General features: G+C 51.0%; 135 protein-coding genes, 2 tRNA genes and 5 pseudogenes. 68 read left to right on the top strand and 74 right to left on the bottom strand.

The window, feature by feature from the left end; translation table 11 throughout:
• Window positions 1-150 (top strand): annotated as a pseudogene (locus J1781_RS17325) (DDE-type integrase/transposase/recombinase); the annotation flags it as partial.
• A gap of 225 nt (window positions 151-375) precedes the next feature.
• Here J1781_RS17325 and J1781_RS17320 read toward each other — a convergent pair.
• Window positions 376-1,620, bottom strand: a complete 1,245-nt coding sequence (locus J1781_RS17320; RefSeq protein ID WP_217233936.1) for an IS110 family RNA-guided transposase — start codon at window positions 1,618-1,620, stop codon at window positions 376-378.
• 82 nt (window positions 1,621-1,702) lie between these two features.
• Here J1781_RS17320 and J1781_RS17315 point away from each other — a divergent pair.
• Together J1781_RS17315 and J1781_RS17310 are read left to right on the top strand one after the other, a co-directional pair.
• Window positions 1,703-2,008 (top strand): annotated as a pseudogene (locus J1781_RS17315) (integrase core domain-containing protein); the annotation flags it as partial.
• Between the two features lie 426 nt (window positions 2,009-2,434).
• Window positions 2,435-3,547, top strand: coding sequence for a hypothetical protein (locus J1781_RS17310; protein ID WP_217218990.1), 1,113 nt, complete (start codon window positions 2,435-2,437; stop codon window positions 3,545-3,547).
• A gap of 49 nt (window positions 3,548-3,596) precedes the next feature.
• On the opposite strand, the gene J1781_RS17305 is transcribed toward J1781_RS17310, so the two are convergent.
• Window positions 3,597-4,499, bottom strand: a complete 903-nt coding sequence (locus J1781_RS17305) for a bacteriophage abortive infection AbiH family protein (RefSeq protein ID WP_217218991.1) — start codon at window positions 4,497-4,499, stop codon at window positions 3,597-3,599.
• A gap of 91 nt (window positions 4,500-4,590) precedes the next feature.
• Between J1781_RS17305 and J1781_RS17300 the strand changes: the two genes are divergently transcribed.
• From J1781_RS17300 to J1781_RS26520, 6 genes and pseudogenes are all read left to right on the top strand, one after another.
• Window positions 4,591-5,508, top strand: coding sequence for a restriction endonuclease (locus tag J1781_RS17300; protein ID WP_217218992.1), 918 nt, complete (start codon window positions 4,591-4,593; stop codon window positions 5,506-5,508).
• Window positions 5,509-6,035: 527 nt separating this feature from the next.
• Entirely contained in the window at window positions 6,036-7,535 is a 1,500-nt protein-coding gene (gene cap4, locus J1781_RS17295; RefSeq protein ID WP_217233935.1) for a CBASS system CD-NTase-associated protein Cap4, read from the top strand.
• Between the two features lie 5 nt (window positions 7,536-7,540).
• A pseudogene (locus tag J1781_RS26525) lies at window positions 7,541-7,693 on the top strand (SMODS domain-containing nucleotidyltransferase); the annotation flags it as partial.
• 52 nt (window positions 7,694-7,745) lie between these two features.
• Entirely contained in the window at window positions 7,746-8,666 is a 921-nt protein-coding gene (locus tag J1781_RS17285) for a hypothetical protein (RefSeq protein ID WP_238483566.1), read from the top strand.
• Window positions 8,663-10,465 (top strand): ThiF family adenylyltransferase, encoded by a 1,803-nt coding sequence (locus tag J1781_RS17280; protein WP_217220134.1) that lies wholly within the window; start codon window positions 8,663-8,665, stop codon window positions 10,463-10,465. The genes J1781_RS17285 and J1781_RS17280 overlap by 4 nt, the downstream gene beginning before the upstream one ends.
• The gene (locus tag J1781_RS26520) at window positions 10,407-10,937 is read left to right on the top strand and encodes a Mov34/MPN/PAD-1 family protein (RefSeq protein WP_217220132.1); all 531 of its coding nucleotides are present in this window, start codon (window positions 10,407-10,409) and stop codon (window positions 10,935-10,937) included. The genes J1781_RS17280 and J1781_RS26520 overlap by 59 nt, the downstream gene beginning before the upstream one ends.
• 785 nt (window positions 10,938-11,722) lie before the next feature.
• Here the strand turns inward: J1781_RS26520 and J1781_RS17270 are convergent.
• Complete coding sequence (locus J1781_RS17270; RefSeq protein ID WP_217233932.1) at window positions 11,723-12,667, bottom strand: ArdC family protein; 945 nt, start codon at window positions 12,665-12,667, stop codon at window positions 11,723-11,725.
• 332 nt (window positions 12,668-12,999) lie between these two features.
• Between J1781_RS17270 and J1781_RS17265 the strand changes: the two are divergent.
• From J1781_RS17265 to J1781_RS17255, 3 genes and pseudogenes are all read left to right on the top strand, one after another.
• Window positions 13,000-13,260 (top strand): annotated as a pseudogene (locus J1781_RS17265) (IS3 family transposase); the annotation flags it as partial.
• Between the two features lie 191 nt (window positions 13,261-13,451).
• Window positions 13,452-18,404, top strand: a complete 4,953-nt coding sequence (locus J1781_RS17260) for an AAA domain-containing protein (protein ID WP_217233938.1) — start codon at window positions 13,452-13,454, stop codon at window positions 18,402-18,404.
• Complete coding sequence (locus tag J1781_RS17255; protein ID WP_217233931.1) at window positions 18,401-19,837, top strand: hypothetical protein; 1,437 nt, start codon at window positions 18,401-18,403, stop codon at window positions 19,835-19,837. Before J1781_RS17260 ends, J1781_RS17255 begins: the two co-directional genes overlap by 4 nt.
• A 602-nt stretch (window positions 19,838-20,439) precedes the next feature.
• Here J1781_RS17255 and J1781_RS26210 read toward each other — a convergent pair.
• The 9 genes and pseudogenes from J1781_RS26210 to J1781_RS17215 all read right to left on the bottom strand — a co-directional run.
• Window positions 20,440-20,541: pseudogene (locus tag J1781_RS26210) on the bottom strand (type VI secretion system tube protein Hcp); the annotation flags it as partial.
• A gap of 164 nt (window positions 20,542-20,705) precedes the next feature.
• Entirely contained in the window at window positions 20,706-22,019 is a 1,314-nt protein-coding gene (locus tag J1781_RS17250) for an MFS transporter (protein WP_217233930.1), read from the bottom strand.
• Between the two features lie 15 nt (window positions 22,020-22,034).
• On the bottom strand, window positions 22,035-22,532 hold the full coding sequence (locus J1781_RS17245) for a NanQ anomerase/TabA/YiaL family protein (protein ID WP_217233929.1): 498 nt from the start codon (window positions 22,530-22,532) through the stop codon (window positions 22,035-22,037).
• Window positions 22,533-22,702: 170 nt separating this feature from the next.
• Window positions 22,703-23,632 (bottom strand): Dap2 family DHDPS-related protein, encoded by a 930-nt coding sequence (locus J1781_RS17240; protein WP_129952594.1) that lies wholly within the window; start codon window positions 23,630-23,632, stop codon window positions 22,703-22,705.
• 94 nt (window positions 23,633-23,726) lie between these two features.
• On the bottom strand, window positions 23,727-24,941 hold the full coding sequence (gene rbsK / locus J1781_RS17235) for a putative transcription factor/ribokinase fusion protein RikA (protein ID WP_217218672.1): 1,215 nt from the start codon (window positions 24,939-24,941) through the stop codon (window positions 23,727-23,729).
• Between the two features lie 481 nt (window positions 24,942-25,422).
• Window positions 25,423-26,445 (bottom strand): NADP-dependent oxidoreductase, encoded by a 1,023-nt coding sequence (locus J1781_RS17230; protein WP_217233928.1) that lies wholly within the window; start codon window positions 26,443-26,445, stop codon window positions 25,423-25,425.
• Between the two features lie 99 nt (window positions 26,446-26,544).
• Window positions 26,545-27,363, bottom strand: a complete 819-nt coding sequence (locus J1781_RS17225; RefSeq protein ID WP_217233927.1) for an oxidoreductase — start codon at window positions 27,361-27,363, stop codon at window positions 26,545-26,547.
• A 132-nt stretch (window positions 27,364-27,495) separates the two neighbouring features.
• Window positions 27,496-28,278 (bottom strand): SDR family NAD(P)-dependent oxidoreductase, encoded by a 783-nt coding sequence (locus tag J1781_RS17220; RefSeq protein ID WP_217219657.1) that lies wholly within the window; start codon window positions 28,276-28,278, stop codon window positions 27,496-27,498.
• Window positions 28,279-28,338: 60 nt separating this feature from the next.
• A complete protein-coding gene (locus tag J1781_RS17215) occupies window positions 28,339-29,430 on the bottom strand; it encodes an alkene reductase (protein WP_217233926.1) in 1,092 nt (363 codons plus the stop codon).
• A gap of 133 nt (window positions 29,431-29,563) precedes the next feature.
• On the opposite strand from J1781_RS17215, the gene J1781_RS17210 reads away from it, so the two are divergent.
• Window positions 29,564-30,112, top strand: a complete 549-nt coding sequence (locus tag J1781_RS17210) for a TetR/AcrR family transcriptional regulator (RefSeq protein WP_129991160.1) — start codon at window positions 29,564-29,566, stop codon at window positions 30,110-30,112.
• A 248-nt stretch (window positions 30,113-30,360) separates the two neighbouring features.
• Here the strand turns inward: J1781_RS17210 and J1781_RS17205 are convergent, their stop codons facing one another.
• Window positions 30,361-32,106, bottom strand: coding sequence for an ROK family transcriptional regulator (locus J1781_RS17205; RefSeq protein WP_217233925.1), 1,746 nt, complete (start codon window positions 32,104-32,106; stop codon window positions 30,361-30,363).
• 114 nt (window positions 32,107-32,220) lie between these two features.
• Here J1781_RS17205 and J1781_RS17200 point away from each other — a divergent pair, with 114 nt between their 5' ends.
• The 5 genes from J1781_RS17200 (at window position 32,221) to shiA (ending at window position 38,294) form a co-directional block, all read left to right on the top strand.
• The gene (locus J1781_RS17200) at window positions 32,221-33,486 is read left to right on the top strand and encodes an SIS domain-containing protein (protein WP_217233924.1); all 1,266 of its coding nucleotides are present in this window, start codon (window positions 32,221-32,223) and stop codon (window positions 33,484-33,486) included.
• Window positions 33,483-34,418: an N-acetylglucosamine kinase gene (locus J1781_RS17195; protein WP_217139126.1), complete on the top strand. Its 936-nt coding sequence runs from the start codon at window positions 33,483-33,485 to the stop codon at window positions 34,416-34,418. Before J1781_RS17200 ends, J1781_RS17195 begins: the two co-directional genes overlap by 4 nt.
• Window positions 34,415-35,926 carry a YfcC family protein gene (locus tag J1781_RS17190; RefSeq protein ID WP_238483564.1) on the top strand — a complete coding sequence of 504 codons (1,512 nt, stop codon included), beginning with the start codon at window positions 34,415-34,417 and terminating at the stop codon, window positions 35,924-35,926. Before J1781_RS17195 ends, J1781_RS17190 begins: the two co-directional genes overlap by 4 nt.
• Before the next feature lie 130 nt (window positions 35,927-36,056).
• A complete protein-coding gene (locus tag J1781_RS17185; protein WP_129952584.1) occupies window positions 36,057-36,755 on the top strand; it encodes an RluA family pseudouridine synthase in 699 nt (232 codons plus the stop codon).
• 219 nt (window positions 36,756-36,974) lie between these two features.
• On the top strand, window positions 36,975-38,294 hold the full coding sequence (gene shiA, locus J1781_RS17180; RefSeq protein WP_129991163.1) for a shikimate transporter: 1,320 nt from the start codon (window positions 36,975-36,977) through the stop codon (window positions 38,292-38,294).
• Between the two features lie 65 nt (window positions 38,295-38,359).
• Here the strand turns inward: shiA and J1781_RS17175 are convergent, their stop codons facing one another.
• Window positions 38,360-39,001, bottom strand: a complete 642-nt coding sequence (locus J1781_RS17175) for a glutathione S-transferase family protein (RefSeq protein ID WP_217233923.1) — start codon at window positions 38,999-39,001, stop codon at window positions 38,360-38,362.
• A 127-nt stretch (window positions 39,002-39,128) separates the two neighbouring features.
• Here J1781_RS17175 and J1781_RS17170 point away from each other — a divergent pair, with 127 nt between their 5' ends.
• Window positions 39,129-40,577, top strand: coding sequence for an AMP nucleosidase (locus J1781_RS17170; protein ID WP_129952581.1), 1,449 nt, complete (start codon window positions 39,129-39,131; stop codon window positions 40,575-40,577).
• 230 nt (window positions 40,578-40,807) lie between these two features.
• On the top strand, window positions 40,808-42,238 hold the full coding sequence (locus J1781_RS17165) for an EmmdR/YeeO family multidrug/toxin efflux MATE transporter (protein ID WP_129952580.1): 1,431 nt from the start codon (window positions 40,808-40,810) through the stop codon (window positions 42,236-42,238).
• A 10-nt stretch (window positions 42,239-42,248) separates the two neighbouring features.
• On the opposite strand, the gene J1781_RS17160 is transcribed toward J1781_RS17165, so the two are convergent.
• Together J1781_RS17160 and J1781_RS17155 are read right to left on the bottom strand one after the other, a co-directional pair.
• A complete protein-coding gene (locus J1781_RS17160) occupies window positions 42,249-42,935 on the bottom strand; it encodes a response regulator (RefSeq protein WP_165383722.1) in 687 nt (228 codons plus the stop codon).
• A complete protein-coding gene (locus J1781_RS17155; RefSeq protein WP_408004162.1) occupies window positions 42,935-44,536 on the bottom strand; it encodes an ATP-binding protein in 1,602 nt (533 codons plus the stop codon). The genes J1781_RS17160 and J1781_RS17155 overlap by 1 nt, the downstream gene beginning before the upstream one ends.
• A 427-nt stretch (window positions 44,537-44,963) precedes the next feature.
• Here J1781_RS17155 and J1781_RS17150 point away from each other — a divergent pair, with 427 nt between their 5' ends.
• From J1781_RS17150 to J1781_RS17110, 9 genes are all read left to right on the top strand, one after another.
• Window positions 44,964-46,328 carry a 2-hydroxycarboxylate transporter family protein gene (locus tag J1781_RS17150; protein ID WP_129991164.1) on the top strand — a complete coding sequence of 455 codons (1,365 nt, stop codon included), beginning with the start codon at window positions 44,964-44,966 and terminating at the stop codon, window positions 46,326-46,328.
• A 36-nt stretch (window positions 46,329-46,364) separates the two neighbouring features.
• Entirely contained in the window at window positions 46,365-47,252 is an 888-nt protein-coding gene (locus J1781_RS17145) for a fumarylacetoacetate hydrolase family protein (RefSeq protein WP_217233921.1), read from the top strand.
• Window positions 47,253-47,338: 86 nt separating this feature from the next.
• Window positions 47,339-48,433 (top strand): [citrate (pro-3S)-lyase] ligase, encoded by a 1,095-nt coding sequence (gene citC / locus J1781_RS17140; protein ID WP_129991165.1) that lies wholly within the window; start codon window positions 47,339-47,341, stop codon window positions 48,431-48,433.
• Between the two features lie 15 nt (window positions 48,434-48,448).
• Window positions 48,449-48,739 (top strand): citrate lyase acyl carrier protein, encoded by a 291-nt coding sequence (gene citD, locus J1781_RS17135; RefSeq protein ID WP_129991166.1) that lies wholly within the window; start codon window positions 48,449-48,451, stop codon window positions 48,737-48,739.
• A complete protein-coding gene (gene citE, locus J1781_RS17130; protein WP_129952573.1) occupies window positions 48,736-49,611 on the top strand; it encodes a citrate (pro-3S)-lyase subunit beta in 876 nt (291 codons plus the stop codon). The genes citD and citE overlap by 4 nt, the downstream gene beginning before the upstream one ends.
• A 30-nt stretch (window positions 49,612-49,641) precedes the next feature.
• Window positions 49,642-51,168, top strand: coding sequence for a citrate lyase subunit alpha (citF, locus tag J1781_RS17125; RefSeq protein WP_217233920.1), 1,527 nt, complete (start codon window positions 49,642-49,644; stop codon window positions 51,166-51,168).
• On the top strand, window positions 51,169-51,708 hold the full coding sequence (gene citX / locus J1781_RS17120; RefSeq protein ID WP_129952571.1) for a citrate lyase holo-[acyl-carrier protein] synthase: 540 nt from the start codon (window positions 51,169-51,171) through the stop codon (window positions 51,706-51,708).
• Entirely contained in the window at window positions 51,686-52,525 is an 840-nt protein-coding gene (gene citG, locus J1781_RS17115) for a triphosphoribosyl-dephospho-CoA synthase CitG (protein WP_217233919.1), read from the top strand. The genes citX and citG overlap by 23 nt, the downstream gene beginning before the upstream one ends.
• Window positions 52,522-53,070 carry an RBBP9/YdeN family alpha/beta hydrolase gene (locus J1781_RS17110; RefSeq protein ID WP_217159234.1) on the top strand — a complete coding sequence of 183 codons (549 nt, stop codon included), beginning with the start codon at window positions 52,522-52,524 and terminating at the stop codon, window positions 53,068-53,070. The genes citG and J1781_RS17110 overlap by 4 nt, the downstream gene beginning before the upstream one ends.
• A 27-nt stretch (window positions 53,071-53,097) precedes the next feature.
• Here the strand turns inward: J1781_RS17110 and J1781_RS17105 are convergent, their stop codons facing one another.
• Both J1781_RS17105 and J1781_RS17100 read right to left on the bottom strand, forming a co-directional pair.
• Window positions 53,098-53,574, bottom strand: coding sequence for a DUF805 domain-containing protein (locus J1781_RS17105; protein ID WP_129952568.1), 477 nt, complete (start codon window positions 53,572-53,574; stop codon window positions 53,098-53,100).
• A gap of 74 nt (window positions 53,575-53,648) precedes the next feature.
• Complete coding sequence (locus J1781_RS17100) at window positions 53,649-54,719, bottom strand: LacI family DNA-binding transcriptional regulator (protein ID WP_129952567.1); 1,071 nt, start codon at window positions 54,717-54,719, stop codon at window positions 53,649-53,651.
• Window positions 54,720-54,996: 277 nt separating this feature from the next.
• Here J1781_RS17100 and J1781_RS17095 point away from each other — a divergent pair, with 277 nt between their 5' ends.
• Window positions 54,997-56,253, top strand: coding sequence for a maltoporin (locus tag J1781_RS17095; protein ID WP_129952566.1), 1,257 nt, complete (start codon window positions 54,997-54,999; stop codon window positions 56,251-56,253).
• A gap of 316 nt (window positions 56,254-56,569) precedes the next feature.
• Here J1781_RS17095 and J1781_RS17090 read toward each other — a convergent pair whose 3' ends face one another.
• From J1781_RS17090 to J1781_RS17065, 6 genes are all read right to left on the bottom strand, one after another.
• The gene (locus tag J1781_RS17090) at window positions 56,570-56,887 is read right to left on the bottom strand and encodes a PTS sugar transporter subunit IIB (RefSeq protein ID WP_129952565.1); all 318 of its coding nucleotides are present in this window, start codon (window positions 56,885-56,887) and stop codon (window positions 56,570-56,572) included.
• An 80-nt stretch (window positions 56,888-56,967) separates the two neighbouring features.
• Complete coding sequence (locus J1781_RS17085) at window positions 56,968-59,037, bottom strand: beta-galactosidase (RefSeq protein WP_217219311.1); 2,070 nt, start codon at window positions 59,035-59,037, stop codon at window positions 56,968-56,970.
• Between the two features lie 65 nt (window positions 59,038-59,102).
• Window positions 59,103-60,254, bottom strand: a complete 1,152-nt coding sequence (locus J1781_RS17080; protein WP_238483568.1) for a glycoside hydrolase family 53 protein — start codon at window positions 60,252-60,254, stop codon at window positions 59,103-59,105.
• Between the two features lie 64 nt (window positions 60,255-60,318).
• Window positions 60,319-61,170, bottom strand: a complete 852-nt coding sequence (locus J1781_RS17075) for a sugar ABC transporter permease (RefSeq protein WP_129952562.1) — start codon at window positions 61,168-61,170, stop codon at window positions 60,319-60,321.
• 14 nt (window positions 61,171-61,184) lie between these two features.
• Window positions 61,185-62,486 (bottom strand): carbohydrate ABC transporter permease, encoded by a 1,302-nt coding sequence (locus J1781_RS17070; RefSeq protein ID WP_129952789.1) that lies wholly within the window; start codon window positions 62,484-62,486, stop codon window positions 61,185-61,187.
• An 85-nt stretch (window positions 62,487-62,571) separates the two neighbouring features.
• Window positions 62,572-63,798, bottom strand: coding sequence for an extracellular solute-binding protein (locus tag J1781_RS17065; protein ID WP_129952561.1), 1,227 nt, complete (start codon window positions 63,796-63,798; stop codon window positions 62,572-62,574).
• Between the two features lie 276 nt (window positions 63,799-64,074).
• Here J1781_RS17065 and J1781_RS17060 point away from each other — a divergent pair, with 276 nt between their 5' ends.
• Both J1781_RS17060 and J1781_RS17055 read left to right on the top strand, forming a co-directional pair.
• A complete protein-coding gene (locus tag J1781_RS17060; protein WP_129952560.1) occupies window positions 64,075-65,178 on the top strand; it encodes an ABC transporter ATP-binding protein in 1,104 nt (367 codons plus the stop codon).
• Between the two features lie 93 nt (window positions 65,179-65,271).
• Window positions 65,272-66,231 carry a D-2-hydroxyacid dehydrogenase family protein gene (locus tag J1781_RS17055; protein ID WP_217233918.1) on the top strand — a complete coding sequence of 320 codons (960 nt, stop codon included), beginning with the start codon at window positions 65,272-65,274 and terminating at the stop codon, window positions 66,229-66,231.
• A gap of 56 nt (window positions 66,232-66,287) precedes the next feature.
• On the opposite strand, the gene J1781_RS17050 is transcribed toward J1781_RS17055, so the two are convergent.
• Both J1781_RS17050 and J1781_RS17045 read right to left on the bottom strand, forming a co-directional pair.
• Complete coding sequence (locus J1781_RS17050; protein WP_013574907.1) at window positions 66,288-66,620, bottom strand: DUF496 family protein; 333 nt, start codon at window positions 66,618-66,620, stop codon at window positions 66,288-66,290.
• Window positions 66,621-66,787: 167 nt separating this feature from the next.
• On the bottom strand, window positions 66,788-67,885 hold the full coding sequence (locus J1781_RS17045; protein WP_129952558.1) for an FUSC family protein: 1,098 nt from the start codon (window positions 67,883-67,885) through the stop codon (window positions 66,788-66,790).
• Window positions 67,886-68,570: 685 nt separating this feature from the next.
• Here J1781_RS17045 and J1781_RS17040 point away from each other — a divergent pair.
• From J1781_RS17040 to sbcB, 4 genes are all read left to right on the top strand, one after another.
• Window positions 68,571-68,909, top strand: coding sequence for a GtrA family protein (locus tag J1781_RS17040; RefSeq protein ID WP_129991271.1), 339 nt, complete (start codon window positions 68,571-68,573; stop codon window positions 68,907-68,909).
• On the top strand, window positions 68,906-69,898 hold the full coding sequence (locus J1781_RS17035) for a glycosyltransferase family 2 protein (RefSeq protein ID WP_217233917.1): 993 nt from the start codon (window positions 68,906-68,908) through the stop codon (window positions 69,896-69,898). Before J1781_RS17040 ends, J1781_RS17035 begins: the two co-directional genes overlap by 4 nt.
• On the top strand, window positions 69,885-71,909 hold the full coding sequence (locus J1781_RS17030; RefSeq protein WP_217233916.1) for a hypothetical protein: 2,025 nt from the start codon (window positions 69,885-69,887) through the stop codon (window positions 71,907-71,909). The genes J1781_RS17035 and J1781_RS17030 overlap by 14 nt, the downstream gene beginning before the upstream one ends.
• Window positions 71,910-72,408: 499 nt before the next feature.
• The gene (gene sbcB / locus J1781_RS17025; protein ID WP_217233915.1) at window positions 72,409-73,836 is read left to right on the top strand and encodes an exodeoxyribonuclease I; all 1,428 of its coding nucleotides are present in this window, start codon (window positions 72,409-72,411) and stop codon (window positions 73,834-73,836) included.
• 668 nt (window positions 73,837-74,504) lie between these two features.
• Here the strand turns inward: sbcB and J1781_RS17020 are convergent.
• Complete coding sequence (locus tag J1781_RS17020; protein ID WP_129952554.1) at window positions 74,505-75,881, bottom strand: APC family permease; 1,377 nt, start codon at window positions 75,879-75,881, stop codon at window positions 74,505-74,507.
• Between the two features lie 516 nt (window positions 75,882-76,397).
• The gene (locus J1781_RS17015; protein WP_217233937.1) at window positions 76,398-77,822 is read right to left on the bottom strand and encodes a glutamine synthetase family protein; all 1,425 of its coding nucleotides are present in this window, start codon (window positions 77,820-77,822) and stop codon (window positions 76,398-76,400) included.
• Between the two features lie 359 nt (window positions 77,823-78,181).
• Between J1781_RS17015 and puuD the strand changes: the two genes are divergently transcribed.
• From puuD to J1781_RS17000, 3 genes are read left to right on the top strand one after another with little or no spacing between them, the layout of a single operon-like run.
• Window positions 78,182-78,985 (top strand): gamma-glutamyl-gamma-aminobutyrate hydrolase, encoded by an 804-nt coding sequence (puuD, locus tag J1781_RS17010; protein ID WP_129952552.1) that lies wholly within the window; start codon window positions 78,182-78,184, stop codon window positions 78,983-78,985.
• Window positions 78,986-78,989: 4 nt separating this feature from the next.
• Complete coding sequence (puuR, locus tag J1781_RS17005) at window positions 78,990-79,547, top strand: HTH-type transcriptional regulator PuuR (RefSeq protein WP_129952551.1); 558 nt, start codon at window positions 78,990-78,992, stop codon at window positions 79,545-79,547.
• Window positions 79,548-79,597: 50 nt separating this feature from the next.
• Complete coding sequence (locus J1781_RS17000) at window positions 79,598-80,911, top strand: NAD(P)/FAD-dependent oxidoreductase (RefSeq protein ID WP_217139115.1); 1,314 nt, start codon at window positions 79,598-79,600, stop codon at window positions 80,909-80,911.
• Window positions 80,912-80,973: 62 nt separating this feature from the next.
• Here J1781_RS17000 and J1781_RS16995 read toward each other — a convergent pair whose 3' ends face one another.
• On the bottom strand, window positions 80,974-81,168 hold the full coding sequence (locus tag J1781_RS16995; protein ID WP_165383713.1) for a hypothetical protein: 195 nt from the start codon (window positions 81,166-81,168) through the stop codon (window positions 80,974-80,976).
• Between the two features lie 193 nt (window positions 81,169-81,361).
• Here J1781_RS16995 and J1781_RS16990 point away from each other — a divergent pair, with 193 nt between their 5' ends.
• Window positions 81,362-83,089 carry a potassium/proton antiporter gene (locus J1781_RS16990; RefSeq protein ID WP_217233914.1) on the top strand — a complete coding sequence of 576 codons (1,728 nt, stop codon included), beginning with the start codon at window positions 81,362-81,364 and terminating at the stop codon, window positions 83,087-83,089.
• A gap of 68 nt (window positions 83,090-83,157) precedes the next feature.
• Here J1781_RS16990 and J1781_RS16985 read toward each other — a convergent pair whose 3' ends face one another.
• Window positions 83,158-84,087 (bottom strand): DUF7916 family protein, encoded by a 930-nt coding sequence (locus tag J1781_RS16985; protein ID WP_217233913.1) that lies wholly within the window; start codon window positions 84,085-84,087, stop codon window positions 83,158-83,160.
• A 13-nt stretch (window positions 84,088-84,100) separates the two neighbouring features.
• Window positions 84,101-85,483: an N-acetylglucosamine-specific PTS transporter subunit IIBC gene (gene nagE, locus J1781_RS16980; RefSeq protein ID WP_217219433.1), complete on the bottom strand. Its 1,383-nt coding sequence runs from the start codon at window positions 85,481-85,483 to the stop codon at window positions 84,101-84,103.
• 237 nt (window positions 85,484-85,720) lie between these two features.
• Between nagE and J1781_RS16975 the strand changes: the two genes are divergently transcribed.
• Window positions 85,721-86,470, top strand: a complete 750-nt coding sequence (locus J1781_RS16975; RefSeq protein WP_217219432.1) for a GntR family transcriptional regulator — start codon at window positions 85,721-85,723, stop codon at window positions 86,468-86,470.
• A 173-nt stretch (window positions 86,471-86,643) separates the two neighbouring features.
• Window positions 86,644-88,467, top strand: coding sequence for a glycosyltransferase family 28 protein (locus tag J1781_RS16970; protein WP_217233912.1), 1,824 nt, complete (start codon window positions 86,644-86,646; stop codon window positions 88,465-88,467).
• Between the two features lie 54 nt (window positions 88,468-88,521).
• On the opposite strand, the gene osmE is transcribed toward J1781_RS16970, so the two are convergent.
• Complete coding sequence (gene osmE, locus J1781_RS16965; RefSeq protein ID WP_129952544.1) at window positions 88,522-88,854, bottom strand: osmotically-inducible lipoprotein OsmE; 333 nt, start codon at window positions 88,852-88,854, stop codon at window positions 88,522-88,524.
• Between the two features lie 241 nt (window positions 88,855-89,095).
• On the opposite strand from osmE, the gene J1781_RS16960 reads away from it, so the two are divergent.
• Window positions 89,096-89,695 carry a cupin gene (locus J1781_RS16960; RefSeq protein ID WP_217219501.1) on the top strand — a complete coding sequence of 200 codons (600 nt, stop codon included), beginning with the start codon at window positions 89,096-89,098 and terminating at the stop codon, window positions 89,693-89,695.
• 7 nt (window positions 89,696-89,702) lie between these two features.
• Here the strand turns inward: J1781_RS16960 and J1781_RS16955 are convergent, their stop codons facing one another.
• The 5 genes from J1781_RS16955 to J1781_RS16935 all read right to left on the bottom strand — a co-directional run bounded on the left by J1781_RS16955 (window position 89,703) and on the right by J1781_RS16935 (window position 96,640).
• Window positions 89,703-91,328: a methyl-accepting chemotaxis protein gene (locus J1781_RS16955; protein ID WP_129952542.1), complete on the bottom strand. Its 1,626-nt coding sequence runs from the start codon at window positions 91,326-91,328 to the stop codon at window positions 89,703-89,705.
• Window positions 91,329-91,540: 212 nt separating this feature from the next.
• The gene (locus tag J1781_RS16950; protein ID WP_129952541.1) at window positions 91,541-92,608 is read right to left on the bottom strand and encodes an ABC transporter ATP-binding protein; all 1,068 of its coding nucleotides are present in this window, start codon (window positions 92,606-92,608) and stop codon (window positions 91,541-91,543) included.
• Entirely contained in the window at window positions 92,601-94,370 is a 1,770-nt protein-coding gene (locus J1781_RS16945; protein ID WP_129952540.1) for an ABC transporter permease, read from the bottom strand. Before J1781_RS16945 ends, J1781_RS16950 begins: the two co-directional genes overlap by 8 nt.
• Window positions 94,371-94,457: 87 nt before the next feature.
• Complete coding sequence (locus J1781_RS16940) at window positions 94,458-95,546, bottom strand: ABC transporter substrate-binding protein (protein ID WP_129952539.1); 1,089 nt, start codon at window positions 95,544-95,546, stop codon at window positions 94,458-94,460.
• A gap of 197 nt (window positions 95,547-95,743) precedes the next feature.
• Window positions 95,744-96,640: an SDR family oxidoreductase gene (locus J1781_RS16935; protein ID WP_217233911.1), complete on the bottom strand. Its 897-nt coding sequence runs from the start codon at window positions 96,638-96,640 to the stop codon at window positions 95,744-95,746.
• A 136-nt stretch (window positions 96,641-96,776) separates the two neighbouring features.
• Between J1781_RS16935 and J1781_RS16930 the strand changes: the two genes are divergently transcribed.
• Window positions 96,777-97,694, top strand: coding sequence for an AraC family transcriptional regulator (locus J1781_RS16930; protein WP_217158355.1), 918 nt, complete (start codon window positions 96,777-96,779; stop codon window positions 97,692-97,694).
• Window positions 97,695-97,777: 83 nt separating this feature from the next.
• Here J1781_RS16930 and J1781_RS16925 read toward each other — a convergent pair.
• Both J1781_RS16925 and J1781_RS16920 read right to left on the bottom strand, forming a co-directional pair.
• Window positions 97,778-97,865 (bottom strand) — tRNA-Ser (locus J1781_RS16925).
• Window positions 97,866-98,064: 199 nt separating this feature from the next.
• A tRNA-Ser gene (locus J1781_RS16920) sits at window positions 98,065-98,152 on the bottom strand.
• A 269-nt stretch (window positions 98,153-98,421) separates the two neighbouring features.
• Between J1781_RS16920 and yccA the strand changes: the two genes are divergently transcribed.
• Both yccA and tusE read left to right on the top strand, forming a co-directional pair.
• Complete coding sequence (yccA, locus tag J1781_RS16915; RefSeq protein ID WP_129952786.1) at window positions 98,422-99,084, top strand: FtsH protease modulator YccA; 663 nt, start codon at window positions 98,422-98,424, stop codon at window positions 99,082-99,084.
• A gap of 105 nt (window positions 99,085-99,189) precedes the next feature.
• A complete protein-coding gene (gene tusE / locus J1781_RS16910) occupies window positions 99,190-99,519 on the top strand; it encodes a sulfurtransferase TusE (protein WP_129952536.1) in 330 nt (109 codons plus the stop codon).
• A gap of 6 nt (window positions 99,520-99,525) precedes the next feature.
• Here tusE and yccX read toward each other — a convergent pair whose 3' ends face one another.
• Window positions 99,526-99,804, bottom strand: a complete 279-nt coding sequence (gene yccX / locus J1781_RS16905; RefSeq protein ID WP_013574886.1) for an acylphosphatase — start codon at window positions 99,802-99,804, stop codon at window positions 99,526-99,528.
• Window positions 99,805-99,902: 98 nt separating this feature from the next.
• Between yccX and rlmI the strand changes: the two genes are divergently transcribed.
• The gene (gene rlmI / locus J1781_RS16900; RefSeq protein WP_129952534.1) at window positions 99,903-101,096 is read left to right on the top strand and encodes a 23S rRNA (cytosine(1962)-C(5))-methyltransferase RlmI; all 1,194 of its coding nucleotides are present in this window, start codon (window positions 99,903-99,905) and stop codon (window positions 101,094-101,096) included.
• A gap of 126 nt (window positions 101,097-101,222) precedes the next feature.
• Window positions 101,223-101,540 (top strand): heat shock protein HspQ, encoded by a 318-nt coding sequence (gene hspQ / locus J1781_RS16895; RefSeq protein WP_129952533.1) that lies wholly within the window; start codon window positions 101,223-101,225, stop codon window positions 101,538-101,540.
• An 81-nt stretch (window positions 101,541-101,621) separates the two neighbouring features.
• On the opposite strand, the gene J1781_RS16890 is transcribed toward hspQ, so the two are convergent.
• Window positions 101,622-102,035 carry a CoA-binding protein gene (locus tag J1781_RS16890; protein WP_129952532.1) on the bottom strand — a complete coding sequence of 138 codons (414 nt, stop codon included), beginning with the start codon at window positions 102,033-102,035 and terminating at the stop codon, window positions 101,622-101,624.
• A gap of 189 nt (window positions 102,036-102,224) precedes the next feature.
• Between J1781_RS16890 and J1781_RS16885 the strand changes: the two genes are divergently transcribed.
• Both J1781_RS16885 and J1781_RS16880 read left to right on the top strand, forming a co-directional pair.
• Window positions 102,225-102,884 carry a DUF2057 family protein gene (locus J1781_RS16885; RefSeq protein WP_129952531.1) on the top strand — a complete coding sequence of 220 codons (660 nt, stop codon included), beginning with the start codon at window positions 102,225-102,227 and terminating at the stop codon, window positions 102,882-102,884.
• A gap of 119 nt (window positions 102,885-103,003) precedes the next feature.
• Window positions 103,004-103,465, top strand: coding sequence for a methylglyoxal synthase (locus tag J1781_RS16880; protein ID WP_129952530.1), 462 nt, complete (start codon window positions 103,004-103,006; stop codon window positions 103,463-103,465).
• A 64-nt stretch (window positions 103,466-103,529) separates the two neighbouring features.
• Here J1781_RS16880 and helD read toward each other — a convergent pair whose 3' ends face one another.
• Entirely contained in the window at window positions 103,530-105,584 is a 2,055-nt protein-coding gene (gene helD / locus J1781_RS16875) for a DNA helicase IV (protein WP_129952529.1), read from the bottom strand.
• A 177-nt stretch (window positions 105,585-105,761) separates the two neighbouring features.
• On the opposite strand from helD, the gene J1781_RS16870 reads away from it, so the two are divergent.
• Both J1781_RS16870 and yccS read left to right on the top strand, forming a co-directional pair.
• Window positions 105,762-106,223 carry a YccF domain-containing protein gene (locus tag J1781_RS16870; RefSeq protein WP_129952528.1) on the top strand — a complete coding sequence of 154 codons (462 nt, stop codon included), beginning with the start codon at window positions 105,762-105,764 and terminating at the stop codon, window positions 106,221-106,223.
• 44 nt (window positions 106,224-106,267) lie between these two features.
• Window positions 106,268-108,409: a YccS family putative transporter gene (gene yccS, locus J1781_RS16865; RefSeq protein ID WP_129952527.1), complete on the top strand. Its 2,142-nt coding sequence runs from the start codon at window positions 106,268-106,270 to the stop codon at window positions 108,407-108,409.
• A gap of 21 nt (window positions 108,410-108,430) precedes the next feature.
• On the opposite strand, the gene J1781_RS16860 is transcribed toward yccS, so the two are convergent.
• Window positions 108,431-109,063, bottom strand: a complete 633-nt coding sequence (locus J1781_RS16860) for a TfoX/Sxy family protein (protein WP_129952526.1) — start codon at window positions 109,061-109,063, stop codon at window positions 108,431-108,433.
• Between the two features lie 216 nt (window positions 109,064-109,279).
• Here J1781_RS16860 and sulA point away from each other — a divergent pair, with 216 nt between their 5' ends.
• The gene (sulA, locus tag J1781_RS16855) at window positions 109,280-109,786 is read left to right on the top strand and encodes an SOS-induced cell division inhibitor SulA (RefSeq protein WP_129952525.1); all 507 of its coding nucleotides are present in this window, start codon (window positions 109,280-109,282) and stop codon (window positions 109,784-109,786) included.
• A 357-nt stretch (window positions 109,787-110,143) separates the two neighbouring features.
• A complete protein-coding gene (gene ompA / locus J1781_RS16850; RefSeq protein ID WP_129952524.1) occupies window positions 110,144-111,220 on the top strand; it encodes a porin OmpA in 1,077 nt (358 codons plus the stop codon).
• 107 nt (window positions 111,221-111,327) lie between these two features.
• Here ompA and matP read toward each other — a convergent pair whose 3' ends face one another.
• On the bottom strand, window positions 111,328-111,789 hold the full coding sequence (matP, locus tag J1781_RS16845) for a macrodomain Ter protein MatP (RefSeq protein WP_129952523.1): 462 nt from the start codon (window positions 111,787-111,789) through the stop codon (window positions 111,328-111,330).
• 210 nt (window positions 111,790-111,999) lie between these two features.
• Here matP and J1781_RS16840 point away from each other — a divergent pair, with 210 nt between their 5' ends.
• Window positions 112,000-113,766 (top strand): AAA family ATPase, encoded by a 1,767-nt coding sequence (locus J1781_RS16840; protein ID WP_129952522.1) that lies wholly within the window; start codon window positions 112,000-112,002, stop codon window positions 113,764-113,766.
• 68 nt (window positions 113,767-113,834) lie between these two features.
• The gene (fabA, locus tag J1781_RS16835) at window positions 113,835-114,353 is read left to right on the top strand and encodes a bifunctional 3-hydroxydecanoyl-ACP dehydratase/trans-2-decenoyl-ACP isomerase (protein ID WP_013574872.1); all 519 of its coding nucleotides are present in this window, start codon (window positions 113,835-113,837) and stop codon (window positions 114,351-114,353) included.
• A gap of 149 nt (window positions 114,354-114,502) precedes the next feature.
• Here the strand turns inward: fabA and rmf are convergent, their stop codons facing one another.
• The 6 genes from rmf to rlmKL form a co-directional block, all read right to left on the bottom strand.
• Window positions 114,503-114,670, bottom strand: coding sequence for a ribosome modulation factor (gene rmf, locus J1781_RS16830; protein ID WP_013574871.1), 168 nt, complete (start codon window positions 114,668-114,670; stop codon window positions 114,503-114,505).
• Between the two features lie 275 nt (window positions 114,671-114,945).
• Window positions 114,946-115,512, bottom strand: coding sequence for a membrane integrity-associated transporter subunit PqiC (gene pqiC / locus J1781_RS16825; RefSeq protein ID WP_217233910.1), 567 nt, complete (start codon window positions 115,510-115,512; stop codon window positions 114,946-114,948).
• Window positions 115,512-117,164, bottom strand: coding sequence for an intermembrane transport protein PqiB (gene pqiB / locus J1781_RS16820; protein ID WP_129952520.1), 1,653 nt, complete (start codon window positions 117,162-117,164; stop codon window positions 115,512-115,514). The genes pqiC and pqiB overlap by 1 nt, the downstream gene beginning before the upstream one ends.
• The gene (gene pqiA, locus J1781_RS16815) at window positions 117,151-118,422 is read right to left on the bottom strand and encodes a membrane integrity-associated transporter subunit PqiA (RefSeq protein WP_129952519.1); all 1,272 of its coding nucleotides are present in this window, start codon (window positions 118,420-118,422) and stop codon (window positions 117,151-117,153) included. The genes pqiB and pqiA overlap by 14 nt, the downstream gene beginning before the upstream one ends.
• Before the next feature lie 81 nt (window positions 118,423-118,503).
• Complete coding sequence (locus J1781_RS16810; protein WP_129991185.1) at window positions 118,504-120,408, bottom strand: ABC transporter ATP-binding protein; 1,905 nt, start codon at window positions 120,406-120,408, stop codon at window positions 118,504-118,506.
• A gap of 5 nt (window positions 120,409-120,413) precedes the next feature.
• Window positions 120,414-122,534, bottom strand: coding sequence for a bifunctional 23S rRNA (guanine(2069)-N(7))-methyltransferase RlmK/23S rRNA (guanine(2445)-N(2))-methyltransferase RlmL (gene rlmKL / locus J1781_RS16805; protein ID WP_129952517.1), 2,121 nt, complete (start codon window positions 122,532-122,534; stop codon window positions 120,414-120,416).
• A 110-nt stretch (window positions 122,535-122,644) separates the two neighbouring features.
• Here rlmKL and J1781_RS16800 point away from each other — a divergent pair, with 110 nt between their 5' ends.
• Complete coding sequence (locus tag J1781_RS16800) at window positions 122,645-123,748, top strand: YcbX family protein (protein WP_129952516.1); 1,104 nt, start codon at window positions 122,645-122,647, stop codon at window positions 123,746-123,748.
• Window positions 123,749-123,887: 139 nt separating this feature from the next.
• On the opposite strand, the gene J1781_RS16795 is transcribed toward J1781_RS16800, so the two are convergent.
• A complete protein-coding gene (locus J1781_RS16795) occupies window positions 123,888-124,433 on the bottom strand; it encodes a cell division protein ZapC (protein ID WP_217233909.1) in 546 nt (181 codons plus the stop codon).
• Between the two features lie 184 nt (window positions 124,434-124,617).
• The gene (pyrD, locus tag J1781_RS16790) at window positions 124,618-125,628 is read right to left on the bottom strand and encodes a quinone-dependent dihydroorotate dehydrogenase (RefSeq protein ID WP_129952514.1); all 1,011 of its coding nucleotides are present in this window, start codon (window positions 125,626-125,628) and stop codon (window positions 124,618-124,620) included.
• Between the two features lie 315 nt (window positions 125,629-125,943).
• On the opposite strand from pyrD, the gene ssuE reads away from it, so the two are divergent.
• Genes ssuE through ssuB form a run of 5 tightly spaced genes read left to right on the top strand, consistent with a single transcriptional unit; the run spans window position 125,944 to window position 130,314 of the window.
• The gene (gene ssuE / locus J1781_RS16785; protein WP_129952513.1) at window positions 125,944-126,525 is read left to right on the top strand and encodes an NADPH-dependent FMN reductase; all 582 of its coding nucleotides are present in this window, start codon (window positions 125,944-125,946) and stop codon (window positions 126,523-126,525) included.
• A gap of 18 nt (window positions 126,526-126,543) precedes the next feature.
• Complete coding sequence (locus J1781_RS16780) at window positions 126,544-127,518, top strand: sulfonate ABC transporter substrate-binding protein (protein WP_129952512.1); 975 nt, start codon at window positions 126,544-126,546, stop codon at window positions 127,516-127,518.
• Window positions 127,519-127,577: 59 nt separating this feature from the next.
• Window positions 127,578-128,732, top strand: a complete 1,155-nt coding sequence (gene ssuD, locus J1781_RS16775; RefSeq protein ID WP_129952511.1) for an FMNH2-dependent alkanesulfonate monooxygenase — start codon at window positions 127,578-127,580, stop codon at window positions 128,730-128,732.
• 11 nt (window positions 128,733-128,743) lie between these two features.
• The gene (gene ssuC, locus J1781_RS16770; RefSeq protein WP_129952510.1) at window positions 128,744-129,535 is read left to right on the top strand and encodes an aliphatic sulfonate ABC transporter permease SsuC; all 792 of its coding nucleotides are present in this window, start codon (window positions 128,744-128,746) and stop codon (window positions 129,533-129,535) included.
• Entirely contained in the window at window positions 129,532-130,314 is a 783-nt protein-coding gene (ssuB, locus tag J1781_RS16765) for an aliphatic sulfonates ABC transporter ATP-binding protein (RefSeq protein ID WP_217219069.1), read from the top strand. The genes ssuC and ssuB overlap by 4 nt, the downstream gene beginning before the upstream one ends.
• 99 nt (window positions 130,315-130,413) lie before the next feature.
• On the opposite strand, the gene pepN is transcribed toward ssuB, so the two are convergent.
• On the bottom strand, window positions 130,414-133,029 hold the full coding sequence (gene pepN, locus J1781_RS16760) for an aminopeptidase N (RefSeq protein WP_217233908.1): 2,616 nt from the start codon (window positions 133,027-133,029) through the stop codon (window positions 130,414-130,416).
• A 696-nt stretch (window positions 133,030-133,725) separates the two neighbouring features.
• Between pepN and pncB the strand changes: the two genes are divergently transcribed.
• From pncB to J1781_RS16740, 4 genes are all read left to right on the top strand, one after another.
• Window positions 133,726-134,931: a nicotinate phosphoribosyltransferase gene (gene pncB / locus J1781_RS16755; RefSeq protein WP_217233907.1), complete on the top strand. Its 1,206-nt coding sequence runs from the start codon at window positions 133,726-133,728 to the stop codon at window positions 134,929-134,931.
• 257 nt (window positions 134,932-135,188) lie between these two features.
• On the top strand, window positions 135,189-136,589 hold the full coding sequence (asnS, locus tag J1781_RS16750) for an asparagine--tRNA ligase (RefSeq protein ID WP_129952506.1): 1,401 nt from the start codon (window positions 135,189-135,191) through the stop codon (window positions 136,587-136,589).
• A gap of 300 nt (window positions 136,590-136,889) precedes the next feature.
• Window positions 136,890-138,038, top strand: a complete 1,149-nt coding sequence (gene ompC / locus J1781_RS16745; RefSeq protein WP_269154561.1) for a porin OmpC — start codon at window positions 136,890-136,892, stop codon at window positions 138,036-138,038.
• Window positions 138,039-138,280: 242 nt separating this feature from the next.
• Window positions 138,281-139,471, top strand: coding sequence for an amino acid aminotransferase (locus J1781_RS16740; protein ID WP_129952505.1), 1,191 nt, complete (start codon window positions 138,281-138,283; stop codon window positions 139,469-139,471).
• Between the two features lie 84 nt (window positions 139,472-139,555).
• On the opposite strand, the gene J1781_RS16735 is transcribed toward J1781_RS16740, so the two are convergent.
• The 7 genes from J1781_RS16735 to cmoM form a co-directional block, all read right to left on the bottom strand.
• Window positions 139,556-140,203 carry an MBL fold metallo-hydrolase gene (locus tag J1781_RS16735; protein ID WP_129952504.1) on the bottom strand — a complete coding sequence of 216 codons (648 nt, stop codon included), beginning with the start codon at window positions 140,201-140,203 and terminating at the stop codon, window positions 139,556-139,558.
• Window positions 140,204-140,254: 51 nt separating this feature from the next.
• Entirely contained in the window at window positions 140,255-140,806 is a 552-nt protein-coding gene (locus tag J1781_RS16730; RefSeq protein WP_129952503.1) for a peptidoglycan L,D-endopeptidase MepK, read from the bottom strand.
• Between the two features lie 178 nt (window positions 140,807-140,984).
• Complete coding sequence (ldtD, locus tag J1781_RS16725) at window positions 140,985-142,835, bottom strand: L,D-transpeptidase LdtD (protein WP_129991190.1); 1,851 nt, start codon at window positions 142,833-142,835, stop codon at window positions 140,985-140,987.
• Window positions 142,836-143,197: 362 nt separating this feature from the next.
• Window positions 143,198-147,646, bottom strand: a complete 4,449-nt coding sequence (gene mukB / locus J1781_RS16720; RefSeq protein ID WP_217233906.1) for a chromosome partition protein MukB — start codon at window positions 147,644-147,646, stop codon at window positions 143,198-143,200.
• On the bottom strand, window positions 147,643-148,374 hold the full coding sequence (mukE, locus tag J1781_RS16715) for a chromosome partition protein MukE (protein ID WP_129952500.1): 732 nt from the start codon (window positions 148,372-148,374) through the stop codon (window positions 147,643-147,645). Before mukE ends, mukB begins: the two co-directional genes overlap by 4 nt.
• Window positions 148,355-149,677 (bottom strand): chromosome partition protein MukF, encoded by a 1,323-nt coding sequence (mukF, locus tag J1781_RS16710; protein ID WP_129952499.1) that lies wholly within the window; start codon window positions 149,675-149,677, stop codon window positions 148,355-148,357. The genes mukE and mukF overlap by 20 nt, the downstream gene beginning before the upstream one ends.
• The gene (gene cmoM, locus J1781_RS16705) at window positions 149,674-150,459 is read right to left on the bottom strand and encodes a tRNA uridine 5-oxyacetic acid(34) methyltransferase CmoM (protein ID WP_129952498.1); all 786 of its coding nucleotides are present in this window, start codon (window positions 150,457-150,459) and stop codon (window positions 149,674-149,676) included. The genes mukF and cmoM overlap by 4 nt, the downstream gene beginning before the upstream one ends.
• A 156-nt stretch (window positions 150,460-150,615) precedes the next feature.
• Here cmoM and elyC point away from each other — a divergent pair, with 156 nt between their 5' ends.
• Window positions 150,616-151,404, top strand: a complete 789-nt coding sequence (gene elyC, locus J1781_RS16700) for an envelope biogenesis factor ElyC (RefSeq protein WP_217139097.1) — start codon at window positions 150,616-150,618, stop codon at window positions 151,402-151,404.
• On the opposite strand, the gene J1781_RS16695 is transcribed toward elyC, so the two are convergent.
• The 14 genes from J1781_RS16695 to serC all read right to left on the bottom strand — a co-directional run bounded on the left by J1781_RS16695 (window position 151,397) and on the right by serC (window position 166,992).
• Window positions 151,397-152,290: a YcbJ family phosphotransferase gene (locus J1781_RS16695; RefSeq protein ID WP_129952496.1), complete on the bottom strand. Its 894-nt coding sequence runs from the start codon at window positions 152,288-152,290 to the stop codon at window positions 151,397-151,399. The genes elyC and J1781_RS16695 overlap by 8 nt on opposite strands.
• A gap of 195 nt (window positions 152,291-152,485) precedes the next feature.
• On the bottom strand, window positions 152,486-153,244 hold the full coding sequence (gene kdsB / locus J1781_RS16690) for a 3-deoxy-manno-octulosonate cytidylyltransferase (protein ID WP_129952495.1): 759 nt from the start codon (window positions 153,242-153,244) through the stop codon (window positions 152,486-152,488).
• Entirely contained in the window at window positions 153,241-153,423 is a 183-nt protein-coding gene (locus J1781_RS16685; RefSeq protein WP_013574842.1) for a Trm112 family protein, read from the bottom strand. The genes kdsB and J1781_RS16685 overlap by 4 nt, the downstream gene beginning before the upstream one ends.
• A 378-nt stretch (window positions 153,424-153,801) precedes the next feature.
• Window positions 153,802-155,025, bottom strand: coding sequence for a winged helix-turn-helix domain-containing protein (locus tag J1781_RS16680; RefSeq protein WP_217139096.1), 1,224 nt, complete (start codon window positions 155,023-155,025; stop codon window positions 153,802-153,804).
• Window positions 155,026-155,120: 95 nt separating this feature from the next.
• Window positions 155,121-155,333 (bottom strand): cold-shock protein, encoded by a 213-nt coding sequence (locus J1781_RS16675; protein WP_095922608.1) that lies wholly within the window; start codon window positions 155,331-155,333, stop codon window positions 155,121-155,123.
• A gap of 261 nt (window positions 155,334-155,594) precedes the next feature.
• Complete coding sequence (cspE, locus tag J1781_RS16670) at window positions 155,595-155,804, bottom strand: transcription antiterminator/RNA stability regulator CspE (RefSeq protein ID WP_129952493.1); 210 nt, start codon at window positions 155,802-155,804, stop codon at window positions 155,595-155,597.
• 351 nt (window positions 155,805-156,155) lie between these two features.
• Window positions 156,156-157,145 carry a tetraacyldisaccharide 4'-kinase gene (gene lpxK, locus J1781_RS16665; protein WP_129952492.1) on the bottom strand — a complete coding sequence of 330 codons (990 nt, stop codon included), beginning with the start codon at window positions 157,143-157,145 and terminating at the stop codon, window positions 156,156-156,158.
• Window positions 157,142-158,890, bottom strand: coding sequence for a lipid A ABC transporter ATP-binding protein/permease MsbA (gene msbA, locus J1781_RS16660; protein WP_129952491.1), 1,749 nt, complete (start codon window positions 158,888-158,890; stop codon window positions 157,142-157,144). Before msbA ends, lpxK begins: the two co-directional genes overlap by 4 nt.
• Window positions 158,891-158,928: 38 nt before the next feature.
• Window positions 158,929-161,208, bottom strand: coding sequence for a ComEC family protein (locus J1781_RS16655; protein ID WP_269154563.1), 2,280 nt, complete (start codon window positions 161,206-161,208; stop codon window positions 158,929-158,931).
• A gap of 239 nt (window positions 161,209-161,447) precedes the next feature.
• Window positions 161,448-161,732: an integration host factor subunit beta gene (gene ihfB, locus J1781_RS16650; protein WP_013574835.1), complete on the bottom strand. Its 285-nt coding sequence runs from the start codon at window positions 161,730-161,732 to the stop codon at window positions 161,448-161,450.
• Between the two features lie 60 nt (window positions 161,733-161,792).
• Window positions 161,793-163,466, bottom strand: a complete 1,674-nt coding sequence (gene rpsA / locus J1781_RS16645) for a 30S ribosomal protein S1 (RefSeq protein WP_095925166.1) — start codon at window positions 163,464-163,466, stop codon at window positions 161,793-161,795.
• A 156-nt stretch (window positions 163,467-163,622) separates the two neighbouring features.
• Window positions 163,623-164,321, bottom strand: coding sequence for a (d)CMP kinase (gene cmk / locus J1781_RS16640; RefSeq protein WP_129952489.1), 699 nt, complete (start codon window positions 164,319-164,321; stop codon window positions 163,623-163,625).
• 197 nt (window positions 164,322-164,518) lie between these two features.
• Window positions 164,519-165,802, bottom strand: coding sequence for a 3-phosphoshikimate 1-carboxyvinyltransferase (aroA, locus tag J1781_RS16635; protein ID WP_129952784.1), 1,284 nt, complete (start codon window positions 165,800-165,802; stop codon window positions 164,519-164,521).
• A gap of 104 nt (window positions 165,803-165,906) precedes the next feature.
• On the bottom strand, window positions 165,907-166,992 hold the full coding sequence (gene serC, locus J1781_RS16630; RefSeq protein WP_129952488.1) for a 3-phosphoserine/phosphohydroxythreonine transaminase: 1,086 nt from the start codon (window positions 166,990-166,992) through the stop codon (window positions 165,907-165,909).
• Window positions 166,993-167,489: 497 nt separating this feature from the next.
• Between serC and ycaO the strand changes: the two genes are divergently transcribed.
• Window positions 167,490-169,253 carry a 30S ribosomal protein S12 methylthiotransferase accessory factor YcaO gene (ycaO, locus tag J1781_RS16625; RefSeq protein ID WP_217139093.1) on the top strand — a complete coding sequence of 588 codons (1,764 nt, stop codon included), beginning with the start codon at window positions 167,490-167,492 and terminating at the stop codon, window positions 169,251-169,253.
• Window positions 169,254-169,447: the final 194 nt, after the last annotated feature.

The following is a 169,447-nucleotide window of genomic DNA, read 5'->3' as shown; positions in this document are numbered from 1 at the left end:
TTCCGGACCTTCAATGTGGTGGATGATTTTAACCGTGAAGCGCTGGCGATAGAAATTGACCTGAATATCCCGGCGCAACGCGTCGTGAGAGTGCTAGACAGGATAGTGGCAAACCGCGGCTATCCGCGGAAGATTCGTATAGATAACGGACTACCGTCTGAGTCAACTGTTTTTACGCAAAGGGCTCCTGCCATCTGATAAGAAGGTGATGGTTTATTTTATATCCGATATTGCTCATTTCCTTTTGGCTTATAAACATGCTTACCATGATATACAAGGGTCCGGATGGCCCGACAGGACTTAACACAGCATTTTGGGAAGCCATGGACGTTGAGCATTATCTAATGGTCGCGATGCGCCTTACGGCCCATTGAATCACATCCCATGGCTTATTTCATAATACCCTTTATAATCAATATCCTGTTTTACAATCGCATGCGCTACTCTGGCGACTTTTGTTGCCACTGCCGTCATGGCTTTTCTTTTCTGATCGGGTTTATCTCCATTTTCCCGGATATAACGTTCATATTTGTACCGGAAGCTGTTTTCTCTCGTTCTTACGGCTACTGTGGCGGCAAGCCAGAAGGCATATCTTAACCGTGCGTTTCCACGTTTTGACAATCGGTAACCACTGTGTTTTTGCCCGCTCTGGCTGGCGGAAAGGTTAAAACCGCAGAAGCTGAGATACTGTCGGTAATGCGCGAAACGTGTCAAATCACCACTTTCAGCAATTATCATCAGGGCAATGACTGCGCCAATACCCGGGATCGTACGTAAATGTTGGTAATCACTCCGTTCCTGTAAATAATTTTCTGCCTGTTTCTCAGGCTGCAACCGTTGAGCCGAAAGCTCGACATATCGATGAAGCTGTAATTTGAACGTCGTTACTGCCAGAGAACCATCCGACAACGGTAACGCAATGGAATTCGCTGAAATATCATAGAGGTGCTCAAGAAACTGCTGTTTATACTGCTTCCGGCCAACAACATCCCATGCCTGTTTTACAAACAAATCCCGGTTCAGTGATGTGATACAGGACGGTGTGGGAAACTGAAGTAAAAACTGACAGAACCACTCTGCCCGGGACATATGCAGAAATTGTTCAGCCTCGGGAAAATAAAGGGTCAGATAGTGATTCACCAGGCTGTTCAGACAGCGGGTTCGTGCCAGCGTAACCTGATGGTAGGTGTTTGATATTTCCTGTATATCGATAACGCCATTCGCCAGAGGATCATAAAATGGCGAAGATAAACCCTGTTCCAGCAAATACATGCTGACACTGGCATCTTTACGATCATTTTTATCCCAGGTCTTAAACAGCATCTCGCGGGCCCGAGCACATCTGACAGATGAAACAAGATGGCACTTTACTCCCTGCTGATGTAACCACCATGCGATGTTGCGATGATAATCAGAGGTAGGTTCAAAGGCGGCGATGATACTGTCATGGGGTGAAGCGGTGAGAGCAAGCAGTCGGTTGAACCCTTCCAGTGTGTTTTCAATACGCAGATAAGACGTTCGTCCATCCGGGTACCGAATTTTTGCATCATGATGTTTTTTAGAGATATCCAGGGCAATCAGTGTCCTCGACATGCTGACATTGCTAACAGGAGTGTTCATTGATTTTCTCCACTTGTGACAGACACTACAAGTTGTAGAAAATGGCTGACTTAAACGCTAACCAGATGCATTCAATAGGTATCACGGGCCAGAACTGATATCACTGGCACTGGCGCAATGGGCCGAAGAACATGGTGTGATGCTGGAATTTATCAAGCCGGGTAAGCCAACACAGAACTCGTTTATCGAACGGTTTAACCGAACGTACCGGACCGAAATACTGGATTTTTATCTGTTCAGAACGCTGAATGAAGCACGGGAAATAACGGAACACTGGCTGAATGAATACAACAGCGAGCGGCCCCATGAATCCCTGAATAACCTGACGCCGGAAGAATACCGGCTGATGGCTGAGAAACCGGAAATCTCAAAAAGTGTGTGGAACTAGAGCTGGGATACTTACACCGGCAACGCCTGGGAGTCGAAGGAGGAGAGCCAAATCCGCTTGTCTGAAAGATGAAAGAACCCACGCAGAAACACAGCTCTTAAAAGACAGAGGCAGGCTTTGCCGTGAAGAAACTAAGGATATGCATCAAATATTGGCGAGAATAAACATTAGAATGGCACTGATATTTTTTGTATTCTGAAAACTCACTGTCCTTCATTTGCATGCATACTACAAATGCTCCTTCTTCTGAAATTCCTTCATCCTTATTTGATGTTTTCAAATCTGGCGGCCTGGGGCCTGGCTCAGAACCTTGAGGGCCTCGGGTTCTTTCACTCTATAAATGACCTACCTTTACAGGTCGGAAATGACGTTATCTATCCCTGGAATCTAAGCCCGACGCACGGCGTTAATGGATTATCGGGTTTAATGACTATCTTGCTCCTCCCGATCGCACTACTGAATATCCGTGCCGGATTTTACCTTAATCGGTGCATGGGCTGGATAAGCCTGTTTTTCTGGATCTCGCCAGGGACGTTCAGCCTGATGGGTTATGTCCCTGACTTTAATAGTTTCGGTCCTGATGTGTTCCGGTTTGGGAGCGACTTTACGGGCAGTGTGTCTTCTGCGGCAGCCAATTTGCTTATCTCAATGGTTGCCGGCTGGTCAATCATTATGCTTTTCAGCGCGCTCTGGAAGAAAAATACCTTCAAAAATGCTTATGACCACATCTGGTACGTCTTGGGTCTTATCGCAGCTCTTTATTACGTTACGGACAGCGGCCTGCCCTCCTATAAAGAGGACCTGTCAGAAACTGGTGAACGCACCACCCTGATCGTGCAGCACTATCGCAACGGCGAGCAAAACTTGGAAGATCTGTGTAAAGAACCGGACGTGATAAATCAGGTTCCAGATTTATGCAGCCTGGCGCCTGAGATGCGGTGGTCGCTACAGAACAGCTTTGCTTCAAAAGATATTTTGCGCGCCAGAATAGATTTACCCGACTGGGTGACAAGAGTTGCTTACGATCGGGGCATCGGCAAACAGATTGAGACGTTCAATGCTCTGGCATGTTCTGCGCATGCGTTCAGGGGTAACTGTGAGGTTGTCCCCATCGAGATGGCTCTTAACGGTGTGGATTATAAAACGCCCGGGGCCTTTCTAACCCCAGTCTATGCCCAGAGACTTCTGCGACTGCATGTATCCATGCAAAAAGCCGACTCACGCATAAAAGATATCGAGCAGGGGCATAACACGCGCTATTTTGTGTTTCTTATGCTGGCCTTTGTCGCGGGGGGTAAGCTTGCAAATACGTCCAGGTCGATGGTCAGCCATGATACGGTTCGCCCTCGCTCATGGCTGCTCTCCGGTATAAGGTTTATCATTCACAACACGCTGCTGGTGATAAAGTTCCTTACAGCAGAACTGGTCTTGCCGCTTATGCAACGTATGGTACAACGGGTTAAATGGCATACCGCCCGGATTAAAACCAGAACGCCCAAAAGCGCGGCAGAACATGATGCCTCCTCCGGTAAAGGGTAACCCTTTGACGATCGTGCTGTGACCTGGAGCTGGTGCGAGAAGAGCAGACCTACAACGTATCCCAAGAGACTTGCCTGACAGAGACCGGTCTGATTCCCATCAGGTCAAGTTTGCGAGACTTTTCTATCCACTCCTCTTCGCAGCGGCACGCTATGGACCACTGTGCCGCTGCAACGGATTTCTGAAGAAAAAGATACTGGAAATAAGCCTCATCCACCGCAGACAGAGAATGGCCCAAAATCATCACTTGCTTAACTCCGCTCAGTCCCTCGAAAAAGTGTCGGTGTTTAGCGATAAGTTTCTGTGAGGGTTTAAACGTCGCACAGAAATAGTCATCAATGATGCTGTTAACCTCCATGAGCCGCGTATCCATATCTGCAATATCTGCCCTGTCGTTGAGAGAGGCGCGGAATTCAGGCTCCCAGGCATGTCCAAGGATCAGTTCATCGTCCCTTGCTTCGGCAGAACCATGGATGTGGAGCACACGATCTGTCCCGACGCCATAAACGCGTCTCAGTGTGCTGGTGTAGTTAAAGGTGAGAAAAAGTGCCTGCGAATCCAGTTTAGTCAGGCGGTTAGGCGAACTTTCACAAGAAGGTATCGGCAATTGACGGATCCACTGACCGAATCGGCTACGCATGCCCTTAGAGAGGCGTCTGACAACCTGATCCACCTCATACTGGAAATCATGATGACCTGCGTCACTCCAATCCTCATCACCGTATGAACTCATGAAATGGCCGAGGTTGTTGATGAGCATGTCGGCATCGAGGTCTGCAAGCGCGGTTTCGAGATCACACCAGTCATCATCCACTGGAAGGTACTCTTCCACATCCCGATAAATATCCGAATCCATGGCCAAAAGAAATTCCTTAAAATGCCACAGGCTAGAGGGGATGTTATGCCTGAGATCGAAGCCATTTCCAATGACATAGAGTGTAGTTGTCTGCATAGACCCTCTCACGACAGATGACCTGTTTGCGTTGAAATACCAGAATATCTCGTGTTTTATAACAGCAGATACCTTATACCCCCGGAAAATTATGGAAAAAATCAGACCCGCAACAGTTCAGTTCATCAAACTTGGTGAGGCAGGTGAATGGGAGCAGCAGTGCCTGTCGGAGGGCACGCTTCGGTTTGGTTATCATAAAACCCCAGACAATCTTTGCGTTGACGACCAATGGGAAGACGTTCACGAGATATGGCTTAAAGAGCGGAAGGGAAATAAGGCAAGCGCCAGCAGTGACGTCAGGCAGATCAAAACTTTCTACACGGCAGATGAAGATACACTATTCATTACCATCAGGGGGGGATTTCTTTACTGGTGTCGACCCGTGGGGCCGGTTGAGGTACTGGCAGATAGTAGCCGGGTCAGAAAAACGATAGAGGGGTGGCAAAACACCAGCGTTGGGGGCGCGCGATTAACCACGGATCACCTGAGCGGAGACCTGTTAAAGGTTCAGGGGTATCGGGGTACGATCTGTAACGTAAGCGCACATGATTACATTGTACGAAAAATCAATGATGAAGATCTCCCTACGGTGTCTGATGCTAAGCAGGCTGAAGTAACGTACCTGGCCGCGATAAAAAATCTGTGCCAAATGCTAACCTGGCAGGATTTCGAGCTACTGGTAGACCTTGTTTTTTCAACCAGCGGGTGGCGGCGCACCAGTATTGTCGGTAAAACCCAAAAAACGCTGGATCTTGAGCTTGAATCCCCCACCACCGGCGAGAAAGCTTTTGTTCAGATTAAATCATATGCGGACGCACATGCTTTCAGCGATTACGCAAAACGGTTCAGGGAAACCAGCGCCTATGAACGGATGTTTTTTATCTGGCACAGCGGACCGTTATCCGAAAATATCAAAGCCGAAGGCATCACGTTAATCGGCCCCGACAAGTTAGCTGAACTCATTCTGGACAGTGGTTTATCAAGATGGCTTCGTAAAAAAGTTTCATGATATTCCGGCTATTTCTTCAACTCATCGGCAGTGAATCAACGTGATAAGGCTCCGGAAACGGGCTTTACCTAGACGCCATCGGACCTCAGCCGCAGGCGCGAAATGCCTACTCAAGCAGTTCGGTGAAATTTACCGGCCTGCTGGTAAGCGCAGTCGGGCTGACGACACGGGGAGCCGAAGGGGGCACTAGGTATGATGACTGTGATGACTCTTGTGTCTTGAATACATAGTCAATAATCACACCTTTGATCAATGTCATATTGTTCAATAGTTGATCATCCTGCAGAAGTCTGAAGTTAAATGCTCTTTTTCAGGGATCGTATGGGTATTAGAAAATTTTGTTCTTCAGTTTAACTGAAGTCTGATTGATATTATTTTTTACAACCTTTGATTTAATATTAATATCAATTACTTAAATACAAATGAGTCGTTAATTAATTCCAAAACCTGCAAAAAACACTGTCTTCTTGAACAGTATCCTCTGACGTGATAGTTTCAAAATGTTACGGTTATTTAGGAGAAATCTTATGGCGACTTCCGTATTGGCTAACTGGCACGGTCATGATTATCAGGCTCGGTATTTCTGGATTGAGGCATGCCGGCTTAAAAATCCTCAACAAGATTTCGTCGCAGAAGTTTCCTATGAGGCCGACGGCCCTAAGGCTTTTGATGACGTCATTACCCGTTATAACCCCCCCCGTCGCAGCTCCGGACCCGAACGGATTCAGGCCGACTACTATCAAATCAAATTTCACGTTACGCAGGCTGTTAGCTTTGGATTCAAGGACCTGACTGATCCCGCCTTCATAAGCGCTAAGTCCTTCTCAATCCTTGAAAGGCTCAAACAGGCAAAGAGCACTGAGCCTGCCAATTCTGCTTTTCACCTTGTAACGACAGATCGAATTATCGATGCAGACCCGCTTGGTGAGATAATCAGTAATGTGGATGGCTCATTACGACTCGATAAGTTGTTTGATGGAACGACCGACAGGAGCCGTAAGGGCGAGGTTCGCAAGCTCTGGCGTGAACATCTCAAGCTTTCCACTGATCAGGAGCTGGAGCAGGTACTTACTGGCTTTCACATTCAACAGTCACAGCCCACGCTTGAAGCGATGCGTGAAAAAGTTAATACCAGCTTTCAGATCATTGGCCTGATCACCTGCGAAACCAGTTCGGAATTCCGTTTCGATGGCGCTGCGCGCGCCTTACGCAGTCAGAAACGTTATCGGTTTACCCGAGAGCAATTCACAGCCCTTTGCGTGGAAGAGAAATGGATCAGATTGGAAGCACCTGAAAGCTTCAGAAATGTTGCGCTACGCTCTTTCAGTGATGGGCCACTGGACATCATGGATGCACTTCCGGAACACACACTCTCCCTGCTTTCTCTCTTCGAAGGTCGCTTTCCCTCCCCAGGCATTGAGTGGAATGATGTTATTAAGCCCCAGGTAGAAACCTTCCTGACAGGTATCAGGCAGACGGAGCGTAAAGTTCGGCTGTTTCTGAATACTCACAGCTCTATTGCATTGCTTGCCGGTAAATGTCTTGGTCATAAGTCAGGCATGGAAATCGAACTGGTCCAGAAAGGGAGAATGGGCGACTCCATCTGGTCTGAGTACGAACCCCACAACGAAACTGCTGCGGTTATCGACATTGAGGCTGTTGGAACCGGAAGCGATGTTGCTGTAGTGCTCAGCATCACGAGAAATGCGCTGACAAAAGCGCGCGCTTACATACTCGCAAATCAGCCTGACATTGGACGGATCATTCATGTCACCCCCGCAAACGGGTACGGACAACGGTCGGTGAAAAACGGTTCGCATGCCGTAGCGCTTGCCGAACAGATATCCGATGCCGTCACGGATGCAGATTTACCGGTTGAGGGAAGCCTGCATATTTTCAGCGCTGCGCCGAATGCCGTTAATTTTTATCTTGGTCAGCACACCGATTTTCTGGGGACATGCGTCTTTTACGAGTATGACTTTGAACGTCAGCGAGATGCCTCTTACCTTCCTTCATTTAAGGTTTAATCACCATGGAACTTCAACCACAGTTCAACGAATTTTTAGGAAACATCAGGCCGACTGATAATCAGAAGGCTGACTGGAAAAGCGGCGCAAAGACCCTGCGCGATCGCCTGAAGAATTTCGAACCACTTCAGGATATCGTCGTATCGACGTTCCTGCAGGGCAGCATTCGTCGTTCAACGGCAATCCGTCCGCTGGGCGATAAGCGCCCTGATGTTGATAGACCCTACACGGATATCTCCCACCGATGCAATGGACCTGTTCATCCCATTCCTCGACGAGTATTACCCGGGAAAATGGGAGCCTCAGGGACGCTCTTTTGGTATCACCCTCTCGTATGTCGAACTGGACCTGGTGATTACCGCCATCCCAGAATCAGGCGCTGAAAAAAGCCATCTTGAGCAGCTCTATAAGTCAGAGTCAGTTCTGACGGTTAACTCTCTGGAAGAGCAATCTGACTGGCGCCTGAACAGAAGCTGGGCCCCCATTGTGGATGGGTTGTTTGAGAGCAACAGAGCCCAGGTAGAAGATGCCCCCGCTTCAGAATGGAAAGCGCACCCGTTAGTGCTTCCTGACAGAGAAAAGAATGAATGGGGCCGGACGCATCCACTCGCGCAGATCAGATGGACCGCCGAGAAAAACCGTCTTTGCAACGGTCACTACATCAACCTTGTCAGGGCGGTGAAATGGTGGCGACAGCAGAACAGCGAAGACCTGCCAAAATATCCTAAAGGCTATCCGCTGGAGCATCTGATTGGAAACGCGCTGGATAATGGCACCACATCAATGGCCCAAGGGCTTGTTCAACTGATGGACACTTTTTTATCGCGCTGGGCAGCCATTTACAATCAGAAAAGTAAGCCGTGGTTGTCAGATCACGGGGTTGCAGAGCATGACGTGATGGCGCGCTTAGCAGCCGAAGATTTCTGTTCATTTTATGAGGGCATTGCGGGTGCGGCGGAAATTGCCCGTAACGCGCTGGCGTCTCAGGAACCTCAGGAAAGTGCAGAACTCTGGCGCCAACTGTTCGGATCCAAGTATCCTTTACCCGGTCCTCAGGGCGGCGATCGCAATGGTGGATTTACAGTGCCAAGTAAACCAGCAGAACCACAGAAAACCGGACGCTTCGCTTGAGTACAGTCGTTCAGCAGGTGCCAGTAGAGCTGCAGGCAGCGTTCACCCTTATCAATAATGATCCAAGGATGCGGACGAACAATGCCTGGGCGCTCTCTGCTGACAAGAGATGGTCGCTTAAATTCACCGCCGGGCTTTCCGTATCCTGCTCCAGGTTTATGCCAGACAACAGCGTCTGGCATCTGGTCCTCTGGCAGGAAGAGGCTCAGATACGCATAGAGGTTTATCCCGATAAATCGGAAGGTATATCAGCAACGTTTCAGCACCAAAACTACAACTTTTCGGATGCGTCTACCCGCGGATGGACATCAGGAAATCCGTGCCTTGAGAATACGCCCGCCGCATTTGGTCGTAACTTATGGGGACAGGAACCCGAAGCATTACTCGACCGAATCAGCTGGCGACTCAGCAGGCTGCTGCTCTGGATTGACGCCGCTGCGCAGGAAAAACTTGCCACAACCGGGGATGCTGTTGAACTCCCCGCCTTCCCCGATCAGTCACCCTTTACCGTAATCGGTTTTAGCGAACAGACTGATGATCTCCCTTTCTGGGCATCGAAAACAGGAGAATGGGGGTTTGCAAGCAGCACTGGATTGCCCGGTGCGCGCGGTACCCGCTTTTTGCGTGAGTTTTTTGATAACAAAGGAAAGCTTATCCGGACAACCAAATGGTCCCCGTTCATGCGCAAAGGCGCGAGAACAACGAACGCAGTGTGGACTGTTTTGCCTACCCTCCCCGTTCTGTACCCATGGCAGGCACCCAGGACCTGGCAGGAGCTTAGCCGTTGCTTCGCACAATGCGGGTTATCACTGCCGGATCTCTTTTCAGATATTGGGCGTTCTGTCAGAGCTCTGCGCAAGCAACACTCGCCCGGATTACTCTTGCTGGGCTTTCCGCTGGAAAACAAAATTGGAGATGAGCCAACGCGCATTCACTGGCTGGCGCTGCATCTGGCCGGTCTCAGTAATACAATGACAAAACGCCCCGGATTCCGCCCAACGGAACGGAATCGCAGAGCCTGGGATCGCGAACAGCCATTTTCACAGGAGCCCATCAGGTGGGTGAGGACGCAGAACTGGGCTGCCGACCAGCTCAGAACACGTGGCGAAGCAGCCAACGACATTCGCAGCAAAAAGGTGCTGATAATCGGTGCAGGCTCACTGGGCAGCATGATTGCAGAAAACCTGATGCGCATGGGTGTTGTCAGCCAGGGCATTCTGGACGCAGACCTCCTACAGACCGGAAATCTGAGCCGTCACACCCTGACAATGACGTCAGTTGGCCATAACAAAGCGGCCGCGCTGGTTGAACATCTGAATCGTATTCTGCCTGACGCAAGTGCACGTTCATTCAGCTGCGCGTTTCCCCCTGAGAGTGAGGTCGCAAAAAACTCACTGCGTCAGTACGACGTGATCATTGATTGTACCGGTGATGATGGTGTTCTTAAGTCATTGGCGGCATTTGACTGGCAAAGTGAAAAAATATTTATCAGCCTGGCGATGACATGGCGAGCTGAGGGTTTATTTGCCTTTGCTGCCAGTGAAACAACGTTTCCGGTTAAGGATGCTTCCAGCCGCTTCGACGCCTCGGCGTCACCTGATATCGAGATGGATGAGGCGAGAATAGAAGGCATCGGGTGCTGGCATCCTGTATTTCCGGCCCGTGCCGATGACGTACAGTTATGGGCGGCCGTCGGAACAAAATTCATTTGCCGGGTGGTCAGTGCGCCAGGGAGAATCTATGAATATTTTAAGCAGATGCCTGATGGCACTGTCGAGAGAGAGCCGCATGAGTATTAAAGATGTGACTTTTTCGAGTGAGAGCGCACTTTATACGGTCGTCATTAGCTCCTCAACCATTGAGCAGATGGTTTCCGAATGTCTTAAAGCTGGCGTAAATGAAACAGGTGGCATTCTGATTGGCTCATACAGCGAAGACAATTCTACGGCAATGATCGTGGAAGCCACGACCCGACCTCCGGATTCACTCGCTGGCCGGACTACATTTCAGCGGGGCGTCAGAGGGCTGAGGTCATTACTTCATACCCGCTGGAAAAAAGGATTGTATTACGTTGGTGAGTGGCATTTTCACCCAGGAGGCTCACCCGAGCCCAGTGGTGATGACTTCAGGTCCATGACAAGCATTGCAGCGAACCCTGACTACCAGTGCTTGGAGCCTGTAATGATTATACTTGGAGGGGATCCGGCAGGCTCTTACAGTCTGAGTGCCAGTGTATTCCCAAGGGGAGACACCCCCATCAGACTGCGATAGGTACTGATTTAATATCCGTCCCCTTTGTTTTCCATCAGACCATGGTCTTCAGGCCCGAAGCGCCACTTTTTGCGGCCCGGCAGAGCTTCGCGCTCTGCCGGTTCGCTCAGTCGACAGATACTCAGGCTGGCCAGCGAGCCGAGGTGTTCATTGTGTGCGGCGTCACTTAATCATCGGTTCCATGAACGATTTCGGTTGAGGTGCTTAATACAAACCACACACGCTTACAAAACCGCTTTCCGAAACAAGAAAACGCGGGATTGCAGAAATGATCGCTTTCAGAGCGACCATTACCAGTCCATAAAGCCTGTGTCATTACCATCTGCCCCGCCGTTGATTCAAAAAGAATGCTGTCATCACTATCCGCTTTTCGCTCAGGCTGTGTGAAAACCCTAGTCCAAAACTCATGTGAGCGTGTCTACGCAAAATCTGAAATTAATCGACCGGTTAGTAGAGCCGAATTTTACGTATGAGCGCGGTTTTCAGCTCTGTTTTTGGCAGTTTCAGCGGCCAAAAAAGTTTTCACACAGCCTGCGCTCTTAACTGACTGTCATATTGGGTTGTGTACTGTACGAGAAAGCTGTATAGCGATATGAGCTAATGCAATTAATCACATGGAGTAACTACACATCAATCCCTTCTTGGGGTTGTTTTAATTCCACTGCAGGAACATGACTGTTCGTTGCTCGCCCTGTCTGGGCTCCGCCTCACTCATGTCCCTACAGCGTTACTGTTTTAAAAGCCCCCTTCACGCAGAGCCCCATTCCTTTGCAGTGCATTCCCACTCAAAGCTTATCCATCAAATAACGATGCGCTTTGGATGCCGCGCTGGCGGCCTTGAAAATATAGCGCTTGTCGTTCTTCAGTGCTTTCAGCCAGGAAGCGATATAGCTTTCATGCTGGACCTCCCCGACAATCCCCAGATCCGCCACCAAGAAAGCGCTTCCCAGTTCGGCGATCAACTCCTCAAACGCATACTCCTCACTGCCAAACTTCCCTTTCATTTCACGGTTCAGTCGACTTTTTGCCCCGCTCCAGTGAATCAGCTCATGCAGGCCGGTGGCGTAGAAATTGGCAGCATCGGTAAAAAGACAACGTTCCGGTAAACGGATTTCATCGGTTGATGGTGCAAAAAAGGCATTTTGTCCCTTCTCAATGATGGTTGCACCACTGTTACGGAAAAGCGCTTCCGCACGCGGTAGCGGCTCAAAGGTCTCTGCCGGACAAACGGCTTCCTCACTCAGAGGCAAACCATCAATTTGCTCAACATTAAACACGGTGAACGTCTTCAGCATCGGGATATAGTCAGTTTCTCCGTCGTCATTTTCCTTTTCCAGCGTGGTATAGAAAATGGCGGTAGTGCCGTGTTCCCCTTTACGCACCTGCCCGCCTTCCGCTTGCGCCTGTTTGTAAGTCATCCAGCGTGAATCCTTGAATCCCTGTTCTGACGCACTGCTCCACAACAACATGATATTCATCCCGCTGTAAGCAGCACCAGTCGCATAATTTGAAGGTAATCCTGACATGCCCGGTACGCGCTGCCATGGGCAAGACCACGGCTTAACGCCGGCTTTCAATGCCGCAATGATGCTGTCAGTAACGGCCTGATAAATATCTGTTCTGGTTTGAGAAAATTTCGTTTTTGAGGAGCCTGACTGCTCCAGCGGGGATACGCTGGTCGCCGCTGCGGTGTTAGGTGCGCTAGCCTGGGTATGCAGGGAAATAGTCATGATTTTTTCTCCGTCAGTGGTGTGATTTTCGTCTTCGTATCGCCTGACGGTTCGCTTTCCCGACATTGTTCCGGCACGCAAGGGCGCAGAATGCGTGCTATTTACCCTTGCGGGACGGGTTGTGTTGGGAAACGATTAGCCGGAAGCAGATACGGGAACGGAAAACACACGGGAGAAAAACTGACCCTGCATAGCCGAGCATAGCGCCCCTTAGGCAGCAGCGGTGAAATGGGTTTGGGGTTTCATCAACACTTAGTGATCCTACCCACCATTAGTGGACACGTGACTAAGTGAGCAATCTCTCAACCAGAAGTGATTACTCATGACAAAACCAGCATCAACCAGCGGATTACCAGCCCCTGCTGAAACGGCATAATCAGTATGGCAGTATGAGTACAAAGGGCTGCTGCTACGATAACGACTGTGTGGAAAGCTTCTTTCATTCGCTGAAAGCGGAGTGTATCCACGGATAACACTTTAAAAGCCGGGAAATAATGCGGATGACGGTGTTTAATTATATCGAGTGTGATTACAATTGTTGGCGACATTGCAGTGCCTTTGGCAGTCTCAGCCCGGAACACTTTGAAAACGAAAAACCTTGCTTAGGGCTATACCACACTACGCAGGTAAGATCACCTCTCACCGAAGTAATACCGGGGGCAGCGAATAATGTTAATTTAGAGACAGAAGCTGCCGGGAGATGGTGGGTCAAGATCTGCATAAGCGTCCTAACTATCTTGATAAATTAGATTGAAATCTGAGGGGAATTCCGTTGGAAGTAGAAATGTGGGATGGTGGCTTACAAGAGCAAGAAGTGGTAGCTATCCAGAAAATAAAGGCTGCGTTTTCGGATAATTTATCCAAGCCTGACAAGTCTGTTCGTGGAGGTTCTATTGGCGAGCAGCTACAAAGCTATGGTTATACTGGCAACGGAATGTTCCCCTGGAAAGGTTATGCAGGTTTTCGCTTTGTTGAGGCAAAAAAAGAAGGTGAATTCGATTTAGTCATTGTTACACATTGCAATGTGATCATAGTTGAGTTGAAGGACTGGAACCATCAGCCTGTAACTACGCGCGGGGAGACTTGGTATAAGGGCGATAAGAACATGGGACGCTCGCCAGTAAGCGTGACCCGTGGAAAAAAGTTCACGCTGGACAACAAACTCAAGCGTCTGACAGACCGTTTTACGAACAAAGGCTATGTTCCATCTGTACATTTCTTTGTTGTGATGACTGGCAATGCTGACTTCAGTGAGTTACCGGAAGAACAACTTCACCATACGGTCTCGTTAACAGATTTTCTTAAATTTGCTGATCGCAAAACATTCAACAACTACTTCAGACCCCATCCAGACTCCCAGGTTCTAAACAAAGATTTTCCCCTTTTTGATAACCTTTTCTTAGGACCTCAGACAGCGCCAAAAGCCCTGAGGGTTAATGGATTCGAAGCTAAGGATATGATTTTCGAACATCCTAAAAAGGTGTATCGGGAATACCTAGCAAAATCAGAAATATCAGCAAATAGCGAAGCATTACTCAGGGTATGGAATTTCCGGAATATCCAAGGGACGAAAGCGTACACGCCGGAAGGAAGAGCTGAGATCGTTTCACGTGAGCGTGAAGTGTTACAGCACATCAATCACCAGAACCGGGATCTGTATAACCACTGCCTGAGGTCTCTGACGAGTTTTCAGAAAGATGAAGTGACGGCCGAGTACAGCGAAGTTTATGAGCTTCCACCGGGTCATGTTCGGTTTAACGAATTCATCGGAAAGTATGGAAAGGCGTTTTCAGACCTGGACCGATTGAATGTGGTCAAACTGCTCATTGCGAAGTTTAGCGATCTCCATGAGATGAAAATTGCGCACAGGGATATCGCCGATCACAGTCTGTGGATTTCACCTTCAAAAGAAGTCGCCCTTTCGAACTTTATTTCGGCATATCATCGACCAGCTGGAACGGTCGGAGATTATCGTAAGCTTTTATCCGTGGGCGCTGTCGAGGTAAAAGACATGCTTGAAGGGGGTGAGCTTACGCCTTTTCAGCAGGATGTTCATGCCCTGGGTCTTGTAGCGTGGCACTTATTAAGCGGTAAGCGCATGTCGCCAAAGAGTCTGGAGACAGTACAGGAGAGTATGTTAAACAGTCAGCACTGGTATTCAGATGTATTACTGGATGCTGTTGCTGCAAAATTTGCTTCCGCGACGGATTTCTTTGACGCCCTTAAACAAGCTGAACCTGCAGGCAAGGCGATCCCAACATTTGATGATACTGAGCTTGACCCTTATAGGAATGCTTTTAACCACTCTCGTCAGTATCGGGAAGATGATGACTTTCTGGTAGAAACATCTGATAAAGAAGTCTATATCTCGGGTGGACGGCTGGTCAAAGCGTGGCTGAATGTTGGTGGGCAAGGAGACGATCCATCAATAAACTTCCAGGTTTTGAAGTTTTTAAAACAGGTCGAACAGCTTTCTTTAGTTAAACCAACGTATCTGCCTGAAATTCGCGAATTTGGTATCGCATCTAAATCATCGAGTCTGTACATGGTAACGGACCAGGTACAAGGAGAAACCTGGGACAAAATGGTGGTCCTGGATGATGAAAAAATCGACCTGATTGATAAGTTTGTCGCCGCAGTTGAGCATTTGCACGGTCTTGGTGTTTCTCACGGGGACATCCACCCTGGCAATGTGATGCTTGGGACGGAGGGGCGCTCGCTTTTCCTCATCGATATCCCCGATTTTTCACCGACGGGGGACGAACCTAAAAACCACAGCTACAGCCCTGAATATATTGATAATTGCACTTCCTTTGAACGCGATAACTATGCAGTGATGAAGATGTCCTGCGAGTTGTTAGGTTTGTCCTGGGGGCATGAATCAGAACTTTACCCAACTATTGCGAATGCCATCCGGGCTGAACTGGAAGATCCTATTTTTGGGTTTAAAGATTTAGGCCGGTTTAAAAAAGCGGTAGACAGTTATGACCTGGCGTCAAAACAAGCTTTGATACAGATTACAGCAGGAAACGCCGTTGAAATAATCTCTGTTCTGCCTGATAACGGGCATCTGTATGTCAAAGTTGAGCCAAATCGTAAAGAGCCAGCTGAAGTAAAAATCACTTTCACCGGGATTGGTGGCAGTTTTTCTGCAATGTTCAGCAAAGAACAGAAGACGCTGCTTTATGGCTTTAACCCAAGGGCTCGTTCATCAATTCGTAAGCAAGATATTGATGAAAGCCAGTTCGAAATTGGTACCGGTATCAGGATTACTCCGGGCAGCCCGCAGGATATGTCGACGTTGACAGTATTGCTTAATGAAGAAGAATCTTTTACCCGGGCAATCGAGTTGATTGCCGCATCTGAAGACGTTCAGGCACAGGATCGGCTTACTCTTCAGTTAAAAGATGCCTTTGCGAGACTGGATAAGCAGGCGCTGGAGCCTGCTTTAAAAGAAGTGCTGGAAATCCCGACGGTGAAGCTGTGGCGCGCAACTCTGGATACTGAAACAGAATCCTATCCGAACATTGAAGTCAGTGGTGAGGTAGTCCCTGTTGCAGATGCTCATGGAGAACTACTCATACCTTACTCTGCAGACGTTGATCCTCTTGGCGCATTCAGAAGTAGCGATGAAGTTGAAGCCTTACAGGTCGATCAGGAAGGGGTTGAGCGATTTATAGGTGAGGTGTCACTTAAGAAGTCAGAGCTCAAAGAGATTCGACTGGTCAGGGTGCGTTCAGCAGCCTACAGGTTGAAAGATTCTGATATTGTCTTCTTCCGCACAAAGCAGGATCGGGCGTCTTATCAGAAGCGTAAACGAGCGCTGGAACGCCTCCTCGATCGGGAGAGTGTGCTGCCTGACTTAATTGACCTGTTCGACCCATCCTGCAAACAGGATGCTCAAAATTATGGTATCACTGTCAGCGATGCTGATTTTGCCAGATACGACCGTGAAGACCAGCACGGAAACAAGATCAGCCTGAATGACCAACAAAGAAAGGCGTTTAACACACTGATTAATAATGGCCCTCTCTCCCTGCTGCAGGGGCCACCGGGGACCGGTAAAACCGAGTTTATCGCGGCCTTTGTCCATTACTTGATTGAGAAACAGAACACCAAACGCATTTTATTGGTTAGCCAGTCACACGAGGCTGTAAATACAGCGGCCGAGCGTATCAGAAAGCACTGTTCCCGACTTGGTACAGAGCTGGATGTCGTCAGGTTCAGTAACCGTGAAGGGGCAATTTCTCCGGGACTGAAAGATGTATATTCAAACGCAATCACAACGGAGAAGCGCGAACTGTTCAATGCTGAAATTAAATACCGCGTTGAAGCATTGAGTGACGCCATGGGTCTGGAGCCGGGGTTTATTTCGGGTGTCGTGCTTGCGGAGCTCAGGTTGTTCAAGCAAATAGATCACCTTGAGAAATTGCTCTATCAGGTTAACGATTTAACCGCTCCAAAAGAGATCAATGAACTGAAAGATATTGCAGTCGAACTCGACTTTTCCATCCGCTCCAGGCTGAGTCAGGAGTATGGGATTAACCTGGACAAAGACGCTAAGGTCTCTGCAGCAAAAGACATTCTGATCTCAAGGCTGTGTACGGAGTATGGTGTCAGACCTGATGAGGCACAAAGAGTAAAGGCATTAGCTAAAATATCCCGGGATATGCAGGATGCTATGTCGGGAGAGCGAGTGAACCTTGATGAGTTTTATTCACGATCTAGGCAGTTAGTGGCTGGCACATGCGTCGGTATTGGACTGGGGCACATTGGTATCCAGGAGAATATCTACGATTGGGTGATCATTGATGAAGCTGCGCGCTCGATTGCGAGTGAACTGGCCATTGCGATGCAGTCGGCCAGACGCGTCCTGTTAGTGGGTGACCATCTGCAGCTTCCACCATTGTACTCAGATGCTCACAAGGCGGCATTAGCGAGGAAACTGGGTATCAATAATTCTCGTACTGAAATTGATGAGGTGTTACGAAGTGACTTTGCTCGTGCCTTCAACTCTGCTTATGGTGCGCAAGCTAGTGCAGCTCTGCTGACACAATATCGTATGGCGCCTCCAATTGGCGATCTGGTATCGAAGACCTTCTATGACGGGAAGCTTCGAAATGGAGAGCGAGCAATTCCAGATGTCTATCAGCATGCACCAGAAGCTTTACGTAGCGTAGTGACTTGGCTTGATACTGCTAACCTGGGCCATCGGGCGCACCATTTAGAAGACCGCGGCACAAGTATTTACAACCGCAGTGAAGCTGACGAGATTATTTCTGTACTTAAACAGGTATCAGCGAATGATGAATTCGTCGCTCAGCTTTCAAAGCTCGTTAATAAAGATGAAGCTGCTATCGGAGTGATTTGTATGTATGCCGAACAAAAGCGGTTGCTCCGTCAGAAATTCAATCAAGAAATCTGGAGCGACGGTTTTAAGGATATTGTTAAAATTGACACGGTTGACAGTTATCAGGGCAAGGAAAATCGGATCATTATTTTATCTCTGACGCGTTCGGATAAGCAATATAGCCCAGGTTTCTTACGCGCTCCAAACCGTGTAAATGTTGCAATGTCACGAGCAATGGATCGCTTATTGATTGTTGGTAATGCCGATGTATGGAAGGGAAACAATAAAGAGCTGCCATTAGGCTCCGTTGTACGCTATATGGCTGAACGAGGTCAGGATGCTGGATATACGTTCCTCTCCGCTCAGCAGGGAGGGAAAAAGAAATGATATCTGATAACAATGTAACCTATCACGAGGTTGACTTCTTGCTGCCCGCGCAGAGGTTTAACATTCAATTTTCATATGTTTCCCAGAAAGGGCTGCCATTTATCCGGGAATTTGTTCTGAGGCTTGTTCATATAGCCTCAATGAGTAAAGCACAAATATCAACCTATTTCGGGCTAAGCCATCGTGAGACAGAGGAGGCGATTTCAGATCTTGTGCAGCGTGGCGAACTTACGCTCTCCTCAGACGGTAGACTGACCTTAACCGAAAAATCGAATGGATATTTTTCTGAGGTTGGCGAGATACCACACCTTTCAACTGTTCAGGACAGTGGTGGTACCTTGTCATTTGATTTAGCGACCTTTAGTTGTTTCAGCAACCAAAATGTCCAGGACCATTGGATGGGAGGCATACCATTAAAGGTTGATGACAACAATATTTCTCAAAGTGAGAGATTGGTTGAGAAACACTTTCAGTACCAGTTTAATCAAATCCTGGATAAAGGTTACCTGTCTCACTTACAGGTTCAGGGCGGAAAAGAACAGCCTTCTATTTATACAGTTAATTCAATTAATAAACTCCGGCAAATGCCGCTGCGTTTAACAACTGAGTTTAAAATGGATAGCGATGGAAAAGCTGTCGAGCGTGAAGACTATGAATACTTAAACAGCTCTGAATATGTTCATGAGTTAATGGCTATTGAAATATCCAGGTTGTTAAGACTTAATAATACCATAAGCATATTTAAGACCATGATATCACTCAACGATGAAAATACGCTTACGTTATTTGACTCAAAAACGAATCAACTTAAGCCAGCTTTTATTAAAGATATGCAGGCCCTAGAAGAATATTCTGCCTCAGGCAGAACGACTTTCTTAGGCCCAATATACGCTAAAAATAATTGGGAAAGGCTGCAGAAAGCTTTGGCACCGCTGCTCAGTCAGCGTATCAAAGACAAAGCTGATCATGGCGGTAGTCATTTCATGTGGATAGCACCATCAGATGCATACTGGTCAAAGAGCGAACGCTTTATCTCCAGCCTGAGTGATTTTATTCACAAGTCGAGTACGAAAGATAAGCAGTTATATAAACCTGTGCTATATGTGCCCGTCTCAGATGATGTTGATTCCAAGGCAGCCAGACAATGGAAGTATGAACTTGGGCAATTCCACGAGTACGCTAAAGGGCTTGTAGAAGGATTGTTAGATGGTAATGTTGAGCTCCTTCATCTCGAGGATGAATTATCTGTTGTTATCTATCATATTTCTCAACCAGAAACTTTGCCAGTGACTATGCCATTGGGCTTTATAACAACTAACAAAGTGTCGGTAAAGATTATTGGAACGCTGATTACTGAATATCTGAAAAGTAGCTCTGGTTTTGATAAACCACATGATCGTGGTCCTGTTTCTTCTTTAGTTCGAAATAGTTGAACGACTGGCCATCACAAGGGCAATTTTTGCCCTTGTGATGGATAAATTAAGTAAATCATAGCAAGCGTCATCCCAGCACAGTCTGGTTCCGGATCAAGAATCCTGTAACTTAAGAACCCAGTTATTTTGGAGGTGGACGTGTAAGTATCCCGACAAGCCGAACTGACCTGTTCCCCATGAAGTAACATATCGCAATGTTATCAACGCCCGCTTTTGGCACTGAGGCAGACTGCCAGAGTTTTTTGGACACAGTTCCACTAAGTTAGTAGGATCAGCGTTTCCCTTCCAAGGGGACACCATAGTAACACTCACCACATGTCGCAAGGGAGATCAAACTTGGTTTTGTAACCTGCGCCTATTGGTGGTCATTTTGGTGGTCTTGACAGGAAGTTATTTTTGATTTAGCTTAAATATTAGCCAGTTACTGGCAAAGGCGATCCCAGTCAGAGGAGCCAAATTTAGAAAAGCCCGCTTAAGGAAACTTAAGCGGGCTTTTTGGTTTTCATAAAACTGAACAAACCTTTGTATAATTTAAATTCAACGAGTTAGCGTGAAAAGTCTTCCCGATGCATTTTCATTCCCCCTCCGCATCGGTATTGTCTAATGCCGGTGACCTTCACATTTCCCATCAGAATATTGAAATACTCGGTTTCAACCCCCGCGTCTAATATGCGATACATTTTAATTTCAGCAGATTTAAGGGTGAGTTCGCGCGCTGTTTATTGTTTGGCAATCGCGTCATGCCGCGATTACGTCAGACGTCCCCCCGCTCAGATTGGTATGTCCACTTCTGAACGGAGAAATGTCAGAAAACAGCACTCATTAAACACCCCGATAGCAAGGCGTTTAATGCAGCTTACGGTTGTCATTATCTCGACATTGTCACCAGAATCGGCTTTTTCACGAACAGTCCGTAGCTAAGCGCGCCCAGCATCAGTAAACCGGCACCGAGGAAGAAGACGTTGGTGAACTGTCCGGTTGCATCAAGGATAATTCCGGTGACGATCGGCGCACAGGCTGCCCCCAGGAAGCCACCAAAGTTCTGAATTGCCCCCATCGATGCCACCTGCTCTTTCGGCGCAATGTCTGAAGCCAGCGTCCAGATCACACCCTGCGGCAGCTGCGAGAAGAAGTAGCCAATCGACAGCAGTGCGATACTCAATGTTGTGCTGTGCACGAACGGTATTGGCGCAACAAAGCAGGCCGCCAGCGCAGCACCGGCAACAATCGGCACCTTACGCGCGGTAATGGTTTTCACACCGCGACGGATAAGACGGTCAGAAATGGCCCCGCCACACAGCACGCCCAAAATCCCCGCCAGGAACGGAATGGCCGCCAGCCAGCCGGTTTGTTTCAGGCTAAAGCCCAGCGATTTCTCCAGATAACCCGGCAGCCAGGTCAGGTAAACCCAGATGGTAAACATGATAGAAAAGTTACCGATCACCATAAACCAGGTGGTTTTATGTCTGAACAGCGCCCCCCAGCTCGCCTTGTTATTGCCGTTAACGTCGGTCACCGACTTCTGCACCCACTGAGAATTGGCATGGATCACCTTTTCTTCGCGCTCGGTCGGATTGCGGTAAAATTTCAGCCAGACCAGCAGCAGCGGAATCCCCGCCAGGCCAATGGCAATAAACATGCCGCGCCAGCCGAGCGTTAACAGCAGCACGGTCAGGATTGGCGGCGCAATGGCATTGGCAATCTGCGAGCCGGTATTGATGATGGAGGTCGGCAGTGCGCGCTCTTTGTCAGAGAACCAGCGGTGAGTGATCTTGATGCCGGAGGTAAAGAACGGTGATTCGGATATGCCCAGCAGCATGCGCAGGGCATAGAACATGGAATAACCATTAACGAAACCTGCCATCACCGTGAAGGTGGACCACAGGCCCACGCCCCATGAGAACATTTTTTTAGGCCCAAAACGGTCAACCAGCCAGCCCGCCGGCAGGTTTGCCAGCGCGTAAGGCCACAGGAATGCCGACAGCAGCAGACCCATTTCCGTCTGGCTGAAACCAAACTCTTTAGCAATAGTCGTATTGGCGATACTTAAATTGGCACGGTCGAGATAATTAATCACTGCCGCCATTAACAAAATAAAAATAATGCCCCAGCGCAAGCGTGAAATAACAGGAGCGGCCGTTTTAAACAGAGGTGCATCGAGAGAAGAGGTAGCATCTTTCATAATTTCAATCATCCACTATGGGTTATTCATAAATAAGGCATCACTGAACAGGCTCAGATGAATTTTAATCACAGCTTTACGAATAAAAGACTCGCTTTGGGTATTACAACAAGGACGATGTAAATCTTGCGGAAAGAAAACGGCAAACATGCCGGGTTCCAGATGAATCAGCGATTCATTATTCGTTTCCTGGTAAAACACGATGTCGTGCTTCTCCGCCCGGTCTTCTGCCACCTCATGCTCCGCCGCACCACGCGCCACACCGATGGTTTCTTCTCCCTGCAAGAGAAATTGAATATCGACAAACTTGAAATGTGACTCAGCGCGCATTTCATGAGCAGGAACGGTATTCATTTCCTGAAAAAGACAAAACATCTTGTCCGGAATAATATCGAACTTCCCTGGTGTTAGTGTTGAGAAATCAGTTTGAGTAATATACTCAATACCTTTATTAATAATCGGATGGAAAGCGAATTTTTCACGTTCCCAGTCTCTCAGGCAACATACGATCATGTTGAATAATCCTTTTATATTTATTTATATCAAGGGTCGGATTACGGCTAAAAACGTTATAAATTAAAACTTACTGCCCGGAAGCGTAATCATTTGCAAGAATATTCGACCAGGCGATCAATCAGCGGATAAGACGGCTGCTCATCCGCATCACTCACCGCTATCGTCTCTTATACGGCAGCGATTTTTTTCTGCCACAGCGCAGTGCCGCTGTGGATTTGATCCAGCAATACCGTCAGTCCCCAGAACTTTTCCAGCACATTGTCTTTATTCACCCGGCAGAACTCGCTGTCGAAAGTGCCCAGACGCTGATGATAAATCTTGGCATTCTTCGGATACCCTAATGTTTCCGTCACCGCGCCCAGCGACAGGAAAATAGCTAACTCATCGGCGAGTTGCGGCTGGGTTGCCGCCTTGTGATACAGCCAGCTGTAAAGTTCGGGATGAAAATTGGTGAACACGCCGCTGAATCCTTTAGACCCCGCCTGCATCGCCGGGTAAGCGATCGCGGCGTTAGCATTAATGATGTTCAACGGCGTATTCGCCACCAGCTTCACGCGGCGGGTAACGGTTGCCAGATCACAGCTCACATCTTTCAGTACAACGAAGCGGCCGGTGTTAGCGCAGTATGTGAGCTCTTCGTCGGTCAGCAGGCGGCGATACGGTGCAGGACACTCATACAGTCCCAGCGGCATAGATTCAGGCAAAACACTCAGCAACTTATCCAGCGTGGCGAAGAAGGTCTCACTGCCCTGATTTTTCGGGTCAAGATGATTGGTGACCAGTACCAGTGCGTCGGCTCCGGTTTTCGCCATCGCCTTCAGCTCACTGATTTGGTCATTAATATCATCACTGATGTGGCCAGAGGCAATCACCGGCACGCGCCCAGCGACGTGTTTCACCACAAACTCCGCCAGCTCAACGCGCTCTTGCAGAGTCAGAAATTGCATCTCGCTCGACTGACACACGGCAAACAGCGCATCGACACCTTTCTCAAGATACCAGTCGATCAAACGGGTCAGGCCAGGGTAGTCAATCTGGTTGTCTGCGGTGAAAGGGGTCAACATCACCGGCACGATACCTTCAATACTTTTAGTCATTACTGCTCCTTAAGACGGAATCGATTACGTGGCCGCCAGACTCAATGCATCAAAGCAGCGACCGTTACAGGAAATTAAAGAGTGAACGCAGCATTTACCGCTGCGCCAGACGTGCCAAAACCTGGGGGTTATCAGGCATGTTTGATGCGCCTTCGCGTTCGACTGCCAGCGAGGCAAATGCCGAGGCATAGGTCGCCGCCTGCACCAGACTTTGCCCATTGGCGATACCTGAGGCCAGCGCGCCGTTGAAGGCGTCTCCTGCACCGGTGGTATCAACGCTCAGCGCCGGGAAAGCCGGAATGTGCTGGAACTGATTGCCGTCAAGCAGCAGCGCGCCGCGCGATCCCATCGTAATAATGACCCGCCTGGCACCCTGACTGACGATACGCTGTGCAGCCTCTTTGGCACTGGCTACATCTTTCACGTCAATGCCGGACAGCTGCGATGCCTCAGTTTCATTAGGGGTAATAACGTCAACATATTCAAGACACTCAAGCGCGTGGTTCGAGAAAGGGGCCGGGTTGAGTATCACCTTCACTCCCAGCGCTTTAGCCAGCTTCATCGCGCTCAAGGTAGCGGCAAAGTTGTTTTCGAGCTGCACCAGCAGCACGTCCGAATCTTCAAGTTCGGGCGCGATTGCCGCCACTTCGTCTTCGCTGATGGTTTTATTGGCGCCGGAATAAATGGCAATCATGTTCTCGCCGTTTTCCTGCGAGACATAAATAATGGCGTTGCCGGTTGGTTCGGTTTCTGACTGATAAAGGGTAAAGGAGTGAATCTCCGAGGAGGTCAGGTGATCATAAGCAAACTGGCTGAACTGGTCCTTACCCACCTTGGAAACGAAATGCACCTTGGCACCTGCACGACTGACAGCCGTGGCCTGGTTGGCCCCTTTGCCGCCGGGGCCGAGTGTGCTGCCCAGCGCCAGCAGAGATTCCCCGCCTTTTGGAAAACGTTCAACTTTTGCCACAATATCGACGTTAAATGAACCCAGAATACACACCTTACCTTTCATGTTCTTTCCTTTACCCTGTTGCACAATCTGCTTTCTTTTCTGACTCTGCAGCCGTTGTAGCAACACTTCAAAGTTACCGCCGGTGTCAGTAATCAGCTTTGACTGCAAACTTCGCCGGATTACCATTGCCCCGCCGTGACAGCGCTGAACCAATTTTTCAGCCGCCAGGACATTCAGATCATTGCGAATGGTTTCTCGGGTCACCGCAAACAGGGATGCCAAAACATCCACTTTTACCCGCTCATTTTTATCCAGATATTCCAGGATTTGTTGCCGACGCTCTTCAAGAAACATAGCCACCCACCTTCTCTGTATTCAGAATAAATGTATAAAACAGGTTAAATAGTGATGATGCTCATAGCTTAAATAGCAAAACGGAAGTAAACAAAAATGGGAACTTATGTTTTTTGTGACGTAATAAGCGGGGAATTCTGTCGGGCAAAGCAAACAAATGCTCATTTTGAGAAAGGAAGGTGTAAGCCGGATGGTTTCATGAGAGAAGCCCGTTTAAGGAGATTTAAGCGGGCTTTTATTTTTTGTCATTAATCTTCCGCCATGCTGGAAAATGTCCGTCACGGGAGATATTAGTGATGGAGGTTTATCGCCATGAGATGTTGAAGATCACAAAGTGAGATATATTTCATTTCAACAGATGACATAAAAAGAGCCCGAGGTAAGCGAACAATTTTAACTATCGCAATGGCCAGGATATCCCGTCAAAAGAGCAGAGACTGATCCTGTCGATTTTCGTTTAAACAGATTCAAATCTTACCTGTTATGACTCCTGCATCTTAACGACCACTTTCCCCTTCGCGTGTCCCTGCCCCAGATAGGCAAGAGCTTCCTTTGTTTGTGCAAAAGGGAATACCTTGTCGATCACGGGCCTGATTTGTTCAGCCTCTATGAGTTTACCGATTTGAGTAAGCTGATCGCCATCAGGACGGACAAAGAGAAATGAATAGGTCAGCCCTCGTTTTTTCGCAAGACGCATCATCTTGCGGCTCATCAGCCCGAAGACAAAACGCAGAAAGAAATTTAATCCCCGGGTCCGCGCGAACGCAGCATCTAACGGGCCGGTGAGAGAAACAATCTTTCCACCCGGCCTGAGAATTTGGGTAGATTTTTCAATTGAATCGCCTCTGACAGTGCCGAGAACCATATCGTAGCCACTCAGCACATTTTCGAATTTTTGCTTTTTATAATCAACCACTTCGTCTGCGCCAATCTGACGCACCCATTCGACATTGCCCGTACTGGTTGTTGTCCCCACCTTTGCCCCAAGATGCTTCGCCAGCTGGATGGCAAAACTGCCAATTCCCCCTGAACCTGCCGGAATAAAAACCTTCTGGCCCGGATGCAGCCCGGCTCGCTCTGTCAGTGCCTGCCAGGATGTGAGGCTCACCATCGGGAGCGAAGCTGCCTGCACAAAATCCAGACTGGCGGGTTTCATGGCCGCCGCGCTTTCAGGCACCAAAGCAAATTCGGCAAGGGAACCCGTTCCCTTGTCAAAAATGCTGGCGAAGACTTCGTCGCCTGGCGAGAAACGCGTCACACGACTCCCCACGGCAATGACCACTCCGGACAAGTCGCTGCCCAATGTGGCGGGGAGCTTAAAATGCAAAACCGGCTTAAATATTCCGGTTGGGATAATGTTATCAATCGGGTTCAGACCCACCGCATAAACTTTAACCAGGACTTCATCAGCATCAGGGGCAGGATAATCTACGTTATCAAATCCCCGCTCTGGGGATTTACCATAGCGTTTAAACGTAAACGCTTTCATCGTCTTAGTTTTCATTTGTTGTTTGCCCTGTCGCGTTTGCCAATGAAATTTCCTTAGCGGCCCTGTTGCCGCGCAAAAAATCCCCGGTAATAACCCATCGTAAAAACGTCTTTTTTATGCTTTCGCATCAAGCTGAAGACTTTTGCGCACCACCTTATCCAGGAATGAAGCAGGGGCGAATCTGAGAATAAAATTCAACTGACCGGCCAGCTTGCCTGCCGTGTAACGCATCTTCGGGCGTAACGTCTGAGCCGCTTTAACCACCACGTCAGCCACAACCTGCGGACTTTCCGCCTCAGCCATCGCCTTGCTTACCACTTTCGCCAGCTTAGCCCGGATCTGGTCATACTCCTGAAGCCTGGCATCCGGCTCGATATTATTGGCTTCAAATTGTGTTTTTATGTAGGCAGGTTCAATGACAGAAACTCTGATGCCCTGTGTGCGCAGTTCGTGATCCAGTGCACCCGAATACCCTTCAACCGCATGCTTACTGGCCGCATAAAGTGCCACATAAGGTAACGGAACGATCCCGAGTATCGAACCGATGTTAATGATGCGCCCGCTGCCCTGACGGCGCATATAAGGGATCACTGCCCGGCTCAACCTGACGATGCCCAAAAAGTTGGTGTCGAAAATGTGTTTGGCCTGATCGACAGAACTTTCTTCCGCCGCCGCCGGCGCGACCCCGAAACCCGCATTGTTCACCAGAACATCGATCCGCCCCTCCAGGCGCAGCAACTCATCAATGGCGGCCCCGACAGAAGCGTCGTCTGTCACATCCAGCGTCAGTAACGGAAACGGAGGCTTTCCCGCCTGAGGACCACGCCGGCTCGTGCCATATACCCTATACCCCGCCGCTAAAAGTTTAAGAGCAGATGCTTCGCCGATACCTGAGGACGCGCCGGTAACCAGTGCTACACGTTTTTTTGTCATGCTGAATAAGGCCTTCATGATGAGTTTGTGGTTTCTCATCGCTGATGAGAGGACAGGCTGTAAGAGATGTATGTCGGATTTACCGCTGTGCAGAACCGTCGGAAGACCGTTCTGCACAGTTCACCTCATTGACTAAAGTGCTTTATATCGTTCAGCGACTTCATCTTGTTTAATGTCTGAGAGCAGAGCCTGACGCGAAGCATCGAGGGTGTCCCAGCGGGCTGCATTATGTAAAGGCGGGATGGTGACCTGTTCACGGCGATCAAAGCCCACCAGTGCGGCATCCACTAACTCGCCCACTTCCATGAATTTTGCCGCGTTACTGATGTCGATACCCGCACGGTCCCAGATTTCCGTGTAAGTGCCGGCAGGGAGTACCGCCTGGACATAAATGCCCTTAGATGACAGCTCGACATTCAGTCCCTGAGACAGGAAAAGCACAAAGGCTTTAGTTGCACCGTAAACCGTCATGGCAAATTCCGGGGCCAGGCCTACGACAGAACTGATGTTGACGATCGATCCTTCCCCCGCTTGCACAAAGCGTGGTGCCACGGCGCTGGCCAGTCTGGTCAGGGCGGTGACGTTAAGCGCGATAAGGCTTTCTATCGAATCAGGCGTCTGCCCGGTAAAACTGCCGGACTGCGCGATACCCGCGTTATTGATAAGGATGCCAATCCGTGAGTCTTCACGCAGACGGGCTTCGACCGCGGCTAAATCACGCGTTTGCGTGAGGTCGGCAGGCAGAACGTCGACAGAAATGCCATTTTCCTGTCGCAGACGCGCGGCCAGTGTTTCTAACTTCGCGTTGTCGCGCGCGACCAGAACCAGGTCGTGGCCCCGGCGGGCAAACCGTTCAGCGTAAACAGCACCGATACCTGTGGATGCGCCTGTGATGAGAACTGAAGCTTTAGTCATAAGTTGATCTTCTTTATTAAGGTGTAAACAGAATCCGCCATGTGCGATGTATGTAGGGCTTTACTTGCTGGTCTCAGTCAGCGACGGGTAATCGGTATATCCCGCTGCACCACCGCCATAAAGCGTTTCAGGATTGAGTGAGGCCAGAGGCGCGCCCGTCTTAAGCCTTTCGACCAGATCCGGGTTGGAGATGAACGGACGACCGAACGCGAACAGATCGGCTTTACCTTGCGCAAGCTGAGCGGACGCCAGTTCCAGGTCATAGCCATTGTTGCCGATGTAGGTGTTTTTAAAACGCCGGCGCAGGGAGTCGTAATCGAACGGTGATACATCACGCGGGCCGCCCGTCGCACCTTCAACCACATGGAGGTACACGATGCCCAATGCATCGAGTTGTTCAGCGAGGTAATCATATTGTGGCTGCGGATCACTGCATGAAATCGCATTAGCAGGTGAAACCGGTGAAATACGTACGCCTGTACGTTCTGCACCGATCTCATCTTTTACGGCCGCCGTGACTTCCAGCAACAGGCGCGCACGATTTTCCACGGAGCCGCCGTATTCATCAGTACGCTGGTTTGCGCCGTCTTTAAGGAACTGTTCCAGCAGATAACCATTGGCACCGTGGATCTCTACGCCGTCAAATCCGGCCGCAATGGCATTGGCCGATGCCTTCCTGAAATCATCGATAATCCCCGGTATTTCCTGCAATTCAAGCGCACGCGGCTCTGAGACGTCAGTAAAACTATTGTTCACAAAAGTCTTCGTTCCGGCACGGATAGCGGACGGTGCGACCGGCGCAGCGCCACCAGGCTGCAAATCAACATGCGAAATTCGTCCTACATGCCAAAGCTGTACAAATATGCGCCCGCCTTTGGCATGCACGGCGTCAGTCACTTTGCGCCAGCCATCGATCTGAGCTTGTGTGTAGATCCCCGGCGTATCCTGATAACCCTGCGCCTGTGCGGAGATCTGCGTCGCTTCGGTAATCAGCAACCCTGCTGTGGCACGCTGGGCGTAGTAGGTCGCCGCCAGTTCGCCCGGTACCAGACCCGCTGCGGCCCGGTTACGTGTCAGCGGTGCCATCACGATGCGGTTGGTCAGTGTGATTGCGCCAAGATCATAGGGCTGAAATAAGCGTTGATTTGTCATGTTTATTTACCTGCTAAGGGGTGGGTCAACGTGTCAGCATAATGATGATGATCATAATCTATAAAGTCAACCGGTTTGATTATGACCATCATCAATGTATACTTAACCCCTATTTTTGAGAGGGCAGGAAAGCATGAAAGTGTCAAAAGATCAGGTTCGGGAAAACCGGATGCGCATTGTTGAAACGGCCTCAGAACTTTTTCGTGAACGCGGTTACGATGGCGTGGGCGTTGCGGAACTGATGTCTGCTGCAGGCTTAACCCACGGCGGGTTTTACAAGCACTTTGGTTCCAAGGCTGATCTGATGGCGGAGGCAATGAGCTGCGGTTTTACGCGTTCTGCAGAAAGCACGGCAGGTGTGGACCGGGAAAAATTTATTGAATACTACCTCTCCCGACAACATCGCGATGATATGGGAAAAGGGTGTGTGATGTCGGCACTGGGCACCGATACAGCCCGTCAGTCTGCGTCAATCAAGGCGACATTTGCCGCCGGAATTGAACGCCAGCTGGCAATTTTAGGAACTGAAAATGGCACGCGCGCTGACCTGATAGATACCATCGCCCATCTTGTCGGTGCCCTGGTGTTGTCCCGTGCCTGCCCGGATAATTCCGCTCTGGCTGATGAAATTCTGGATGTCTGCCGCACTCAACTGCTCAGTCAGGACGCGCGTAAAGATTGAAAGTAGAAGATCCGGAAATACGGCCCGGCGGGGCCGACGATGCGCAGGCGAAGGCACGCGTCTCGGCCTTCACCGGCAGGTCCGCAACATATCCGATGGGACCGGACCCGATCCCATATAAAGCAAATGATTTGTTTAACTGACGGTGCTGTTGGGACGGTCGTCCCTGCTCATCCGGTCCGGTTAACGCTAACGTTTCGCGATTCCGTTCGGACATCGCATCAATTTCTGTCCCTGTCCGCGTCAAATCAGACCGCGTCGCCCTGGCGCGGCCGCACCGCTTTGCCCAGCAGTTTACGCTGCGCGGCCTCAAGCGCCAGCTGAGCAGCACCTTCCGCCGTCGCCAGATGACCAAACTGCGAGGCGGCGACGGTGGTATAGGGGGATATGGCGGCAACTGTCCGCCGCGCCGCCGCGACAATCAGCCGGTTCGAGCCGACGCTGCCGCCGAGAATGATCATGGCCGGATCCAGTATCGCCACCAAACCTAACGCCAGAAAACCGATCTGCTCGCCGTAGTGTTGCGCCGCCTGCTGGGCGACAGGTTCGCCGCGCGCCGCGCGCTCCAGCAGCGCCTCAAGCGAGCGTACCGCCGGAGCGCCCGGCGGCCGTTGTGCGTTGAAGCTATCCAGAAATCCGCGCTGCGCCAGATGCTGCTCAAGCAGTAACTCGCCCGGTTTCTCCCGCTCGCTCCAGGGAAACGGCAGGTCGGCGATTTCACCGGCGCAGCCACGCGCACCGTGAATCAGCGCGCCCCCGGCTATAATGCCGCAGCCGATGCGTTCGCCTATCTGCAGGAAGGCGACATCCTGCAGCCCCCGGCCGATGCCGTGGTTAACTTCGGCCACCACCGCACAGTTGACGTTATTCTCCACCAACGGATGCACGCCGTCGGGTAGCGGCAGCCGTGCCAGAATGGCATCCGGCGAGAGTCCGGCCTGCGACGGACCGTCGCGTCCGGAAAGCGGCACATCCGGGCGCACCGGTTTGGGCAAAGCGACCGTCACCGCCAGCAGCGGACCAAAGGCGGACAGTTCCTGACGCAGTGCGGCGATGGCGTCGGCTGCCGCAATGATAAGCTGCGCGGACGCGCCATTGGTGAACTGACGCAGCGCCAGCTGCCGGCCATCCAGACTACGGGCGATAAACAGCGCCTGACTGTTGCCGATATCCGCACCCAGCACCCACCCTGCCTGACGCGCCAGCTGATACACACTGGCACCGCGCCCTCTGGCACCGGCCGTGGCAACGATCGAGCTGTGACGTTGTAGCTCTTGCAGACCGGTGGACACCGTGCTTTTGGCCATGCCGAGCCTTGCCGTCAGCTCGGACTGAGTCGCACCGCCCTGCGCGATGAGTTCGATCGCCAGCAATTGCGCCGTAACGCTGAGCGCCGGAGACGGCCCCGTCCCCTCCCCGTCCGGCAGAGTCGTCTCTCCGGAGCGCTGGCGTAAAAACGCCGTCACCTCCGCCACAGCCGCCTGCTGATTCAGCGCATGAGCACGCTGCGCCAGACCAGACAGCAGCTCACGGCGTTCCGCCTCCTGCCGGCGCCACCAGCTATAGAGCAGCCCGCTGTCGCGGCCGGCCACCGGCTGGCTGAAAAACCACAACAAACTACGCGTGGGCGAACTGAGCCATAGCGAACCGTGCAGCGGCGTGTCGTCAGGCTGGCGCGCCGCGCCGCTCTGAGGACGCAGCGTTATCCCCGGCAGGACAACCGGCCGCCGCCGCGAATGACAGAGTTCGATGACGCCGCCCGCGGCCGGATCGGCACGCATTGCACTCGCCCCGCACACCACAGCCTCCGGAAAGAAATAGTCGACGATTTGCCACAGATAACGTCTGACGATGATGTCGGCAGGGGTGTCAATGTCACCGCTGTAGATGCCACGTGCCAGACGTTGCAGCCGCCGCCGCTTCAGCGCCCGGCTAATCACTGCCGCGTCGTGATCGCGGGCCAGCACCAGCACCGGCCATGATGAATGGGTCATTCTCTCTCCTTTACGCGGTTAACCGCACGGTGTGCACCGGGGGACGGAGTCGCCCGAAACGGGCGGCGCGCCATCATAGGGAATACTTATTTACCTTGCCGCTCCGCCGCTGCTTTGGACTATTTCGGTCAATGTTATGGCAATAAGGTCAAGTTTTATGCGCGAGATGATGCCTCCCGGTCAAGTTATCACGCAGAAAATTGTCAGCACCGGCTGAAACGTCACGAGAAAAATGCAACGAAAAACCATCAGTTTACTGATTTTTATCGGTTTATTACGTCATTTCCCGCGCTGCACAAACTGTGCGAAGTTGTTTGTGACATAAAAGTTTCATCCTTAACACTACAGGGAAATGATGACATGACCGGCACAGAAATTTTAATCCCTTTCGCCCAGGGCGTCGCCCGGCAGGCCGCCGCGCTGGAGTCGACCTGCGAACGCGCACAGGCGTGGCTGGACACGCTGGATATCACCGCACTGCGCGGCGGCACGCTGCTGTTCGCCGGTATCGGCGCATCTTATGCGGTGCTCGCCGCGCCGGTACATGAACTGCGAGCGGCCGGTTTGCGGGCGCTACGCAGCAATGGTGACGATATGCCCGATGGCACGCCGCCGCTGGCAGACTGGTATCTGGGCGTCTCTCAGAGCGGACGCAGCCCGGAAGTTGTGAGAGTGCTGGAACAGCAGCGCCCCGGGCGGCGGCTGGCACTGGTTAATCAGGCAGACTCGCCGCTGGCGGCGGTCAGCGCCGACACGCTCTGGCTCGGCACGCTGATCGATTCCGGCATGTCCTCCGTGGCGCTGCTGGCCACCAGTGTCTGCCTGGGCCTGCTGACGGATGCGCTGATCGGACGCGACTGCAACGCAGGCTGGCGTCAGTTACCCGCGCAACTGGACGCAGTGAGGCATACCGCCCGCGCGGCCGTAGATCGGTTCGCACAGCAGGCCGGTCACACCGGCTGTATCGATTTCGTTGGTGGCGGCACCAGCCTCAGCGCCGCTGAACAGGGCGCCCTGTTGCTGCGCGAAGGGCCGAAAATGGCAGCGATGGGCATGGGGACGCGCCACTATCTGCACGGCATGACCGATGCCGTGGGTCACGGCACCGCACACGTGCTGATCGGCGGCGAGCGGGAAATCTTGCTGGCGAAGCAGCTTGTACCCTTCGGCGTACCGATATTGCTTGTGACAGATCAGGCCGTGTCGCTGCCCGGCACAGAGACCGTGCAACTGCCGGTCCTGCCGCCGCTGCAGCGCCTGGCGCTGGAAATACTGGTCATGGATCTGCTGGCGATCTCGCTGGGCCGGGTTGTGGATCGCGATATTGATGCCGGCGTTGTCGCACGGCTGGATACCAAAATCAGCGGGGTGGTGTCATGACACAAAGCTGGCTGGGAATGGATGTGGGCGGCAGCAAAATTCATATCCGCATCGAAGACAGCGCCGGGCAGGCGCGGATGGACGCGCAGTGGCCGACCGGACGCTGGGGCGGCGAAAGCTATGCCTTCAAGGCCGCGCGCATGGCTGAGCTGATTGCCCTCGCCGCCGGACAGGCCGGACTCGCCGCCCCGCCCCGGGCGATAGGCATCGGCGCACACGGCTGCGATACGCCCGACGAATGCACACGCATGACGGCACTGATGGCGGGTCACTTTCCCGACAGCGCGTGTCAGGTGGTCAACGACGCGGCACTGGTCGCGCTGTGCGCCAGCCAGCCACACGCGGCCGGGCTGATTGCCGGTACGGGTTCGGTGGCGGCGGCGCTGGGGCCGGAAGACCACTGGCTGCTGGCTGGCGGCTGGGGCTGGCTGGTGGGCGACGAAGGCGGTGCCAGCGGTCTGGTGCGTGAAGGGATCCGCGCGGTGCTAACGGACTGGGATCGGGGACGCAGCGACGATCCGCTCGCCATCGCGCTGACACGCGCCTTCGGGGCAGACCACCTGCTGGATCTGCCGTCGCAACTGCTGCGTCAGCCTGTCAGCGTCTGGAGTCGCCACGCGTCCGTTATTTTCGAATGCCTGCAGGCCGGTTCGCCCCTGGCAGCGGGCGTGGTCGATGCTGCGGCCGAATCGCTGGCGGAACTTATCGCCCGGCTGTGCCGGCGCGGTGCCCGAATCGACTGCGTAGTGGCGGCTGGCGGCGTAATCCGCCATCAGCCACCGCTGTTCGACCGGCTGGCCGCACGTCTGCGCAAACACGATCCCCGGCTGTCGCTGCTGTTGTTAGCATGTCCGCCGGTCATGGGCGGGGTTGCGCTGGCGCGCCGCCTGGTCGCCCCTTCATTAGTCCGTTCCGTTTCACGAGGTGCATGATGTCTGAATATGAAAACGCCGCCGCCCCGGCGACCCGTAAAGCCTGGCGCTTTCCCAACACTTACACTGTTCTGCTGGCCATCACCGCCGTCGTCTGGCTGCTGACGTTCATCATTCCGTCCGGACAATACCATATGGCTGACGGTCGCCCGGTGGCGGGCAGTTTTCAGGTCACCGCCAGTCCGCTGACCACCGTGCAGCGGATCAAAGAACTGTTTCTGGCACCGGTAAACGGGCTTTACGGCGTGGAGAATGCCGCTGGCCATGTCGGTCCCTACGAGAGCGGTAACCTGTTCGGCGCCATCGGCGTATTTTTCTACGTGCTGTCGCTGGGCGCCTTTATCGTCACAACGACCAAAACCGGCGCGATCGACGCATGTCTCGGACACGTGGCACAACGCTTCAGACAGCGCGGCGGGCTGCTTATCGTCATGGTGATGCTGCTTATCGCCATCGGCGGCTCCACTTACGGCATGGGCGAAGAGACACTGGGCTTCTATGCGCTGCTGGTGCCGCTGCTGCTGGGCCTGGGCTTCGATCGCATGACAGCGGTGGGCGTGATTCTGGTGGGATCGGTGGTGGGCAACATGAACTCCACGGTCAATCCGTTCATGACCGGCGCCGCCTCGGCGGGCGCTGGCGTGCCGATGGGCAGCGGCATCGGTCTGCGCTTCGCGATGTTTATCGTGCTGACGGCCGTCGCCATTCTGTATGTGGTGCGCTATGCCCGCCGCGTGCAGCGCAACGCCGCACATTCGGTAGTAGGCTTTTCCGCAGAAGACCGGGAGCTGGCGCAGGCCAGATTACAGTTGCCACCGCCGATGAACCGCCGCCAGAAAGGCGTGATGCTGACTTTCGCCGTCACGTTCGTCTTCATGATTTTCGCCATCATTCCCTGGGCGCAGGTGATCGCCGGACCGAACGCCACCTCATGGTCCTGGCAGCTGGACTGGTACTTCCCCGAGCTGACCGCGCTGTTTTTTGTTATGTCGATAGTGACCGGCCTGTTGGGCGGCCTGCGCGGCAACGGGCTCTACAACGCGATGCTGGCGGGCATCTCCGACTTTATGGGAGCCGCGCTGGTTATCGTGCTGGCGCGTGGCATCACGGTAATTATGCACAACGCGCAGATCACCGACACGGTACTGCACTCTATGGAAAGTCTGGCGAACGGCGCGCCTTCCGGCACCTTCACCGTCATGATGTATCTGCTGATCATGCCGCTGTCGTTCCTGGTGCCCAGTTCATCCGGGCTGGCGACACTGGCGATGCCGGTGCTGGCACCCATGGCAGATTTTACCGACGTCGGCCGCGAAATGGTGGTGACGGCATTTCAGTGCGCGGTCGGTACAATAGCGATGATTTCGCCCACCTCAGCCATCGTGATGAGCGGACTGGCGCTGGCCAAAGTCAGCTATACGCGCTATCTGCTGTGGGTGCTGCCACTGCTCGGCCTGCTGGTCGTGCTCAACTGCCTGTTTCTGGTGCTCGGCGCGGCGCTGAAATAAGCGTTAACCTCTCCCCGCTTCGGCGGGGGTTTTCTGTTACTATCCCTTGCTCTGTCAGGTGAACCGCCAGATTCGCCACCCGGTTTAAAATTCGCTATTATCCGCTTCCACTCCTCATCCGGGTAACCCGATGTCTGCGATTATCGATACTTTTATTGCCCCGCCTTGTTATGACCCCATCGAAACGCTCTATCAGGATGAACATCTGGTGCTTATCAATAAACCTGCCGGACTTCTCAGCCTGTCGGGGAAAAATCCGCAAAACCTTGATTCCGTACATCACCGGCTGGTCAAGATATTTCCCGGCTGTACGCTGGTCCACCGTCTGGATTTCGGGACTTCCGGTCTGATGGTGATTGCGCGTAATAAAGCTATCAATGCCGCACTCTGTCAGCAATTCAGCCAGCGCACAGTGACCAAACAGTACAGCGCCCTGCTCTGCGGACATCTCGAACATAACGACGGGGTGGCAGACGCACCGATTGCCAAAGACCCGGCGCTGTTTCCGCTGATGTCGATTTGCGCCATCCATGGCAAGCCCGCCCGCTCCGGCTACCGGGTCGTTGAGCGCTTTTATCATGAGCAGGAAAATGGCGCGTTACTGCCACTGACCCGGGTACAACTGACCCCGGAAACCGGACGCACTCATCAGCTTCGCATTCACTGTCAGCAATTGGGCCACCCTATTTTGGGCTGTGACCTGTATGGCGGACGCCTGCTGCCGGGCACTGAACAGGCTCCGCGACTGATGTTGCACGCCAGTGAACTGCATTTTGTTCATCCCGTCAGCGGAGAACGGATCGAAGCCCGCAATGCCAGCCCGTTCTGAAAACGAAACGCTCTGTCACGCCCCGCCCGTCCGATTGTCTGCGTGACTTTGCCCTTTTGTTTTGAAAAGCGTTTTTAACCGGGAGGTTGACGCTGTAGTCTCAGTAGCGGTTTTTCTTTTGTTGCATGTAAGCCAGGTGAATACTTTTACCAATTTTAATAACGAATACCGATTTTAATAACGAAAATTTTAGAATACTGACGAACAGACAGGACAATTATGGACTCCATGCTCACTGCCTCCCGCCCCGATGAGGAGATACCTTCATATCACCGTGCCCGCCGTGCTGCCTGGGGCAGCTTCGTTGGCGCGGTCGTAGACTGGTTCGATTTTTTGCTCTACGGCATTACCGCAGCATTAGTGTTTAACAGTGAATTTTTTCCGCAAATCGACCCGGCAATGGGTACGCTCGCCGCCTTTGCCACCTTCGGTGTCGGCTTTCTCTTTCGTCCGCTCGGCGGCATTGTTTTCGGTCATTTCGGCGATCGTCTGGGCCGCAAACGCATGCTGATGATGACTGTCTGGATCATGGGCATTGCCACAGCCTGTATCGGCATTCTTCCCGCTTTCTCCACGATCGGTTGGTGGGCTCCGGCTCTGCTGGTCATCCTGCGCGCCATTCAGGGATTTGCCGTGGGCGGTGAATGGGGTGGCGCGACACTGCTGGCGGTTGAAAGTGCGCCTTCCGGCAAAAAAGCGTTCTACAGCAGCGGGATCCAGATGGGATATGGTGTCGGCCTGCTGCTCGCTACCGGTCTGGTGTCGCTGATAAGCAGCCTGACCACCGACGCGCAGTTCCTGAGCTGGGGCTGGCGTTTGCCGTTTCTGTTCAGCGTTGTGCTGGTGATCGGCGCGCTGTGGGTGCGTAAGGGCATGGAAGAGTCCGCCGAGTTCGAACGTGCTCAGGTCGGGCAACCCAAAGCGGCCAAAAAGCGACTGCCGGTATTTGAAGCGCTGTTTCGCCATCCCGGGGCTTTTTTGAAAATCATCCTTCTGCGCCTGTGCGAACTGCTGACGATGTATATAGTCACTGCGTTCGCCCTTAACTACTCGACGCATAATCTGGGGCTGTCGCGTGAGCTGTTTCTGAATATCGGGCTGCTGGTCGGCGGTATCAGTTGCCTGACAATTCCCCTGTTCGCCTGGCTGGCGGATCGTTATGGTCGCCGCCGCATCTACATCACCGGCGCTGTAGTCGGCGCGCTGAGCGCTTTCCCGTTCTTTATGGCACTCGAAGCACGTTCAATTGCCGGCGTGGTGATTTTCTCGCTGTTGCTGGCAAATATCGCTCACGATATGGTGGTCTGCGTGCAGCAACCCATGTTTACGGAAATGTTCGGTGCGGGTTATCGCTACAGCGGTGCAGGCGTAGGTTATCAGGTTGCCAGCGTAGTGGGCGGTGGGTTTACGCCGTTTATTGCGGCCGCATTGCTGAATTTCTCCGGCGGTGAATGGCATTCCGTCGCCATTTATCTGATGGCGGGCTGTTTGCTTTCCGCCCTTACGGCGATTTTTATGAAGACACCCGTGCACCGCTGAAACACAGGCCATTTAAAAAAGCCCGCTTAAAAATATAAGCGGGCTTTTTAGCATTTGAAGCAGATTTACACCACCCGCAATTCCTCGTAAGACACCATTACATGTTCCGCAAATGCCGGACGCTGGGTGAGTTTTTCGTAATACTGCTCGATAGCCGGGAAGGACGGTCGTGCAATGGCAATATCGAAGTAGCGGTACAAATTGTGGCCAAACTGAATATCGGCCAGGGTGAATTCACTTCCGGCAAGGTAACCATGCCGGGCAATCTGCGCTTCGGCAATCGCCAGCTTCTTATTAAGATTCTGCAATGATTTTTCTAATGCCTGATGATCCTGATCTTTAGCCGCCGTTCTTACTACCATCCAGAATACCGGCACAGTGAAGTTCATCGCGACACCGATTTTTGCCCACTCCGTCCATTTATCTGTTTCGGCACGCCGTTCAGGGTCCTGCGGCCAGAATTCATCAGTGCCGTATTTCCCGGCCAGATAACGCAGGATGGCACCGGTTTCCCACAGCAGCTGGCCTTCACCCTCGCGGATCACAGGAACCGTACCGTTGGGGTTCATCGCCAGAAATTCCGGGGTGTCATTACCACCGTATTTATGGCCGATATCGGTCCTTTCATACGCAAGCCCTAATTCTCCGATACACCACATCAGCGCCTGCACATTTGACGATGTTTTTCTGCCCCATACCCGGATCATTCACTTCCCCCTGTTCGTTCATAAAAGCACCATCTGGCTCCCGTACCCTAATAAAACATTGGCGGCACCGTGCAGACAAGCCATATTTAGAATGAATGATGATAAATGAAGCACAAAGGAAAAGCGTATGGATAACAAGTCCCTCACTCCTTCACAGGCGATTGAGAAGCTCGAAGAAATGTACAACGATTCTGTCGCCGCACTGCGGAATGCGATTAAAGATTTCATCGTTGAGGGTGCGCTGCCTGATATCACGGCGCGTGCTGCCGGGTTGTTTGTTTATCCGGAACTGCGTGTCAGCTGGGATGGCGTGACGCCAGCCAAAAACCCGACCCGCGCTTATGGCCGTTTTTCGCATCCAGGCCGTTATGCCAATACCATCACGCACCCTGAGCTGTTCCGTCACTATCTGCTGGAACAGCTTTCCCTGCTGGGCGAGGAATATGACGCGGTTATCGAAGTGGTGCCGTCACAACAGGAAATTCCTTATTCATATGTGATTGACGGCTCTGATCTGATGCTTGACCGATCGATGAGTGCCGGGCTGGCGAAACATTTCCCGACCACCGAACTGTCGCAGATTGGCGATGAAACCGCTGACGGCCTGCATTATCCCGGCGACACCTTTCCGCTGTCCCATTTCAATGCGCTGCGCGCCGATTTTTCGCTGGCACGCCTGCGTCATTACACCGGCACGCTTATCGAACACTTTCAGCCGTACGTGTTGTTCACCAACTACACCCGGTATGTCGATGAGTTTGTCAGCTGGGCGTGTGCGCAGATTGCTGATCCGCAAAGTCCTTATGAAGCACTGGCCTGCGCAGGCAGCGTATTTATTACAGCCGAAACGCAAAACCCTGAACAGGCAGTTTCCGATCTGGCCTGGAAAAAACACCAGATGCCCGCCTATCATCTGATTGCCCGCGACGGTGCGGGAATTACGCTGGTCAATATCGGCGTCGGTCCGGCCAATGCCAAAACCATTTGCGATCATCTGGCGGTTCTGCGCCCGCATGTCTGGCTGATGATTGGTCACTGCGGCGGATTACGGGAAACACAGTCGATCGGTGATTATGTTCTGGCTCACGCTTATTTGCGTGACGACCATGTGCTGGATGCTGTACTGCCGCCGGATATCCCGATCCCAAGCATTGCTGAAGTGCAACGTGCCTTGTATGACGCAACCAAAATGATGAGCGGCATGCCGGGTGAGCAAGTCAAGCAACGCCTGCGTACCGGCACGGTCGTGACCACCGACGACCGTAACTGGGAATTGCGTTATGCCGCGTCAGCGCTGCGCTTTAATCTCAGTCGTGCCGTTGCCGTCGATATGGAAAGCGCCACCATCGCCGCACAGGGATACCGCTTCCGGGTGCCTTACGGCACGTTGTTGTGCGTTTCTGATAAACCGCTGCACGGAGAAATCAAACTGCCCGGCCAGGCAAACAAATTCTACGAAGGTGCCATTTCAGAACATCTGCAAATTGGTATCTGCGCCATTGACCTGTTGCGCGCCGAGGGCGATCACCTGCATTCACGTAAACTGCGGACATTTAACGAACCCCCTTTCCGCTGATCACCACGCTGACTTCCCCTAAACAGTTCGTGTTGCCGGCAGCAAATTTGATAATCCCGATGAGCTTACCTTCAGTAAGTGATTCGGGTCATTAAACGCAGCCGACGCATCTGCGGCACGAAATATGACGGGGAATTAAGGATTTCCTAAAAAAAGACTTTGCATAATGCAGAGTCTTTTACCATCATAATTTAAAACGCTGTTCTACTTTCTGTCACACTGGAACTCTCTTGCAAAACGTCATCGTCTCTTTGCGCAAAGCCATCGAGCGCACGCCCTGGTATCCGAAACGGCGTTCTTACCGTACGTTGTTCTGGCGTGAAATCACGCCCCTCGCTGTTCCTATTTTCTTCGAAAATGCCTGCGTTCTGCTAATGGGCGTACTGAGTACGTTTCTGGTCAGTTGGCTGGGCAAGGAAGCGATGGCCGGAGTGGGCCTGGCCGACAGTTTCAACATGGTGGTGATTTCATTCTTCGCCGCCGTCGATCTGGGTACGACCGTCGTGGTTGCGTTCAGCCTGGGTAAACTCGACCATGAGCGCGCCCGTGCGGCAGCCCGTCAGTCACTGGCGATCATGACCGTTTTTGCCGTCCTGCTGGCGATACTTCTGCAATTTTCCGGGCATGTGATTATTGACATGATCGCCGGTAATGCCGAGCCGGAGGTAAAAGAACTGGCGCTGTCTTACCTGCAAATGAGCAGCTGGAGCTATCCGGCTGCGGCTATCGCACTGATCGGTTCCGGTGCCTTGCGCGGTGCGGGTAATACCAAAATCCCGATGCTACTTAACGGCGGGATGAACATCCTTAATCTGGTGATCAGCAGCGTACTGATCTATGGCTGTTTCGGCTGGCACGGTTTGGGCTTTATCGGTGCCGGCCTGGGGCTGACCATTGCCCGCTATATCGGTGCGATTGCGGTTATTTTTGTGCTGATGGTCGGTTTTAATCCTTCACTGAAAATCTCCCTGAAAAGCTATTTACTGCCGCTCAATACCAACATTTTGCGTGAAGTGCTGGGGATCGGTATTCCGGCCAGTATCGAATCGGTGCTGTTTAACGGCGGTAAATTACTGACGCAGGTTTTTGTCGCAGGCATGGGCACCAATGTGATTGCCGGTAACTTTATTGCGTTTTCAATTGCCGCACTGATCAACCTGCCGGGGAATGCGCTGGGGTCAGCCTCAACCATTATCGTCGGGACACGTCTGGGCAAAGGACAGATTGCCCAATCCGAGCGTCAGCTGCGCCATATTTTCTGGCTTTCTACCTTTGGGCTGTGTGTGCTGGCCTTACTTTCGGTGCCATTTGCCGGTTTGCTGGCGCGGTTTTACACCAATGAGCAAGACGTTATCGACGTGGTAAAAATCCTGATCTGGCTGAATGCTGCTTTTATGCCTTTCTGGGCGGCCTCGTGGGTGCTGCCTGCTGGCCTGAAGGGGGCGCGTGATGCCCGCTTTACGATGTATGTTTCTATGCTCGGGATGTGGGGCTGTCGTATTGTGGTGGGCTATTTCCTCGGTATCGTACTAGGTTTCGGCGTAGTCGGCATCTGGTTGGGGATGTTCCTCGACTGGATCGTGCGCGGCCTGTTTTTTTACTGGCGTATGGCCAGCGGCCGCTGGTTGTGGAAATACCCGAAGGCCAAAAGGACAGAATGACTCGCCGGGATTATGCCCGCCGGTACATCCGGCGGGGATGGCCGATTTTCCCGTACAGCATTTCGACCTTTAAATCCCCTTTTTGCACACAGTGTTCGAGATAGCGGCGGGCGGTGGTTTTACTCAACCTCGTTTCGCTGACCACCTCATCGACTGAGTAACAGCGTCCGGCATTCTGCATAAAGATGCCTTCCACCAGGTTCAGCGTATTTTCCTCGATACCTTTATTGCCCGCTCTCGGCGTAAAATCCTTCGCCTGTAGCTGATAAAGACTGTCTACGTTTTGCTGATCCACCACTTTCCATGTCCGCTGGGTCTGGCTGAACTGGATAAAGCGATCCAGCGATTGTTGCAGCCGGTTCCACGAAACCGGTTTGAGGATATAATCAAACGCACCACAGCGGATAGCCTGACTGCAGGTAGTCATATCGCTGGCGGCAGTGATAAAAATTACCGAACAGTGCGTTTTCTTCAGCAGGTCATCCTCTATCAATGAAATTCCCTGTCCGTCAGGCAAATAGTTATCCAGCAACAGCAATTGCGGATGCTTTTCCTCGATAAGCACTTTTGCTTCATGCAGCGTGGTGGCCCTGCCTACCAGCCGCAACCAGCGATGATTATCAATCAGCTCGGCATACAGTTGTGCCAGCTGGCTTTCATCTTCAACAATCATTACGTCAATCATTTCAGCTTGCATCATTTGCTCTCTTCCAGTGCTTCTGGACGGGGATTTACCGGCATAAAGCCACTTTGTTCTTCAGGGCGGTGGTGTGGAATAAAAACCGAAAAAACAGCGCCAGTTGGCGGATTGTCAGACACTTCAATAGTGCCACCAGCATGGCTGACATAGCTGGCAACCAGATGCAGGCCCAGACCGTGATCGCCTTGTGTTTTGGATGTCACCCCCAGCGAAAAAATCTGCCCGCGCCGCTCCGGCGCTATCCCGATGCCATGGTCAGCGACTTCAATCACCAGATCATCTGTGCCGGAAACGACATACACGTCTACCGGCCCGGCTTCATTGCCGCGCAGTAATGTGGCTTCGATGGCGTTATCCAGCAGATTGCCAATGATCGACATCAGTTCGGTTTCACTGAGCGCGGCAGGCAGATGCGTTAACTCACAGGCGGGATCAAATTTTAGCTCAACGCCTTTTTCCCGTGCACGGGCATATTTTCCGAGTAACAGACCGCATAATTTTGGTGAGCAGAATCGCGCCGAAACGAAATCCAGCAATTCCTGCGCGCTTTCAGACTGAGCTTCGATATAGCGGATCGCCTCGTCGTAACGTCCCATATGCAGGAGCCCGGCGAGTGTTGCCGTCCAGTTGAGCTGTTCGTGGCGTATCACCCGCAGGTTATCGGCATAACGCTGCACCTGGCTTAGCTGGATGCTGAGCCGGTCGATATCGCTGCAATCCCGAAAAGTGATCACCCACCCCTGGAGCTGGTCTTCCAGCATGATCCGTACCCGGCTGGCGATCACTGTCAGGTTGTTGAACAGGCAGATTTCATCGTGAATATCTTTTTCCAGCATAACCTGCGGATCAAAGAAACTGACCGGCGCAATCACCTGCCCGAGCGGCTGACCTCGCAGTTCACGGGACGGCACGTCAAGACTGAGCAATTTTTTGGCCGCCTGGTTGATGACCGCGACCCGCAACTGCGCATCAATAGCGATCACACCTTCGTAAATCGATTCCATCAGCGCCTTTTGCTGACGCACCAGCAAACCGATTTCACGGGGCTCCAGCGAAAACATCTGCCGTTTAATCGAACGTGAAAAAAACCATGAGAAGGTAAACAACGCCAGCAGCAAAGTGGCGGCGGCCAGCAAAATACGGATGACTTTTTCGATAGTCAGGTTATTGATGTGGCTGGTGAGATACCCCACAGAAACGATACCGACCACGTTGCCTTGCCCGTTGATGATCGGTGCCTTACTGCGCAACGATAAGCCGATACCTCCCAGCCGGATGGTGGTGGTGCTTCTGCCCGCCAGCACATCCCCGTTGTCTCCCCCGACCAGCATTTTCCCCACACGGTCAGCATAAATCGAATGAAACAGATGTATTGCTTTACCATCGCCTATCACCATGTAACTGGCATCACTACGTGCAGAAATACTCATCATTAAATGGTTAATAGCCGGAACATCCTTATTTTCAACGGCGGTAATTAATGAAGGAATAAGTGCAATTTCCTCTGCCTGAACTTTTGCACGAATACCCATATCTTCATATAACTGACGTTCTATATCATAATAGTAATAAATGCCCGCTATCGAAAAAAGTGTCATAAATAGCATGACAAGATAAATGAATAGCTTTATCTGAAAAGAAGGCCGAAACCGCATCGGGAAACCTATAACCAGACAGTGATATTAATAGAAAGTACAAAGATATTATCACGCCCCGGTATTTGCGTCAGCGTGAAGGATTAAAGTTGCGAGGCATGCCGCATAACATCATCAGGCGCGTCAGGGCCTAGGCGACTAACCCCATAATTCACAACAGCTATTTCACCATAAATTAACAGTAATATTATAATTGCAAATAACACCATAAAAACCACGAAAAATAATAGCGACCTGAGTTTTTAAATTAATTAAAACCATAAAAACCTTTCACTCCTTTAAAACACCTTTTCTAATTTGCGGCACCTCACATATTACCGGTCAGCATTACTCTTATACTCCCTGCACAAATTGACACAGGGGATTCATAATGAGTACAACTGACGACACCTATTCTGTTACTGCGGGATCTTCCTGCGTTAAACAGCTCTCATTAAAAGAAAAATGGTGGCACATTCTCGATACCTGGAAAATCGGCATTATTCCGTTACCGCTGTTCGCCATGGCGGGGCTACTTATCGCAATAGATTGTCTTGACGGCAAACTGCCGAGCGACATCGTGGTGATGGTCGCCACGTTAGCGTTCTTTGGGTTTGCCTGTGGCGAGTTCGGCAAGCGTCTGCCTTTTATCGGCAAGATGGGCGCTGCGGCGATTTGCGCCACGTTCATTCCTTCCGCGCTGGTCTATTACGGCCTGCTGCCGGATGTCGTGGTGGAGTCCACCACCAAGTTCTACAAAAGCACCAATATTCTGTATCTCTACATCTGCTGCATTATCGTGGGCAGCATCATGAGCATGGATCGCAAAGTGCTGATCCAGGGGTTCATGCGTATTTTCTTCCCAATGTTGTGCGGCGAAGTGGTTGGCATGCTGGTCGGGATGGGGGTCGGTCTGGCGCTGGGCATGGAACCTTTTCAGATTTTCTTCTTCCTGATCTTACCGATCATGGCCGGTGGCGTGGGTGAAGGTGCCATCCCGCTGTCCATTGGTTACGCAACCTTATTACACATGGACCAGGGTGTGGCGCTGGGTCGCATCCTGCCTATCGTGATGCTGGGCAGCCTGACGGCTATCGTTATCTCCGGTTCTCTCAATCAGCTAGGTAAACGCTATCCACACCTCACCGGCGAAGGTCAGCTGATGCCGTCTGCTAAAAATGCCACAACGGAAAGCAACACGCCGACAGTGGCTGGCGGTAAAACCGATGTCACGACCATTGCCTCAGGTGCATTACTGGCCGTTCTGCTTTATATGGTGGGCATGCTGTTACACAAGCTGATTGGTCTTCCTGCACCGGTCGGGATGCTGTTTGCGGCTGTTGGCCTGAAACTGGCGCACGGCGTTTCTCCCCGCCTGCTCGAAGGTTCTCAGGTGGTGTACAAATTCTTCCAGACTTCCGTCACTTACCCGATTTTGTTCGCCGTCGGTGTCGCCATCACACCGTGGAATGAACTGGTTGCCGCATTCACGATTTCTAATCTGCTGGTCATTGTCAGCACTGTTGCAGCGCTGGTCACCACCGGCTTTTTCGTCGGCAAGAAAATTGGCATGCACCCGATTGATGTCGCCATCGTTTCCTGCTGCCAGAGTGGCCAGGGCGGTACCGGTGATGTCGCCATTCTGACTGCCGGTAACCGCATGCAACTGATGCCATTTGCCCAAATAGCCACACGTATTGGCGGGGCCATTAATGTCTCGGTTGCCCTGCTGGTGCTCGGCAACTTCCTCGTCTGATGCCGCGCTAACTCTTTTTTAATTCAGGATATTTTTATGAAACTGGCAAGTTATCTTTATCAGGGGCGCAAGTCCTACGGCATCGCAACCGGGCACGGCATGATCGACCTTGGTCGCCATCTCGGTCAGCGTTATCCGGACCTCAAAGCTCTGCTGGCAGGCAATGCACTGGCACAGGCTCAGGAGCTGGCGACCCTGCCCGCAGATGTGGATATCGACGATCTGACTTTTCTGCCGGTCATCCAGAATCCGGAAAAAATTCTCTGTGTTGGTATGAACTACGCCGAAAAACGCAAAGAATTTGACCAGCATAATCCGGCACCGACATTGTTCGTCCGCTTTGCTGATTCACAAACCGGCCACGCTTCTCCCGTCATCAAACCGAGCCGTTCTGTCGAATTTGATTACGAAGGTGAACTGGCAGTGATTATCGGTTCTGCCGGGGAAAATATTTCCCGCGAAAACGCCCTGGCGCACGTCGCCGGCTACAGCTGCTATATGGACGGTTCCGCCCGCGACTGGCAGCACACCTGGTTTACCGCCGGTAAAAACTGGCCGCAGACCGGTGCGTTCGGGCCGTGGATGACCACGGCCGATGAGATCCCAGACCCGCACACACTGGCAATCCGCACCTGGCTGAACGGTCACATGGTGCAGGACGACAACACCCGCAGCATGATCCACAACGTTGCCGAACTGATTGAGTACATCAGCACCTTTACCTCACTGAGTGCCGGTGACGTGATCATTACCGGTTCGCCAGGTGGGGTAGGTAAAAAGCGCGTACCGCCGCTGTTTATGAAACCCGGCGATCGCATCGAAGTAGAAATTGAAAAGATTGGTCATCTCAGCAATGTGATTGTTGCGGCAGAAACCAAGGTTGCCGCCGGCCGTCAGGTGAGCCATGCCCGGGCGGCTCACTAACCTCTTAAAACCAACTGACCTGGCCGGGCATTCAGCCCGGCGTTTTAAACATTGCGTCGACTTACATCAGACATCAGGAATGCATTATGTTCAGCCGTGACGAACCCGACTTTTATGTCATCTCTGTCAGCCAGCCACCGAAAGGCATGCTGGAGGATATCCGCGCCTTGTTGCAACAAAGCCAGTTAGGTATGGATGACGACATAGAGCAGTTCGTGGTGGCCTGCTCGGGCCGCCGGCTGGTCGGATGCGCAGGTCTGGTCAGCAACATTATCAAATGCGTTGCCGTGGCTGCCGACTGGCGCGGCGAAAACCTCAGCGCCAGATTGCTGGGTGAAGTGGAAAATCTGGCGGTATCTGGCGGAAAATTCCATTTATTTCTGTACACCCGGCCGTCAAATCGGGAGCGCTTTCGTGGCTGCGGGTTTTACCCGCTGGTCCAGTGGGATGACGTCGCCGTGCTGATGGAAAACACACCCGTGGGCATCAGTCAGTACTGCTGCGGTTTACAGCGCCATTATCATCATGGCCAGCGCATCGGTGCGGTGGTGATGAACGCCAACCCGTTCACTCTCGGGCATCGCTTTCTCACCGAACAGGCGGCAGCAACCTGCGACTGGCTGCATGTCTTTGTGGTAAGCGAAGACGTGTCGTATTTCCCGTTTCAGGAACGTCTTGAAATGGTCCGTATGGGGGTCGCGGACCTGCCCAACGTGACGGTGCATGTCGGTTCTGAATACCTAATCTCCCGCGCAACCTTTCCCGGCTATTTCCTCAAGGATGCGGGGCTGGTGAATCAGGCGTGGAGCGTGATGGATTTGCTGATTTTCCGTCAGTACATCGCCCCGGCATTAGGGATTACGCATCGTTTTGTGGGCAGCGAACCTTTCTGTCCGGTGACTCATCAGTACAACTGCGACATGCATGACTGGCTGGAAGCACCTGCCCGCCTGGCGTCGCAACCGCTGAAGGTGACTGAGTTGCCCCGCAAACGTCATGCCAGCGGCAGGGCAATTTCGGCATCTGAAGTGCGTGCGCTGCTCCGGACGCATCAGTTACCGCGTATCCGCGACATTGTTCCGCCCAGTACTTACGCCCACCTTGAGCAACATTATTCCGCCACTGCGCCCGCGGATCCGGTGCATGGCGATGTTCTTATTATTTCACCCTCACTTTGTTAACAGCAGGAAAAACCCATGAAAATTGTGAAGGAGGCGCTGGCAGGAACGGTTGAATCCAGCGATTTACTGGTAAAAATCGCCCCGGCCAGTGAGCTGAATGTGGTGATCAGCAGTGAAGTCGCCAAACAGTTTGGCGATCAGATCCGCCGTGTCGTGAATGACACCCTGAATACACTCGGTGTTATCGCGGGTCTGGTGATTATTGAAGACAAAGGTGCACTGGATTGCGTCATTCGTGCCCGGGTACAAAGTGCAGTACTGCGTGCGGCACAGGCTGAAGAGATTAACTGGGAGATGTTACGATGAAAAAACTCCGCCGCAGCATGCTGTTCCTGCCGGGGGCCAGTGCCGCCATGTTATCCACGGCATTCATTTATCGCCCTGACTCCATCATGTTTGATCTCGAAGATGCCGTTTCACTGCGTGAGAAAGACACGGCACGCATTTTAGTTTTCCATGCGCTTTCACACCCGATGTATCGCGATATCGAAACCGTAGTGCGTATCAACCCGCTCAGTACACCGTTTGGCCTTAAAGATTTGGAGGCCGTGGTACGGGCGGGTGCGGATGTGGTGCGCTTACCCAAAACCGATACGCCGGACGATATTTTTGAGCTGGAAGCGCATATCGAACGCATCGAGAAGGCCTGCGGGCGCGAAGTCGGTTCCACCAAAGTGATGGCCGCCATCGAATCAGCTATTGGTGTAATCAATGCCGTGGCGATCGCCCGCTGTTCGCCGCGTCTGATCGGCATTGCGCTGGCGGCTTTCGATTATGTGATGGATATGCAAACCGAGCGCGGCGACGGCACCGAACTGTTTTATGCCCGCTGCGCCGTGCTGCACGCGGCACGTGCCGCCGGAATTGACGCCTTCGACGTGGTGTATTCCGACATTAATGATGAGGCCGGTTTCCTGCGTGAAGTGGAGCTGATCCGCAAAATGGGCTTTAACGGCAAATCCCTGATCAATCCGCGACAGATTGAGCTGTTACACAACGCTTACGCGCCGACGCAGGAAGATGTGGACTATGCGCACCGGGTGATTGCCGCCGCAGAAGAAGGCGAGCGCAACGGGCTGGGCGTGATTTCGCTCAACGGCAAGATGATCGATGGCCCGATCATCAACCATGCGCAGGTGGTACTTGAACGCGCCAGCGCATCCGGTATCCGTCGCTAGCCTTTAATTTTGTACAGGAATATCAAGCTAATGAGTCATTTAACTGAAACTTTGCACAGTCTTTATCCGCAGCTCAGACATCTGGTTGCCTTTGACGGTGCGCACCGTAATACGCCATATCTTTCCGATCCTGATGCCCGTCTGCATCGTAAATTATGCGATTCACTGGAACAGGCGATTGCGCGCAGCGGCCTGAAAGATGGCATGACCATTTCCTTCCACCATGCTTTCCGTGAAGGTGATCAGGTTATTAATAATGTCGTCGCCACGCTGGCAAAACTCGGCTTTAAAAACCTCACGCTGGCATCCAGTTCACTGATGACCTGTAATGATGCGCTGATCGAACATATCCGCCACGGTGTCATCACCCAAATCTATACTTCGGGGATGCGTGGCAAACTGGCCGATGCCATTTCTCACGGGCTGATGGACCAACCGGTACAAATCCACTCGCACGGTGGTCGGGTTAAATTATTGCAGGACGGCGAACTGAACATTGATGTCGCATTCCTTGGCGTGCCGTGCAGCGATGAATTCGGCAATGCCAATGGTACACAGGGTAAATCCTGCTGTGGTTCGCTGGGCTACGCCATGGTGGATGCGCAATTCGCCAGAACCGTGGTGCTGCTGGCCGAAGAACTGGTGCCCTTCCCTAATATGCCCGCCAGCCTGGTACAGGATCAGGTGGATTACATCGTTAAAGTCGATCAGGTCGGTGATCCGGCGAAAATCAGCGTCGGCGCTGCCCGTGTCACCAGTAATCCGCGTGAACTGATGATCGCCCGTACGGCGGCTGAAGTCATTGAATACTCGGGTTATTTCAAACCGGGATTTTCGATGCAAACCGGTTCCGGCGCGGCGGCCACGGCCTGCACCCGTTTCATGGAAGAGAAAATGGAACGCCACCAGATCACCGCCCGTTTTGCCCTCGGAGGCATCACCGGCAGTCTGGTGGATTTGCATGAAAAAGGTCTGATTCAAACGCTGCTGGATACGCAATGTTTCGACGGTCAGACGGCGGCGTCACTTAGCCGTAACCCGCAGCACATCGAGATATCCACCAACGTTTATGCTAATCCGGGTGCAAAGGCCGCGAGCTGCGACCAGCTGGATATCGTCATTCTGAGCGCGCTGGAAATCGATACCGGTTTTAACGTTAATGTCATCACCGGTTCCGACGGTGTCATGCGTGGCGCGTCCGGCGGTCATTGCGATGTTGCCAGTGCGGCCAATCTGACCATTGTCGTCGCGCCTTTATTGCGCAGCCGAATTCCGACGGTGGTGCGCCGCGTCACCACCCGTGTAACGCCGGGGGAAAGCATCGATGTGCTGGTGACTGATCATGGCATCGCTGTCAACCCGGCACGTCCGGAAATCCGGCAGCGACTGGAGGAGGCGGGTCTGAAAATCATGGACATCGAGGCGTTGTATCAGCGGGCGATTTCCCTGACCGGCGAACCGAAACCGATTGAATTCACTGACCGCATCGTGGGTGTTATCCGCTATCGCGACGGCAGTGTCATTGACGTGGTTCATCAGGTAAAAGAGGACGCATAAATGACCATCATGACGCCTGCTGATGCAGGCGTCAGCCTTGAGGATTTGCTGGCAGCAAAGGAACTGCGGGCCAAACGGCAAACCCACTGGCTGACTCAATTCTCGCAACCGCTGATTTCACTCACGCTGGTAACGCCGGGGCCGGTGAAAGACTCTGTCGTGTATCGTCAGGTTATGCGTGAGGCATTGCAACGTGCCGAAGTCATGTTGCTGCAACATGGCTGGCCGGTACTGAAACAACAGGTCTTCTGGCTGCCCACCGGTGCGGAAGCGTTCTGGTGCGTGAAACATCCTGCGCCGGAAGTGAAAGCGGCTACGGTTGAACTGGAACAATCACATATCCTCGGGCGTTTATGGGATTTCGATGTGATCTGCCCGCAGGCGGGCATTGTGGGCCGCCGTTCGCTCGACAATGCCAGCCGCCGCTGTCTGATTTGCGATGGCCCCGCCCATGCCTGTGCCCGTTCGCGCCAGCACCCGCTACCGGAAGTTATCGCCAAAGTGGAGGCACTGATTGATGGCTGGCACCGTATGCTCTGAACATCCTGTCTCTACTGACATTGCCGCACTGGCAGCCGAAGCGTTGCGCCGTGAAGTCTGGCTGACCCCCAAACCGGGGCTGGTGGACAGTGCTAACAACGGCTCGCACAGCGACATGGATTTGCCCCTGTTTCTGCGTAGCATTGATGCCATCACGCCCTGGCTCCATCAGTTTTTTACTCTTGGTCAGCAGGATTTTCTGCAACCCTCACAGGGGATGCTGATGCGCATCCGTCCGACCGGACTGGCCTGTGAGCAGGCGATGTTCGGCGCAACACAGGGGATTAACACCCACAAAGGCGGCATCTTCTCGCTCGGGTTATTGTGCACCGCCGCAGGCAGACTGATCGGACAATGCCGGTTGCTGACCCGCAACCGCTTATGTGCTGAAGTGGCCGCCATGACGCAAGGGTTGGTTGAGCGCGAATTACAACACTGCCGCCAGCCGGTGTCCGCGGGTGAACGGCTGTTTGTGGCACACGGGATGACCGGTGCCCGGGGCGAGGTACAGAGCGGATTCCTCACTTTGCGTCGCCACGTTTTTCCATACTGGTATCAGGAAAGCCATTCTGAACGCCGCAGCCTTAATGCTTTGCTGCGCCTGATGGCCTATAACCCCGACACCAATCTGGTGGCACGCGGCGGCCTCAGCGGATTACATTTCGTACAGGATTATGCCCGCCGGTTACTGAACACAGGCTGGCAGACGGAGGATTTACAGCAGATGGACAACGCCCTGATAGCCCGTCATCTCAGCCCCGGAGGCAGTGCGGATTTGCTGGCAATTGCCATCGTGCTGATGGCTTTCCCACAATGAGCCCGGTGCCTGAAATAACCCGCATGCTGGTTCCCGGATTGCGTGACAGCGAAGCCGGGCACTGGCAAAGCCGCTGGCATGAACAATATCCCCACTGGCTGCGCATAAAGCAGCGCAACTGGGCGCAGGTTGATCTTGAAGGCTGGATTACTGCCATTGACCGTGAGCAGAAAAAGACCCCTTCCCCGCTGCTGCTGATCGGCCACAGTTTTGGTGCGCTCGCAAGCCTGGTGTGGGCGAACCGTCATCCGCAACTCACGGCAGGTGTGATGCTGGTCGCTCCTGCCGAGCCCATGCGGTTCGGGCTCAATGATGACATTCTTCCTGTACCGCTGGCCGTACCGGGGCTGCTGGTCGCCAGCCATACCGATCCGTTGCTGACCTTTACCCGGGCAGAGTTTTGGGCGCAGACGTGGCGCTGCGAACTGGCAGATATCGGGGAGGCCGGACATATCAATGTGGAATCAGGGTTCGGCGACTGGCCGTGGGGGCTGACGAAACTGGAGGTATTTGCCGCGCAACTGGCGGCAAACTTATCGGACTAAATGCGCGACAGGGTGTTCAGTAGTGCATTACTCAACAATGCGGGATTGTGTTTGCGGCGCAGGCCTGGATTTCTGACAGCACAGGAAAATCATGACCAGCAGCGGGATCCAGCCCAGTACAATACCCAACGTGATTTTCATCCACACATAGGTTTCCGGCGAGGCGTACTGCATCAGGATGGTATTCAGCAGGCGCGAAACAATACCTGCCAGATAAACACCGCCAAACCACCAGCCGGAGCGGTTGATGTCGTGCATACGCCGGATCCCGACCGCGAGAAGCGGTAATGCCGTCGCCAGGGCAAACAAAGTATAAGCAACCCCGGCGTAAAAAATGCTGTAAGGATTCCCCGCCAGCGCGAACAGGAATGAAACGCCCATGGTCAGCAAAATAATAATCAGCAAATTACCCAGCGCAAATGTCCAGAACTCCTTGCGGGTCGCGCAGCCACGGAAATCTACATACTTTTTCCAGCCCTGCAAATAACACTGCCATAACGTCATTTCATCACATCCTTTTGCCTGTTCATCTGATATTTCAATGGGTTTTTTAATAGGTAAAGAATTAAAGCGTTTTCTTACTGCCCCCGCAACTGCTGCGCCAGAATATTGAGCTGATCGGCTATCAGGTTGAGATCTTTCTCCTGCTGCCCCGGCGCACGGGTGGAATTACGCACCACCAGCTTCGCAGGCAGAATTTTCGATGACATCGTCTCAGGGTTTTCGGCCAGCAAATGTTCAACCGCCTCTTTGCTCTGCAAATCGAGATCCAGTGAGACGGTGGTCAGTGCCGGATGAAAGAAAGCGCTGTCGTAGGTGTCATCGTATCCGATGATCGACACGTGCTGCGGGATGGCCACATTGTGCTGATGAAGCGCACTGATGACGCCAAGCGCCATCTGGTCATTTCCCACCAGCATGGCGGTGAATTGCGGAGTTTCGCGCAAAATCTGCAACGCGCTGTAATAACCGCTTTTCGCACTCCAGTCGCCGTGAATAACCGTCACCGGCTGGATGCCCTTCTCTGCCAGCGTTTCCTGCCAGCTTTCCAGACGTAAACGGGAAGAGACAGAATCCTCCGGTCCCGCCAGCAAGGCAAATTCGCGGTGCCCTAAATCATGCAGATATTCCACGCTGGCGCGTGAACCGTCAGCCGGATTAAAGCAGACATTAAACACCGGGCTGGTGGGATCGACGTCAAGAAAAAGACACAGGATGTCGCGGTTATTTTCATAAATCCGTCCCGCCTCGGCGCTTTCCAGCGGAATGTTGATGATGACACGCTCAACACGTTGTGATTTCAGTTCATTAATCGAGTCCTGAATGCTCTGGTTGACGTCTCCGTCAATCATTGAAATCAGTACCTGATACCCGGCCTGATGCGCATATTTCTTCACTGACGCGGCAATTTGCGAAGGCGCGTGTAGCGCCAGTGACGTCGTGACAAGTCCGATGGTAAAACTCTGCTTCCCCACCAGTTGCTGTGCCAGCCGGTTCGGCACATAGCGCAAAACTTCAATGGCCTGTTCAACTTTCAGACGCGTGGCATCTGAGACATTGGCCGATTTGTTTAACACCCGCGAAACCGTCTGATACGAAACACCGGCATAGCGGGCAACATCCTCTAATGTCGAACTTTTTGATTTCATTCTTTCCCCAGACCGCAACCCGTGATTTTGCTCAATCCTATGATAATCGAGCCAACGTACGGGATCTCATTTAAAAGTTCAATCCGGGTGACCGGTAATGCATAAGTTATACGTTAACATTGAATATATTCGTGATTTATATCACTCACGATTTATCAATAATCCATAACTTGTAGACATATATCACATTTCACAATATGTAAAATTGATCATTATTGTTTCTGGGTATCTTATAGATTCCGTAAATGTGAACGTCATACAATCATAAGGAAAAAAAATGAAACACAACTTACGCACTCTGGCTGTGGCGGTTTCCCTCGCCATCACAGCGGGCCCTGCCGTGGCAAATGATATTGATTTTCATGGATATCTGCGTTCGGGCGTGGGGGTTTCTGGCGGTGGCAGTCTGGAACAATTCCAGAAAAACAAAGTCGGGCGTCTGGGCAACGAAGATGACACCTACGGCGAAATTGAACTGGGCAGCGAAGTTTACAAGAAAGATGACGTGAGTTTTTACGTCGACTCCATGGTCAGTATGGTGTCTGACGGCTCTAATGATGATGAAAACACCTTAAATGACGATGCACAGTTCGGCCTGCGCCAGTTGAATCTGCAAATCAAAGGGCTGGTCCCCTGGGATAAAGATGCCGTGATCTGGGGCGGTAAACGTTATTACCAGCGTCACGATTTACACATCATCGATACCAAATACTGGAACATTTCCGGTGCCGGTGCCGGTATTGAAAATCTTAAAATGGGCGAAGGCGCGCTTTCTCTGGCGTGGATCCGTGGCGATGCCAATGACGTAGATTACCGCGTGGACGGTAATAATGATGTGAACATCAACTACATCGACGTACGTTATGCCGGAATTAAACCCTGGAGCGGTGCGTGGATGGAAATCGGTGCCGACTACGCCATGCCAAATCTGTCGCATGACCAGAAAGAGTACGGCGGCCTGTATGATGCGGATAACGGCGTGATGCTGACCGGTGAAATCAGCCAGGACATGTGGGGCGGCTATAACAAACTGGTATTGCAGTACGCGAATAAAGGTCTGGCGCAGAACATGATTTCACAGGGCGGCGGCTGGTACGATATGTGGAACTATACCAATGATGCCACCGGTTATCGCGGCATCATCACCGGTCTTATCCCGATCACCAGTAAGTTCAGCCTTAACCATGTGCTGACCTACGGCCACGCAGAAAACATCACTGATTACACCGATACGACTGAACTGGTTTCTCTGGTGGGACGTGCGCAATATCAGTGGACTGATTATGTACGCACCATCGGTGAAGTCGGTACGTTCTACCAGAAAGATGATTACAAGACCGGGGCGAGTTACAAACAAGGCGGTCAAAAATATACGCTGGCGATGGGGCTGGCAGCCGGGCCGGAGTTTATGTCACGTCCTGAACTGCGTGTGTTCGCGTCTTATCTGAATGATTCGGAGCATGGCGATACGTTTGATGATCATACCAAAGCGGATACGTGGAACTTTGGTGTTCAGGTCGAAGCCTGGTGGTGATTTTTTTCTTCCTTGAAGCTGCAACTGCGTTAGCTACGTTTGCTCACCCGAATCACTGACATAAGTCAGCTCATCGGGACTCGCTCACTTGCTGTCTTGCTGCAACTCCAATGGATTTGAAAAAACAGGTGTTAATTATTAAAAAAATATCCTCATTGTAATAAAGCGACAGACAAAACTTAATTTCTCTTGTAGGGGATCGTTACGTTTTTTCTCCGCACAGCAGCATCATTATTATCATTTATAGAAAGCAGAAATAATAAAGGCAGCCTTGTGTCGGGCTGCCTTTATTTTTAGGGCATTTACGTAAGAGAGATTAATTACTTTTTAAACCAAACTTCTCAGTCATTAATTTCTTCAGACTGTCGGACTGCTTACCAAATATGGCATGCACTTCCTGACCGATGATTACCACGCCAATCGCGCCGGTCTGCTGAATAGCGCCGGAGTTCACCCGCCTGAGTTCTTTTACCGTCACCCGCAAACGGGTAATGCAGGCATCAACGTTAATAATATTATCGCGCCCGCCGAGTGCATCAATTAATAACGCCACATCAGTCGGTGGCGGGATCTCATTTTCAGGGCTTTTATTCTTCGCAGAGAATACATGCATAAAGTCTTTAATATTTACCATGATGAACACTCTCTTTCAGGAATGAAAAAAAACGTGCAACCGGAAAAACCTGATTGCACGTGGTTGTTAAAAATAAGAGTTTAAGAAATGGCAGATAAACGGCGCGACAGGATCTGACAACCGAATGCCGGCAGCGTCAGTTTGCGGGGTAATACACCGCCATGCACCATGTCGCGGTAATCATCCGGCAACGTCACCGTCTGACTGTCTGCGGCGTAGTTTTGCAGGAAGATAAATTCATTTTCGCCGTCTGTGCGACGTGCTGCGGTGACACCCTCCGGTAAATCCGTTTCTATCGCCCGCGGCAACTGTATTTCTTTTGCCAGCGCGGTATAAAAATCAGCATGGAATTGCTGATCGTTGCGCGAAGCCAGGTAATAGGCCTGGCCTTTGCCAAACAGATTCACGGTCACCGCCGGGGTTCCCGCGTAGAAATCCTCGCCATACGTTGCCAGTGCTGCCGCGCCTTCAAGATGAATCACTTCACACAATTTGCTGGCACGGTACGGACCGTTTAAGCCCAGCGCGTTGCCTTCGGTACCGCTGACACTGTTGTGCTGGTCATCAGTCAGGCTGTCGATTTCTTCCGCCCAGATCCCCAGCACCGGACGCAACGGCCCCGGGAACCCGCTGAGGAAACACAAATCTGTTTCGTTAACGATACCACTCCAGTAAGTTGCGACAAACCGGCCACCGGCCTGCACGAACGCGGTGATCCGCTCACCGACGCCTGCCCGCACCATATACAGCATCGGCGCAATCACCAGGTCGTAACCGGTTAAATCGCAGTCGGCGTTGATCACATCGACCGCAATGCCCTGCGACCACAGTGCGCGGTAATGTCCGGCGACGGTATTTTCATACTCCAGCCCTTCATTACGCGGCCCGAGGGAATCGTCCATCGCCCAGCGGCTTTCCCAGTCGAAGATAATCGCCACTCTGGCTTCTACGCGGCTGCCTGCCACCGGCGCCAGTGCGGATAAAATCCTGCCCAGTTCAGACACTTCGCGTCCGACGCGGGTATCAATATGCCCGACGTGATCAACCACCGCGCCGTGGAATTTCTCCGAAGAACCACGGCTTTTACGCCACTGGAAATACTGCACCGAATCCGAACCGTGCGCGACTGCCTGCAGGGAGGACAAAATGTGCATCCCCGGCTTTTTCAGTTTGCTAACCGGCTGCCAGTTGGTGAAACTCGGCGTCGATTCCATCAGCACAAAGGGTTTGCCCTGTTTCAGGGTACGCATCAGGTCGTGATACATCGCGGTATACGCCGCCAGACCAATATCGTCTTTGCGGGTGTGCCACATCGGATAACTGTCCCACGAGATAAAATCCAGCACACTGGCCAGTTTCCAGTAATCGTAATCGTAGAAATATTCCATGAAATTGGTGGTCGCCGGTAACGCCGGGTTCTCCGCTTTCAGCGGACGGATTTCCTCACTGTAAAAACGGGCCACCTGATCGGTATTAAAACGACGCCAGTCGAGATTCAGCCCATGAACGCCACTTTCGCCCTGTGGTGATGGTGATTCAATCTGCGCCCAGTCGGTATAAGTGTGGCTCCAGAAAGTGCTCCACCAGGCCTTATTCAGCGCATCCAGTGTGACATAACGGGCTTTCAGCCAGTCGCGGAAACGGGTCTGGCAAAAATCACAATGGCACTCGCCACCGTATTCGTTGGAAATATGCCAGCCGATAACGGCCGGATGATGTGCGTAGCGCTTCGCCAGCGCGCTGTTCATCACCTGAACTTTTTCGGCATACACCGGCGAACTCATGCAGTGATTATGACGTCCGCCATGCAGCGCTTTTACACGGTCGCGCCCCACGCGCAGGACTTCCGGGTACTTTTGCGACATCCACGCAGGACGCGCCCCGCTTGGGGTGGCGAGAAATACCGAAATGCCGTTTTCGTGCAAACGATCCAGCACCTGATCCATCCAGCCAAACGTGAAATGGCCTTCTTCGGGTTCCAGCGCTGACCAGCTGAAAATTCCGACTGACATGACATTACAGCACGCCTCTTTCATCATTTCGACATCACGAATCAGGACATCGGGGCTCTCCAGCCACTGTTCCGGATTGTAATCCGCGCCATGTAACAGGCCGGAAATCTTACTGCTCAGAGGAGGAAATTTCGTCATGCTTGGGTCCTTAGGAACTTTAAGAAATATTCACACCCCGGCCAATCCGGCCGGGGAAAAAGGGATTAATTGAAGACTTTGATGGAAGGAAGAACCTGGCCGTCACAGCTGAACAACGCCTGATTTTCGCGGGCGTTGCCCTCTTTCCAGTGATCATTGATGTAGGTCATACCGGCAGGTGTCGCCCAGCCGGCGCCGTCAACAGCGATCCAGGTCGGTTCCCAGTAGAAAAGGCCCTTGCCGCGATGATCCGGCACGGCCACCAGGCTTTTGATCAGATCGCTGAGGAAATCGGCCTGGCCCTGCACCGTGCCCGGATAGCCGCCGTCTTTGGCTTCTTTTTCCGTGAAACTGTTTTCAGCTGCATCACAGTTTCTGGTGGTATAGCCGTAAGCCACTTCCACGACGATCACGTCTTTGTTGTAGCGTTTGCTGATGTCATCCATATTGGTCTGCAACGCTGAAATCGGGCCATTCCAGTAAGTATAAAAAGACAGGCCAATCACGTCATAAGGCACGTTGCGACGGTTGATTTCATCGAACCACCAGCGGAAGGTATCGTTCTTGGTGCCTTCAGCCAGATGCAACATGATTTTGATATCTGACGGATTTTTTTCGTCCGCGCGGACACCGGTAATCGCCGCATTCAGCAACCCGGCCAGACGGTCAAACTCGCCGCCGCCCGCGCCCCAGCTTTTGCCTTCCGGCCACAAAATGCCGCCGTTCATTTCGTTACCGACCTGCACCATATCCGGTACGGTGCCCTGTGCGCGGAATTTGGCGATCACGTCACGGCTATAATCATGAATGGCAGTTTTCAACTGCGGATAATCCATTTTCTCCCAGCTTTTTGGCTTGAACTGTTTGCCGGGATCGGTCCAGAAATCGCTGTAATGAAAATCAAGCAGGATTTTAAAACCCAGGGCTTTAGCGCGTTTCGCCAGTTCCAGCGTGGTGGCCAGATCGTTATTTCCGCCGCCGTACGGATGGCCCTGTGCATCTTTCGGATCCACCCATAAGCGTAAACGGACGTAGTTAAAACCGTTCTGCCTGAGGATCACCATCGCATCGGTCTGTTTGTGGTTCTGGTCAAAGAACTTGCCGCCGTGTTTCTCCACATCTATCAGCGTCGAGATATCGGCACCCTTGATGAAATCTGCGGGCACGTTAGCGACTTTTTTGATCACCACATCCTGTGCCACACCGGAGAACGACATGGCCAGCAGTACGCAGGCCATTGCGTTTTTATTGAAAATCTTCTTAGAAAATAAAGACATCGGATTATCCTTTTGTACTGCCAGCCGTCAGGCCGGAAACGAAGTATTTTTGTAAGGCGAGATAGAAAATGGCGACCGGTACGGCGATCAGTACCGCCCCTGCGGCGTACATGGTGTAATTAGCCCCCATTTTTTGCGCCACCAGGTTGTACAGGCCAATCGGCAAGGTGTACTTATCCGGTGTACGCAAAATGGTGCTCGAAAGAATGAAATCCCCCAGCGGGCCGGTGAAGGAAAACAGCGCTATCACCGCCAGGATCGGCTTCGACAGCGGCATGATGATTTCGATGAAAATGCGGAAATTGCCGGCGCCGTCCATCCGCGCTGATTCATCCAGATCTTTCGGAATGGCATCGAGATAGCCTTTCATCAGATAGGTGTTCATTGGGATCATGCCGCCGACGTAAATCAGTACCAGCGCCAGATGGCTGTTGATAAGCCCCAGTAATTGCGCCAGCACGAAAATGGCGATCAGCGCCGAAAACTGCGGGATCATCTGCAATAAAAGGAACAGCATCAGCCCGTCTTTCCGGCCTTTAAAACGAAAGCGCGAGAAGGAATAAGCGGTAAAACTCACGCAAATCAGGGTCAGGATCATGGTCAGGAAACTGATTTTCATCGAGTTCCAGTACCAGCCGACATAATTCACTTCACCGTTAAATAAGTCTTTGTAATGCTGGAACGAGACATTCTCCGGAATAATCGACGTACTGAGCAGGCTGTTACCGGCATTGAGTGACGCACCGACTGTCCAGATAAGCGGATAAATAATAATTACCCCCACCATCAGCAACAGTAAATAACTCAGCGCAAGGCGGATAAACCGGTTTCTTTTAATACTGGTGTGTTTACTCATATTCCTTCTCCCGGTTACGCCATATCATCTTGTTTAAATGAATTCGTTGACCGGAATTGCCACAACGCAATACCGACTACAAATATCGACAGCAGAATTGTAATGGTCGCCGCAATAGCATATTGCGAAGATGACATGGTGAGTTTATATATCCACGACACCAGAATATCCGTTCCGCCCGCATTCGAACCGGCCACCGCCGGGCCACCGTTATTAAACAGATAGATGATATTGAAATTATTAAAATTGAAGGTGTATTGCGTGATAATAATTGGCGCAATGGAATATAAGACCAGCGGCAACGTAATGGTTTTGAGTTTCTTCCAGGTACTGGCACCATCCATCGTCGCGGCTTCATATAAATCGTTCGGGATAGCCTGCAATACGCCGGTAGTCATGGCAAACACAAACGGGAAGCCTAACCAGGTCTGCATCATGATCAGCGCTGTTTTGGTCCAGAACGGATCGGTCAGCCAGGCTTTAGGCTCAATACCTAAGGCCGCCAGAATGCCGTTATTAATGACGCCAAATGAATCATTGAACATACCCGCAAATACCAGAATGGTAACGAAACCCGGCACCGCCCACGGCAATATCAGCACGGTGCGGATCAGCGCCTTGAAGCGCAAATCTTTCTGATTCACCAGAATCGCCAGCATGACACCCACCGTACATTGCAGCGTGGTCGCCAGCACCGTCCAGACCACCGTCCATTGCAATACATCCAGCAATGTGGAGCGCCAGATATTGAGCGTGAAAATATTAATAAAGTTTTTGAACCCCACCCAGTCGACTAATTTCGCCGGTGGCGTGTGATATAAATTGTAATTAGTAAACGCGATTGAGAAGCCGAATATAATTGGAAAAACCACCACAAACACCAGTAAAATAAAACCCGGTGTGATCATTAGATAGGGAAAACCTTCACGCAGCAGCAAATGATATTGCTTACGCACGCTGGGTAATTCCATGCCCTGGTCACGGCGTTTACCGTTTGCCCATGCATCGCGCAGGCTCCAGTAATAAAAAGCCGCACCGAATGCGCCAATCAGCAGACTGATAATGCCTTTGGCGAGCAGAAATATCGAATTATCACGCGGTACTTCTTCACCCAGCGTATATAAACCCCATAATCCCTGACGCAGGAAATCATAGAACACGCCGGCGAAACAAATAAGAATGATAAAAAACAGTATTCCCTTGGCCCATTGCCGGTTATAAAACTGCCCAAAACCGGGGATCAGCGCCACCGCCAGCGCCACCGGTGCATGGTGGCTGGCGGAAAGTGGCGCCGGGTTTTCCTCATGAAGACGCATAGACACAAAGATGTTCCTTTCACTGGTGAGGGAGTGAAATCACTCCCTCCTGTCAGACATACGGGGTTTCAGCAAGCGTTACCGGTTACTCGTTGCTGGCTTTCGCCGCTTCGATTTGCATCTGAATATTTTTCACCGCATCGTTGAGCGCGGCATCAACCGGTTGTTTGCCGGTCACACCCAGCTGAATACCGTTATTCGCCGGGCCCCACACTTCCTGCATTTCCGGTACACCCGGCATGGCCGTCGCGCGGGTAGACTGCTCTGCCACCGCGTTGGCTTTTTCATCGTTTTTAATCATCGGATCGTTAACCAGCGCCGTCAGAGCAGGGATTTCCTTGGTCACTTCGTAGCGCACTTTGGCGTACTTCGGCTGGTTGATGAAGGTGATGAATTTCTCCGCCAGCGGTTTTTGCTTGCTGTAAGTTGAAACCGCATAACCTTTCACGCCGAGGAATGAACTCATCGGTTTGCCGTTTGGCAGCAGCGGTAACGCTTTAACGCCATAGTGAATACCCGCCGCTTCATATGGCTGGAAGGCCCACGGGCCGGTGATCACCGCAGCCGCTTTCTTCTCAGTAAACAGCGAGTCGATAGCGTTCAGCCCGTTATCACCGACAATCCCTGCCGGGAATAACCCGTCGGCATAGAATTTCTTCAGATAAGTAATGGCTTCAATGCTGCCCGGTTTGTTCAGGCCGATATCTTCAACGTTGATTTCACCCTTCGCATCTTTACCGAAAATGTAGCCCCCCATGGAAGCCATCGCGCCATAGGCGTAATACACTTCGTCAAACTTGGCTAACAGGCCGTATTTGCCTTTCGCCCTTTCGGCTTTGGAGAAGGTGTAATATTCGTCGAGGGTCGCCGGTGCCTGCGGCAGTAAATCTTTGTTGTAAATCAGCACCAGCGTTTCGACTGCTTTCGGCACACCGTAGGTTTGTCCTTTAAGCTGGAAGGCGTTTAACGCCGGTGGTGTGAAGCTGGCAAGAAACGTTTTGTCGAGATTCAGCGGTGCCAGTAACCCCTGTACCACGGCCGTGCCCAGCTGATCATTAGGGATCACGACGACGTCAGGGCCGATGCCTGCCGGACCATCCAGACGTAATTTCTCCGTTTGTTGTGCATAAGGCGTTTCCTGCACAACGACTTTGACATTGTTCTCTTTTTCAAAATCTTTCACCGCGTCGGAAATACCGGAAGATTTCTTAATATCCTCCCAGATAAGCAGTTGCCCCCCGGCTGCCCGGACGGCCTGGCTGCTCAGACTTAACGACATCAGTACCAAGGCAGTAAGGTGTGTAATTTTCATTGTTGCTCCTGGATGTGAAGGTATAACATTTTTGTAGGGTTTATAACGACACTCAATCTAAAATCTTTGTACCAAACCCCATAAAAGCTGATTTAATACTGATTAATGTCGCCTTAAAAACTATGTTATACGTTAAACTTACAAGCTATAAATCACTACAAAAAGATGCGCATTGTGTGATCTTCTCTCCAAAATTCGAACCCGCTTGTGCAAACGCTTACACAAGGTGGTTATAGTCCGAAACATCAGCGGTATGAATTCTTTATGAGGTCTCACATGTCCAGCATCAGACTTAAAAATGTGGTCAAGCGTTTTGATAAAACAGTGACATTACATGGCATCAATATTGATATTGAAGACGGCGAATTCACCGTTTTCGTCGGGCCATCAGGATGCGGTAAGTCCACCCTGCTGCGCATGATTGCCGGGCTGGAAGAGATTACGGAAGGAGACGTTTACATCGGCGAGCAGCGGGTGAATGACGTCGATCCTTCCCGGCGTGGTGTGGCGATGGTGTTTCAGTCTTACGCGCTGTATCCGCACATGACCATTGCAGAAAACATGGGTTACGGGCTGAAAGTCAACGGCGTGCCGAAAGAAGAAATTCGTCATCAGGTGGAGATGGTCGCCAAAACGTTGCAGCTTTCTCATCTGCTGGACAGAAAACCGAAACAGCTTTCCGGCGGACAGCGCCAGCGAACCGCCATCGGACGTGCGATTGTACGTAATCCGCAGGTATTTATGTTCGATGAGCCCCTGTCTAACCTTGATGCAGAGCTGCGTGTGGATATGCGGTTACACATTTCCAAGCTGCACCAGGAACTGAAAACCACCATGGTGTATGTGACACACGATCAGACTGAAGCCATGACACTGGCCGATAAAATCGTGGTGATGAATTACGGCAAAGTCGAGCAGATGGGCGCACCGATGGATCTTTACTACAATCCGGTGAATCAGTTTGTCGCGGGGTTTATCGGATCACCCAAAATGAATTTCCTGCCTGCTGAAGTGATCCGCTGGCAGCCGGAACAGCTCGAAGTACGCCTGACGCCGGAGAAGACCCTGACACTGGCACTGAGCACCTCTGAACTGTCGGCGGGTGATAAAGTCACGCTTGGGATCCGCCCTGAACATTTGCTGTCGCAGGAAACCGAAAACGTGCTGGAATTTAACTGCGAAGTGGTAGAGCGGCTGGGCAACAGCACGTATCTGTTTGGTCAGTGTTATGGCATTGATGGCTTTAAAATGCTGCTGCCGGGCGACATGGCTTTCAACCCTTATCAGAGCCTGACCACCTGGTTTGATGCCAAACGTTGTATGGTGTTCAGCGAAGACGGCCTGCGCATCAGCGCGCCCAGCCTTTCTCATCTGCATTAATTAATCTTTTCAGGCCGCGTTGCCGGGAGACTTCACCTCCCGGCTGTTTCAGTGTTATATCTCTTTATCATGATTTTCATATGAGAGATTTCCATGCCACTTCACTGCCGGATTCTTGATGATTACCAGAATGTTTCCCTGTCGCTGGCTGACTGGCAGTCACTTGCACCACAGGTGGAATGCCGTGCGCTGACAGAACATATTGCCGACGAAAATGCCCTCGCTGAAACGCTGAAAGATGCCGACATTGTGGTGATTATGCGTGAACGTACGCCATTCACCGCTGCACTGTTTGCCCGCCTGCCCAATCTGAAACTGCTGATCACTTCCGGCATGCGTAATGCGTCGGTTGATCTTGTCGCTGCGAAAAAACATGGCGTGACGGTCTGTGGCACCGGCAGCGGACAGGCCGCGCCGGTTGAGCTGACGTGGGCCCTGATCCTCGGGCTGGCACGGCATCTGGTCACGGAAAATAATGCGCTACGCCACAACGGCCCGTGGCAAAGCACGCTGGGCGTCGGCCTGAGCGGTAAACAGCTTGGTCTGCTGGGGCTGGGGAAAATTGGCCAGAAGGTGGCCCATATCGCGCAGGCCTTTGGCATGGAGGTGTACGCGTGGAGTCATAATCTGACTGCAGAACACGCCGCAGCACATGGCGTAAAATTCTGCACATCAAAAGAAGCGTTACTGCAAACCAGCGACGTGGTTTCCATTCATCTGGTGCTCGGCGAGCGCACACGCGGCTTACTGGGTGCGAAAGAACTGGCACAGATGAAACCCTCTGCCCTGCTGATCAATACGTCGCGCGCCGCCATTGTCGATCAACCCGCCCTGCTCAGTGCGCTGCAAAACAGTCAGTTAGCCGGTGCCGGACTTGATGTCTTTGATGCCGAGCCATTGCCGGCCGATCATCCTTTCAGAACGCAACCGAACGTGCTGGCGACACCCCATCTGGGTTATGTCGCCGACAGTAATTATCAGGTGTACTTCACCGAAGCGGTCGAGAATATCCGGTCATTTCTGGCGGGTAAGCCGCTGCGTGTGCTGGATTAGTGCAAACGTAAAAAAACCGGGTATCCACCCGGTTTTTGCTTTCAGCGGCGACGAAATTACTTGGTTTCGTTGGCTTTGATTTCGCCCATTGCTTTCAGTTTCTTGGACATTTCACGACGTTCTTTCGACAGGTCTGCATTGCGGATGATGTAGTCATCAACACGATCTTCATAGTCGCCGCGCATGCTGGCAATGATCGCCTGAATTTCGTCGATGCTCATGCCTGGTTTGATGTAATCACTCAGGTTATCGAGCAGCAGAACGCGTTTCTGGTTGTCACGGATTTTCTTCTCGTTGTCAGCAATTTCACGTTGTAATTTGTTTTTACGACGGAAAATGCGCACAAACTCCAGAACGTCCTGGAAACTCGGCTTGTTGATATTGTCCATTTTAACACCTTCGATTAAGTTACACAGATTCAGTGACTGACTTGTCGCAACCGCTTGGTCTGCCTTACCGGCAGTTAGCAGGAAGACTAGCAAAGATCGGGCGGTGCGCTCAGATAATCGTCCAATAAGACCATCTTACCCGTTTTAGACCGCAGACAAAAATCCCTTCATGCTTTTGGCGTTTTAACGCTGCTTATTTGAGCGTCTTCTTTTTGCATCGTCATGGTGATCAGGTCTCCCATCGCCCGCAGTTGTTCCGCGACCTGCGAACTCAGCCACACATAGCCGTACACCTGCGCTTCCAGATGGTGTGCGGCATTCATTTCCGCCATCAGCGCTTTCAGTTCTTCTGCAGATTCATTCAGCTGATGATTGATCGTCAGTTCATCACCTTTGGTACCGTTCATCAGCATCAGACTGAGTTTTTCCAGCGTATCGAGCATCAGCCGTTGCGCGCTGCGCAGCGTGCGGGCATTAAGCATCAGGAAATGGCTTTCGCGCGAACTCCAGTAGGCATCGGCCAGCAGTTCAAGAGTACACAACAGATTACGGCTCAGAGTCTGGATAGCGTCAAACACTTCACGCGGAATATGCGATTCCTTACTGGCGGGAGCAAACAGAGAACGCATTTTGACCATCTGCCCCATCGTGGTTTTCATTTTACCGTGCAACTGCGGGCGTTCAAGCATGTTCGGCGACAGCCAGGCGCTGTAAAGTTTATTCAGCGACATCAGGTAATCGGCCATCTGCATGCGCCAGTGAATAAACGCGCGCTGGGGGTAAATACTGGCGAAAAGCAGTGCCAGCAGGGAGCCGAAAATCACATCACCGGAACGCCACAGTGCAGTATTCATATCGCCAGGTCCCGCGCCACACACGACCGCCAGCGTAATCCCAATCAGCAGCGCCATATACGGACGCTTGCCGAGAGTCAGATAACCGCTGACGAACATCACAATCCCGCACCACATCAACATCAGCGGAAAGGAATAGAGTTCAAGCCATAAGGCTATCAACCCTGAGAGTGAACCGAATACGGTGCCGGTGATGCGCTCCAGCACCCGCTGAACCACATTCCCCCAAAAGGAAATCGGCCCCATCACCACCACCATTGTGATCAGCGGCCAGGTGCCTTCAGGGATTTTTGTCAGCCGGACAATCAGGAATGTCAGAATAAACGCCACCGCAATACGCAGGGCGTGAGTGACTCTGTAATTACGGTAAATGATGTTATCCAGCTGAGAAATTTTCTTGTCGAGACGCACGTTGAGCCTGCCGTAAGGCATAAATACAAAGAAGGCGCTAGTTTAGCCGAGTTACCAGAGGGGATCACCCTGGTTTTTATCAGGGATTGGGTACGGTGAGACGGAAAAGCGGACCTCCGGGATTTATTTAACAACCGGCCCTGGATTGTACCAGTATTTTGGAATGGGGTTAAAGGAAGCTTCGGAAGGAAAATACTCTCTTCTCAGTGACAATATCCTTCGGTGCATTTACTGCTTATCAGACGGGGTTTGTGCTTATCTTCTAAGTCTGGTCGCAAAATTAAGAAAATTTATTAACAATAACAAGTCAATATTTTTGAGTAACAGAGTAAATTCCATAGATCGTTATATCTCGTTGAAAATATATGTATTGCAGCACTATCAATTTGTTGACGTAATTTTCACCAAATACTGTAATTGAGCGACACGGATAAGAGTACAGATACAGCAATGCCGGAAGCCTCGGTTTGCCTGTGAAGTATGAGGACATTGAGAGGTCTCTTGGCGACAGGTTGCTGTAGTGTTGAGTAAAATCCAGTCTGACACACCTAGGTAGCCATAACATAATCACATTAATTATGTTAACGCTTGTTAAGTTAACATTTTTAACTACCATTACCTATCAACTTACGGTACGTGTTTTAAGCAGGTTAGAGTGTCCACAAATAAATTACTCGCTAAATATATGGTTGTTGGGCTTTTCAATACAGGGTTAACAGGTATCGTTATATTTTCCCTGATGTATGCCAATGTGAACATTTATTTGGCCAATGCTATTGGCTACGTAGTTGGTATAATATTCAGTTTTATCCTAAATACGCTCTTTACATTTAATTCGACCCCAAGCTTCAGCAGATTGATAAAATTTCTGGTGACTTGCGGAATTGCTTATCTTGTTAACCTTGTTCCAATTAAATGCATATTATTCTTCTTCCCGGATTACACTTTTTTCTCGCAAATCATAGGGATGATTTTTTATACCATAACAGGCTTCCTACTTAATAGATTTTGGGTGATGAAATGAACGATTTTGATATACCGCAGGAATGCGATAATACCCCTCCTAGAATGGAAATTGTGGTTCCATGCTATAATGAAAAAGAAGCATTCCCACACTGCCTAAAAGTATTAGGCGAGGTATTATGCAATTTAATTTCAACGCAAAAAATCGGCGCAGGCAGCAAGATAATTTTTGTTGATGACGGTAGCAAAGACGATACGTGGGATCAGATTAAAGAAGCGTGTCAGAAAAACACTTTTGTCTCTGGGATTAAACTTTCTAAAAACAGAGGCCATCAGAATGCACTGATAGCAGGCTTAGCGAATACAACTGCAGATGTTGTGGTAAGTATAGACGCCGATCTTCAGGATGATGTTCGGTGCATAGAAACGATGGTTGAAAAATATCAAGAAGGTAATGATATTGTCTATGGTGTGAGGGATGATCGCTCCACCGACAGTACATTCAAGAGAATAAGTGCCAATCTGTTCTACTCACTGATGGAAAAGATGGGAGTAAATCAGGTTTCTAATCACGCTGATTACAGACTGATGAGTCGAAAGGCTGTCGATTGTTTGCTTACGTTTAAAGAACAGAATATGTATATTCGCGGAATTGTTCCATTATTAGGATTTAATTCAGCAAGGGTTTATTATTCGAGAGATGACCGGGTAGCCGGAGAATCGAAATATCCATTAAAGAAGATGCTTTCATTAGCTGTAGAAGGCATTACATCGCTGACTATAACCCCACTCAGGATGATATCTGCACTGGGCTTTATTACTTGTCTTATTTCAATAATAACAGCCATTTATACAATTTTTGAAAAAATCACAGGTAGCACTGTTGAGGGCTGGACCTCAGTAATGATTTCAATCATTTTCCTGGGAGGTGTGCAACTGCTCTGCCTGGGTGTGATTGGTGAGTATGTTGGAAAGATTTACATCGAAACTAAAGGGAGACCTCGTTTTTTTGTTGAGGAAAAGCGTGGTGATAACAATGAGTTTAAGTAACAAATTCAGGAGTACTATATTTTTTACAGTAGTACTTTTATTTGTAACTTACCTTACAATGCATTATGTAGGGATGGAAAATAATATATATTATTGGGATTCCAATGGGTACTGGAGATTGTGGCAACAATTCAGTTTGGGTTTTTCTATTGATCCTGTTGGGACACTGTCGAGACTTGCTTCGTCGATAAAAAATGATGATTATAATCTCCTCCCCGTTGCTTTCACCTCCCTGTTTTACGCTTTTGGTGGAGAGGGTAGGCTCACCTATATATTATCGCTGTCCATTGTTTATTTGCTCCCCGTATCACTTCTGTTTTCAGTCCTATTAAAACAATTTTCTGAGAAGCAGTCTGTCTGCTGGACAATTATTTCTCTGGTCCTGCCTGCAACTTTTGTCGCTTTTTGGGCTCCTACGCTCAGAGGTTATCCTGATATTTGCGGTCTCATCTTTGTTATATCAGCGATTATCTATACATGTAAAACAGATCTGTCTGGTAAACTGAATATCAAAAGAGCGATCATCCTTGGTGCTATTTTATGGTCGCCATTTTTACTCAGAAGATGGTATGCCTATACTGTCATTTCAATGTATCTCTCTTTACCTGTGCTGAATTATTTTATTTATAAAGTAGAAGGACATAGTTTTAAAAAAATCTTTAGGATTTGCACCTTCTTTTTTATATCTGGAATTGTATCAATATTATTATCGATAGCATTGCAATGGAACTTGCTTGTCAGAGTGGCAACAACTGATTACTCGTTTATCTATTCTGCTTATCAGTCCAGTGTCGCATCATCTCTTTATAACGTTTTGCATGATATTGGGTTGTACATATTTCCATTTTTTATAATATCAGTAGTCATATCAATTTTTACTAAGAAAACGAAAGAGAAATATTTAGTCATTTTTTCTTTATTTAATTTAGTTTTTAGTTTTTTCATCTTTACAAAAACTCAATCACCGGGTTTGCATCACTGCCTTCCTTTTGCATTATGGGTACTTATCGCTTCAGCCATTTCAATAAAATGGTTCCTTTTCAAACTGAACTCTACCGTCTCTAAAGCCATTCTTGTCTCATTAACAATAATCATCTGTCTTATCATTAATAAGCAGTCCTTATTTAATACAAACATCAATGACTTCTCAAAATATTTGCCTACTAAATATACACCAATGCGTGTTGATAACTATGGCAACTATGTCAGGTTATCTTCTGATATTCAGAGCATGCTACATAGTACTGAAAAACTGACTGTTTTATCATCCAGTGATGTTCTTAACGATAATATGCTCGACACACTTTCAAATCTGAAATTGAGTAAGTATTTGACTGGAATGTCCCAGGTTGATCTCAGAGACGGGCTGAGCATTCCGGCACTGATGTCCAGGTTCATCATCGTTGTTGATCCCGTACAAACACATTTAACGCCATCAGGCCAGCAAGTTATTACAATTCCTGCAAAAGAGTTGCTAAATAATGAGGGGATAGGAAAAGCTTTTAAAAGGATTGGAAATGGCTATCCACTCGAAAAGGGGGCTACCGCCTATGTTTATGAAAGAACGAGGCCGTTTACCTATGATGAAATGATGGATTTCATCTCAAAATATTATGTCAGCTACCCGCAATGGAAAGGGATTTACGACACCAGTCTGTTCATTCCTTATTCAACGGGATCGATTTCTTTAGGTGATGTGTGGGGCAAATTAGACATTGAAGATGATGGAACTCTCTATGGACATCCGGGTGAAAGCCGTCCGACCACAATAACCTGGACGTTAAATGGCATTAATGAACTCCTCATTTCATCAGTCCGGAATACGTGTTCAACAGCTGATGGTGTGGATGTCACCATTTCCGACATGTCTGGAAGACATATATCAAGCCATATCGAGAACAACGGTTCTTCATCTCTTGATGTAAGGAAATTTAATAACATGCTTACGACCCTAACGATAGATAAACATGGTAACCCTTCATGTGACTCTATTATGATCGTTAAAAAATAAACATACTGAGCCTTTGCTAAAACAGCAAAGGCTTTTTTCAACGAAAATCACGCTGATGTTAAAATCTTCCGCACTCCCCTCCCCCCTATATTTATGAGCAATCATAATCCTGCCGCCTGTAAATATAATTCTGAACGGGATAATGTGCTCGTCTTAATATATATGCTGTTACTATCCAGAATAATTTCACCATTTATGGCCGGATCCTTACTAAGCAAATATTTTGAGACAGGTTTTCTCTGTGGAAAAAACGTATCACAAGCTTATTAACATGTTAAAAATTCGTTTACTTACCATTCAATACCTTAAAATTCACAGAGTTCATTTGTCACCGGGAGCCATGATAATGTTATGTAAACAGACAAACCATTTTTCTCCGAGCATTGTTGGCAAACCGGACTCAGCAGACTCTATCTGATAGAATACTGAGTGGCGATACGCCTGGTTGACACACTGGTTTGGACAGTAAAATACATACGAATTTAGGCACAATAAAATTATGTCAGATAAGCCGCAAAAAACGTTCTACTTCCACGATTATGAAACCTTTGGTAAAAACCCGGCGCTGGATCGTCCGGCGCAGTTTGCCGGGGTAAGAACTGACGAAGATTTCAATATCATCGAAGAACCGTTGGTGATTTATTGCCGCCCTTCTGATGATTATCTGCCTGAACCTGAAGCAGTGATGATTACCGGCATCACGCCACAAATTGCCCTGGAGCGCGGTGTGATTGAAGCCGAGTTTACCGCGCAAATTCACCAGGCATTCAGCGTGCCGGGCACCTGCATTGTTGGTTATAACAATATCCGTTTTGACGATGAAGTCAGCCGGAATATCCTTTATCGTAACTTTTACGACCCGTATGCCTACAGCTGGCAAAACGGCAATTCCCGCTGGGATTTACTGGATGTAATGCGCGCCTGTTATGCGCTGCGTCCGGAAGGCATCAACTGGCCGGAAAATGATGATGGCTTCCCGAGTTTCCGTCTTGAACATCTGACCAAAGCCAATGGTATCGAACATGAAAATGCGCACGATGCCATGGCCGACGTTTACGCGACTATCGCCATGGCGAAACTGGTGAAGCAGGCGCAGCCGCGTCTGTTCAGTTTTCTGCTTGAACACCGCAGCAAACATAAACTTAATACCCTGATTGATATTCCTGCCATGGCGCCGCTGGTGCATGTTTCCGGTATGTTCGGCGCTGCACGGGGTAATACCGCATGGGTAGCACCACTGGCGTGGCATCCTGAGAATAAGAATGCGGTGATCATGTGTGACCTCGCCGGTGATATGTCGACGTTGTTAGATCTCAGTCCTGATGAAATGCGTGAACGCCTGTACAGCCGCCGCGATGCTTTGCAGGCCGGACAATCTCCGCTGCCGATCAAACTGGTGCATATCAATAAATGTCCGGTGCTGGCTCCGGCCAAGACATTGTTACCGGAAAATGCCGAACGCCTGGGGATCGACCGTCAGCGCTGCCTGGAAAATCTGCAATTGCTACGTCAAAATCCGCAGGTGCGCGAGAAAGTGGTCGCGATGTTTGCTGAAGCTGAACCCTTTACCCCGTCCGATGACGTGGACGCCCGCCTTTATGACGGTTTCTTCAGCGATGCCGATCGCGCGGCCATGCGCATCATTCTGGAAACCCGTCCGGAGAACCTTCCCGCACTGGATCTGACTTTTAACGATGCGCGCATTGAGCCCCTGTTGTTCCGTTTCCGTGCACGCAACTACCCCGCCACGCTTACCGATGCCGAGCAAAAGCGCTGGACGTTGCATCGCCAGGAGAAACTGACGGACGAACGTGTGCAGGCGTACATTTTAGAGCTTGAATCGCTCTATAACTTGCATGAGGGGGATGCTGAGAAGATAGCGCTTCTCAAGGCGCTGTTTGAATATGGGAAGAAACTGGTGGGTTAATTTTTGGGGATTCCCCAACGACTCCTTCTGGAATAGTGAAAATTTCGGTTTCTCAAAATCAGTTGTCATGCGGCTTTTTGTGCCGAAACCGACGAGAGAGGAAAGTGCTTTTCCTCTCTCGACTCTCCTCGCTTTTTTTACTGCGCGCTTCGCTGGTTACAATGTTTCAGGTGCTATTGCGACAGGCTGGAAATCTTGCCGCTGCGCGGTACCTTCTCTCGGTCTTCGATCCAAAGGTCTCGAAGCCGCTCCGTTCAGCAAGATTTCTGAACCGCCCGCACGATCTTAAATTCAATGGCGGACTGAATTCATCCTCCAGAAATGTGGATTGGCGTGCTCAAAATGGCACCGAATGAACGGTTCGAGACCCAAGGCTCGACACCTGAAATGAGGGAATCGCGAAGCGATGACATTTTACGCCACTCACTATTGCCGGGAAATATGTCCGTCGTGCCTGCGGTAGCGCGTGTTGAAAAAAGCGGGGGGAATGCAAAGGGGGAAAGCACTTCCCCCTTTGTTCGGTTTCGGCGCGAAACGTTAAATAATCACCGTTCGAGAGAAACCGAAATATTCTCGATCAGATTTGAAAAGTCGCAATTGCAACGACCTCTGCAAATTAGAGCCGCCATCTGCAAAGAAAGTTTCCTGCCCTTTTCAAAGGGCAAAAATCACGCTTCCGGTGCTATTTCCCCGCTCATCTGCGGCGGCTGCTTGCGAAACGCTTTGGTGATAAACGCCAGATACCCCAGACCAATCGCTCCCCAGACTAAGCCCAGTGTCATCGAGCTCGATTCCAGATTCAGCCACAACGCACCGACGGTCAGTGCACCAATCACCGGCAGGATCAGGTAATTGACGTGATCTTTGAATGTACGGTTACGTTTTTCACGAATGTAGAATTGTGAAATCACCGACAGGTTCACGAAGGTGAACGCCACCAGCGCGCCGAAGTTGATCAGCGCCGTCGCCGTAACCAGATCAAAGGTCACCGCAGACATCGCCACAACGCCAACCAGCAAGACGTTGAATGTCGGGGTGCGCCATTTCGGATGCACATAACCAAACAGTTTTTCCGGGAATACACCATCGCGACCCATCACATATAACAGTCGGGAAACCCCGGCGTGGGCAGCCATGCCGGATGCCAGAACGGTTACACAGCTGAAACACAGAATGACGGACTGGAAGAACTTGCCTGCCACATACAGCATGATTTCAGGCTGAGACGCGTCCGGATCTTTAAAGCGCGAGATGTCCGGGAAGTACAGTTGCAGGAAGTAAGACACCACCACGAAGATGATGCCCCCGATCAGCGCGGTCAGGAAAATCGCTTTCGGGATCACTTTGCCCGCGTTCGGGGTTTCTTCAGACAACGAACTGATGCCGTCAAAGCCCAGGAACGAGAAGCACAGGATAGTCGCTCCGGTAATCATTGGCACCACATGCGCATTCTCACTGAAGAATGGCTTAGTCGTTGCCAGTGTGCCCATGCCCTCGCCCATGTAGACGCCACGAACTAACAAGCCCAGGAAGACCACCATGATCGCCACCTGCACGACAACAATGATGCTGTTGAGGTTTGCGACGATTTTGATGCCACGCAGGTTGAACGCGGTCATCATGCCGACCAGGGCTACGACAAAGATCCACGACGGCACGCCCGGGAAGATGGCTTCCAGGTAGATTTTCGCCAGCAGAATGTTGATCATCGGCATGAACAGATAGTCCAGCAATGATGACCAGCCGACCATGAAGCCGACGTGCGGGCTGATAGCTTTTTGCGCGTAAGTGTAAGCAGAACCGGCAGACGGGAATCGCTGCACCAGCTTGCCGTAACTGACGGCGGTAAACAGGACGGCAATCAACGCGAAGATATACGCCGTCGCAACGTGGCCATCGGTCAGGCCGGAAACGATACCGAAGGTATCAAAAATGGTCATCGGCTGCAGATAGGCGAGGCCCATCATCACAACCTGAACCAATGTCAGGGTTTTACGCAGTTGTACACGCTGGGTGGCCGGAGCGGCAGTAGCATTAGCAGACATGGTTCAGCCCTCCCTGGATTGCAAATACCGGGCGCTTAAACGCCTCTGAAAGCAACGTACAGGGAAAACTTCGGGAGTTATTACCAGTAAACGGGGGAGTGATCTTCACCTCGCTGAACGCGGAGATGAAGGCTGTGCGAATGTGGCCGCAGCTGAAAGTAGCACCGGCGGGTACCGGTACAGGTTTGAAGTATTGCCCCATGTTACATTTCCTCATAGTGGCGACCGGTTTTAATTTGGGATCGCACACGAACCTTGTTATCTATCCGGATCTGGGTCCGGCCTCTGTTGAATTAGTTGGGTACTGCATATACAAAAAAAATAACCGGCGCCTTTAAGCGTCGGTTATCTGCAGTGCGGCGTATTTTGCACAAATCACGCATAAATGACAACATTCACAGGCGTTGCGTTACAAATTCTTTTCGCGTTCAAAACATTCACGCACAGATCCCCCCTGTATGGGCGTGGCAACACTTAAGGCTTAACCTTTTACACAGTGCCAGGCACGCCCGGGAATCAGGCATTTTTCAGCATCCAGTCGATTTCCGTTTCCGTTACTCTTCTCTCAAATTGCAGAAGTTCATCAGATTTACAGGTGTGATAGACCTGAGAGAAACGCTCCCCGAGGATCTTTTTCAGCGCCGGTTGTTTATCAAAATCATACAATGCATCACTCTGGCGGATAGGCAGCGGAATACCCTCCTGTTCCAGACCGTTACCGGTAACCGGTTCAGGTAATGGCAAATCGTTATCCAGTCCATACAGCATGCCTGCCAGCACCGTGGCAACCACTAAATACGGGTTAGCATCCGCACCCGCGACGCGGTATTCCACACGGTGGTCTGCTGTTCCGCTGCAAGGCACCCGAAGTGCAACGGTACGGTTATTGTGTCCCCATGAAGCCTGGGTCGGCACATACATGCCCGGCTGGAAGCGGCGGAAAGCATTCACGTTCGGCGCCAGTAATGCCATGGATGCAGGCATCAGCGCAATCATTCCGGCAAGGGAGCGTTTCATCAGTTCAGAATCGTCGCCACCGTCACCGGCAAACAGGTTTTTACCGTTGTCATCGAGCACGCTGAGATGGATATGCATCCCGCTGCCCGCGTATTCATCGTAGGGTTTCGCCATAAAAGTGGCGTCCATATCATGATTCTCTGCCACCAGACGCACCAAACGTTTGAGCATCAGGGCGTGATCACAGGCGCGCAGAATATTTTCGCTGTGGTGCAAATTGATTTCGAATTGTCCCGGTGAGGACTCTGCTACCGCCCCGTCCGCCGGTAAACCCTGAATGTGGGCCAGGCGATCAATGTCACTGAGCACATCGGCAAAGTGATCAAGATTATCTACGGAGTAAACCTGAGTATGCATACTGCGTTCCTGCGTCCCCGGCGTACAAGGTGGCTGAATATAGCCTTCGGCATCGCGCTGCCTGTCGAGCAGATAGAACTCCAGCTCTACCGCTACCACCGGAAACAGACCCCGCTGGCGCAATGTTTGCCAGATATGATTAAGCACATTGCGTGGTTCAACGTTAAAGGGAGTGCCATCTTCGTCAAGCATGGTCAGAAGCAGCTGACCGGTATGTTCAGGATCGGAGGCGGAGGGCGTTAAGGTACCGGGAACCGGCACACAGACATGGTCGGGTTCGCCCAGTTCCTGGCCTAATCCGGCTTCTTCCACGACATTACCGAGAATGTCCATGGCGAAGACCGATGCCGGGAAGTAACAACCTTTTTCGAGTTTTCGAAGTGCTGAGACGGGAATGCGTTTGCCGCGGAAGGAGCCATTGAGATCGGTGAGCAGGACGTCGACGTGAAGAGTTTGCGGATGACGCTCCAGGTATTCAGACACTTCATCCTGGAACGCGCTACTTCGCTCTTCAACGTGCTTAGCGAGGGGTTCAGTCCCGCTAATCTCTTTCTTGATTTCTTTCATCAGTTCAGTCGCTTGCATAGGTTTTCCGCCATTTGCTGGTTTCCGGCATATCAGGCCCCACCATGGTGCCAGCCGGCTATCTTTACCGGGTCATCACTGTGTTCAACGCTGTGCTCTCATGGAGTCGGGATCCTCTCAGTTATGCTCAAAAAAACGCTTTTTTTGCTCAAAATAACAGCCATATTATTAACCCTAGCCTCAACATTAATTTTTTGCAACATCTACATTCCCGTAACATATCCGTTTGAAAAGCGAGCATAGCGCTGCTAAATTGGTCAATGAAAGGTCAATATTCTGAACAGAGACGTGCGGGGAGGCGCGTGCTGTCAGTCAATTCATCTACTCAACGAGGCGGTATTATGGGCAATATATTTTCCACGGCATCTGCGGGAAAAGAGACGCGCTACAGACCGGTCATTGGGGTAGTCATGTGCGAAAACACGGTTGATGAAAACCCTGCCCTCACTGTCCATGAAAAGTATCTGGACGCTATTTTCAACGCCGATGCCCTTCCGGTTTGTTTGCCGCATGAACTGGCGGCTCGCGAAGGCGCGATAGATCAGATTCTGCGCGGTCTGGACGGCATCTTCCTCACCGGCAGCCCCAGCAATATTGAACCTCATCAGTACGGTGAAGAAGGTGTCGAGGAGCTGGCCGATCCCGGCCGCGACCGCCTGAGTTTACAACTCATACGCGCAACGCTGGATAAGAAGATCCCGCTCTTTGCCGCCTGCCGCGGTTTGCAGGAGCTGGTGGTGGCCACCGGCGGCAGTCTGCACCGCAAAGTACAGGAGGTGCCGGGCTATATGGATCACCGCGAAGATACCAGCCTGCCACATGACAATCAGTATGATCTCGTGCATCCGGTGCATATCGAACCGGGGGGCTTACTTTCAGAATTACTACCCGATTATCAGCAATTTCAGGTGAATTCTCTCCATGGTCAGGGGGCTAACCGTCTGGGTGAAGCACTGACCGTGGAAGCGCGCGCACCGGACAATCTGGTGGAAGCCGTGAGTGTCCGCAATCATCCGTTTGCCCTTGGTGTGCAATGGCATCCGGAATGGCACAGTCTGACTGACCCGGTGTCGCGTCAGCTGTTTAACGCTTTTATCGCTGCCTGTCGCAAGGGCCATCAGGCCCGGAGCGTACGAGAGGAATAAACGGATGAGCGAAGTCAGTCTGGCGCCTGGTCGCCGGCTTTCTGAAATTCGCCAGCAACTCGGGATGTCACAACGCAAAGCCGCCGAGTTGTCTGGCCTGACACACAGCGCCATCAGCACCATCGAACAGGATAAAGTCAGCCCCGCCGTGAGTACGTTGCAGAAGTTATTGCGGGTTTACGGGCTGTCACTTTCGGAGTTTTTCGCCGAAGAGCATAAAAGTAACGCGCCGCAAATCGTGATTAATGCGGCGGATTTAATCGAAATCGGCAGTCGTGGCGTCTCCATGCGAATGGTGCACAACGGCACGCTAAACCACAGTGTCGCCATGCTGCTGGAGACCTATCAGCCCGGCAGCACCACGGGCGACAAAATCAAACATCAGGGCGAGGAAGTCGGCACCCTGTTAGAAGGAGAAATCATCTTAACCGTCAATGGTCAACGTTACCCGCTGCGTGCGGGACAAAGTTATGCCATTAACACGGCTGACCCTCACAGTTTCAGTAATATTTCGTCGCGGATTTGCAGGATTGTCAGCGCACATACGCCTAATACCTTCTAGTTGTCACCGGCTCAGTACGTGGCAACGGGAACCTCAGGAAGGATGTCATCATGAGTGCCCAAACAGGAAGTCCCCGCGTGGCCGGGGTGCCACATACCGACAGCTACTACGCCAGTTCCGTCAACAAACACGCGCCGTGGCCGGAACTGACAGACAATATTGAGTGCGATGTTTGTATTGTCGGTGCAGGCTATACCGGCATTTCGTCTGCTTTATATTTGTGTGAGGCCGGTTACGACGTGGTGGTGCTTGAAGCCGCGCGGGTGGGCTGGGGGGCCAGCGGGCGCAATGGCGGCCAGGTAGTCAACTCTTATAGCCGCGATATTGATGTGATCGAAGACCGCTACGGACGTCAGACCGCGGATATGCTCGGCAGTATGATGTTTGAAGGTGCGAACATTATTCGCCAGCGTATCGACCAGTATGCCATCGACTGCGATTATCGCCCCGGCTGTATTTTTGCCGCGCTGAGTACCCGTCAGTTGTCGAAGCTGCGCGAACAGCAAAAGTTATGGAACCGTTACGGCCACACTCAACTGACACTGCTGGATGAAACCGCCGTGCGTCGCGAAATCGCCACCGATCGCTACGTGGGCGGGCTGCTGGATAAAAATGGCGGTCATCTTCATCCGCTGAATCTGGTGTTGGGTGAAGCCGAAGCGGTGCGCCGTCATGGCGGACGTATATATGAGGGCTCCGCTGTCACGCGCATTGATCACGGGGAACCGGCATTAGTGCACACAGCCCGAGGTCAGGTGAAAGCCAAATATGTGATTCTGGCGGGTAATGCCTATCTGAGTCAGCAACTGGCGCCCCGCCTCACACGTCTGAGCATGCCGTGTGGCTCGCAGATCATCGCAACCGAACCCTTGTCCGATGACATGGCGCTGTCATTGTTGCCCAACAATTATTGCGTAGAAGACTGTAATTATCTGCTCGATTATTTCCGCCTTACCGCTGATAAGCGAATGCTGTATGGTGGCGGCGTGACATACGGCGGCAAAAATCCGCCCAATATCGATTCAGTGATCCTGCCCAAACTCAACCGTACTTTCCCGCAGCTTAAGGGCGTGAAGATCGATTATCGCTGGGGCGGCAATTTCCTGCTGACGTTATCACGCCTGCCGCAGTTTGGCCGGCTGGAAAATAACATTTATTACATGCAGGGTGACAGCGGGCATGGCGTTACGCTAACGCATCTGGCCGGAAAGCTCATCACCGAAATGTTGCGTGGCGATGCTGAACGCTTCGATGCGTTTGCGCGTTTGCCGCACATGCCTTTCTTCGGTGGCCGCAATTTTCAGGTCCCGTTTACCATGCTGGGCGCAGCCTATTATTCTCTGCGCGATCGCTTAGGCGTCTGACCCTTTTATCCTGTTGAAATCCTAAAAAAACCCCGCTGTTTCGCAGCGGGGAGCTCTGTTCCTCAGGCTTTGCCCGCGACCGGGAATTCACTGTCAGTCTCAACTTCGGGCAACTCATTCAGATCTGGCTCGATCCCTTGCGAAATATAATCTTTTGCTGCAACTGACTGTTCATTGCCTTGCGCATCGCGGATAAGAACATGTTTTATCGCGCCATCTTTCATCACCTCGCGGTGTACACCGGTAAATTCACTCATTGTGGTTTCCTTTTGTATGCACTGCATATAAACCTCACTCCTCTTTAAGCATAGTTTTTTATTTTTAAGTGCAACTAATAAAAATCCTAAATGACCTCAGCAACGCGATCATTTTCCTGATAAATTAAAGGCATTGTCACTGATGACGATACCGCGCACCCCGCTCCATTCATGCCTTACAAGGAGAACGCTCTTGGACGCCAGCACGATTAATACTCTTTTCTTTATTGGCGCCCTGTTAGTCGCAGCGAGCATTTTGCTCAGTTCGTTCTCTTCTAAGCTTGGCATCCCTATTTTGGTCATTTTCCTGGCGATCGGCATGCTGGCGGGCGTCGACGGAATTGGCGGTATTGCCTTCGATAATTACCCCGCCGCCTATCTGATCAGTAACCTGGCGCTGGCGGTAATTTTGCTGGACGGCGGGATGCGTACGCGGGCCTCTTCCTTTCGTGTTGCCCTGTGGCCTGCCCTGTCTCTGGCGACAATCGGTGTCCTGATTACCGCCGGGTTGACCGGGCTGGCCGCCGCATGGTTGTTCAATATCAACCTGATGCAGGGTTTACTGATTGGCGCAATTATCGGTTCAACCGATGCGGCAGCCGTCTTCTCGCTGATTGGGGGTAAAGGTCTGAACGAACGTGTCAGCGCCACGCTGGAAATTGAATCCGGCAGCAACGACCCGATGGCGGTATTTCTGACCATCACCCTGATAGACATGATATCTAAAGGTGAACAGGGCCTTAGCCTGATGTTTGTTGTTGATGTGGTGCGCCAGTTTGGCCTCGGCATCGTGTTTGGTGTAGGCGGCGGCTGGCTGCTGCACAAGCTGATTAATAAGATTACGCTGGCGACCGGGCTGTATCCGCTGCTGGCATTCAGCGGGGGTTTGCTGGTGTACGCGGCAACCATGTCACTGGAAGGCAGCGGCATTCTGGCGGTGTATCTGTGCGGCCTGATGCTCGGCAATATGCCCATCCGCAACCGTCACGGTATTTTACAAACCTTTGACGGGCTGGCCTGGCTCAGCCAGATTGGTATGTTCCTGGTGCTGGGTTTGTTGCTGACGCCAAGCGATCTGTTGCCCATTGCTGTCGCAGCGCTGGCACTGTCATTGTGGATGATTCTGCTGGCACGCCCGCTGTCGGTGTTTGTCAGTCTGATCCCGTTCAAAAACTTTACCTTGCGTGAGCGCTTCTTTATTTCCTGGGTCGGGCTGCGTGGCGCAGTGCCGATCATTCTGGCAGTGTTCCCGATGATGGCCGGACTGCCTAACGCCACACTGTATTTTAATGTCGCCTTCTTTATCGTGCTGGTTTCCTTGCTGCTTCAGGGCACATCCTTAGGCTTTGCGGCCAAAAAAGCCAAAGTGCTGGTGCCGCCGCAACCAACGCCGATTTCACGCGTCGGGCTGGATATCGATGTTTATAACGACTGGGAACAATTTGTCTATCAGCTCGGTTCCGACAAATGGTGCGTCGGTGCCGCACTGCGTGATCTGCAAATGCCCCAGGCGACACGCATTGCGGCGCTGTTCCGTGGCAAAGAAATGCTGCATCCGACCGGCAGTACGCGTCTGAAGGAAGGCGATATTCTTTGTGTGATCGGCCAGGAAAAAGACTTACCGGAGCTGGGCAAGTTATTCAGTGACAGCAATAAAGTGGTGCTTGATGACCGTTTCTTTGGTGATTTCATTTTGCAGGCTGATGCGCCGCTGGATGCGATTTCCCAGCTGTATGGTCTGAATCTGGAAGATACGGTCGATCAGTCGCAAACCCTGGGGCATTTCGTGATCAATCTGCTCGGTGGCGAACCGGTTATCGGTGACCATATCGAATGGGACGGGCTGACGTGGACAATTGCGGAAATGGAGGGGAACCGGGTAAGCAAAGTCGGTGTCAGGATTGTAACGCAGAAGGCCTGAAAAGTAGTTTTATCGAAAGTTTCCGCCAGATAATACAAATCCCGGTCTCACACCGGGATTTGTTCAGATTAGCGGTTAATCGATCTCGCCATGCGGGTATACGTATGGCGTACACCGCGGATCGCAATACTGTAAGCCATGATATTCTCGGGCAGTGCGATCCCCATATAACCTGTATCGCCAATGTGATGCAAATCAGCCCCGGCCATTTTGCTCATCAGCGCAATTTGCCGCACCGTACTGACATCAGCGCCTTCCTGGGATGTCCCGATGGTTGTCATCGCCAGCGCCCCGTGCGCATGTGCACAGGCAATCAGCGACGTGACTTTTTCCTGACTCATCCCCGGAACAGTCCCCGGAGCAGGGATCAGAACAACATCTGCACCCTGTGAGGCAAACCAGGCAACATCTTCTTCGCTGATAATGGCAGCACCACTTTCCCGTACCACACCGGCACCGTGCATTTTACCCGTGATCACTACAGCGTGGTCTCCGACAGTCTGACGAATATCATTGATCGCCAGTCCCAGCGCGCGGTTGCTGACACCATTGTTCGGATTGCCGGTCAGTACCAGAATTTTTGCTCCCATCTCAATCAGCTTACGGGCGTTCTCTGCCGTCGCCATCCTGCCTGGTTTCATTTTCCAGATATCGTCATGTGAGGAAGCGAATTCTAAATCGACCGCTTCCAGATTAACACCAATAATGCGACCGGTAAGTTTCTGTAATGCTTGTAAAATATGTTGAGGTGCAATATCTGCAGGTAATCCTTTGATCTCCGGACTCTCAAGGTCAAACATATTGATCAGTAAAATATCTGCACCCTGTGACGCGGCGAGCTCCGCATTGCAGACATTGTTCAGTAAAGGCTGAGTGATGGCGATCGTTTCACTGACTAACACGCGACCTTCGCTGGCACGGATAGCATAGAGAAGCGTCTCGCGGTCCATGTTAACGACATCCGAAGCACAACAATCCAGTAATCGTTTCTTTGTCATGAGAGAGATGTCCTTATTGATTTAATAATTCACGAATTTCACTGGCAATAATTTCCGCCTGCGTACCGATGATGACCTGCAGGCCTGAATCTCCACGTTTTATCACTCCCATCGCCCCCAGTTTTTTTAACGCTGGCTCCTGAATCATATCCCTGTCGACAATTTCAAGGCGCAAGCGGGTTATGCAGGCATCAACCCGTATCAGATTTTTCTTTCCGCCCAAAGCATCGAGATAGGCAGCGGCAAGCCGTGAGGAGTTAATGAAGGGACTGGCAGATTCATTCTCTTCCCCCCTGCCCGGCGTCGCAAGATTGAAACGGTGAATAAAAAACCGGAACAGGAAGTAGTAAATAAGCCCCCACAGGATGCCGACAGGCAGCATCAGCAGCGGATGAGAAGCAAGACCAAATGATAAAACATAATCTATCAGGCCGGCGGAGAAGGTAAACCCAAGCTTAATTCCCAGAAGCTGGCATACCGCCATAGAAACGCCGGTCAGTAAGGCGTGGATACTGTAGAGCAGGGGTGACAGAAACAGGAAAGTGTACTCGACAGGCTCGGTAATACCGGTCAGAAAAGTCGTCAGCGCCAGCGACAAAAACAATCCGGCAACGGCTGCACGTTTATCTTTGGGGGCGGCATGGTACATCGCCAGACAGGCTGCAGGGAGGGCAAACATAAATACGGGGAAAAAGCCGGTCATAAACGCCCCGGCAGACGGGTCGCCAGCAAAGAAACGATGAATATCACCCGTGACCGCCGCACCCTGCTCAGGAGTAAAGGTGCCAAACACAAACCAGACCAGCGAATTAACAATATGGTGCAAGCCAACTACACGGAAAATCACATTCAGGACGCCGTAAACAAATGGCCCCACCGGCCCCGACGCAACCAGCCAGTTTCCCAGAGTGTTTACGCCGTGTTGAACCGGTGCCCACGCCCACGCCAGCACCATACCCAGCAGCAGGCAGCTCAGCCCTGTCGCAATCGGGATAAACCGTTTGCCGCCAAAGAAAGCCAGATATTCGGGTAAACGGATATTCTGATAGCGATTATATAAGACTCCCGCCAGAACCCCGGTAAGAATACCCGACAATACGCCCATGTTGAGTTCCGGGTTAATCGCCTGCATCACCGATGTCAGCACCAGATAACCAATAGTCCCTGCCAGACTGGCAGCACAATGATTATCTTTTGCCAGCCCGCCGCTGATACCAATCGCGAACAATAAGGGCAGATTATCGAAAAGTGTTTGTCCTGCTTTGGTCACATAAACAATGTCAAATACGTCCGGTTGCCCCAAACGTAATAAGAGCCCGGCAACGGGTAGCACAGCGATAGGCAGCATCAACGCTTTGCCCAACCGCTGCATAATGACAAAAAAGTTCCCTTGCATAAATTCACCTGAAGTTGTTGTTCATTCTGGATAGGAAAATCGACCTGTCAGGTACCACTTATGTACCATTAAAATACCATAATGAAACTTTCGCTGTAATTCAGCCCGGTATGCTTAATGTGTGATCGTGTTGTCATTACGCAAATTTCCTATGAAAAGCACAGAGAGACACATTGTTTTTCAGTTGAATAACTGGTTCACTCTTGAATGATCCACCATGAACAATATGGATAAAAAATGACTACCTCACCCTCCAGCCTGTGGCAGCTTGATGGCAACAATAGTATGCCGCTGTATATGCAACTGATTAATTGCATTAAATCGGCGATTGACAGGAACGAGCTTCAACCGGGAGATGCGATCCCATCAGAACGTGATCTGGTCGAGTCGCTTAACATCGCGCGTGGTACGATCCGTAAGGCGTTTCAGCAATTGCTTGAGGAGGGAATACTTGTCCGCAATCAGGGCTCCGGGACTTTTGTCGCCCCGCATGTCCGCCAGTCTCTGCCGCTGCTGGAAAGTTTCAGCGAAATGGCGAATGCCAGCGGGGGAAAAGCACAAAGTGAACTGGTGGGGTATTTGCGACGGGCATCGACCCAGAAGGAACGGGAAATTCTGCGCCTGGCGGATGAGCAAAAAGAAGTCGTCGAACTGACCCGTTTACGAAAAATCAATGGCATCGCTGTTTCTCTTCAAATGGCCATTTTGCCCGCACATTTGTTAGATAAGATTAATGAACTTGATGAGTCCCTTTACCTGTATCTGGAAAAAAAAGGATCGCCGGTGCTGAGAGCGAGCCAGCATTTTAAGGCTGTGATGACAGATAGCAAACTGGCCTATTATCTGGGTATCAAAGAACATCATCCTTTGCTACTGGTGACGCGAACGGGTTACACATACCATGAGCTACCTGTGGAATACACCTGTACATGGTGTCTGAATGATTACTATGACTTTACTATCGAACTGCACCGCCCCCAAGAATAAAAAAGGACTGTTCTTAGCACACAGCTTCAACATCTATTTTTAACAAATCATAGCAATGTCTTTTTCTTATCAGGCATTGCTCCTGCCTGATTTTAATTAAAGAATTATATTCATTTATAAAATAGCCAACCCTAAACCATTTACTACACACATTATTATGGATAATGAGAACTATGATTAACACATCTATAAGACTGTTAAAACAAGACGCGTCTGCTAAATTAATTATTGTCAGTTATTCCCCTACGGGTGGTGGACATACAGCACGTTTATTAAATATCATTACATTGGCATTAGAAAAAAAATCCCTTCCCAGGGACAGTATCGTGATATTTCACGTTCCCTGTTCATGGGAAGGTATGCCGCGCTCACCGATGGTGGCCGGGCTTGCCAGAAGCCTGATCAGCCAAAAAATTCATGTTTGGATCGCCGAGTCTGACAAATCTATTTACGGATATTTAAATAAAGAGACCGGAGGCTCAGATGATGCCAATATTTTGCAGCGCATCACACACTTCCCCTTGCGCAATCAGCCTAATGAAATAAGTGACCGTGGAAAAAAACATAAAATCGTAACCAAGCTGAATGAATGTATTTATTTTCAAAACATCGACTCAGAAAGCGACTTACCCATTATTTCTGCAAAGAATCTGATGTCCGGGGTTTTAGCAGAATTTGGTCACACCATTATCGCTGAACGGACTTATTTGCTGACTGATATGGATCCCTATTTACAAAAAGCCGCCTCCTCTGTTGGTGTCCCCGGGAAACGTTGTCTGGACCAGCAAAACCATGCAATATTACTCAATCTCAATGATGCCCAACTCAATTTTTTACCAAAATATGCGCTGTTGTCTAAAGTCCTGGGTGGATACGGAGAACAAATATCCCATATTGATTTAGGCGGGTGCAACACACTCCATAGTCTGTGTGATATCACTACACGCTTAAATATTTATAGCGGAACACCGAAATATATTGCCCGCATAAAAATTGCTGACTTACTGCTGACGTTCGCCCTTTCAAAAGAACAGATTAATACCCGGTTGAATAACTCTGGTAAACCCTTCGCGGGAGTAATGTGTGGCTCAGGCATGAAATACGGCGGAGATGCACAAAATATCATCTACGTTTATGCCCATAAAAAAACTAATATTATCGCCAGATGTGTGAATGAAAGAATGCAGGCAGGGGATCCCGCTTACCGTGAGCTTATCTTTCTTTTTTGTGGCGCAGGGGCGACGGGAAATCTGAATGCCATGCATCTGGCCTATATTGCCGATGCAGACGGGATAACCACCGCAGGCGCGGGTACTGTGGGTGAATATGCGTATCTGAGAAAAAAGGCAGGCTGTAGTTCCAGGTTATTGATCTTGCCGATAGAGGGGCACAATGAGCAGGAAAAGAATGCGGACGTTATCTCAAAAGATAATGACATCAAAGCCTTTGTGGTGAGAACACTGCAAACCGAACAACTTTCTGATTCTCTACAACGCTTCGTAAACGGTGCCAGCAAACGCCGTGAGGCACCGCAGACAATGAATGAATTCATCAGTGCCATAAGTAATCCGAACACCTATGTTCATCAAGCTTATGACTTACTCTTCAACGATGCTTCAACCATTGACTTCAGTAACATCCGCCAGGTTGAACAACTGATGAACCAGAATCCCTTGTTGCGGGCTACGCGTAAGTATCTGAAGCTGGTTTTCCAGGCGCTGAGTGTGAAGAACGCAAACGATAGCCTTTCAGTTTCATTCCAGCAGGGGGCAACCCATACATTTACCAATGTAAAAGAACTGAACCATACCTTACAAAATCCCTCAAGCCTGGCACAACTTATTGGACTAAAATCTCCCGGACAAGCCTCTGAGATGCCACTGCTCCAGGAGGTCCGGCAATATTTTTCAGTACTGGCCAGCGGCGGTTCACCCTCAACGGGTGCGGAGGCTAAACTAAAAGAAGAATTTGGGGAATTTATGGTGACGGGCTTTTAACGCGACTTTTTCACGACGGGAGTCTGTGCCGCACGGGGCGGCACAGAGGTTGTGTTACTGACCAGCCTGCGGGTCTTTGTCGTAGTCAGAACAAGACTGATAGCCTTTGTTCATCACATGACCGGTGTCGTTAAAGCTGACGAAATAAGTCTGGGCTTTACCATCACGCGGCGCGACCGCATAAGTCTGACATGTCCCTTTCGCATGAATCAGCGTCGCTTCCGTTGACGGTGGCCCTGCAATAGCACGGACCTGAGATTTGGTCATCCCGACTTTCACGTCGCTGACGACCGGCTCTTTCACATAACTCGCTGCACGGTCATAAGTCTGACACCCTGCCAGTACCGAAACTGCTGTAGCAACCACCAGTAACATTTTCTTGTTCATAACTTCTCCTCCTGAGTATTTTTGTCTTGTTAATCATAGAAGACGTAAGGGATTTCGCCAGCGGATATGACTTCTGTTTGTTGATTACACCCTGTTTTAAGTTTTTTCTGATAACGGCAAATGGCTGTTTTGGCGCAGCCGGATGGACATTTTTTCTCAGTACAAAAGAGGATATTCAGGACTTTTTGATCTATACATGAAACAGATAAGCCATTGAATGCGCGACAAGGAGCCATTCCTGATGCATTTGGATCGACGCAGGTTCGTTACTTTGCTGGGTGTTATTGCCCTGATGCCGATAGCCCAAACGGGTTTCGCGACTCCCCGGGAGATTGCCATGGATACTCTGCTGATCGACAAACCCGACGGCGGTGTGCCGAATAACAGGTTACCGGTGCTGATTTATCACCGCGTCATTCCGCCTGATATCCCCGATAATGCCGAATATCTTGAACACCTCTTCCGTGCCAACGGCTGGCCGCCCCAGTGGCGTTATCCTGTGTATACCTTTACGCATTTTCATTCCAATACACCTGAAGTATTGGGTGTTTATGCCGGTACGGCAAAACTGCAACTGGGCGGTGAGCACGGTAATATTATTGAGGTGAATGTCGGTGATGTGTTATTGCTCCCTGCCGGTATCGGCCATAAACAAATTTCCGCCGATGAAAACTTTATGCTGGTCGGCGCGTATCCGCCGGGTATCAAAGCCGATTTATGCCACGACGAACTGCCGCAACTGGCGGCGCGCACCAAAGCGGTGAACGCCGTCCCGCTGCCCGCGACAGATCCGGTAACCGGACACAGCGAAGGCAGCATGCTGGTCTGGCATCAGAAATGACCGCACATCACGCAGCAGTCAGGGCGAAACGTGCCACGGCTTTTTCCAGCCGCTGCGATTGTTCAAGTAACTGCAGGGAAGTTGCTGCTGCATGATCCGCCAGTTTGCCGTTTTGCAGCGTCACCTGGTTAAGCACGGTGATACGCTCCGAGACCTCATGAACATTTTGCCCCTGAGATTGCGTCGCGTCTGAAATCTCATTCACTAATGTGCTGAGGCTATTGAAGATATTAATGATCTCTTCCAGATTCTGGCTCAGCACTGTGACCGATGCAGAACCCCGGCCGATTTGCTGCACGGAATCGTCAATCAGCTGATGGATACCGCGCGTCGAATGGCTGCTCTTCTGCGCCAGCACACCGATTTCTTTCGCCACCACGGCAAATCCGCGCCCGTGCTGCCCGGCATGCGCCGCTTCAATGGCCGCATTCAGCGCCAGAATGTTAGTCTGAAACGCCACACTGTCGATAATCGACACAATATTGCTCATGTCTGAAGACTGGCTGACAATTTCGTTCATCGCTGTATCCACCTGCCCCATCACTTCACCGCCGCGCATCGCCACGCCTCTTGCCTGCTCAGCACGCTGACGGGCCTGCTGCACATGGATGGCGTTTTCTTTCACACGTTCATTGAGATGGGAGATATGTTCAGTGGCAGCTCTGAGCTCTTCGTTCTGAATGGCAGCCTGCGACGACAGCTCTTCGTTACCTTTCGCCATCTGATTGATATTGAGCATGATATGTGACGAGGCATCGCGCACTTCACTGACCAGTTTTTGCAAACCGCGCTGCATATTTCGCAGGCTGACGCCCAGTTCGCACATTTCAGTCACCCGCGCCGGGTCAGCCGGGACATCCCGCGATAAATCCCCGGCTGCCAGAACGCTGATATGACCAATCATCCGTTGCAGCGGACGGATAATCCACGCCGAGACGCCGCGCCAGACCAGCACCGCAATTACTGCCAGAATGACCAGTGCCGCCATAAACAGCGTTTTCGCCTGCGTCAGCGCGTTGAGTAAACGGTCACTCAGTGACACCGCAATGTGCTCATTAACTGCCAGATACGCATAATATTTCTGACTGAAATCATCCTGAAAGGCCTGGACAGGCACTTCAAAGAATACGTCGATATTGCTATTTTTTTGCAGACCATCAGCCTGTTCCCGTAAGCCATCGTAGAACATCTGATAGCTGGCTTTCAGCCCGGTGGCGGCCGTATCGGCGTTTTTCGTCATGCTTTCGAATTGTGCAAACGCTTTTTGTGACGCGGCAAGCGAACCCAGCGACTCTTCCAGCAGGCTGTTCCAGCTGCCGACCGAGCCGGTTTCTTTATCCTGCATGTAATAAATGCCGGCGCGGTTCAGCTTGTCACTGGCCATCAGCAATTCCATTCGGGCTTTATCCATTACGCCTTGCTGCTGACGCAGACTTTCGGTGGCAATAACGTTGTTACGTGCATCCCGCAGGATTTTGGTGAGCACTACGGTGGAGAAGATTTGTAAAGCAGAAAACAGCGTGATAACGCAAATGACCCCGAAAAGAATTCCCCGGGGGCGTTTGATGAAATCGAATCGAAACAACTTGTTGAATCGCATTTTACCAGTAAGTAAACGAGACGTTAAAATCATGATTATTCTGCATTATTTAGAGAAGAAGCAGGATTTTACGCGCGGAAAATGACAATAATATTTCAATGAACTGACCTGGCTTCGCATAGTAACCTACATAATTAAAGCGGCAGGAAGGCGACGGGTCAGGAGATCCCGATGAACGTACATAAGTCTGTGTTTCGGGTCCCAGAACGCCGCCAGCGCACCTGCCGCCTGGCATATGACGGATATTATTTCGGGAAAATCCAGACATATTGCTCGGGTAACTTCAAATGACAATGCTGCGGATCGCGCACATCTGTACCGTAAGCACGGATCACAAAATCATCGCCAGATGTGCGGAACAGATATTCCCAGCGGTCACCCAGATACATGCTGGTCAGAAGGGGGAGCTCCAGCTGATTCTCGCCCGGCCCGTCTGCCAGCACCACGCGTTCAACACGGATCACCGCTGTCCCCTCCTGCCCTGCCTGCACTCCCTCACCCGCCAGCCCCCACAACACCCAGTCGCTGCCTTCGATACGCGCTTTACCCTCACGCACTTCGGTGATTTTGCCGTGCAGGCGATTGTTGCTGCCCATAAATTCGGCGGTAAACAGCGTTTTTGGCGAACCGTACATTTCCTGCGGCGTACCCTGCTGCTCTATTTTACCGTTATTGAGCAAAAGAATGCGGTCTGAAATCGCCATCGCTTCGTTCTGATCATGCGTCACCATCAGTGCCGACAGCCCGAGTTTAATGATCAGTTCGCGCAGGAATACCCGCGCCTCCTCACGCAGTTTGGCATCGAGGTTCGACAACGGCTCATCAAGCAAAATCACCGGCGGGTTGTAGACCAGCGCCCGGCCAATTGCCACGCGTTGTTGTTGACCGCCGGAAAGCTGATGCGGATGACGCTTGCCCAGATGCCCGAGACCCAGCTGATTCAACACATCCTGTACGCGCCGGGTGATTTCATCCGCCGAAACCTTACGTAATTTCAGCGGATAGGCCACGTTCTCAAACACGGTTTTGTGAGGCCACAGTGCGTACGACTGAAACACTAACCCGAGGTTGCGCTCTTCGGCCGGAATTTCGCTGCGCGGTGTGCCGTCGTACACTTTGTTTTTGCCAATGACGATGGTGCCTTTCACCGGCTTTTCCAGCCCGGCGACTGCACGCAGTAATGTCGTTTTGCCACTGCCTGAAGGCCCGAGCAACGATACCACTTCACCGCGTTTGAGCTCCATGGAAACGCCCTTCAGCACCGGATTGTCACCATAAGTTAAGTGCAGGTTGTCGACCGATAATTCAATCATGTAATTTCACTCCGAAACGAAGGGCAATACCCAGACCTAAAACCACCAGCAGGATGTTAATAAAGGAAAGCGCGGCAACGATATCAATAGCCCCCGCCGCCCACAGAGAAACCAGCATTGAGCCGATGGTTTCCGTACCCGGCGAAAGCAGATACACCCCGGTGGAATATTCGCGTTCGAAAATCAGGAACATCAACAGCCAGGAACCAATCAGGCCATAACGTGACAGCGGAATGGTGACATGGCGGGTGATCTGCCCGCGGGTTGCACCGGTACTGCGCGCGGCCTCTTCCAGCTCCGGCCCGACCTGCAACAGTGTTGAGGAAATCAACCGCAGCCCGTACGCCATCCACACCACGGTATAGGCCAGCCAGACGCTGAAAATGGTACTGCGCAACGATCGCAGCCAGACCACCAGGTTATCGCGCAACCATTGCGACCACGGCATGCCGGAAAGCCAGCCGGATTTGAGCGCGTTATCCAGCCACATCGGCAGGAACAGAAACACCCATAAGAATGCCAGACCGGCCAGCAGCCCCGGCACCGCACGCGGCACCAGCACGCTGTAATCGAGGAAACGGGTGATGCCGTCCGGTTTACGGTGCATTGCAATACCGATAAACAAATAACAGGCTACTGCCAGCGCGCCGCCGATGACGCCGATGGCCATCGAGTTGACGATGGCGCGCAGCAGGTTCGGCTGTTCCCAGATCGTACGGAACGTATTGAGCGACAGTTCATCCCAGAGGGAAACCCCGACGCCCCAGTTGGAGATAAACGCCCGCAGTATTACACCTATCAGCGGAACGCCGATGGTTACGGTCAGCCAGAACGCCACCACGGCACCGGCCACCCAGCGCCATTTGCCGAGCGGCAGGGCACGCGCCTGCGAGGCTTTACCTTTCACCGTGACGAACCGGTTCGCGGTACGCATCAGACGGCGCTGTAACATCACCAGCGGAATAGTGATACATATCAGCACCACCGCCACGGCGGCCATCAGATGATAAGACGGCGTACCAAGTTTATTAGTCAGCTGATAAAGATAGGTTGCCAGCACCATGTTGCCTTCCGGATCGCCCAGCACCAGCATCAGGCCAAAAACTTCCAGCCCGAGGAAGAACAGCAAAACGGTGGCGTAAAGGATCGACGGACGAACCATCGGCAGGCTGACAGCGGTCATCACCTGTAGCGGCGAGGCACCTGCGGTTCGCGCCGCTTCCTCAACATCCGACCCGACGCTGCGCAGTGCCGAGGAGATGTACAGATAGGCGTGCGGAACGTGCGTCAGTCCGGCAATCACCACGATGCTCGACATGTCGTAGATATTCCATGGCACAAACCCGAGCACCGACTGGGCCCACAGCGAGAAAAACCCGACCGGTCCGGCGGCCACCACGTAACCGAAGCCTAATACCATCGGTGACACAAAAATCGGCACCAGGATCAGCGGCTCAATCACGCGTCGGCCCGGTAAATCCGTACGCACCATCAGGAACGCCAGAATACCGCCGAGCGGGATTGCGATAACGACCAGCCCGAAAGCCAGAATAAAGCCACTTTTCAGCGCCTTGTAAAAGTCCGGATCGGTAAATATGAATCCAAAGGATTCGAGGCTCCATTCTTTTGACGGTGAAAAGAACGGCGCGGAGAGGAAACTCTGTATCACGATAAACGACAACGGAATGTAGATAACCAGCGCCGTTATCAACACCACAATGCCGCGCGGCAGGCTTTGCCACTTTCTGCGCAATGCATTCATGTTACTTCCCTTCGGTTAGAAACAAGGAGAGCGAAATCAGGCAGGGAAAAGGAAGCGCGACGGAAAAGGCCGCGCTTCGATATGTCACTACTTGGCAGCAGCGGTACGCCATTGTTTGATGTAATCGAGGCGTTTTTTCTGTTGCAAATATTCCAGCAGAGTCTCATCCACCGGGATAGGCTTGAGCGCATTGCCCAGCATTTTGGTCATACCGTCAATATCGTTTTTGCCTTCGATATCGTTACGGATGGACGGGATATCAGCCTGATTAGCCAGAATGCTTTGCCCTTTCTCAGACAGCACATAATCCAGCCACAGTTTGGCCGCGTTGCTGTTTTTCGATTCCTGACTGATGAAGGAAACGCGGGAAAGTACCAGGGTGTAATCCTTCGGATAGGAAATCCCCAATGACGGGTCGGTTTTAGCACGGGCTTCGGCGTAGGAACCCAAAATATTAAAGCCGATGAGGTTTTCGCCGGAAGAGACGCGTTCCATCATGGTGCCGGTAGAGGACTGCACCGCTAAGCCGCCTTTGGCCACATCAGCCAGCGTTTTGAAATAATTCGGATCAGCTTTGAAATCCTGCACGGACAACATAAAACCGAGGCCGGATTTCTCAATGTCGTAAGTAGTCACTTTTTTGTTGAATTTTTCGGTCTGGCTGGCGATGAGTTTTGCCAGTGCCGCATGGGAATCAGGAACATCACCGGCCGGGATCAGACGTTTGTTATAGATAAATACCACAGGCTCATATGTCGTGCCGTAGGCTTTGTCTTTCCACACCGCCCATTTTGGCAGCTGGCCCTGTTCGGGGGATTTATACTCCTGCGCGTAGTCGGTCGCCAGTTTCAATGCGGTGTCCATTGAAGAACTCCACACCACGTCGCCGCTGGTGCCGCCCGCTGCCTGTTCGCTGATGTAACGGTTGTACAGTTCGGTACTGTTCATGTCGTTATATTCAACTTTGATACCCGGATATGTCGCCTCGAAACCCTGAATCAGCGGACCGGCCGCTTTGGTATCTGTGGTGGAATAAACCACCACTTTGCCTTCTTTGGTCGCCGCATCGACGATTTTCTGATAGTCGGCCGGGTAGCCCTGAGGTAATGCAGACATTGCAGAGGAAGACATCATCACAGCCGCAGCAATCAGAGAGAATCGTAATTTGTTGGTCATTATTGTTAACCTCTAGTTACATTTGGGAAACTAAAAATCAACATAGCGCATAACATCTGACAGGCAATGGGGTAATTTTTTTATCTTCCCGATTTGTGAGTCGGGGCGTTTTTTAGGTAATTAACACCATAAAAACCACAGCTAAAACGCAAAACAGGCCACCTGAATGACCTGTTTTAGCTGTCTCTAAACGACGTTTATTTAAAATATCCGGCGGTATCGATATCCGTGAGTAAATCCTGCTGTTCAGGCTTCCAGCCCAGAACATCGCGGGTGATCTGACTGGAAGTCGGATTGTTAAGCGAGGCAAAGTGGGTAAACCAGCCAAAATGTGCAGCGGCCTCTTGCGCATTTTTACTGACTACCGGCAGATTCAGATGTTTGCCAATCATTGTGGCGATCTCACGAAATGGCACGCCTTCTTCTGCGCTGGCGTGATAAATGGCATTCTGTGCACCTTTCTCCAGCGCCAGTACAAATACCCGTGCAGCATCAAAACGGTGAACCGCAGGCCAGCAGTTTTCGCCATCACCGGGATACGCCGATTCCCCCTTTTCCCTCGCCATCGCAATAATCAGCGGTACAAAGCCATGATCACCCTCGCCATGCACCGACGGCGGGAGACGTACCAGAGACACCCGCACGCCCTGCTCAGCCAGCTTAGCGACAGCAAGATCGGACGCCACACGGAAATTTTGCCCGTGTGGATCCGCTAAATCGTTTTCAGTCACCAGACGTCCTGTGTTCACCCGCGCGGTCGCGGTGCCGGAGGTGACGATCAACGGTTTATTTGTTCCCTTCAGCGCAGCACCTAAGACGCCAATCGCCTGCCGGTCTTTTTCGCAGTTCTCCTCAAACCTGGAGAAATCATGGATAAACGCCATATGGATCACGCCATCGGCCTGCTGCGCGCCGGATGTAAGACTTTCCGGATCTTCAATACTGCCGCGATGCACACCCGCCCCCACGTCGGTCAGCGCCTGTGCCGCCGCATCCGAGCGGGCCAGTCCCAGCACCTGATGACCGGCGCGCAGCAATTCCTGGACCACCGCAGAACCGACAAAACCTGTTGCACCTGTCACGAATACACGCATTTCGAATTCCCCTGTTATTGGCCATTCAGTTGTGGCTGAAAATAAGCATGTTTTACGTGACAAAATATAGGCGCTGGAGAAAAGACGATCTATGCGCTAATGTCCGCATTATCTTTGCAATCGTCCGGAGTGGTTGGTGGATCCTCTTTCTGATGTGTTAGCGCTGCTGAAGCCACGCAGTTATATGTCCAAAGGTTTTGAAGCCGGAGGGGCCTGGTCGGTGCAATTTCCCGAGCATTATCAGTCGATTAAATGTAACGCGATCATTACCGGCGAGTGCTGGCTGGCAGTCGATTCGGTGCCCGGTGCGGTGCATCTCAGAGCCGGTGACTGCTTTGTCTTACCCAGCGGCCGCCCGTTCCGGCTGGCCAGCGATCTGAACATTCAGCCGGTCGATGCCGGGCATATTTTCCAACAGTCACAGGATGGCGGGACCGTTTCCTGCAACGGCGGCCACGATTTCTTCCTCACCGGCAGCCGGTTTGCGGTCAGTGGCCCCGACGCCACCACGTTGCTGGCGATGTTACCGCCGGTAGTGCATATCTCGAAAGAATCCGACAAAGAAAGTTTGCGCTGGGCGGTTGAACGGATGATGCAGGAATTGCGTGACCCGCGGCCGGGCGGGTTGCTCATCGCTCAGCATATGGCACATATGATGCTGGTGCAGGCGTTGCGGATGTACGTGGATAATGCAGCGGAAGGTGAAGGCAGCGGCTGGTTTGCCGCCCTGGCCGATAAGAAGTTATCGAGGGCGCTGAATGCCATGCATGAAAACCCGGCGCAGCGCTGGACGGTGCAGACGCTGGCGGAACGTGCAGGTATGTCGCGTTCGGTGTTCTCACAGAAATTTAAACTGGCCGTAGGCAGCGCGCCGCTGGAATACCTTACGCGCTGGCGGATGTTACTGGCCGGAGACCGGCTGGCGAACAGTAAAGAACCGGTGTCCGCTGTGGCGCTGTCGCTCGGTTACCAATCTGAAAGCGCCTTCAGCACCGCGTTTAAGCGTACGCTGGGATGCTCACCCCGGCAGTACAGCCAGCGGGAAACGGGCTGACTGAAAACAGAAATATTGAAAATGCATGAATTTCAGGCACAAAAAAAGCTGCTAATGGCTTAGCAGCTTTATCGTGTTGTTTATGGCGGAGGAGGAGAGATTCGAACTCTCGAATGGTTTCCCATCGCCGGTTTTCAAGACCGGTGCCTTCAGCCGCTCGGCCACCCCTCCGTAAACAACAAGTACTTTACGACTTCAGTCGTTCAGTACGGGGCGTAGTATACAAGACCGGAAAAAAGATGCAAACATTATTTTCAGTCTAGTTTGTTGATTTTATGAGCATTTAAACCGCATACACAAAGTCGTGCAGACATAAATGACAGACACAAAAAAAGCCGCTAATGACTTAGCAGCTTTCTTGTGTTGTTTATGGCGGAGGAGGAGAGATTCGAACTCTCGAATGGTTTCCCATCGCCGGTTTTCAAGACCGGTGCCTTCAGCCGCTCGGCCACCCCTCCGCAACGAAGCGAACTATAAACAGTGCCGATCCGCTTGTAAAGCCTGATGCAGTCCGATTGCCTGAAAAACAGGCATTCGGCTCGCAAACGGCGATTTAAGCATCGTTTCGGTGACTTTGACGTCCGGATGCCGCACCCTGCCCGCGCTGAACAGGTAAAGAAGGGTAAAACGTCTTTCATCACGTACGACAACGACTTACACTCCAATCTGTTTGTATTTTCACCGACTCCAACTTTTTGTTAAGAGTGAGAATTCTATTATGGACCGTATGAATCGTATCGTTGCCTCTACGTCATCACGCGCTGGCTCGTTGCTAAGTACGCACCGGGTGCTGCGTAATACTTATTTTCTGTTAGCACTGACCCTCGGCGTTTCAGCAATCACTGCGACGGCAAGTACGGTTCTGAGATTGCCGTCTCCCGGTTTTCTGCTGACCATCGTTGGCTTCTATGGCCTGATGTTCCTGACCTACCGCACGGCTAACAGTCCTGCGGGGATTTTGTCTGCCTTCGCACTGACCGGCTTTATGGGTTACACGCTGGGGCCGTTACTGAGCTCGCTGCTTTCAGCCGGTGCCGGTGACATTATTATGCTGGCCCTGGGCGGCACTGCCCTGGTGTTCTTCTGCTGTTCAGCCTACGTGCTGACCACGCGCAAAGACATGTCGTTCCTGTCCGGCATGATGATGGCGGGTTTTGTGGTGCTGCTGGTGGCGGTAATCGCTAACCTGTTCCTGCAAATTCCGGCGCTGTCGCTGGCGATCAGCTGCCTGTTTATTTTGTTCTCCGCAGGGGCAATTTTATGGGAAACCAGCAATATTATTCAGGGTGGCGAAACCAACTATATTCGTGCGACCGTCAGCCTGTATGTCTCGCTGTACAACATATTTGTCAGCCTGTTAAGCATTCTGGGCATGTCATCGCGTAACTGATAATGCCTGTTGTGAAGGGAAGCCCCGCCGGGTGCGGGGCTTTTTATTTTGTCTGACCGGTGTTTTTGTTAAACTGACCGCCGCATTTTTACAGGCTGAGGTTATATGCTGGAGTTTGAAGGTCAGGTTATTGAAACCGACGCTCAGGGTTACCTGAAAAACAGTCATGAGTGGCAGGAAGGTATGGCGCCACTGCTGGCGGAAGAAGAGGGGATAGTTCTGACTGATGCTCACTGGGAAGTGGTGCGGTTTGTGCGCGAATTTTACCTCGAATTCAACACGTCTCCTGCCGTGCGCATGCTGGTAAAAGCAATGGCGCAAAAATACGGCGAAGAAAAAGGCAACAGCCGCTATCTGTTCCGGCTGTTCCCCAAAGGTCCGGCCAAACAGGCTACGAAAATTGCGGGCCTGCCAAAACCGGTGAAGTGCCTGTGAAAAATTTCAGTATTTGATTTTAAAATCGCTGTAATTGCCAGGCGCGGTCGGCTCGCTAAGCACGCGATCAACGCGTGCATGTTTCGGTCCGCCCTGCTTCAGCCAGGCTAAAAGCTGATCCACTTTCTCCTGTTCCCCGCATGCCACCACTTCGACGCTGCCATCCTCAAGATTTTTTGCGTAACCGGTAAGACCTAAACCCGTGGCCTGGTGTTGAGTCGCAAAACGAAAACCGACGCCCTGCACCATGCCGTATACATAGGCGGCTATACTGACTGTTGCCATAATATTCTCTCCGTTAGCGGTATGGTTCGTTGCAATTTGACCTGCATGACCGGACAATGTCGCTCTTTTTTGTCTCCGAACTGACAGAACCTAATTTTATGACTGCACGTTTAATGCTGGCCAAAGGCCGTGAAAAATCACTTCTTCGTCGCCACCCATGGGTGTTTTCCGGCGCTGTTTCGCGCATCGAAGGTAAAGCCCATTCCGGCGAGACTATAGATATTGTAGACAGTCAGGGAAAATGGCTGGCGCGTGGCGCCTATTCGCCGTCCTCGCAGATCCGTGCGCGCGTCTGGACATTCAAACAAGATGAAGACATTGATATTGAGTTCTTCATCCACCGTTTACAGCAGGCACAGCGCTGGCGCGATTATATTGCACAACGTGACGGACTGGACGGATACCGCCTGATTGCCGGCGAATCCGATGGCCTGCCCGGCATCACTATCGACCGTTTCCAGAATTTTCTTGTGCTGCAATTGCTGTCAGCCGGTGCAGAATATCAGCGTGCCCCGCTGATTGCTGCACTGCAACATTGCTATCCGCAATGCGCTATCTGGGATCGTTCCGACGTCGCCGTGCGTAAAAAAGAAGGTCTGGAACTGGCTCAGGGACATGTATTGGGCGAAGAGCCTCCTGCCCTGCTGCCGATTCAGGAGCACGGTATGAGCCTGCTGGTGGATATTAAAGAAGGCCACAAAACAGGCTTCTATCTTGACCAGCGTGACAGCCGTCTTGCCGCACGCAATTATGCCGCCGGTCGTAACGTTCTGAACTGCTTCTCTTACACCGGCGCTTTTGCGGTGTCTGCGCTGATGGGCGGCTGTACCAAAGTCACCAACGTGGATACCTCTCAGGCGGCGCTCGATGTGGCCCGTCAGAACGTTGAACTGAACAAACTGGATCTGTCGAAAGCAGAGTTCGTGCGCGAAGATGTGTTCCAGTTGCTGCGCAAATACCGCACCGAAGGCCAGCAGTTCGACATGATCGTGATGGATCCGCCAAAATTCGTTGAGAACAAAAACCAGCTGGCCAGCGCCTGTCGCGGTTACAAAGATATTAATATGCTGGCGCTGCAACTGCTGCGTCCTGGCGGTATTCTGCTGAGTTTCTCCTGTTCAGGTTTATTGCCAACAGATTTATTCCAGAAAATTCTGGCTGATGCTGCGCTGGACGCCGGTCGTGAGATCCAGTTCGTCGAGCAGTTCCGTCAGGCAGCCGACCATCCGGTTACTGGCGCTTACCCTGAAGGGCTATATCTGAAAGGGTTCGCCTGTCTGGTAATAAACTGACAAAATAAGCGCGGTGTGCTGTTGTGACGGCATGCCAGCGAATTTTAAGCAGATTACGTGGTCAAAACTTGAAATAGCCCGTTTTATCTCCATATAGGGATTAATGAATTATTTTGGGAGGTCACTATGATTGCCAGTAAATACGGTATCGGACAACAGGTCCGGCACAGGCTGTTAGGTTATCTGGGCGTGGTCATTGATGTTGATGCCGAATATTCGCTCGATAAGCCTGAAGTTGATGAGGTTGCTGCTAATGAATCAATGCGTACCGCTCCCTGGTACCATGTTGTCATGGAAGATGAAGAAGGCCAGCCGGTTCATACCTATCTGGCTGAAATTCAGATCGATCATGAAATAGCCCGCTCCCATCCGGAACAAGCCTCGCTGGATGAGCTGGCGGCGTCAATCCGCCACCAGTTACAGGCCCCGCGTCTGCGTAACTAAAACGTTGGCCTTCTCCTGACGAAATGAAAAATAAAAACCGGCGCCAGTAGCCGGTTTTTTACAGGCAGGATCCACAGAAGGTCACTTTTCCATGCCCAGACGCGGGAGCTCAATTTTAGGACAACGATCCATGACCACTTTCAGCCCGGCTTCTTTTGCCAGCACAGCGGCCTGTTCATTAATGACGCCCAGCTGCAACCACAACACTTTCGCTTTAATCGCGATCGCTTCCTGCGCGACGCCATAAGCAGCATCAGCATTACGGAACACATCCACCATATCTACCGGATGAGGGATTTCTGCCAGCGAACCATAAGCTTTCTGACCCAGCAGCGCCTGCCCTGCCAGTTTCGGGCTGACCGGGATCACCTCAAAGCCCTGAGAAAGCAAATATGCCATGACGCCGTAGCTTGGACGTCCGGGATTATCACTGGCACCCACGAGCGCGATGGTTTTCACTTCTTCAAGAATCTTGCGAATATCGTTGTCTTGCATGGGTTTATCTCCTTTGGCCTGTCTGCATTAAGTGTAACGCAGCCTGACCATTCCGACAGCCCCGGCGAGAAAAAGAAACGCGAGCAAGATCATCTCAGAGGGAAATTAAAACATTTTGTAAAACTTTGACACACAATCGTCATTCCTGAATAATAGAGAGTGAACAACGTTGTGTCTGAGGAGAGAAGAATGAAAATCTGTCATGCGCTGGTCGCATTAGCGAGTCTCAGCCTGATGGTGTCAGCTTCGGCGACCTCCCTTAAATTGTCCCCCGATGTGGATGTTCTGGTGATTGATGGCAAACAGATGTCAGGCGCAATCCTTAAAGGCGCGGACAGCCTGGAACTGGATGGCGGTCAGCATCAGATTCTGTTTCAGGTCAGCAAAAATGTCAGTTCCGTCGCTCAACAGGTGCCGGTAACCTACCATTCGCCTGCGCTTATCGTCACTTTCAATGCTAAACGTAATCGTTCCGTTTCTTTCGTGTTGCCAAAACTGAGCAACGACAGTGAAACGGCACAATTTAGCCAGCAGATGAATTATCAGCTCGTTGATGAACAAGGCCGTCAGATACCCACGCAACGTGACATCCTCAATAGGTTTAATCCCGGACATTCTGCAGACGCTGAAAAATTGATGATAACCTACAATTTGTCGGGCGCACGTGCAGCAGTTCCCTCTTTCGCCAAAGGTATTACAGAGAAAAAAACGGCGTTATCCACCGACGCAACGTCTCAAATTTCTCTCGTTTATCTTCATCCGTTGTGGACACGTCTGGCCGCGAATGCAGGCTTTGAGCGGTTGTTATTCTGGTTAAGACTACCGGATAATCAGGAACGGGCGTCATAACGTAATCTGCATCACGCATTCCCTCTTCTTCACGCCGAATTATCCCGCCTGAGCTATGCAGTAAAACGGAGTTTCAGTATTCTGTGATCCACTTTTACTTTCGCGTTGAAGGGAATTAGATGGAATACACAACCCGCACGATTGCAAAACAAAAACATATTGCTCTGGTGGCGCATGACCACTGCAAAAGCACCCTGCTGAAATGGGTTGATAAAAACGTTGCGGAACTTTCGCAGCATATTCTCTATGCCACCGGCACGACCGGCAATCTGGTTCAGCGTAATACGGGGATTGATGTCAAAAGCATGCTGAGCGGCCCGATGGGCGGCGATCAACAAGTAGGTGCGCTGATTGCCGAAGGCAAAATTGATATGCTGATTTTCCTCTGGGATCCACTCAATGCTGTTCCGCATGATCCGGATGTGAAAGCCCTGCTGCGCCTGGCGACCGTGTGGAATATTCCGGTGGCAACCAATCTGTCCACGGCTGACTTCCTGATCCAGTCCCCGCTGTTCCGGTCTGAAGTTGATATCACTATTCCAGATTATCAGCGTTATCTGTGGTCACGCCTGAAAGAATAACGCTTCAGGTGGCTGATTTTTTCGTTAAAAAACCCGGCAATGGCCGGGTTTTTCTGTATATGAATTACGGTTTTCGCTGGACCGGCACGCCGATATCTTCGAGCTGTTCGACAAAAACAGAAGGACGTTCTTTATCCTGCAGTAACCAGACCTGATGCTTCGCACGCGTCATCGCCACATACAATAAACGCCGCTCCTCTGCATCCGGGAAATTTTCAGGTTCAGGCAATAATACCTCTTCCAGTAAAGATTCTCGTGCGGGCGCTGGGAAACCGTCATTGCCTTCGTGCAATCCGACGATAATGACGTATTCAGCCTGTTGTCCTTTACTGGCGTGAATCGTCATAAAATCAAGATTAAGCTTTGGCCAGCGGGTCGCGGCTTTCTCCAGAATTTGCGGGCGAAGATGATGATAACGTGCCAGCACCAGAATCTGTTCATCGGCGGTGACATAACCGCTGAGTTTATCCAGCAATTTCTCCATCTGGTCCTCAGGCAGGATCACGACATTCTTCTTGTTGCCTTTGGTCAGGCTGTTCAGCGGCTTCTTCAGCTGATTAGGGTTTTGCTGCACAAACTTATTGGCGATTTCACCGATGCGATCATTGAACCGGTAAGTGGTGTCCAGCGCACATTGCGCTCCTTCACCAAAATTGTCCGCAAACGCGGTGGTCAGCGTCAGTTCAGCACCGCTGAAACGGTAAATCGCCTGCCAGTCGTCCCCCACGGCAAACAAACTGGTACGCTTGTTAAGTTTACGCAAGGCAGAGAGCAGCAGAGCACGTTGAGGAGATATGTCCTGGAATTCATCAACCAGAATATGCTTCCACGGACTGACAAAACGCCCTTTATCCAGAATATTGACCGCCTGATGGATAAGCCCCGAAAAATCCACTGCGCCCTCTTCTTTCAGCGCGGTTTTCCAGGCTTTCATCAGCGGCGCCATCAGGCGAATACGCCTGGTGAACAGGTCTTTGACTTCTTCTGGTGCGCTTTCGATCATTTCAGCCTGACTGCCACCGTGCATACGCATCAGGCTCAGCCAGCGCTCAAGGCGACTTGCGAGACGCTCCGCCAGAGATTTATTTTTCCAGTAATCACCGTCAGGAACCGTCCACTGCAGTTCATCGGTCATCCATTGCCGCCAGCCGCTGGCCTGCACTTTTTTCTCTGCGCACTGCTGTTGCCATGTCTTAATCAGTAAGCTACGCCGGGCTTTCGGGTCGGTTTCAAGTTTACTGATTTTGGGCGTTTTCTTACTTCCTTCCTGGATAATCTGCAAAGCAAGCGCATGGAACGTCTTCGCCTTGATGCCTTCAGTATGCAGACGCTCTTTAATACGCCCGTTCATTTCATCCGCCGCCTGACGACCGAAAGCCAACAATAAAATTTGTTCAGGCTGCGCTTCCTGACGGCGCAACAACCAGCCAGCACGCGCCACCAGCACCGACGTTTTACCACTGCCAGCCCCGGCCAGTACCAGCACCGCATCTTCACCGTTCACCACTGCGCGGCACTGGCTGTCATTGAGCGGCGACACTTCAACGGTATCAAAAAAGTCACGGTTATCAGCAATCACTCTGTCCGTCCATGCCAGATTACGCTGGTCGACACTGCGTTTACCCTGCTCAAGCCAGCGCAGACAGATCTGATAGTCTTCCCGACAGTTATCAAATTCAGTAAGACGTTCAACCGGCACCGGAATGGCAGAAAATGCTTCAGCAATGTCTTTTTGCACATCAGCCAGGTCAACACGTTTGAACCATTTGTCTTGCTGTTCAATCTGCGTAATTTTTTTAACCTGCTCGTGCAATACCCCGGCGCTGACCTCGCTCATCTCGAGGCTCCAGGTTTGCCATATATTGAGAAGGTAATGATAAAACCGCTGTGTTTCCTGCCATTCAGTGCCGTGTAACCGGACCACTTTCTGCTCCGGTAATTCAAATTCGAGCTCTCCCCAGACGATGCCGCGTTTGCAACGGATGCGGATAAGCTGGTTAAAAGGGATCAGGTAATGATGCTTATCGCCGCTGACTTCCACGCCTGCATTAAGCAGTCGCACCCGGTTATAAGGATGCTGCGCCAGATGTTTCCCGAATGAGGTCGATTTCAATTCCATATCATCACACCGTGTTCTCTCTTTAATTCCTGATATCTTACATGCAAGCGCATTTAAGAGTTTACCTTTGATAAGCGCAGGCGATCCACACTGAAAAACAGAGTAGAATAAGAGGTGTGTTTACATTAAGTGAACATGAAATTTATCAGTTTTTTAATTTCTGCGGGAAGAGTTGCCATGCGTACTGTGCTCAATATTCTTAACTTTTTTTTAGGTGGTTTTTTCACCACGCTTTCATGGCTGCTTGCTACGCTGGTCAGTATTGTGCTGATTTTTACCCTGCCACTGACCCGCTCTTGCTGGGAAATCACCCGTCTTTCATTGCTGCCCTTTGGCAATGAAGCCGTGCATGTCGATGAACTGTATCCGGAAAAACGTAACGTGTTGCTGTCCGGCGGGGGTACCCTGTTGAATATCTTCTGGTTTATATTTTTCGGCTGGTGGTTATGCGTGTCGCATATCGTTGTCGGTATTGCGCAATGTATCAGCATAATTGGTATTCCGGTGGGCATTGCAAACTTTAAAATCGCTGCCATTGCACTGTGGCCGGTAGGACGCCGGGTCGTTTCCGTCGAACTGGCAAAACAGGTTCGTGAAGCGAATGCAAGCCGTCTGAGAGAAAACGGACGCATCCGCTGATTGTGATGTTTCATCATTTTTGAATTTTAAGGTGGGGTTTTTTCGTGCTTTCTATTGCACCGGGTTTACGGCGTTATGCCTATAACAGCAATGTTCTTTATCACATCAGGATTTTCATTGCGTTGACTGGCGCTGCAGCATTGCCGTGGTGGTTGGGTCAGATCACGCTGACAATTCCCCTGACACTCGGCGTGGTTGCAGCGGCTCTTGCGGACCTTGATGATCGTCTCGCCGGCCGTCTGCGCAATTTGCTGATTACCCTTATCTGTTTTTTCATTGCCTCAGCATCAATAGAATTACTTTTCCCTTATCCATGGCTTTTTGCACCAGGGTTGATGATTTCAACCTGTGGATTCATCCTGCTGGGCGCACTGGGACAGCGGTATGCCACCATTGCCTTCGGCGCGTTACTGATCGCCATTTATACGATGCTCGGTACCAGCATGTATCATATTTGGTATCAGCAACCGCTGATCCTGCTTGCAGGTGCCATCTGGTATAACCTGCTGACGCTGGCTGGCCATATTATTTTCCCCATCCGCCCGCTACAGGATCAGATTTCGCGTTGTTTCACGCAACTGGCGGCTTATCTTGAAGCCAAAGCCACTCTGTTTGATCCCGATCAGGAAGATAACAACCAGCAACTTGTTGAGCTGGCTATGGCCAACGGTCAGCTGGTCTCCACACTAAATCAAACGAAAAATACGCTACAGACCCGGCTGAAGGGTGATCGCGGGCAGAAAGGAACGCGCCGGACATTACATTATTATTTCGTGGTTCAGGATATTCATGAGCGTGCCAGTTCGTCTCACGTGCAATACCTCAAGCTCAGTGAACAATTCCATCACAGTGATATTCTGTTCCGCTTTCAGCGCCTGATGAGCATGCAGGCACGGGCCTGTTTACAACTGTCGCAATGTATTCTTTATCGCCAGCAATATACCCATAACAGCCAGTTTGAACGGGCGTTTTCACGGCTGGAAGAAGCACTCAAACGTCTGGAGTCTCACAACGAACACCGTGAGACGTTGCAGGCGCTGCGCCATCTTTTACGTAATCTGCATGCAATTGACGCGCAACTGGCAAATATCGAGTCGGAGCAGTCTCTGCCTGAAAACCAGACCGGTAAAAGTCCGTTTGCGGAAGACCGTCTGACGGGCCTTGACGATATCTGGCTACGCATTTCCCGCCATTTCACACCGCAGTCAGTGTTATTCCGCCATGCAATCCGTATGTCTGTGGTGCTCTTTGTGGGATATGTTTTCATTCAGGTCAGCGGCTTAAATCACGGCTATTGGATTTTGCTCACCAGCCTTTTTGTCTGTCAGCCAAACTACAGTGCGACCCGCCGGAGATTAGCGCTGAGAATAATCGGCACGCTGGCCGGCATTGCACTCGGGATCCCTATCCTCTATTTCGTTCCCTCCGTTGACGGGCAAATGATTCTGATCGTCATCAGCGGATTATTGTTCTTTGCGTTCCGCACAGTGCAGTACGCGCAGGCCACGATGTTCATCACCCTTTTGGTGTTGTTATGCTTTAATTTGCTGGGCGAAGGGTTTGAAATCGCTATCCCGCGAATTATCGATACATTGATTGGTTGCGGTATCGCCTGGGCGGCAGTGACCTTTATATGGCCCGACTGGAAATTCAGACAACTGGATAAGGTGGTCAGCAAAACGTTCGATGCTAACTGCCGTTACCTTGATGCCATTCTGGTGCAATACCATCAGGGGAAAGACAACAGTCTCGACTACCGTCTGGCTCGTCGTGATGCGCATAATTGCGATGCCGAACTGGCATCTGTTGTCTCGAATATGAGTTCTGAGAGGAATAACGATCCGGCGACCCTCGAAGCGGCGTTTCGCCTGTTATGTCTTAATCATACGATGCTAAGTTACATTTCAGCGCTAGGGGCCCATCGCGAGAAACTCAATGATGCGGAAACCCTGAGGTTGCTGGATGATGCAGTATGCTGTGTTGACGGGGCCTTGCATCATCTGCCTTCTGAAGCAGAACGCATTCAAAATGCGCTCGGACAACTGACTGCACGTATTCAGTTACGAACCACTGATATCGACAGTAAAGAGCAACTCGTGCTTCAGCAAATTGGATTACTGGTGGCTCATTTGCCTGAACTCACCAGTCTTAATACTAAAATCCTGCCGGTACAGAATCAGCTCTAGCTGCAGACAACGTAAGCAAATTTAGTGAATCGCCCTTGATAGCTGCTCTTGGTGATGGTTAAACCAGTGAGTTAATAACTCCCTGGATGCCATCGGCAAGGCGGCTTCATGAAAGCCCAAAATTGCCCCTTCCAATGCCATCAGTAAGTTAATCCCGAGATTCTTTTTTTTAATGGCACACAGTTTGAGATAGGTATGGCAGGCCCCCTGTAACCGCAAATCCCCCGAGTTTTCAATGCCGACTTGCCAGAGCATCCTTTCCAGCGCCAGCGAGAGATTGGGTAAATCTTTCAGGCGGGCGGCTTCGCTGTTTTTTTTCAACTCGATATCCCGCAGCATGCCTTGCAACGATAATCTGCCCAGCTCGCATAGCGCCTGAGGGTCACTCCATTGCCGGGCATTCACTTTGAAATAACGCAGTTGCACATCCATGCCCCGCTTGCGGTAGATCAGCCTCTCCATCTTCTTGCGGCAAAAATGCACTTCAGTTTCGCCGGTCGCTCGCAGATAGAGTTCACCATCAGAGACAAGGGCGAACATGACGCGGTCAGCGGACAAGCTCATCCCTCCAAACTGGGTGCGGGAACGAATATTGCCCAACGGGGCAAAAATTTCCAGACACTCAATCACTCTTTTTTTTGATTTGTTTATCATTGCGTTATCCTTTTCACGTTAATTCCTTGCTTCCATTTTGAGTTACCAAAACAGCTAAAAGCAAAATACGCAATCTTATGTACCGCAACAAACATAAAATGTCGTTACAGCTCGTTGCCTTCAAAATTTGCGAGATATCTTGGAAAAATTGGGTTGATCTTTGCTCACCGCCAGAGTACTGTACATGCATACAGTAACTCACTGGGACACATCCTTATGCGAACTCAACACCGTACAAATCATCATTTTAGTCAGCTTGCTTTGCCCGTCACTCCGTCACAGGTAAATACTTCTGCATCTCTGAATAATGGTCTGATCACTGAGTTCGTCTATAGTGCGAGCCAACCAGCTTTTGCACAGTTACTGCTGCCCTTACTGCAACACTTAGGTATGCAGTCCCGCTGGTTGTTATGGCTCACACCTCAGCAAAAACTGAGCCGCCATTGGTTAACGCAGTCTGGCCTGCCGGTGGATAAAATGGTGCAAGTCAATCAAATTACGGCAATGTCGACGGTAGATGCGATGGAGAAAGCATTGCAGACGGGAAACTACAGTGTCGTGTTGGGATGGCTTCCGGATTTGAATGATGCTGAGAGGGAAAGGTTGCAAATTGCAGCCCGTCAGGGAGGGGCTTATGGCTTCATAATGAAACCCACAAATGAGCAGAATTCACCTTGTGGACATCATTCGACAGTAAAAATTCACTCTTCCGTATACCATTAGTTCAAAATAGGAATCTTCCTATGAAAATAATGCGGAACTTAGTGATTTGTGCTGAATAATGGCGGCAAGCCAGTAAAAACGGGCTTCCAGAATGCAGATAATTGCCAGAATTTGTCAGTAAATTGCCAAAGCCGTTAAGAAATATGTCCGTTTTTCCCTTTTTTTCCACGGTGTTAACACATCAAGCTTGTAAGTTTCGCGCCACGTTGTAGACTTTACAACGCCAAGGTTGCTCGATAATGCCAACGTAAAGTGGCAAGTTCTGAAATGAAGCAATAATCTTGGCGTAAGGATTTTAACCAAGGGCTTAAAAAGCTTAAAGCTCAATTGCCTATTTGGATGATAACGAGGCGCAAAATGAAAAAGACAGCTATCGCATTAGCAGTGGCACTGGCAGGTTTCGCTACCGTAGCGCAAGCCGCCCCTAAAGATAACACCTGGTATACCGGTGGTAAATTGGGCTGGTCCCAATACCATGACACTGGTTTCGCAAATGCTTACAACGGTATCGGCAACGGCCCTACCCACGATAGCCAACTGGGTGCAGGTGCGTTCTTGGGTTACCAAGCAAACCAATACCTGGGCTTTGAAATGGGATATGACTGGCTTGGCCGTATGCCTTACAAAGGCAGCGTAAATAACGGCGCGTTCAAAGCACAAGGCGTTCAGCTGGCTGCTAAACTGAGCTACCCGCTGACTGACGATCTGGACCTGTACACCCGTCTGGGTGGTATGGTTTGGCGTGCAGACGCTAATGGTAACTTCAACAACGGTGCTAATGGTCGCGTAAGTGATCATGACACAGGTGTTTCTCCATTGGCAGCCGTAGGCCTTGAATACGCAGTAACCAAAAACTGGGCTACCCGTCTGGATTACCAGTGGGTTAACAACATTGGTGACGCGGCTACCGTTGGTGCACGTCCTGATAACGCAATGCTGTCTGTTGGTGTTTCTTACCGTTTCGGTCAAGATGAAGCAGCTGCTCCAGTTGTTGCTCCAGCACCAGCTCCGGCTCCAGTTGTAGAGACTAAGAAATTCACTCTGAAATCTGACGTTCTCTTCAACTTCAACAAAGCGACTCTGAAACCAGAAGGCCAACAGGCTCTGGATCAGCTGTACAGCCAGTTGAGCTCCATCGATCCTAAAGACGGTTCTGTTATCGTTCTGGGTTACACCGACCGTATCGGTTCAGAACAATACAACCAGAAACTGTCTGAGCAACGTGCTCAGAGCGTAGTAGATTACCTGGTATCTAAAGGTATCCCTGCTAACAAGATCTCTGCACAAGGCCAGGGTAAATCTAACCCGGTTACTGGTTCTACCTGTGACACCGTTAAAGGCCGTGCTGCTCTGATCGACTGCCTGGCACCAGACCGTCGTGTAGAAATCGAAGTTAAAGGCTACAAAGATACTGTTACTCAGCCACAGGCTTAATAACACTCTTTAGCTTTACTACAGATACTGAAAACCCCGCTTTGGCGGGGTTTTTTTATGTCTTCAGTCAGGCAAAACAGATGACTCACTGAGGCAAGAAACCAAATTTATCCGAAATCTTTCTTGCCAAGGATTTGTTCTAAATCTTCTTTCAGTGAAGACATCTGATTCGCATATTTCTCTTTACGCTCAGCATCTTCAAGAAGCTGAATGATGGTGTCAGAAAGTGTTGCACCACGGCGTTGCGCCAGTCCCGCTAAACGCTGCCAGACGAGAAATTCTAAATCGATGGATTTTTTACGCGTGTGCTGATGCTCGGCATTGAAATGCCGCTTACGGCGGGCACGGATAGTTTGCTTAAGACGGTTTTCCAAAGCCGGGTGCATATTATTCACAATCCAGTCGGATACTTTGACCGGCTCGTTTTCCAGGCTGAGAAGTTGATTCACGGATTCCTGGGCAGCGCTGTTTTCCAAATGGCGGGTGATCCGCTCACCTTCGCGGTGTTTTTTCACCAGGTACTTCCATTTCCAACCGCTTTCGAGATTTTCCAGTTGCTGATATTTCATCGTGAACTCTTCGGTGACCACGTAACTTTACTAAGCATAACAGCTTTAATTCAATTTTCACCCCAAATAAAGACGCTTATTTTGATTGTTTTTTGCCCACCCGTACAGCAATGTGCACTAAGACCAATTCCGCTACGACTCTCATTGTATGCAGCCGGATTTATTCTTGTATAATCGCACTTTCCCTTTTTATAGAAAACAGCTAACACATTGACCAATAACCGACTTGACTGGCAGCTTTTACTGCCCGACTCCGCGCCTTACGAGGCAATCTTTGCAACGGCTGCCCAGTTAGCCCCTGTAGATTTCGCAGGAACTCAGCCTCGGCTGGAAAATGGTTTAACCCTGTTTTGTCACCCCCGCTCACGCCCGCGTTTTATGACGCTCAAGGCGCAGGAAAATCGCGAATACTTGTCACGTATTGCGCAGGTAGTCAGCGACTTAATGCCTGAAACGGCTGAAGTCACGGGTAACCGTTATCATATTGAAGGCAATAAGGTCACGCTGCTGGCAGCGAAATCTGCTGAAGATGCATTCGCAGCGAAATCGACCTGCCTGTATCGTGAATGGATCGAGCCTGAACAGCTGTTCGGGTGCGTACGTATTTATAAAGACCAGATCCAGCTCGAGCCGGGATTAGTACATCAGGTCAATGGCGGTGTGCTGGTGCTTTCCATCCGTACCCTCATTGCACAACCTCTGATGTGGTTACGTCTGAAACAGATGATCACCGAAGGTCAATATCATTGGGTCTCACCGGATGAGACCACACCTTTGCCTGTTACAGTTCCTCCGATGCCGTTGGATATCCGCCTGATTCTGGTTGGTGACCGTTTATCGCTTGGCGATCTCAGTGAGATGGAGCCTGAGTTGGTGGATTCTGCTATTTATGGTGAATTCGAAGCCGACCTGCCGCTGACGGAAGAAAGCGATATGGAAACCTGGTGTGGTTATATCAATACACTGGCCGATGAGCTTGAGATCCCACGTCTGGCCGCCGATGCATGGCCCGAATTTCTGAAGATGGCTATTCGCCACAGCACCGATCAGGGCAGTCTGACCCTCGATCCGGTATGGCTGAATGCGCAGCTGAGCGAGGCGGCACTCTATAATGAAGATGAGTTGCTGAGCGTCAAGTCTCTTGAAGCGGCGTCCAATGCCCGTGCATGGCGTGAGAGTTATCTGCAGGAACGTATGCAGGATGAAATCGAGCTTGGACAAATTCGCATTGAAACAGAAGGTGAAGTTGTCGGACAGATTAACGGTCTGTCAGTGCTGGAATATCCGGGGCATCCACGTGCGCTGGGTGAACCTTCCCGAATTAGTTGTGTCGTACACACCGGCGACGGTGAATTTACCGACGTTGAACGTAAAGCCGAGTTAGGCGGTAATTTGCATGCTAAAGGCATGATGATTATGCAGGCCTTTCTGATTTCCGAGTTAGAACTCGACCAGCCTCTGCCCTTCTCCGCATCAATTGTCTTTGAACAATCCTACGGAGAAGTGGACGGCGACAGCGCTTCCCTTGCTGAACTGTGCGCACTCATCAGTGCGTTGTCGATGCAGCCGATCAGCCAGCAAATTGCGGTCACGGGCTCAGTCGATCAGTTTGGGAATGTGCAACCTATTGGTGGCGTAAACGAGAAGATCGAAGGTTTCTTCGAAGTTTGTCAGCGTCGCGGTTTGACCGGCAAGCAAGGGGTCATTCTGCCAACCAGCAACGTGCGCAACCTTTGTCTGCATCCGCAGGTTCTGGACGCCGTTCGCGAAGGCCAGTTTCACTTATGGGCAGTAGATAACGCAGCCGAAGCGCTGCCTATCCTGACCGGATTGATTTACACAAACGAAGAAGAAGCTGAAGAAGAGCGTCCGAGTCTGCTGGGATTAATTCAGCAGCGTATTGCGCTGGTAACATCGCAAGGCAGCCCGCGTTATCCGTGGCCTCTTCGCTGGTTGAACTGGTTCAACCGCAGCTGATCGGAGTTGTTCAGCTTACAGCTGTTCGCTAAACTTCGCCCTTCATCAAAATAAGGCTTACAGAGAACATGGTAGATAAACGCGATTCCTATACGAAAGAAGACCTCGTAGCTTCTGGCCGCAGTGAACTGTTCGGTGCTGGCGGCCCTCCATTACCATCAGGCAATATGCTGATGATGGATCGTATCGTAAAGATGCAAGAAGACGGCGGCACCCATGGCAAAGGCTATGTTGAAGCTGAATTAGATATCAACCCTGATCTGTGGTTCTTTGGTTGTCACTTTATCGGCGACCCGGTAATGCCGGGTTGTCTGGGTCTGGACGCCATGTGGCAGTTGGTCGGATTCTATCTGGGCTGGCTCGGTGGTGAAGGCAAAGGCCGCGCATTGGGTGTGGGTGAAGTTAAATTCACGGGTCAGGTTCTGCCAACGGCGAAACTGGTCACCTATCGCCTCAATTTCAAACGTGTTATCAACCGTAAACTGATCATGGGCGTCGCTGATGGTGAAGTGCTGGTTGACGGCGTTGTGATTTATACCGCAACTGACCTCAAAGTGGGTTTGTTCAAAGACGCTGCGGCTTTCTAAAAAGTCCGATACAACGTCTGAAGAAAGGGTGAGCCTCAGGGCTCGCCTTTTTTACGTCTGTGGCAAAGATGGAAAACCTTTATTTTTCGCAGAAACAAAAACCTCCGCGCGCAGCGGAGGTTATTCCTTATTCTGACAGGGGGAGCCGCTTAAGCGGTAACAGCCCTGTCCTCCATGGCTTGTCGCCAACCCCCGAGCCAATGTGATCGGGCATCTAACGATTGGTACGGACAAATCTCTTTTGAGCGCCCGCCAATACCTGCTTGATATCCACGTGATTGTGCCCGTTCCAGGCGATCGCGTTTTTGTCTCTTCATGCCTTGTATCCCTCATTATTCAGGTCAGGTGGAAAGAAAACAGTGGTCCGCTTCTGCGTCCACATCTAACAAATAGCTGCATTATGTAGGGAGGTCAATGCGCAAAATTCACGCCAATGTCACATTGGTGAGCTATATTATTGGATTGCGCGCGAGCTAATCGTGCCGGTCGGTTTCCCATCTGGCTGATCACCATAAAAAAATCCCGGCCTCTGTTAAATCAGAAACCGGGATTTTTTACGTTTAGCTTAAAAAATATTAAGTTTAAAAAAACGTCATCTTATTTGCGCGGCGATCTGGCCCGCTTCTTGCTGCCACCCCGCTGCCAGCGTTCTGACCAGTGCATCATATCCATCTTCGGTTTGCCTGAGATTCAGGGTGAAATCACGCTGAATAACCTGGCCGTCTCGTGTCAGGCTCCAGCTGCCGCTGACCACGACAATGCCATCGTAACGACCATGGAAACCGGTCACATTAACATTCAGTACATCCTGATCATCGGTATTGGCCGCCTGTGAGGAAACCAGCGAGCCCGGCAAGTCACGGCGTAAATAGGTAACCAGCGCCTGGTGAAGCTGTTGATCCAGCGGACTGGCCCAGATATTATTCTGGGTCAGTGTGTACTGCACATCATTGGTCTGATACACCAGCCCGGAACCTGCAAGATAATCAGCAACACTCACCCGCTCAACCCACAGGTGCCGTTGTACGGCGCCCGTTGACATCGCGCTGCCGGTTGTCGCAGTGCTGTTTAGCACGGGCAACTGGTAGTAAGTTTTCTGATCACTGCTGCTACAGGCAGTCAGGAATAATGCTAAGACGACAGGTATCCATTTCATCATTATTTGGCCTTCTTCGGCTGAGGATCATCTTGCCCTGGGGCGGCGAAAATCAGTGCATTACTTTTCTGGTTCAGCGTTTTCAATACCGGTTGCAGCTCACGCAGAGTTTTATCCAGGCTCTGCATATCACCGACCAGATTGCCGTACGCCGGTGAACCTGGCTGGAAGCCTTTCAGGCTGCGGTTCAGCTGGATAAGTGTCTGCTGCATATCCTGTGGCAGATTTTTCATTTCTTTACTGCTGACAATCGCGTTCAGAGATTCAATCGTTTTTTGCGTTGCCTTCATTGTTCTCTGACTTTCCGCCAGCGTACTTGTCGCTTCACGCATCATCGGTTCGATTGGCAGATTATTGATCTTATCGAGCGTGGTCATCAGCTTCTGCTGAATCTGCGCAAAGCCTCCGCTCACGGTCGGCAATAATTTATTCCCGGCGATTTCCAGCGGCCCTTTCCACGGTTTCTCATTCGGATAGAAATCCAGATCGATATACATCGCCCCCGTTAACAGGTTGGCGGATTTCATTGAGCCACGCAGGCCATGCGCAATACCGTCACGGATATGATCTTCAATATTGAAATTACTGCCCAACAGTTGAGCAAAGCGATCTGGCTCAATGCGGATCAGCACCGGAATACGGTAATCATCCGACATCTGCTGGTTAAGAACATTCATCGGATAAGGCACTTCGGCCACCGTCCCCAGACGAATACCGCGGAATTCAACCGGTGCGCCGGGTTGCAGACCACGAACAGAATCTGAGAAGAACATCACGTAATCCATGTGACGGGTATACAGTGATTCCTGAATGCTTTTTTGATCATCGAAGAGCTTATAATTGTCGCCATCTTTGGCTTCATTGCCCTGCGTCCAGCCATTTGGAATATCAAAGCTGACGCCGCCGCTGAATAAGGTCGTCAGGGAGCCCATTTCGACACGCATGCCGGCGGCAGACATGTCAAAGTTTACGCCGCTGTCTTTCCAGAAACGGACATTGTCAGTCACCAGTGTGTCGTAAGGCGCACGGATGAAAAGCTGGTATTTAATGTTACGTGCTTTCGGATCAAAATGGCTGGTTTCCACTGTACCAACCTGGAACCCCCGGAACAGCACCGGGTCACCGGGATTCAGTTGGCCTGAACGTTCGCTTTCCAGGATCACGCGGATCCCTTTCGCATCCGGCGAAGCCAGCGGCGGTGAATCATCCAGTTTATATTCTGTTTTTTCTCCACCTTTGTTACCTGGCTGCAACTGGATATAAGCGCCGGATAATAACGTGCCCAGTCCGGAAATGCCTTCGCGCCCTATCTGCGGTTTCACTACCCAGAAGACAGAGTCTTCACGCAGCATTTTTTCCATACCGGTATTCAGCCGCGCTTTAATGATGACTTGTTGTAAATCATCGCTCAGCGTTACCGATTCTACTTTACCAACATCAACGTTACGGCTTTTGATGGTAGTTTTGCCACCTTCGATGCCTTCAGCGGTGGTGGTGATCAGTGTGACTTCCGGGCCCTGATGGCTGTAATGATAAAACAGGATCCACGCACCAATCAGCGCAGTGACGATCGGTACGATCCACACCGGCGACCAGCGTTTAATTTTTTCTACCTTGGCAGTTCCGTCGTGCTCTGCCATGTTATTTCCTGCCATCTTGTGGCTCCTTTGTAGACTTCATTCCAGCACGATCCCAAATGAGCCTTGGGTCAAATGTCGTTGCGGCAAACATGGTGAGAATAACTACACTGGCGAAAAGCAGCGCGCCAATATCGGGGTAAATACTCATCAGTTGCCCCATTCTCACCAGCGCCGCCAGTACCGCAATAACAAACACGTCGATCATTGACCAGCGGCCAACGAACTCCACCACCTCGTAAATGACATGCAATCGTTCCCTGTCGATCTCTTTATTACTGTTCGCATCCCAGCATAGCCAGGCAATAGCGATCATTTTGAGCGTGGGCACCATAATACTGGCGATCAAAATCACCAGCGCCACGGGATAGGAACCATCACTCCATAAGAGCACCACACCGGCCATAATCGTAGACGGCATCGGATTACCCAGTACCTGAGTGATCATGATAGGCAGCAGATTTGCCGGAATATAGAGCAAAACAGAGGTCACCAGCAGTGCCATTGTCCACTGCAGACTGTTTTTACGCCGTGCATATCCACGGGTTTTACAGCGATCACATTCTTTCTGATCAACCGGTAAAATCGCCATACAACAATGACAGGATCGCAGCCCCTGACGCAGCCCACTTTCGCCAACGCGCACTGGCTGAATGACCGCCGGGGCTGGTTCGATATGCTGCCACATCCACAGGCGATCAGTGCACTGAAAGGCACGTAATTGCAGAAGGCAAAACAGGACGTAAGGATAAAAGCTGGTGCCCACGCCGACGTCGCCATAAGCCATGAGTTTCACAAAACTGACCAGCACGCCGGCAAGGAAAATTTCCACCATGCACCAGCTTTTCAGCCGGAACAATGTACGGGCAATACTGACTTTCCAATGAACCGGAATATTAATGCCCTGACAAAGCACGATAATTGACAGCATGCAGATCGCCGGGAGCAGTTGCACCACGATCATGAATAACGAGGCCATACTGGCGTAGTCTTCTGAAACCAGAACCTGGGGGATTTGCACCAGAGTGACTTCACTGCTCAGCCCGGCGACATTCATATTGACGAAAGGAAAGAGGTTGGCCAGCAAAAGCATGAATAATGCACTGATGGCGTAACCGACCGGACGTCTGCGGGGCTCATTCCAGCGGGATGTCAGCGTAGTGTGGCAACGGGGACACACCGCTTTTTGCCCGATGTTCAGGCCAGGTATTGCCACCAGCATGTCGCATTGGGGGCATAAAATGTGCGGGCCATGGGCATGGGCGTCAGAACACACTATCAGCTCCTCAACAGCGAAAAGACAACGAATATCGGCAGCCGGTCTTCCCTTTGTCCGGCTGCCCATCATGATGCAGTATTAAGCGTTCTTCTGTGCTTCCAGCGCTTCCCAACGTTCAAACGCCTGCTCTAACTCAAGTTCTGCGGCAGCAAAAGCGGTAAGTACCTGCTGAGTTTCTTCATGAGGAAGGGTGAAGAAATTCGCATCGCTCATTTGCTGTTGCAAAGCACTGATTTTTTCTTCCAGCGTGCTGATTTGCGACGGCAACTGCTCCAGTTCACGTTGCTGATTATAGCTGAGCTTATTCGCAACACGTTTGGCCTGTTCTGCCTTAGGTTGTGCCGCGGGTTTATTTTCCGTAGCAACCGCCTGACGGATTGGCTTCTGGTGACGGCGCTGATGCTGCGCATCATGGTAACCGCCCACATAGCTGTTGATCACGCCGTCGCCTTCATAAATCCAGCATTCTGTTGCCGAGTTATCCACGAATTCACGGTCATGGCTCACCAGCATGACCGTGCCCTGATAGCTGTCGATCATCTCTTCCAGGAGCTCGAGGGTTTCCACATCCAGGTCGTTGGTCGGTTCATCGAGGATCAACAGGTTACTTGGGCGCAGGAATAATTTTGCCAGCAGCAGACGGTTACGTTCACCGCCTGACAGCGCTTTCACCGGTGTCATGGCGCGTTTCGGGTGGAACAGGAAGTCCTGCAAGTAGCCCAGCACGTGGCGTGCACGGCCATTCACCATCACTTCCTGCTTACCTTCAGCCAGGTTATCCATCACGGTCCGTTCAGGATCAAGTTCAGCACGATGCTGATCGAAATACGCCACTTCCAGTTTCGTGCCACAGTGAACACGGCCGCTGTCTGCCTGAATCTTACTTAACATCAGTTTCAGCAATGTGGTTTTACCACAGCCGTTCGGGCCAATCAGCGCAATTTTATCACCGCGCATGACCTGCGCAGAGAAGTTGCTCACCAGTTGTTTGCCAGCGACACTGTAATATACGTCTTCCATTTCAAAGACAATCTTGCCGGAACTTGCGGCTTCGACCACCTGCATTTTCGCTGTGCCCATCACTTCGCGGCGTTCTGAACGCTCACGGCGCAGGGCTTTCAATGCACGGACACGGCCTTCGTTGCGGGTACGACGGGCTTTGATCCCCTGACGGATCCACACTTCTTCCTGCGCCAGTTTTTTATCAAACTCAGCATTCTGTAGCTCTTCAACGCGTAACGCTTCTTCTTTGGCCAGCAGATAGGCTTCATAATTGCCCGGATAAGACACCAGTTTGCCACGATCGAGATCGACAATGCGCGTGGCCATATTGCGGATAAAGGAACGGTCATGGGAAATGAAGATAATGCTGCCCTGGAATTCTTTCAGGAAATCTTCCAGCCACGCAATGCTTTCGATATCCAGGTGGTTCGTGGGTTCGTCGAGCAACAAAATATGCGGCGCACTGACCAGCGCACGGCCAAGCGCTGCTTTACGCAGCCAGCCGCCGGAGAGCGATTTCAGCTCAGTATCCGCATCCAGACCCAGTTTCAACAGCACTTCGTTGATACGGCTGTCCAGTTGCCACAGACCCTGGTGATCAAGGATCTCCATGACCTGGGCCAGTTTATTCATATTCTTTTCGCTCGGGTCGGTTTCGACCAGATGCGAAATGGCGTGATACGCCTTCAGATGTTCAGCCTGCTCGAATACGCCTTCTGAGACGAAATCAAACACGGTGCCTTCTACATTGCGTGGCGGATCTTGTTGCAGACGCGCCACAATCAAATCCTGCTCGTACACGATACGCCCGTCATCAAGCGGTACTTCGCGGTTCAGAATTTTCATCAGCGTCGATTTACCGGCGCCGTTACGGCCGACCAGACAGACACGCTCATTCGGCTCGATGTGTAATTCGGTGTTATCCAACAGCGGCGAGTCACTGAATGACAGCCAGGCACCTGACATACTAATTAACGACATAAACTTTATTTTTCCTCGCCGGCATGGGAGAGCAGCCAGCAGTTATGAATTTGACGATTACGGGCAAAATCCTGTGACAGGGTTTGGCTGGTGATTTCTTTCGCGCTCAGCCCCAGTTTACTCAGTCCTTCGAGATCCATCTGGAAACCGCGCTTGTTGTTGGAGAACATAATAGTGCCGTTGCGACGTAAAATGCGTTTCAGATCTTTCATCAGAGCCAGATGATCACGCTGTACGTCAAAACTGTCGGCCATACGTTTCGAGTTAGAGAAGGTCGGTGGATCGATAAAGATCACATCGAACTGTTCGTCACACATGCCCAGATAAGAGAGGCAATCCGCCTGGATCAGACGATGCTGACGGCCAGTCAGACCGTTAGCACGCAGATTCTTTTCTGCCCATTCCAGATAAGTGCGGGACATATCTACCGTGGTTGTGCTGCGCGCGCCGCCCAAACCGGCATGAACACTCGCGGTGCCGGTATAAGCAAACAGGTTAAGGAAATCTTTACCTTTGCTCATTTCACCCAACATTTTACGTGCGATGCGGTGATCAAGGAATAAACCCGTATCAAGGTAATCCGTGAGGTTAACCCACAGTTTAGCGTTGAATTCTTCGACCAGCAGGAACTCGCCCTTTTGCGCGAGTTTTTCATACTGACTGGTGCCTTTCTGGCGCTCACGGGTTTTCAGGATCAGCTGGCTGGATGAAATATCCAGCACAGAAAGGGTGGCGTTTATCACGTCGAACAAGCGCTGACGGGCTTTTTGCGCGTCGACGGTTTTTGGTGGCGCGTACTCCTGCACCACAACTTTGCTGCCGTAACGGTCAACCGCGACGTTGTAATCTGGCAAATCAGCGTCATACAGGCGATAACATTCAATCCCCTGCTGTTTGGCCCATTTTTCCAGTTTTTTGACGTTCTTACGCAGGCGGTTAGCGTAATCTTCCGCCATTTGCGTACCGGCCGCACCCGTCGGATTTTCTGCCAGCTGATAGTTTTTCTGCACACATTCCAGCGGGCCATTTTTAGCTTTGAACTGGCGTTCAGCACGCAGTTGCAGACAGCTCAGCAATTCCGGTGACGCACTGAACAGCGACAGCTGCCAGCCACCGAACTGAGTCTTCATAATGCGGCCAAGCATATTATGCAGCGCAATCAAGGCAGGTTCGCTTTCCAGACGCTCGCCGTATGGCGGATTACTGATTACGGTACCTGCCGGGCCTTCCGGCAGCGGATTCACCAGTTTCCCGACTTCTGCCGCTTCGAAGCTAATCAGCTCGGCAACACCGGCACGGCGGGCGTTGGCACGCGCCATTTCGATTACACGACGGTCGATATCAGAACCGAAGAAGCGGGATGTCGTTTCCTGCACGGCACGGCGGGTACGCACCTGCGCTTCCGCCGTCAGTTCGCGCCACAATTCTGCGTCAAATTTGTTCCAGCCGGTAAACCCCCAGTGCTGGCGATGCAAACCCGGCGCGCGATCGGCAGCGATCATTGCCGCTTCGATCAGTAACGTACCGGAACCGCACATCGGATCGACCATCGGCGTACCCGCCTGCCAGCCGGAACGCATAACAATAGCCGCCGCCAGGTTTTCTTTCAGCGGTGCCTGGCCGGTCAGGTCACGGTAGCCACGCTGATGCAGGCCTTCGCCGCTGAGATCCAGTGCGACGCTGGCAGTATCACGTTGCAGGAAGACGTTTACGCGGATATCCGGTTGCTGTTTCGCCACATTCGGCCGTTCATCCATTTTGCGGGTAAAGCTGTCGACGATGGCGTCTTTCACTTTCAATGCGCCGTACTGGCTGTTACGGATTTCGTCATTCAGACCGCTGAAATGCACGGCGAAGGTTTTTTCCACGCCAAAGACGGACGGCCAGTCAATCGCCATCACGCCGAGATACAGATCCAGATCGCTGTGAACCTTAAATTCGTTCAGCGGTAACAGAATGCGCGAAGCCAGACGGCTCCAAAGTAAGCTGCGGTATAGCAGGCGATCGTCACCTTCAAAATGCACCCCTCCCTGCACAACTTTGCAGGCTTGCGCACCCAGCGTTTCCAGTTCGCTTTTTAACAGTTCTTCCAGTCCACGCGCCGTGCTGGCAAACAAAGAGTTCATATCGACATATCACCAAAAATAAAATTGTTGCGCATTATAGCTAATCCCCGCCTCTTGTCATAAAGTCTCTGGTTGTTCATAAGACTTTACATGCTGAGAGGCAGTCTTCAGTGCCCATTCTTTCACGTTTATTTGTTCATCCGGTCAAATCAATGCGTGGCCTGCAGGTTTCACACTCGCTGGTTACGGCAACCGGTCTGGCGTTTGATCGCCAGTTCATGATTACCGATCCGCAAGGCATGTTCATTACAGCCCGCCAGTATCCGAATCTGGTCCTGTTCACGCCGGTTTTATTACCCGATGGTCTGATGATTTCAGCCCCGGAAGGCGAAAGTATCACCGTCAAATTTCGAGATTTCGCAGGCGTTAGTTCGCCGACAGAAGTCTGGGGCAATCAGTTTACCTCACTCATCGCGCCGGAACCTGTAAATCGCTGGTTAACGGGTTATTTAAATCATGACGTACAGTTGCGCTGGGTTGGCGAAGAACCCACACGCCGGGTGAAAAAACATCCGGAAGTGCCGCTGTCGTTCGCTGACGGATTCCCGTATTTGCTCATCAATGAAGCCTCGATGCAGGATTTACAGCACCGCTGCCCGGGCGGGGTCAGGATTGAACAGTTCCGCCCAAACATCGTGGTCAGCGACGCGCCAGCCTATGCCGAAGACACCTGGCAGACGATACGCATCGGGGACGTTGTTTTTGATCTGGTGAAACCATGCAGCCGTTGTATCCTGACCACTGTCAGCATTGAAAAAGGTCGCAAACATCCGCGTGGCGAACCCCTGAGAACCTTGCAGGGCTACCGTACAGCCAGCGACGGCGATGTGGATTTTGGTCAAAACATGATCGCCCGCAACGGTGGCGTGATACGCACAGGCGACAGTGTTCAGGTGCTGGCAACCAAGCCGCCACGTCCGTATAGCGCAGGCGATGTTATTGAAAATGTGCAAGCACCAAAAACCACCGCACAGAACATCAGTATTGATTATCAGGGAACGCAGTTTACCGGCAATAATCAGCAGATTTTGCTCGAACAGCTGGAATTACAAGGATTACGTATCCCCTATTCCTGTCGTGCCGGAATTTGTGGCGCATGCAGAATGACGTTGAAAGCAGGGAAAGTCTCGCCGCTGAAAGAGAGTGCGGTGGGAAAAGACGGAACGATATTGTCGTGCAGCTGTATTCCGGCCTCGGATATCGTGCTCGGCTAAAAATATTCCGCAATTACCCAAAATAGGTCGGGTGACAGGAAAACGGCAAGAGAAGGAATCCCGATGAGCTTACACAGGTAAGTGATTCGGGTGACTGTGCGCAGCCAACGCATCTGCAACTTGAAATATGAAGGGTAATTTATACTGCCTGATCGTAGACATCACTGTCGACCCGGAATGCCGCTGGCATTAACCGGTCATGCATCACTTTGATTGCGTCACCCAGCACCATGCCACGCCCTGCCACCGTCAGTCGCTCCTGCGCCAGCAGGCACAGACTGGCATTATCACCCGATTCCACTACCAGCAACGTGGCCTGTTCACCGCTTTCCATCACCTGCACCTGAGCAAGCTGACCGTTAGCGGGCTGGAAAGGACGCATCTGCTGACTAAAATGCCAGCTCTTTGGCATCAGCGGTTTTAAAAAACGGTAAGCGACTAAAGCATTCAACACTAATTCAGCACGTTGTTCAGCCGCGAGACGAATATGTTTGCACTGTTCTTCAAAATCAAAATAGAGCGCCGCATCATCGACACAAAATGACATATTTCCAAAGGCATCAGGGGTTAGCATTTTAGCAGGGAAACGGGAACGGAAAATCATACCATTGGCGAGATCCAGCATAAGCCGGTCATGTTGCTTATCAAAATACCAACGCCAATTATCATCGGGTTTAATCTTCATTTCGTCATCCTGTTTGCCCTCGTGCCTTCTGTCTGGATTCATTACCGCCTAATCTGTAAGAATAGATTTTTCAGTACTGAAACGATATCAGACAAATCCTGAGCCTGAATTACGGTCAGTGGACAAAATATAGACGAGCCGGGTTAATAAATAAACCCCTGACTCGTCTTCAGGATAAAAAATATTAGAGATGGGTAACAATATCTTTGATCAGGCCTGGGCCTTTAAAGATAAAGCCGGAATAGATTTGAATTAAGGAAGCGCCTGCCGCCATTTTTTCACGCGCCGCAGTTAATGAATCAATACCGCCAACACCAATAACAGGCAGGCGTCCTTGTAATTCATTAGAGAGCATGCGGATGATTTCTGTACTGCGAAGTTGTACCGGGCGCCCGCTCAGGCCACCGACCTGGTCACAATGATTCAGCCCCTGAATGAGTTTACGATCGAGTGTGGTATTCGTCGCAATGACGCCATCCATATTATGACGGACTAAACTGTCAGCTATTTGGATCAGTTCTTCCTCAGAAAGATCCGGCGCGATCTTTACGGCAACAGGCACATATTTTTGGTGGCGTTGCTGTAGCTCAAGCTGTTTATTCTTAATCGCTGCCAGCAAATCATCCAGCGCTTCACCGTATTGCAGTGAGCGTAATCCGGGGGTGTTAGGTGATGAAATATTCACCGCAATATAACCTGCGTACGGATATACCTTTTCCATACAGGTCAGATAATCCTCTTTACCCTGCTCGACCGGTGTATCTTTATTCTTGCCAATATTAATCCCCAGGACGCCGCCAAAGTGTGATTTTTTGACGTTATTCACCAGATTATCCACGCCATGATTATTGAAACCCATGCGATTAATCAGGCCTTCAGCTTCAACAATACGGAATAAACGTGGCTTATCATTTCCGGCCTGCGCACGCGGAGTCACGGTACCGACTTCAATAAATCCAAAGCCCATTGCCCCGAGCGCGTCAATACATTCGCCGTCTTTATCCAGGCCAGCAGCCAGCCCCAGAGGGTTCTTAAAGGATAATCCCATGCAGGTCACGGGCCTGGCCGGCACTGACTGGCGGATTAAAAATTCAAAGGGGGTGCCGGAAATACGGCTCAGCTGACGAAAGGTTAACTCGTGGGCTCGCTCTGGATCGAGCTGAAACAGTGCTTTCCTGACAAGAGGATAATACATGGAGACTCCTGGATTCCCGGTGGCTAGACGGGGCGGTATTATTGACTAAGCGCCGGACAATTGGAAATGATAACCGGCATATTGGCTAAATAATTGCTCCGTTAAGCAAACGATTACTTTTTAGTTACCTTTACTTCACTTTTCTTCTCTTTCCCGCCATCGCTGCGCTGCGCACTTAACACGCACTTTATCTGATTTAAAACTTTCTATAGCCAAAATTGAGATTTCCGCTCCGCCGCCTCTGCCTGCTAGGTTTACCTCACTTCGTTAATAAAAATGATAGTTCTATAACAGATTGTTATAAGGAATAAGCAAATGCGTGTAGTCACCCTGGCAGGTAGCCCGCGACAACCCTCCCGCTCCTCTTCGCTGCTGGCGCTCAGCCACCAGTGGCTGGCAAGTCGTGGTGTTGAAGTCTTCACCTATAATATTCAGGATTTCTCAGCTGACGATCTGCTGTTCGCTAATTTTGGCAGCCCGCAGCTGAAGCAGTTGAATGCGGAACTGGCACAAGCAGATGGCCTGATCGTCGCCACACCGGTATATAAAGCTTCTTTTTCCGGAGCACTGAAAACTCTGCTCGATTTACTGCCTGAACGCGCACTTGATCATAAGGTAGTGCTGCCGCTGGCCACCGCCGGATCCATCGGCCATATGCTGGCCGTCGATTACGCATTGAAACCGGTTCTTGCCTCGCTGAAAGCACAGGAAGTTTTGCAGGGCGTTTTCGCCGATGACAGCCTGATTACTGACTATCAGACATTCCCCGCCACGCTGGCCCCCGCACTGGAAGAGCGTCTGATTGAATCTCTGGAAAATTTCTATCTGGCGCTGAGCCGCCGGCGTCCGCAGCAACCCTCTGTTGCATCACTTTCTGCGCAAGCCCTGCGTGTCTGAGTTAAAAAGGACTTAATCATGCCTGCTTCTGTCTCTTTATTACGCCGCTTCCCTGTTGTGATCAGCCTGCTGGCCAGCCTTTTGCTCAGCGGTACCGCCACGGCTCAGGAAAAGGATCCGGCGCAATTGCGTATTGCCTACCAGAAAGGATCTGTCGGACTGGTGCTGGCGAAATCTCATCAGTTGCTGGAAAAACGTTTCCCGGACACCAAAATCAGCTGGGTAGAATTTCCTGCCGGCCCCCAAATCCTTGAAGCCCTGAACGTCGGGAGTATTGATCTGGGCGGTACCGGTGATTTGCCGCCGTTGTTCGCGCAGGCCGCGGGCGCGGATTTGCTGTATATCGGCTCTGAACCGCCGAAACCGAAAGCGGAAGTCATTCTGGTCGACAGCAACAGCCCGATCAAAACCGTGGCAGATCTTAAAGGCCATAAAGTCGCTTTCCAGAAAGGTTCCAGCTCTCACAACCTTTTGCTGCGCGCCCTGCAACAGGCAGGCCTGAAATTCAGCGATATCCAGCCGGTGTATCTGACGCCTGCTGATGCGCGCGCCGCCTTCCAGCAACATGACGTGGATGCCTGGGCCATCTGGGATCCGTACTATTCGGCTGCCCTTGTTGAGGGTGATGTCCGTGTTCTGACCGACGGCTCGACACTGCATCAGACCGGCTCCTTCTATCTCGCACCGAAAAAATATACCGAAGCCAATCCTCAGTTTATCAGCCAGGTTCTGGAGGTGTTGACGCAGGCGAATGCGCTGACCAAAACCGACCGTGAGCAAAGTATCAAACTGCTTTCCCTGTCAATGGGACTGCCGGAAAAGGTAGTGGCGTCCTATTTGGATCATCTGCCGGATATGCCTATCACGCCGGTCAGCAACGAAACAGAGAAACGCCAGCAACAAACCGCCGATTTGTTCTATCAGAACCACATTTTACCTAAGCCGGTTGAGATTAAAGATCGCATCTGGAAACCGGCCGTACAAGCTAACTGAATAGCTATTTAGCCGCCGCTGAGCGGTAACGAATCGCAAACTTTGAGAGGAACATAAAGATGAGTCTGAACGTATTCTGGTTTTTACCTACCCATGGCGATGGCCGCTATTTAGGCACTGAAGAAGGAGCCCGCGTCGTCGACCACGGTTATCTTCAACAGATCGCGCAAGCGGCTGATCGCTTAGGTTTCGGCGGTGTGCTGCTACCGACCGGCCGTTCATGCGAAGATTCATGGCTGGTAGCCGCCTCGCTGATCTCCGTCACGCAGCGGCTGAAATTTCTGGTCGCACTGCGCCCGGGCATTATTTCCCCTACCCTGGCAGCCCGTCAGGCCGCGACGCTCGACCGGCTTTCAGGGGGACGCGCCCTGTTTAATCTGGTGACGGGTGGTGATCCGGCTGAACTGGCCGCAGAAGGTTTACACCTCAACCATAAGGAACGTTATGAAGCGTCAGCGGAATTTACCCGTATCTGGCGTCGTGTTCTGGAAGGCGAAACCGTCGATTACGAAGGCAAACACATTCAGGTAAAGGGCGCGAGTCTGATGCATCCACCGGTCCAATACCCTCGTCCGCCACTGTATTTCGGCGGGTCTTCTGACGAAGCGCAGGATCTGGCTGCCGAGCAGGTTGAACTGTATCTGACCTGGGGCGAGCCTCCGGCGCTGGTGAAAGAAAAAATTGAGCAGGTCCGCGCCAAAGCGGCTGCAAAAGGCCGCACCGTGCGTTTCGGTATTCGACTGCACGTAATTGTACGTGAAACTACCGAAGAAGCCTGGCGTGCTGCCGACAAACTGATCGCCAACGTGGATGACGAAACTATTCAACGCGCCCAGGCAGCTTTCGCTAAAACCGATTCCGTCGGCCAGCACCGGATGGCAGCATTGCACGGCGGCGACCGCAACAAACTGGAAATCAGCCCGAATCTCTGGGCCGGCATCGGTCTGGTCCGTACCGGAGCAGGAACGGCGCTGGTAGGTGATGGGCCGACAGTCGCCGCACGTATGCAGGAATATGCAGATCTGGGTATCGATACCTTTATTTTCTCCGGTTATCCGCATCTGGAAGAAGCGTATCGCGTCAGTGAATTGCTTTTCCCGCATCTGGATCTGGCAAAACCTGAAGACGACAGTACCGTGAAGAAAGCCATCTTGCCGCGTGGCGAACTGGTTGCTCATGACTTTGCGACCAAGCGCACTGCCAGCCAGCACTGAGGAGAGCAGAAATGACAACGACACAACGCTGGCTGAACCGTGCAGCGCCGTGGGTGGTGCCGGTGGTTTTGATCGGTGGCTGGCAGCTGGCTGTCGAAGCAGGCTGGTTATCCAACCGCATTCTGCCCGCACCGAGCGCAGTGGTGGAAGCTTTCTGGACGCTGGCCAAAAGCGGTGACCTTTGGCAGAACCTGAAAATCAGTACCTTTCGCGCACTGACTGGTTTCGCCATCGGTGGCAGCCTCGGGTTGCTGCTCGGCTTTATTACCGGGCTTTCCCGCTGGGGTGAGCGCCTGCTCGACAGCTCTTTGCAAATGCTGCGAAACATTCCACATCTGGCGCTGATCCCGTTGGTGATCCTGTGGTTCGGCATTGACGAGTCCGCGAAGATTTTCCTGGTGGCGCTGGGGACGCTGTTCCCGATTTATCTCAATACCTACCACGGCATCCGCAATATTGACCGTGGTCTGCTTGAGATGTCGCGCAGCTACGGGCTTTCCGGTTTCCCATTGTTTATTCAGGTGGTATTACCGGGCGCGTTACCGTCAATTATGGTTGGCGTACGATTTGCGCTGGGGTTTATGTGGCTGACGCTGATTGTGGCTGAAACCATTTCCGCGAACTCCGGGATTGGTTATCTGGCGATGAATGCCCGCGAGTTTTTACAAACTGACGTCGTGGTTGTCGCCATCGTGCTTTACGCCATTCTTGGCAAACTGGCCGATGTCCTTGCCCGCCTGCTGGAAAGTGTCTGGCTGCGCTGGCACCCTGCTTATCAGAAGAAACAAGGAGATGCCGCATGAATGCCCCCGCTCGTATCCCGCAAGGCACGCCGGTGACACTGTCCGGCATCACAAAAAAATACGGCAACCGCGCCGTGCTGAACGATATCAATCTGCGCATACCACCCGGCCAGTTTGTCGCCGTCGTCGGGCGCAGCGGCTGTGGCAAAAGCACCCTGTTGCGGTTGCTGGCCGGACTGGAGAAAACCACGCAAGGCGAATTGCTCAGTGCCAGCGCACCGCTGAGTCAGGTGCGTGAAGATACGCGTCTGATGTTTCAGGATGACCGCCTGCTGCCCTGGAAGAAGGTGATTGATAACGTAGGATTAGGCCTGAAAGGCCCGTGGCGTGAAGCCGCACAGGCTGCGCTGGAAGAAGTCGGGCTGGCAGATCGCGCCAACGACTGGCCGTCGGCATTATCCGGCGGACAGAAACAACGTGTGGCACTGGCACGTGCACTTATCCATCGTCCCCGGCTGTTATTGCTGGATGAACCGCTGGGTGCACTGGATGCGCTAACGCGCATCGAAATGCAAAGCCTGATTGAACGCTTATGGCAGCAACATGATTTCACCGTGCTGCTGGTGACGCACGATGTCAGCGAAGCCGTGACCGTTGCTGACCGCGTGATCCTTATCGATCAGGGGCAGATTGGCATGGATTTAACGGTTGATTTACCGCGTCCGCGCCGTAAAGGTTCTGCACGACTGGCAGAACTGGAGGCCGAAGTGCTGGAACGCGTACTGACGCCACAGACTGCGCAAAATATAGCTCAGGAAGCGAAACGCGCGCAGAACTGATTTCAGCTTTCAGTGGATCTAAAACCAAAAAAGGGCGATGTTTCCATCGCCCTTTTGCTTTGCTGCTGTTTATTCTGACAGGCTTGCCATAACAGGCAATTACGCCTCTAGCGCTTTGGTGATTTTTTCGAATAAATCACCGGACAGATTTTCCAGCCCTTTCAGTTGTTCAAGTGCCTGACGCATCAGCGCCTGACGGTGCTGATCGTAACGCTTCAGACGGACCAACGGCTCAATCATACGCGCCGCCACCTGCGGGTTACGGGTATTAAGATCGGTGAGCATTTCAGTCAGGAACTGATAGCCACTGCCGTCTGTGGCGTGGAATGCACGAGGATTCGCCGAGGCAAACGCACCGATTAATGAACGAACCCGGTTCGGATTGCCCATGCTGAATGAACGGTGGTTAAGCAGTGAACGGACTTTCTCCAGTACATCGGCTGCCGGGCTGGTCGCCTGCTGGATAAACCATTTATCCATGACCAGACCGTCGTGATGCCAGCGCTCATCGTAAGCCGCCATCAGTGATTCACGGCAAGGCAACTGTGCGGAAACTGCCGCAGACATCGCCGCCAGCGAATCTGTCATGTTATCAGCCTGCTCAAACTGAGTTTTAATCAGTTGGTCAGCCAGTGCCACATCGGCAAAGGCCAGATAATGCAGACAGGTATTGCGCAGCGAACGCTTACCGATATCTTCATGCACCACGCGGTACGCAGGCAGACGGTTAGCGTTGTAAACCGCCAGGAATTCATCCGCCATTTCGGTGGCCAGACAACGGGTGATGGCATCGTGAACGGCGCTGATCGCTTGCGGATCGATAATGTCGAACAGTTCAGCGATTTCATTTTCAGACGGCAGGGTCAGGATCTGCGCCGCCAGCGCCGGATCGATATTCTCATCCAGCAATACTGCACGGAACGCATCCGCGACATGCAGCGGCAGAGACAATGGCTGTTTCTGCTGGTGACGTGCCACGTTCAATTTGATGTAGGTTGCCAGCAGGCTTTGTGCAGCGTCCCATCGCGCAAAATCGTTACGCGCATATTTCATCAGGAAAGTCAGCTGATGATCGCCCCATTTGTAATCAAGCTTCACCGGCGCAGAGAATTCACGCAGTAAAGAAGGCACCGGCGGGTATGCCACGTCGTCAAAGATGAACGTTTGCTCCGCTTCAGTGACATTCAGCACGTTACTGACCGTCTGACCGTTTTGCTTGAGCGCAATGACATTGCCCTGCGGGTCATACAATTCAATATCCAGCGGAATATGCAGAGGCAGTTTTTCATTCTGATCAGGCGTTGCCGGGGTGTTCTGGCTGACTGTCAGGGTGTACTGCTGTTTTTCCACGTCATAATCGTCACGCACGGTCAGTACGGGTGTACCGGACTGGCTGTACCAGCGGCGGAACAGAGAAAGATCAACGTTTGAGGCATCTTCCATCGCCTGCACAAAATCGTCACAGGTTGCCGCGCTGCCATCATGACGCTCAAAATACAGCTGCATCCCGGCCTGGAATTTCTCTTCGCCCAGCAGGGTGTGAAGCATACGGATAACTTCTGAACCTTTCTCATACACCGTCAGGGTGTAGAAGTTGTTCATTTCGATAACTTTTTCCGGACGAATCGGGTGAGCCATCGGGCTGGCATCTTCGGAGAATTGTGCGCCACGCATTACGCGGACGTTATCAATACGGTTAACCGAGCGCGATCCCAGGTCTGAGCTGAATTCCTGATCACGGAATACGGTCAGGCCTTCTTTCAGGCTCAGCTGGAACCAGTCGCGGCAGGTGACGCGGTTGCCGGTCCAGTTATGGAAATATTCGTGGCCGATCACTGCTTCGATACCGAGGTAATCTTTGTCGGTCGCGGTTTCCGCTTTCGCCAGCACGTATTTGGAGTTAAAGACGTTCAGTCCTTTGTTTTCCATCGCGCCCATGTTGAAGAAATCAACGGCGACAATCATAAAGATGTCGAGATCGTATTCGAGATTGAAACGGGTTTCGTCCCATTTCATGGATTGCTTGAGGGATTCCATGGCCCAGTCCGCACGATCCAGATTACCGCGATCGACAAACAGTTCCAGTGCCACATCGCGGCCGGAGCGGGTTTTGAAGGAATCGCGCAAAACATCAAAATCACCGGCTACCAGCGCGAACAGGTAACAAGGTTTCGGGAACGGATCCTGCCATTTGATCCAGTGTTTACCGCCTTCCAGCTCCCCCTGTTCAATACGGTTGCCGTTGGACAACAGATACGGATAACGGGCTTTATCCGCCACAATGCGGGTGGTAAAACGCGCGAGAACATCCGGGCGATCCAGATAATACGTAATGTGGCGGAAACCTTCGGCTTCACATTGCGTACAAAGTGCTTCGCCGGAAAGATACAATCCTTCGAGTGCGGTGTTTTTCGCCGGATGAATTTCGTTAACAATCGCCAGTTCAAAGGCTTCCGGCAGGCCGGTGATTTCCAGCGCGCCTTCTTTGAGCTGATATTTCGGCCAGTCCTGACCGTTAATTTTCAGGCTGACAAGCGTCAGATCTTCGCCGTTGAGCACCAGCGGAGCCCCTTCTGCGCCCTGTCGTTTAATCTGACTGATGGCGGTCACAAGGGTCTTCTGTGCATCAAGCTCGAAATTAAGGTCAATGTCCGTGATGGTATAGTCCGGTGCACGATAATCGTGGCGGAATTTGGCTTGTGGCAGTTGAGTCATAAAAAACCTTTTGACGTTTCTGTTGTTAAGAGTGATGACGATATAAGTTGATGAAGCAGGTTCTGTCAGCCAGCAAATGGCTGCACAGCGCACCGGACGACCTTCATACTTTTTTATCTTTAAACTCTAACACAGGCATCGGGAAATCCCAGATTGTTGCCAGTTTGTGAGTGCGTATGCGCACCTTTCAACCAAAACACAGAAATTTCTCTAAAACTGTGGTTTTGGCGCATCCCGCAGAGACACAACTGTCATGCACATTTTTCGTATAGCTTCATTATATTCAGCATGCCGATCGTCATGCTGATCCCCGGTATTTTCTGGTCTAAAACCCGCGATACCTATCCGGAAAACCTCCGGCCGTTTACTATCGTGAACAAACGTAGCAAAAAACTCATAAGAAAAACGGGGTTTAATCGCCCCGGTTTTTTCTTTCTTAATGTCAGGTTGATTAAATTTCTGTAATCAATTTGTGCTTTTTTTAAGCCGGGGAATCGCCAGATTGCCCATATTACCTATGGTTAAGCACATTTAGGCCTCGACCAGTCCCTGACAATTATGATGTGATGAGGGTTCTTTGACGGGATAATACGGTATACTTCACAGACTTTGCTGTTTTATCCCGAACGTTTTTTTTACGGAACGGTTGTTTGTGTTCAAACACTCAGTTTCTGACGAGGATGCTGTAAACGCGCTATGACTTCATACGCCTCCCCGATTTTGACTTCGCTGTTAGATACCGATGCCTACAAGCTTCATATGCAGCAAGCAGTCTACCATCGCTACCGCAACATCAGCGTCGTGGCCGAGTTCCGTTGTCGTGGTGATGAACTGCTGGGCGAATACGCCAGCGAGATCCGCCAGCAAATTCAGATGATGAGTCAGCTGGCGCTGACGGACGACGAGTTCACCTACCTTTCAGGTCTGCCTTTCTTCACGGAGGATTACCTGAACTGGCTGAAAATCTTCCGCTACAATCCTGAACATGTCATGGTTTCCGATCGCAACGGACATTTACATGTGCGCATCGAGGGCCCGTGGCGGGAAGTGATCATGTGGGAAGTGCCGCTGCTCGCGGTCATCAGTGAGGTTGTCCATCGCCAGCGCTCACCACACGTAACAGCGCAAATGGCGGTGGATCAGTTGCGTAAAAACCTCGCCAGTTTTAAACAACAGGCTGCCGATATTGATCTCCGCGCGTTCCGTCTGATGGATTTTGGCACGCGTCGACGTTTTTCCGGTGACGTTCAGGAAGCCATCGTCAGCACGCTGAAAAATGAATTCCCTTATCTGGTCGGCACCAGTAACTACGATTTAGCACATAAATTGCAGCTGACACCGGTCGGCACACAAGCCCATGAATGGTTCCAGGCGCATCAGCAAATCAGCCCGGTGCTGGCTAACAGCCAGCGTGCGGCGTTGCAGGCCTGGCTGGATGAATATCCGGATCAACTGGGAGTTGCCCTCACCGACTGCATAACGATGGATGCTTTCCTGCGTGATTTCGGCAGCAAATTCGCTCATGCCTACCAGGGGCTGCGCCATGATTCCGGGGATCCGTTTGAATGGGGCGAAAAAGCGATAGCGCATTATCAGTCTCTGGATATCGACCCGATGACCAAAACGCTGGTGTTCTCCGACAATCTTGATCTGGACAAAGCGTTACATCTGTATCGCCATTTCCATCAACGGGTGAATCTGATATTCGGAATTGGTACGCGCCTGACATGTAATATTCCGGACGTGAAGCCGCTGAATATTGTCATTAAGCTGGTGCAGTGCAATGGCAAACCTGTCGCGAAACTTTCGGACAGCCCGGGCAAAACAATGTGTCAGGATAAAGCTTTTGTTCAGGCCCTGCGTAAAGCTTTCGATCTGCCGCTGGTGAAAAAAGCTTCCTGACTCTCCCTAAAGTGCCGGAAATGCATCCGGCGCTTTATTCGGATTTCTTTCCTTTATATAGTTGCGATCTAATTCTGCTCGGCTTTTATTCACCCTCTCAATATTTGCCCCCGTTCCCTGCATTTGCGCCACAATTCTTGGCCGCTGACGACGATTTCTGCTTGTGTCCTGAGAAAGCCTAAGTAACATAGCAAAATCCCTATTTACAGGGTGTCCAATATTTCTTAGCCAACATATATAAAGAAAGAGAGAAATCTATGAGCGTTGTGCCTGTAGTCGACGTACTGCAAGGCCGTGCTGCGGTTGACAGTGAAGTCACCGTACGCGGTTGGGTACGTACCCGGAGAGATTCTAAAGCTGGTATCTCATTCGTCGCCGTTTATGACGGCTCCTGCTTTAATCCTTTACAGGCCGTCATCAATAATTCTCTGCCCAATTATCAGGAAGATGTATTACGTCTGACGACGGGTTGTTCAGTAGAAGTGACCGGTACTGTTGTCGCCTCACCTGGCGAAGGCCAGAGTTTTGAGCTGCAGGCAACTGCCGTCAAAGTTGTTGGCTGGGTGGATGACCCTGATACATATCCGATGGCGGCAAAACGCCACAGCATCGAATACCTGCGTGAAGTGGCTCACCTTCGCCCGCGCACCAACCTGATCGGTGCTGTTGCCCGTGTGCGCAACACCCTCTCCCAGGCCATTCACCGTTTCTATCATGAAAACGGTTATTTCTGGGTATCCACACCGCTGATCACGGCCTCCGATACCGAAGGTGCAGGTGAGATGTTCCGCGTATCCACCCTGGACTTGCAAAACCTGCCGCGTACCGACAAAGGCGAAATTGACTTCAGCGAAGATTTCTTCGGCAAAGAAGCATTCCTGACGGTGTCCGGCCAGCTGAACGGCGAAACTTATGCCTGTGCGCTGTCAAAAGTTTATACCTTCGGTCCGACTTTCCGTGCAGAAAACTCTAACACCAGCCGTCACCTTGCGGAATTCTGGATGGTAGAACCGGAAGTCGCATTTGCCACGTTGGATGACATCGCAGCACTGGCCGAAAATATGCTTAAATATGTTTTCAAAGCCGTTTTAGACGAACGTGCAGATGATATGGCCTTTTTCGCTGACCGTGTAGACAAAGATGCTGTTGCGCGCCTGGAGCGATTTGTAACATCCGATTTCGCCCAGGTGGACTATACCGACGCAGTAGAAATATTAATGAATTGTGGTCAGAAATTCGAAAACCCGGTTTCATGGGGCGTCGATCTTTCTTCTGAGCATGAACGTTATCTTGCAGAACAGCATTTCAAAGCGCCGGTAGTGGTTAAAAACTATCCGAAAGATATTAAAGCTTTTTATATGCGTATGAATGAAGATGGTAAAACCGTCGCAGCAATGGATGTTCTGGCTCCGGGCATCGGCGAGATTATTGGTGGCTCTCAGCGTGAAGAACGTCTGGATGTTCTGGACGCCCGTATGGCTGAAATGGGACTGAATAAAGAAGATTACTGGTGGTATCGCGATCTTCGTCGCTACGGTACTGTTCCGCATTCAGGTTTCGGCCTCGGTTTTGAACGTTTAGTCGCCTATGTGACCGGTGTTCAAAACGTGCGTGACGTGATCCCGTTCCCGCGTACCCCACGTAATGCAACCTTCTAATTAATTAAAATATTTTTAATTAACAGAATAGTTACAAAACTAAGGCCAGCTTTGCTGGCCTTAGTCATTTTCAAAGATAGATCCCTGTCACAAAGTTCCGTAAAATACACATTTTGAAATACATTTTTTCCAACTGAAACATATTTAGTAATTTAGTAGCATTTTCGCTATGGATTAAGCTCACCACGGATGGAATAGTGCGTTCAGACACAGGAGACACCAAACTTTCGCGAATAGTTCCGTAAAGAATTATTTAAGGCAGTGGCAGGTGTCCAAATAAAACCAATGAGGGTAATAATAATGATGAAGCGCAATATTCTTGCAGTGGTAATCCCTGCTCTGTTAGTTGCTGGTGCAGCTAATGCAGCTGAGATCTATAACAAAGATGGCAACAAACTGGATCTGTACGGTAAAGTTGACGCCCGTCACACCTTCTCTGACAATGCTGGCGACGATGGCGACCAGACCTATGTCCGTTTCGGCTTCAAAGGCGAAACTCAAATTACTGACCAACTGACCGGTTACGGCCAGTGGGAATACAACGTTCAGGCTAACCACGCAGAAAGCGCTGGCGACGAAGGCAACAAAACGCGTCTGGGCTTCGCAGGTCTGAAATTCGGTGATGCAGGTTCTTTCGACTACGGTCGTAACTACGGCGTAATCTACGACGTAATGTCCTACACCGACCAATTGCCAATCTATGGCGATGACACTATGTACCAGAACAACGACAACTTCATGATTGGTCGTGGTAATGGCATGGCAACTTACCGTAACAGCAACTTCTTCGGTCTGGTTGACGGCCTGAGCTTCGCAGTACAGTACCAGGGCAAAAACCAAAACGATCGTGATGGCCATGACTTTGCTGCTGATGGTACCGACTTGGGTGTTCCAGGAAGTGCAACTAAAGACCAGAATGGTGACGGTTGGGGTTCTTCGGTAGCTTATGCTATCGGCAACTCTGGCGTTAGCGTAAGTGGTGCTTACTTCTCATCTAACCGTACTAACTCTCAGAAACTTGATGGTAACGGTGACAAAGCTTCCGCATATGCATTGGGCGCGAAATATGACGCTAACAACCTGTACCTGGCAGCATTCTACGGTGAATCCGAGAACACCACCATCTATGGCGGAGACTTCAACCAAGTTGCTAACAAAACTCAAAACTTTGAAGTTGTAGCGCAATACCAGTTTGATTTCGGCCTGCGTCCTTCCATTGCTTACCTGCAGTCCAAAGGTAAAGATCTTAATGCGTTGGGTACTGGCTTTGCAGGCGGTGATGCTGACTTGGTTAAATACGTAGAAGTTGGTACTTACTACTACTTCAACAAAAACATGTCTACCTATGTTGACTACAAAATCAACCTGTTGGACGACAACAGCTATACCCGTACCGCTGGTGTTTCTACCGATGATGTTGTGGGTGTTGGTCTGCAATACCAGTTCTAATATCGCTTAACGATGCGCTTACGGGCGTAGCAAAGTGGATATCAAGGCAGAGCTTCGGCTCTGCCTTTTGCATTTGTGTATGTTTGAAAATATCGTTTTTCCACCCTCGCCCATAAATTATTTTAATCTCCCACGCCTTCTCACAACTCTGCTTTCTTTTTGCCGCAAACGGTTGGCAAACGGGGGCGCTGGCGTTACCCTGAAGCCCTCTTTCGTCATATCAGGCTATGGAATTTTCCGACATGTTTGAAAAAATCACTGCAGCACCTGCTGATCCTATTCTGGGTCTTACCGATCTTTTCCGCGCTGACGATCGCTCAGATAAAATAAATCTGGGGATTGGTGTTTATAAAGACGAAACAGGTAAAACGCCGGTTCTGGCCAGCGTGAAGAAAGCCGAACAATTTCTGTTGGAAAATGAATCTACTAAAACCTATCTGAGTATTGACGGGTTGCCTGATTTTGCACATTGCACACAGGAACTGCTGTTTGGCCAGGACAGCGCGATTATTGCTGATAAACGGGCACGTACCGCGCAGACTCCGGGCGGCACTGGCGCTCTGCGTATCGCAGCAGATTTCATCGCTACGCAAACCAGCGCCAGGCGCGTGTGGGTAAGCAATCCAAGCTGGCCGAACCATAAAGGCGTGTTCTCTGCTTCAGGTCTGGAAGTCATGGAATACCACTACTATGATGCCGTCAATCACAGCCTTGATTTCGATGGCATGCTGAAAAGTCTGAGCGAAGCTAAAGCAGGCGACGTGGTACTGTTCCACGGTTGCTGCCACAACCCAACCGGTATCGATCCTACTCAGGAACAATGGGCACAACTGGCAGAATTGTCTGTGAGCAACGGCTGGTTACCGTTGTTCGATTTCGCTTATCAGGGCTTTGCAAAAGGTCTGGAAGAGGATGCGGCCGGTCTGCGTCTGTTCGTGGAAACACACAAGGAATTACTGGTCGCCAGCTCTTATTCGAAAAACTTCGGGTTATACAATGAACGCGTGGGCGCTTGTACATTAGTTGCGGCCGATGAAGAAACCGCCGATCGCGCCTTCAGTCAAATGAAATCGGTTATCCGTGCTAACTACTCCAACCCACCGTCACACGGTGCTGCGGTGGTAGCCACGATTTTGGGTAACGAAGCTTTGCGCACACTGTGGGAGCAGGAGCTGAGCGATATGCGTCTGCGTATTCATCGTATGCGTCAGCTGTTCGTCAGTACCTTGCAGGAAAAAGGCGCTCAGCAAGATTTCAGCTTTATTATCAATCAGAACGGGATGTTCTCTTTCAGCGGCCTGACCAAAGAGCAGGTATTGCGGTTACGCGATGAGTTCGGCGTGTATGCAGTCAACTCTGGCCGTATTAACGTTGCTGGCATTACACTCGAAAACATGGCACCGCTGTGTGAAGCCATCGTCGCGGTACTCTAAAAGATAAGTGGTGTTGCTCAATTAAAAAAGCCCGTCAGGTGGACTGACGGGCTTTTTGTTTTTGCTGATAAACAGCAAACGTCATCACCAGACCGGCATTTCATCCTGCAGGAACGGATTGGTTCTACGCTCATAACCAAAATCCGACATCGGGCCATGGCCGGGAATAAATACCATGTCATCGCCGAGCGGCAATAATTTCGTTTTGATGGAATGAATAAGCGCCTGATGGTCACCACGCGGGAAATCACTGCGGCCTACGCCACCTTTAAATATCACATCACCGGAAACGGCAATTCGCGCTTTATCATTGATGAAGACAATATGCCCCGGCGTATGGCCCGGGCAATGCAGCACGGATAAGATTTCCTCGCCGACATTCACTGAATCCCCTTCTTCCAGCCAGGTATCTGGCGTCAACGGATCACAATGGTCGAGGCCAAACATCTGGCTTTGGGTGGGCAGCGCATCCAGCAGGAATTGATCTTCTTTCTGAGGACCGATAACCGGTACCTGATAGTGAGCAGCCAGCTCTGCCGCTGCTCCTACGTGATCAAGATGACCGTGAGTCAGCAAAATTTGCGTAACCAATACACCTTTGGCAGAAACTTCCTGGATGATCCTTGCGGCTTCACCGCCCGGATCGACAATAGCAGCCTGATTGGTTTTAACACACCAAATCAGTGAACAGTTTTGGCTGAACGCCGTGACGGTAATTAAATGGATTTTCATAGAGCTCCACAAAATGGCCTGCACATTCCGGCAGGCCATTAATAACACACATCACCAGGTCCGCGCGGGACCGGTATCGATGTGCACAAAGTTACTTCGTGGATAATATCCTACACCACCCATCCGCATTTTTAATGCGGCTTTGCGGATATTGCTCAGTTCGATGCCCTGGATGTGGAAATCCATTGCCTGCCCGAGGGTGTGATAACTGTGCTTCGCTACCCCGCTTCCTGGCTCACGCATGCTGTTGTTTGTCGCCAGTGAGCGGTAACCCGAAATCAGCTGGACCGGTTTATTGGTTCCGCCGAGCATCACCTGCAAACGATAGAGATGATCGAACAACGCGGGATCGATCGATTTTACCTTTTCCGCACGATAGTCTCTGAACAGATGATTCAACCGGGCCAACTCATCCTTGTTGTAACGCTTTCCATCAAAAAACTCGGTTTTGAGGGTTTCGCCGGTATTTATATTGTTAACCACTAAAATACGCGGACGAGGTGTGGAAAGAGTGGCGAATGCACGACCTGGAAGTAATGCAATCCCCATAGCGGCACTGCCTAATGCCAGCCATTTACGGCGATGTGTGTCGATTTCATTCATGAACAGTTTACTATCCGGTAAGAGAGTCAAAAAAAGCTCTGATCTGAGCCGTTTTGAACCTTAACTGCCAATTTTCTGCGAGTCAAGGGGACCCATATAAGCAAAACGAGCGTGCCAGTGGCTCACGCTCGTCCGATGGCCAAATACTCTGACCCTTATCAGATTAGATTTACTGCATTTATTGAAGCAAAATTTCTGCCTGAGGCAGGATTTGTGCGCCGGATCTCACCGTTGAATCATAATTGTAAATATCTGTTCTGAACTGAGGCTTACCGTCATCTGCGACCCACGCCGTCAGATAAAACAGTTTTACCGGTATGTGATGGCGTATCGCTACATACGTGGTATTACCACCCTGCAATGTTGAAGAGATCCGCGTGTCATTCCAGCCCGCATCCTGCAATAACATATTGGCTAATTCAGACGCCTTATTCACCCTCACACAACCTGAACTCAGCGCACGAATATCTTTGCTGAACAGATTATGATTTGGCGTGTCATGCAGATAAATAGCATCAGAACTCGGCATATTAAATTTATACCGACCGAGGGAATTGCTCACGCCTGGTGCCTGACGGATGCGATATGGGAAATGGTTAGGCGATACCATTGCCCAGTCAATCATTGCAGGATCAATCACTTCCGCATCATTACTCCAGCCGGACAGCACCTGATAGCCATGTTGCTGGAAGTAACCGGGATTATTCATGGCTTTAGGCACGATATCTTCACGTATTAACGTAGTAGGCACATTCCATGGCGGATTGACTACCACATTATTCAGCGCACTGCTCATTAATGGCGTTTTACGACTTGGACGCCCGACAATCACCCGTGACGACAACACTTCATTACCATTGAGATAATAGGTGAGCTGATAGTTTGGAATATTCACCATGATGCCGGTGTTCACATTGCCAGGGAGAATGCGCAGGCGCTGAATATTCAGCGCCAGTAAGGTCGCACGCAATTGCGGAGAGGCGTTCAGCCACTGACGGGTACGTCCGCCAATAATACCGTCAGCTTCCAGTCCCTGCCATTTTTGAAAACGTTTAACGGCCTCCACTAAATCCGGCGTGTACTGATTGTGAGCAACAGCAACCGGCGGGTGAGTTGCTGGCGCTTCTGTCGACTGAACCGTTGGCAGAACATCTTGTACTGATGTTGCAGAAGGGCTGACGGCTGGCGTCGATTGCTGGGCCTTATCGGCGGTTTCATCAACAGACAGATCGTCATTTGCCGCGCTTCCCGGCGTGTCCGGAGCGATGGTTTCATCTGTCGGTTTAGGCACCCTGTTCTCTTCAGGCGATGCGACCATCATACCGGTGCGGGTCAGGATCTCCCGCAAAGCCGGGACATCGTCACTGATCTGATCCGGCCGCAAACTGGCTGATCCTGTCATGACCGGCCAGGGACGATTATCCGCCAGCATGGTCTTCAACGCATCATGCATCTTGGTGTAATAAGGATGCTGTGGCGCGAGAGTCGACAAATAGTGTGACGTATTGCCCTGACGCACAGCCAGCTGCCATTGATTAATCACCGTCAGTGATGGCGTCGTCATTTTGTAAGGCGTGGAACTGTATAACCACTTATCCCCGTTGGCTTCCACGCTGCTCGTAAACTGTAAATAACCCAGCATCGCATCTGATAACACGACGTCACGGGCCATGCCGGTGACTTGCGGATCCGTCAGCCATTTCACCCATTGCGTGAACTGAGGCTGGATACCAGATATGGCCAGTTCGGCCAACTGCTGCTGGAATATCTGAACGGTTTGGCGATCGTTCCACATGGGCTGCATATGATTTGCAGCATAAAGCGAAGACAGAGAAGACAGATACAACGGCCGGATGCCTCTGGGCAATAATTCTGCCTGCAACTGACTCATGCTCTGCACACTTGACAGTGTCGTTTTTCCTAATGGCAGTGTGGGCACGGTAGCCCATGCAGCCAACCACGGTGACAGACCGCCCGCCAGCAAGCAGCTGGCGACTAAAAACCTGAGAGACCTTTGATTCATTAACATCTTCCCTTGCCTCCCGATAAGGTGCCCAATTTCATCCCCAAAACTGAGCCTGCAGCTCTTGGATTAAGTATATAAAGAGAATTCTTTTTTTGCGTAGGAACTCAATGAAATAGAGCCCGCATGTCACGTAAAGACTCTAAGTCAGCTGTCAGTTTAAATAAAGCCTTCCGTTACGTGTTTATGAGTTGTTTTTAAGCATTCGCCTATAAATTACACAACACTTTAGCTTTGCCTTGCGCGGTATTTAGAGCATCACTGTTTTTTAAACAAATATAAGTGAAATGGGGGTAATTCTAATAAAAAGCCCCGGCGATCATAGGCCGGGGCTTTTAAAATCAATCAGCTGTTTTATCTGAAAATAATCAGGAAACGTCAGCTTCCGTATTGACCAGAGCAGGCTGTTCAGCGGCAAATCCACGCAAACCAACGACGTGTACATGCTCATTATTGCCAAAGACTTTACGCACCAGTTTATACGTCGTCCCTTTTTCCGGGCTGATGTTTTCCGGTGCTGCGATAATCAGTTGCATTTCCAGACGGTCGCAAAGCTCAAACAGTGTGGCAATAGATTTCGCATCCAGACGCGCGGCTTCATCGAGGAACAGCAGACGACAAGGCGAAATATCCTTTCCTCGCATACGGCTCGACTCATCTTCCCAGCTCTGAACAACCATTACCAGAATCGACATACCGGTACCGATCGCTTCACCTGTTGACAGCGCCCCGCTTTCTGCGCGCAGCCAGCCATCCGAACCCCGGTTTACTTCCACTTCCATTTCGAGATAGTTGCGGTAATCCAGAAGTTCTTCGCCAATAGTTTGCGGTGTGCGCTGACCCATATCAATTTGCGGGTTCAGACGCTGATAGAGTTTCGCCAGCGCCTCCGAGAAAGTCAGACGGTTGCTGCTGAACAGGTCCTGATGCTGTTCCTGCTGTTCAGAAAGCACATCCAGCAGTCCCGCATGCGCTTCACGCACGTTCACATTCAGACGGACGCTTTTCACCTGACCAAACGCCACTGCCTGCAGCCCCTGGTTAAGCTGACGAATACGATTTTGTTCGCGCTGAATGGTTTTGCGGATGATATTTGCCACGCTGCGGGAACTGATCGCCAGTTGTTGCTCACGGGCTGTCAGCTCTTCGGTCAGACGTCCCAGCTCGATTTCCATCTGTTCAATCGCTTCAACCGGATCATCGGTACGAATAATATCCTGGCGGATACGTTCGCGCAGATGCTGATAGACGGCGATATAGAACTGGATTTTGCGCTCAGGGCGTTTCGGATCTTCGGACAGACGCAGCACATCGCGCAGATGTTCGTTATCAGACACCGCCAGACGCAGTGCACCCAGGGATTTATCTGACATGGAACGCAGTTCGTCGCCATCCATATAAGCCAGCTCACGGCGGTGCAGACGGCGTTCAACACCATTGTCTTTCACCAAACGCATCACCGCACACCAGCCCGCTTTTGCGGTCACAACCTGTTCGCGGCTCTGATGATAATCACGCTCAAGTTTGCGCAGTTTCTTCTGCAGGTTATCCATTTCTGCTTCGCAGAAGGTGATTTGCTTTTCAAGCTGATTACAGCGCGCACGGTTAGTACTGAGCGCGCTGTGCAGTTCGTCACGGCGGGTTTTGGCGCGTGCTTCCGCATTGGCATCCGCCTGAACGCCGATATCCTGTAATTCCTGACTCAGTTCCTTGAGCATATCGCGTTTGGCATCGAACGAACTTTTCAGCGAGGCCAGAACCTGACTGTACTGCGTCAGTTGCGTCTGATGCTGACGCATTTGTTCACGGGCGCGTGTACGTTCTGCTTCCGCATGTTCCAGACGCTGACGCAGTTTATCATTCAGGTCGCTGTTTTCATTGAGCATACCGGCAGAGTCGGTATAACTGAAGTGAGCACGGCGCTGAACCACTTCGGTCAGGGCAAATGCCTGCTGCTTCGCCAGTCGCTGTACATGCTGCGCCTGGGCGTAATCTTCTTTCAGTTGCTCATGCTGTTCCGGGTCGCTTTGCAGCACCGATACCAGCGGTTCCAGCTTGCTCAGTGAAACACCGTGCTGCTGAATGAAACGGGCGCAATCCTGCGCCTCTTCCATCTCTTCACGAATTTCTTCGACCCGATCAATCAGCGTCTCATCGCATAGCAAACCGACACGCGGCTGCAATTTATTGAGCATGCCGATAGCATCTTTCGCCTGCTCATATTGCTGGCGCTGTTGCTGATTTTGGCCTTCATGCGCATTAATGGCGCGTTCCAGCTCACCGCGGCGTCCGCTCAGGGTACGGATTTCAGCTTCAGGATCGGCATCGAACGCCACGGCTAAATGGCTGCCGATAAAGCGGCTGAACGCCTGATGTGCGCGCTGAATTTTCTGCACATCAAACGACAATGTCGCATAACGTTCTGACAGGCTTTCGCGTTCTTTATGCAGGGTTTCCAGACGGTTCTCACGCGCCGCACGGCCAAACAACGGCACTTGCGGGAAGTGAGAATAACGCCACTGACGATCACCCGTTTTAACCAGTACCGCACCCTGCATTTCTTCCACTTCGAACACGTTGTCATCAAATGACTGCGGATCCCCTTCGATGAGATAGAGATCTTCCGGGCAATCATCCAGACCGTCAAGTTGGTCGCGGATCAGAGATAAATCAGGTACCACAATTGCGTGACGGGACGGACCATACAATGCGGAGAAGTAAGGCGCATCGTCGATGGTGACATCGTCGTAAATTTCCGACAACAATACGCCACCGAAACGTTCTGCCAGCGCGATCATGCGGGAATCTTCCGCACCACTCGGCTGGCTGAGGCGGGTAATTTGCCCTTCAATGCGACGTTTGCGGGCAGCCACTTCGTCACGCTCAACTGTCGTTTCGCGTTCCGTTTCCAGAAGTTGCTGCATGTATTCGGTCACCTGCTGGCTGCTTTCCAGCGGTTCCTTACTTTGCTCGCTTAACTGACTGAGTGCTTCCTGCGCGGCCAGCCAGACGGGGGCACGGGCGGTCAGTTCACGAATGCGCGACTGGACACGTTCAAGCTCCTGGCGCATTTCCATGCGACGTTCACCTGCCTGCGACACCACACCCTGTAATTCTTCAATCTGAACTTCCAGCTCACGCTGCATTTCGTCCAGATCTTCAGGGTGCACATCCTGCCCCGTACGTTTGCAGAATTCCTGCAGCTGACGCTCAGCATCCTGCTGCTCACGCAGGCGGCCTTCAAGTTCGGACAACCGCATGCGCAGCGGTTCGACACGCTCAGCCTGATGCTGCCGGGAAGACCAGTCACGCAGTAATTCACGTGCCGTCTGCCAGGCTTCACTGCGGCTCACTTCACCGGCGATTTTCACCACCAACTGATAAGCGGTTTCAAACTGATTATGGGCGGCAGAAGCAACACTCATCTTCTGTTCCAGCATCAACAGGATTTCAGTGGCTTCCTGTTCTTTGCCCTGGAACGTTTCCAGCCATGTTTCGCTATTCTGAATGCTCAGATCGGGGATCTGACACAAGTCGCGCGCACGTTCAATGGCCTGTAACGCCTGCTGATACTGGATCGCACGGGTCTGCTGAACATCCAGCGCCTGCTGGTAATCGGCCAGCTGGCTTTTCAGCTCATCCACTTCCTGTTCAGCGGCCTCAGCGCGTGCTTCATATTCGGCGTGCTGCTCGCTGGCTTCGGCCACCACTTCGTTCTGCTCTTCCAGACGATACGTCAGCTCTTCGAGGTCACTTTCATAACGCTCGATTTTTTCCTGCTGACGCATCGCCGTCTGAACCAGACTCAGATGATCGCTGGCGGCCTGATAATCGGTTTCCAAATCGCTTTGCGAACCACTTTGTTCGGCCAGCTCACGCGCCATTTCGACATGACGATATTGTTCGCCGGATAACTGCTTGCGGCTGCTAAACAAATCATTACGCAGCACAAGCGCACCATCGAGATGAATGCGGCGCTCATTGGCATGACGCATATAGTCTGCGGCTACGTAAGACGTTGCTTCAGAAATCAGATGCTTAAACAGATCGCGGTCAGATTGCGTCACGCGGATCGCTTCCAGCGTCATGCGGTTTTCACGCAGCGCCGCTTCCATATCCTGGAAAGCTTTACGCACACCACTGTTTTCCGGCAACAAATAGTCGCGCAGGGAACGAGTGATGGCACTGGAAATACCGCCGTAAAGTGAGGCTTCAATCAGACGATAAAATTTACTGCGGTCGGATGCTGAACGTAAACGACGCGGAATCACACCCAGATCAAACATCAGGGCATGATAATCAGTAATGGAGTTGAACTGCTTGAACTGTACGCCTTCCATTGCCTCAACGCGATCTTTCAGCTCCTGCAAAGGCAGCACGCGGGCCTGACGTTCGCCGACCGTCTCGGTCAGCATTTCTGTCGGATTCACCGCAACCGGCAAACCCTGAATGGTGAAAGGTTTGATATCGACTTTACGGTCACGGCCGGCGACCTGCTGCAGGCGAACCCCCACAACAATGCGCTGGTGACGCGAGTTCACCACATCCAGAACCGAGTAACAGACACCCGCACGTAATTTACCGTGCAGACCTTTATCACGTGAACCGGAGGTGGCGCCCGCTTCCGTTGTGTTACGGAAATGCAGTAACGTCAGATCGGGGATCAGGGCGGTGACGAAAGCCGCCATTGTGGTGGATTTACCCGCCCCGTTGCCGCCGGAAAGCGTGGTGACCAGTGAATCAAGGTCAAACGTACGGGCGAAGAACCCGTTCCAGTTAACCAGCGTCAGTGAGCGAAATTTACCGCGTTCAATCATTCCTGTTCATCCTCTGCGCTCTCATGCCCTTGCTGCCCTGCCAGCGGTTCGCCGTCCTCACTTTCGTCATTCAGTGACAGCGCGCTGTCGACAGGCATCGCTTCACCGTCGCGGATCATCCGCAACTGTGCTTCGCGCGCATCATCGCCGCTGCGGACATCCGCACCAAAACGGAATACCGCTTCGGTGATACGGAACTTGCTGCTGTCAACACCCATGAAATACACCATACCCAGACGGCGCAGGCGATTGAGCGACGTACGAACTTTGTCCTGCAACTTCTGGCGATCCAAATCTGAGCCGGTTGAGCGCTGATTGACGTATTTGAGTAATTTACTTTCATCCGCCAGGCTCAGTAATTCGTCGTACAGTTCCTGCTGAGTAAAAATCCCCTCATGCGCCAGACGTTCCGGGCTCAGATACAAATAGCAAAGAATTTTCCCCACCATCATATCCAGTTCAGATAACACTGAACGCGGGATAAGCGTGGTCGAGCGCGGACGCAGATAGAAAAAACCTTCCGGTGCCCGGATTAATTCCACATTGTAGCGGCTGTAAAAGAGTTCCATTTCTTCCTGATAATCCATCAGAAAAGCATGGTTATCCAGTTCATCAATGCCAATATGACGGCCAGAACGCAGCTGACTGTCGAGAGCAGGAAACACTGAGTTTGCCAGTGCCTGCGCCAGCTTAGCTGGCATTATGTGTTCAATATTTGTCGATGACATGGGCCTGCACCTTGGCTCCGTAATCATTGATTGCCTGCCATTCAGCATGCAATCCTGAAAAATCTGCTTCAGCCACACCAAGGCGCACGGCCTGGTCGACCACAATTCGCGCGACATCAAAATGTCGGGCACGCGGATACTGTTTAAGGTATTCGCGCATTACCATGCCCAGATTGAGCGGCGTTTTTTGTTGCTGATAAACCTGTAAGGCCTGTTCAATCAATGCCGCAAGTTGTTCGCGGATTTCGTTAAACTCTTCAAACTCAAGATCTGGCGGAAGTTCGCCGGTCACTTCTTCGCTACGCAGGGCCAGTTCTTCATCACGCATATCCAGCAGACGATCGGCATTGGCGAACGTCAGCGTCCACGGCTGATCAAAGTAGTTCTGCACCGACTGGCGCAGACGTTGCGCAAACACCCGGTTTTTATCCATATCGATGGCGGTACGGATAAATTTATGCACATGGCGGTCATAGCCAATCCACAGGTCAATTGCCTGCTGACCCCAGCTGGTAATACGGTCGAGTTTGTTCTGCAAGTCGAAAACCAGTTTGTCGACAAAGCTCAAATCGAGTTCGACCATCGTGGCATCCTGAATACGCATAAGATGCGCCTGTAACAGGTTACCGGCGGCTTCTAACGTATCCTGCAATTCACGCAGCGTGCCCGAGGTTTCTGACAGGAGGATTTCACAACTGGAAATTGCCGCGCGCCAGTCTTTATTCAGCAACGCGGCAATGTCATCTTTCACGCCCTGCTGCTGTTCGTCCATGACCCTTTGCGTCATATCGATGCTGTCAAAAATTTCAGCAACGGAGTATTTCAGTGGCGCGTAAACATTGCGATGCCAGTGGAAATCATCGCCACCCTCTTCGGCTGCATCCGCCGCACGCTTGAGTTCCTGCGCCACAATCGACAATTGCATAGACAACCGCAACGTAGAGAATTCACGCTGGCGGATGTAATAATCTGAAATGCCGATCGCCAAAGGCGTCAGGCGATAGATAGCATTACCGTCAGCCAGTTCACTGACGAAACGGTTGAGCAAACGCTGACGCACCATGTCATTGATGGCATTATTGGCACGTACGGTGATGGTTTCGTTTGTCTGCTCAAATCCCTTGCTGACGTGACGAAATGCATCGACCAGTTCACCCTCACTCATTTCCCCATCAAGGCGCTCGCTGTTTAATGTGGCAATCGCCAGAAGAAAAGCCAGCCGCTCCGTTGGCAGCGAAATTGAGAAATCATTTTTTCGTGCCCAGGCGACCAGTTCGGGTACAGTCTGGGAAAATTCGCTCATAATTCGTCCTTCAGAATGGGTTTGTGCGCCATCACGTGGATGTAACGTCCCAAACTAACAAAAGGTTCCTGGCGGCAATAACGCTGCTCCAGCGCCAGAAGCTCGTCAAAATCCTGTTTATGTTGTTGTCTGTTTCGCAAATAATCATGGAACACTCTAACACCGGTCTTGCCGCTGATCTGCATTCCAAGTTCTTCCAGCCACTGATAAACCTGAGCCGGTTCCAGTGGATGATCGGGTAGCAGGGAGCTTTTTTTGATTTTTGGCACACCGGCTTCAACATGACCGAAATTGCCGAGGATCATATGCCGCATGACCAGACCGTGGATATTGTAAAACATCAGCGATAATGCCCCGCCCGGTGCCAGGCAATCTACCAGCGCAGCCATTGCCTGCTGTGGCTCTGCCAGCCATTCGATGACCGCATGGAACAATATCAGATCAACCGGTTGTTCCAAATGTTCGGCGATATTCTGAGCCGGACATTGTACAAATTGCATGTTGTTGCTCACACCTTTTTCCAGCGCAGCAGCCTCAGCGCGCCGGATCATCTCACCGGAAAGATCACACAACAAGACCTTATGTCCTAAAGCAGCCAGTTCGCAGGCCATTTGTCCTTCCCCGCCGCCCGCATCAAGGATACGCAATGGCCGCTGAGGCAAAGTCTGTAATAAATCATGCAAATCCTGACCCAGCACAGCCTGACGGATACGTCCCTTTGTTGTGCCGTAGATATTGCGCGAGAATTTCTCGGCCATATCGTCGAAATTACGATCCTGCATGAAATGAACCCTGCTTCTGAAAACAATTTGGTGAATGATGGCTGTGCGGCAATGCCGGGTGAAGTGCTATTTTGGCACAGGCTGGCATAGAATAAATCATCCTGACGCGGATTCACGCCCGGATGTCGTTTTTTCACCCAAAAGGATCGGTTTCTGATGTTATTTACCCTAAAAAAGACGCTGGGAGGCCTGCTATTACCTCTGCCATTTATTCTGCTTCTCATGGCGATAGCACTGGTATTGCTGTGGATAACCCGGTGGCAAAAAACCGGAAAAGTGTTTTTTTCACTGAGTTGGCTGCTTCTGTTGCTGCTCAGCCTGCAACCTGTGGCGGATAACCTGCTCCGCCCCATTGAATCGGTCTACCCGACTTATCAGGCTGACGGCCATGCGCCGGTAAAATATGTCGTCGTACTGGGTGGGGGTTATACCTATAATCCGGCGTGGGCACCGAGTTCTAATCTCATCAGTAACAGTCTTCCTCGCGTGGCCGAAGGGATCCGCATTTACCGGGCAAACCCCGGTTCGAAAATGATCTTCACCGGTGCGCGGGCCATGACCAATCCGGTGAGCAGCGCTGCGGTTGCCGGAAAAGTGGCGGAGAGTTTAGGTGTGCCGCAAAGCGATATTATTTTACTCGACAGGCCACGGGATACACATCAGGAAGCTTTACAGGTGAAAGAAATGCTGGGAGAGCAGCCCTTTGTGCTGGTGACATCGGCTAATCATCTGCCGCGGGCGATTATTTTTTTCCGGCAACTGGGACTGAATCCTATTCCGGCACCGGCAAATCAACTTGCGATAGATTCCCCGCTCAATCCGTGGGAAAAAGCATTACCACAGGCACTGTTCCTGTCTCACAGTGAGCGGGCATGGTATGAAACGCTGGGGCGCATATGGCAATGGATGACACTGCCGGCACCCGCTGCGAAGCCGCTCAGTTAAGCCACGGCAACAGTTGTTGTCGTGCATAATCGAACTGACGGCGATCGAGCTTGCCGGTATGGATCAGATGTGCGACAGATTCCCACACCAGATACAACCAGCGACGGGCAAGGAACGTTTCCGAAACGGGTGCTTTGTGGAGATAACCAAACAGCAGTTGCTCGCTCATTCCTTTTTCCCACAATCTGAAGAGATCAAACTCGCGCGGCGCCCATAACACGGTGCCGGGATTAATCATCGCCAGTAACTGATCGCTGCGCGGATCTTTGAGCATGCTGCGTAGCGAAAGATTACCGTGAACCAATACCGGTGTATCGTCAAATCCTTCAAACAACGCAGGGATACAGGCACGGGAACGGAAAAGCAGCGTACGATCTTCAGGGGTGAGTTCAGGGGCCTGTAAATGGGATAACGTTGCCCACAATACTTCGATCCTCTGCGGGTACCAATTTTCCCAGCGATTTTCCTGAGTGCTGTCTACCGAACCGACACAACCGTGACTGTCAATCCGGTGCCACGCCAGCATCGCCTCGACAATTTGCTCCTGCAGTATTTGCCAGCGCTCAGGAGTACGTGTTGGTGCTTCCGCCGATACGCCGCGCAGACGCTCAATGAGCAAGATTTCCTGATACGGTTTCTGATGCGTGGTGACCATGCCATAAACCGCCGGCACCCGTACCACGCCTTCCCGTGCCAGCATGGATAATTTATAAGCCTCCTGCCCGGCGATTCCCTGACAGACAAAACTCTTCGCCATCAATGGCATCGCATAACCCTGCTCATCATAGAGAGAGAAAAGATGCGCATAAGGCTGCTCACTGACACATTCGAGACGGGATAAACGCTCGCCCAGCACAATACTCAATTCGGCTTTTAGCTGTTCCATAACGTGTTCGCAGTGACAAATAAATTAACGTTTATGATGAAAGCTTCAGGAAAGGATTACCCCGTGTCAGATCAAATAAAAACCGGATAGTCAGGACAGAAACAGGAAGGCAGTACGCAAAACGAAAAGAGAACAGAAATGACAAAACGGAATGCCGGAACATTCCGCTTTTATGAGCACTTATACCTTGTCGGATCAGGAATTTTTATGGCCCAAAATCACGCGCACACGTTCCAGATCCTCAGCGGTATCAACACCCACAGAAGGAATGGCCTTCGCTACATCAACGTGGATTTTTTCACCGTACCACAGTACCCGGAGTTGTTCGAGTAATTCAATGTGCTCCAGTTTAGTCGGTTCCCATTTCACATACTGGCGAATGAAACCGGCACGGTAAGCATAAATACCGATATGACGGAGGAAGACATCACCGACTGTTTCTTTCGACACGGCAAAACGTTCACGTTCCCACGGAATGGCAGCACGGGAAAAATACATGGCATAGCCTTTGGCATCCCGAACCACTTTTACCGCATTCGGGTTAAACGCTTCTTCCGCTGTTTCAATCGGCACAGCCAGTGTCGCCATTCCTGCTTCACTGTTTGCCAGATTATCCGCCACCTGACGGATAATAACAGGCGGGATCAGCGGCTCATCACCCTGCACATTGACGATGATTTCATCATCAGCAAAGTGACATACCTCGATCACTTCAGCCAGACGTTCGGTGCCTGACTGATGGTCAGCTCGTGTAAGGCAAACTTCACCGCCAGCAGCTTCAACCGCCGCCACAACGTCAGGATGATCTGTCGCAACAATTACACGTTTAGCCCCGGACTCCAGTGCACGCTCCATCACATGCACAACCATAGGTTTACCGTTGATATCGGCCAACGGCTTACCCGGTAAACGGCTTGACCCGAAGCGGGCCGGGATGATGGCAACAAAACTCATGGGTGTGTCTCATCAACAGAAAGCGGTCGGGCCTCGTTTTCTAATAATACGGGAATCCCCTCACGCACAGGATAAGCCAGGCTATCTGCCTTACACACTAATTCCTGCGACTCTTTATTAAAGTAAAGCTTCCCGTTACAGACGGGGCACGCAACGATTTCAAGCAAACGGTGGTCCATAAATTCCTCCCGGAGGCGAATACACCGCATTTTCAGCAAGGTGCAACGCAAAAAAGCATTGGAAACACAACATAGCGGTTCAAGAGAATAGCATAACGCCGCACCTCACGTTAATTCTCACTGATCCTCAAATACGGCCTCAAAAAGTTACGTTTTTGTAAAAAAATATCTTCGTGGGAGGATTGCGTTGCCCAATTTGTGGGAGTAGAATTTTTTCTGTGATGCAAGTCACACTATCAACCCTAAACATGAGCTCTAAAAATGAAAACCATTAACAAAATCATCGCTATGTTCGCTAACTTCAGCCACTAAGCTGAATGTCACCTGCAATCATCGTGAAATAACGGCTGCCTGATGCAGCCGTTTCATTTTATAACCTCAAATCTGCCAGTCTTTTCCCCAAAGCGCCGTTAGCGTTTCAGGTACATTCACGATTTTGACTTTTTCAGCTCCCTGCCACTGTGCAAAACGGCTGATTGCTCCGTGTATATCTTTTGCCCTTCGTGAAGCCATCGTGACATCCGGCTCAAGATGCAGGCTTTTCACTTCCAGTATTTTTTCTTTGCGATGCATTTTTGCATCCACCCTGCCAATCAGCTCACCGCGCTGCAATAAGGGAAGTGTGAAATATCCATACTGGCGTTTTGCTTGTGGGGTATAACATTCGATCCGGTATTCGAAATTAAATAACGTCGACACACGTTTACGATCCCATACCACCGGATCAAACGGTGAAAGCAGCGTGGTGACGGTTGAACCGATCCGTGATTTGATGGCTTGTTGCAGGAGGGGAAACTGTTTGCGATGAACATAATAAGTACCTTCGAGCCCGGTCACTTCGATCGGTGTAATCTCCTCATCTGCCAGCAATTGTGCAATCACAGCCTTGGTATTCACGCGCCTGAGGCGGTAGTAGTCCGCCAGCCATTCAGGTTTGAAGATGCCGAGATATTGCGCCGAACGCCGCAGCATCTGTTGTTCCGCCACGGCCTGTTCAAGCGTTTGGCTCGCATCGTCCCAGCCTGGCATCACCCGTTCAGCAAGGTCGTAAACCCGATGAAAATTACGCCGCTCTGACACCATCAGTTTCCCGGTGGTAAACAACGTTTCCAGATGCTTTTTATGCGGCTTCCAGTCCCACCAGCCACTGGCAGACTTCTTGTCTGCACTGAAGTCTGCCGAACGTACAGGCCCCTTGTCGGCAATATGGCTCAACAGCGCCGCAATATCCGTCTGATGTTCATCAAACCAGGCTTGCGAAAATTTCCACCCCATTCCCTGAGGATTCAGCATCCGGTGGCGCAGGAGTCCGTAATCTTCGCTGGGAATAAAACAAGCCTCATGTGCCCAATATTCGAATATTTTTCCTGCTGAGAGTGCCTGTTCCAGCCACTGAGGATCGTAATTACCTAAGCGGCTAAACAGCACAAGATAAGGACTACGCGCAACGACACTTATGGTATCGATTTGCAGTAAGCCCATATCACGGATCGTGTCCACGACATCCGCTGCAACAGGCTTTCGGGTGACAGGCTCAAGAAGATTTTGCGCAGATAAATGCAGGGCGCGGGCTGAAGCAAGAGATATAACCGGGTGAGACATATCGGTATCCGTGGCAGCAATTTAACTGCGGATACCGATAGCATATTTTTACCGGAGCGTAAAATTCAACTCAACGGTGAACAACAAAACCGGACTCAGAATGCAATAACATCAGCCGCGGAAGGGCCGTGTGCTACGCTGCGGTAAGTGGTGAACTCAACCTTCTGACCGGCACTCAGAGATTTATTACCCGTATTTGCGATGGAAGTACGCTGAACATAAATTTCAGAAGAACCATCGAGCGGACAAATAAAACCGTAGCCTTTAGCCTGGTTGTACCATTTAACTAAACCCATTTTTAACATCATAATTTCTATCCTTTCTTTTGGGCATCCATGAACACACTTTTTTATTATTGTTCGGATGCGTTTGCCCATTGCTAAGTTATTTTTTTATAAAAAACCTCTAATGAGCGAATTAGTTTTAACGATTATTTTTATAACTTTCGCGACATCATATACACGTCGCATTGACCTTTTCAGGTATGAAAAACCCGCCATCCGGCGGGTTTTGCGCTGCTAATATGATGAACGATTAACGTTGTTTCATATCATTACGCTCGTCTCTTTTCAGAGCGCAATAACGTTAGCAGCAGCAGGACCGCGCGGGCTATCCTGAATGGTGTATTCTACACGCTGGCCTTCTGCCAACGTCTTGAAACCCTCGGTTGCGATTGCGGAGAAATGTACGAATACATCCTTACCGCCATCAGCTTGCTCAATAAAACCAAAACCTTTGCTTTCATTGAACCACTTAACCTGACCATTTTTCTTAGACATATTTAAAACCTTTTTACGAAATATAAAATCCTGCCATTCGGCAATGTGAGCCAATAGTTCAGACAATTACTTATGGGGAGGACTTAGAAGGTTCGTCTTGGAAGCGGAATCATGGGGAAACAGATAACGTCTGGGAGGAACTGCTTTACTCTACACTCATACATAAATAGCGCTGCAACACAGGCTGCATGCATTTACTCATAAGTTCAGAGCAATAGCAACCCCCGCTGCGTAATTATTCTGAACTCTAACGCCATAATAAAATATAAGTCTTTAAAATCAGAGGGGACGGGGATTTTAATCAGCTTAATTTTTTTATACAAGGTGCAGCTTTAAGGTCATTCAGCGCACTTAAGGCCTTTTTTCTAAAATCAGATCTGATATTTTTTGCAGTAATTTCTCGGCTTTCCTCCCTGTAATCTTTGCTTCAACCGGCAAATACCACCAGTCAGGTTGCGCAAAAGCCCGGCATTTCACCGCATCTTTTTCAGTCATAAGGAGAGTCTGGCCAGGTTGTATTACGGCAGAAAGGAGTGTGGCGGAATAAGTCCGATGATCAGAAAAAGCGATTTCCTTTTGCAGGACAACCCCTAGCTGTCTAAGCGTGGCAAAAAAACGAGGCGGATGTCCAATCCCCGCCATAGCAACCACATTTTTTAAGCTACCGGCATCACGCTGCTCTCCCGTAGCCAAATTTACCGCCTTACCTGGCTCAAGGATCATGGCCAGTTCACCAGCCTGTGCGGTACCACCATTTGTAATCACCGCATCGACTGAACGCAGACGCGATTCGCGTTCACGCATCGGGCCTGCAGGTAACCAGTGACCATTACCAAAACGGCGGACACCGTCGACGACGACAATTTCGATATCACGCTGCAGTGCATAATGCTGCAGCCCGTCGTCGGTAATCACGATGTCAAGCTCATGCTCCGCAAGCAATGCCTTCACGGCATCAGAGCGAACAGGAGACACCGCAACCGGTGCCCCTGTTCTTTGAAAGATCAGGACAGGTTCGTCACCCGCTTGCGCAGTTGACGTATTCTCGTTCAGGAGAAGCGGATAGCGTTCCGCTTTCCCACCGTAACCGCGAGAAACAACGCCAACACGAAAACCATGCTGTTGCAATGTTTCAACCAGCCAGATAACCACCGGTGTTTTACCGTTTCCTCCGGCGGTCAGGTTACCGACCACCACAACGGGCACCGGGGCCCGCCAGCTTTTTTTCAGCCCGGCTTTATAGCTATAACGGATCAGATTCGCGATCAGACCGTAAAGCCATGCCAGAGGCAGGAGTACAAGATATAGCGGTGATTTGCCTGACCAGATACGATCAATCATTGCCCAAATTGCATCCGGTAGAGTTGTGAGTAAACACCACGCTCTTCAAGCAGGCTCGCATGAGAACCACGTTCCACCACGCAACCATCTTCGATTACCAGAATCTCATCGGCCTTTTCGATAGTAGATAAACGGTGTGCGATCACCAGTGATGTGCGGTTTTTCTGCAGCTCATCCAACGCAGCCTGAATAGCACGCTCAGATTCGGTATCAAGGGCCGATGTCGCTTCATCAAGTATCAAAACCGGTGAGTCACGCAATAAAGCACGAGCAATAGCAATACGCTGACGCTGACCACCAGAGAGCAGAACGCCATTTTCACCAATGACCGTATCCAGCCCTTTATCCATTTTGCTGATAAAGTCCATTGCGTAAGCCATCGTCGCCGCTTTTTCGATTTCTTCGCGGGAGTACATATCCGTACGGGCGTAAGCGATATTATTGGCAATGGTGTCATTAAACAGATGAACGTTCTGAGAAACGAGGGCCACCTGATCACGTAATGACGACAGCGTATATTCCCGAAGATCATGGCCATCCATCAGGATTTCACCTTCCTGAATGTCATAGAAACGGGTCAGCAAATTCGCGATTGTCGATTTTCCTGAACCTGAGCGACCAACCAGTGCAACGGTTTTGCCTTCCGGCAGGCTGAAGGAAATATTACGCAAAGCAGGAATATCACGCCCCGGATAAGTGAAGGTCACGTTTTTAAACTCGACATCACCTTTTACGCGTTTGACTTCCAGTTTGCCCTCATCTTTTTCCTGTTCCATATCCAGAATGGAGAACAGCGTCTGACAAGCTGCCATACCGCGCTGGAACTGGGAGTTCACGTTAGTCAGTGACTTCAAGGGGCGCATCAGGGCAATCATAGAAGAGAACACAACGGTGATAGTACCCGCACTAAGCGTTTCCATCACCGACGGGAAGCTTGCCGCATACAACACAAATGCCAGTGCCAGAGAAGCGATCAACTGAATAATCGGGTCTGAAATTGAAGAGGCGGAAACCATGCGCATACCTTGCTGGCGCATACGGTTACTCACTTTATCAAAACGCGCGGTTTCAACTTTCTGACCACCGAAGATCAATACTTCTTTATGCCCTTTCAGCATCTGTTCTGCACTGGTCGTCACCTGCCCCATGGTGTTTTGCATTGTCTTACTGATATTACGGAATCGTTTAGACACCACGCGGATAACAACAGAAACAATCGGCGCAATCACTAACAGGATTACAGAAAGCTGCCAGCTGTAATAGAACATCATCACAAACAGACCAATGATTGACGCCCCCTCTCGTACAACAGTCACCAGCGCACTGGAAGACGAAGACGCGACCTGCTCGGAATCATAAGTAATACGGGAAAGTAAGGTACCCGTGGATTGCTGGTCAAAGAATGCCACGGGCATTCTCATCATGTGACCAAACAGACGGCGACGCATATGCATCACGACTTTGCCCGAAACCCATGAAATGCAGTAACTCGAAATATAGCCACTGATACCGCGCACAATCATCAGACCGATAACGACCAGGGGCATCCAGAGTAGTATGGAGCGGTCAGCTTTACCAAAACCGTCATCAAGTAGCGGCTTCAGCAAAGACAGCATGAAAGTATCACTGGCGGCGTTTGCGACCAGCGCAATAGCCGCAGCGATCAGCCCGGCTTTAAAAGGTGTGATCATCGGCCACAGACGACGGAATGTCTGCCATGTGGAGAGATCTTTATCGTTCATCATGCAATATCAACCAGCATCGAAAGAAATAGCGGTCTATTCTACTCATTATCTGCAGATACTCCAAACTGGCGGTGGTACCAACGGGGGATTAATTGCTCGCGTAAGCCTTTAATTGTCCAATAATCATCAAAAATGAAGAGGCTGAGTTGACCCGATACAGATGTTGAATGCCAGTCATAACGCGCTTTGTTGTATCTGCTAACAACTTTATGTGCCGGCAGATGCCATTTATTAAAACGGGAGGCTGATGCCAGTACGATAACCGGCTTGACTGCCCGTAGAAAAGGGGGTATCGATGAAGTATTGCTGCCATGATGAGGGACCTGAAGTGCCGTGGCTCGTAATGTGTTTCGCAACTTCCTGACCAGCGCTTTTTCCGTTTCAGCTTCAATATCGCCGGTCAGCAGCAAACTGAATGAACCATCATCAATGCGGATAACACAGCTGTCGTTATTCCGGGCATCGCCGGACATTTTCTCTGGCCACAACACTTCAAAATCCAACCCCTGCCACCGCCATTGCTCGCCCGCGATACATTTCAGATGATGCTGATCAGAAAGGGTACTTTCACGTACGCTGGCAGCAGGGTATCGGTTTTGCAATACGGTTAACCCACCCCGGTGATCTTTGTCATCATGACTGATAATTATCTGTTCCAGCTGGATATTCTTCCAGTTTAAAAACGGAATAATATTTTGTTCAGCGGCTGATCCGCCTTCCCACCTGTTGCCGGTATCATAAAGAACACCTTTGCCATTTTTGCTGATAAGAACAGACAAGCCGTGCCCGACATCAAGCATATCAATCCGCCAGCGCTCTGGTGGATTTCTGTTCATCCAGACGAAAGAAATCGCGAAAAGAGACAGCAAAAGTGAAAAACAATATCTCAACGGGCAAATCCGCCAGCACAATAGCACCAGCCATCCCATCAGGCTCACGACCAGAAAGGATTCACTCAATGGGGTCCAGCCGTCAGGTAATGCTTTAACCCCCCACAGGGCCAGCCTCAGGGTAACGTCAGCCAGTTGCCAGAGCACAGCCTGGACGTAACCTCCTAATGTATAGGGCACGGCGCTCATCAACAAGGCCAGTAATACCAGCGGGACGGTGAACAGCGAAACAACCGGCACGGCCCACATATTGGCCGGAAACGAAAAGAGGTTCATGCCATGGAAAATCCAGACCTGCAGGGGCCAGAGTAGAAGCGTCATCCCCACCTGCAAATGTCCCCAACGGCAAAATGCCCAATACCATGCCTGCTGAAACATTGCCGGCAAAGGTGCCCACTGAAACCAGAAAACCAGTGCCCCCACGGCAAAGCATGACAACCAGAAACTGTCAGATAATAAATTCATAGGATCGGCCAGCAAAAGCATGGCAACCACCCAAAGCCATATCTGCCACGGATGACAGCGGACACGGAACAGACGCAGCAGGATCCACATCGATACCGCTAACGCTGCACGAACTGCAGGTGCGTTGCCTCCGGAAAGCCAGGTGTAGGTCAGCAGAAAAGCGACGCTCACCAATAACGGAAAGCGATAGTCAATCATCTTTACCGGCATCAAAAACTGTATGCCACGTGCCAGCCACCATCCGAATAATGCCGCCACGGAGATATGTAAACCTGATATCGCCACCAGATGGGCGATGCCCGTCTGTTGCAACAGCAGCTTATCTGCCCTCTCTATTAATCCTTTTTCGCCAAAGGCCAGTGCGATCAGCACAGGCGTATTTTCCATCAGCGGCATCTTCTGCTGCACCCGCTGAATAAACTGCTGACGAAGCGAACTTTTCGCGTCAACTGGCTGACTGTGGCGGACCGTTGCTGTCAATGGCGCATGCTGAGCCAGCGCCCAGCGCTGGGCATCAAATCCGCCTTCATTGAGCATGCTATGGACGGGACGCAAGCTGACGGTCATATCCCAGCGCTGACCCGCAAAAAGTTCTTGCCCTCCCTCATCCCAGTTAGTGCGGAACATGATCGGTGGAAAGAGGATTTTACCTTCAACTTTTTCAATCTTGAAGAGTACAGAGGACGTGCTGGTGTTCCCGAGATTAATACTTTCTACCGCTGCGATAACATGCCGTTTTGTGCCCTGAAGCGCTGAAATCTGATGAAGTTGAATATCGCCCTGAAATGAAGCCCAACTGAGACTCAGCAGACCGATCGCTATCAGGCTGAATATTCTGTGATGTAGTCTGAAACAACAGAATGCACAAAGACACAGCATAACCCGTTGAATAACGCTGGGGAGTTCAGAAAAAATGAGCAGCGGCATCATGCCGGCAATAACCGCTAAAGCAGCCTCGTCCAGTGAGATTTTGATGTTTTACTTCCTTCACGTTGTTCAGACATATTTTCGTGCCGGAGTATGGTTTTCACGCGAAGAAGAGACAAGCAGGAGACCGAAACGCTGGGAGACGTTACGCAAATATTTTGTGATCAGAATTGAAAGAGAGATCAATTCATTAGTCGTAAGGCAAAAAAAACGGCACCTGGAAAGGTACCGTTTTACGTTCGCTATAGGCAGACATTTACGTCCAGGCGCAAGCCTTAGCCGTAAATATTCGCGCGGTCGCGCAACTCTTTACCTGGTTTAAAGTGAGGAACATACTTGCCGTCCAGCTCGACTTTATCGCCAGTTTTAGGGTTGCGCCCAACACGCGGAGCACGGTAGTGAAGAGAAAAACTGCCAAACCCACGGATTTCGATGCGTTCACCATCAGCCAAGGTTGCAGCCATATGCTCAAGCATCTCTTTCACTGCATCCTCAACAGCTTTCGCCGGGATATGAGAGTGCTGGCCAGCAAGTCTTTCAATAAGTTCAGACTTGGTCATAGTACCTCCAAGCTTTGCAGCTAAACTACCGTTTCGGGGCGACTGAGCCGCCCCCCGTCATTACTCGCCTTTTGCCGCTTTGAACGCTTCAGCCATAGCGTTAGAGAAGTTGCTTTCGTCTGGTTTGTTGTTAACAACAGCGATTGCATCTTTCTCGTCTGCTTCGTCCTTAGCACGGACGGACAGGCTTACTACGCGGTTCTTACGATCAACACCGGTGAATTTAGCTTCAACTTCATCACCAACGCTCAGAACCAGAGTTGCGTCTTCAATACGGTCGCGAGAAGCTTCTGAAGCGCGCAGGTAACCTTCTACGCCGCCAGCTAATTCAACTGTAGCACCTTTGGCGTCAACTGCTGTGACTTTACCAGTAACAATAGTACCTTTCTTGTTAACAGACAGGTAGTTATTGAATGGATCTTCAGCCAGTTGCTTCACGCCCAGGGAGATACGTTCACGTTCTGCATCAACTTGCAGAACCACAGCTGCGATTTCGTCGCCTTTTTTGTATTCACGTACTGCTTCTTCGCCTGCAACGTTCCAGGAGATGTCAGACAGGTGAACCAGGCCGTCGATGCCGCCATCCAGACCAATGAAGATACCGAAGTCAGTGATTGACTTGATTTTACCTTCAACACGGTCGTTCTTGTTGTGGGTCTCTGCGAATTGCTGCCATGGGTTGTTTTTGCATTGTTTCAGGCCCAGGGAGATACGACGACGTTCTTCGTCGATATCCAGAACCATAACTTCAACAACATCGCCCACGTTAACCACTTTAGATGGGTGGATATTTTTGTTAGTCCAGTCCATTTCAGAAACGTGAACCAGACCTTCAACGCCTTCTTCGATTTCTACGAAGCAGCCGTAATCAGTCAGGTTAGTCACGCGACCCGTCAGTTTAGTACCTTCTGGGTAACGTTTAGCGATAGCGACCCAAGGATCTTCGCCCAGTTGTTTCAGACCCAGTGATACACGGGTACGTTCACGGTCAAATTTAAGAACTTTAACAGTGATTTCATCGCCAACATTAACAATTTCGCTTGGGTGTTTAACACGTTTCCAAGCCATGTCAGTGATGTGCAGCAGGCCATCAACGCCGCCCAGATCAACGAATGCACCGTAGTCAGTGAGGTTCTTAACGATACCTTTAACTTCCATGCCTTCCTGCAGGTTTTCCAGCAGTTGATCGCGCTCTGCGCTGTTCTCAGACTCAATTACTGCACGACGGGAAACAACAACGTTGTTGCGTTTCTGGTCCAGTTTGATGACTTTGAACTCAAGATCTTTGCCTTCGAGATGCAGCGTGTCGCGAACAGGACGAACGTCTACCAGTGAACCTGGCAGGAACGCACGGATACCGTTCAGCTCAACAGTGAAACCGCCTTTAACTTTACCGTTGATAACACCGGTAACAGTTGCAGATTCTTCGTAAGCTTTTTCCAGCGTGATCCAAGCTTCATGACGTTTAGCTTTTTCACGGGACAGCAGAGTTTCACCGAAGCCGTCTTCAACAGCGTCCAGCGCAACATCAACTTCGTCGCCAACCTGGATTTCCAGTTCGCCCTGTGCGTTTTTGAATTGTTCTGCCGGGATTGCAGACTCAGATTTCAGACCGGCGTCAACCAGTACGATATCTTTGTCGATAGACACAACAACACCACGAACGATGGAACCAGGACGGGTTTCGATTGTTTTTAAGGATTCTTCAAAGAGTTGAGCAAAAGATTCAGTCATGTTGATAATCTTTAGGTTCTTAAGTTTAACGTCCATCTGGCGTCCTGCTGGATGGGGTTGTTTCAAATGCCCCGCTACAGATCCTTGCGGCGAGGTTAAAAAAAACTATAGCCAAAACCGGCACTGAATATTCTTCAGCACCAGATTAAGGCCAGATTACCGGGTTTGTTTTTGCGGTAATCCTAGAATTTCTGTGGCATAAGCCAGTGCTTTTTCGATGACTTCGTCGATAGACATACTGGTTGAATCCAGCAACAGTGCATCGGAAGCAGCCACTAAAGGCGCGATAGGCCTGTTACGATCACGGTCATCGCGTTCTTTGATCTCGGCTAAAAGCCGTTCAAAGTTAACACTAAAGCCTTTTTCCTGCAACTGTAGCATTCTTCTGTTTGCACGTTCTTCCGAACTGGCATCCAGAAATATCTTCACCGGTGCATCAGGGAAAACCACCGTACCCATATCGCGGCCATCAGCAATCAGACCCGGCGCATCGCGAAATGCGCGCTGCCTGCGCAATAATGCCTCACGAACACGGGGGAACGCCGCCGCCTGAGACGCAGTATTGCCTACCGTTTCGGTGCGGATTTCATTGGTAACATCCTCACCTTCTAAAATAACGTGCAATTGCCCGTCCTGAGCCACAAAACGAACGTCGAGATGTGCGGCAAGCGGAACTAACGCCTCTTCTGAGACAATATCAACCTGATGATGCAAAGCTGCCAGCGCCAAAACGCGGTAAATCGCGCCGGAATCCAGCAGATGCCAGTTAAAGGCCTCGGCAAGCGCTTTACACAACGTACCTTTGCCTGCACCACTTGGCCCATCAACGGTGATTACCGGGGCTAAAGCCGTCATTTTTGTCTCCTTTCGGTGGGGGATACCCGCTTCATTAGTCTCACAGGACTAATTCAGGAGCGGCATTATACGCTGCCTTTGCTGCAACTGTTACCCCACATTTTTCAGTTGCCTAAAAAGCGGACGGTTCTGAGCCTGAAAAATAAAAAAACGGACATCCTGGATGTCCGTTTATACAAGGGCAACCTCGTGAAAAGTTATGCCAGTGTGCTGATTGCTGCCAGACGTTCAAAATAGTCAGGGAACGTTTTCGCGGTACACTTCGGATCAAGAATGGTCACCGGCGTATCAGATAAGGCCACCAGCGAAAAACACATCGCCATCCGGTGATCATTATAGGTGCCAATGTCGGCAGACCTCAGCGAATGAGGCGGATCAATGCGAATGTAATCTTCGCCCTCTTCCACTGTTGCTCCGACCTTACGCAACTCAGTCGCCATCGCCGTCAGTCGATCAGTCTCTTTAACACGCCAGTTATAAATATTACGTAGCGTCGTCGGACCTTCGGCAAACAACGCCGCAGTAGCAATGGTCATTGCTGCATCCGGAATATGGTTCATATCCATATCAATGCCTTTAAGTTCACCGCGGGTACATTCGATGTAATCCTCAGCCCAGTGGATAGTCGCACCCATTTTTTCCAGTACATCTGCAAAACGAATATCGCCCTGCATACTGTTTTTGCCGATTCCGGTCACGCGAACCGTACCGCCCTTAATCGCCGCAGCGGCCAGAAAATAGGACGCAGAAGACGCATCGCCTTCGACCAGATAGGAACCCGGAGACACATACTGCTGACGGCCTTTGATGCTGAATTTCTGGTATCCGTGATTTTCGACGTCAATACCAAAGGTTTTCATCAGGTTCAGCGTGATATCGATATAAGGTTTGGAAACCAGTTCACCTTTAATCTGAATGGTAGTGTCGTTACCTGCCAGCGGGGCTGTCATCAACAGCGCCGTCAGGAACTGGCTTGAAACGCTGCCATCGACACTGACGTCACCACCACTAAAGCCACCGCGCAGGCGAAGAGGCGGATAGTTTTCCTGCTCAAGGTAATCAATCTGTGCACCGCCCTGACGAAGCGCATCGACCAGATGCCCGATCGGACGCTCTTTCATGCGCGGCTCACCGGTCAGCACCACATCCTGCTCACCCAGGCACAACGCCGCAGCCAGCGGACGCATAGCGGTACCGGCATTCCCCAGAAACAGCTCCAGACCTTTAGCATTGGAAAAAGCCGTGCCCAGACCTTCGATTTCACACTCTGTCCTGGACGCAGATAAATGATGCGTGACGCCCAACTGAGTCAGTGCTGTCAGCATATGGCGCACATCGTCGCTGTCGAGCAGGTTAGTCAGGCGGGTAGTGCCCTGTGCAAAAGCAGCCAGCAAAAGTGCGCGATTAGAAACACTTTTTGAGCCCGGTAAATTGATGCTGCCGTTAACCAGCGCAACAGGTTGTAATGTCAGGGATTCCACGCTTTCTCCAATTCTTTTTTTCATAAAATGACCCCGGACATTGAGCCGGGGTCATTTTTAAGGCTTCTTACTCAAGCATTCTGCGGGCCCGGAAGCCAGCACACTTAACCGTGACGTTTTTCGAATTCAGCCATAAAGTCGGTCAGTGCTTTTACGCCTTCAACAGGCATCGCATTATAAATAGATGCGCGCATACCACCAGCCACACGATGGCCTTTTAATGCATGCAGACCCGCTTCCTGCGCCTGATCAAGGAACAGTTTATCCAGAGAGGCGTCCGCCATCTGGAAAGGAACGTTCATCCACGAACGGTTCGCATCGGCGACAGGGTTGCGATAGAAACCGGTATGGTCAATGGCGCCATACAACAGTTCGGCTTTTGCGCGGTTGCGTTTTTCCATCTCACGCAGGCCACCCTGTTCTTTCAACCATTTGAACACCATGCCTGACAAATACCACGCGAACGTTGGCGGAGTATTGAACATAGAATCGTTCTCAGCCAGAACGGTATAATCGAGGATAGAAGGCAATTCTGTGCGCGCTTTACCCAACAGATCTTCGCGGACGATAACCAAGGTCAGCCCCGCAGGACCGATATTTTTCTGCGCACCGGCATAAATTACCCCAAAGCGGCTGACATCAATCGGGCGGGAGAGGATGCAGGATGAATAATCGGCTACCACGATTTTGTCACCAAAATCAGGCATTTCATCGATAGCGATACCATCAATGGTTTCATTCGGACAGTAATGAACGTAGGCAGAATCTGCACTCAGTTTCCATTCGCTCATTGGCAAAATACCACGTTTGCCATCGATCGTGGCGTTAACGTCAATCACGTTAGGCGTGCAATATTTTTGCGCTTCTTTGACTGCGCTGTGTGCCCAGTAACCACCGTCGATATAGTCAGCGGAGGATTTATCGCCCAAAAGGTTCATAGGTACTGCGGCAAATTGCGCACGTGCGCCACCATGACAGAACAGCACTTTATAGTTCGAGGGAATATTCAGCAGGTCACGGATATCCTTTTCGGATTCTTCAGCCACCTGGATAAATTCTTTGCTGCGGTGACTGATTTCCATCACCGAGGTACCCAGTCCGTGCCAGTTACAAAGTTCCTGTTCTGCACGACGCAACACTTCAGCCGGGATCATTGCCGGGCCTGCACTAAAATTATAAACCTGAGTCATTTCCCCTCACCACTTCTCTGAGACAGCCACATAGTAATCATTAATTTAACGGTTTTATCATCCGGGACAAGCAGTCTGCAACGGTTATTGATCATGAACTGATAAACAGCGATGAGAAGTTGGTCACAAGGTTCATTCCTCCCTGGAAAGCTGATTTTACAGGATTATCTGTTCACACCCGCACCGTGCTCAGCGCCCTCACCCAGGTGATATTCTGGCACCTTGAATAAGCAGCTTTTACCCGACTTTGAAGGATTTAATCAGGCTACACCGATGACAGGCATCGTGAGCATAAGCGTCCTCTAACCATTATACCTGCCGACCTCCCCGGTCCGACATCTTCATGCTGTCTGAAGCAGAGATCCGCCAGTGGTTACCAGATTCGCCGATAAGCTAAGCGCGTTACAACGCGATTACATTCTTAACACGAATACATGGAGCTCATGCGCAAAACCCCGTATCATTGCGCGTTTTTAGCACGCTCAAAAGTGAACTCAATGACCCAAACTTTTATTCCTGGTAAAGACGCGGCGCTGGAAGACTCCATTTCCCGCTTCCAACAAAAACTCACCGATCTTGGCTTTAATATCGAAGAAGCTTCGTGGCTGAATCCGGTTCCCCACGTCTGGTCAGTGCACATTCGCGATCGCGACTGCCCGCTGTGCTTCACCAACGGTAAAGGTGCCAGCAAGAAAGCCGCACTGGCTTCTGCTTTGGGTGAATACTTTGAGCGTCTGTCGACTAACTATTTCTTCGCGGATTTCTATCTGGGCAAAGAAATCGCTAAGGGTGATTTCGTTCATTATCCGAACGAGAAGTGGTTCCCGCTTCCGGAAGACGACAGCCTGCCGGTGGGTATTCTGGATGAGCGCCTGCATGCATTTTATGATGCCGATAAAGAACTGGTGGCCAGTGATCTGATCGACCTGCAATCCGGCAATCCTGATCGTGGTATTTGTGCCCTGCCGTTTACCCGTCAGTCGGATCTGCAAACTGTTTATATTCCGATGAATATCATCGGTAATCTCTACGTTTCCAACGGCATGTCAGCAGGCAACACTGCCAATGAAGCTCGGGTACAGGGGCTGTCAGAAGTCTTCGAGCGTTATGTGAAAAACCGTATTATTGCTGAATCAATTAGTCTGCCTGAAATCCCTTCGGAGGTTCTGGCGCGCTATCCTGGTGTGGTTGAAGCCATCGCAAAACTGGAAGAAGAAGGTTTCCCTATCCTTTCTTATGACGCCTCGCTGGGCGGCAATTATCCGGTCATTTGTGTGGTTCTGTTCAATCCGGCTAACGGCACCTGTTTCGCCTCCTTTGGCGCACACCCTGATTTTGGCGTAGCACTGGAACGTACGGTGACTGAGCTGCTGCAGGGCCGCAGCCTGAAAGATCTGGATGTCTTCACCGCACCGACTTTCGACGATGAAGAAGTTGCCGAACATGCCAACCTTGAAACCCATTTCATCGATTCAAGCGGTCTGATTTCGTGGGATATGTTCAAGCAGGACGCCGACTATCCGTTTGCTGACTGGAGCTTCAGCGGTACCACTGAAGAAGAATTTGCGACCCTCATGGCTATCTTCGATAAAGAAGATGCTGAAGTGTATATCGCCGATTACGAGCATCTGGATGTTTATGCCTGCCGTATTATCGTTCCGGGCATGTCTGACATTTATCCTGCTGAAGATTTACTGCTGGCAAATAACAGCATGGGTGCGCATCTGCGTGATCAACTGCTGGCATTACCAGACAGTGATCTGCCAAAAGAAACCTATCTTGAGATGATCACACAGCTTGATGATGAAGGTCTGGATGATTTTACCCGTGTTCGTGAACTGCTGGGTATTGCCAGCGGCAAAGACAACGGCTGGTATACCTTACGTGTCGGTGAGCTGAAATCTATGTTGGCACTGGCCGGTGGTGATTTGGATCAGGCGCTGACGTGGGCTGAATGGTCGCATGAGTTCAACTCTTCTGTTTACAGCGATGAGCGCAACAATTATTACCGCTGCCTGCAAACCCTGCTGCAACTCTCTCTGGAAGCAGAACGCGAGCCGGCTCAGTACTATAACGCTTTCGTGAAAATGTATGGTCAGAAAGCGGTTGAGGATGCTTCAGCGGCTATCAGTGGAGAAGTCCGTTTCCACAGTTTGTTTGCTGTCGACCCTGAGCTGAAAGCATTACCTGCCCATCAGGCGCTGCTTGGCGCATATGAAAAGCTGCAAGTCGCCAAACGTCGCCACTGGTCGAAAGCCTGATCCACTGACACGATGAATCCTTTAAAACCGGCAGGATTTACTGCCGGTTTTTTATTTATAGAGCCAGCATCCGTTCACTAAAAAGCCTAAACTTTTGCTGTTCTATTTATGCACAAAAGTTTGACTCGGCAACTAAAATGACGTGTAATTCTGCGCAAAATAATACCCGCCTGTCTTTTTCACGGTAAAAATAG

It is taken from the genome of Rahnella perminowiae, assembly GCF_019049695.1.
GTDB classification, from domain to species: domain Bacteria; phylum Pseudomonadota; class Gammaproteobacteria; order Enterobacterales; family Enterobacteriaceae; genus Rahnella; species Rahnella perminowiae.
The sequence above is the reverse complement of the archived record's forward strand: the minus strand, read 5'-3'. Positions and strand labels throughout refer to the sequence as shown.

Excerpts from the sequence above, each read along its gene's own strand:
- nagE (WP_217219433.1), bottom strand. The coding sequence starts at position 85,483 with ATGCAAGGGAACTTTTTTGTCATTATGCAGCGGTTGGGCAAAGCGTTG.
- J1781_RS16740 (WP_129952505.1), top strand. The coding sequence starts at position 138,281 with ATGTTTGAAAAAATCACTGCAGCACCTGCTGATCCTATTCTGGGTCTT.
- J1781_RS16860 (WP_129952526.1), bottom strand. The coding sequence starts at position 109,063 with ATGATAAACAAATCAAAAAAAAGAGTGATTGAGTGTCTGGAAATTTTT.
- J1781_RS17000 (WP_217139115.1), top strand. The coding sequence starts at position 79,598 with ATGAGTGCCCAAACAGGAAGTCCCCGCGTGGCCGGGGTGCCACATACC.
- ihfB (WP_013574835.1), bottom strand. The coding sequence starts at position 161,732 with ATGACCAAGTCTGAACTTATTGAAAGACTTGCTGGCCAGCACTCTCAT.
- J1781_RS17080 (WP_238483568.1), bottom strand. The coding sequence starts at position 60,254 with ATGTCGTTCTCCGGTGTGGCACAGGATGTGGTGATCAAAAAAGTCGCT.
- sbcB (WP_217233915.1), top strand. The coding sequence starts at position 72,409 with ATGTCAGATAAGCCGCAAAAAACGTTCTACTTCCACGATTATGAAACC.
- citD (WP_129991166.1), top strand. The coding sequence starts at position 48,449 with ATGAAAATTGTGAAGGAGGCGCTGGCAGGAACGGTTGAATCCAGCGAT.
- J1781_RS16685 (WP_013574842.1), bottom strand. The coding sequence starts at position 153,423 with ATGGACCACCGTTTGCTTGAAATCGTTGCGTGCCCCGTCTGTAACGGG.
- citG (WP_217233919.1), top strand. The coding sequence starts at position 51,686 with ATGGCTGGCACCGTATGCTCTGAACATCCTGTCTCTACTGACATTGCC.
- tusE (WP_129952536.1), top strand. The coding sequence starts at position 99,190 with ATGCTGGAGTTTGAAGGTCAGGTTATTGAAACCGACGCTCAGGGTTAC.
- J1781_RS17030 (WP_217233916.1), top strand. The coding sequence starts at position 69,885 with ATGAGTTTAAGTAACAAATTCAGGAGTACTATATTTTTTACAGTAGTA.
- pqiB (WP_129952520.1), bottom strand. The coding sequence starts at position 117,164 with ATGGCAGGAAATAACATGGCAGAGCACGACGGAACTGCCAAGGTAGAA.
- pncB (WP_217233907.1), top strand. The coding sequence starts at position 133,726 with ATGACTTCATACGCCTCCCCGATTTTGACTTCGCTGTTAGATACCGAT.
- J1781_RS16680 (WP_217139096.1), bottom strand. The coding sequence starts at position 155,025 with ATGTCTCACCCGGTTATATCTCTTGCTTCAGCCCGCGCCCTGCATTTA.
- cmk (WP_129952489.1), bottom strand. The coding sequence starts at position 164,321 with ATGACGGCTTTAGCCCCGGTAATCACCGTTGATGGGCCAAGTGGTGCA.
- J1781_RS16730 (WP_129952503.1), bottom strand. The coding sequence starts at position 140,806 with ATGAATGAAATCGACACACATCGCCGTAAATGGCTGGCATTAGGCAGT.
- J1781_RS16975 (WP_217219432.1), top strand. The coding sequence starts at position 85,721 with ATGACTACCTCACCCTCCAGCCTGTGGCAGCTTGATGGCAACAATAGT.
- yccX (WP_013574886.1), bottom strand. The coding sequence starts at position 99,804 with ATGGCAACAGTCAGTATAGCCGCCTATGTATACGGCATGGTGCAGGGC.
- cmoM (WP_129952498.1), bottom strand. The coding sequence starts at position 150,459 with ATGCAGGATCGTAATTTCGACGATATGGCCGAGAAATTCTCGCGCAAT.
- rlmI (WP_129952534.1), top strand. The coding sequence starts at position 99,903 with ATGACTGCACGTTTAATGCTGGCCAAAGGCCGTGAAAAATCACTTCTT.
- J1781_RS17230 (WP_217233928.1), bottom strand. The coding sequence starts at position 26,445 with ATGAAAACTAAGACGATGAAAGCGTTTACGTTTAAACGCTATGGTAAA.
- J1781_RS17215 (WP_217233926.1), bottom strand. The coding sequence starts at position 29,430 with ATGACAAATCAACGCTTATTTCAGCCCTATGATCTTGGCGCAATCACA.
- J1781_RS17240 (WP_129952594.1), bottom strand. The coding sequence starts at position 23,632 with ATGACTAAAAGTATTGAAGGTATCGTGCCGGTGATGTTGACCCCTTTC.
- rmf (WP_013574871.1), bottom strand. The coding sequence starts at position 114,670 with ATGAAGAGACAAAAACGCGATCGCCTGGAACGGGCACAATCACGTGGA.
- hspQ (WP_129952533.1), top strand. The coding sequence starts at position 101,223 with ATGATTGCCAGTAAATACGGTATCGGACAACAGGTCCGGCACAGGCTG.
- J1781_RS17050 (WP_013574907.1), bottom strand. The coding sequence starts at position 66,620 with ATGGACAATATCAACAAGCCGAGTTTCCAGGACGTTCTGGAGTTTGTG.
- J1781_RS17085 (WP_217219311.1), bottom strand. The coding sequence starts at position 59,037 with ATGACGAAATTTCCTCCTCTGAGCAGTAAGATTTCCGGCCTGTTACAT.
- J1781_RS16970 (WP_217233912.1), top strand. The coding sequence starts at position 86,644 with ATGATTAACACATCTATAAGACTGTTAAAACAAGACGCGTCTGCTAAA.
- citF (WP_217233920.1), top strand. The coding sequence starts at position 49,642 with ATGAGTCATTTAACTGAAACTTTGCACAGTCTTTATCCGCAGCTCAGA.
- ompC (WP_269154561.1), top strand. The coding sequence starts at position 136,890 with ATGATGAAGCGCAATATTCTTGCAGTGGTAATCCCTGCTCTGTTAGTT.
- puuR (WP_129952551.1), top strand. The coding sequence starts at position 78,990 with ATGAGCGAAGTCAGTCTGGCGCCTGGTCGCCGGCTTTCTGAAATTCGC.
- osmE (WP_129952544.1), bottom strand. The coding sequence starts at position 88,854 with ATGAACAAGAAAATGTTACTGGTGGTTGCTACAGCAGTTTCGGTACTG.
- J1781_RS16780 (WP_129952512.1), top strand. The coding sequence starts at position 126,544 with ATGCCTGCTTCTGTCTCTTTATTACGCCGCTTCCCTGTTGTGATCAGC.
- J1781_RS16870 (WP_129952528.1), top strand. The coding sequence starts at position 105,762 with ATGCGTACTGTGCTCAATATTCTTAACTTTTTTTTAGGTGGTTTTTTC.
- J1781_RS17070 (WP_129952789.1), bottom strand. The coding sequence starts at position 62,486 with ATGCGTCTTCATGAGGAAAACCCGGCGCCACTTTCCGCCAGCCACCAT.
- ssuD (WP_129952511.1), top strand. The coding sequence starts at position 127,578 with ATGAGTCTGAACGTATTCTGGTTTTTACCTACCCATGGCGATGGCCGC.
- fabA (WP_013574872.1), top strand. The coding sequence starts at position 113,835 with ATGGTAGATAAACGCGATTCCTATACGAAAGAAGACCTCGTAGCTTCT.
- pepN (WP_217233908.1), bottom strand. The coding sequence starts at position 133,029 with ATGACTCAACTGCCACAAGCCAAATTCCGCCACGATTATCGTGCACCG.
- J1781_RS16880 (WP_129952530.1), top strand. The coding sequence starts at position 103,004 with ATGGAATACACAACCCGCACGATTGCAAAACAAAAACATATTGCTCTG.
- J1781_RS17110 (WP_217159234.1), top strand. The coding sequence starts at position 52,522 with ATGAGCCCGGTGCCTGAAATAACCCGCATGCTGGTTCCCGGATTGCGT.
- J1781_RS16890 (WP_129952532.1), bottom strand. The coding sequence starts at position 102,035 with ATGCAAGACAACGATATTCGCAAGATTCTTGAAGAAGTGAAAACCATC.
- mukF (WP_129952499.1), bottom strand. The coding sequence starts at position 149,677 with ATGAGCGAATTTTCCCAGACTGTACCCGAACTGGTCGCCTGGGCACGA.
- J1781_RS17310 (WP_217218990.1), top strand. The coding sequence starts at position 2,435 with ATGACTATCTTGCTCCTCCCGATCGCACTACTGAATATCCGTGCCGGA.
- J1781_RS17305 (WP_217218991.1), bottom strand. The coding sequence starts at position 4,499 with ATGCAGACAACTACACTCTATGTCATTGGAAATGGCTTCGATCTCAGG.
- J1781_RS16945 (WP_129952540.1), bottom strand. The coding sequence starts at position 94,370 with ATGAATGCATTGCGCAGAAAGTGGCAAAGCCTGCCGCGCGGCATTGTG.
- J1781_RS17220 (WP_217219657.1), bottom strand. The coding sequence starts at position 28,278 with ATGACTAAAGCTTCAGTTCTCATCACAGGCGCATCCACAGGTATCGGT.
- mukE (WP_129952500.1), bottom strand. The coding sequence starts at position 148,374 with ATGTCATCGACAAATATTGAACACATAATGCCAGCTAAGCTGGCGCAG.
- yccA (WP_129952786.1), top strand. The coding sequence starts at position 98,422 with ATGAATCGTATCGTTGCCTCTACGTCATCACGCGCTGGCTCGTTGCTA.
- J1781_RS17100 (WP_129952567.1), bottom strand. The coding sequence starts at position 54,719 with ATGAAATCAAAAAGTTCGACATTAGAGGATGTTGCCCGCTATGCCGGT.
- pyrD (WP_129952514.1), bottom strand. The coding sequence starts at position 125,628 with ATGTATTATCCTCTTGTCAGGAAAGCACTGTTTCAGCTCGATCCAGAG.
- elyC (WP_217139097.1), top strand. The coding sequence starts at position 150,616 with ATGTTATTTACCCTAAAAAAGACGCTGGGAGGCCTGCTATTACCTCTG.
- rbsK (WP_217218672.1), bottom strand. The coding sequence starts at position 24,941 with ATGTTTCTTGAAGAGCGTCGGCAACAAATCCTGGAATATCTGGATAAA.
- lpxK (WP_129952492.1), bottom strand. The coding sequence starts at position 157,145 with ATGATTGATCGTATCTGGTCAGGCAAATCACCGCTATATCTTGTACTC.
- citX (WP_129952571.1), top strand. The coding sequence starts at position 51,169 with ATGACCATCATGACGCCTGCTGATGCAGGCGTCAGCCTTGAGGATTTG.
- J1781_RS17320 (WP_217233936.1), bottom strand. The coding sequence starts at position 1,620 with ATGAACACTCCTGTTAGCAATGTCAGCATGTCGAGGACACTGATTGCC.
- helD (WP_129952529.1), bottom strand. The coding sequence starts at position 105,584 with ATGGAATTGAAATCGACCTCATTCGGGAAACATCTGGCGCAGCATCCT.
- J1781_RS17060 (WP_129952560.1), top strand. The coding sequence starts at position 64,075 with ATGTCCAGCATCAGACTTAAAAATGTGGTCAAGCGTTTTGATAAAACA.
- J1781_RS17255 (WP_217233931.1), top strand. The coding sequence starts at position 18,401 with ATGATATCTGATAACAATGTAACCTATCACGAGGTTGACTTCTTGCTG.
- J1781_RS17250 (WP_217233930.1), bottom strand. The coding sequence starts at position 22,019 with ATGAAAGATGCTACCTCTTCTCTCGATGCACCTCTGTTTAAAACGGCC.
- J1781_RS16995 (WP_165383713.1), bottom strand. The coding sequence starts at position 81,168 with ATGAGTGAATTTACCGGTGTACACCGCGAGGTGATGAAAGATGGCGCG.
- J1781_RS17285 (WP_238483566.1), top strand. The coding sequence starts at position 7,746 with ATGTTGATAGACCCTACACGGATATCTCCCACCGATGCAATGGACCTG.
- serC (WP_129952488.1), bottom strand. The coding sequence starts at position 166,992 with ATGACTCAGGTTTATAATTTTAGTGCAGGCCCGGCAATGATCCCGGCT.
- J1781_RS17105 (WP_129952568.1), bottom strand. The coding sequence starts at position 53,574 with ATGACGTTATGGCAGTGTTATTTGCAGGGCTGGAAAAAGTATGTAGAT.
- J1781_RS16810 (WP_129991185.1), bottom strand. The coding sequence starts at position 120,408 with ATGTCGTTAATTAGTATGTCAGGTGCCTGGCTGTCATTCAGTGACTCG.
- ycaO (WP_217139093.1), top strand. The coding sequence starts at position 167,490 with ATGACCCAAACTTTTATTCCTGGTAAAGACGCGGCGCTGGAAGACTCC.
- sulA (WP_129952525.1), top strand. The coding sequence starts at position 109,280 with ATGCGAACTCAACACCGTACAAATCATCATTTTAGTCAGCTTGCTTTG.
- ssuE (WP_129952513.1), top strand. The coding sequence starts at position 125,944 with ATGCGTGTAGTCACCCTGGCAGGTAGCCCGCGACAACCCTCCCGCTCC.
- J1781_RS17170 (WP_129952581.1), top strand. The coding sequence starts at position 39,129 with ATGGATAACAAGTCCCTCACTCCTTCACAGGCGATTGAGAAGCTCGAA.
- J1781_RS16985 (WP_217233913.1), bottom strand. The coding sequence starts at position 84,087 with ATGACAAAGAAACGATTACTGGATTGTTGTGCTTCGGATGTCGTTAAC.
- rlmKL (WP_129952517.1), bottom strand. The coding sequence starts at position 122,534 with ATGAACTCTTTGTTTGCCAGCACGGCGCGTGGACTGGAAGAACTGTTA.
- J1781_RS16795 (WP_217233909.1), bottom strand. The coding sequence starts at position 124,433 with ATGAAGATTAAACCCGATGATAATTGGCGTTGGTATTTTGATAAGCAA.
- mukB (WP_217233906.1), bottom strand. The coding sequence starts at position 147,646 with ATGATTGAACGCGGTAAATTTCGCTCACTGACGCTGGTTAACTGGAAC.
- asnS (WP_129952506.1), top strand. The coding sequence starts at position 135,189 with ATGAGCGTTGTGCCTGTAGTCGACGTACTGCAAGGCCGTGCTGCGGTT.
- J1781_RS16935 (WP_217233911.1), bottom strand. The coding sequence starts at position 96,640 with ATGCGTGTATTCGTGACAGGTGCAACAGGTTTTGTCGGTTCTGCGGTG.
- kdsB (WP_129952495.1), bottom strand. The coding sequence starts at position 153,244 with ATGAGTTTTGTTGCCATCATCCCGGCCCGCTTCGGGTCAAGCCGTTTA.
- J1781_RS17145 (WP_217233921.1), top strand. The coding sequence starts at position 46,365 with ATGAAACTGGCAAGTTATCTTTATCAGGGGCGCAAGTCCTACGGCATC.
- J1781_RS17205 (WP_217233925.1), bottom strand. The coding sequence starts at position 32,106 with ATGACCCATTCATCATGGCCGGTGCTGGTGCTGGCCCGCGATCACGAC.
- ssuB (WP_217219069.1), top strand. The coding sequence starts at position 129,532 with ATGAATGCCCCCGCTCGTATCCCGCAAGGCACGCCGGTGACACTGTCC.
- J1781_RS16735 (WP_129952504.1), bottom strand. The coding sequence starts at position 140,203 with ATGAAAATCCATTTAATTACCGTCACGGCGTTCAGCCAAAACTGTTCA.
- J1781_RS17090 (WP_129952565.1), bottom strand. The coding sequence starts at position 56,887 with ATGGTAAATATTAAAGACTTTATGCATGTATTCTCTGCGAAGAATAAA.
- J1781_RS17150 (WP_129991164.1), top strand. The coding sequence starts at position 44,964 with ATGAGTACAACTGACGACACCTATTCTGTTACTGCGGGATCTTCCTGC.
- J1781_RS16955 (WP_129952542.1), bottom strand. The coding sequence starts at position 91,328 with ATGATTTTAACGTCTCGTTTACTTACTGGTAAAATGCGATTCAACAAG.
- J1781_RS17160 (WP_165383722.1), bottom strand. The coding sequence starts at position 42,935 with ATGCAAGCTGAAATGATTGACGTAATGATTGTTGAAGATGAAAGCCAG.
- rpsA (WP_095925166.1), bottom strand. The coding sequence starts at position 163,466 with ATGACTGAATCTTTTGCTCAACTCTTTGAAGAATCCTTAAAAACAATC.
- J1781_RS17155 (WP_408004162.1), bottom strand. The coding sequence starts at position 44,536 with ATGACACTTTTTTCGATAGCGGGCATTTATTACTATTATGATATAGAA.
- J1781_RS17300 (WP_217218992.1), top strand. The coding sequence starts at position 4,591 with ATGGAAAAAATCAGACCCGCAACAGTTCAGTTCATCAAACTTGGTGAG.
- ldtD (WP_129991190.1), bottom strand. The coding sequence starts at position 142,835 with ATGTTAATGAATCAAAGGTCTCTCAGGTTTTTAGTCGCCAGCTGCTTG.
- J1781_RS17065 (WP_129952561.1), bottom strand. The coding sequence starts at position 63,798 with ATGAAAATTACACACCTTACTGCCTTGGTACTGATGTCGTTAAGTCTG.
- J1781_RS16695 (WP_129952496.1), bottom strand. The coding sequence starts at position 152,290 with ATGGAACAGCTAAAAGCCGAATTGAGTATTGTGCTGGGCGAGCGTTTA.
- J1781_RS17245 (WP_217233929.1), bottom strand. The coding sequence starts at position 22,532 with ATGATCGTATGTTGCCTGAGAGACTGGGAACGTGAAAAATTCGCTTTC.
- J1781_RS17035 (WP_217233917.1), top strand. The coding sequence starts at position 68,906 with ATGAACGATTTTGATATACCGCAGGAATGCGATAATACCCCTCCTAGA.
- J1781_RS17190 (WP_238483564.1), top strand. The coding sequence starts at position 34,415 with ATGATGTCTGAATATGAAAACGCCGCCGCCCCGGCGACCCGTAAAGCC.
- J1781_RS16950 (WP_129952541.1), bottom strand. The coding sequence starts at position 92,608 with ATGATTGAATTATCGGTCGACAACCTGCACTTAACTTATGGTGACAAT.
- cspE (WP_129952493.1), bottom strand. The coding sequence starts at position 155,804 with ATGTCTAAGAAAAATGGTCAGGTTAAGTGGTTCAATGAAAGCAAAGGT.
- ssuC (WP_129952510.1), top strand. The coding sequence starts at position 128,744 with ATGACAACGACACAACGCTGGCTGAACCGTGCAGCGCCGTGGGTGGTG.
- J1781_RS16675 (WP_095922608.1), bottom strand. The coding sequence starts at position 155,333 with ATGATGTTAAAAATGGGTTTAGTTAAATGGTACAACCAGGCTAAAGGC.
- J1781_RS17095 (WP_129952566.1), top strand. The coding sequence starts at position 54,997 with ATGAAACACAACTTACGCACTCTGGCTGTGGCGGTTTCCCTCGCCATC.
- J1781_RS17210 (WP_129991160.1), top strand. The coding sequence starts at position 29,564 with ATGAAAGTGTCAAAAGATCAGGTTCGGGAAAACCGGATGCGCATTGTT.
- J1781_RS17040 (WP_129991271.1), top strand. The coding sequence starts at position 68,571 with ATGGTTGTTGGGCTTTTCAATACAGGGTTAACAGGTATCGTTATATTT.
- ompA (WP_129952524.1), top strand. The coding sequence starts at position 110,144 with ATGAAAAAGACAGCTATCGCATTAGCAGTGGCACTGGCAGGTTTCGCT.
- msbA (WP_129952491.1), bottom strand. The coding sequence starts at position 158,890 with ATGATGAACGATAAAGATCTCTCCACATGGCAGACATTCCGTCGTCTG.
- J1781_RS16960 (WP_217219501.1), top strand. The coding sequence starts at position 89,096 with ATGCATTTGGATCGACGCAGGTTCGTTACTTTGCTGGGTGTTATTGCC.
- citE (WP_129952573.1), top strand. The coding sequence starts at position 48,736 with ATGAAAAAACTCCGCCGCAGCATGCTGTTCCTGCCGGGGGCCAGTGCC.
- cap4 (WP_217233935.1), top strand. The coding sequence starts at position 6,036 with ATGGCGACTTCCGTATTGGCTAACTGGCACGGTCATGATTATCAGGCT.
- puuD (WP_129952552.1), top strand. The coding sequence starts at position 78,182 with ATGGGCAATATATTTTCCACGGCATCTGCGGGAAAAGAGACGCGCTAC.
- matP (WP_129952523.1), bottom strand. The coding sequence starts at position 111,789 with ATGAAATATCAGCAACTGGAAAATCTCGAAAGCGGTTGGAAATGGAAG.
- J1781_RS17260 (WP_217233938.1), top strand. The coding sequence starts at position 13,452 with ATGTGGGATGGTGGCTTACAAGAGCAAGAAGTGGTAGCTATCCAGAAA.
- citC (WP_129991165.1), top strand. The coding sequence starts at position 47,339 with ATGTTCAGCCGTGACGAACCCGACTTTTATGTCATCTCTGTCAGCCAG.
- J1781_RS17055 (WP_217233918.1), top strand. The coding sequence starts at position 65,272 with ATGCCACTTCACTGCCGGATTCTTGATGATTACCAGAATGTTTCCCTG.
- shiA (WP_129991163.1), top strand. The coding sequence starts at position 36,975 with ATGGACTCCATGCTCACTGCCTCCCGCCCCGATGAGGAGATACCTTCA.
- J1781_RS17185 (WP_129952584.1), top strand. The coding sequence starts at position 36,057 with ATGTCTGCGATTATCGATACTTTTATTGCCCCGCCTTGTTATGACCCC.
- J1781_RS16885 (WP_129952531.1), top strand. The coding sequence starts at position 102,225 with ATGAAAATCTGTCATGCGCTGGTCGCATTAGCGAGTCTCAGCCTGATG.
- J1781_RS17020 (WP_129952554.1), bottom strand. The coding sequence starts at position 75,881 with ATGTCTGCTAATGCTACTGCCGCTCCGGCCACCCAGCGTGTACAACTG.
- pqiC (WP_217233910.1), bottom strand. The coding sequence starts at position 115,512 with ATGATGAAATGGATACCTGTCGTCTTAGCATTATTCCTGACTGCCTGT.
- J1781_RS17270 (WP_217233932.1), bottom strand. The coding sequence starts at position 12,667 with ATGACTATTTCCCTGCATACCCAGGCTAGCGCACCTAACACCGCAGCG.
- J1781_RS17225 (WP_217233927.1), bottom strand. The coding sequence starts at position 27,363 with ATGACAAAAAAACGTGTAGCACTGGTTACCGGCGCGTCCTCAGGTATC.
- J1781_RS16940 (WP_129952539.1), bottom strand. The coding sequence starts at position 95,546 with ATGACCAACAAATTACGATTCTCTCTGATTGCTGCGGCTGTGATGATG.
- J1781_RS17075 (WP_129952562.1), bottom strand. The coding sequence starts at position 61,170 with ATGAGTAAACACACCAGTATTAAAAGAAACCGGTTTATCCGCCTTGCG.
- J1781_RS17195 (WP_217139126.1), top strand. The coding sequence starts at position 33,483 with ATGACACAAAGCTGGCTGGGAATGGATGTGGGCGGCAGCAAAATTCAT.
- J1781_RS17015 (WP_217233937.1), bottom strand. The coding sequence starts at position 77,822 with ATGAAAGAAATCAAGAAAGAGATTAGCGGGACTGAACCCCTCGCTAAG.
- J1781_RS17175 (WP_217233923.1), bottom strand. The coding sequence starts at position 39,001 with ATGATCCGGGTATGGGGCAGAAAAACATCGTCAAATGTGCAGGCGCTG.
- J1781_RS26520 (WP_217220132.1), top strand. The coding sequence starts at position 10,407 with ATGAATATTTTAAGCAGATGCCTGATGGCACTGTCGAGAGAGAGCCGC.